The organism is Rhodopseudomonas parapalustris, assembly GCF_053772255.1.
This window is the reverse complement of record NZ_JAMKBZ010000002.1, coordinates 1-226,591: the sequence shown is the minus strand read 5'-3', so window position 1 is coordinate 226,591 and position 226,591 is coordinate 1. Positions and strand designations below refer to the sequence as shown.

General features: G+C 65.9%; 219 protein-coding genes, 3 tRNA genes, 1 other RNA gene and 1 pseudogene (1 of these 224 cut by a window edge). 113 read left to right on the top strand and 111 right to left on the bottom strand.

Annotation, left to right across the window (positions count from 1 at the left end; translation table 11 throughout):
* Nucleotides 1–547, top strand: the 3' portion of a protein-coding gene (gene bluB, locus M9H71_RS03160; RefSeq protein WP_455403645.1) for a 5,6-dimethylbenzimidazole synthase. 155 nt of this gene lie to the left of the window's left edge; only the last 547 of its 702 coding nucleotides appear in the window; the start codon falls outside the window, past its left edge; its stop codon occupies nt 545–547.
* A 520-nt stretch (nt 548–1,067) separates the two neighbouring features.
* On the opposite strand, the gene M9H71_RS03155 is transcribed toward bluB, so the two are convergent.
* The 3 genes from M9H71_RS03155 to M9H71_RS03145 form a co-directional block, all read right to left on the bottom strand.
* Complete coding sequence (locus tag M9H71_RS03155) at nt 1,068–1,556, bottom strand: YbhB/YbcL family Raf kinase inhibitor-like protein (RefSeq protein ID WP_230759601.1); 489 nt, start codon at nt 1,554–1,556, stop codon at nt 1,068–1,070.
* 178 nt (nt 1,557–1,734) lie between these two features.
* The gene (locus M9H71_RS03150; protein WP_455403644.1) at nt 1,735–2,205 is read right to left on the bottom strand and encodes a hypothetical protein; all 471 of its coding nucleotides are present in this window, start codon (nt 2,203–2,205) and stop codon (nt 1,735–1,737) included.
* Between the two features lie 106 nt (nt 2,206–2,311).
* Nucleotides 2,312–2,527: an FmdB family zinc ribbon protein gene (locus M9H71_RS03145; protein WP_164603847.1), complete on the bottom strand. Its 216-nt coding sequence runs from the start codon at nt 2,525–2,527 to the stop codon at nt 2,312–2,314.
* A gap of 98 nt (nt 2,528–2,625) precedes the next feature.
* Here M9H71_RS03145 and cutA point away from each other — a divergent pair, with 98 nt between their 5' ends.
* Nucleotides 2,626–2,949 (top strand): divalent-cation tolerance protein CutA, encoded by a 324-nt coding sequence (gene cutA, locus M9H71_RS03140; protein WP_455403643.1) that lies wholly within the window; start codon nt 2,626–2,628, stop codon nt 2,947–2,949.
* Here the strand turns inward: cutA and M9H71_RS03135 are convergent.
* Nucleotides 2,927–3,403 carry a GIY-YIG nuclease family protein gene (locus M9H71_RS03135; RefSeq protein ID WP_455403642.1) on the bottom strand — a complete coding sequence of 159 codons (477 nt, stop codon included), beginning with the start codon at nt 3,401–3,403 and terminating at the stop codon, nt 2,927–2,929. The two genes, cutA and M9H71_RS03135, sit on opposite strands and share 23 nt — an antisense overlap.
* Before the next feature lie 58 nt (nt 3,404–3,461).
* Nucleotides 3,462–3,656: a hypothetical protein gene (locus M9H71_RS03130; protein WP_346296360.1), complete on the bottom strand. Its 195-nt coding sequence runs from the start codon at nt 3,654–3,656 to the stop codon at nt 3,462–3,464.
* A gap of 252 nt (nt 3,657–3,908) precedes the next feature.
* Between M9H71_RS03130 and M9H71_RS03125 the strand changes: the two genes are divergently transcribed.
* On the top strand, nt 3,909–4,889 hold the full coding sequence (locus M9H71_RS03125) for a YheT family hydrolase (protein ID WP_455403641.1): 981 nt from the start codon (nt 3,909–3,911) through the stop codon (nt 4,887–4,889).
* Here M9H71_RS03125 and M9H71_RS03120 read toward each other — a convergent pair.
* Genes M9H71_RS03120 through M9H71_RS03110 form a run of 3 tightly spaced genes read right to left on the bottom strand, consistent with a single transcriptional unit; the run spans nt 4,886 to nt 7,480 of the window.
* The gene (locus M9H71_RS03120) at nt 4,886–5,590 is read right to left on the bottom strand and encodes a DUF1045 domain-containing protein (RefSeq protein ID WP_455403640.1); all 705 of its coding nucleotides are present in this window, start codon (nt 5,588–5,590) and stop codon (nt 4,886–4,888) included. The two genes, M9H71_RS03125 and M9H71_RS03120, sit on opposite strands and share 4 nt — an antisense overlap.
* Before the next feature lie 22 nt (nt 5,591–5,612).
* Nucleotides 5,613–6,806 (bottom strand): alpha-D-ribose 1-methylphosphonate 5-triphosphate diphosphatase, encoded by a 1,194-nt coding sequence (locus M9H71_RS03115; protein ID WP_455403639.1) that lies wholly within the window; start codon nt 6,804–6,806, stop codon nt 5,613–5,615.
* The gene (locus M9H71_RS03110; protein WP_455403638.1) at nt 6,803–7,480 is read right to left on the bottom strand and encodes a transferase hexapeptide repeat family protein; all 678 of its coding nucleotides are present in this window, start codon (nt 7,478–7,480) and stop codon (nt 6,803–6,805) included. The genes M9H71_RS03115 and M9H71_RS03110 overlap by 4 nt, the downstream gene beginning before the upstream one ends.
* A gap of 179 nt (nt 7,481–7,659) precedes the next feature.
* On the opposite strand from M9H71_RS03110, the gene phnC reads away from it, so the two are divergent.
* The 4 genes from phnC to phnE (M9H71_RS03090) all read left to right on the top strand — a co-directional run bounded on the left by phnC (nt 7,660) and on the right by phnE (M9H71_RS03090) (nt 11,302).
* On the top strand, nt 7,660–8,472 hold the full coding sequence (gene phnC, locus M9H71_RS03105; protein ID WP_455403637.1) for a phosphonate ABC transporter ATP-binding protein: 813 nt from the start codon (nt 7,660–7,662) through the stop codon (nt 8,470–8,472).
* A 108-nt stretch (nt 8,473–8,580) separates the two neighbouring features.
* Nucleotides 8,581–9,489 carry a phosphonate ABC transporter substrate-binding protein gene (gene phnD, locus M9H71_RS03100; protein ID WP_455403636.1) on the top strand — a complete coding sequence of 303 codons (909 nt, stop codon included), beginning with the start codon at nt 8,581–8,583 and terminating at the stop codon, nt 9,487–9,489.
* Between the two features lie 68 nt (nt 9,490–9,557).
* Nucleotides 9,558–10,439, top strand: coding sequence for a phosphonate ABC transporter, permease protein PhnE (gene phnE / locus M9H71_RS03095; protein ID WP_455403635.1), 882 nt, complete (start codon nt 9,558–9,560; stop codon nt 10,437–10,439).
* Nucleotides 10,436–11,302, top strand: coding sequence for a phosphonate ABC transporter, permease protein PhnE (gene phnE, locus M9H71_RS03090; protein ID WP_455403634.1), 867 nt, complete (start codon nt 10,436–10,438; stop codon nt 11,300–11,302). Before phnE (M9H71_RS03095) ends, phnE (M9H71_RS03090) begins: the two co-directional genes overlap by 4 nt.
* A gap of 73 nt (nt 11,303–11,375) precedes the next feature.
* On the opposite strand, the gene phnF is transcribed toward phnE (M9H71_RS03090), so the two are convergent.
* Nucleotides 11,376–12,104, bottom strand: coding sequence for a phosphonate metabolism transcriptional regulator PhnF (gene phnF / locus M9H71_RS03085; RefSeq protein ID WP_455403633.1), 729 nt, complete (start codon nt 12,102–12,104; stop codon nt 11,376–11,378).
* Between the two features lie 111 nt (nt 12,105–12,215).
* On the opposite strand from phnF, the gene phnG reads away from it, so the two are divergent.
* The 11 genes from phnG (at nt 12,216) to M9H71_RS03030 (ending at nt 20,931) form a co-directional block, all read left to right on the top strand.
* Nucleotides 12,216–12,689, top strand: a complete 474-nt coding sequence (gene phnG / locus M9H71_RS03080) for a phosphonate C-P lyase system protein PhnG (protein WP_455403708.1) — start codon at nt 12,216–12,218, stop codon at nt 12,687–12,689.
* A 2-nt stretch (nt 12,690–12,691) separates the two neighbouring features.
* On the top strand, nt 12,692–13,294 hold the full coding sequence (phnH, locus tag M9H71_RS03075; protein ID WP_455403632.1) for a phosphonate C-P lyase system protein PhnH: 603 nt from the start codon (nt 12,692–12,694) through the stop codon (nt 13,292–13,294).
* Between the two features lie 3 nt (nt 13,295–13,297).
* A complete protein-coding gene (locus M9H71_RS03070) occupies nt 13,298–14,395 on the top strand; it encodes a carbon-phosphorus lyase complex subunit PhnI (protein ID WP_455403631.1) in 1,098 nt (365 codons plus the stop codon).
* Nucleotides 14,392–15,270: an alpha-D-ribose 1-methylphosphonate 5-phosphate C-P-lyase PhnJ gene (locus M9H71_RS03065; protein WP_455403630.1), complete on the top strand. Its 879-nt coding sequence runs from the start codon at nt 14,392–14,394 to the stop codon at nt 15,268–15,270. Before M9H71_RS03070 ends, M9H71_RS03065 begins: the two co-directional genes overlap by 4 nt.
* On the top strand, nt 15,263–16,081 hold the full coding sequence (phnK, locus tag M9H71_RS03060) for a phosphonate C-P lyase system protein PhnK (protein ID WP_264054187.1): 819 nt from the start codon (nt 15,263–15,265) through the stop codon (nt 16,079–16,081). Before M9H71_RS03065 ends, phnK begins: the two co-directional genes overlap by 8 nt.
* Complete coding sequence (phnL, locus tag M9H71_RS03055) at nt 16,081–16,791, top strand: phosphonate C-P lyase system protein PhnL (RefSeq protein ID WP_455403629.1); 711 nt, start codon at nt 16,081–16,083, stop codon at nt 16,789–16,791. Before phnK ends, phnL begins: the two co-directional genes overlap by 1 nt.
* Nucleotides 16,792–16,811: 20 nt before the next feature.
* Nucleotides 16,812–17,966 (top strand): alpha-D-ribose 1-methylphosphonate 5-triphosphate diphosphatase, encoded by a 1,155-nt coding sequence (locus M9H71_RS03050; protein WP_455403628.1) that lies wholly within the window; start codon nt 16,812–16,814, stop codon nt 17,964–17,966.
* Nucleotides 17,963–18,547, top strand: a complete 585-nt coding sequence (gene phnN / locus M9H71_RS03045; RefSeq protein WP_455403627.1) for a phosphonate metabolism protein/1,5-bisphosphokinase (PRPP-forming) PhnN — start codon at nt 17,963–17,965, stop codon at nt 18,545–18,547. The genes M9H71_RS03050 and phnN overlap by 4 nt, the downstream gene beginning before the upstream one ends.
* Nucleotides 18,528–19,175 (top strand): pyridoxamine 5'-phosphate oxidase family protein, encoded by a 648-nt coding sequence (locus M9H71_RS03040; protein ID WP_455403626.1) that lies wholly within the window; start codon nt 18,528–18,530, stop codon nt 19,173–19,175. Before phnN ends, M9H71_RS03040 begins: the two co-directional genes overlap by 20 nt.
* Before the next feature lie 109 nt (nt 19,176–19,284).
* Entirely contained in the window at nt 19,285–19,467 is a 183-nt protein-coding gene (locus M9H71_RS03035) for a hypothetical protein (protein ID WP_455403625.1), read from the top strand.
* Nucleotides 19,468–19,641: 174 nt separating this feature from the next.
* The gene (locus tag M9H71_RS03030; protein ID WP_455403624.1) at nt 19,642–20,931 is read left to right on the top strand and encodes a PepSY-associated TM helix domain-containing protein; all 1,290 of its coding nucleotides are present in this window, start codon (nt 19,642–19,644) and stop codon (nt 20,929–20,931) included.
* A gap of 6 nt (nt 20,932–20,937) precedes the next feature.
* Here the strand turns inward: M9H71_RS03030 and M9H71_RS03025 are convergent, their stop codons facing one another.
* From M9H71_RS03025 to M9H71_RS03015, 3 genes are read right to left on the bottom strand one after another with little or no spacing between them, the layout of a single operon-like run.
* Nucleotides 20,938–22,065, bottom strand: a complete 1,128-nt coding sequence (locus tag M9H71_RS03025; protein ID WP_455403623.1) for an ABC transporter permease — start codon at nt 22,063–22,065, stop codon at nt 20,938–20,940.
* Between the two features lie 2 nt (nt 22,066–22,067).
* Nucleotides 22,068–24,782: a ribosome-associated ATPase/putative transporter RbbA gene (gene rbbA, locus M9H71_RS03020; protein ID WP_455403622.1), complete on the bottom strand. Its 2,715-nt coding sequence runs from the start codon at nt 24,780–24,782 to the stop codon at nt 22,068–22,070.
* The gene (locus M9H71_RS03015) at nt 24,779–25,810 is read right to left on the bottom strand and encodes an HlyD family secretion protein (protein ID WP_455403621.1); all 1,032 of its coding nucleotides are present in this window, start codon (nt 25,808–25,810) and stop codon (nt 24,779–24,781) included. Before M9H71_RS03015 ends, rbbA begins: the two co-directional genes overlap by 4 nt.
* A gap of 159 nt (nt 25,811–25,969) precedes the next feature.
* On the opposite strand from M9H71_RS03015, the gene M9H71_RS03010 reads away from it, so the two are divergent.
* Nucleotides 25,970–26,572 carry a TetR/AcrR family transcriptional regulator gene (locus M9H71_RS03010; protein WP_455403620.1) on the top strand — a complete coding sequence of 201 codons (603 nt, stop codon included), beginning with the start codon at nt 25,970–25,972 and terminating at the stop codon, nt 26,570–26,572.
* 66 nt (nt 26,573–26,638) lie between these two features.
* Nucleotides 26,639–28,675, top strand: a complete 2,037-nt coding sequence (locus tag M9H71_RS03005; protein ID WP_455403619.1) for a YgiQ family radical SAM protein — start codon at nt 26,639–26,641, stop codon at nt 28,673–28,675.
* Nucleotides 28,676–28,699: 24 nt separating this feature from the next.
* Here the strand turns inward: M9H71_RS03005 and gltA are convergent, their stop codons facing one another.
* Nucleotides 28,700–31,684: an NADPH-dependent glutamate synthase gene (gene gltA, locus M9H71_RS03000; protein WP_455403618.1), complete on the bottom strand. Its 2,985-nt coding sequence runs from the start codon at nt 31,682–31,684 to the stop codon at nt 28,700–28,702.
* A 300-nt stretch (nt 31,685–31,984) separates the two neighbouring features.
* Entirely contained in the window at nt 31,985–32,455 is a 471-nt protein-coding gene (locus tag M9H71_RS02995; protein ID WP_455403617.1) for a PaaI family thioesterase, read from the bottom strand.
* Nucleotides 32,456–32,687: 232 nt separating this feature from the next.
* On the opposite strand from M9H71_RS02995, the gene M9H71_RS02990 reads away from it, so the two are divergent.
* From M9H71_RS02990 to M9H71_RS02980, 3 genes are read left to right on the top strand one after another with little or no spacing between them, the layout of a single operon-like run.
* Nucleotides 32,688–33,281 (top strand): LysE family translocator, encoded by a 594-nt coding sequence (locus M9H71_RS02990; RefSeq protein WP_455403616.1) that lies wholly within the window; start codon nt 32,688–32,690, stop codon nt 33,279–33,281.
* The gene (locus M9H71_RS02985; RefSeq protein ID WP_455403615.1) at nt 33,278–33,670 is read left to right on the top strand and encodes a nuclear transport factor 2 family protein; all 393 of its coding nucleotides are present in this window, start codon (nt 33,278–33,280) and stop codon (nt 33,668–33,670) included. Before M9H71_RS02990 ends, M9H71_RS02985 begins: the two co-directional genes overlap by 4 nt.
* 52 nt (nt 33,671–33,722) lie before the next feature.
* Complete coding sequence (locus M9H71_RS02980; RefSeq protein WP_455403614.1) at nt 33,723–34,013, top strand: DUF1330 domain-containing protein; 291 nt, start codon at nt 33,723–33,725, stop codon at nt 34,011–34,013.
* Between the two features lie 31 nt (nt 34,014–34,044).
* On the opposite strand, the gene M9H71_RS02975 is transcribed toward M9H71_RS02980, so the two are convergent.
* Nucleotides 34,045–35,031 carry a LysR substrate-binding domain-containing protein gene (locus tag M9H71_RS02975; protein WP_455403613.1) on the bottom strand — a complete coding sequence of 329 codons (987 nt, stop codon included), beginning with the start codon at nt 35,029–35,031 and terminating at the stop codon, nt 34,045–34,047.
* 234 nt (nt 35,032–35,265) lie between these two features.
* Here M9H71_RS02975 and M9H71_RS02970 point away from each other — a divergent pair, with 234 nt between their 5' ends.
* Nucleotides 35,266–36,639 (top strand): aminotransferase-like domain-containing protein, encoded by a 1,374-nt coding sequence (locus M9H71_RS02970; RefSeq protein WP_455403612.1) that lies wholly within the window; start codon nt 35,266–35,268, stop codon nt 36,637–36,639.
* An 18-nt stretch (nt 36,640–36,657) separates the two neighbouring features.
* Here the strand turns inward: M9H71_RS02970 and M9H71_RS02965 are convergent, their stop codons facing one another.
* On the bottom strand, nt 36,658–37,308 hold the full coding sequence (locus M9H71_RS02965) for a LysE family translocator (protein WP_455403611.1): 651 nt from the start codon (nt 37,306–37,308) through the stop codon (nt 36,658–36,660).
* A gap of 1 nt (nt 37,309) precedes the next feature.
* Nucleotides 37,310–37,849 carry an RBBP9/YdeN family alpha/beta hydrolase gene (locus M9H71_RS02960; RefSeq protein ID WP_455403610.1) on the bottom strand — a complete coding sequence of 180 codons (540 nt, stop codon included), beginning with the start codon at nt 37,847–37,849 and terminating at the stop codon, nt 37,310–37,312.
* A gap of 229 nt (nt 37,850–38,078) precedes the next feature.
* Here M9H71_RS02960 and M9H71_RS02955 point away from each other — a divergent pair, with 229 nt between their 5' ends.
* Complete coding sequence (locus M9H71_RS02955) at nt 38,079–38,795, top strand: glutamine amidotransferase (protein WP_455403609.1); 717 nt, start codon at nt 38,079–38,081, stop codon at nt 38,793–38,795.
* 45 nt (nt 38,796–38,840) lie between these two features.
* Here M9H71_RS02955 and M9H71_RS02950 read toward each other — a convergent pair whose 3' ends face one another.
* The 21 genes from M9H71_RS02950 to M9H71_RS02850 form a co-directional block, all read right to left on the bottom strand.
* Nucleotides 38,841–40,193 carry a sensor histidine kinase gene (locus tag M9H71_RS02950; RefSeq protein WP_455403608.1) on the bottom strand — a complete coding sequence of 451 codons (1,353 nt, stop codon included), beginning with the start codon at nt 40,191–40,193 and terminating at the stop codon, nt 38,841–38,843.
* The gene (locus tag M9H71_RS02945; protein WP_455403607.1) at nt 40,186–41,634 is read right to left on the bottom strand and encodes a sigma-54-dependent transcriptional regulator; all 1,449 of its coding nucleotides are present in this window, start codon (nt 41,632–41,634) and stop codon (nt 40,186–40,188) included. The genes M9H71_RS02950 and M9H71_RS02945 overlap by 8 nt, the downstream gene beginning before the upstream one ends.
* 39 nt (nt 41,635–41,673) lie before the next feature.
* A complete protein-coding gene (gene hypE, locus M9H71_RS02940; protein ID WP_455403606.1) occupies nt 41,674–42,720 on the bottom strand; it encodes a hydrogenase expression/formation protein HypE in 1,047 nt (348 codons plus the stop codon).
* On the bottom strand, nt 42,717–43,859 hold the full coding sequence (hypD, locus tag M9H71_RS02935) for a hydrogenase formation protein HypD (RefSeq protein WP_455403605.1): 1,143 nt from the start codon (nt 43,857–43,859) through the stop codon (nt 42,717–42,719). The genes hypE and hypD overlap by 4 nt, the downstream gene beginning before the upstream one ends.
* Nucleotides 43,856–44,089, bottom strand: coding sequence for a HypC/HybG/HupF family hydrogenase formation chaperone (locus M9H71_RS02930; protein WP_164605162.1), 234 nt, complete (start codon nt 44,087–44,089; stop codon nt 43,856–43,858). The genes hypD and M9H71_RS02930 overlap by 4 nt, the downstream gene beginning before the upstream one ends.
* Entirely contained in the window at nt 44,089–46,341 is a 2,253-nt protein-coding gene (hypF, locus tag M9H71_RS02925; RefSeq protein ID WP_455403604.1) for a carbamoyltransferase HypF, read from the bottom strand. Before hypF ends, M9H71_RS02930 begins: the two co-directional genes overlap by 1 nt.
* A 4-nt stretch (nt 46,342–46,345) precedes the next feature.
* Entirely contained in the window at nt 46,346–47,317 is a 972-nt protein-coding gene (hypB, locus tag M9H71_RS02920; RefSeq protein ID WP_455403603.1) for a hydrogenase nickel incorporation protein HypB, read from the bottom strand.
* Nucleotides 47,317–47,658 carry a hydrogenase maturation nickel metallochaperone HypA gene (gene hypA, locus M9H71_RS02915; protein ID WP_455403602.1) on the bottom strand — a complete coding sequence of 114 codons (342 nt, stop codon included), beginning with the start codon at nt 47,656–47,658 and terminating at the stop codon, nt 47,317–47,319. Before hypA ends, hypB begins: the two co-directional genes overlap by 1 nt.
* Nucleotides 47,651–48,835 carry a nickel-dependent hydrogenase large subunit gene (locus tag M9H71_RS02910; protein WP_455403601.1) on the bottom strand — a complete coding sequence of 395 codons (1,185 nt, stop codon included), beginning with the start codon at nt 48,833–48,835 and terminating at the stop codon, nt 47,651–47,653. The genes hypA and M9H71_RS02910 overlap by 8 nt, the downstream gene beginning before the upstream one ends.
* On the bottom strand, nt 48,832–49,353 hold the full coding sequence (gene hybE / locus M9H71_RS02905; protein ID WP_455403600.1) for a [NiFe]-hydrogenase assembly chaperone HybE: 522 nt from the start codon (nt 49,351–49,353) through the stop codon (nt 48,832–48,834). The genes M9H71_RS02910 and hybE overlap by 4 nt, the downstream gene beginning before the upstream one ends.
* Nucleotides 49,343–49,555, bottom strand: coding sequence for a rubredoxin (locus M9H71_RS02900; RefSeq protein WP_455403599.1), 213 nt, complete (start codon nt 49,553–49,555; stop codon nt 49,343–49,345). Before M9H71_RS02900 ends, hybE begins: the two co-directional genes overlap by 11 nt.
* On the bottom strand, nt 49,552–50,418 hold the full coding sequence (locus M9H71_RS02895; RefSeq protein WP_455403598.1) for a hydrogenase expression/formation C-terminal domain-containing protein: 867 nt from the start codon (nt 50,416–50,418) through the stop codon (nt 49,552–49,554). Before M9H71_RS02895 ends, M9H71_RS02900 begins: the two co-directional genes overlap by 4 nt.
* Nucleotides 50,415–50,819, bottom strand: a complete 405-nt coding sequence (locus tag M9H71_RS02890) for a hydrogenase accessory protein (protein WP_455403597.1) — start codon at nt 50,817–50,819, stop codon at nt 50,415–50,417. The genes M9H71_RS02895 and M9H71_RS02890 overlap by 4 nt, the downstream gene beginning before the upstream one ends.
* 314 nt (nt 50,820–51,133) lie before the next feature.
* Entirely contained in the window at nt 51,134–51,436 is a 303-nt protein-coding gene (locus tag M9H71_RS02885; RefSeq protein WP_415218247.1) for a HypC/HybG/HupF family hydrogenase formation chaperone, read from the bottom strand.
* 18 nt (nt 51,437–51,454) lie between these two features.
* Nucleotides 51,455–52,039 carry a HupE/UreJ family protein gene (locus tag M9H71_RS02880; RefSeq protein ID WP_455403596.1) on the bottom strand — a complete coding sequence of 195 codons (585 nt, stop codon included), beginning with the start codon at nt 52,037–52,039 and terminating at the stop codon, nt 51,455–51,457.
* A 13-nt stretch (nt 52,040–52,052) separates the two neighbouring features.
* On the bottom strand, nt 52,053–52,667 hold the full coding sequence (locus M9H71_RS02875; RefSeq protein ID WP_455403595.1) for a HyaD/HybD family hydrogenase maturation endopeptidase: 615 nt from the start codon (nt 52,665–52,667) through the stop codon (nt 52,053–52,055).
* Between the two features lie 181 nt (nt 52,668–52,848).
* The gene (gene cybH / locus M9H71_RS02870) at nt 52,849–53,574 is read right to left on the bottom strand and encodes a Ni/Fe-hydrogenase, b-type cytochrome subunit (protein WP_415218244.1); all 726 of its coding nucleotides are present in this window, start codon (nt 53,572–53,574) and stop codon (nt 52,849–52,851) included.
* Between the two features lie 22 nt (nt 53,575–53,596).
* Entirely contained in the window at nt 53,597–55,390 is a 1,794-nt protein-coding gene (locus M9H71_RS02865) for a nickel-dependent hydrogenase large subunit (protein WP_455403594.1), read from the bottom strand.
* Nucleotides 55,391–55,408: 18 nt separating this feature from the next.
* Complete coding sequence (locus M9H71_RS02860; RefSeq protein WP_455403593.1) at nt 55,409–56,539, bottom strand: hydrogenase small subunit; 1,131 nt, start codon at nt 56,537–56,539, stop codon at nt 55,409–55,411.
* 239 nt (nt 56,540–56,778) lie between these two features.
* On the bottom strand, nt 56,779–58,224 hold the full coding sequence (locus M9H71_RS02855) for a nickel-dependent hydrogenase large subunit (RefSeq protein ID WP_455403592.1): 1,446 nt from the start codon (nt 58,222–58,224) through the stop codon (nt 56,779–56,781).
* On the bottom strand, nt 58,221–59,222 hold the full coding sequence (locus M9H71_RS02850) for an NADH-quinone oxidoreductase subunit B family protein (protein WP_230759686.1): 1,002 nt from the start codon (nt 59,220–59,222) through the stop codon (nt 58,221–58,223). Before M9H71_RS02850 ends, M9H71_RS02855 begins: the two co-directional genes overlap by 4 nt.
* A gap of 292 nt (nt 59,223–59,514) precedes the next feature.
* On the opposite strand from M9H71_RS02850, the gene M9H71_RS02845 reads away from it, so the two are divergent.
* On the top strand, nt 59,515–59,829 hold the full coding sequence (locus M9H71_RS02845) for a helix-turn-helix domain-containing protein (protein ID WP_455403591.1): 315 nt from the start codon (nt 59,515–59,517) through the stop codon (nt 59,827–59,829).
* A complete protein-coding gene (locus M9H71_RS02840) occupies nt 59,826–61,070 on the top strand; it encodes a type II toxin-antitoxin system HipA family toxin (RefSeq protein ID WP_455403590.1) in 1,245 nt (414 codons plus the stop codon). Before M9H71_RS02845 ends, M9H71_RS02840 begins: the two co-directional genes overlap by 4 nt.
* 108 nt (nt 61,071–61,178) lie before the next feature.
* Here the strand turns inward: M9H71_RS02840 and M9H71_RS02835 are convergent, their stop codons facing one another.
* Both M9H71_RS02835 and M9H71_RS02830 read right to left on the bottom strand, forming a co-directional pair.
* On the bottom strand, nt 61,179–62,360 hold the full coding sequence (locus M9H71_RS02835) for a Fic family protein (RefSeq protein ID WP_455403589.1): 1,182 nt from the start codon (nt 62,358–62,360) through the stop codon (nt 61,179–61,181).
* Between the two features lie 318 nt (nt 62,361–62,678).
* A tRNA-Arg gene (locus M9H71_RS02830) sits at nt 62,679–62,779 on the bottom strand.
* Between the two features lie 136 nt (nt 62,780–62,915).
* Between M9H71_RS02830 and M9H71_RS02825 the strand changes: the two genes are divergently transcribed.
* The 23 genes from M9H71_RS02825 to M9H71_RS02715 all read left to right on the top strand — a co-directional run bounded on the left by M9H71_RS02825 (nt 62,916) and on the right by M9H71_RS02715 (nt 81,084).
* Nucleotides 62,916–63,761, top strand: coding sequence for a helix-turn-helix domain-containing protein (locus tag M9H71_RS02825; protein ID WP_455403588.1), 846 nt, complete (start codon nt 62,916–62,918; stop codon nt 63,759–63,761).
* 804 nt (nt 63,762–64,565) lie between these two features.
* The gene (locus M9H71_RS02820) at nt 64,566–65,261 is read left to right on the top strand and encodes a hypothetical protein (protein WP_455403587.1); all 696 of its coding nucleotides are present in this window, start codon (nt 64,566–64,568) and stop codon (nt 65,259–65,261) included.
* Between the two features lie 422 nt (nt 65,262–65,683).
* Nucleotides 65,684–67,078 carry a phage portal protein gene (locus tag M9H71_RS02815; protein WP_455403586.1) on the top strand — a complete coding sequence of 465 codons (1,395 nt, stop codon included), beginning with the start codon at nt 65,684–65,686 and terminating at the stop codon, nt 67,076–67,078.
* A complete protein-coding gene (locus M9H71_RS02810) occupies nt 67,053–68,915 on the top strand; it encodes a prohead protease/major capsid protein fusion protein (protein WP_455403585.1) in 1,863 nt (620 codons plus the stop codon). Before M9H71_RS02815 ends, M9H71_RS02810 begins: the two co-directional genes overlap by 26 nt.
* Before the next feature lies 1 nt (nt 68,916).
* Complete coding sequence (locus M9H71_RS02805) at nt 68,917–69,144, top strand: phage head-tail joining protein (RefSeq protein WP_455403584.1); 228 nt, start codon at nt 68,917–68,919, stop codon at nt 69,142–69,144.
* Nucleotides 69,144–69,488 (top strand): DUF2190 family protein, encoded by a 345-nt coding sequence (locus M9H71_RS02800; protein ID WP_455403583.1) that lies wholly within the window; start codon nt 69,144–69,146, stop codon nt 69,486–69,488. Before M9H71_RS02805 ends, M9H71_RS02800 begins: the two co-directional genes overlap by 1 nt.
* A 19-nt stretch (nt 69,489–69,507) precedes the next feature.
* A complete protein-coding gene (locus M9H71_RS02795; protein ID WP_455403582.1) occupies nt 69,508–69,894 on the top strand; it encodes a hypothetical protein in 387 nt (128 codons plus the stop codon).
* 116 nt (nt 69,895–70,010) lie between these two features.
* Nucleotides 70,011–70,457 carry a hypothetical protein gene (locus M9H71_RS02790; protein WP_455403581.1) on the top strand — a complete coding sequence of 149 codons (447 nt, stop codon included), beginning with the start codon at nt 70,011–70,013 and terminating at the stop codon, nt 70,455–70,457.
* The gene (locus M9H71_RS02785; RefSeq protein ID WP_455403580.1) at nt 70,447–70,794 is read left to right on the top strand and encodes a phage tail assembly protein; all 348 of its coding nucleotides are present in this window, start codon (nt 70,447–70,449) and stop codon (nt 70,792–70,794) included. The genes M9H71_RS02790 and M9H71_RS02785 overlap by 11 nt, the downstream gene beginning before the upstream one ends.
* Nucleotides 70,791–70,937 carry a hypothetical protein gene (locus M9H71_RS02780; protein WP_455403579.1) on the top strand — a complete coding sequence of 49 codons (147 nt, stop codon included), beginning with the start codon at nt 70,791–70,793 and terminating at the stop codon, nt 70,935–70,937. Before M9H71_RS02785 ends, M9H71_RS02780 begins: the two co-directional genes overlap by 4 nt.
* A 4-nt stretch (nt 70,938–70,941) precedes the next feature.
* Complete coding sequence (locus tag M9H71_RS02775; protein WP_455403578.1) at nt 70,942–73,284, top strand: phage tail tape measure protein; 2,343 nt, start codon at nt 70,942–70,944, stop codon at nt 73,282–73,284.
* A 36-nt stretch (nt 73,285–73,320) separates the two neighbouring features.
* Nucleotides 73,321–73,914, top strand: coding sequence for a DNA packaging protein (locus tag M9H71_RS02770; protein ID WP_455403577.1), 594 nt, complete (start codon nt 73,321–73,323; stop codon nt 73,912–73,914).
* A complete protein-coding gene (locus tag M9H71_RS02765) occupies nt 73,907–75,706 on the top strand; it encodes a phage terminase large subunit family protein (RefSeq protein ID WP_455403576.1) in 1,800 nt (599 codons plus the stop codon). Before M9H71_RS02770 ends, M9H71_RS02765 begins: the two co-directional genes overlap by 8 nt.
* 91 nt (nt 75,707–75,797) lie before the next feature.
* Complete coding sequence (locus M9H71_RS02760; RefSeq protein WP_455403575.1) at nt 75,798–76,088, top strand: hypothetical protein; 291 nt, start codon at nt 75,798–75,800, stop codon at nt 76,086–76,088.
* 232 nt (nt 76,089–76,320) lie between these two features.
* Complete coding sequence (locus M9H71_RS02755) at nt 76,321–76,758, top strand: thermonuclease family protein (protein ID WP_455403574.1); 438 nt, start codon at nt 76,321–76,323, stop codon at nt 76,756–76,758.
* The gene (locus tag M9H71_RS02750; RefSeq protein ID WP_455403573.1) at nt 76,749–76,985 is read left to right on the top strand and encodes a hypothetical protein; all 237 of its coding nucleotides are present in this window, start codon (nt 76,749–76,751) and stop codon (nt 76,983–76,985) included. The genes M9H71_RS02755 and M9H71_RS02750 overlap by 10 nt, the downstream gene beginning before the upstream one ends.
* Nucleotides 76,986–77,422: 437 nt before the next feature.
* A complete protein-coding gene (locus M9H71_RS02745) occupies nt 77,423–77,668 on the top strand; it encodes a hypothetical protein (RefSeq protein ID WP_455403572.1) in 246 nt (81 codons plus the stop codon).
* 150 nt (nt 77,669–77,818) lie between these two features.
* Entirely contained in the window at nt 77,819–78,343 is a 525-nt protein-coding gene (locus tag M9H71_RS02740; protein ID WP_455403571.1) for a hypothetical protein, read from the top strand.
* A gap of 154 nt (nt 78,344–78,497) precedes the next feature.
* On the top strand, nt 78,498–79,100 hold the full coding sequence (locus M9H71_RS02735) for a hypothetical protein (RefSeq protein WP_455403570.1): 603 nt from the start codon (nt 78,498–78,500) through the stop codon (nt 79,098–79,100).
* Between the two features lie 4 nt (nt 79,101–79,104).
* Nucleotides 79,105–79,437 carry a hypothetical protein gene (locus tag M9H71_RS02730; RefSeq protein WP_455403569.1) on the top strand — a complete coding sequence of 111 codons (333 nt, stop codon included), beginning with the start codon at nt 79,105–79,107 and terminating at the stop codon, nt 79,435–79,437.
* A 9-nt stretch (nt 79,438–79,446) separates the two neighbouring features.
* Entirely contained in the window at nt 79,447–79,728 is a 282-nt protein-coding gene (locus M9H71_RS02725; protein WP_455403568.1) for a hypothetical protein, read from the top strand.
* A 26-nt stretch (nt 79,729–79,754) separates the two neighbouring features.
* Nucleotides 79,755–79,952: a hypothetical protein gene (locus tag M9H71_RS02720; RefSeq protein ID WP_455403567.1), complete on the top strand. Its 198-nt coding sequence runs from the start codon at nt 79,755–79,757 to the stop codon at nt 79,950–79,952.
* Nucleotides 79,939–81,084, top strand: coding sequence for a site-specific integrase (locus tag M9H71_RS02715; RefSeq protein ID WP_455403566.1), 1,146 nt, complete (start codon nt 79,939–79,941; stop codon nt 81,082–81,084). The genes M9H71_RS02720 and M9H71_RS02715 overlap by 14 nt, the downstream gene beginning before the upstream one ends.
* Nucleotides 81,085–81,093: 9 nt before the next feature.
* On the opposite strand, the gene M9H71_RS02710 is transcribed toward M9H71_RS02715, so the two are convergent.
* Together M9H71_RS02710 and M9H71_RS02705 are read right to left on the bottom strand one after the other, a co-directional pair.
* Nucleotides 81,094–81,170, bottom strand: a tRNA-Arg gene (locus M9H71_RS02710).
* A 324-nt stretch (nt 81,171–81,494) separates the two neighbouring features.
* Complete coding sequence (locus M9H71_RS02705) at nt 81,495–82,973, bottom strand: sensor histidine kinase (protein ID WP_455403565.1); 1,479 nt, start codon at nt 82,971–82,973, stop codon at nt 81,495–81,497.
* 363 nt (nt 82,974–83,336) lie between these two features.
* Between M9H71_RS02705 and rpmH the strand changes: the two genes are divergently transcribed.
* From rpmH to M9H71_RS02665, 8 genes are all read left to right on the top strand, one after another.
* Complete coding sequence (rpmH, locus tag M9H71_RS02700) at nt 83,337–83,471, top strand: 50S ribosomal protein L34 (protein WP_006609582.1); 135 nt, start codon at nt 83,337–83,339, stop codon at nt 83,469–83,471.
* Nucleotides 83,472–83,494: 23 nt separating this feature from the next.
* Complete coding sequence (rnpA, locus tag M9H71_RS02695; protein WP_164605142.1) at nt 83,495–83,836, top strand: ribonuclease P protein component; 342 nt, start codon at nt 83,495–83,497, stop codon at nt 83,834–83,836.
* 16 nt (nt 83,837–83,852) lie between these two features.
* A complete protein-coding gene (gene yidC, locus M9H71_RS02690; protein WP_455403564.1) occupies nt 83,853–85,721 on the top strand; it encodes a membrane protein insertase YidC in 1,869 nt (622 codons plus the stop codon).
* Between the two features lie 151 nt (nt 85,722–85,872).
* On the top strand, nt 85,873–86,523 hold the full coding sequence (yihA, locus tag M9H71_RS02685) for a ribosome biogenesis GTP-binding protein YihA/YsxC (RefSeq protein WP_455403563.1): 651 nt from the start codon (nt 85,873–85,875) through the stop codon (nt 86,521–86,523).
* Nucleotides 86,523–86,897, top strand: coding sequence for a DUF423 domain-containing protein (locus tag M9H71_RS02680; protein WP_455403562.1), 375 nt, complete (start codon nt 86,523–86,525; stop codon nt 86,895–86,897). The genes yihA and M9H71_RS02680 overlap by 1 nt, the downstream gene beginning before the upstream one ends.
* A 113-nt stretch (nt 86,898–87,010) precedes the next feature.
* Nucleotides 87,011–87,907: an acetylglutamate kinase gene (gene argB / locus M9H71_RS02675; RefSeq protein WP_107342826.1), complete on the top strand. Its 897-nt coding sequence runs from the start codon at nt 87,011–87,013 to the stop codon at nt 87,905–87,907.
* A gap of 107 nt (nt 87,908–88,014) precedes the next feature.
* Nucleotides 88,015–89,013, top strand: coding sequence for a DUF1036 domain-containing protein (locus tag M9H71_RS02670; protein WP_455403561.1), 999 nt, complete (start codon nt 88,015–88,017; stop codon nt 89,011–89,013).
* On the top strand, nt 89,010–89,714 hold the full coding sequence (locus tag M9H71_RS02665) for a pyrimidine 5'-nucleotidase (RefSeq protein WP_455403560.1): 705 nt from the start codon (nt 89,010–89,012) through the stop codon (nt 89,712–89,714). The genes M9H71_RS02670 and M9H71_RS02665 overlap by 4 nt, the downstream gene beginning before the upstream one ends.
* A gap of 54 nt (nt 89,715–89,768) precedes the next feature.
* On the opposite strand, the gene M9H71_RS02660 is transcribed toward M9H71_RS02665, so the two are convergent.
* From M9H71_RS02660 to M9H71_RS02645, 4 genes and pseudogenes are all read right to left on the bottom strand, one after another.
* Complete coding sequence (locus tag M9H71_RS02660) at nt 89,769–90,122, bottom strand: hypothetical protein (protein ID WP_455403559.1); 354 nt, start codon at nt 90,120–90,122, stop codon at nt 89,769–89,771.
* Between the two features lie 101 nt (nt 90,123–90,223).
* On the bottom strand, nt 90,224–90,598 hold the full coding sequence (locus tag M9H71_RS02655; protein ID WP_415217374.1) for a hypothetical protein: 375 nt from the start codon (nt 90,596–90,598) through the stop codon (nt 90,224–90,226).
* A 21-nt stretch (nt 90,599–90,619) separates the two neighbouring features.
* Nucleotides 90,620–90,853: pseudogene (locus M9H71_RS02650) on the bottom strand (DUF4339 domain-containing protein); the annotation flags it as partial.
* Between the two features lie 273 nt (nt 90,854–91,126).
* Nucleotides 91,127–91,426, bottom strand: coding sequence for a GIY-YIG nuclease family protein (locus M9H71_RS02645; RefSeq protein WP_455403558.1), 300 nt, complete (start codon nt 91,424–91,426; stop codon nt 91,127–91,129).
* Between the two features lie 299 nt (nt 91,427–91,725).
* Between M9H71_RS02645 and dapD the strand changes: the two genes are divergently transcribed.
* Both dapD and dapE read left to right on the top strand, forming a co-directional pair.
* On the top strand, nt 91,726–92,571 hold the full coding sequence (dapD, locus tag M9H71_RS02640) for a 2,3,4,5-tetrahydropyridine-2,6-dicarboxylate N-succinyltransferase (RefSeq protein WP_164606779.1): 846 nt from the start codon (nt 91,726–91,728) through the stop codon (nt 92,569–92,571).
* 7 nt (nt 92,572–92,578) lie between these two features.
* On the top strand, nt 92,579–93,736 hold the full coding sequence (gene dapE / locus M9H71_RS02635; protein ID WP_455403557.1) for a succinyl-diaminopimelate desuccinylase: 1,158 nt from the start codon (nt 92,579–92,581) through the stop codon (nt 93,734–93,736).
* A 152-nt stretch (nt 93,737–93,888) separates the two neighbouring features.
* Here the strand turns inward: dapE and truA are convergent, their stop codons facing one another.
* The 3 genes from truA to def all read right to left on the bottom strand — a co-directional run bounded on the left by truA (nt 93,889) and on the right by def (nt 96,384).
* The gene (gene truA / locus M9H71_RS02630) at nt 93,889–94,626 is read right to left on the bottom strand and encodes a tRNA pseudouridine(38-40) synthase TruA (protein ID WP_455403556.1); all 738 of its coding nucleotides are present in this window, start codon (nt 94,624–94,626) and stop codon (nt 93,889–93,891) included.
* 217 nt (nt 94,627–94,843) lie between these two features.
* Entirely contained in the window at nt 94,844–95,776 is a 933-nt protein-coding gene (fmt, locus tag M9H71_RS02625; protein ID WP_455403555.1) for a methionyl-tRNA formyltransferase, read from the bottom strand.
* Nucleotides 95,777–95,856: 80 nt separating this feature from the next.
* Nucleotides 95,857–96,384, bottom strand: a complete 528-nt coding sequence (gene def / locus M9H71_RS02620; protein WP_455403554.1) for a peptide deformylase — start codon at nt 96,382–96,384, stop codon at nt 95,857–95,859.
* 149 nt (nt 96,385–96,533) lie between these two features.
* On the opposite strand from def, the gene M9H71_RS02615 reads away from it, so the two are divergent.
* The gene (locus tag M9H71_RS02615) at nt 96,534–97,760 is read left to right on the top strand and encodes a DNA recombination protein RmuC (RefSeq protein ID WP_455403707.1); all 1,227 of its coding nucleotides are present in this window, start codon (nt 96,534–96,536) and stop codon (nt 97,758–97,760) included.
* Between the two features lie 228 nt (nt 97,761–97,988).
* Nucleotides 97,989–99,287, top strand: a complete 1,299-nt coding sequence (locus M9H71_RS02610) for an AmpG family muropeptide MFS transporter (RefSeq protein WP_455403706.1) — start codon at nt 97,989–97,991, stop codon at nt 99,285–99,287.
* 46 nt (nt 99,288–99,333) lie between these two features.
* Here M9H71_RS02610 and M9H71_RS02605 read toward each other — a convergent pair whose 3' ends face one another.
* The 5 genes from M9H71_RS02605 to ffs form a co-directional block, all read right to left on the bottom strand.
* Complete coding sequence (locus M9H71_RS02605; RefSeq protein ID WP_455403553.1) at nt 99,334–99,750, bottom strand: hypothetical protein; 417 nt, start codon at nt 99,748–99,750, stop codon at nt 99,334–99,336.
* A 19-nt stretch (nt 99,751–99,769) separates the two neighbouring features.
* On the bottom strand, nt 99,770–100,375 hold the full coding sequence (recR, locus tag M9H71_RS02600) for a recombination mediator RecR (protein ID WP_455403552.1): 606 nt from the start codon (nt 100,373–100,375) through the stop codon (nt 99,770–99,772).
* Between the two features lie 96 nt (nt 100,376–100,471).
* Nucleotides 100,472–100,792 carry a YbaB/EbfC family nucleoid-associated protein gene (locus M9H71_RS02595; RefSeq protein ID WP_455403551.1) on the bottom strand — a complete coding sequence of 107 codons (321 nt, stop codon included), beginning with the start codon at nt 100,790–100,792 and terminating at the stop codon, nt 100,472–100,474.
* Nucleotides 100,793–100,813: 21 nt separating this feature from the next.
* Complete coding sequence (locus M9H71_RS02590; protein WP_455403550.1) at nt 100,814–102,694, bottom strand: DNA polymerase III subunit gamma/tau; 1,881 nt, start codon at nt 102,692–102,694, stop codon at nt 100,814–100,816.
* 185 nt (nt 102,695–102,879) lie between these two features.
* An RNA gene (ffs, locus tag M9H71_RS02585) (signal recognition particle sRNA small type) lies at nt 102,880–102,976 on the bottom strand.
* Nucleotides 102,977–103,164: 188 nt separating this feature from the next.
* Here ffs and M9H71_RS02580 point away from each other — a divergent pair.
* The 3 genes from M9H71_RS02580 to M9H71_RS02570 are packed head-to-tail and all read left to right on the top strand — an operon-like array spanning nt 103,165 to nt 105,456.
* Nucleotides 103,165–103,584 (top strand): HIT domain-containing protein, encoded by a 420-nt coding sequence (locus tag M9H71_RS02580; protein ID WP_455403549.1) that lies wholly within the window; start codon nt 103,165–103,167, stop codon nt 103,582–103,584.
* Between the two features lie 4 nt (nt 103,585–103,588).
* Entirely contained in the window at nt 103,589–104,521 is a 933-nt protein-coding gene (nudC, locus tag M9H71_RS02575; RefSeq protein WP_455403548.1) for an NAD(+) diphosphatase, read from the top strand.
* Nucleotides 104,518–105,456 (top strand): sugar kinase, encoded by a 939-nt coding sequence (locus M9H71_RS02570; RefSeq protein ID WP_455403547.1) that lies wholly within the window; start codon nt 104,518–104,520, stop codon nt 105,454–105,456. Before nudC ends, M9H71_RS02570 begins: the two co-directional genes overlap by 4 nt.
* Nucleotides 105,457–105,583: 127 nt before the next feature.
* On the opposite strand, the gene M9H71_RS02565 is transcribed toward M9H71_RS02570, so the two are convergent.
* The gene (locus M9H71_RS02565) at nt 105,584–106,021 is read right to left on the bottom strand and encodes a cupin domain-containing protein (protein ID WP_455403546.1); all 438 of its coding nucleotides are present in this window, start codon (nt 106,019–106,021) and stop codon (nt 105,584–105,586) included.
* On the bottom strand, nt 106,018–106,785 hold the full coding sequence (gloB, locus tag M9H71_RS02560; protein ID WP_455403545.1) for a hydroxyacylglutathione hydrolase: 768 nt from the start codon (nt 106,783–106,785) through the stop codon (nt 106,018–106,020). The genes M9H71_RS02565 and gloB overlap by 4 nt, the downstream gene beginning before the upstream one ends.
* Before the next feature lie 180 nt (nt 106,786–106,965).
* Here gloB and M9H71_RS02555 point away from each other — a divergent pair, with 180 nt between their 5' ends.
* The gene (locus M9H71_RS02555; RefSeq protein ID WP_455403544.1) at nt 106,966–107,736 is read left to right on the top strand and encodes a class I SAM-dependent methyltransferase; all 771 of its coding nucleotides are present in this window, start codon (nt 106,966–106,968) and stop codon (nt 107,734–107,736) included.
* 120 nt (nt 107,737–107,856) lie between these two features.
* Here the strand turns inward: M9H71_RS02555 and M9H71_RS02550 are convergent, their stop codons facing one another.
* The 5 genes from M9H71_RS02550 to M9H71_RS02530 all read right to left on the bottom strand — a co-directional run bounded on the left by M9H71_RS02550 (nt 107,857) and on the right by M9H71_RS02530 (nt 114,867).
* Nucleotides 107,857–108,558, bottom strand: a complete 702-nt coding sequence (locus M9H71_RS02550) for a DUF4167 domain-containing protein (RefSeq protein WP_455403543.1) — start codon at nt 108,556–108,558, stop codon at nt 107,857–107,859.
* A gap of 451 nt (nt 108,559–109,009) precedes the next feature.
* Complete coding sequence (gene prmC / locus M9H71_RS02545; RefSeq protein WP_455403542.1) at nt 109,010–109,876, bottom strand: peptide chain release factor N(5)-glutamine methyltransferase; 867 nt, start codon at nt 109,874–109,876, stop codon at nt 109,010–109,012.
* Nucleotides 109,873–110,958, bottom strand: coding sequence for a peptide chain release factor 1 (prfA, locus tag M9H71_RS02540; protein ID WP_164606813.1), 1,086 nt, complete (start codon nt 110,956–110,958; stop codon nt 109,873–109,875). Before prfA ends, prmC begins: the two co-directional genes overlap by 4 nt.
* A 52-nt stretch (nt 110,959–111,010) precedes the next feature.
* Nucleotides 111,011–113,278 carry a phosphoenolpyruvate--protein phosphotransferase gene (ptsP, locus tag M9H71_RS02535; protein WP_455403541.1) on the bottom strand — a complete coding sequence of 756 codons (2,268 nt, stop codon included), beginning with the start codon at nt 113,276–113,278 and terminating at the stop codon, nt 111,011–111,013.
* Between the two features lie 335 nt (nt 113,279–113,613).
* Nucleotides 113,614–114,867 (bottom strand): aspartate kinase, encoded by a 1,254-nt coding sequence (locus M9H71_RS02530; RefSeq protein ID WP_164606817.1) that lies wholly within the window; start codon nt 114,865–114,867, stop codon nt 113,614–113,616.
* Nucleotides 114,868–115,073: 206 nt separating this feature from the next.
* Here M9H71_RS02530 and ubiG point away from each other — a divergent pair, with 206 nt between their 5' ends.
* Both ubiG and M9H71_RS02520 read left to right on the top strand, forming a co-directional pair.
* A complete protein-coding gene (gene ubiG, locus M9H71_RS02525) occupies nt 115,074–115,835 on the top strand; it encodes a bifunctional 2-polyprenyl-6-hydroxyphenol methylase/3-demethylubiquinol 3-O-methyltransferase UbiG (RefSeq protein ID WP_164606819.1) in 762 nt (253 codons plus the stop codon).
* A gap of 127 nt (nt 115,836–115,962) precedes the next feature.
* The gene (locus M9H71_RS02520; RefSeq protein ID WP_455403540.1) at nt 115,963–116,862 is read left to right on the top strand and encodes an EamA family transporter; all 900 of its coding nucleotides are present in this window, start codon (nt 115,963–115,965) and stop codon (nt 116,860–116,862) included.
* Here the strand turns inward: M9H71_RS02520 and M9H71_RS02515 are convergent, their stop codons facing one another.
* The 5 genes from M9H71_RS02515 to M9H71_RS02495 all read right to left on the bottom strand — a co-directional run bounded on the left by M9H71_RS02515 (nt 116,863) and on the right by M9H71_RS02495 (nt 119,892).
* A complete protein-coding gene (locus M9H71_RS02515) occupies nt 116,863–117,300 on the bottom strand; it encodes an EamA family transporter (RefSeq protein ID WP_455403539.1) in 438 nt (145 codons plus the stop codon).
* A 112-nt stretch (nt 117,301–117,412) separates the two neighbouring features.
* On the bottom strand, nt 117,413–117,907 hold the full coding sequence (locus M9H71_RS02510; protein WP_455403538.1) for a DUF1178 family protein: 495 nt from the start codon (nt 117,905–117,907) through the stop codon (nt 117,413–117,415).
* Nucleotides 117,904–118,779: a carbon-nitrogen hydrolase family protein gene (locus M9H71_RS02505; RefSeq protein WP_230759757.1), complete on the bottom strand. Its 876-nt coding sequence runs from the start codon at nt 118,777–118,779 to the stop codon at nt 117,904–117,906. Before M9H71_RS02505 ends, M9H71_RS02510 begins: the two co-directional genes overlap by 4 nt.
* On the bottom strand, nt 118,776–119,051 hold the full coding sequence (gene grxC, locus M9H71_RS02500; RefSeq protein WP_455403537.1) for a glutaredoxin 3: 276 nt from the start codon (nt 119,049–119,051) through the stop codon (nt 118,776–118,778). Before grxC ends, M9H71_RS02505 begins: the two co-directional genes overlap by 4 nt.
* Before the next feature lie 43 nt (nt 119,052–119,094).
* On the bottom strand, nt 119,095–119,892 hold the full coding sequence (locus M9H71_RS02495; RefSeq protein ID WP_455403536.1) for a ComF family protein: 798 nt from the start codon (nt 119,890–119,892) through the stop codon (nt 119,095–119,097).
* A gap of 98 nt (nt 119,893–119,990) precedes the next feature.
* Between M9H71_RS02495 and M9H71_RS02490 the strand changes: the two genes are divergently transcribed.
* Together M9H71_RS02490 and M9H71_RS02485 are read left to right on the top strand one after the other, a co-directional pair.
* Nucleotides 119,991–120,290: a hypothetical protein gene (locus M9H71_RS02490; protein WP_455403535.1), complete on the top strand. Its 300-nt coding sequence runs from the start codon at nt 119,991–119,993 to the stop codon at nt 120,288–120,290.
* Nucleotides 120,291–120,319: 29 nt separating this feature from the next.
* The gene (locus M9H71_RS02485) at nt 120,320–121,144 is read left to right on the top strand and encodes a methyltransferase domain-containing protein (protein ID WP_455403534.1); all 825 of its coding nucleotides are present in this window, start codon (nt 120,320–120,322) and stop codon (nt 121,142–121,144) included.
* Nucleotides 121,145–121,309: 165 nt separating this feature from the next.
* On the opposite strand, the gene M9H71_RS02480 is transcribed toward M9H71_RS02485, so the two are convergent.
* On the bottom strand, nt 121,310–121,711 hold the full coding sequence (locus M9H71_RS02480) for a (deoxy)nucleoside triphosphate pyrophosphohydrolase (RefSeq protein ID WP_011156162.1): 402 nt from the start codon (nt 121,709–121,711) through the stop codon (nt 121,310–121,312).
* Nucleotides 121,712–121,895: 184 nt separating this feature from the next.
* Nucleotides 121,896–123,137, bottom strand: a complete 1,242-nt coding sequence (gene argJ, locus M9H71_RS02475) for a bifunctional glutamate N-acetyltransferase/amino-acid acetyltransferase ArgJ (RefSeq protein ID WP_455403533.1) — start codon at nt 123,135–123,137, stop codon at nt 121,896–121,898.
* A 212-nt stretch (nt 123,138–123,349) separates the two neighbouring features.
* On the opposite strand from argJ, the gene M9H71_RS02470 reads away from it, so the two are divergent.
* Both M9H71_RS02470 and M9H71_RS02465 read left to right on the top strand, forming a co-directional pair.
* The gene (locus tag M9H71_RS02470; protein ID WP_455403532.1) at nt 123,350–126,151 is read left to right on the top strand and encodes a [protein-PII] uridylyltransferase; all 2,802 of its coding nucleotides are present in this window, start codon (nt 123,350–123,352) and stop codon (nt 126,149–126,151) included.
* A gap of 163 nt (nt 126,152–126,314) precedes the next feature.
* Nucleotides 126,315–127,652 (top strand): S41 family peptidase, encoded by a 1,338-nt coding sequence (locus M9H71_RS02465; protein WP_455403531.1) that lies wholly within the window; start codon nt 126,315–126,317, stop codon nt 127,650–127,652.
* A 90-nt stretch (nt 127,653–127,742) separates the two neighbouring features.
* On the opposite strand, the gene M9H71_RS02460 is transcribed toward M9H71_RS02465, so the two are convergent.
* Nucleotides 127,743–129,410 (bottom strand): isovaleryl-CoA dehydrogenase, encoded by a 1,668-nt coding sequence (locus tag M9H71_RS02460; RefSeq protein WP_455403530.1) that lies wholly within the window; start codon nt 129,408–129,410, stop codon nt 127,743–127,745.
* 140 nt (nt 129,411–129,550) lie between these two features.
* Between M9H71_RS02460 and M9H71_RS02455 the strand changes: the two genes are divergently transcribed.
* Genes M9H71_RS02455 through M9H71_RS02445 form a run of 3 tightly spaced genes read left to right on the top strand, consistent with a single transcriptional unit; the run spans nt 129,551 to nt 132,601 of the window.
* Nucleotides 129,551–130,186: a TetR/AcrR family transcriptional regulator gene (locus tag M9H71_RS02455; protein WP_455403529.1), complete on the top strand. Its 636-nt coding sequence runs from the start codon at nt 129,551–129,553 to the stop codon at nt 130,184–130,186.
* Nucleotides 130,187–130,224: 38 nt separating this feature from the next.
* On the top strand, nt 130,225–131,706 hold the full coding sequence (locus tag M9H71_RS02450; protein WP_455403528.1) for an amino acid permease: 1,482 nt from the start codon (nt 130,225–130,227) through the stop codon (nt 131,704–131,706).
* 31 nt (nt 131,707–131,737) lie between these two features.
* Nucleotides 131,738–132,601, top strand: coding sequence for an SDR family NAD(P)-dependent oxidoreductase (locus M9H71_RS02445; RefSeq protein ID WP_455403527.1), 864 nt, complete (start codon nt 131,738–131,740; stop codon nt 132,599–132,601).
* An 89-nt stretch (nt 132,602–132,690) separates the two neighbouring features.
* On the opposite strand, the gene M9H71_RS02440 is transcribed toward M9H71_RS02445, so the two are convergent.
* The 3 genes from M9H71_RS02440 to M9H71_RS02430 form a co-directional block, all read right to left on the bottom strand.
* Entirely contained in the window at nt 132,691–134,064 is a 1,374-nt protein-coding gene (locus M9H71_RS02440; RefSeq protein WP_455403526.1) for an FAD-dependent oxidoreductase, read from the bottom strand.
* Nucleotides 134,065–134,118: 54 nt separating this feature from the next.
* A complete protein-coding gene (gene ilvD / locus M9H71_RS02435) occupies nt 134,119–135,798 on the bottom strand; it encodes a dihydroxy-acid dehydratase (RefSeq protein ID WP_455403525.1) in 1,680 nt (559 codons plus the stop codon).
* 64 nt (nt 135,799–135,862) lie between these two features.
* The gene (locus M9H71_RS02430; RefSeq protein WP_455403524.1) at nt 135,863–137,170 is read right to left on the bottom strand and encodes an MFS transporter; all 1,308 of its coding nucleotides are present in this window, start codon (nt 137,168–137,170) and stop codon (nt 135,863–135,865) included.
* 407 nt (nt 137,171–137,577) lie between these two features.
* On the opposite strand from M9H71_RS02430, the gene M9H71_RS02425 reads away from it, so the two are divergent.
* The gene (locus M9H71_RS02425) at nt 137,578–138,267 is read left to right on the top strand and encodes a GntR family transcriptional regulator (RefSeq protein WP_455403523.1); all 690 of its coding nucleotides are present in this window, start codon (nt 137,578–137,580) and stop codon (nt 138,265–138,267) included.
* Between the two features lie 148 nt (nt 138,268–138,415).
* On the opposite strand, the gene M9H71_RS02420 is transcribed toward M9H71_RS02425, so the two are convergent.
* From M9H71_RS02420 to M9H71_RS02405, 4 genes are all read right to left on the bottom strand, one after another.
* Nucleotides 138,416–140,410 (bottom strand): BCCT family transporter, encoded by a 1,995-nt coding sequence (locus tag M9H71_RS02420; protein WP_455403522.1) that lies wholly within the window; start codon nt 140,408–140,410, stop codon nt 138,416–138,418.
* A 226-nt stretch (nt 140,411–140,636) separates the two neighbouring features.
* Entirely contained in the window at nt 140,637–142,970 is a 2,334-nt protein-coding gene (locus M9H71_RS02415; protein WP_455403521.1) for a Tex family protein, read from the bottom strand.
* Between the two features lie 191 nt (nt 142,971–143,161).
* The gene (locus M9H71_RS02410) at nt 143,162–145,894 is read right to left on the bottom strand and encodes an ATP-binding protein (RefSeq protein ID WP_455403520.1); all 2,733 of its coding nucleotides are present in this window, start codon (nt 145,892–145,894) and stop codon (nt 143,162–143,164) included.
* A 90-nt stretch (nt 145,895–145,984) separates the two neighbouring features.
* On the bottom strand, nt 145,985–146,413 hold the full coding sequence (locus tag M9H71_RS02405; protein ID WP_455403519.1) for a DUF1330 domain-containing protein: 429 nt from the start codon (nt 146,411–146,413) through the stop codon (nt 145,985–145,987).
* Nucleotides 146,414–146,495: 82 nt separating this feature from the next.
* On the opposite strand from M9H71_RS02405, the gene M9H71_RS02400 reads away from it, so the two are divergent.
* From M9H71_RS02400 to M9H71_RS02390, 3 genes are all read left to right on the top strand, one after another.
* On the top strand, nt 146,496–146,858 hold the full coding sequence (locus tag M9H71_RS02400; RefSeq protein ID WP_455403518.1) for a DUF1304 domain-containing protein: 363 nt from the start codon (nt 146,496–146,498) through the stop codon (nt 146,856–146,858).
* Nucleotides 146,859–147,005: 147 nt separating this feature from the next.
* Complete coding sequence (locus M9H71_RS02395) at nt 147,006–148,226, top strand: ABC transporter substrate-binding protein (protein WP_455403517.1); 1,221 nt, start codon at nt 147,006–147,008, stop codon at nt 148,224–148,226.
* Nucleotides 148,227–148,603: 377 nt separating this feature from the next.
* The gene (locus tag M9H71_RS02390) at nt 148,604–148,816 is read left to right on the top strand and encodes a hypothetical protein (RefSeq protein ID WP_047307405.1); all 213 of its coding nucleotides are present in this window, start codon (nt 148,604–148,606) and stop codon (nt 148,814–148,816) included.
* 34 nt (nt 148,817–148,850) lie between these two features.
* Here M9H71_RS02390 and M9H71_RS02385 read toward each other — a convergent pair whose 3' ends face one another.
* Nucleotides 148,851–149,102: a hypothetical protein gene (locus tag M9H71_RS02385; RefSeq protein WP_047307384.1), complete on the bottom strand. Its 252-nt coding sequence runs from the start codon at nt 149,100–149,102 to the stop codon at nt 148,851–148,853.
* 184 nt (nt 149,103–149,286) lie between these two features.
* Here M9H71_RS02385 and M9H71_RS02380 point away from each other — a divergent pair, with 184 nt between their 5' ends.
* Complete coding sequence (locus tag M9H71_RS02380; protein WP_455403705.1) at nt 149,287–151,494, top strand: transglycosylase domain-containing protein; 2,208 nt, start codon at nt 149,287–149,289, stop codon at nt 151,492–151,494.
* 173 nt (nt 151,495–151,667) lie between these two features.
* Here M9H71_RS02380 and M9H71_RS02375 read toward each other — a convergent pair whose 3' ends face one another.
* The 4 genes from M9H71_RS02375 to M9H71_RS02360 form a co-directional block, all read right to left on the bottom strand.
* Complete coding sequence (locus tag M9H71_RS02375; RefSeq protein WP_455403516.1) at nt 151,668–152,501, bottom strand: M48 family metallopeptidase; 834 nt, start codon at nt 152,499–152,501, stop codon at nt 151,668–151,670.
* A 255-nt stretch (nt 152,502–152,756) separates the two neighbouring features.
* Nucleotides 152,757–154,085, bottom strand: coding sequence for a polyhydroxyalkanoate depolymerase (locus M9H71_RS02370; RefSeq protein WP_455403515.1), 1,329 nt, complete (start codon nt 154,083–154,085; stop codon nt 152,757–152,759).
* 138 nt (nt 154,086–154,223) lie between these two features.
* A complete protein-coding gene (locus tag M9H71_RS02365) occupies nt 154,224–155,054 on the bottom strand; it encodes an ABC transporter permease (protein ID WP_455403514.1) in 831 nt (276 codons plus the stop codon).
* On the bottom strand, nt 155,051–155,845 hold the full coding sequence (locus M9H71_RS02360) for an ABC transporter ATP-binding protein (RefSeq protein WP_455403513.1): 795 nt from the start codon (nt 155,843–155,845) through the stop codon (nt 155,051–155,053). Before M9H71_RS02360 ends, M9H71_RS02365 begins: the two co-directional genes overlap by 4 nt.
* Nucleotides 155,846–155,954: 109 nt before the next feature.
* Between M9H71_RS02360 and M9H71_RS02355 the strand changes: the two genes are divergently transcribed.
* Nucleotides 155,955–157,277, top strand: coding sequence for an ActS/PrrB/RegB family redox-sensitive histidine kinase (locus tag M9H71_RS02355; RefSeq protein WP_455403512.1), 1,323 nt, complete (start codon nt 155,955–155,957; stop codon nt 157,275–157,277).
* A 91-nt stretch (nt 157,278–157,368) separates the two neighbouring features.
* The gene (locus M9H71_RS02350; RefSeq protein ID WP_164604078.1) at nt 157,369–157,923 is read left to right on the top strand and encodes an ActR/PrrA/RegA family redox response regulator transcription factor; all 555 of its coding nucleotides are present in this window, start codon (nt 157,369–157,371) and stop codon (nt 157,921–157,923) included.
* Between the two features lie 139 nt (nt 157,924–158,062).
* On the opposite strand, the gene M9H71_RS02345 is transcribed toward M9H71_RS02350, so the two are convergent.
* Nucleotides 158,063–158,542, bottom strand: a complete 480-nt coding sequence (locus M9H71_RS02345) for an MmcB family DNA repair protein (RefSeq protein WP_455403511.1) — start codon at nt 158,540–158,542, stop codon at nt 158,063–158,065.
* A gap of 113 nt (nt 158,543–158,655) precedes the next feature.
* Here M9H71_RS02345 and M9H71_RS02340 point away from each other — a divergent pair, with 113 nt between their 5' ends.
* The 3 genes from M9H71_RS02340 to M9H71_RS02330 all read left to right on the top strand — a co-directional run bounded on the left by M9H71_RS02340 (nt 158,656) and on the right by M9H71_RS02330 (nt 161,776).
* A complete protein-coding gene (locus tag M9H71_RS02340) occupies nt 158,656–159,774 on the top strand; it encodes a vWA domain-containing protein (RefSeq protein ID WP_455403510.1) in 1,119 nt (372 codons plus the stop codon).
* Between the two features lie 89 nt (nt 159,775–159,863).
* Nucleotides 159,864–160,529 (top strand): MBL fold metallo-hydrolase, encoded by a 666-nt coding sequence (locus M9H71_RS02335; RefSeq protein ID WP_164604066.1) that lies wholly within the window; start codon nt 159,864–159,866, stop codon nt 160,527–160,529.
* Nucleotides 160,530–160,798: 269 nt separating this feature from the next.
* Complete coding sequence (locus tag M9H71_RS02330) at nt 160,799–161,776, top strand: AraC family transcriptional regulator (protein ID WP_455403509.1); 978 nt, start codon at nt 160,799–160,801, stop codon at nt 161,774–161,776.
* A gap of 81 nt (nt 161,777–161,857) precedes the next feature.
* On the opposite strand, the gene M9H71_RS02325 is transcribed toward M9H71_RS02330, so the two are convergent.
* Nucleotides 161,858–162,277 carry a DUF1236 domain-containing protein gene (locus M9H71_RS02325; RefSeq protein WP_455403508.1) on the bottom strand — a complete coding sequence of 140 codons (420 nt, stop codon included), beginning with the start codon at nt 162,275–162,277 and terminating at the stop codon, nt 161,858–161,860.
* A gap of 118 nt (nt 162,278–162,395) precedes the next feature.
* Complete coding sequence (locus tag M9H71_RS02320) at nt 162,396–163,607, bottom strand: extracellular catalytic domain type 1 short-chain-length polyhydroxyalkanoate depolymerase (RefSeq protein WP_455403507.1); 1,212 nt, start codon at nt 163,605–163,607, stop codon at nt 162,396–162,398.
* A 396-nt stretch (nt 163,608–164,003) separates the two neighbouring features.
* On the opposite strand from M9H71_RS02320, the gene M9H71_RS02315 reads away from it, so the two are divergent.
* Entirely contained in the window at nt 164,004–164,465 is a 462-nt protein-coding gene (locus M9H71_RS02315; RefSeq protein ID WP_455403506.1) for a DUF2269 family protein, read from the top strand.
* Between the two features lie 3 nt (nt 164,466–164,468).
* Here the strand turns inward: M9H71_RS02315 and M9H71_RS02310 are convergent, their stop codons facing one another.
* A complete protein-coding gene (locus M9H71_RS02310) occupies nt 164,469–165,581 on the bottom strand; it encodes an FUSC family protein (protein ID WP_455403505.1) in 1,113 nt (370 codons plus the stop codon).
* A gap of 170 nt (nt 165,582–165,751) precedes the next feature.
* Between M9H71_RS02310 and M9H71_RS02305 the strand changes: the two genes are divergently transcribed.
* The 5 genes from M9H71_RS02305 to M9H71_RS02285 all read left to right on the top strand — a co-directional run bounded on the left by M9H71_RS02305 (nt 165,752) and on the right by M9H71_RS02285 (nt 171,435).
* Nucleotides 165,752–167,116 (top strand): MmgE/PrpD family protein, encoded by a 1,365-nt coding sequence (locus M9H71_RS02305; RefSeq protein ID WP_455403504.1) that lies wholly within the window; start codon nt 165,752–165,754, stop codon nt 167,114–167,116.
* 78 nt (nt 167,117–167,194) lie between these two features.
* Entirely contained in the window at nt 167,195–167,800 is a 606-nt protein-coding gene (locus M9H71_RS02300) for a PAS domain-containing protein (RefSeq protein ID WP_455403503.1), read from the top strand.
* Between the two features lie 156 nt (nt 167,801–167,956).
* Complete coding sequence (locus M9H71_RS02295; RefSeq protein ID WP_455403502.1) at nt 167,957–169,378, top strand: malonyl-CoA decarboxylase; 1,422 nt, start codon at nt 167,957–167,959, stop codon at nt 169,376–169,378.
* 151 nt (nt 169,379–169,529) lie between these two features.
* Nucleotides 169,530–170,447, top strand: a complete 918-nt coding sequence (locus M9H71_RS02290; RefSeq protein WP_455403501.1) for a pirin family protein — start codon at nt 169,530–169,532, stop codon at nt 170,445–170,447.
* A 70-nt stretch (nt 170,448–170,517) separates the two neighbouring features.
* On the top strand, nt 170,518–171,435 hold the full coding sequence (locus M9H71_RS02285) for a phosphoribosylaminoimidazolesuccinocarboxamide synthase (RefSeq protein WP_455403500.1): 918 nt from the start codon (nt 170,518–170,520) through the stop codon (nt 171,433–171,435).
* 71 nt (nt 171,436–171,506) lie between these two features.
* Here the strand turns inward: M9H71_RS02285 and cysK are convergent, their stop codons facing one another.
* Nucleotides 171,507–172,505: a cysteine synthase A gene (cysK, locus tag M9H71_RS02280; protein ID WP_455403499.1), complete on the bottom strand. Its 999-nt coding sequence runs from the start codon at nt 172,503–172,505 to the stop codon at nt 171,507–171,509.
* A 281-nt stretch (nt 172,506–172,786) separates the two neighbouring features.
* Between cysK and M9H71_RS02275 the strand changes: the two genes are divergently transcribed.
* Together M9H71_RS02275 and M9H71_RS02270 are read left to right on the top strand one after the other, a co-directional pair.
* The gene (locus M9H71_RS02275; RefSeq protein ID WP_455403498.1) at nt 172,787–173,344 is read left to right on the top strand and encodes an HNH endonuclease; all 558 of its coding nucleotides are present in this window, start codon (nt 172,787–172,789) and stop codon (nt 173,342–173,344) included.
* A 119-nt stretch (nt 173,345–173,463) separates the two neighbouring features.
* The gene (locus tag M9H71_RS02270) at nt 173,464–174,084 is read left to right on the top strand and encodes a class I SAM-dependent methyltransferase (protein WP_455403497.1); all 621 of its coding nucleotides are present in this window, start codon (nt 173,464–173,466) and stop codon (nt 174,082–174,084) included.
* Between the two features lie 50 nt (nt 174,085–174,134).
* On the opposite strand, the gene M9H71_RS02265 is transcribed toward M9H71_RS02270, so the two are convergent.
* Genes M9H71_RS02265 through M9H71_RS02255 form a run of 3 tightly spaced genes read right to left on the bottom strand, consistent with a single transcriptional unit; the run spans nt 174,135 to nt 176,832 of the window.
* Nucleotides 174,135–174,650 (bottom strand): ureidoglycolate lyase, encoded by a 516-nt coding sequence (locus M9H71_RS02265; RefSeq protein WP_455403496.1) that lies wholly within the window; start codon nt 174,648–174,650, stop codon nt 174,135–174,137.
* Nucleotides 174,647–175,486, bottom strand: coding sequence for a bifunctional allantoicase/(S)-ureidoglycine aminohydrolase (locus M9H71_RS02260; RefSeq protein ID WP_455403495.1), 840 nt, complete (start codon nt 175,484–175,486; stop codon nt 174,647–174,649). Before M9H71_RS02260 ends, M9H71_RS02265 begins: the two co-directional genes overlap by 4 nt.
* A gap of 38 nt (nt 175,487–175,524) precedes the next feature.
* A complete protein-coding gene (locus tag M9H71_RS02255) occupies nt 175,525–176,832 on the bottom strand; it encodes a dicarboxylate/amino acid:cation symporter (RefSeq protein ID WP_455403494.1) in 1,308 nt (435 codons plus the stop codon).
* 104 nt (nt 176,833–176,936) lie between these two features.
* On the opposite strand from M9H71_RS02255, the gene M9H71_RS02250 reads away from it, so the two are divergent.
* Complete coding sequence (locus M9H71_RS02250; RefSeq protein WP_455403493.1) at nt 176,937–177,821, top strand: LysR family transcriptional regulator; 885 nt, start codon at nt 176,937–176,939, stop codon at nt 177,819–177,821.
* A gap of 106 nt (nt 177,822–177,927) precedes the next feature.
* Here M9H71_RS02250 and M9H71_RS02245 read toward each other — a convergent pair whose 3' ends face one another.
* Entirely contained in the window at nt 177,928–179,073 is a 1,146-nt protein-coding gene (locus tag M9H71_RS02245; protein WP_455403492.1) for an AI-2E family transporter, read from the bottom strand.
* A 286-nt stretch (nt 179,074–179,359) separates the two neighbouring features.
* Here M9H71_RS02245 and M9H71_RS02240 point away from each other — a divergent pair, with 286 nt between their 5' ends.
* Complete coding sequence (locus M9H71_RS02240) at nt 179,360–181,054, top strand: methyl-accepting chemotaxis protein (protein ID WP_455403491.1); 1,695 nt, start codon at nt 179,360–179,362, stop codon at nt 181,052–181,054.
* Between the two features lie 189 nt (nt 181,055–181,243).
* Nucleotides 181,244–182,320, top strand: a complete 1,077-nt coding sequence (locus tag M9H71_RS02235; protein ID WP_455403490.1) for a carboxylesterase family protein — start codon at nt 181,244–181,246, stop codon at nt 182,318–182,320.
* A gap of 3 nt (nt 182,321–182,323) precedes the next feature.
* Here the strand turns inward: M9H71_RS02235 and M9H71_RS02230 are convergent, their stop codons facing one another.
* From M9H71_RS02230 to M9H71_RS02215, 4 genes are all read right to left on the bottom strand, one after another.
* Entirely contained in the window at nt 182,324–182,785 is a 462-nt protein-coding gene (locus M9H71_RS02230; RefSeq protein ID WP_455403489.1) for a hypothetical protein, read from the bottom strand.
* Between the two features lie 86 nt (nt 182,786–182,871).
* Nucleotides 182,872–183,594: an LrgB family protein gene (locus M9H71_RS02225; protein WP_455403488.1), complete on the bottom strand. Its 723-nt coding sequence runs from the start codon at nt 183,592–183,594 to the stop codon at nt 182,872–182,874.
* Nucleotides 183,591–183,974, bottom strand: coding sequence for a CidA/LrgA family protein (locus M9H71_RS02220; RefSeq protein WP_455403487.1), 384 nt, complete (start codon nt 183,972–183,974; stop codon nt 183,591–183,593). The genes M9H71_RS02225 and M9H71_RS02220 overlap by 4 nt, the downstream gene beginning before the upstream one ends.
* A gap of 158 nt (nt 183,975–184,132) precedes the next feature.
* Nucleotides 184,133–184,660, bottom strand: a complete 528-nt coding sequence (locus M9H71_RS02215; RefSeq protein ID WP_455403486.1) for a hypothetical protein — start codon at nt 184,658–184,660, stop codon at nt 184,133–184,135.
* A 169-nt stretch (nt 184,661–184,829) separates the two neighbouring features.
* On the opposite strand from M9H71_RS02215, the gene M9H71_RS02210 reads away from it, so the two are divergent.
* On the top strand, nt 184,830–185,909 hold the full coding sequence (locus tag M9H71_RS02210) for an AbrB family transcriptional regulator (RefSeq protein ID WP_455403485.1): 1,080 nt from the start codon (nt 184,830–184,832) through the stop codon (nt 185,907–185,909).
* A 3-nt stretch (nt 185,910–185,912) separates the two neighbouring features.
* Here the strand turns inward: M9H71_RS02210 and M9H71_RS02205 are convergent, their stop codons facing one another.
* On the bottom strand, nt 185,913–186,458 hold the full coding sequence (locus M9H71_RS02205) for a disulfide bond formation protein B (RefSeq protein ID WP_455403704.1): 546 nt from the start codon (nt 186,456–186,458) through the stop codon (nt 185,913–185,915).
* 169 nt (nt 186,459–186,627) lie between these two features.
* Between M9H71_RS02205 and M9H71_RS02200 the strand changes: the two genes are divergently transcribed.
* Both M9H71_RS02200 and M9H71_RS02195 read left to right on the top strand, forming a co-directional pair.
* Nucleotides 186,628–186,712: transfer RNA gene (locus M9H71_RS02200), tRNA-Leu, on the top strand.
* Nucleotides 186,713–186,926: 214 nt separating this feature from the next.
* Nucleotides 186,927–188,045 carry an alpha/beta hydrolase family protein gene (locus tag M9H71_RS02195; protein ID WP_455403484.1) on the top strand — a complete coding sequence of 373 codons (1,119 nt, stop codon included), beginning with the start codon at nt 186,927–186,929 and terminating at the stop codon, nt 188,043–188,045.
* Here M9H71_RS02195 and M9H71_RS02190 read toward each other — a convergent pair.
* Nucleotides 188,040–188,555, bottom strand: a complete 516-nt coding sequence (locus M9H71_RS02190; RefSeq protein WP_455403483.1) for a MarR family winged helix-turn-helix transcriptional regulator — start codon at nt 188,553–188,555, stop codon at nt 188,040–188,042. The genes M9H71_RS02195 and M9H71_RS02190 overlap by 6 nt on opposite strands.
* 619 nt (nt 188,556–189,174) lie before the next feature.
* Between M9H71_RS02190 and M9H71_RS02185 the strand changes: the two genes are divergently transcribed.
* A complete protein-coding gene (locus M9H71_RS02185; RefSeq protein WP_455403482.1) occupies nt 189,175–190,623 on the top strand; it encodes a porin in 1,449 nt (482 codons plus the stop codon).
* Between the two features lie 755 nt (nt 190,624–191,378).
* The gene (locus M9H71_RS02180) at nt 191,379–192,938 is read left to right on the top strand and encodes an acetyl-CoA hydrolase/transferase family protein (RefSeq protein ID WP_455403481.1); all 1,560 of its coding nucleotides are present in this window, start codon (nt 191,379–191,381) and stop codon (nt 192,936–192,938) included.
* A gap of 119 nt (nt 192,939–193,057) precedes the next feature.
* On the opposite strand, the gene M9H71_RS02175 is transcribed toward M9H71_RS02180, so the two are convergent.
* Nucleotides 193,058–194,110 carry an acyltransferase family protein gene (locus M9H71_RS02175; RefSeq protein ID WP_455403480.1) on the bottom strand — a complete coding sequence of 351 codons (1,053 nt, stop codon included), beginning with the start codon at nt 194,108–194,110 and terminating at the stop codon, nt 193,058–193,060.
* 172 nt (nt 194,111–194,282) lie between these two features.
* Here M9H71_RS02175 and hrpB point away from each other — a divergent pair, with 172 nt between their 5' ends.
* Both hrpB and M9H71_RS02165 read left to right on the top strand, forming a co-directional pair.
* Complete coding sequence (gene hrpB, locus M9H71_RS02170) at nt 194,283–196,751, top strand: ATP-dependent helicase HrpB (RefSeq protein ID WP_455403479.1); 2,469 nt, start codon at nt 194,283–194,285, stop codon at nt 196,749–196,751.
* Nucleotides 196,752–196,881: 130 nt separating this feature from the next.
* A complete protein-coding gene (locus M9H71_RS02165) occupies nt 196,882–197,400 on the top strand; it encodes a TIGR02281 family clan AA aspartic protease (protein ID WP_455403478.1) in 519 nt (172 codons plus the stop codon).
* 30 nt (nt 197,401–197,430) lie between these two features.
* On the opposite strand, the gene yddG is transcribed toward M9H71_RS02165, so the two are convergent.
* The 3 genes from yddG to M9H71_RS02150 form a co-directional block, all read right to left on the bottom strand.
* A complete protein-coding gene (yddG, locus tag M9H71_RS02160) occupies nt 197,431–198,297 on the bottom strand; it encodes an aromatic amino acid exporter YddG (protein ID WP_455403477.1) in 867 nt (288 codons plus the stop codon).
* Between the two features lie 76 nt (nt 198,298–198,373).
* Nucleotides 198,374–199,099: an acetoacetyl-CoA reductase gene (gene phbB, locus M9H71_RS02155; RefSeq protein WP_455403476.1), complete on the bottom strand. Its 726-nt coding sequence runs from the start codon at nt 199,097–199,099 to the stop codon at nt 198,374–198,376.
* Between the two features lie 180 nt (nt 199,100–199,279).
* Complete coding sequence (locus M9H71_RS02150; RefSeq protein WP_455403475.1) at nt 199,280–200,458, bottom strand: acetyl-CoA C-acetyltransferase; 1,179 nt, start codon at nt 200,456–200,458, stop codon at nt 199,280–199,282.
* Nucleotides 200,459–200,739: 281 nt separating this feature from the next.
* On the opposite strand from M9H71_RS02150, the gene phaR reads away from it, so the two are divergent.
* Nucleotides 200,740–201,330, top strand: a complete 591-nt coding sequence (phaR, locus tag M9H71_RS02145; RefSeq protein ID WP_455403474.1) for a polyhydroxyalkanoate synthesis repressor PhaR — start codon at nt 200,740–200,742, stop codon at nt 201,328–201,330.
* Between the two features lie 127 nt (nt 201,331–201,457).
* Here the strand turns inward: phaR and M9H71_RS02140 are convergent, their stop codons facing one another.
* Nucleotides 201,458–203,194: a putative bifunctional diguanylate cyclase/phosphodiesterase gene (locus M9H71_RS02140; protein ID WP_455403473.1), complete on the bottom strand. Its 1,737-nt coding sequence runs from the start codon at nt 203,192–203,194 to the stop codon at nt 201,458–201,460.
* A 239-nt stretch (nt 203,195–203,433) separates the two neighbouring features.
* Between M9H71_RS02140 and M9H71_RS02135 the strand changes: the two genes are divergently transcribed.
* Nucleotides 203,434–203,748: a hypothetical protein gene (locus M9H71_RS02135; protein WP_455403472.1), complete on the top strand. Its 315-nt coding sequence runs from the start codon at nt 203,434–203,436 to the stop codon at nt 203,746–203,748.
* A gap of 18 nt (nt 203,749–203,766) precedes the next feature.
* Here M9H71_RS02135 and M9H71_RS02130 read toward each other — a convergent pair whose 3' ends face one another.
* From M9H71_RS02130 to mtgA, 3 genes are all read right to left on the bottom strand, one after another.
* Complete coding sequence (locus M9H71_RS02130; protein WP_455403471.1) at nt 203,767–204,405, bottom strand: hypothetical protein; 639 nt, start codon at nt 204,403–204,405, stop codon at nt 203,767–203,769.
* 209 nt (nt 204,406–204,614) lie between these two features.
* Nucleotides 204,615–204,797 carry a 50S ribosomal protein L32 gene (gene rpmF / locus M9H71_RS02125; RefSeq protein ID WP_011156094.1) on the bottom strand — a complete coding sequence of 61 codons (183 nt, stop codon included), beginning with the start codon at nt 204,795–204,797 and terminating at the stop codon, nt 204,615–204,617.
* Between the two features lie 97 nt (nt 204,798–204,894).
* Nucleotides 204,895–205,659 carry a monofunctional biosynthetic peptidoglycan transglycosylase gene (gene mtgA / locus M9H71_RS02120; protein WP_455403470.1) on the bottom strand — a complete coding sequence of 255 codons (765 nt, stop codon included), beginning with the start codon at nt 205,657–205,659 and terminating at the stop codon, nt 204,895–204,897.
* Nucleotides 205,660–205,760: 101 nt separating this feature from the next.
* On the opposite strand from mtgA, the gene M9H71_RS02115 reads away from it, so the two are divergent.
* The gene (locus M9H71_RS02115; RefSeq protein WP_455403469.1) at nt 205,761–206,687 is read left to right on the top strand and encodes a polyprenyl synthetase family protein; all 927 of its coding nucleotides are present in this window, start codon (nt 205,761–205,763) and stop codon (nt 206,685–206,687) included.
* A 7-nt stretch (nt 206,688–206,694) separates the two neighbouring features.
* Nucleotides 206,695–207,381 (top strand): DUF1345 domain-containing protein, encoded by a 687-nt coding sequence (locus M9H71_RS02110; RefSeq protein WP_455403468.1) that lies wholly within the window; start codon nt 206,695–206,697, stop codon nt 207,379–207,381.
* Nucleotides 207,382–207,402: 21 nt separating this feature from the next.
* Here the strand turns inward: M9H71_RS02110 and M9H71_RS02105 are convergent, their stop codons facing one another.
* Complete coding sequence (locus M9H71_RS02105; RefSeq protein ID WP_455403467.1) at nt 207,403–207,846, bottom strand: BLUF domain-containing protein; 444 nt, start codon at nt 207,844–207,846, stop codon at nt 207,403–207,405.
* Between the two features lie 17 nt (nt 207,847–207,863).
* A complete protein-coding gene (locus M9H71_RS02100; RefSeq protein WP_455403466.1) occupies nt 207,864–209,573 on the bottom strand; it encodes a putative bifunctional diguanylate cyclase/phosphodiesterase in 1,710 nt (569 codons plus the stop codon).
* Nucleotides 209,574–209,798: 225 nt separating this feature from the next.
* On the opposite strand from M9H71_RS02100, the gene M9H71_RS02095 reads away from it, so the two are divergent.
* Nucleotides 209,799–211,406: a Na+/H+ antiporter gene (locus M9H71_RS02095; RefSeq protein ID WP_455403465.1), complete on the top strand. Its 1,608-nt coding sequence runs from the start codon at nt 209,799–209,801 to the stop codon at nt 211,404–211,406.
* Between the two features lie 95 nt (nt 211,407–211,501).
* Here the strand turns inward: M9H71_RS02095 and ispG are convergent, their stop codons facing one another.
* The 3 genes from ispG to M9H71_RS02080 all read right to left on the bottom strand — a co-directional run bounded on the left by ispG (nt 211,502) and on the right by M9H71_RS02080 (nt 214,387).
* Nucleotides 211,502–212,797 carry a flavodoxin-dependent (E)-4-hydroxy-3-methylbut-2-enyl-diphosphate synthase gene (gene ispG / locus M9H71_RS02090; protein WP_455403464.1) on the bottom strand — a complete coding sequence of 432 codons (1,296 nt, stop codon included), beginning with the start codon at nt 212,795–212,797 and terminating at the stop codon, nt 211,502–211,504.
* Between the two features lie 13 nt (nt 212,798–212,810).
* Nucleotides 212,811–213,734, bottom strand: coding sequence for a DMT family transporter (locus tag M9H71_RS02085; RefSeq protein ID WP_455403463.1), 924 nt, complete (start codon nt 213,732–213,734; stop codon nt 212,811–212,813).
* Nucleotides 213,735–213,898: 164 nt separating this feature from the next.
* Nucleotides 213,899–214,387, bottom strand: coding sequence for a Fur family transcriptional regulator (locus M9H71_RS02080; RefSeq protein ID WP_455403462.1), 489 nt, complete (start codon nt 214,385–214,387; stop codon nt 213,899–213,901).
* 193 nt (nt 214,388–214,580) lie between these two features.
* On the opposite strand from M9H71_RS02080, the gene M9H71_RS02075 reads away from it, so the two are divergent.
* From M9H71_RS02075 to M9H71_RS02065, 3 genes are read left to right on the top strand one after another with little or no spacing between them, the layout of a single operon-like run.
* A complete protein-coding gene (locus M9H71_RS02075) occupies nt 214,581–215,066 on the top strand; it encodes a MarR family winged helix-turn-helix transcriptional regulator (protein WP_455403461.1) in 486 nt (161 codons plus the stop codon).
* On the top strand, nt 215,059–216,228 hold the full coding sequence (locus M9H71_RS02070; RefSeq protein ID WP_455403460.1) for an HlyD family secretion protein: 1,170 nt from the start codon (nt 215,059–215,061) through the stop codon (nt 216,226–216,228). Before M9H71_RS02075 ends, M9H71_RS02070 begins: the two co-directional genes overlap by 8 nt.
* Before the next feature lie 3 nt (nt 216,229–216,231).
* Nucleotides 216,232–217,794 carry a DHA2 family efflux MFS transporter permease subunit gene (locus tag M9H71_RS02065; RefSeq protein WP_455403459.1) on the top strand — a complete coding sequence of 521 codons (1,563 nt, stop codon included), beginning with the start codon at nt 216,232–216,234 and terminating at the stop codon, nt 217,792–217,794.
* Between the two features lie 166 nt (nt 217,795–217,960).
* Here M9H71_RS02065 and pcaF read toward each other — a convergent pair whose 3' ends face one another.
* A complete protein-coding gene (gene pcaF / locus M9H71_RS02060; protein ID WP_455403458.1) occupies nt 217,961–219,169 on the bottom strand; it encodes a 3-oxoadipyl-CoA thiolase in 1,209 nt (402 codons plus the stop codon).
* Nucleotides 219,170–219,344: 175 nt separating this feature from the next.
* Here pcaF and mutS point away from each other — a divergent pair, with 175 nt between their 5' ends.
* Nucleotides 219,345–222,065, top strand: coding sequence for a DNA mismatch repair protein MutS (gene mutS, locus M9H71_RS02055; protein ID WP_455403457.1), 2,721 nt, complete (start codon nt 219,345–219,347; stop codon nt 222,063–222,065).
* 165 nt (nt 222,066–222,230) lie between these two features.
* Here the strand turns inward: mutS and M9H71_RS02050 are convergent, their stop codons facing one another.
* Nucleotides 222,231–223,166 (bottom strand): peptidylprolyl isomerase, encoded by a 936-nt coding sequence (locus M9H71_RS02050; RefSeq protein WP_455403456.1) that lies wholly within the window; start codon nt 223,164–223,166, stop codon nt 222,231–222,233.
* Between the two features lie 341 nt (nt 223,167–223,507).
* On the opposite strand from M9H71_RS02050, the gene secA reads away from it, so the two are divergent.
* Nucleotides 223,508–226,348: a preprotein translocase subunit SecA gene (gene secA / locus M9H71_RS02045; protein WP_455403455.1), complete on the top strand. Its 2,841-nt coding sequence runs from the start codon at nt 223,508–223,510 to the stop codon at nt 226,346–226,348.
* Nucleotides 226,349–226,591 lie beyond the last annotated feature (243 nt).

The window sequence follows — 226,591 nt, the reverse complement described above, 5'->3', positions numbered from 1 at the left end:
GGTCGCGCCGGAGCTGATCGAGCAACTGCTCGATCTGGCGCAACTCGCGCCCTCGGTCGGCAACAGCCAGCCGTGGCGCTGGATCAGTATCGACAGCGCCGAGACGCGCGCGCAGATTCGAGCCAACTTCCTGCGCTGCAACGAGGTCGCGGCGAGCGCGTATCAGGGCGAGCGCGCGGCGCTGTACGCCAAGCTCAAGCTCGAAGGCATCGACGTGGCGCCGCGGCAGTTCGCGCTGTTCTGCGATCGCACCACCGCGCAGGGCCTCGGCGTCGGACGCCAGACCATGCCCGAGGCGCTCGATTACTCCGTCGTGGCGATGATCGAAACGTTCTGGCTCGCCGCCCGCTCGCTCGGGCTCGGCGTCGGCTGGGTGTCGATCCTCGATCCGCAGGCGATCACCGCCGATCTCGACGTGCCGCCGAACTGGAAGTTCATCGCCTATCTGTGCGTCGGCTGGCCGGTCGAGCATCACGTCGATCCGGAACTGGTAAGACACCATTGGCAGGACCGCACAGCGGCCGGCCGCATCGTGATGTCACGCTGAATCGCTCGATCAGCGTGCGCGAGCGCACTAACAGCGCGCGCCGTTTCCGGATTATTAAGGCAAGATCGCGGCGATCGCCGCAATTTGCAAGAAATCGTCACATTCGCAGGTCAGGACTCCGTCCGCGTTTCCGATAATGGAGGACCGGACATGCGAACGACCAGCTCTTGGACGACTGCTGTGTTTGCCGGCGCGCTGATCGCGTCGAGCCTCTCTGCCGCGCCCGCACTGGCGCGAGGCCAGCAGGACCAGCGCAATGCCAGCGAGACCGCATCAAGCTCGGGATGCACCTCGTATGAGCGCGCTCCCGACGGCTCATGGCGGCCGATTCCCTGCGTATCAGCCGGCGCGGCGTCGATGCCGGCGCGGCGTTCGCCGCAGAGCGCCGAAGCCAGCAACTAATCGCCGCGACAGCGCCAACGGCGGCACGCTTCGGCCGGCTCCGCGAATGATGGCCGGGCTGAATCCGGCCATCATCCGCAACGGACGGTGCGCGGCGTCTCGGACGGTCTGTCCGGACTCAGTGTCCGAACAGGCCGGTGATCGTCGCCTTCGCCAGCGTGTGGAAGTTGAGATCGAAGCCGACCAGCGCCGGCATCGCCGTCGCGCCGGCGTTCGGCAGCTTCTCAACGTCCACCGCAAACACGGTGATCTGATAGCGATGCGGCTTGTCGCCCGGCGGCGGGCACGGGCCGCCATAGCCGGCCACGCCGAAATCGGTCAGGCCCTGGATCGTGCCGTCCGGCATCAACCCCTTGGCGACATCGCCGGCGCCCTTCGGCAACGACGTGGTGGTGGCGGGAATATTGAACACCACCCAATGCCACCAGCCGCTGCCGGTCGGCGCATCGGGATCGTACATCGTCACCGCGAAGCTCTTGGTGCCGGCCGGCGCATCGCTCCAGCTCAAAGCCGGCGAGACGTTGGCGCCGGTGCAGCCGAAGCTATTGAACAATTGCTCGTGCGCGATGGTGGCGCCTTCGGCGATGTCGGGACTGGTGAGCTTCATGGCCTGCACTCCTGCCGCATGCGTGCGCCACGCGCGGCAGACGGCTGGCGCGCAACGCACGTCATCGGGTCGCTGATGTCGTGGTCCCCGCCGGGCGGCGAGGCGGCCGGATGCTAGCAAGCCGGACGGAGAGACGGAAGCGGCGCAGCCGCCGCACGCGCGCAATAGGCCCGCTGGGTCACTCGGACTTCGCGGCCGGCGCCTTGCGGGACGACCGCAGCAGCAGCGGGAAGCCGGAGAAGAAGGTGTCGGAATCGATCAACACCGGAATGCCGAGCCATTCCGAGACCGTGCGCGGCCCACTGCGCAGCTCCTCGCGCCGCGCTGGAAGAGGAGCGGGCGCGGGCGAAGCCGCGGGCGCCACCGGAGGGGCGATGGGCCGTGCAGATTCGCGCGCCGGCTGAACCTCGGCCTTGGCTGGCGGCGCGGGAGGCGCTGGGGCAGTCGTCGCCTGCTTGCCGCTGTGGCGATCGAGAATGGCGGTTGCGGCGAGCGCCGAGCCGAATGGCGGCTCGACGCGCACGGCCGCGCCACCGCGGCGGTCGGACGCCTCGATCAGCTCGACCCGTTGAAAGCCGCGCTGCTTCAGCTCGGCGATTGCGGCTTTGGCCTGTGCGGCGCTATCGAAAGTGCGGGTAATTTGCGTCATGTCTCGCCTGCCTTAGAGGAATCCCCGTCGGCGTGCAAACGGCGGCACACCCGCAATCGTTCCGCGCGGGAACGAGGGCGGGGGGAGGGGCGCAGGCCCGGCGACGCTAGGCGCAGACGTCCGGCATGCAGCAGCCGCCACAGCCGCCCTTGCCGTCGCACATCGGCGCTTCCGGCCCGCCCTTGGCGGGCTTGGCGATCAGCGACAATTGCTGCTCGAGGCTGGTGCTCTCGCAGGCCGGACACACCGCGGTGTCACCGGAGAACAGCAGCGTCTCGAACTGGTGACCGCATTTGTTGCAGACGAAGCCGTAAATCGGCATGACGGATCTTCCGAAGCTGACTGGGAACGGCTTGCGCCTAGCAAACAAAGAGCGCGGCCCGCAACGCGGCGGATCAAATTCGCCGGAGGAACGACGCGATGGATCAGGGCGAAGCCTGCGTGGTGATGGTGACCGCACCGAGCAAGGACGAGGCAGAACGCTTGGCAGTCGCAACACTCGAGGCCCGGCTCGCCGCCTGCGTCCAGATCCAGGCCATCACCAGCCATTATTGGTGGGACGGCAAGATCACCAGCGATGCCGAGCAGTTGATGTTGTTCAAGACCGTGACGGAGAAATTCGCGTCGCTGCGCGACCTGATTACCTCGCTGCACTCCTACGACACGCCGGAGATCATCCAGCTTCCGGTGACCGCGGGTGCCGAGAAATATCTCGGCTGGATCAGGCGCGAGACCGGGGCGTAGAATCGCCCCGCAACCACACCGGCGCCGCGTCGTCTCCAGCGAGCGCCGTGCGGACTGTACGGGCAGCGACGCGCGACGGCCAACGCAGCAGATGGCTGCGGCAGTGAGCGCAATCAGTGGCGCCGAAGCCTTCGATCGGCACCGGCAGAAATCCGAGCCGCGCGACCAGCTCGCATTCGTCGCCGCCCGCAATCGCCCAGGCGCCCAGCACCTCGCCGGCCGTCGTCAACTGATCGACGTGCCAGCGGATCGTTTTGTCCTTGCGGAAATGCCGACCGAGCCGAGCCGGCAGGCCGCCTGGCCCATAGGCCGAGCCACAATACAGGTAGCGCCCCGGCCGAAGTAACGGCGACGCGGCGGCGCCGAGCCGGATCGCGAGCGGCGCGGCGATGGCGATCGCCACCACATAGGCGCCGGGACCTGACGGGCAGGCAGGATGCGGTGCGGAGGTCATCACGACCGGTGTGCGTCCGCCGTCTCCAGCCGGTCAAGCCCGCAGACGACGTCGCCGGCTAGTGCTTGGTCGGGACCTGGCTGAGCAGCATGCGCTTCAGCTTGGCGCGCGCGTGCATCTCGGTGGCGGACTGCATCACCAGCCCCTTGGGCGCATCGCTGAGAGCTTCGGCCTGCGCCCATTCGGCGGCGGCGAGCCATTCCAACTCGTCGGGCGACAGATTGCGGAAGGGAGCTGGGTCGGCGACCTTCATGGCGGTTTCCTCATGGTGCGATCCGGACAGCGGCAGCGCCGATCGCTTGTTGTTCTTTGAGCAAGCTTAAGCCGGCTGCGGACCGACAGCAATCGCGAGATGACAAGCACCGCGGGCCGAATCTGCAAATGCATCGCTTCAGCAAATTCAAACTGAGCGATTGCGCTTTGCATCCGGCGTGTGAATAGCTGCAGCCGTCTCCGTTCGTTTCATGGCCCGCTCGTTCACAGCTCTTCACCCGTTCCGTTCGACATGACCGACCTGCGATCCTATCGCGCACCGTGGTGGTTGCCCGGCGGCCATCTGCAAACCATCTGGCCGACGCTGTTCGCGCAGCCACGGGCCTCGCAAGCCATCAAGCTCGTCCGCGAACGCTGGCGGGCGCCAGACGGCGACTTCATCGACATCGACCACCTGCCCGGGCCGGACTATGCGCCTTGGCTGGTGCTGTTTCACGGCCTCGAAGGATCGTCGGCAAGCCGCTACGCGATCGCATTTGCGCAGGGCGCGGTGGCGCGCGGCTGGCGGCTGTCGATCCCGCATTTCCGCGGCTGCTCCGGCGAACTCAATCTGGCGCCGCGCTCGTACCACTCCGGCGACTTTCAGGAGGTCGGTTGGCTGCTGGCGCGAATTCGCGACCGCGCCGATGCGCCTGTGCTGGCCGCCGGCGTCTCGCTCGGCGGCAACGCGCTGTTGCGCTGGGCGGAGGAGGCCGGCAGCGGCGCCGCAGAGATCGCGCGCGCAGTGGCGGCGGTCTCTGCCCCGCTGGATCTCGTGGCCGCCGGCGCCGCGATCGATAGCGGCGTCAACCGCCTGATCTACACCCGGCATTTCCTACGCACGATGATTCCGAACGCGCTCGCGAAATGGCAGCAGCATCCGGGACTGTTCGATCGCGAACGGGTCCAACGGGCAACGACCCTGCGCGAATTCGACGACGCCTTCACGGCGCCGCTGCACGGCTTTGCGGGTGTCGATGACTACTGGACCCGTGCCTCATCCAAGCCGCATCTGCACAAGATCAAGATCCCGGCTTTGGCCGTGAACGCGCGCAACGATCCGTTCGTGCCGGCCGCCTCGCTCCCGGCACCGGACGACGTCGGCACGATGGTGACGCTCTGGCAACCCGATGAAGGCGGACATGTCGGCTTCGCCACCGGTCCCTGGCCCGGCCGGGTCACCGCCATGCCCGAGGCGGTCAGCGACTGGCTCGGCTCGATCCTCGCCGGCTAATAGTCGGCGCTGCGCAGTTCGAATTGCGCGATGCTCTTGAACCGCGCACCTCGCGCGTCCTGGCGCAGCACAGCGATCCGATCGATCGCAATCCGGTCGATGCCGGTGGCCGCGAATTGTCTCCGCAGCAGCGCCAACAATTCGTCGTGGCGAGCCGGATCGAGCGAACCGGTCAGCGTCATGTGAAGCCGGAACTCGTCCATCACATAAGGGTAGCCCCAGCGATCGAGATAGCCGACCTGCTCGGGCGTCAGCCGTTCCGGCTTGCGCCGGGCGCGATCCTCCGCCGACAGCGGCGCCCGAAACTCATCGAAGTCGCGAACGCAATCGGCCGCGAGCTGCTGCAGCGACTCGGACGGCGCTTCCGGCACCAGCGCGAGGAACCCACCGATCGGCCTGATTACCGGAGCAATCTGCGGAATCGCCCGCGGCGTTTCGGCAAAGGTCGCACAGGCCCACAGCAGGTCGCTCTCGCTGCGGCTGCCGATCAATCCGAACGGCGCCTTCAGGGTGGCGTGAAAGCCGTAGCCGCGCGGCTCGGCGGTGATGTCTCGCCAGTCCTCGATCGCCGCGGTCGGCGCAGCGAACGGCACGTCTTCGCCGGTGACGACATCGTAGCCGAGCATCGTCGCCCCGAACTGCGCCAGAGCGCTGCCTGCGGCGGGCAGATAGTAAATCGCGTAGCGTGGAAAATTCGACATCGCCGATGATGATAGCGTCAGATCAGGCGGCAACGCCAGCCGGGTGCGGCAGTTTGCGCGTGATCACGAAGCGCTCCGGATCGTCGACATGCACCAGCCGGCCGCCGGCGATCACCGCGACGATCCGCGGCCGCAACGCGACCCGATCATCGACCAGCACAACGTCAGCGCGCTGCCCGCTCGCGATCGTGCCGCGCTCAGCGAGCCCGGCGGCGCGCGCAGGATTTTCCGAGATCAGCTTCCAGGCCTGCTCCAGCGGCAGGATGCCGTCATGCACCAGGCGGAACGCGGCGAGCAACGGGGCCGGATAGTAGTAGTCGGAGGCCAGTACCGAGCACAGTCCCTTGGCGATCATATCGGCCGCTTTGGTCCAGCCGGTGTGGCTGCCGCCGCGCACCACGTTCGGCGAACCGAACACGATGAAATCGCCGTGCAGCGCCGCATCGCGCGCGGTCTCCTCGGTGGTGGGGAACTCGGCAATGCCGACGCCGAGCTCGCGATAACCCTGCCGCATCGCCGGGGTATCGTCGTCGTGCGACAGCATCGGCATCGACACCTCGCGGGCGATGGCGGCGAGGCGCCGATTCGCCTGTGGCACTTCGTCGCCGCGCGCCGCGACGCGCTCGACCAGCCGATCGAATTCATCGTCGGATAGGCCAGTACGCTCGACCACCCGGTTGCGCTTCTGCGGCTTGGCGAGGTTCGCCAGCGTCGTGTCCATGTGATCGTTGAAGGCGAACAGATCGACGCGGCGATCACCGATACACTGGGCGATCTCGTCGACCGCCTCGAGATTGAAGGTCTCGTGGCGCAGATGAATGCGGGTGTCGGCGGAAAGCCGCGGCTTGGTCAGATCGATCGCATCCAGCATCCGGCGGGCGTTGTCGGCGCTGCGCAGGCCGGGCTCCCACGACCAGGTGACGGCGTGAAAGACCGTGGTCAGGCCGTTGGCGATCGCCTGGCGGTCGCTGTCGATCAGCGCCACGTCGATCGGAAAGTCGACGCCCGGCCGCGGCATCATCTGCCGCTCGAAGGCATCGCCGTGCAGATCGACGATTCCGGGCAGCACCAGCAGGCCGCGGGCATCGATCCGGATCGCCGCATTGCCGCTCGTGGAGCCGACCGCCGCGATGGCGCCGCCGGCGAGCTGCAACGATGCCTCGGCAATCTCGTCGCTAAGCAGCGTCCGGCCACCTTCGATCGCGATCTCGCTCATCCCATCACCTGCTGTTCTGTCGCCGGCTCGCGGTCCGGCGGCTGCACTTCGGCCGCACCTTCATATCGGTCGAGGAATTCGTCCACTGACAATTTCCGGAAGTCGGGCAGCGCGGTGCGCAACGCTTCGTGGCCCCAATTCCACCACGCCAGCGCGACTAGACGCTCCGCCTGTTGCTCGGAGAAACGTCGGCGGATCGGCCGCGCCGGATTGCCGGCCACGATCGTGTAGGCCGGCACGTCCCGGGTGACGATCGCGCCGGCCGCAACCACCGCGCCGGTACCGATGTTACGGCCCGGCAGCACGATGGCGCCGTGACCGATCCAGACATCGTGGCCGATCTCGACATGATGCGAGCGGCGCCAGGCGAAGAACTCGGCGTCGTCGCTCTCGCCCTCGAAATAAGTACTGGCGCGGTAGGTGAAGTGCGCCTGGGTGGCGCGCTGCATCGGGTGATTGCCGGGGTTGATCCGGGTCATCGCCGCGATCGAGCAGAACTTGCCGATGCTGGTGTAGGTGATCTGCGAGTCGTTGACGACGTAAGAGTAATCGCCCATCGCCACTTCGTTCAGGATGGTGCGGGCGCCGACTTCGCAATAGGCGCCGAGGGTGACGTCGTGCAGCTTGGCGGTCGGATCGACGGTCGGCGCGACCGTCAGCAGTTTCGCAGCCATGGGATTCTCGTGCGCGATGATTGGGGGTGAGCCTGTCATCGACGCCGCCCGTGACGCCGTCGTGACGCATCGATGACGCAGCGAAGACCTTGATATGTCGGCCGAACTACATCGACTGTCACACGGCTGCAAAACAACAGCGTTAGCGATTCCTCCCGAACCTGTTTCGGGAGCAGCGCATGCTGGTAGTTGAGGGTCTGACCTGCCGTTTCGGCAGCAAAGCCGCCGTAGATGGCGCATCGTTTTCGGTGGAGCGTGGCAGCTTCGTCGGGGTGATCGGCCGATCCGGCGCGGGCAAGTCGACCCTGCTACGCATGCTGAACCGGCTGGCGGAGCCGTCCGAGGGACGCATCCTGTTCGAAGGCGTCGATGTGACCGCGCTGCAGGGCCGCGAGCTGCGACAATGGCGCGCACGCTCGGCGATGATCTTTCAGCAATTCAACCTGATCGGCCGCCTCGACGTGCTGACCAATGTGCTGATGGGCCGGCTGTCCGAAGTGCCGTCGTGGCGCTCGCTGGTGCAAATGTGGCCGGAGCAGGATCGCGCGCTTGCGATCTCGGCGCTCGATCAGTTCGATATGGCGTCCTACGCGGCGCAACGCGCCGACCAGCTCTCCGGCGGTCAGCAGCAGCGCGTCGCGATCGCCCGCGCGCTGGTGCAGCAGCCGGACATCGTGCTCGCCGACGAGCCGATCGCCTCGCTCGACCCGCGCAACACCAAGATCGTGATGGATGCGCTGCTGCGCATCAACAAGCACTTCGGCATCACCGTGCTGTGCAATCTGCACTCGCTCGATCTCGCCCGTAGCTATTGCGACCGGCTGATCGGCATGGCCTCGGGCCGCGTGGTGTTCGACGGCGCGCCGGCCGCGCTCACCGACCAGATCGCGCGCGAGCTTTACGACCTCGAAGCCGACGAAGTGCTCGGCGCCGCGCCGCACGTTCCGCACGGCCTTCCCGCCCCCGCATTGGTCGGCGTCGCCGTGGCCTGATCCCGGCGGCGATCGTTCGCCGTCTTCCCTATCCGGCACCGCCCGCGGCGCGTCCGCGTGCGGTCGCCGTGTTTCGACCGTTCACCGACTGAAGAGACAGGAAACCTCATGATCAAGCTCCGTACTCTCGTCGCCGCCGCTGCCGCGCTGGCGTTCACCGCGCACGCCGCGCCGGCGCAGGACTGGAAGGCGAAATATCCCGAGCTGGTGTTCGGCAAGATCCCGGACGAGAACGCCTCGGGCACCACCACCCGTTGGACTCCGCTGACCGACTACCTCACCAAGCAGCTCGGCGTGCCGGTGAAGCTGCGCATCGCCAACGACTATGCCGCGGTGATCGAGGGCCAGCGCGCCGGCAACATCCACATCGGCATGTATGGCCCGGCGTCCTACGCCCGCGCCTATCTGGTCGGTGCCAAGGTCGAGCCGTTCGCCATCGAGGTCAACGGTGACGGCTCAAAGGGCTATCACTCGGTGCTGTATGTGAAGAAGGACTCGCCCTACCAGAAGATCGAAGATCTCAAGGGCAAGAACCTCTGCCTGGTCGACCCGAATTCGACCTCCGGCAACAACGTGCCGCGCTTCATGATGAACAAGATGTCGATCGATCCCGACAAGTTCTTCGCCAAGGTGATCTACGCCGGCAGCCACGAGAACGCAGTGATCGGCGTCGCCCAGGGCACCTGCGATGCGGCGTTCAATTGGTGGAACACCGAGGACGAATCCAACCTGCTGCGGATGGACCGCAAGGGCATGGTCAAGGCTGCGGACTTCCGCATCATCCTGAAGTCGGACCTGATCGTGAACTCGCCGATGGCCTATCTGTCGGACCTGCCGGAAGACCTCAAGGCGGCGATCCGCAAGGCGGTGCTCGATCTGGCCACCAACGATCCGGAAACCTTCAACAAGATCTATGAAGGCAAGGCCAAGCCCTATGCGGCGACCAGCCACAAGGACTACGAGCCGGTGGTCGAGCTGATCAAGTTCGTCGACACCCTGCGCAAGCACAAGTCGTAACGGATCCCCGCACCTTATTGGACGTGGGCGGCCGACCGGTCGCCCACGTCGTCATGTCGGACACCCGCATGCAGGCAGCCGTCACCGAACTTCCCGAACCCCAGCTTCGTGCGCTCGCCGATCATTACGATGCGGCGGTGGCCGAGAAGCGGCGGCGACTGGCGCTCGGCGGTGCGATCCTGATCGCCGCGATCGCCGCGGCGGCCTGGATGGGCGAAGTCGATCTGGTCAAGCTGGCCGAGAATTTCTGGCGATTCCCGTCCTACTTCATCTCGATCGCGCCGAAGCTCGCCTTGGCGACGCTGTGGACCGACCTGAACGAATGGTTCTGGGGCATCAAGCGCTGGACCGGCCTGCTGCTCGACACCATCCTGATCGCCTATGTGGGCACGCTGCTCGGCGCGCTGGCCGGCTTCGCGCTGTGCTTTCTGGCCTCGGCCAATCTGGTGCGCTCGCGTGCGATCGTGTTCATCACCCGCCGCTTCCTGGAGTTCTGCCGCACCGTTCCGGACATCGTGTTCGCGCTGGTGTTCGTGCTGGCGTTCGGGCTCGGCCCGCTACCGGGCGTGCTGGCGATCACGATCCACACCGCGGGCGCGCTCGGCAAGCTGTTCGCCGAGGTGGTCGAGAACATCGACGACAAGCCGCTGGAAGGCGTGGTGTCGGCCGGCGGCGACTGGCTGGAGAAGGTGCGGTTCGCGGTGGTGCCGCAGGTGCTGTCGAATTTCGTCAGCTACGCGCTGCTGCGGTTCGAGATCAACGTCCGCGGCGCGGCCGTGATGGGTTTCGTCGGCGCTGGCGGCATCGGCCAGGATCTGATCGAGGCGGTGCGCAAGTTCTACTACACCGACGTCAGCGCGATCCTGCTGCTGATCATCGTCACCGTGATGCTGATCGACTATTTCACCGAAGGCGTGCGTCGACGCCTGATCGGTCAGGAGCAACGATGAGCGTGCCCCGCCGCACCCTGAGCTTCGGCGACGAGGCCGGTATCGTCGCGCGCTTCCCCGAGCAGTTCCGGCCCAATTGGATCAGGCGCGGCAAGCTGATCGGCGGCCTGACGCTGGCGGCGGCGCTGTTCGTGTTCGGCCTGATCCGGCTCGATATCCCGTTCGACCGGCTGCTCAGCGGCGTCAGCCGATTGATCGAATTTGTCGGCCTGATGCTGCCGCCAGATCCGGGCTCGTGGCAGCTCGCGCAGGTCTATCTGCACGCGATGGGCGAAACGCTGGCGATCGCGTTTCTCGGCACGCTCGGCGGCGCGCTGCTGGCATTCCCGGTGTCGTTCCTGGCGGCCCGCAACGTGCTGCGGATCCGCCCGCTGCAACTGCTGACCCGGCGGCTGCTCGACATGGTGCGCGGCGTCGATACGCTGATCTGGGCGCTGATCTGGGTCGGCGTCGTCGGGCTCGGACCATTCGCCGGGATACTCGCGGTGATGTGCTCGGACTTCGGCAATTTCGGCAAGCTGTTCTCCGAAGCCTTCGAGGCCGCCGACAACAAGCCGATCGAAGGCGTCAAGGCCACCGGCGGCTCGCACGTCCACAGCGTGAGGTTCGGCCTGCTGCCGCAGGTGGTGCCGATCCTGGCGAGCCAGGTGCTGTACTTCTTCGAATCCAACACCCGCTCGGCGACCATCATCGGTATCGTCGGTGCCGGCGGCATCGGCCTGCAGCTCACTGAGCAGATCCGGGTGCTGGAATGGCAGAAAGTGTCGTTTCTGATCCTGATGATCCTGATCACCGTCGCGTCGATCGACTGGATCTCCAGCAAGCTGCGCTTCGCGATCATCGGGCGGAAGGCGGTCGCTTAAGGCGCAGCGGTCATCGCGCTCTCAACCGTCATCCTCCGCGCAAGCGGGCGATGACGTGAGCGCAGGGCGCACGCTAATCCGGCTCGATCACGAACTCGACCCGCTCTGCCGCAAAGCGTGCACGGGTGGTGAGCAGCGGGGTGCCGTCGGCGGCGACGTCGATGCTCTCTACCACCAACACCGGGCGCCCGGCGGGCAGATCGAGCCGCGCAGCATCGGACGCATCCACCATCGAGGCGGTGATCCGGGTCGACAGCCGGCGATAGTCACTGACGCCATAATGCGCCAGCACCTTGGTCATCGAGCGTTTCGCCGCGAACACCTTGGGCGCATCGGGAAATCGCACCGCCGACAGCCAGGTCGTGCCGCGGCTGATCGGCACGCCGTCCGCCGATCGCAGCGCCTCGATGCGGAAGAGGGGCGCGCCGATATCGAGATCGAGTTGGCCGGCCAGCGCGCCAGTCGCCGCCTCACGCTCCGCGGCAATCAGCTGCCCGCGCGGTTCGCGCCCCCCCGCGTTGATGATCTCGGAAAATCGCGTCCGCGTGCGCAACGGATAGGCAATGCGCTGACTGCGCACGAAAGTGCCGCTGCCGCGCTCGGCGCGGACCAAGCCGCGCTCGGCCAGCGCCGCCAGCGCGCGGCGCACAGTATGACGGTTGACCCCGTAGTTCTCGGCAATCTCGGTCTCGCCCGGCAGCTTGCCGCCGGGCAGATAGCGGCCGTCGGCGATCGCCAGCTCGATGCCGTCGGCGACCCGACGCCAGAGCGCTAAGCCTGAGGATAAAGCCTCGGCACTCATGACAGGAACGCTTTCGTGATCATGGCCACGGAATTCGACGTCATCGAGTTTTCATATTGTGCCTCTATCAAGTTGTCTATTAACATATACAACTTGAACTGGGCAATGGCGATGCACGCCGAAACCACAAACCTCCCCGAACAAACCGCAATCGCGCGCCGGCGCGCCGCGATGGCGGTGCTGGCCGCATCCGAGACCGCCGCGATCGGCGCGCACCTCGACGCGCTGGCGCCGCCGGCATTCACGCTGCTGCGCGAGCCGGAACAGGGACTGGTGATGCTGCGCGGCCGGATCGGCGGCGATGGCTCCGCCTTCAATGTCGGCGAGGCGACGGTGTCGCGCGCTGCGGTTCGGCTCGCCAGCGGAGAGGTCGGGTACGGCTACACGCTGGGCCGCGATCGCACTAAGGCCCGGCTGATCGCGCTGTGCGACGCGCTGCTGCAATCGGCAGACTATGCGGCCACCGTCGAGGCCGAGGTGATCGCGCCGCTGCGCACCGAAGTCGAAGCCGCACGCGCAGAAAAGGCCGCCCAGACGGCTGCCACCAAGGTCGATTTCTACACGCTGGTGCGAGGCGAGGGCTGACCATGACCACCACCGAACTCGCCGCCGGCTTTGCCGACAAGGTACTGGGGGCGCAATCGACCTTCCGCGCCGTGATGGAAGCGATGGCGCGGCCCGGCCGCATCCAACGCATCAGCGTCGAGGCCGGCACACCGGCGCCGCTGATGCACGCCAGCGCCGCGCTGGCGCTGACCCTGTTCGACCACGACACTCCGATCTGGCTCGACGACGCTATTGCGGCGGACGGCACAGTCGCGCAATGGCTGAAGTTTCACACCGGTGCGCCGCTGACCGACGATCCTTCTACCGCGGCGTTCGCGCTGATCGGTGACGGCAACGCCTTGCCGCCGATCGACCGCTTCGCACTCGGCAGCGCCGAATATCCGGACCGTTCGACAACGCTGATCATTCAGGTGCCTACCCTCGGCGCCGGCGCCAGCTTCCGGCTGCGCGGCCCCGGCATCGACGGTGAAACGCTGCTGCAGGCGACGCTGTCGCCAGCCGATTTGTTCGATCGCCTCGGCATCAACGCGGCACTGTTTCCGCGCGGCCTCGACGTGGTGCTGGTGAGCGGCGATCAGGTGGTGGCGATCCCGCGCACCACGCGCCTCAGCCAAGGGAGCTGACCGATGTATGTCGCAGTCAAAGGCGGCGAACGCGCCATCGACAATGCCCACCGGCTGCTCGCCGATGCCCGCCGCGGCAACCGCGACGTGCCGGAGCTGACGCTCGACCAGATTTCCGAGCAGCTTGCGCTCGGCGTCGACCGGGTGATGAGCGAGGGCTCGCTGTACGACCGCGACCTCGCGGCACTGGCGATCAAGCAGGCGCGCGGCGACCTGATCGAAGCGATCTTCCTGGTGCGGGCATTTCGCGCCACGCTGCCGCGGTTCGGCGCGTCGGAGCCGGTCGACACCGGCGCGATGGCGGTGCGGCGGCGGATCTCCTCGACCTTCAAGGATATTCCCGGCGGCCAGATCCTCGGCCCGACCTTCGACTACACCCACCGGCTGCTCGACCCGCAGCTCGCAAGCGGCGGCGATCCGGCCGAGCCGGAGATGGCCGAGGCGAGCGACGCCCCGACACCGCGCGTCACCGATATCCTGCGCCAGGACGGCCTGATCGAAGAGTCGCCGATTGCCGCGGACGACGCAGCCGTGGGCGACCTCACCCGCGAGCCGCTGAATTTTCCGGCCGATCGCGACCTGCGGCTGCAGAATCTCGCCCGCGCCGACGAGGGCTTTCTGCTGGCGCTCGGCTACTCGACCCAGCGCGGCTACGGCCGCAATCATCCGTTCGCCGGCGAGATCCGGTTCGGCGAAGTCGAGGTGTTCTTCGAGGCCGAAGACGCCGGCTTCGCGGTGCCGCTCGGCAGCGTGGCGCTGACCGAGTGCCAGATGGTCAATCAGTTCAAAGGCTCGGCAACCGAGGCGCCGCGTTTCACCCGCGGCTACGGCCTCGCGTTCGGCCAGAGCGAGCGCAAGGCGATGTCGATGGCCCTGGTCGATCGTGCGCTGCGCGCGCAAGAACTCGGCGAGGACGTCAAGGCGCCGGCGCAGGACGAGGAGTTCGTGCTGTCGCATTCCGACAACGTCCAGGCCACCGGCTTCGTCGAGCATCTGAAGCTGCCGCACTACGTCGATTTCCAGTCCGAGCTCGGCCTGCTGCGCAAGCTGCGCGCCGAATTCAACCAGGACCAACCCGAGCTGCGCGAGGCTGCGGAATGACCGAGGCGACCTACAATTTCGCTTATCTCGACGAGCAGACCAAGCGGATGATCCGCCGCGCGATCCTGAAAGGAATCGCGATCCCCGGCTATCAGGTGCCGTTCGCCAGCCGCGAGATGCCGATGCCTTATGGCTGGGGCACCGGCGGCGTGCAGGTGACGGCGTCGATCCTCGGTCCCGACGATACGCTGAAGGTGATCGACCAGGGCAGCGACGACACCACCAACGCGATCTCGATCCGCAAGTTCTTCGCCAAGACTGCCGACGTCGCAACGACGACGGCAACGCCGGACGCGAGCGTGATCCAGACCCGGCACCGGATTCCCGAAACGCCGCTGCACGAAGGCCAGGTACTGGTGTATCAGGTGCCGATCCCCGAACCGCTGCGCTATCTCGAACCGCGCGAGACCGAGACGCGGCGGATGCACGCACTCGCCGAATACGGCCTGATGCACGTCAAGCTGTACGAGGACATCGCCAAGTTCGGCCACATCGCCACCGCCTATGCCTACCCGGTGAAGGTCGCGGGCCGCTACGTGATGGACCCGTCGCCGACGCCGAAGTTCGACAATCCGAAGATGGACAATTGCCCGGCGCTGCAACTGTTCGGCGCTGGCCGCGAGAAGCGAATCTACGCGATCCCGCCCTACACCCAGGTGGTGTCGCTGGATTTCGAAGACCATCCGTTCACGCCCTATCGCCAGGACGGCTGCTGCGCGCTGTGCGGCGCCGACGACTCGTATCTCGACGAGATCGTCACCGATAACGCAGGCACCCGGATGTTCGTGTGCTCCGACACCGATTATTGCGAAGGCCGCCGCGCCCAGGGTCACACCGGCAGCGAAACGGCCCCGATGGAGAGCGCCCATGCTTGATCGCGTCTCATCCGCCGCACCAGACGCCTTCACCGCGGCCGACCAGCCGCTGCTGATCGCCGACGGCCTGTCGAAACGCTACGGCCGGATCGACGCCTGTCGCGGCGTGTCGTTCGAACTCTTCCCTGGCGAAGTGCTGGCGATCGTCGGCGAGTCCGGCTCCGGCAAATCGACCCTGCTGCAGATGCTGTCGGGGCAGATGACGCCGAGCGCCGGGCGCGTGTCCTATCGGATGCGTGACGGTGTCCTGCGCGATCTCGCCGAGCTCGGTGAAGCCGAGCGCCGGTTGCTGCTGCGCACCGATTGGGGCTTCGTGCATCAGGATCCCGCGCAGGGCCTGCGCATGGCGGTCTCGGCCGGCGCCAATGTCGGCGAACGGTTGATGGCGATCGGCTGGAACCACTACGGCAAGATCCGGAGCGTCGCCAGCGACTGGCTGGAGCGGGTCGAGATCGACACCGGCCGCATCGACGACGCGCCGCGCACCTATTCGGGCGGCATGCGGCAGCGGCTGCAGATCGCCCGCAACCTCGTGACCGATCCGCGCCTCGTTTTCATGGACGAACCGACTGGCGGGCTCGACGTCTCGGTGCAGGCGCGGCTGCTCGATCTGGTCCGCAGCCTGGTGGCCGAACTCGGGCTGGCCGCGATCGTCGTCACCCACGATCTCGCGGTAGCGCGGCTGCTGTCGCATCGCATCCTGGTGATGAAATCCGGCCGCGTGATCGAAACCGGCCTGACCGACCAGGTGCTCGACGATCCGCGCGAGCCCTATACGCAACTGCTCGTGTCCTCGATCCTGCCGGCGTGATGACCATGACCCAAGCTCCCGCTCTCGTCGTCGATAACGCCCAGAAGAGTTTCGTCATGCATCTGCAGGGTGGCGTGACGCTGCCGGTGGTGCGCGGCGTCAGCTTCCAGGTTCAGCCCGGCGAATGCGTCGTGCTGTCCGGCCCCTCCGGCGCGGGCAAATCATCGATCCTGAAAATGATCTTCGGCAATTATCGCTGCGACTCCGGTGCGATCCGGATCGCTCATGACGGCGCGACGCTCGACATCGCCACCGCTCAGCCGCGGCAGATCCTCGCCGCGCGCCGCGGCAGCATCGGCTATGTCAGCCAGTTTCTGCGCGCCGTCCCCCGCGTCGCCGCGATCGACGTCGTGGCTGAACCGCTGATCGTGCAGGGCACGGCTCGCGAGGCGGCGCGCGAACAGGCCGGCGTGCTGCTGCGCCGGCTCAATATTCCGGAGCGGCTGTGGACGCTGCCGCCGGCGACGTTCTCGGGCGGCGAACAGCAGCGCGTCAACATCGCCCGCGGCTTCATCTCGCACACGCCGATCCTGCTGCTCGACGAGCCGACCGCATCGCTCGACGCCAAGAACCGCGCCGTGGTGGTCGAGCTGATCGGGCAGACCAAGGCCCAGGGCGCCGCGATCATCGCCATCGTGCACGACGACGAGATCCGTGAGATCATCGCGGACCGCATCGTCGACGTGACCTCGTTTGCCGCCGCCGCATGACCAATGGAATGAACGAGACCATGAGCAATTCGCAGGAGATGGTGCTGGGCAATGCCCGGCTGGTGCTGGCCGACCGGGTGATCGAGCACGGCTGGGTCGCGATCGCCGACGGGGTGATCGCGGAAGTCGGCGAAGGCGACGCGCCGAACGGCGCCAAAGACATGCAAGGCGATCTGGTGATGCCGGGGCTGGTCGAGCTGCACACCGATCATCTCGAAGCGCACTACACGCCGCGGCCGAAGGTGCAGTGGAATCCGGTCGCCGCTGTGGTGTCCTACGACGGCCAGCTCGCGACCTGCGGCATCACCACGGTGCTCGACTCGCTCCGGGTGTGGCGCGAGGAAGGTGCCGAGGAGGTCGATGGCCAGGCGATCGTGCTGGCCGGTGCGATCTCGACGGCGCGCGACGCGCAGCTGCTGCGTGCCGATCACTTCCTGCATCTGCGCTGCGAAATCCCGATGCCGAACGTGGTGGCCGAGGCCAAGGAGCTGATCGACCGTCCCGACATCCGGCTGATGTCGCTGATGGATCACACGCCGGGCCAGCGCCAGTTTCGCGACGAGGAAAAGCTGCGCGACTACTACCGCGGCAAGGGCGCCGGCATGACCGATGCCGAGCTCGACGTGATGTTCGCACGCCGGGTGTACTGCAAGGAGAATTACGCCGACGCCAACATGCGGGCGATCGTCGAACTGGCGCATCGTTACGAAATTCCGCTGGCGAGCCACGACGACACCACACCCGAGAACGTCGCGGACGCAGTCCGTGACCGGGTCGCGGTCGCGGAATTCCCGACCACGCTGGAAGCGGCACGCGAACTGCATCAGGCCGGCATCGACATCCTGATGGGGGCGCCCAACGTGGTGCGCGGCGGCTCGCACTCCGGCAATATCGCGGCGATCGATCTGGCGCACGAGGGACTGCTCGACATCTTGTCGTCGGACTACATCCCGTCGAGCCTGTTGATCGCGGCGCTGCAATTGCCGATCCGGGCGCCGGCGATCGACCTTGCCGCCGCGATCCGCACCGTAACCAAGGCGCCGGCCGAAGCGGTCGGCCTCAACGACCGCGGCGAGATCTCCAAGGGCAAGCGCGCCGACCTGATCCGCGTCCATGTCGCGCACGACGTGCCGGCGGTCCGCAGCGTCTGGCGCGAAGGACAGCGCGTGGCATGACCGATATCGCGGTGGCGGAGCAGGCAACGAAGCTGATCGGCCAAGGGCGACTCGTCCTGGTGGTCGGCCCGTCCGGCGCCGGCAAGGACACGTTGATCAATGCCGCCCGCACGCTCTGCGCCGATGATGCAACGATCGTGTTTGCGCGCCGCACCGTCACCCGCGAAGCCTCTGCGGCCGAAGACAATCTGCCGGTGACACCGGCGCAGTTCGATCGCCTCGTGACGGAGGGCGGCTTCGGACTGCATTGGCGCGCCCATGGCCATGCCTACGGCCTGCCGCGCAGCCTCGACGATGACATTCGAGCCGGCCGAACTGTGGTCGCGAACGTGTCGCGAATGGTGATCGACGCCGCGCGCAGCACCTATGCGAACGTCGTGGTGGTGCTGATCACCGCGCCGCCCGACGTGTTGGCGGCAAGAATCGCGGCGCGGGCTCGCGCCAGCGACGGAAGTATCACCGAGCGTGTCGGGCGCAGCGTCGACGCGAACCCCGACGTTACCATCAGCAATGTCGGCGACCCGGTCGCCCACGCCCGAGACTTGTTGGAGATCATTCGCCATGGATGCCCACAGCCCTGACGACCGCCGCACCGCCTTCCCCGCGCTCGATTCCGTCGAAGCGCTGGAGGCGATCTACGGGGTGCCGAACGACGCCTCCACCGAAAAGGTGGCGCACTGGATCACGCCGCCGTATCGCACGCTGATCGAAAAATCGCCGTTCGCTGCGCTCGCCACTGTCGGCCCGGAAGGACTCGACTGTTCGCCGCGCGGCGACGTGCCGGGTTTCATCCGCGTCCACGACGACACCACACTGCTGATCCCGGATCGCCGCGGCAACAACCGGATCGATTCCTTGCGCAACGTGGTGCGCGATCCGCGCATCGCCCTGATGCTGCTGATCCCCGGCTCGATCAACGCGCTGCGCATCAATGGCCGCGGCTATGTCACGGCCGACGAGGCCTTGCGGATGTCGTTCGACGTCGAAGGCAAGGCGCCGCGCACCGTGATCGTGATGAAGGTCGAGGAGGTCTATTTCCAATGCGGCCGGGCGCTGATCCGCTCCGGGCTGTGGGACCCGAGCAAACAGGTGGCGCAGGACACCTTGCCGACGCCCGGCGAGATCCTCGCTTCGATGACCGAAGGCCGCGTCGGCGGCGAAGACTATGACCGCGCCTGGCCGGAACGGGCCAAGGCGTCGATGTGGTAGCGGCCGGCGCGCCGTTCAGGTTCCGCCGGGTCGGCAGATTCTGATTCAGTCGAACCCCGGCAACCGCTGGGCCTGTTCCCGCGTTAGGAGGGCTCAGGAGGATTCCGCCATGACGAATCACGATAAGAGCCTGCAACCGGACGATTTTCCGATCGAGGTCGAGCGCTCGGTGCTGAAAACGACGGACGGAAAGACGATCGCCGAGGCGAAAAACAAGAAACTCGCCGACGATATCGCCGATCGCCTCAACGAACAGGCGGATCGCGAGCAGCAGGATTGCTGGTCGGCATAAGCGACTCCGGACCGCCCGATCGCAAGGCACCGGTCGCTCCCGCGAGGCGGATTGCCGCATCGCGTCGCGGAACAGGTTGATAAGTCGCGGCTCGCCCTTCGGCGCGGCAGCAGTTTGAAACGATTCCAAAATAGCCCCCCTGGCATCGCGAGCCCAACGCGGTACAGCGGCAGCATGAGATTGGTATTCGGACGACTGCACCGCTGGGCCGGGCTCCTCACCGCGGCGTTTCTGCTGTTCTCCGGCGTCACCGGCGCCGTGATCTCGTGGGACCACGAGATCGACGAGACCATCAACGCCAAGCTGTTCCACGCCCCCGCGACAGGACCGGCAATTCCGGCCATCGAGCTTGCCAAGCAGATCGAGCAGCGCGATCCGCGGGCTCGCGTGGTTTACTTCCCGATGGCGGAGGAGCCTGGCCACTCGCTGGCATTTTTCGTGATGCCAAGGATCGACCCGGCGACCAGCAAGCGATACGCGCTCGACTACAATCAGGTGTTCGTCGACCCCGCCACTGGCGCTGAACTCGGCCGGCGCTATTGGGGCGCGGTGTGGCCGGTGACGCGCGAAACCTTCGTGTCGTTTCTCTACAAGCTGCACTACACCATGCACATCCCCGAATTCTGGGGCAGCGACCGCTGGGGAATGCGGCTGCTCGGCATCATCGCGATCATCTGGACGATCGATTGCTTCGTCGGCTTCTATCTGACGCTGCCGGCGCGCAGGCTGCTGCGGGCCGGACAGGCGCCGGCGGTGCGGCGCGAGCTCGGCAAGGGGTTCTGGGCACGATGGGCTCCCGCCTGGAAGATCAAGGCTTCGGGCAGCGCCTACCGGATCAATTTCGACATCCATCGCGCCTTCAGCCTGTGGACCTGGGCGGTACTGTTCGTCGTCGCCTTCACGGCGTTCTCGCTGAACCTGTATTTCGAGGTGTTCTCGCCGCTGATGAAGACGGTGTCGAACTACACGCCGACGCCGTTCGAGCAGCGCCCGTTCCGCAGCCTCGACGATCCGATCGAGCCGAAGATGAGCTTCGCCGACATCGCCGCACGCGCCACCGGCGACGGCAAGGCACGCGGCTTCACCGAGCCGCTCGGCTCGCTGTTCTACGGCCCAGCGCACGGCGTGTTCGCCGCGGCATTCTTCAAGCCGGGCGAAGAACACGGCGCCGCCGGGGTCGGCCCGGCGCAGCTCTATTACGACAGCGAGGACGGCCACTTCCTCGGCGAGCGGCTGCCTTGGACCGGCACCGCAGCGGACGTGTTCGTGCAGATGCAGCTCCCGCTGCATTCCGGCCGGATCCTCGGCCTGCCCGGACGCATCCTGATCTCGGCGATGGGATTGGTGGTGGCGGCGCTGTCGGTCACCGGCGTGGTGATCTGGGCGCGCAAACGCCGCGCCCGGCTGGCGGCCAAGCGCAGCCGGCAGGCCGCGGCCGGCGCCCGGCTGGCACCGGCGGAGTAACGGCGCTCAGTCCTGCGCCGAGATGGTCTTGGCGAAGCGAACGCGGCAGATGCCGAGCGTCACGCCGCCGATCGCCAGCATCGCCAGCAGTTGCGGCCACACCAGATCGACCCCGGCGCCGCGGTAGAGCACGGCCTGGGCGAACGAGACGAACTGCGTGTTCGGCGTGAACTGCATCACGAACTGCAGCCATTGCGGCATGGTCTCGATCGGGGTGCTGGCGCCGGACAGCAGGTACAGGATCACGATCACCGGGATCGCCAGCAGGCCGAACTGCGGCATGGTGCGGGCATAGGTCGCCAGCAGCAGGCCGAGTGCCGTCACCGAGAACATGAACAGCACCATCCCGAAGGTGAACAACGGGACCGAGCCGATGATCGGCACCCCCAGCACGCCTTTGACCATGAACTGCAGCGACAACAGCGCCGCCATCACGATCACCGCGCCGTTGGCGATGATCTTCGACAGCATGATCTCGAGCGGGTTCACCGGCATCACCAGCAGATGCTCGATGGTGCCGCGCTCGCGTTCGCGGATCAGCGCGGCACCGGTGAGAATGATTGACAGCGTCGCGATGTTGTTGATCACCTGCATCACAGAGGTGAACCAGGCCGAGTTCAGGTTCGGATTGAACTTGGCGTGCATCACCAGATTCACCGGCGTGGTGCTGGTGCCGGAATCCTTACGCAAGTAAGCGGCCGTCTCGCGCAGCACGATGTTCTGGATGTCGACCGCGCCGTTGCCGGCGATCGCCATCGCGGTGGCGTCGACATTGATCTGGACAGACGGGTTCTTGCCGGACAGCGCGTCGGATTCGAATTGCGGCGGGATCTCCACGACGAAGACGAAGCGGCCACTGTCCATCGCCGAATCGATCTCGGACGGGCTGATCTGCTCGGCGGCACGGAACAGCGGCGGCAGCATCGCGGCAGCGATCCGCCGCGACAATTCGGAGTGATCTTCGTCGACCACCGCGACCCGCGCGGCCTCGACTTCCAGCTTGGCACCGGTCGCGATCGTGTAGATCGCGACGCTGAACACGTAGACGATGAAGCCGAGCAGGATCGGGTCGGCCCACAGACTGCGCAGTTCCTTTCCGGTGAGACGATAGATGTGTCGCAACATCGAACCCATCGTCACGCCTCCTGCTTGCGCAGCACCAGAATGGCGCAGATCAGATAAATCAGACCGAATCCGAACAGCACCAACAGGTTCGGCGACAGCATCCAGACCCCCATGCCCTTGGTGAAGGCGCCGATACTGACCTCCTGGAACCAGGCCGCGGGAAACGCCTCGCCGAACAATCGCCCGATCTGCGACAGCGACGACACCGGCACCAGAAGGCCGGAGAAGTTGACGGCCGGGATGATCGAGATGATCGCGACCACGAAGATGGCGGCAATCTGAGTACGCAGGAACGACGAGAACAACACGCCGAGCGCGGTGGTGGAGAACACGTAGAGCAGCGCGCCGCCGACCAAAGCCGTCCACGATCCCCGCACCGGAACGCCGAAGATCACCATCGCCCCGACCAGCAGCAGCACGAAGCTGAAGAACGACAAAAGGGCGTAGGGCAGTTGCTTGCCGAGCAGGAACTCCGTCGCCGTGACCGGCGTCGAGCGGAAGTTGGAGATCGAGCCGACTTCCTTTTCGCGGACGACGCCGACCGCGGTCAGCATCGCCGGGATCAGCATCAGGATCAGCGTGATCACGCCCGGAATGATCGAATACACGCTCTTGAACGCCTGATTGTAGCGGAACCGGGTTTCGATGTTGATCGGCGAGGCCGGCGAGGCCATCGCATGGCGCCGATACTGCTCGGCGAGATAGGCCTGCGACAGCCCGGTGACGTAGGAGCGGATGGTCTCGGCGCGGAACGGCATCGAGCCGTCGATCCACACCGCGACTTCCGGAGACTTGCTGGTCAGCAAGTCGCGGCCGAAGCCGTGCGGCACTTCGATCACCAGCTTGAGTTCGCCGCTGGCGAGACGCCGGTCGATGTCCGCCGCGGAGGCGATGTCGGGCGCCTGCTTGAAGTAGCGCGAGCCGGAAAAGCTCTCCAGCAGTTCGCGGCTTTCCAGCGTATTGTCCTGATCGTAGACCGCGTAGGTCAGATTCTCGACGTCGAACGAAATACCGAAGCCGAAGGTCAGCATCAGGACCAGCGGGCCGAGAATCGCAAACGCGAGCCGCAGCCGGTCGCGCAGGATCTCCATGGTCTCGCGCCGGGCATAGGCCCACAGCCGCGCCGGATCGAACCGCCGCAGCTTGCCCGCGGCCTCGCGCGGCGCCGCCAGGCTGGTCTCCTCGCCGTCGCGCTGCGCGCCGGTCGCTTCTTCCAGATAGGCGATGAAGGTCTGTTCGAGATCGGCCGCGCCGCGGCGCGCGACCAGCTCGTGCGGCGCGCCGACCGCCAGCACCTTGCCGGCATGCATCAGCGATATCCGATCGCAGCGCTCGGCCTCGTTCATGAAGTGGGTCGAGATGAAGATGGTGACGCCGTCCTGGCGCGACAGCGCGATCAACATCCGCCAGAACGAATCCCGCGCCACCGGATCGACGCCGGAGGTCGGCTCGTCGAGGATCAGCACTTCGGGGCGGTGGATCACCGCGACCGCGAGCTGCAGCCGCTGACGCAGGCCGAGCGGCAGACCGTCGGGGCGGGCATCGGCGACGTCGGCGAGATCGAACCGCGCCAGCATCTCGGCGACGCGATCCGGAATCTGCGCGCTCGGCAGCTCGAACAATTGCGCATGCAGCAGCAGGTTCTGCCGCACCGAGAGTTCGGCGTAGAGCGAAAAGCTCTGCGACATGTAGCCGACACGCTTGCGGGTCGCCATGTCGGAGGCGTCGAGCACTTCGCCGAACAGCCGCGCCTCGCCTTCGCTCGGGGTCAGCAGGCCGGTCAGCATCTTCATCGTGGTCGACTTGCCGCAGCCGTTGGAGCCGAGGAAGCCGAAGATCTCGCCGCGCTTGATCTGGAAGTTGACGTGATCGACCGCAGTGAAATCGCCGAACCGGCAGGTCAGGTTCTCGGCTTCGATCGCGTAGCCGTCGCCGCTGTCCGGCAGCGGCGGCAACACGACGTCGGCATAATCGCCACGCGTCTCCGCCGGCAGCAGCGCGATGAAGGCGGCATCGAGCGTCGGCTGCTTGGTCTGCGCCCGCAGATCGGCCGGCGTGCCGGCGCCGATGATCTTGCCGTCGTTGAGGGCAGCGAGCCAGTCGAACCGCTCGGCCTCTTCCATATAGGCGGTGGCGACCAGCACGCTCATCTGCGGGCGGCGTTTGCGGATGCGGTCGATCAATTCCCAGAACTGCCGGCGCGACAGCGGATCGACGCCGGTGGTCGGCTCGTCGAGGATCAACAGGTCCGGATCGTGGATCAGCGCGCAGCACAGCGACAGCTTCTGCTTCATGCCGCCGGACAATTTGCCGGCGGGCCGATCGCCGAACGGCGACAGCCCGGTGGCACTCAGCAGTTCGGCGATGCGCGCCTTGCGTTCGGCGGTGCCTTGGCCGAACAGCCGTCCGAAGAAATCCAGATTCTCGAACACCGACAGCGTCGGATACAGATTACGTCCGAGCCCCTGCGGCATGTAGGCGATCCGCGCCGCGCTTGCAGCGCGGTGGCGGGCGTCGCGCATATCGCCGTCCAGCGCCATCACCTCGCCGCTCTGAATCCGGCGCACGCCCGCGATCAGCGCCAGCAGCGTCGATTTGCCGACGCCGTCCGGCCCGATTAGGCCGACCATCTTGCCGGCGGGCAATTCCAGCGTGACGTCGTCCAGCGCATGTGTCGCGCCATAGGCGTGAGTGACATGCGTCAGACGCGCAGCGAAGCCGGTCATTGCGGCAGCTTGACCTTGAGATTATCCGGCCATTGCTTGTCGCTGTCCGTGCGCAAATACGCCATCCCGCGCACGCCGGTCTTCACCTCACGCTCGTATTTGCGCAGCAGGTCCGGCGGCAGCGTCAGCTTGACGCGGAACATCAGCTTCTCGCGCTCGTCCTTGGTCTCGACCGCCTTCGGGGTGAACTGCGCCTCGCTGGCCACGAAGGTGACCTTCGCCGGCACCACATATTGCGGGATCGCATCGAGGATCAGCCTGGCATCGGAGCCGTAAGCCAAAGCGGCTGCGACACTCGCCGGCACGAACACCGTCATGTAGACGTCGGTGAGATCGACCAGCGTCAGCACCCGGGAGCCGGCGCCGAGCACTTCGCCGGCCTGCGCCAGCTTGTATTGGATCCGGCCGCGGCGCGGCGCCTTCAGCTCCATGTCGTCGAGCACGGTCTTGATCCGCGCCACCTCGGCGCGGGCGGCGTCGATCGCCGCCGCCGCATCGCTGAGGCTGGCTTTCGCGGCTATCAGCGCCGCGTCGGCGACGTTCTGCGCGGCCTGGCGCTGGTCGCGGATTTCTGCGGTGGAGAAGCCTTTTTCGAACAGCGCCTCGGCGCGGCCGAGCTGCTGTGCGGCGAGCTTCTGCTCGCTCTCCCGCTGCAGCACCATCGCTTCGGCCACCGCCTTGCTCTGCACGGCGCGGCGCTCCTGCGCTTGCGCGGCGAGGAGCTGGGCCTGAATGTCGGAGACGTCCATCTTGACCAGAAGCTGGCCCTTCTCGACCTCGTCGCCTTCCTTCACCAGCACTTCGGCGATCCGGCCAGCCAGCTTGGTGGCGATCTCGACCTGCTCGGATTCCAGCCGGCCGTTCGCCGAGGCGAAGCCCGCGGGCAGCCGCTTGGGCATCAGCTTCTGGATCAGCTTTTCGAATTTGTCGTCGGCATGGGCCGGGAGCGGGCCCGCCAGAACACCAACACCGAGGCAGAAAACACTGAACAGCCGGACTCCGCGGCGGATCGGGTGGAAGTTCGTCATCATACGGCTCCGGAATCACGGACAGACCAGTGAGCGCCCCAGCCCCAGCTATTCCTCCGTTCGATCAAGGCCAATTCCGCTTTGAACCGGATTGTCTGCGAAGCCCTTTGGCAGTATTGAACACAGTTGTTCAAATCAGATCAAGTGTGTCCAACGACCGTGTCGAGCCCCGCACAGCGGCAGATCTACCTGGCGGCGATGCAATTATTCGCCGAGCGCGGGCTGACGCAGATCAGCGTGACCGATCTGGCGCAGGCGGCCGGTGTCGCGCGGGGCACAGTTTACAATAACCTTGGCGACCTCACCGGCCTGTTCGATCTGGTGGTTACCAATCTGGCCACCGAATTGAATCCCCGGCTGACGCAGGCGCTGTCGGATTGTCACGAGCCGGTGCGTCGGCTCGCGACCTGGATGCGGCTGCTGATCCGTCACGCCCACGAAGAGCCGCGGCTCGGGCGGTTCGTGTGCCGGTTCGGCATGAGCCCCACCACGCTGCGGGTGGTTTGGGACGGACGGCCGCTCGACGATCTCGCCACCGGCCTTTCGGAGCGCGGCCTCAGTCTCGGCCCGGCGCAACTCGCCTCGGCGACCAATTTCATCTCCGGCGCCATGCTGGGCGCGATCTTCACCATCCTCGACGGCCACCGCACCTGGTCCGAAGCAGCGGCCGAGACGGTGGAATGGGTGCTGGTCGGCCTCGGCGTGCCGCGAGACGAAGCGCGGAACCTGGCGGTCGGCGAGCTGCCACCATTGCCGGCATGATCACACCGCCGAGACGACGCGGCCCGCGACGTTGAACTTACCGCCCCCCGGTCTTATGCCTGGGCGATGCAAAGCTCCCTCCTCACCGCACCGCCGCTGATGACCCGGTTCCGCCCCGTGACCGCGGCGATGCGCAAGCCTGCGCCGTTCCTGCCGATGAGCCGTGCCGAGATGGACAGCCTCGGCTGGGACGCGTGCGACGTCGTGCTGGTGACTGGCGACGCCTATGTCGACCATCCGAGCTTCGGCATGGCGATCATCGGGCGCCTCTTGGAGTCGCAGGGCTTCCGCGTCGGCATCATCGCGCAGCCGGACTGGCACTCGGCCGAGCCGTTCAAGGCGCTGGGCAAGCCGCTTGTGTTCTTCGGCGTCACCGGCGGCAACATGGACTCGATGGTCAACCGCTACACGGCGGACCGCCGGCTGCGCCACGACGACGCCTACACGCCGCACGGCGAAGGCGGCAAACGGCCGGACCGCTGCACGCTGGTCTATGCCCAGCGTTGCCGCGAGGCGTTCAAGGACGTGCCGGTCGTGCTCGGCGGCATCGAGGCGTCGCTGCGCCGGATCGCGCATTACGATTACTGGTCGGACAAGGTGCGCCGCTCGGTGCTGGCCGACGCCAAGGCCGACCTGTTGCTCTACGGCAATGCCGAACGCGCCGTGGTCGAGGTCGCGCATCGCCTCGCCGCGGGCGAAGCGCCGCGCGAACTCGATGACATTCGCGGCGTCGCGCTGTTCCGGCGCGTGCCGGAGAACTACACGGAATTGCACGCCGACGATCTCGACGCCGCCGACGAGGGCGCGCGCCAAGAGCGCGGCGACGTGGTGATCCGGCTGCCTTCCTGCGAGCAGGTCGAGCAGGACAAGGAAGCCTATGCCCGCGCCTCGCGGGTGCTGCACCGGGAGAGTAATCCGGGCAACGCACGTCCCTTGGTACAGCGCCATGGCGACCGGGATCTGTGGCTCAATCCGCCGCCGATCCCGCTGACCACCGAAGAAATGGATTCGGTCTACGATCTTCCTTACGCCCGCGCGCCGCATCCGTCTTACGGCAGCGCCAAGATCCCGGCGTGGGACATGATCAAGACGTCGGTGACGATCATGCGCGGCTGCTTCGGCGGCTGTACCTTCTGCTCGATCACCGAGCACGAAGGCCGCATCATCCAGAGCCGCTCGGAGGGTTCGATCCTGCAGGAGATCGAGAAGATCCGCGACAAGACGCCGGGCTTCACCGGAGTGATCTCGGATATCGGCGGCCCGACCGCCAACATGTACCGGATGGCCTGCAAGGACCCGAAGGTCGAAGCCGCCTGCCGGCGGCCGTCCTGCGTGTTTCCGGAGATCTGCCCGAACCTCAACACCTCGCACGACGACCTGATCCGGCTGTACCGCAAGGTGCGTGAGGTCAAGGGCGTCAAGAAGGTGATGGTGGCGTCCGGGGTGCGCTACGATCTCGCGGTGAAGAGCCCGGCCTATATCAAGGAGCTTGTGAGCCATCACGTCGGCGGTTACTTGAAGATCGCGCCCGAGCACACCGAGCGCGGCCCGCTCGACAAGATGATGAAGCCGGGCATCGGCGCCTATCACCGCTTCAAGCAGATGTTCGAAGCCGCCGCCAAGCAGGCCGGCAAGCAGTATTATCTGATCCCGTATTTCATCGCGGCGCATCCCGGCACGACCGACGAGGACATGATGAACCTCGCGCTGTGGCTGAAGCGCAATCGCTACCGCGCCGACCAGGTGCAGACCTTCCTGCCCTCGCCGATGGCGACCGCGACCGCGATGTATCACAGCGGCGTCAATCCGCTGCGCGGCGTGCGCCACGGCGCCAGCGAGCCGGTCGAGGCGATCAAGGGCCTGCGTCAGCGCCGGCTGCACAAGGCGTTCCTGCGCTATCACGATCCGGACAACTGGCCGGTGCTGCGCGACGCGCTGAAAGCGATGGGCCGTGCCGATCTGATCGGTTCACGGCCCGATCAGCTCGTGCCGGCACATCAGCCGCCCGGCACCGGCAAAGCCGCCGGCACCCGCCGCCCGCTACGCGGCGACGGACCGAAGCCGCAGCGCTTCACCACCAAGGGCGTGCGGCTGGTCAAGTAACCGCCGCCATCGCAAGTCGCGGGCTTACGTCAGCAGCCCGCGCTTGCCTTCCTTCCAGCGCGCGAATTCGGTCTGCAGCACCGAGACGTGCTCGTCCTCTTCGGCGGCGAGCTCGCGATAGAGCTGGCGTTCGACCGATCCGTCCGGCGTCTCGCCGACCCGGGTCTTGAAGAACGAGGCGGCGCGCCGCTCGAACTCGATCGCGGCTTCGAACAGCGTGGTCGGATCGCCGATCCGCCCCTTGACGCCGGCCATGATCGCCGCGGTGCCGAGGTGGAAGCCTTCGGTCGCCTGCGGAATCGCCACATGATAGCGATTGGCCAGCGTCGTCATGTGCTCCTCTTCCATCTCGGCGAAGCTGAGGAACAGCTCCTGCAACGTCGGATCGGAGGTTTCCTTGGCGGCGCGCGCATAGAACGCGCGGCCACCGAGTTCGATCTCGAACGCGGTGCGGATCGCCGCCAGCCCCGCCTCGTCGCTCACGCCGGCTCGGTCGAGCGGCTGCAGCTTGCCACCGCAATGCGGGCACATGCCGTAGGGGAAGGCGAAGCCTTCGCTGACCTTGGCACAGTCGTCGCAGCGCCATTGCAGCTCAGAGCCGGCGCAGCAGATGTACTCCTCCGGGCCTTCCAGCGGCTGGTGACACTTCGGGCAATGCGCCACGCCATCCTCCTCGATCGGCGGCGCCAGCTTGCCGGCGACGAAGTCGTCGGCGTCCTGCGCCGTAATGGGCCATTTGGTCTTGTTCAGCCGCAGCCAGGCGGCAATCGACTTCGCGGCGCGGCGGCCCGCGCTCATCGCCAGAATCACGGTCGCACCGCCGGTGACGATGTCGCCGCCGGCGAACACGCCCGGCATGTTGGTCGACTGGGTGTCGTCATCGGCCGCGATGTTGCCCCACTTGTTGAGCTCGAGACCCGGCGTCGCCTGACCGATGATCGGATTGGGCTTGGTGCCGAGTGCGTAGATCACCGTGTCGCATTCCAGCTCGATGAACTCGTCGAGCGGCACCGGCTTGCGGCGGCCGCGCTCGTCGGCCTCGCCAAGCTCCATTTTCTGCAGCCGCACCGCGCGAACGTCGCCGCTCTCGGTGACGAGAATCTCCACCGGCGAATGCAGGAAGAAGAAGTCGACGCCTTCTTCCTTGGCGTGGCGGATCTCTTCGATGCGGGCCGGCGCCTCGGCCTCCGAGCGGCGATACACGCAGCGCACCGTCGCGGCGCCGACGCGGCGGGCGACGCGCAGGCAATCCATCGCGGTGTTGCCGGCACCGATCACGATCACGCTGTTGCCGACGCTGACCGGCGTGTCGAGATACGGGAAACGGTCGCCGCCCATCAGATTGATGCGGGTCAGGAATTCGTTGGCCGAATACACCCGTCCGGCGAATTCGCCGGGGATACCCAGGAAGGTCGGCGCACCGGCGCCCGCCGCGACGAACACCGCATCGAAGCCGCGACCATTCATCAACTGCTCGATCGTGAAGGTCTTGCCGACGACCTTGTTGGTCTCGAACTTGACGCCGATGTCCTTCAGCCGCTGAATTTCGCGGTCGATGATGTCGCGCGGCAACCGGAACGACGGAATGCCGTATTGCAGCACGCCGCCGAGCACATGCAGGGCCTCATAGACCGTGGTCTCGACATTGTAGCGGGTGAGATCGGCGGCGGCGGCGAGGCCGGCCGGACCGGAGCCGACGATCGCGACCTTACCGATAACCTTGCTGAGGTCGATCGGCTTGCTCTTCGGCGCTCGCGCATTGTCGCCGACGAAACGCTCGAGCCGGCCGATCGCGACCGGCTCGTGCTTCTTGTACTTGCGGATGATGCACTGCGCTTCGCACTGCGTCTCCTGCGGGCAGACCCGGCCGCAGATCGACGGGAAGATGCTCGACTGATAGATCGTCTCCAGCGCCGCATCGAAGTCGCGGAACAGGATGTTCCGAATGAACACCGGAATGTCGATCCCGACCGGACAGCCGGCGACGCAGGTCGGCGTGATGCACTGGATGCAGCGCTCGGCCTCCTGCAGCGCCTCCTCGACCGAATAGCCGAGATTGACTTCCTTGAAATTGGCGGCGCGCTCGTGGGCGTCGCGCTCCGGCATCGGGGTCTGATGCGGCGGCAGCGTCGCCAGCTTCTTGTAGTTGCGCTTGCCCTCGACGATGAGCTGCTTTTCGAGATTGCAGACATGGGCGAAATGTTCGTTCGCCTTGTCTTCCTCGGTCTTGAAACGCTTCTGTCGGGCGTGCAACTCGTGGAAGTCGACCTTGTGGCCATCGAAATCCGGGCCGTCGACGCAGGCGAACTTCACCTCGCCGCCGACCGTGACGCGGCACGAGCCGCACATGCCGGTGCCGTCGACCATGATCGTATTCAGCGACACCATGGTCTTGACGCCGTGCGGACGGGTCGTCTCGACGCAGGCGTGCATCATCGGCATCGGACCGATCGCCACCACCTTGTCGGGCTTCTGCTGGGTGATCACCCGCTCCAGCGCCGCGGTGACCAAACCTGCCTCGCCGTAGCTGCCGTCGTCGGTGCAGATGATCAGCTCGTCGGCGAACTCGCGGAACTTGTCTTCCCAGAACACCAGATCCTTGGTGCGGAAGCCCATGATCGCGGTGGTCCGCGCGCCGGATTGCTTGAAGGCACGAAGCTGCGGGAAGATCGGGGCGACGCCGAGGCCGCCGCCGACGAACACGACGTGATCGACCTTGTCGATATGCTGCGGCAGGCCGAGCGGACCGACGAAGTCCTCGAACGCCTCGCCTTCCTTGAACTTGTCGCGCATCTCGCGCGTGGTCTTGCCGAGCGCCTGGACCACGACGGTCACCAGCCCCTTGTCGCGATCGAAATCGGCGACGGTGAGCGGAATGCGTTCGGCGCCGTCGTAGAGACGGAGCATCACGAAATGGCCGGGCTCGGCGGAAGCGGCGATATCCGGCGCCTCGACGTCCCACAGGAAAGTCGCGTCCGAGAACTGCTCGCGTCGCACAATACGATACATGATGTCAGCACAGATTGGTCCGAGGCCGGCGAGCGGCGTCGTCAGGTGACGGGAAAGCGGCTCAAAATAGCCAAGGAGCGCCAAATTGATTTGACCTCGGTCATGTCCGGTGTGGCGCCGCACACCGATCACGTAGAAATGTTCCGCCGCGGGCCGAACGCGAGGCGCGCGCATGGCCGACATGCGAAGGCCGCCCGGCTCGCGGCGGGCGGCCTTCGACAAAGGTCTAATGAGTCACGTAGCGATGAACTAATCGATCATCTCGATCACCGCACATCTGCGGTGCGCCGCATCAGCAAGTCAGCGCACGCTCTCCGCCGTATCGGACCGGCCCGCCATGCAGATCAGGGTCGCCTGACCGATGGCGACCAGCGAACGACCTTCCGCCGCGTCGGCGAACACTTCGAGCTGACAGATCGTCAGCGTCTTGCCCGACTTCACCACCTTGCCGACCGCTTCCAGCGCGTCACCGCGCGCCGGGTTCAACAGATTGACCTTGAACTCCACGGTGAGAACCGAACTGTCTTCCGGAAACATCGTATAGGCAGCGTAGCCGCCGGCCGAATCCGCGATCGCCGACGTGCCGCCGGCGTGGAAGTAACCATGCTGCTGCGACAGCTCCGACCGAAACGGCATCCGGATCGTCACCAGCCCGAGCCGCACCTCGTGAATCGTTGCACCGAGATGCTGCATCAACCCCTGACGACCGAAGCTGTCGCGGATCCGCCGCTCCAGCGCCGGTTCGACTGGCGTTCCGATTTTAGCCTTCATCATCTCTCCCTACGTGTTCGTTTGTGTTTGCGCTGCCGCCGAGTCTAACGGGCCGCGGCGCCGCGACCGGAGTGAAAAACTGCCGCACCATGTTGAGAAATTCTCGTCGCGAGCCGAGTCGCGCTCATGCTTGCCTGATGAAATCTCAGCAGCGAACCGGCAGCCGCCGTGCGAAGTCTGGCGACGCGCCGCGCCGCGATCTGACGCGTGCAGAATGAAGGACGCAAGGGAGATGGAGACCACGTCGCTGACGGCACTCGCGCTCTACACCTTCGTGATGTGTATCACGCCGGGACCGAACAATCTGATGCTGACGAGCTCCGGGCTGATTTTCGGGATGGCGCGGACCTGTCCCCACATCTGTGGCATTGCGTTCGGCGCCGCGACGCAGCTGATCGCGATCGGAGCCGGACTCGGCGCCGTGTTCGCGATCGAACCACGGCTCCAAATCGCGCTCAAGCTGATCGGCTCGCTGTATCTGCTCTGGCTCGCCGGCAAACTGTGGCATGCAGCGGAGCTACGCGATTCGGCGCTGGCATCGCCGGTCACGTTCTTTCAGGCCGCGGCGTTCCAGTTCGTCAACCCGAAGGCGTGGCTGATCGCCGTCACGGTGATCGCCGCTTTCGTGTCGCCCGGCGACGGCTATGCGCTGCGGATCGCGCTTGTCTGCGCGGTGTTCGCGATCGTCGGCACACCGTGCCTTGCGGTGTGGGCGGCGTTCGGCGCCGGCCTGCGCCAGGTCCTGCACGATCCGGCGAAACTGCTCGTCATCAACCGAACTATGGCCGCTCTTACAGCCATCACAGCAGGATTATTCTGGCTATGACACGTCTGTCTCGCAGTGACCTTGAGCATCACGCGACGACATGGATCGACGCATGGAATCGTCACGACGTCGGCGCGGTGATCGAGCCGTTCGCAACGGATGCGGTGTTCGTCAGCCCGCGCGCCGCGACGGTGACCGGCGATGCCACCGTGCGCGGCCGCGACGCGCTCCACGCTTATTGGATCAAGGCGCTCGACGCGGTCCCGGACCTCGTCTTCACGTTCGAATCCGCGGTCTGCGACGAGGCCACTCAAACTGTGCTTGTCCACTACGTCTCGCACGCGGGTGGGCGCACGCTCCGCGCCTGCGAATTGATGCGCTTCGAAAACGGCCGGCAGGTTTACGGCGAGGCGTTCTACGGCGCCGACCTGTCGCAAGCCGCGGTATGAGCGCGGTCGAAGCTGCCGGCAAGCTCGCCGCCGATCGCAAAGGAGCCGCGCGTTGACCGTCTACGCCATTGCCCAGATCACGATCCACGACCGCGCCCGCTACGAGCGTTACGCCGCGCGTTTCCGGCCGACCCTCCAGCCCTATGGCGGGCGGCTACTCGCGGCTGACGAGAAGCCACGGCGGGTGGAAGGATCGCTGACTTGCCAGAAGGTGATCCTGCTGACGTTTCCCGACGAGGCGGCGTTTCGCGCGTGGGAGACGTCACCCGACTACGAGGCCATCGCGGTCGATCGGCGCGCCGCGACCACCGGCAACGTCGTGCTGGTCAAAGGACTCGGCTGAGGCGAGACGACCCGCAATGGGAAGCGGGCCATCAACGCCGCACGGCCGGCACCGGGCCCACCGGCTTGGCCGCCTCGCTCATCATCCAGGCACGGACGTTTCTGATCCTGCGGTCGCGCTCCAGCGCCGGTGGATAGCACAGATAGTAGCCGGCATTGGCCGAGACATGGTGATCGAGGATCGGCGCCAGGCGGTCCGACGCAATGTCGCAAGCTGCGACCTCGATCCCGGCAAAGGTGATACCTGCGCCATCGATCGCCGCCTTGAGACCGAGTCCGGACGTATCGACGATGGTGATCGCCGCCGGCTTGATCGGCCCACCGGGCAGGCTCGCGTTCCAGCGATTGAAATTCTCCTGCCGGTGCTGCGACAGAAACAGGTTGGCGCGCGCGATCGCCTTGCGCCTCTCGGCCTCGTCGCCCGATTGCCAATCCGCCGCCCGCCCGAGCAGCGCGACATTCTCGTCGAACAACAGTTCGGAGCGAACGCCGGGCCAAGATCCGCGGCCCTGACGAACCGCCGCATCGGCAACGCCGGCGCCGAGGTCGACGACCGATTGGGTGGTCGAGATCAGCAGTTCGAACCCCGCCCGCGCGAACGGATAGGAGGTCAGACGCGGCGACAGCCAATGCACCGCGAAAGTCGGCAGCATCGACAGCCGCAGCGGCCCGAGCTTGCGATCGTTCTTCAGCCGCCCCACCGCGCCGGTGATTTGGGCAAAGCCGGCGGTCAGCTCCGGCGACAGCAGCCTCCCGGTCTCCGTCAGCTCCAGCCGCGGCCCGACCCGGCGCATCAGTTCGACGCCCAACAACTCTTCCAGAATGCGAAGCTGATGACTGACCGCGGACGGCGTCACGCCGATCTCGCCGGCCGCCTCCTTGATCGACATGTAGCGCGCGGCCGCCTCGAACGCCCGCAGCGCCTTGAGCGGAACGCCGAGCCGCATCGCGTCGGCGGCGCCAACCGCTTCGCGATCCGCAGCGATCGGTTCGCCGCGCCCCGGACCAAGCGATCTCAACGTGGCTTGACGTTTGCTCAGTCGCGCCGCGCCGCACTTTGGCGACGATGCTGCGGCAACCGGCCGCGATGCGGTCGGCACCGCCGCGACGGCGCTCTGGTCGATGCACGCGAATGCTGATCGATTGTCGTCCATGCCCACCTTCGGAAACAGACAGTCTTCCCGGCCTGATCCTAGTGGACGTGACACTTTGTGCAAAATATAAAGCGTCACATTACACTCTGAGGCAAGCGCATGCGTCTGCAGTCTCCCTGGCATCCGCGGCTGGCCGATGGCGCCGAGTCGCCCTGCGACCGGCTGGTCTCGGCGTTGTCCGAGGACATCGGAGTCGGACGCCTGGAGGTCGGCGCGCGGCTTCCTGCGCATCGCGACCTCGCCTGGAAGCTCGGCATCGGTCTCGGCACGGTCACCAAAGCGTATGGGATTCTGGAGCGGCGCGGCCTGGTCCGGTCAGTCACCGGGCGCGGCACCTTCGTGGCGGTGACCGAATCCCGCACCGGCGAGGTCATCGACCTGTCGCGCAACGCCCCGCCGTCGGCGGTGAGCGAACGACTGATCGCGCGGTCACTGACCGCCGTCGCCAAGCGCGTCGATGCCGACGTGTTCAACGCCTATCCGCCGGTGATCGGCCACATCCGGTTTCGCAGCGAGCTGGCGCGATGGTTTCGCCGGCTCGGGATGGACGCGGACCCGGCGCGTCTGCTGCTGACCAACGGCGCGCAGCACGCGCTCGCCGTCAGCCTGTCGACGCTGTGCGGACCGGCCGGCACGCTGTTCGTCGAGCAGCAGACCTATCCGGGGATCATCGGCCTCGCCCGCCATCTCGGCGTGACGCTGGTCGCCGTCGCGATGGACCAGGAAGGCATGCTGCCGGAAGCGCTCGACCGGGAGCTGACGACGCAGCAGCTCCGTCCCGCCGCGGTCTATCTGACGCCGACGATGCAGAACCCGACCACCGGCTCGATGAGCAGGAGCCGGCGCGAGGCGATCGTCGCGATCTGCCGCCGCCACGACATCGTGGCGATCGAAGACGACGTCTATGCGCTGCGGCCCGATCCGGCCTATCCGCCAATCGCGAGTCTGGCGCCCGAGCGGGTGTTCTACATCAACAGCCTGTCGAAGACGCTGAATCCGGCGCTGCGGATCGGCGGGCTGGTAGTTCCGGGCCCGTGGTTCACCCGCGCCGAGGCGGCGCTGCATGCGAGTGGGCTGATGATCAGTCCGCTGAGCTGTTCGGTGATGGAGCAATGGCTGCTCGACGGCACCGCAGACGCGGTGAGCGTCGCGATCCAGGAAGAGGCCGGCCGGCGCCGGATCGTCGCGGCCGAGTTGCTCGGCGGCGCGATGCATCACCCCGCTCACATCGGCTATCATGTGTGGCTGCCGCTTTCGCCGACGGACGCCGAAGCAGTCGATGCGGCAGCCAAGGCGATCGGCATCCTGGTAACGCCGCCGTCGTCGACCTCGGTGGGCGGCATCAGCGCCGGCATTCGTCTCTGCATCGGCGCGCCGCCGCGGGCGGATCTCGAGAAAGCACTCGGTGCGATCAAGTCGATCATCGCGCGTATCGCCGCCCGCAGCGACGATACCTTGGCGACGCTCCGCTGAGACGGGCGCCGACGTCGCCTAACTGCGCTGATCGAACGCCAACCTCACCCCGAACGCGATCAGCACCGAACCGGTCACACCGTCGATCCCGCGCGTGAACGCCGGATTGCGAACCAGCCTGGCGAACGGCCGCGTCGCCGCAGTAATCGCCGCGAACCAGATCAGCCCCATCACCGCGTGAATGCCGGCAAGGCCGACGCTGAAGGCCACCACCGGAGCATCCTGCGGAATGAACTGCGGCAGGAAGCTGACGTAGAACACACCGACTTTCGGATTGAGCAGATTGGTCATCAGGCCGCGCACGAACCAGCCGGCCGAACGAGCAGCTGACGGCTCAGGCAGCGCAGCGTCCGCGGCCGGCTCCAGCACCGCCGCCGGTCGGAAGGCAGCGCGCACCATCTGGGCGCCGAGCCAGACCAGATAGGCTGCCCCGGCATATTGCAGAATGCGATAGCCGATCTCGGAGACGGTGAGTACGGCGCCGAGGCCGACCGAAGCCAATAGTCCCCACGCCAACACCCCGCTCACGACACCGGCCCCGGCTTTCATCGCCGCACCGCCGCCTTCGACCGTCGCGGTGCGCAGCACCAGCGCGGTATCCAGTCCCGGCGTGATCGTCAGCAGCGCGGCGGCGACAGAGAACGCGGCGATCGCAGACATCCAATCCATCTCATCCTCCGAGGCCGGCGCAGAACGCATCGAACAGCAACCGGCCCTGCGGCCATTCCCCCAGACCACTTGCGCCGTTGATGTGGCCGTGAGCGCCGGCAATCACCAAACCCGCCTTCCATTCGCGGGCCCGTCGCCGCGCGTAGTCGAGCGAGCCGTAAGGATCGTCGGTACTGGCGACGATCAGCGCCGGAAACGGCAGCGGCTGCACCGGTGGATGAGCAAAGCTCGCCGCTTCGGCCGGAAACGCCGCGGCGTCCGGATCCGGCACCGCGACAAGGAAAGCGCCGCGCACACGGTCCCGGACCTGCTCGGCCGCATGCGCGACCAACAAACAGGCGAGGCTGTGCGCGACCAGAACCGCCGGCTGCGGCGCATCGGCGAGCGCGGCGCCGAGCGCCCGTGTCCAGTCGGCGAGATCGGGCGCGTCCCAATCCGCCGGACGAAACCGCGTGAACGAGGGGGCGGCGGACTGCCAGAGGGTTTGCCAATGCGTCTCTCCGGAGCCGCTGATACCCGGAATGATAATCACTGGTGCCATGGTGCCCGCCTGATGCTGATCATACGCAAGGCATCTTATGATGAAACTGAAGCGATCTCATTCGGGCTGAAACATTTCTCATCCGCCGGCGCGGCGGGAGGAGATCCTGCGGCTTGACATCGAGGTCACTGGTGGCGTCGATGCTGATCGACGACATGTCCGTTCCGGACAGATCATTCGATCAAGCACGCGTCGCTCGCATCCGTCGCGACGTCGTGCGGAGCGCACGATGACAAAACTTCCCCGCTCGAAAACCGCCGTCGTGATTCGGCACGTCCTGTTCGAAGACCTCGGATACTTCGCACCCGTCCTCACCGCGGCCGACTACGACATCCGCTACGTCGATCTCGATCAGACACCATTCTCGGCAATCGATCCGGAGGAGCCCGATCTGTTGATCGTGCTCGGCGGACCGATCGGCGTCTATGAAGGCGACGTTTATCCGTACCTGCTCGAGGAGCGCCGGATTCTGGCGGCGCGGCTGGCCGCCAATCGACCGACCTTCGGTATCTGCCTCGGCGCCCAGCAGATCGCCGCGACGCTCGGCGCCAGCGTTGCTCCGATGGGCCACAAGGAAATCGGATTCGGAGCGCTGACGCTGACCGATGCAGGACGGCGCGGACCGCTCCGGCATCTCGACGGCATCCCGGTGCTGCATTGGCACGGCGATGCGTTCCAGATTCCCGCTGGCGCCGATAACCTCGCCACCACGGCGCTGTGCGCCACGCAGGGCTTTGCGATCGGCCGCAATGTGCTGGGGCTGCAGTTTCACCCTGAAGTCGAAATCGATCACGGCATCGAACGCTGGCTCACCGGGCATGCGGCGGAGCTGTCGGGAGCCGGCATCGATCCGCGCGCGCTGAGGGCGCAGGCGAAAGCCATCCCATCTGACGCGCACCTCGCCGGGCAGCGGATGTTCGAGGAATGGCTGTCGCAGATCAGTTGATGCCCGAAGACATCGAGCGGCGCGGCAGCGATCCGGCGCGCGGCGCTACGGACCGGCCTCGAGCGTCAGCGTGAATACCGCGCCGCCGCCGACTCGATTGGCGGCGACGAGCGTGCCGCCGTGCTCGCGGGCGATGCCGTAGCTGATCCACAGGCCGAGCCCGGTGCCCTCGCCGACCGGCTTGGTGGTGAAGAACGGCTCGAAGATCTTGTCGATCATGCCGTCCGGCAGACCCGGGCCGTTGTCGGCGACCGCGATCGCCACCTCATCGTTCTGACGCTTGGCCGAAATCTCGATCCGCGGCGCGGCGTGGCCGCGCAGCGCATCGATCGCGTTGTCGACCAGATTGACCATGATCTGGTGAAACTGGCCTTCATTGCCGATCACCGTCACGTCTGGCGCGATGTCGAAAACGAGTTCGACACGGCCGGGCTTGGCGCGCGCCGCCCAGCGCGCCGCGGTCCGCACGATGCGGTCGACGTCGATCGGTTGGGTCTCGCCGGTGCGCGGAAAACTCAGTCGGCGCAGGTTCTTCACCACGTCCGAGACCCGCATCGCGCCTTCCAGCGTGCCCTCGATCAGCGACGCGTAGTCGGCGAGCAGCGCATCGATCTTCAAGCGGCGGCGCAGTTCGTCGATCTCGGCCGGATCGGCGCCGCCGTGGATCGCCGTCAGATACGCCGCCATCCGCTCGCGGTAACGCTCCAGCATGTGGATGTTGCCGTAGATGAAGCTGATCGGATTGTTGAGTTCGTGGGCGACGCCGGCGACCAGCCGGCCGAGGCTCGCCATCTTCTCCTGCTCGACGAGCTGGCGCTGGGCGCGCTGCAATTCGCTGTGCGCGGTGTGCAGCGCCTCGTAGGCGCGGCGCAGCTCGCCGATCGGTCGCCCGGTCAGCACCGTGCCGACACGATGGCCGGCCTGATCGCAGCGCGTCGCGCCGTTGATGGCGTAGAGATCCGACAATCCGTGCGCGGTGACGAAGCGGATTTCCAGCGCGATCTCCGAAGACGACGACGCGCGCAGCAATTCCTCGATCCGGGCCCGGTCGGCGGCATCGACCAGATCGCCAAGCGGGCGCTCGACCACCGCCTCGGCGGGCGTCGCCAACAGCCGCACCGCCGCCGGATTGATCTGCAGCACGATGCCGTTGCGGTCGCAGACGATCAGGATGTCGGAGACCGACTCGATGACGCTGGAGATGAACGCCTGCGCTTCCTCCAGCGCGGTGTTTTTCTCTTCGAGATCGGTCTCGTAGCGAAGCAGGTCCGCATAGACCTCGTCCATCTTGCGGATCACTTCGATCCAGGCCGCCTCCTGGTCGCCGTCGAGCGGCGACAACAGAGGCGAACCGACGCGCTCGATCAATCGTTCGCCGGGTGCGATGCGATCAGGCATCGTCGCTGAGGCCCTTGCGCAGATCGTAGCGGCCGAGCTTGTTGCGCAGGCCGACGCGCGACAGGCCGAGTTCGCCGGCGACGCGGCTGATGTTGCCGCCGTGGCGATCCAGTGCCTCGATGATCATGTGGCGCTCCAGCGCCTCGATATTGGTCTTCAGGGTCGCGCTGCCATGATGCGAGGACTGCAGGCGGATCGGCTCGCTGCCGTTGCGAATCCGCGCCGACAGATCGGATTCCTGCAGCCAGCCGTCGTTGGTCAACACCACCATACGCTGGATTTCGTTCTGCAGTTCGCGGACGTTGCCGGGCCAGTCGTAGTGCCGCATCCGCGCCAGCGCGCCGGGAGTGAAGCCGTCGACGGCGCGGCCGTAGGATTTGGTGACGTCGGCCAGCACCTTGGCGGCGATCAGCGGCACGTCCATCGGCCGCTCGCGCAGCGACGGCATGTGCAGCGGAAACGCCGCCAGCCGATAAAACAGATCGCGGCGGAAGCGGCCGGCGCGGACTTCGGCCTCGAGGTCGCGATTGGTAGCGGCGACGATGCGGACATCGACCTTGCGCACGCGCTGCGCGCCGAGGGGGCGGATCTCGCTCTCCTGCAGCACCCGCAGCAGCTTGACCTGAAAGGCCGGCGACGTCTCGCCGATCTCGTCGAGAAAGATCGTGCCGCCGTCGGCGACTTCGAACAGCCCGACGCGGTCCTGATAAGCACCGGTGAACGCGCCCTTTTTGCAGCCGAACAATTCGCTTTCCAGAAGCTCGTCCGGCAGCGCGCCGCAGTTCTCGACCACGAACGCCTTGCCGGAACGCGCCGAGCCGTAATGGATCGCGCGCGCCAGCAGTTCCTTGCCGGTGCCGCTCTCGCCGGTGATCAGCACCGAGATGTCGAATTCGGCGGCGCGCTTGCCGAGTTCGATCACCTCGGCGAGCGGGCTGTCGGGCGCGTGCACGATGCGGTCGAAGTCGTACAGCTTGCGGGCCACGCCGCGCTTTTCGGTGACGACACGCTGCACCCGCTCCGGCGTCAGCTTGACGTCGATATTGGCGGTCTCGGTTTCCTTCTGCAGCCGGAACAGCTCGACCGCGCCGCGCACGATGTCGAGCAGCCGGTCCGGATGCCACGGCTTGGCGATGTATTGGTACACCCCCGCCTCGTTGATGCCGGCGATGATGTCCTCGGAGTCCGAATAGCCGGAGATGATCATCCGCACCGGATCGGGCCAGGTCTCGCGAACGTGCTTGAGGAAGTCGACGCCGGTCTCGTACTGCATCCGCTGGTCGCATAGGATGGCGTGGACGATCTCGCTTTCCAGCACGCGCCTCGCCTCGCCGGCATCCTTGGCGCAGATCACCTCGAACTCGTCGCTCAGCACGCGCTTCAGCGATTCCAGCGAGCGGATCTCGTCGTCGACCACCAAAACCGTCGCCTGACCGCTCATCGTCCTCGTTCCATCACTCACAAGACCAGTCTAACGCCTTCAGCAAATCCGCGGCAATTGCTCGCCCGAGAGCCAGTCGACGATCCGCCCGCCGCCGAACGAGGTGGTCATCTGCACGAAGTGATGATCGTCGGCGATCACCTCGCCGATCAGCGCCGCATCGCGTCCGAGCGGATGCGCCCGCATCGCGGCGAGCACGGTCTCGGCCGCCTCGGGCGCGACGATGGCGATCAGCTTGCCTTCGTTGGCGACATAGAGCGGATCGAGCCCGAGCAGTTCGCACGCGGCCGCCACTTCGGGCCGGACCGGCATCACGTCCTCGTCGAGCCGGAACCCGACGCCGGATTGCTGCGCCAGTTCGTTCAGCGTCGCCGCCACCCCGCCGCGGGTCGGGTCGCGCATCACCCGCAGCCCTTGCGGAGCCGCCGCCACCATCGCGGCGACCAGTTCGTGCAGCGCGGCGCTGTCGGACTGGATCGAGGTTTCAAACGCGAGGTTCTGGCGCTGCGACATCACAGCAACGCCGTGGTCGCCGATGAAGCCGGACAGCAGCACCTTGTCGCCCGGCCGCGCCTGGTCGGACGACAGCACCAGATCGCGCGGCGCGATGCCGACACCGGTGGTGGTGATGAACACGCCGTCGGCCTTGCCGCGCTCCACCACCTTGGTGTCGCCGGTGACGATCGGCACCCCGGCAGCGCGCGACGCCGCCGCCATGCTGTCGGCGATCCGCTTCAGATCGGCGAACGCGAAGCCCTCCTCGATGATGAAGCCGGCCGACAGATACAGCGGCTTGGCGCCGGCCATGGCGACGTCGTTGATGGTGCCGTGCACCGCCAGCGAGCCGATGTCGCCGCCGGGAAAGAACAGCGGCGACACTACATAGCCGTCGGTAGTCATCACCATCCGGCCGCTGCCGACTTCGAACGCCGCCTGATCGTTGCCGGCGCGCAGCATCGGATTGTCGAACGCGGCGTGAAAGATCTCGCCGATCAGATGCGCCATCGCCCGGCCACCGGCGCCGTGCGACAGATCCACCCGGCCGTTCTTGAGGTCGAGCTTGCGCCGCCGGATTTCGCTGCTCATGCCACGTTCCTCCGCGCATGGTCGCGGAAGCGGCCATAGGTCCAGTGCGCCGCACAGGCGCCTTCCGACGACACCATGCAGGAGCCCATCGGGGTCTCCGGCGTGCACAGCGTGCCGAACAATTTGCAGTCGGTCGGCCGTTTGATGCCGCGCAGGATGGTGCCGCATTCGCAGGCCGGATTGTCGGCTGCGGAGATCTCCGCCATCGCAAAGCGCTGCTCGGCGTCGAAATCGCGATACGCCGCGCGCAGCCGCAGTCCGCTGAGCGGCACTGCGCCGAAGCCGCGCCACTCGAAGCTGTCGCGTAGCTCGAAGATCGCATTTACTTCGGCCTGGGCGATCGTATTGCCCTCCGGCGTCACCGCGCGGATGTACTGGTTCTCGACCTCGTGACGGCCGTCATTGACCTGCCGGATCAGCATCAGGATCGCCTGCATCACGTCGAGCGGTTCGAAACCGGCCACCACCACCGGCTTTTCGAACTCGCGGGCGAACGGCGCGAACGCATCCGAGCCGATCACCGCGCTGACATGCGCCGGACCGACGAAGCCGTCGAGCTTTGGGCCGGGCTGGCCGTCGAGATCGGGATGTTCAAGGATGCCGCGGATCGCCGGCGGCGTCAGGACATGGTTGCAGAACACCGTGAAGTTGCCGAGCCCCCGCGCCTGCGCCAGTTTGATCGCCAGCGCGGTCGGCGGCGTGGTGGTTTCGAACCCGATGGCGAAGAACACCACCTGGCGCTCCGGCTCGGCCTGCGCGATCGCCAGCGCATCCAGCGTCGAATACACCATGCGGATGTCGGCGCCGGCCGCCTTGGCGCGCAGCAGCGAGGCACTGTGCGAGCCCGGCACCCGCATCAGGTCGCCATAGGTACACAGCGTCACCTCCGGCCGCATCGCAAGCTGGATCGCCATGTCGATGCGGCCGACCGGCAGCACGCAAACCGGGCAGCCGGGGCCGTGTACCATGCGCACGTTCGTCGGCAGCAGGTCTTCGAGGCCGTAGCGCGAGATCGCGTGCGTATGCCCGCCGCAGAACTCCATGAAGTGATAGCTGCGCGCCGGATCGGCCGCCTGCGCAATCGCGGCGGCGATCCTGCGCGCGACGTCGCCGTCACGATATTCGTCGACGTATTTCATTGCGCGGCCTCCGCGAGCTGTCCCATTTCGGCGAGCAGCGCCAGCGTCTGCCTGGCCTCCTCCGGATCGATCCGCGTCAGCGCGAAGCCGACATGGACCACGACGTAGTCGCCGACCGCGACGCCTTCGACCAGCGCGACCGAGATCACCTTGCTGACGCCGTCGAGCGATACCCGCGCCATCTGGTCGGGCAGTAATTCGACGACTTCGGCGGGAATGGCGAGGCACATCAGCGCGTCTCCTGTTCGGCAATAAGTTGGCCGGCGATCCACGCCTGGCCGAGACTGAGTCCGCCGTCGTTCGGCGGCACCTGCCGGGCCAATAATGGCGTCAGCCCGACCGCGCGCAGCCGCGCGGCGAGATCTTCGCTCAGCACCCGATTGAGGAAGCAGCCCCCGCCGAGCGCGATCATGGTGAGTCCGGTCTGCTCTGCGGCCTGCACGGCCCAATCGGCGAGCGCGGCGGCAAGCGTGCCGTGGAACAGCTCGGCGCCGTCCTGCACGTCCGGCCGCCCGGCGAGCTGCGCGAGCAGCGGCGAGAGATCGAGCGTGCCGGCGCCGATCTCCCAGCCGCCGCCCAGCACGCGCGGGCATTTCACCAGCGCTTCGAGCTGCATGGCCGCCTGGCCTTCGTAACCTTGTGTCGTGCAAACCCCGAGCAGGCCGGCGGCGGCATCGAACAGCCGGCCGGCGCTGGTGGTCGTCGCGCAGCCATGGCTCGCGAGCATCGCGGCCAGCGCCGCCGCGCGCGGCTGATCGGCAAAGCGGGCGGCGATCTCCTCGCCCCGCCCCAGCGCCGCCAACGCCGCCGCCGCCATCCGCCACGGCTCGCGCGCAGCCGCATCGCCCCCGGGGAGCGCCAGCGGCGCCAGATGGCCGAGCCGGGTGAAGCGTGCGCCGTCGACGCGCAGCAGCTCGCCGCCCCACGCGCCGCCGTCGCTGCCGGCACCGTGGCCGTCGAGCACGATCCCGAGCAGCGGCGCGGCGACCCCGTGCTCGGCGGCGATCGACGCGACATGGGCGTGGTGATGCTGCACGGCGACCAGCGGCAGACCGAGACCGTCCGCGAAACGCGTCGAGGCGAAATCGGCGTGCAGATCGTGCGCGACCGCGACCGGCGCGGCGCCGACAAGGCGCGTGAGGTGATCAACGGTCTGTTCGAAGTACCTGACGGTGTCGGCGGTCGCCAGGTCGCCGATGTGCTGCGACACGAAGGCTTCGCGGCCGCGCGTCAGCGTGATCGTGGTCTTCAAGTAAGCGCCGACCGCCAGCACAGGCGGCACCGCGTGCGGCAGGGCGACCGGCTGCGGCGCGCAGCCGCGCGCCCGGCGCACGAAGGAGGGCGCGCCGTCGATGATCGCCGCAACGCTGTCGTCGGCGCGCACCACGATGGCGCGGTCATGCCCGACGATCAGATCGGCGACGCCGGCGAGCTGGCGTTCGGCATCGTCGATCACGATCGGATCGCCGCCGGCATTGGCGCTGGTCGCGACCAGTACCAGATCGACCGGCGCGCGCTGCCAGGCGCGGCCGGCGGGCGAGCCGGCGGCAGCGTGGAAGATCAGGTGATGCAGCGGCGTGTAAGGCAGCATCACGCCGAGCGCCCCGAGCCCCGGCGCCACCGACGGCGCCAGCGCGCCGCGATGCCGCATCAGCACGATCGGCCGCGCGACCGACTTCAGAAGCGTCCGCTCGGCTTCGCTCGCGATCACGATACCATCCAGCGACGCCTCGGAGGCGACCATCACTGCGAACGGCTTGGCGTCGCGGCCCTTGCGGCGGCGCAGCTCGGCGACAGCGGTCTCGTTGGTCGCATCGCACAGCAGATGATAGCCGCCGAGGCTCTTGAGCGCGACGATGCCGCCGGCGCGCAGCCGCGCGACGATCTCGGCGATCGGCTGATCGAGCCGCGGCCCGCAAGCCGGGCAGGCGACCGGCTCGGCATGGAAGCGACGATTGGCCGGATCGCGATAGTCGCGCGCGCAATCGGCGCACAGCGCGAAGCCTGCCATCGAGGTGTTGGCACGGTCGTAAGGCAGGCGCTGCGTCAGCGTGTAGCGCGGGCCGCAATGGGTGCAGTTGACGAACGGATAGAGGTGAAAGCGGCTGGCGGGATCGAACAGATCATCGAGACACGCCTCGCAGGTCGCCGCATCGGGGCCGATCCGCGTCGTCACCGCGCCGCTGCGGGTTTCGGCGATGTCGAAATCGCGCTCGCCGCGGGCGCGCAGGGCTTCTGTCTCGATCGCGTCGACCCGCGCCAGCGGCGGCGCCTCGCGGCGCAGCGCCGCGATGAACTCCGAAAGCGCCGCACCTTCGACCTCGATCAGCACGCCCTCGGCATCATTGGCGACGAAGCCGCCGAGCCGATAGCGCTGCGCCAGGTGATACACGAAGGGGCGGAAGCCGACGCCCTGCACCGCGCCGCGCACGCGCACACGCGCGCGAGCGGCATCGGGCAACAGGGCGACGGCGGGCTGCATCGCGCTACTCGGCCGCGGTCGCGGCAGCGCGGGCGGCAGCGGCGCGCTTGGCGATCCAGGCATAGAACGCCGGCATCCCCTCGCCGGTCTTGGCCGACACCGTCAGCACCTCGATCTTCGGATTGACCCGGCGGGCGTATTCGATCGTCGCCGCAAGATCGAAATCGAGATGCGGCAGCAGGTCGATCTTGTTCAGCAGCAGCAGATCGGACGCGGCGAACATATGCGGGTATTTGAGCGGCTTGTCCTCGCCCTCGGTGATCGACAACACCGCCACCTTGTGGGCCTCGCCGAGATCGAACGCGGCGGGACAGACCAGATTGCCGACGTTCTCGATGAACAGCAGGCCATCCTGCGTCGGCGGCAACTGCTCGAGCGCGTGGCCGACCATGTGGGCGTCGAGGTGACAGCCCTTGCCGGTGTTGATCTGGATCGCCGGTGCGCCGGTGGCGCGGATCCGCTCGGCGTCGTTGGCGGTCTGCTGATCGCCTTCAATCACCGCAATCGGATGTTGATCCTTCAGATCGGTGATGGCCTTCACCAGCAGTGTGGTCTTGCCGGAGCCCGGACTAGAGACGAAGTTCAGCGCGAAGGTGCCGGCAACCGCAAAGCGGGCGCGGTTCTCGGCCGCATAGCCGTCGTTCTTGGAGAGAATATCGCGCTCGATCTGCACCACGCGTGCTTGCGTCAGGCCGGGGACGTGCACGCCGGCGATGCCGCCGCCGAAGTCGATGCTGCCCGACGCGGCCGGGTGCGTATGGTCATGATCATGATGATGATCGTGGTGGTGATGCGCATGGCTGTGGTCATGGTCATGACCGTGATCATGATCGTGATGATGGTGATGCTCATGATCGTGGCCGTGGGAATGATCGTGGCCGTGACCGTGCGAGTGATCATGGTCGTGATGGTGGGCGTGGCCTTGTGCCTGCCCGGGGGCCACGCTGGCGTCTCCGCATCCGCAAACCGTGCACATCAATCGACCTCCAATTCCTTGATCCGCAACTCGTCACCCGCCGTGACCTGCAATTGATAGCCGCCGCAGTTCGGACACGGCTCGGCCCGCTGCGTCAGCGGCACCGTCTTGGCGCAGCTCATGCACCAGGCTTCGCCCGGCACGGTGATCACCTCGAACCGCGCCTCGGCGGCGATCCCGGCATGCGCGACCGCGGAAAAGCAGAACCGCATCGCCTCCGGCTCGACATGGCTGAGCGTCCCGATCTCGACCCAGACGGTCCGCACCCGCGCAAAATTCTGCGCGCGCGCCTCGCGCTCGATGATCTCGATCAGCCCTTCGCACAGCGACATTTCATGCATCGGCGGCCTCACGCAACGTAACGTCGTAGCCGACGCAAGGATCGAAGGCCGCGACCAGCGACACGACGCGTTGCCGGTCGGCCTCGGTGACGTGCAGCGGCGCGCCGATCAGCGCGCGGGCGAGCGGCCCCTGCGGATGGAAGTTCCATTCGGTCGGGGCGAGAATCTCGTAGCGCGCGATGCGGCCGTCGGAATCCAGCGCGATCAGATGATGCAGCCGCCCGCGCGCGCATTCGACCGCGCCGAGCCCGACGCCGTCGCCGAGCCGCGTCGCCTGCACGATGGCAGCGACATCGGCGTCGCCACTGCGCAGCGCATGCAGAAGCCGCGGCGTTTCGCGCGCTTCGATCAGGCGTGCGAGCAACCGACCCGTAAGGCCGGTGCCGACAGAGCGGATCAGCGGATGATCCGCGAGCCGCGCCAGCGCGCCGGTCTCGGGCACGCGGCCGGCAAGATCGGGCCGCGCCGCGAACGAGGCGCCGTGCTGCAGGAGCTGCTCTCCGACGACGCAGTCATCGTCGGCAGTGAGCGGATCGATCGCGATCGCGGCGAAGTCGGGCTCCGGAGCTGGAGTCGCGGGCGCTCGGCTTTGGGGAGACGCCCCCTCACCCCGGCCTTCTCCCCGCGCGCGGGGAGAAGGAGCGCGGGCGCTGTGCCGAGGGGCGAGCGGCGAGCCGGAGGCGAGCCAGATTCCGTAGGCGTCGGCATCCTCGAAATTGTGCTCGGACAGCCCTAGCGCGTCGAGGCCGTGCGCGAGGGCGTCGATCGCCTCCGCATCCAGCGCGCTGCGGCCGTCGAACCGGCGGGCGGCGGCGATCAGCTCACGAAGCTGCGGCGCGAAGGTCGGCGGCCGATCGCCGGCGAACGTGGTGATGGAGCCGCGCAGCAGTTCGATCAACCGTTCGGCCAGCACGGCGCCGGCCTGCGCCGCCATCCGCTCCGGCGGCACGGTCTCGCCGCGCGCGGCGGCGAGCGCGCAGCTTGCGGCGGCGCGTTGCGCCGAGGCGCACAGTGCGAACAGCCGCGGCACCAGCGCCACGACCCCGTCGGCCGGCTTGCTTAACGCCAATCGGCCGACGCCGACCGGACGGCGCGCGCTGATCTCGAGCCGCGCGACGCGCCCCTGCGCCAGCTCGGCGCTGACGGCAATGCGATCCTCGCGCGGTAGGGCGTTCATGGCCGCCGCTCCGTCAGGGCGCCGCGCAGAAAGCGGCGACGGTCGAGCGCCGGGGCCGGCTGCGGGACCGCGGCGGCTTCGGGCGCGGCATCGACAGCGAAATCCGGATCGAGCACCGCCGCTAGCGCCGCCAGCGCGGTGCTCTCCGCGATCTGCTGATCGGCGAAGCCGAACATCGGCGACGCCAGGGAACAGCTCTCGATCACGCCGAACCCGTCGAGCACGCCGACGGTAAAATCCATCACCCCGGCCGGCATCGCCCGCGCCACCGTCGCGCCGGGGCTCGCTTCGGCGCCGCGATCCGCAGGCACCCGCACCAGATTCATGAACCACGGCGTCACCACCACGCCGAGCGCGGAATCGCCGAGCGCGCGGAAGCCGATCGCCGCGACCGCGAGCGCCGGATTGTAGATCGGCAGATCCCGCATCGCGCGATCGGCGATGCGATACACCGCGGCGAGCGCGTCGCCAGTGGCGCGCGCCTCGGTATCGCGATCCGGGCCGGGCTCAGCGGTCATCGTCCACCTTGAGGAATTTGCTCGGCGGCGCGTCGCAGGTCGGGCAACACCAATCGTCCGGCAGCGCGGCGAACGGCGTGCCGGGCTCGGCGCGGCCGCGGCTGTCGCCCTCGGCCGGGTCGTACACCGTCCAGCACACGCCGCATTCCATCCGCGCCTGCGAGTCGGCGTCGACCCGCCCGAGATTCTCGAACTTGGTCATGCGAAATACGCCTCGATGATGTCGCCGATCCGCTCCGCCGAATCCTGAAAATCCTCGTCGGCGGCGCGCACCGCCGTCGGCACGTCGCCGACCTCGATGGTGTCGAGGATCGGCGTGTCCATCGCGTTGAGATATTGCACCGACCAGACGTGACGGGCGCCGGTCGCCAGCACGCGGCAACTGCCGTAGCCGCGCGAATACAGTTGGATCGGCCCGCTGCCGAGCATCGCGACCAGATGCTCCATATCGGCGGGATTCATCGGCAGCAGCGTGAAGTTGATGATGTGCGAGGGCTCCCCGGCGCGGTGCGCCGCCATGCGCTCGCTGATTTCGGCGAGCACCGGCATCACGTTCATCGCGCCCGCGGGCGGCTCGGTGATGGCGATCTCGGCTGCCGGGAAATCCAGCGCGGCGCGCGCGGCGATCTCGGGGACCGCACCGATCTCCAGATAGTCGTAGGCACGCTGGCCGGCATCGCCCTCGATCCGCACCCGCCACAGCCCGGCGAACACCGATTCCTGGATCTGCGCGACGCGGCGATCCGGCAGCGCAACGATGCCAGAGACTTCGCCCTCGCCGAGCACATCGGCGAGTAGTTTGCGCTCGGCCTCGTCGAGCCCATCGATCCGCACCCGCGCCGGCGGCGCATCGGCACGCTGCACAGCGAGTGCATGACGGAGCTGGGCAAGGAGATCGGCGAGCCGCGGGCACTGCTCCAGCAGCTCGGCGCCGCTGCGGGTGGCGAGCGCCGCGATCGTGCCGGCCCCGGTCAGGCCGCGCCGTTCGCCGCCATCATGGCCGACCGGCAGCACGAGCATTTCGATGTCGTCGCCACCCTCGACGCTGGTGTATCCCACTCTCATGCCGAAGGCTCCTGCGCGAGGATGCGAGCATCGGCGTCCAGCAGCACATTGATGCGCGCCAGATAAACCGACCAGTCCTGGATCTTGGAGATGGCACCGAGGCTGCGGCCCGGTCGCGCCAGCGCGATACCCGGACACACCTTCACGCCGAACCGCGGCATCAAGGCCTCCTCATCGCCGGCAGCGATCTCGGCGCCGACCAGCCGGCCGGCAAACGCGGTGATCAGTTCCGGCAGCACCACCGCGATATCGCTGGCTTCGGGAAACCGCGCGGTGTCGCCGCGAAAGAACAGCACGGTGATTTGGCCCGATGCGGCGGCGATGAAATCGTCGACCGTCGCCTGATCGACGATCGGCAACGCGTTCTTGCGCACGGCAGCGTGCGCGAGCGAAGCGCCCATGTTTCCTCCCAGTCCCGATGTCTCTCATCGGTCGTGACTTGCTTGACCGGATATTCAGCAAGCCATGTGCCAATCGATCTCACCAAGCAACAGAGCCGATTTTACCGTCAAACCGGGCGATTTCAGACCAATCCGGCGGAGTGACCGAGCCAGATGAAAACATGATTTTCGGAAACTGGATATTTAATTTCCGCCACCCATCGGCGCCGCGCGCGGCCGAAAGTTTGGCCGGGCCCCCATTTGGCAGCCCCTTGAAACGTCGATGCCCGCGACGAGCGCGGGCATGACCGGGGATCAAAGCTGGACCGCGGATCTCAGTGCCGTTCGGTCCGCAGATGCGGCGGCAGTTCGGGTTCGCGATCGATCAGGTCGGCGAACAGATGTTCGAACGGACGTCCTTCGATCGCCGCGGCGAGACCGTCGAGCGCATCATCGATCTGCTGTGCCTCGTCCGGATCGAGCTTCCTGATCGCGCTGTCGATGAACACCAGCAGCCGGTCGCCGATCGCGACCTCGCCGATCAGCGCGGTCGAGACAAGGCGCTGCTCGGCGCGCCGCTCGCACAGCGCGGACGCGCCGTCGGTACTGATCACGGTCATCGGGACGCCGACACACATCGCGAAGAGGCCCCGGCGTTACAGTGGCAGCGCCAGGGCGACCCCGGCGAGCGCAATCGCGCCGCCGGCCAGCCTGAACGTCGGCAGGCGCGAACGCAATCCGCCGAGCGCGAGACCTGCGCCGTGCAGCAGCGCAGTGGCGGCGACGAAGCCGAGGCCATAGGCGAGCGGCGAAGCCAGCGCCGGCATCTCGGCGCCGTGCGCGGCCCCGTGGAAAACGCCGAACAGCGCCACCACGGCGGCGGCCGCGCCCGTCGGCACCCGCACCGCCAGCGCCACCAGCACGCCGAGCGCGATCACCGACAGCGCGATCATTGGCTCGACCGCCGGCAGCGCGAGGCCGCTGGCGCCGCCGATCGCACCGAGCGTCATCAGCGCGATGAAACTTCCGGGCACCAGCCAGCGCGCCCGGCCGCCGAGCGACGCTGCCCACAGGCCGACCGCGACCATCGCCAGCAGATGATCGAGACCGAGAAACGGATGCGCGAATCCGGCCGCCGCGCCCTCGGCGGTCATCAGGTGAACGCCGGTATGCGCCTCGGCGAGGCCGGGCACACACACGGCAAGGCTCGCGAGCGCAGCGGCGCGGATCAATCGGGTCATGACGTTTCCTCCCTCATCCCTGGACTGTGGTCGTCGCCGGATCGGCGCGCCGTTCGTAGCTGTCGTGATCGATGTCGTGGCCGAGCAGGCCGTGCGCCGGATCGAGCGGGACCGCGCGCGGCGCGACCGCGACGCCCCATTCGCCGAGAATGTCGCACGCCAGTGCCAGAGCATCGGCGATCCGTGCCTTCACCGGCGGCGTCAGCGCGCCGCCCCAATCTTCGAGATCCTGCGGCTGGCAGCCGATCAGCGTCAGCCGCTGCGGTGCCGCGCCGAGCAGATCGGCGGCGCTCAGGACCTCCTGGAAGCCGGTCTGGTGCAGACTCATCTTCTTGGCGCCGGTGAATTTCGGCACCTCGTCGCCGTCGATCCGCTTCAGCGTGCCGGGCGGCAGGCCGTAGTCGATCGCGTCGAACACCAACAGATGATCGTGCTCCTGCAGGAAGTTCACCAGATACAGCCCCTGGGTGCCGCCATCGAGCACCGTGACATTGTCCGGCACCTCAAACGCGCGATGAAACGCCTCCACGGCACGCACGCCGAACCCCTCGTCGGCCCACAGGATGTTGCCGATGCCGAGGACGAGGATGCGGGGGAATGACGAAGTGTTCTGCGAAACGACGGACATATCCCTCATCACCTCCAATTGCGACGACACCGCACGACAGACCTCCGACAGGTCGCCCTGTCCTCTCCGTCATGCCCGCGCTCGTCGCGGGCATCCACGTCTTGACGACTTCGCCGCTGGACAGACGTGGATGGCCGGGACAAGCCCGGCCATGACGGGGAGAGGCCAACTTCCATCCCACTCAATCCGGCAGGTCGTCGCGGAACAGGCGCTCGCCGGAGACCATCGACGAAATCATGCTCTGGCGGCTGAGGATGTCTTCGCGCACCGCGGCGTAGATGTGGATGATGACGAACACCACGATCGCCCACATTCCGAGATGATGCAGGGTGTGCAGCGTCTGGCTGGTGAAGATCGAGAACATGAAACCGAACAGCCTGTATTGCCAGCTGTCGATGCCCTGCCCCTCCGAATACAGCGCCATGCCGCTGACCATCATCAGCACCAGGAACACCATGAAAGAGAACATCGCCATGTGCGCCAGCGGATTATGGCCGATGTACTTCTTCGGGTCCTTGACCAGGAACGCGTACCATTTGAACTCGTACAGCATCCCCCACCACCAGGTCTTGTTGGTGATTGGCAGCAAGAACAGCTGACGGGAATATTTGTTGCCGACCAACGCCCAGTAGACTCGCATCAGGAAGAACACGATCAAGAGCTGCCCGGCGGCGAAATGCACGAACCGGATATAGCCCATCTGGAAGTTGGCCGACGCCTCGCCCGGCACCGAGGGCGGCGGCGTGCCGATGAAGTAACCGGTGACGCACAGCGCCAGGATCAACAGCGCATTGACCCAGTGCCACAGCCGTACCGGCGCCTCGTAGACATAGACGGTCTGGAGCGAGCGCGCGCGTTCGCCGGCCGAATCGAGCGCGCCTTGGACCCGAGCAATCTCCGTGGTCATCGTCGGTTCCTCCGGCTGGCGCTCAGCGCACGGTGACCTTGCTCATCTCGCGGCCGTCCTCGCTCATCACATGGGTCGAGCAGGCCAGGCACGGATCGAACGAATGCAGCGTCCGCAGGATCTCCAGCGGCTGGTTCGGATCGGCCATCGGAGTGTCGAGCAGCGACGCCTCGAACGCGCCGATGCCACCCTTGGGATCGCGCGGGCTGCCGTTCCAGGTGGTCGGCACCACCGCCTGATAGTTGTCGATCTTGCCGTCCTTGATCTTGACCCAGTGGCCGAGCGCGCCGCGCGGCGCCTCGGTGAAGCCGACGCCCTTGACGTCCTTGGCCCAGGTCTCCGGCTTCCATTTGTCGACATTGGCGGTCGAGCTGTCGCCGGCCTTCAGCGTGGCGATCAGCTTGTCCTGGAAGTAGCGGAGCTGGTGCGCGGCCCATTGCGCCTCCAGCGCGCGCGCCGCGGTGCGGCCGAGCGTCGAGAACAAAGCGGTCACTGGCAGGCCGAGATCGGTCAGGAGCTTCTCGGTCGGCTCCTTGAACTCCGCCTTGTTCTGCGCGTAGCCGATGATGTAGCGCGCCAGCGGCCCGACCTCGACGGCGTTGCCCTTCCAGCGCGGCGACTTGATCCAGGAGTATTTCGCCTCCTCGTCGAGCGCCTCGATCCGAGTCTTGGTGCCTTTCGATTTCGGGCCGAGCTCGTAATGCGGCACGGTGACGCCGTCCCACGGGTGCAGGCCCTTGGTCTCGTCCGGATATTTGTACCAGGAGTGGGTGACGAACTCCTGCACCTGATTGGGATCGGCGAGATCGATCGGCAGCACTTCTTTGAGATTGCCGTTCAGGATCACGCCGCGCGGCAGCTTCAACGATGCGTCCGAGTAGTCGTTGGCGTGTTCGGGGATGTCGCCGTAGCTCATCACCGATTTGCCCGACAGCCCGCCGCCGAAGGTCCAGTCCTTGTAGAACGAGGCGATCGCCTGCACGTCCGGCAGATAGACCTGATCGACGAAGGTGACCATCTGGTCGATGATCGAGGAGACCAGATTGAGCCGCTCCATGTTGATGGCGCCGACAGCACCGGTGCCGTCGATGTTGATGGCGCACGGCACGCCGCCGACCAGCCAGTTCGGATGCGGGTTCTTGCCGCCGTAGATGGTGTGGATCTTGACGATTTCCTTCTGGAAATCGAGCGCCTCGAGATAATGCGCCACCGCCATCAGATTGGCTTCCGGCGGCAGCTTGTAGGCCGGGTGGCCCCAATAGCCGTTCTTGAACGGGCCGAGCTGGCCCGACTCGACGAATTTCTTCAGCCGGGTCTGCAGATCCTTGAAGTAGCCGGGGCTCGACAGCGGCCACGACGAAATGCTCTGCGCCAGCGTCGAGGTCGCCTTCGGATCGGCCGACAGCGCCGACACGATATCGACCCAGTCGAGCGCGTGCAGATGATAGAAATGCACGACGTGATCGTGCACCTGCAGCGTGAGCTGCATGATGTTGCGGATGGTGTTGGCGTTCTCGGGGATCTTGATGTCGAGCGCGTTCTCCACCGCGCGCACCGAGGTGAGCGCGTGGGTGCCGGTGCAGACGCCGCAGATCCGTTCGGTGAACGCCCAGGCGTCGCGCGGATCGCGGTTCTTCAGGATCACCTCGATGCCGCGCCACATCGTGCCGGTCGACACCGCGTTGCGGATCACGTTGTTGCTGTCGACATTGACCTCGACGCGCATGTGGCCCTCGATCCGGGTCACCGGATCGACCACGACGCGGCGGCCGGCATTGTCGAGCTTGAAGCCGTTGGGAGTGGTGACGTTGGTCATGATGCTGCTGATCCCGACTTAGGCCGACGCGCCGTTCGAATTGCCGTTGGATTTGCCGTTGCCGTTACCGTTCGGCACTTCCTTGTGGCGCGACAGGTTGCGCATGGTGGTCACCGCGGCATGAGCCGCGATCGCGGCGCCGACCACGCCGGCCGCCGTCGCGCCGATCTTGTCGGCGTTGGCTTCGATGCCGAACTGATTGATGGTGGTGAGCCGGTCGTAGAACGAGCCTTGATCCCAGAAGCCGTCTTCCGAACAGCCGATGCAGCCGTGGCCGGACTGGATCGGGAACGACACCCCGCCGTTCCAGCGCACCGTCGAACAGGCGTTGTAGGTGGTCGGGCCCTTGCAGCCCATCTTGTACAGGCAATAGCCCTTGCGCGCCGCGTCGTCGTCCCATTCCTCGACGAACTGACCGGCATCGAAATGCGGCCGGCGGTAGCATTTGTCGTGGATGCGCTGCGAGTAGAACATCTTCGGCCGCCCCTGGCGGTCGAGCTCCGGCAGCCGGCCGAAGGTGGTGACGAACGTGACCACGCCGGTCATCACTTCGGCGATCGGCGGACACCCCGGCACCTTGATGATCGGCTTGTTCTTGATCACCTTGTCGATCGGGGTGGCCTGGGTCGGGTTCGGCTTGGCGGCCTGCACGCAGCCCCACGAGGCGCAGGCGCCCCAGGCGATCACCGCCATCGAGTCCTCGGCCATCTCTTTCAGCTTCTCGACGAACGGGCGGCCGCCGTCGATGCAGAACATGCCGTCTTCATTGAGCGGCGGATTGCCTTCGACCGCGAGGATGTACTGGCCTTTGTACTTCTGGCGGGTCTCCTGCAGGATCGCATCGGCCTGATGGCCGGCAGCCGCCATGATGGTGTCGTCGTAATCGAGCGAGATCATCGACAGCACCGCATCCTTCACCAGCGGATGGGCCGAGCGGATGAAGCTCTCCGAGCAGCAGGTGCATTCCAGCCCGTGCATCCAGATCACCGGAATGCGCGGCTTGGTTTCCAGGGCGTTGGCGATCTGGCTGGAGCCGATCGGGCCGAGTCCGAGGCTGGTCGCCGTCAGGCTGCAGAACTTGATGAAGCTTCGGCGGGTGATGCCCTGCCGCCTGATAACCTCGTAAAAGGTTTCGGTCGCTGCGCCCATGATGGCTCCTTGGTGTCCTCGCCGCGTGCGAAGTCTGTGTCGGCTTCGCTGTTCGAGAGGTGTTCGCAAGAACCATGCCAGCGCTGCTCAGCCGTCCAGCTCAGCGCGCAAGTGTTTGAAAGCGCCGGTAAAGATACCAAGCTCACGCGACGCGCGATCCCCGCGCGCGGGCACCGCAGGTGATAAGCCGGTTGCGATGCTGACAAGCGCGTGACCGCAGGCGATGCGCGCGATCGGCCTTAGTGTGCGGTGCACACCATGCACGGATCGAACGAGCGCACGACGTGCTGCACCGCGACCGACTTGGCGCCTTCGTCGCCGACCTCGGTGCCCGCGAGCGCCTGTTCGAGCGGACCGGCGACACCGCCCTGATCGCGCGGCGAGAAATTCCAAGTGGTCGGCGCGACGATCTGATAGCGGCGGATCTTGTCCCCCGACAGATCGATCCAATGGCCGAGGCTGCCGCGCGCGGCTTCGATCAGGCCGACGCCGGCGCCTTCGCCGCGCCGCTCGGCGCGCTGCAGAAACGGCGCGCGCAGATCGAGCCGGCGCGCCCAGCCCTGCATCGCGCACACGATCTTCGCCGTCTCGAGCAGCCGCGCGATCACCCGGTTGGTGACGTTCGGGCCGGTGCGCGCGACGAGATCGCGGATCAACGCATCGCCATGGACCGCCTGCCGCGCCAGCGCGCCGACCTCGACCGGCCCGCCCGCATAGCGCGGCGCCTTGCACCAGCTATAGCCCGCCGGCTTGTCGGCATCCGGCTCGGTGTCGGCCTCCGCAGGCCGTAGCGCGGTGTCGCGCATCCAGGCATGGGCGACGTCTTCGGAGATCGCCTCCGGATCAAGCGCCGCGACGCGCGCCTCCACCGGATCGAACACGCCGCGCGCGAACAACGACGCCGCTTCCTCGTGATAGGCGCCGTAGCTCATCAGCGGCAGCGCGATGCGGCCGAGCCGGTCCAGCGCCAGATCATCGGCGACACCGAGGAAACGGGCGAAATCGCCGCCGCGACCCTCGCGCCAACTGTCCAGCGCCGCGGCGCTGTCGAGTGCCAGCACATTGTCGAGATTGTCGGCGAACACGTCGCGCTCGAGAAAGTCGCGGACGTCGCCGATGATCGACAGCAGTTGCACCCGCTCGCCGAGATCGATCGCGCGTGTGGTGCCGCCCGGCTGGAACGCCAGCGAGTGCGGCCATTTTCCGGCGAGCAGCCCCATGATCTGCAGCAGCCGCGCCCGCGCCGGCAGCATCGCCTGCGCGGCGCTGCCGCGCACCGCCTTGAACCGGCCTGCGATCTCGCCGTGCCAGGGCCGCGCCGCGTAAGCGTCGCGGGCGAAGTCGGGCATGAAGAACAGATAGAAGTGGGTCAGATGATCGGCGATGTTTTCGGCGGCGTGGCACAGATTGGCCGACAGCACGCCGTTCTCCGCCGCGCGAATGCCCTCGGCGGCGCGCAGCGCCGCCACCGCGGCGAGCGACTGCGACACCGAGCAGATGCCGCAGATCCGCGGCGCCAGCGTCAGCGCGTCCAGGGTGGGACGGCCACGCAAAATCTGCTCGAAGCCGCGATACATCGGCGCGGTGACTTCCGCCGAACTCACCACGCCGTCATCGATGTCGAGCCGGACTTCGAGATCGCCCTCGACGCGGTTGAACGGCCCGACCGTGACGCGCCGCGTCATTTGCGGCGCCCGCCGTCGGTGCGCGGCGGCACGATGACGTGGTCGGAGGTGGCGTTGGCGCGCACCCGCTTCGGCGTCGCCGATTTCGACAGCGCCGCCAGCGCCACGAACCACGCCTTCGGCATGTCGAGCGGCAGCCCGACCGGAATCCCGCCGAGCTTGGCGGTCTCCAGAAAGTTCTGCGCGCTTTCGAAGCCGGGCGAGGTGCAGGCGATGCAGGCCATGCCGCCGCTGGTGCAGGAGCCGTTGCCGTTCCAGCCGCGCTGGTTGCAGTCGCCGACCGCCTGGGTCGCCTTGCAGCCGAGATGCTCCATCATGCAGCCCTGCTGCGACAGCTCTTCGGCGCTGGCCTTGAACTCGTAGTACTCGTTGCGGGCGCAGCCGTGATGGGCGAGGTGATCGGCGTAGAACCGCGGCCGGCCGAAATCGTCGAGCGCGGCGCCGTCGACCCCGCCGAGCGCCAGCGCCGCCAGCGTCTCCGAGATCCACCCCGGATGCGGCGCGCAGCCGGCAATGTTGATCACCGGCAGGCCGGCGCGCGACCGGAACGCGGCGCCGAGCGCGCCGCCGGCCTCGGCGCCCGCATATTGCAGGCCGCTGGCGTCGGTCGGGTTGGTCCCGGCCATCGGCACGCCGCCGAACGCGGCGCAACTGCCGGCGGCGACCACATAATCGGCGCGCGGCGCCAGCGTCGTCACCCAATGCAGCATCGAGCGGCCGGTGCCGCCGAGCATGTTGAACCGGCCGGTGCCATTGGGCCCGCGCAGCACCGAGCCTTCGAGCACCAATGCGTCGAGCCGCTGGGTGCCGGCCACGATCCGATCGAAGATCTCGACCACTTCGTCCGCGGTGGCCTCGCTCAGCGACGGATGCCACAGCAGATCGATGCCGAACCGGGCGAGCTCGGCGAACCAGCCGGAGGTGCCGTTGTCGAGCGCCGCCATCGTGCACCCGCCGCAACTCCCGCCCTGCAGCCACAGCACATTGAACGGCTGCATGCCCGAAGCCTCCCGCTGAACGTCCCCGACCCGTTTCCCGAATTAAGCCAACTTCGACCACGCCGGCAAGCGAGGCCCGGACGAACCGTTCCGCCGGGGCGTGAGGGAAGCGATGGACGCGGGACGAAAGAGAAGCGCCAATTCCGTGGTCCGACGGGAGCTTCAGCCATGGACCAAAACGATATGTTTACGGATCATTTTGAGCAAGATGATCTGTAAACAGATCTTTCTTGCTTTTCCGCGATGATCTGTTTAAGGAACATTCAGGCTCAAATTGATCCGCAAACAGATCATGACATCAACTCCGTCGCCAATGCTCAAGGAGTTGGGCGAGCGCCTTCGCAGCGCCCGGCTGGCCGCCGGCCTGTCGCAGGAGGAAGTCGCCGCCCGGGCCGGTATCAGCCGCCCGCGCTATCGCGACATCGAGACCGGTGCCGCTGCCGCCCGCGCCACCAGCCTCGTCAACATCGCCCGCGCCCTCGGCCTCGAGATGATGCTGATCCCGCAAGCGATGGTACCCGCCGTGCAATCGATGCTGCTGCCCGGCGACGACGATGACGATCGCCCCGCCTTCACCTCCGACATCGAGGACGAGGCATCGCCATGAAGCGCGCCGCCCTCGCCACCGAACGGATTCAGTCGCTCGACATCTGGTTGAACGACCTTCTCGTCGGCACCCTTGTCCGCACGCCGGGCGATTACCACGCGTTCAACCTTTCGGCGGCGTATCGCAGCATGAACGATCCGCCGGTCCTCAGCCTATCGCTGCGCTCGGCGGACGGCGGCCTTCGGCGGGACGCCAAACCGGTGCGCGGAGCGCTACCACCGTTCTTTGCAAATCTGCTCCCCGAAGAGAAGCTACGCGAGGCGATGGAACGGCACCACGCAACGTCCGTGAGGCCGGGAAACGACTTCGACCTTCTGGCCGCGCTCGGCGGCGACCTGCCGGGAGCGGTGCGCGCGCTGCCAAGCGACGACACTCCTTTAGCGGCCAACCCAGAGCTTGCGGGAGCGAACAAAGCGCGCTTCTCGCTCGCCGGCGTTCAGATGAAGCTCTCGGTGATGAAGAACACCGGAAAGGGCGGGGGGATCACGCTCGCGGTCGGTGACGCGCAAGGGCAATACATCGCGAAGTTTCCCTCGCTCACACACATTGGATTTTCCGAAAACGAGTTTGCGATCCTGGCGCTGGCCGATGCGCTCGGGATGGCCGTGCCGGCGCGCGAACTCGTCGAGAAGACCGAGTTCGCCGGCATCCCGGAAGAGTTCAACACCATGTCTACCGGGAAGGTCCTGCTCGTCCGCCGCTTCGACCGCGGCACTGACGGCACACGCGTGCATATGGAAGACTTCGCGCAGGTGTTCGGCCGCTATCCGTCGGAGAAATACATAGGCGCCGCTTATCACAATATCGCTGCGGCGCTGAGCAGCGGCGTCTCGCTGGATTCCGCGATGGAATTCGTTCGCCGCCTCGCATTGATCGCGATCACCGGCAACGGCGACATGCACCTGAAGAATTGGTCTCTACTCTATCCCGGAGACGGCCAGACGCCCGAGCTGTCACCGCTATACGACGTACTTTCGACCATCCCCTATCTGCCGAAAGACGCGCTGGCGCTCAGTCTCGCCGGCGAAAAAGCGTTCAAGGCGCTAACACCGGACCGCTGGCGCAATTTCGCAAACCGCAGCCGCCTCCCGGAAGGAGCCGTGCTCACAGCCGTGGCCGAAACCGCAGCCGCCGCGCACGACAAATGGTCGACCCTGCCGGAACGCGACGTTGTCCCAACACCGATCCTCGCGCGGATCGATGCGCACATCGATGAGATGGCGTCCATACTGAATCCGTAGATTCCGCTGCCGTCACGAGATCGATGGCGGCTTGCCTATCATGCGGCTTCGCTGTCTCGCGTGTCGGATCACGCATAACGTCCAAAACAGAGCATATCGAGTTTGTCTTCAGACCGTGGTGGGGAGCGGATCGGTTCCCTCGCTCAGGATGGCAAGATACCGCCTATAACTAAATACGCGACCTCGTTTGCGCCCAGTGATTTCCTCGACGATGCCGGCTCGCTCCAGATCGGCGAGTGAGGCATTGACCGTGGGGGCGGAGAGACCGGTCTTCTGAACGAGCTGGTTGGCCGTCAGGTAGGGGTTTTGCTGAAACAGATCATGGATACGCAGCGCGGAGCCGGCCCGATCACTCTCCGCCGCAATCCGCTCGCGGTCCTCCTTGAAGAGATCGACGATGCGGGTAGCAGCATCGAACGCCTGATTGGCCGTGTCCGCAACGCCAGTGAGGAAGAAGTCCAGCCACGCTTCCCAGGCCCCGTGCTCGCGCACCTCCTGGAGCAGACGATAATATTCGGCACGATGCGATTTCAGATAGAGGCTCAAGTACAGCAGCGGCTTACGCAGCACGTCATTGACGCACAGGTACAAGGTAACCAGCAGGCGGCCGATCCTGCCATTGCCATCGAGGAATGGGTGGATGGTCTCAAACTGGACGTGCAGCAGCCCGGCCTTGATGAGGGCGGGCAGACGCGATCCTTCTTCGTGCATGAAGCGCTCGAGTGCATCGAGACAGCCGTCCATCTCGGTTGGCGGCGGTGGCACGAAAAGCGCGTTGCCCGGGCGCGTACCACCGATCCAGTTCTGCGACCGCCGGAATTCGCCTGGATTCTTCGTGCCGCCACGCCCGCTCTGCAACAGTCGCGCGTGCATCTCACGGATCAGGCGCAACGAGAGCGGCAATTCCTCCAGCCGTTCCAGCCCATACATCATGGCATCGACGTAGTTCGAGACTTCACGGACGTCGTCGATCGGCTGGCCCGCCTGCGCCTCGGTCTCGAATCGGAGCAGATCCGATAGGGTCGATTGCGTCCCCTCGATCTGGGACGAAAGGACCGCTTCCTTCCTCACATACATATAGAGGAACAGCTCCTGCCGCGGCAGCAGCATTGTGATACCGTCCAACCGCCCGAGAGCACGCTCCGCCAGACCCAGTTTTTCCAGCAGGGCCAGCACGTCGATCGCCGGCTCTGGCGGCAATGAGGGCGGCACGAAGGCTCGCACGATTTCGCCGGCAACGGGCGTCTCGACAAGGCGGCCCAGCCGAGGATTGGGGGCTGATTCTGACATGCCCCATTATGCGGCCGGATCGTTATTTAAACAATTGCCGCTTGGCTTAAATAAGGAATGAGCTAAGGTAAGCTCCCTTAAATAGCGGAGCGACGCTCACTGACCGGTAAAAGATCGCGTAGCTCTCAAACAGACCTCCACCCTCGGCGGGTCAACAGGCAAAAATCTCTGAAAAGACGAGAGGTGACGAAGGCTTTTACCGCCAAGCGCCGTCGTTACAGCGCCGTCGTTACGACGTTCTGACGCAGAGAGACCCTGCCCAGCTCAGCGCGTGGGCTCGGAACTATTGCGGAGCGCGGATGGCAATCAGCGAGTTGATGGCGCGCCCGAAAGGATTCGAACCTCTGACCCCCAGATTCGTAGTCTAGCCTGTCCCTTTGTTTCTGCGTGGCAAAGCTGCAAACCGACCACCAGGCCGCGGAAACGATTTCAATGGGTTAGATGGTCTATTGCAAACCGCTGAGCACTCGCCATGAGCATGCACCAGCGGGGCAAATACCAGCCCTTTTTCTCGACCGTTGTTGACGTCCGGCTGACTTTGCGCGGGGCCTTGCCATGAGTTGGCAAGCGACGGCATGGGCGGCAAAGCAGGTCACCGGATCACCGGCCCGCAAGGCGCTGTTGCTGGCGCTGGCGAACTATGCGGACGCCGCCGGGATGTCCTACCCTTCGCAAGACACGTTGGCGCGCGACACCGAACAAAGCACCGACACCGTCCAGCGGCAGATGAAGCAGCTCGCCGCGCTCGGGCTGGTGCGGATCGAAAAGCGGCCGGCGGTGAAGGGGCAGTGGCCCGGCCTAGTGTATTTTCTTGCGCTGCCTGTGGCAGAAATGTCCGAGCCGCAATCTGCGGCACGGTCCGAACCGCACAGCTCTGCGGCCCGGTCCGGCCGCCACCGTGCCGCAAAAGACCCCTCGACCGTGCCGCAAAACACCCCCTCACCATGCCGCACAGCTCTGCGGCATGAACAGATAGAACAGATAGAACTACGCGGGCGCGCGCGCGCGAGCGCCACGGCGCGCGCTGCGCCCGCTGAACCGCCGAGGGCGATCGACAGGAGCTTGCGGGAGCGCAGCGCCCCCCGCGGCCCGCTGGGGGCTGGGGGAGGTTTCAGTTACGGCATCCGTTACCAGGAGCAGGAGCGCAGCGCCCCCAGCGGCCCGCTGGGAGCCGGAGGAGAGGCGCTGAGGCGACGGATCGGGGAGGACCGCTTCGCGGCATGGTTCGCCAAGGTGACGCTGCTCAGCGATACCGACGGCGAGATCGTGCTGTCCGCACCGACGGCTTTCGTCCGTGATCGAATCGCCTTAGAGTTCGACGCCGATCTCGATGCCGCATGGCGCAGCACCGTGCCTGACTTCCAGCGGGTCGTGATCGTCCACCAGCGAGGTGAGCCATGACGGCGCTTCTGCCCGACGTGGGGAGGTTTGCTGTGTGGTGCAGCAAACCTCCGAGACCAGCGATCCAGGACGATCGGCGGCCCATCCAGCCGCGGCTGGAGGTTTGCGGTGTGGCGCCGCGAACCTCCGAGGTTACGGATGCCGCGTCCGTAACCTCCGCGATCGACGGCTATCGATTAGTGCGGGGCGGCCGGCACACGACATGGTGGCGCGACGGAGCGCGATGGACTTGGAAATCGGGCGATTTGCCCCACGGTGGGGCAAATCGCCAGCTGGCGAAAACCTCCCGGCGGAGCCTCACGGCCGCGTCCCCCGCTCCCCCGCGCATCGGCGCGGCGGCGGTCCGAACCCTCTCACGATGGCGAAGACCACCACCAACTACCGATCGCCCGCCACCTGTTGCAGATCGGCAACCGATAGTCGCGGGGGTTTGCGGGAGTACGCAACTAACTGTCTCTCGCCGGATGTCATTGCGGCACAATGCGTTTTCTTGTCGTTGCGAGAGTGGAGATAGTTTCGCGCGCGCGTATATGCATGAGAGAGGGGTGGGGGAGAATGCCAGCGTCGTTCATAGCTTGGCGAACAATTTCTCATGCGCGTTACGGAAAAACTATCTCTACCCGCTCTACTGTCTCTCAATCACAAGTAACTATCTCATATATCTATCAAACTACCTTTCTACCACAACAACTAACTATCGCAAAACTATCGCAAACTATCGCAAGAGGCAGACGAGGCCTCCCTGAGCTAAGCGAATCTGATTTTCTCGATCAGTTGAAACTGGGCTGCTTAGGTAGGTGTGAAATGACGCTGACGACTGACGACCTGAAGGTCATTGAAGGACGCGCGCGGTTAGCGGATCTGCGATTGGCGCGTGCGCTCGACGGAAAGCCGATCGACATCCGGAAACTCATCCATCGGCGCCGGGTCGAGCTCGCTGCTTATGGCGCGCTCATCGGCGCGCCGGCTCCCGGTAAACGGACCGCTGATTCCGAGTATTGGTTGAATGAGCAGCAGGCGCTGGTGATCTGTGTTCTCGCGAACCTCCCGCAGTCGGCGGCGGTGCACCGCGAGTTGATCGATCTGTTCGCGCAACACCGGCTCACGCTTCTGCGAGAATGCCGCTTGATTTTCGGCCGACGTGCGGCGGCGAAACTCTGGCGCCAGCTCGGCTTGCCTGCGGTGGTGGGAGACGAGCCAGCCGCGAGAGCTTCGCGCGCCGGCGAAGCCAATGTCGATCAGGTCAAGCGCTTCCTCGCTGGGGCAACGGCGCGGCGGCCCGGGGCGCAGGTGCAGTCCAGCGTTCTCTACTCGGCCTATCGCACATGGTGCGATTCGACCGGGACGGATGTCGTACTTACGCAAACGATGTTCTCGCGGGTGATGTCGAACCTCGGCTACGCGAAGCGGCAGTCGAGCGTGATGTTCTTCGTCGGCCTGACCTTGGTGAACCACCTCACCGCGGTGCCGACCGGCGAGGCCACCGGCCGGCTCCTGTGAAGGCTAGGCGGGTCCTTCCCCGCCTAGCCCGATCGCGGGCGGGCTCGACTGCGGGATTTCGAGCACTGAGTTAAATTTTATAGCTCAAATCAAAACGTTAGAACGGGCTCGGATTGATCATTCTGCATAGCTCGCCGAGCCCGAAAGAATTGGTTCCGATGCGGTACTAATTCTCTCAACCAGCCGGCCATCGGCGGCCCGATCCTTTGGCACAGCGCGAGGGTTGCAACCTCGCCTGCCCTTCGGGCGAGGGGGCGCGGGGGCGCCCCGTTGCGTTGCAGTCGCGACGTTGTGGATCGTCTCGGGTTTCGGTCACCCATCGTCACCGTCAATCACCCATCGTCACCAAAGTGGTCCGACTAAAACGGCGAGCAATGTGAAAAACCATTGCGGCGCAGCGCTTTCTTGCGAAGGCTGTCGACATGCTAAAACGCGCTCTGCAGAAATTTGGTTTGTTCGTGCGCTCCTACGCCGGGGCCGGCGGTGGCCGCCGCTGGCGCGGACAAGCAGAGATGCCGGTGATGCTGTCGGCGATGCATGCTGCCCGTGGCCCGTTGGCGCGGCGGGCGCGGTATCTCGCGGGCAGCAATCCGCTGGCGGCGTCCGGTGTGGAGGCATGGGTGTCCGGCCTGATCGGCACCGGCATCAAGCCGCAATCGTCACATGCTGATCAGTCCGTCCGGTCTGCGCTCAACATCGCATTTGAAAGCTGGACCGATGACGCCGATGCGGACGGGCTGACCGATTTCTATGGCCTCCAGTCCATCATGGTTCGCCGGATGGTGATTGACGGCGAAGCCTTCGCGGTGCTCGGCACAATCGACGGTCGCTTGCGGATTCGCTTGGTCGATCCCGAGCAAGTCGATCCTTCGCTCAACCGCGAGCTGAGCGACGGCCGGCGCATCGTGCAAGGCGTCGAGTTCGACGCCGCCGGCCGGCGGGTCGCATATCACATCCTGCCCGAACGGCCCGGCATGCCGTTCGCGCATCTGCAGCTCACTGCTACGCGCGTCCCGGCCGAAGACTTGATCCACATGTTTCGTCCCGAAGTGCCGGGTCAGGTCCGCGGCATTTCGTGGTTCGCGCCGGTGTTGTTGCGGATCACCGATCTCGACAGTTGGCGCGACTCCCAGTTGGTCCGTCAGAAGGTCGCCGCGGCTCTCGCCGGTTTCGTCACGAGCAGCAGTGGCACGGGCGCGCCATTCGAAGGCGAGCAAACAGGCGCCGCACTGATTGGCGGCCTGGAGCCGGGCACGATCAAGTTTCTCGATCCGGGGCAGGACATCAAGTTCAGCACGCCTGCCGGCATCGGCGCGGAAGTGATTGACTTCGCCAAGATCACAGAGCGCGAAATCTCTGTCGGCCTCGGCGTGCCGGCTGTGGTGATGACCGGCGACCTCTCACAGGTCAACTATTCGTCGATCCGCGCGGGCTTGGTTGAGTGGCGCCGCCGGATCGAAGCGACGCAACACGGCGTCATCTCATTCCAGCTGGTGCGGCCGGTGTGGCGGCGCTGGGCGACACTGGAAGTGCTGTCGGGCCGCGTCACCGGCACGGTTGCTGCCGCGCTGCCGGTCAAGTCGATCACGCCGAAGCAGCAATGGGTCGATCCCGCCAAGGATGTTCAAGCTGAACTCGACGCAATCGAAGGCGGGTTGATGTCGCGGCGGGAATCCGTCGCTAGCCGCGGTCTCGATATCGAAGCCCTCGACGCCGAGATCGCCGCCGACAAAGCGCGAGCGGACAGCCTCGGGCTCGTGTTCAGCGCCAATCGACGAAAGGACACCGCGAATGTTGACGCGCAGCCAGCCAACTGATGCGCCCGATCTGCTGACGCGCGAGGCGCCGATCCGCGCGTCGAGCTGGAATGCCGAGCGGCGGACGTTCGAACTGGTGCTATCTGCCGGAAGCTCTGTCGAGCGGTTCGATAGCGCTGGCGCCTTCGACGAAGTGCTCGATCTGCGCGGCGCGATGGCGCCGCCGCTGCTGCCGCTGCTCGACAATCACAACCGGTTCGCACTCGACGGCCGGCTCGGCGAAGTCAGCAACGTCAAGCTGGTGCGTGGCGAACTGATCGGCCTGGCGCGGCTGTCGCGCCACTCACCGATGGCGCAGCGGGTCGCCGCCGAACTCGGCGACGGCATCAAGTTCGGCGTGTCGATCGGCTACCGGGTGACCGCTTGGGCGGAACGCATCAACCAGCGGACGAAACGGCGCGAAAAGGTCGCGACGGCCTTTGAAGTGCTTGAAGCCTCTCTCGTCGCCATCCCGGCCGATCAGGTCGCAACTACCAGGAGCCTTCCGATCATGGAACCCGAGACCACCACCACCACCACGACGACGCCGGCCGTTACCGTCCCGCCGCCGGCTCCGACCACCACGCCGGCACAGACCATGACCCGCGCGGCGATCAACGTCGAAATCCGCAGCATCGCCAACACCGCCGGCCTCGGCGATGCCTGGGCGAACCAGCACATCGACAGCGAAGCGCAGCTCGACGCGGTCCGCGCCGCGGCACTCGCCGCGATGGCGCAGCGCTCGGCGGCGGCGAATTCGGTCCGCAGCACCGGCGCGACGATCATCACCGACCACACCGACCCGGTCGCGATCCGCTCGGCGATGGCAGACGCGCTGGCGCATCGCCTGGCGCCGGCGGTGTGCAAGATCGAAGGCCGCGCGATCGAATATCGCGGCAGCCGGATCCTCGACATGGTCGGCGAGCTGGCGACGGCGAACGGCGACCGGCTCAACCTTCGCGATCAGGACGCGCTGCTGCAGCGGGCCGTCGGCGCACACAGCACCAGCGATTTCCCGCTGCTGCTGGCGGCGGCGGCGAACAAGGCCCTGCTGGCGCAGTATCAGGTCGCGGCGCCGACCTACCGGAAATGGGCGGCGCGCAAGCCGTTCGTCGATTTCAAGGACCATCAGTTCCTGCGCGTCGGCGACTTCCCGGCGTTCAAGGAGATCGCCGAGAACGGCGAGGTCAAGTACGGCAGCATTTCGGAGAACGCCGAGAAGGTCGCCGCGAAGGAATACGGCACCGGCATCGCAATCGGCCGGCGCGCGTTGATCAACGATGATCTGTCGGCGCTGTCGGACTTCTCCAGCATGATCGCGATGCGCGCCGCGGTCGACGAAAACCGCCTCGCTTATGGCGTGCTCAAGACCAACGGCAATCTGTCCGACGGCAAGGCGCTGTTCCATGCCGACCACGGCAACAAGGCGGCCAGCGGCAGCGCGATCGCCACGGGCGTCGAAGCCGCGGTGATCGCGCTTCGCGGGCAGAAGTCGCTCGACGGCCTCGCGCTCAATCTGCAGCCGGCGTTCCTGGTGGTCGGCCCCAGTCTGGAAGTCGAGGCCCGTCAATTGCTCGCCACCGTCATGGCAACCAAGGCAGCGGACGTGAACGTCTGGGCCGGCTTCGCCGAGCTGATCGTCGACGCCGAGATCACGGACAATCGTTGGTACATCTTCGCGTCGCCGGGCGCCGCCCCGGTCGTGGTGTACGGCTACGTCGGTGGCGCCGAAGGTCCGCAGGTCCGCACCGAACGGGACTTCGATACGCAGGCGGTCAAGGTCGCCGCCGGGCTCGACTTCGCCGCCGGCGCGGTCGACTTCCGCGGCGCCTACCTCACGCCGGCGAGCGGCGGCTAACATGGCGACGGTCGACGAACTGCAGGCTCAGCGGGCGGCGCTTGTCGCCGCTCGCGCATCCGGCGAACTCTGGGTGGTGTTTCACACCGGGGGCACGCGTCGCGAAGTTCGCTATCGGTCCGTCGCCGAGATCACCGCGGCGATCGCAGCAATCGATCGCGACATCGCGAGCCTGCAGGGCCGCCGCGTTCACACCTTCCTTCCCACCTTCAGCAACGGAATCGAATGATGAAAAATTTCGTGCAATCCGGTGACCTCATCACCGTTCCAGCTCCCGCCGATGTGAAGTCCGGCGACGGCGTTCAGGTCGGCTCGCTGTTCGGCATTGCTGCCGCGGATGCCGCTTCCGGCGCCGACGTCGTGTTGAACACCGAGGGCATCTACACATTGCCCAAGACGTCGGCCCAAGCGTGGACGCGAGGCGTTCCGGTTTTCTGGGATGCCGAAAACCGCGTCGCCACCACGGCCGCCGATGACGGCGGCACGCCGGCGACCGACTTCCTCCCGATTGGCCACGCGGTCGAACCGGCGGCGAATCCGTCTGCGACCGGCGCGGTTCGGCTGTCGATCTGAGCGCGGCGGGACGGCGGCGATGACGAATTGGCGTGATCTCGAAGCGAAGGCCGACGAAGCGACCGGCCGGCTCTTCGGGGAGAGAGTGCGCTTGTCGTTCCTGAAGAGCGGCGTTGTCGATCCATCGCGGCCTGCGGTCGATATCACTGCGATCTTGCATTGCGGAGGCGATCACTCCTCCGCTCTTGGCGCTGGCTTTACGACCTGGCTGTCCGCCGGCAAGGCCGAACTGATCATCGACCGCAGCAGCTATGTCGATCCGCTCAATCCGCACATCGCGCTGCCGATGCCGAAGAAACAGGACAAGGTCCGCGGGCTCGACCGCAGGGGCACGCCTTGGTGGGAAATCGCCAGCGTGAGTGATCGCTACTCAAATTTGCTGGTGCTCGCGCTGAATGAGGCGTGAGCATTGGCACAACCGCCCGGGCGGGAAGTGGTTGCCAAGGCCTTGCCAGCCTTCGCGTTCGACGCGCCTCCCGCCCCGTTGAGATGTCAGGTGCGTCGGACACGGCAAGGGATGGCTTGGCCGCCATCACGGTGCAGATCCCGCACAGTCTCCCCTGTGTCCCCACGCACCCGCACCGGCCGCGATCTAGCAAATCGCGGCCGGCATCATCCTCGAACAGCGGAGCGAAGAAATTGCGCGTCAACCCACCGACCCAATCCACTGGGCTGCCCAGCGCGGCACAGGTTGCGGCGCTGGTCGCCGCTGCTCAACGCATCGTTCCTGCGGCATGCGCCGTCGCCCGCAATCGCGACTTCCTTGCCATGCGGGCGCGGCTGATGACGGAGATCGCCGAGCGCTATGCCGCGCCGATGCTGGCGATCTCGCAGATCGCCGAACGCGCGATCGTCACCGGCAGCGCCGCAGCGGCGATCACCGCAAGCCGGTCGATCGCCGCGCAAGTTGAGCGCAATGCCTCGTTCGTCCGCAATCTTCCAACCATGAAGGTGAAACATGACTACTGAGACCGTGATTCCGACCACTGTTACTTTCACACCGACCGCGCCGATCAAGATCGGAGATAAGACCTATCCGACGCTCACGCTGCGGAAGATGAAGGCAAAGGACCGCGTCGCTGCCGATCTGGTCAACGGCGAAAGCCGAAAGACCTTCGCGGTGTACGCGTCGATGGCCGACGTGCCGATCCAGGTGATCGAAGAACTCGACAACGACGACTTCGACCGGCTCGAGGAGCTGGCGGCGCCGCTCGTGGGAAAGTCGCTGGCGAAGCAGCGGGCCGCGGATGCGGAGATGATGCAAGGCGCGCTTACCAAGGCGCTGGCGGCGCTGATGAAGGAGTGATCGCAAGCGTCGCGGTGGCGATGCTGGCGCGACACCTGCACACGCCGATCCCGGACGTTGAAGAGATGTTCTGGGATCGGTTTGCGCTCTACATCGATGCGTTGAACGTCGTGCTCCGCATGGAAGCTCCGAAGCGAGGTTGAGACGATGGCGACCCTGACCAGCAAACTGATCATCGAACTTCTCGACCGCGCAACGGGGCCGGCGCGCGCGATCTCCGGCGCCCTGAGCCGCATCAACGCGGCTCAGGTGCGCAACGCTGCAGCTCTGGCGTCGACGCAAACGCAACTGCTCGGCGCTGCCGCGGCCGGCTACGCTCTCGCGAAGTCGATCAGCACGCCGGTCAAGGCGGCGATCGATTTCGAGAGCGCGATGGCCGACGTCAAGAAGGTGGTCGATTTCGAGACACCCGAGTCGTTCGCAAAGATGGGCGATGATCTGCTGACGTTGTCGAAGCGCATCCCAATCGTCGCTAAGGACCTCGCCGCGATCAGCGCCGCCGCCGGCGCGGCTGGTATGAAGGAAGGTGAAATCCTTGCCTTCACCGAAATGGTCGCAAAACTAGCGACGGCGTTCGACATGACCGCGGCGCAGGCCGGCGACGACATGGCGAAGATCAAGACCGGCCTCGGCTACACCGTCGAGCAAGCCAGCGCGCTTGCCGATGCGATGAACTACTTGTCTAACAATGTCGCTGCCAAGGCTCCGCAGCTGATCGACTACATGAAGCGCGTCGGCGTCCAAGGTAAGCAATACGGTTTCAGCGCCGAACAGACCGCGGCGCTCGGCGCAGCGATGATCGCGGCCGGCGCCGAGTCGGAAGTCGCGGCAACGTCGTTCCGCAACGTCGGCCGCGCTTTGACGAAAGGCGACCAGATCACCAAAAACGCCGCGGCGGCGTTCAAGCAGCTCGGCCTCACGTCGATGGGTGTGACGAAGGCCATGCAAAAAGATGCGGTCGGCACCTTCCGCACAGTGCTGGCGCGGATTGCGAAGCTGCCGAAACACCTCCAGGCGAGCGTGATCTCGACGATCTTCGGCGATGAAGCCCGCGCCATCGCGCCGCTGATCGACAACGTCAAGCTGCTCGACGATGTGCTCGGCATGGTCGCCGACCGGACGAAATATCTCGGCTCGGCACAGAAAGAATTCGAGGCCCGCACCGCGACCACAGCGAACGCGGTGCAACTCTTCAAGAACCGGCTGAACGTCATGTCAGTCACGATCGGATCGGCGCTGCTGCCAGCGCTCAACGACACGATGAAGGCGCTTCACCCGTTCATCGAAAAGTTGTCGCAGTTCGCCAAGGATCACCCGGAACTCACCCGCGCGGTGATCGGCACCAGCGCGGCGCTGATCGGATTGCGGATCGCCGGCATCGCGGCGAAATGGGCGATGTTGTGGATGTGGGGCGGCGCGCTGGCGGTGGCGCGCGGCGCGCTGATCGCGCTCGGGATCGCGGCCGGCACGATCGGGCTGCCGCTCACCATTCTTGCGGGGTTGTTGGTGGCCGTCGCCGGCTACGCCTACACCCATTGGGACGAGGTGCTCGGCCTGTGGCAGCGGCTGAAATCGCCCTGGCTGGACTTGCGCGCCGAGATCGCCAAGACCCGCGACGAAATGGCCAAGCCGTGGTCGAGGCTGCCGGAGAAGATGGGGCAGACCGGCAACAAGATCGCCGGGCCGTGGTCCGGGCTCAGCGATAAGATGCAGGCGACATTGGATATGATCATCGCAAAGTGGTCAGGCCTCGGGCCGCGCCTAGCCGACACCTGGCGGATGATGTCCGATCCGATGGTGGCGGCAATCTCCGAACTTGGCGGAAAGATCAAGGCCGGCGGCGCGGCGCTGTACGACGCCGGCGTGGCGCTGATCCAGAGCCTGTGGGACGGCATGAAGGCCAAGGCCGCGGCGCTGCTCGGCTGGGCCAGCAGCATCGCCTCCCGCATTCGTAGCGCGTTCGGTGGCGCTTCTGCCGTGAGCGGGGCAGTCTCTGCGGCCAAGCCGGCTGTGGCCGGCACACGTGCGGCCGGCGGGCCGGTGAGGGCCGGGCTGCCGTATCTGGTCGGCGAGCGGGGCCAAGAGTTGTTCACGCCGGACGAGTCGGGACGGATCATCAACGCCGCCGACACTGCCCGGCTGCTCAGCGCGCGGATGCCGGACCTGTCACGGACGAGCGCGGTGGTCGAGGCGATCAAGGCACAGGCGCTGGCGGTGCCGTCACCGGTCACGCCAATGCTGCGAGCGCCGGTGCTTCCGACTCCACAGCTCGACGGCATCGCCACGGCGCTGGACGGCTTGCGGGAAAGTCGCGCGGCGGCTGGTGGCCGCGCGCAGAATGGGAGGGTCGTCAATCATTTCAACATCACGAACAACGTCCAGGCCGCGCCCGGACAGTCGCCGGAAGCTATTGCCGAGGCCGTCGAGCGCACGTTGTCGAACAAGCTAGCCGCATTGTCGCGCGGGGCTTACAGCGATGGCACCAACTGAGATCAATCTGATCGGGCGCGACGGCCCGATTTCGATTTGCGCCGCGCCGCGGATGTACCGGGCGGCGCGACGGCGGCCGGGGCGCAGCCGCGTCCCGGCCGCACTTGCGAGGTGGTGGTGATGATCAGCGGTGCGCTCGATATTGACCAGCCGATCGGCCCGCCGCGTGAACTCAGCAAGAGCGGGTTCGCAAGCCTGATCGGTGTCTCGCCCGGTCGCGTCTCGCAAATGATTAAGGAGGGTCTGCCCGTCGAGTCGAGCGGCAAGATCGATGTGGCGCGCGGGAAACTGTGGTTCCAAGAGAACGTAGACCAGCGCCGCAGTGTGGCGCAGCGACAGACCGAACTGCCGCTCGGTAACCGAAGCAAGGAAAGTCACAAAGAGCGCCTGCTACGCGAACAGGCCGATCATGCCGCGATGAAGAACGCGATCCTGCGGCGCGACTACGTCAAGGCGACGGACGTCGAGGCGCGGTGGTCGGACGTGCTTCGCCGCCTGCGCTCGAAGATCCTTGCTGTGCCGTCGCGCGTGCGGCAGGCCTGCCCGAACCTCTCGGCTCAGGATGTCGCGGCGATCGATAGCGAGCTGCGCGCCGCCCTCGAGGAAATGGCGGGGCCGGCCGATGCTTGACGTCTGCGACACGCTCGAGGAAGTGGAGCGCCGCGCGCTGGAATCGCTGCGGCCGCCGCCGCGGCTGACCCTGTCGGACTGGGTCGAACAGAACGTCTACCTTCCTCACGGCGTCTCATCGCTGCCGGGCTTGGTGCAGCTCTGGCCGTTCCAGCGCGAGATCGCGGATGCGATCGGCGATCCCGCCATCGAACGCGTCACGCTGGTCAAGCCGGTCCGGGTCGGGTTCACGACACTTCTCACCGGCGCGCTCGGCGCCTTCGTCGCCAATGACCCGGCGCCGATCCTCGCGCTGCTGCCGACAGAGGCGGACTGCCGAGATTATATGGTTTCGGAGATCGAGCCGATCTTCTCGGCGTCGCCGGCGCTCGCCGATGCCCTCGGCGACGCGAAGGACGAGTCAGGCCGCAATACAATCCTCTCCCGCCGCTTCCCCGGCGGCTCGCTGAAGATCGTCGCCGCCAAGGCGCCGCGCAATCTTCGCCGGCACACCGCGCGCGTGCTGTTGGTCGATGAAGCTGACGGGATGGAGGTGACCGCCGAAGGTCCGCCGATCGCGCTGGCGGAAAAGCGCACGCTGTCGTTTGCCGACCGCAAGATCGTCATTGGTTCGACGCCGACATTCGACGGCAGCAGCTATATCCTGCGCAGCTACGCGCTCAGTGATCGGCGCATTTTCGAGGTGCCGTGCTTCGATTGCCACGACCCGCACGAGATCGCATGGTCGGACATTCAATGGCCGGAAGGGCGGCCGCTTGAGGCATACTACGTTTGCCCTTCATGCGGCAGCGTCGTGCCGGAGCGGCATAAGCCCGAGATGGTCAACGCCGGCGCCTGGCGCGCCAACGCGCCCGAGGTTATCGGCCACGCCGGCTTCCGGCTGAACGCGCTGGTGTCGCTACTGCCGAACGCATCGTGGGGAAAGCTCGCGAGCGAATTCGTCGCGGCGAAGGGCGACCGGACGACGCTGCAGGTGTTCGTCAACACCATCCTCGCGCAGGGCTTCCGCGCCGATGGCGGCGAGGAGATCGACGACGAAGCGCTGGCGAAGCGCGCCGAGGCGTTTTCGTGCGAGGCGATGCCCGAGGCGGTGCTGCTGATCACGGCCGGCGTCGACGTGCAGCGCGATCGGCTGGAAGTGACGCTCCTCGGCTGGGCAGAGGACGGCACGATGTTCGTCCTCAAGAGCCTGGTGATCTGGGGGCGGCCGGCGGACGATGCGACCTGGGCCGAACTCGACGAACTGCTCAAATCGCGCTTCGCCCATCCGTTCGGCGGCACGCTGCCGATCGAAGCGACGGCGGTCGATTCCGGTGACGGCGAGACGCAAGCCGACGTTTATAGGTTTTGCTTTCCGCGCGCCTCGCGACGGGTATTCGCGATCAAAGGTGATGGGGGGTTTCGAAGGCAGTTCATCGAACGATCGTCGAGCAAGGCGCAAGGCGGGCTGTTGTTCATCGTCGGCGTCGACCCGATCAAGGACCATCTCGCCGCCAAGCTGAACAGTCCCGGCGCGGTGCGCTTCAGCGACACGTTGCCGGCGAGCTGGTACGAGCAATTGTGCAGCGAGCGCGCGGTGGTGCGCTACTCACGCGGCCAGCCGGTGCGCCGCTTCGAGCGGATCCCCGGCCGGCGCGCCGAGGCGCTTGATACGGTGGTGTATGCCATCGCGGTGCGTCACCTGCTGAACCCGAACTGGGCCGCGCGCGCCGAGGCTTTGCGCAGCCCCGAACTCGCGCTTGCGCCGGCACCTCGGCCGCGGGTGATCCGGTCGAGCTGGATCGACGGTTAGGCGTGAGCCTGGTGAGAGCCAGCGCACCGGTATGTGGTTGTTGAAAATTGCAACACAACCTGTGATAGTCCTAGAATTTTCGGGGGGTATCATGGGCAAAATCGTTCGTCGCGAGATTCGCAAGCGGGGCTTTTTTGGTTGGGTCTTTCTAATCCTCTTCTTCGCATTCAATGCGATCATGTTGATGTGGCTCATCAGCTATTGGTCGATCTTGGCGCAGCCGGATGCTGCAACCGAGGCGGAACGTCTTGGAAAGACCATCGGCGGGACCATCGGAAGCGGAGCACTGCTGATGATGTGGGGGCTCGGCGACGTCATCCTCGGGATGCTCGCGCTGCTCACTCGGGGGTCGAAAACGATCGTTGAAGAAGTCGCGTCATGAAGCGCTGTGGCTTCTATGCGCTACTAATCAATTTGGTGATAGCGACTACTGCCAATGCAGGGTGTGGTGACCGCGGCGGGCCCGGCTATCGAGGCCCCAACGGAAAGTGTGTCGGATGGGCTCAGTTTCGACGGGTCTGCGGCGTTCCGCCTGAAAAGCACTGCACCGCCGAGAATGTGCAAACCCGCGGTGGCGGAAAAGCCGACGCCGATGATGAAGCCGAGGCGAAGTAATGATCCGGGTGATCTTGATGCTGATCGCGACACTAGTCGGGAGTGCAGCCGCCGCCGAGCCGATCGACCCGGCGCGGATCAGGGTGATCGACGGGGACACGATTCGGATCGACGGCCACAAGCCTGATCATCGGCTTGTCGGCTTCAATGCGCCAGAGACGCGGCGCGCGAAGAACGCGACTGAGCGCGAGATCGGAGGTAGGGCCACGGCGCGTTTGCGCGCGCTGGTACGAGCTGGCGGCCTCGACTACACGACGGTCCGCTGCGCCTGCCGCGTGGGCACCGAAGGGACCTTCGGTTGCAACTTTGGCCGCTATTGCGGCGTGCTGAAATCCCGCGGCGAGGACGTGGGTGCGATCCTGATCCGGGAGAGGTTGGCTGTGCCGTTCGTTTGTGGCGAGACGAGCTGCCCGAAGACGCCCAACCCATGGCGATGAACTTGCTAACCAGACTCGCCGGCATGTTCCGGCGCCGCTCGCCGGCCGAACTGTTGCCAGATCAGCAGGCGATTTCAGAACAGAAGCGAGTGGATGGCGTCGCCGCGTTCATGAAGCTGCCAGAGGTCGAGCAGATCGAGAGATTCGGTGAGCTGGCAGAGATGATCAACGGTGACAATGCAAGGCCGGGAGTACGCGCGCCGAAGCGCCCCGAAGATCGGGGTTGAGTTTTTAACCAAATCAGATCAGGTTGTCCGCGGGCCTGAAAACCCGGACCGAGATAGACCGCATTCCCTGGCAGGAATTGCCTTGACGCCTGGCAGCGTCGTGGCAGCGGTCGAATTACGAGGCGCATTGGCGTGCGCTCGAACCTGGCCATCCTGACATGGCCGGGAGGGCGTTGCAATGCCCGTGCGAAAGCATCGGGCGATGTCCAGGGCACTAAGCCTAAAGGCACCGCCGCTCGTCTCTCGGCGAGTTTTCAGCTCCCGGCTGCCGGTCCGATACCGGCGCGGCCCTGAAAAGCCGAACTCCGAGAGCGCCACCAATGACCCTTCACCACCCAATGTGCCCGCCGCGCGGGCTCCGTCTCGTCTCCGAAACTCGCATCCGTCACCGCTCGCCGGTACCGGCCGGCAGTGATCGCGCCGTCGCGGCTGCCTGCATGGCGCGCTTGCTGCGCGTGACTGCCGTGCTCGAACAGCGCGACGGCGCGGCGTTCGACCGTGTCGAGGCCGACCGTGCCCTGGCATTCTTCGCGATCATCGCCGAAGGGATCAGCGACGCCGCGCCCGGCGAAGCCGCAACGCTCGATTTCCTGAGAGACCATCCGAGCTTTGCCGCCTTCGTCCTGACCGGCGATGTCGACGCGCTGATCTGCGCGGCGGCCGGCGCCCGCTTGCGGCACTAGGGGGGCATCATGGATCAGCATCGCGCTGCCACCCTCAGCATGGTTAACCATTCGTTGACGCTGCCCGCGACGGGCCGCTGCTCGTCTGGCACCAAGGCCGCGTCTGGCGCCTCTGCCGGGCCTTGTGAACGCGTATCTCGGAGATTGCTCATGACGACCGCCATCGCCGCCATTGCCACAACCGCCGCACCTATTGCCGCCATCGCGTCACCTTCGATCGCTAGCGACGGCCGTCGGCCGCTTGGCGCTGCCGAACTTGCGCTCGAATCGCTGTGGCTGCGGCGTCGGGAATTGACCCAGCAGATCCACGCCGCCGCCGCGATCTGGCACGCGATCGACGATGCGCCTGGCTGCACCAGGGAGGCGGCGGAAAAGGCAGTGACGGACTACGAAGACACCACACGCCCGATTCTCGAAACGATCTGGTTGATCGAAGCCGAGATCGAGCGGCTGCCCGCTTCGATCAACAAATCAGGCGCATTGATGCTGCTATCGCTCAATGAGCTCGCCAGCGGCGTGGATGAAACGCCGGACGACCTCAACCACGAAGCCGAGATGGTTATCCGAGCGTTGGAAGCCCTCGCGCCTTATCTCGCCGGCGCTGTCGAGGAAGACGCTGCGGATGTGCTGTCGCATCGGGATCGAGCTGTCTGCGAGGCGATTTACTACGCTTGATCCGTCCTGGCGGGCGGCGCGGCTCGCGAGGGCCGCGCTGCTTCAGGGTTTACGACCGTGACGCTGCATGATAGGATTTTGGTCACATTCGAGAGTTGTGCATCGCGCGATAGAGAACCTTGACGAAGGTTGTTTATCATGCGATTGATTTGGAATGACCCTCGATGACCTCTACGAAGATTTCTGTTTCCGGCAAGCCGACGTGCTGGAGCTCGTTCCCGGCCTCAACCAGGGCATGCTGCAGAACTGGAAGGCGCGCGGTTATTTCGACGTCGATCCCGATGAGGGCGCGCAGCCTCTGGCTGATCGGCGGGGCAAGCACCTCAAGTCGGTGTGGTCCGGCAGCGGCATCATCGGCATGCGGTTCGTGATGGAGCTGGGCCGGGTCGGTATCAAGCCCAGTGAGGCGTTCGGCCTGATCGATAGCTTCGTGCCTTATGTTGAGGGGTTCATGGAGCGTTTCAAACCGTCCCTCAATGAGGCGACCGGAATCGAAGAGTACACATTCGAAAGCGACCGCCTTCAGGACTACCATCGCGTTGAGATCGTTCGGCAGGACAATGGCAAGTTATCGGTCTCGATGCCCGAGGCTGACGCTTCGAAGAGCCTCATGCTCAAAGCGCTGCTGTCACATCACATCACGTCGGTCACGGTCGAGAGCGACATTCTTTTCATGGTGACGCTGAACGGCATCATCCGCCACACCGCGGGTCGCGATCGGCAGACCGGCAGCCGCGCCAGCAAGAGCGAGGAGTGATCTGATGAGCGACGACAAGCAGGCTTGGCAGCCGAACCGCAAAGGTGTGCTGGAGCTAACCGCAGCGGCGAGCTATCTGCGCAATAACTGGTGCCTCAAGGGAATCGACCTCAAGCAGCTCGCTGCGGCCGGCGAAGGTCCGCGGTTCTACATCTACGGCGGCAAGATGCTGTACCCGTTTGGCGAACTCGACGCCTTCGGCGAAGCCCAGCTCGGGCCGCTGCTGTCGCAGGCCGATGGCGCGCCGAAAGCAGTAGCGGCGCCGAAGAAGGTCGACGTCGCCGCGGACAAAGCGCGGCAGCACAGCCGCGAACGCTGGCTCAAGCGAGGGCGGTGAGGACGCGCGATGGATGCGAAGCGCCCCGGCACTGAGAACCTCCGCCGCGCCAGCGCGGCCGCTTACCTGCGAGAACGTTACGGTCTGCGATGCGCTGCGACGACGCTGAAAAAATATGCGAGCCGAGGCGGCGGCCCGCGCTTCCATCGGGTGAACCGCACCGCGCTCTATCCGCTCGCCGAACTCGACAGATGGGCGGCACAGAAACTTGGTCCGCTTCACGGCTGCGCCGCCGATCGGGCGCCTGGCGATTTCGACATCACCGGCGCCGCTGCGGCGGCGCTGAACTAACAATCTGACCTCGGGACATCGCGACGATGGCGCGGCTGCAGCAGACCTTCAAACAGGGCGACGTGTCCCGCGCCGTCAAGGGCGCGATGGCGGCCGGCATCAAGGTCGAGAGCGTCGAGATCACACCCGGCGGCAAGATCATCATCAAGGCTGAATCCGATCGGCCGGCCGTCGCCGCCAGCTCGCCGCTGGATGATTGGAGAAGCGGACGTGGTGCGCGCTAACCTCAAGGGCGTCTTCTGCACCTACAAGCACCGCGGCACACCGCGCGAGCGGAGATATTGGTACCACAGAAAAACCAAGCGCCCACTGCGCGGCGAGCCCGGCTCGCCCGAGTTCATGATCGACTTCGCGGAAGCCGAGAAGCTGATCGTCGACTATCACGCCGGCCGGCTGAACAGCCTGATCAGGAAGTACACCGGCTCGGATGAATTCGCGGCGCTGGCGGCGAGCACGCAAGCCGACTATCGCCGGATGCTGACGACGGTCGAGGTCGAGTTCGGCGACATGCCGATGGAGGCGCTGGAAGATCCTCGCGTCCGCCGCGACTTCCTTGATTGGCGGGAGAAGGTGTCGCGGGCATCGGGCGCGCGCGAGGCCGATAACCGGCTGTCGGTCGTTTCGGCGATGCTGACCTGGGCTGTCGAGCGCGGCCATTTGCTGAACAACCACGTCAAGGGATTCCGCCGGCTCTATCACTCCAACCGTGCCGAGATCATCTGGCTGCCCGAACACGTCGCGGCCTTCATGAAGGTGGCGCCGGTTGAGTTGCAGCGGGCCTTGATCATCGCCTTGCACACGGGCCAGCGGCAGGGTGACATCCTGCACATGCCGTGGTCGGCCTACGACGGCAAGGCGGTGACGGTGCGGCCTGCCAAGAACAACCGCGGTGGCCGGCGCGCCGCGGCGGTGAGGGTGCCGTGCACCAAGGCGCTGCGGACGATGCTGGACAAGCTGAAGCGGGTGTCGCCGCTGATCCTGGCGACCAAGACCGGTAAGGCGTTCCAGAAGCGTTATTTCGCCCGGCAGTGGGAGATCGCCACAAAGGCGGCCGGGCTCGACGCGGTGGTGGTCGACGGCGGCGAGCCGGTCGGCCTGCATTTCCACGACCTCCGCGGGACTGCCATCACGATGCTGTCCGAGGCCGGCTGCACGCCGCAGGAGATCGCCGCCATCACCGGACACTCCCTGAAGCGAATCCACGAAATCCTCGAGCGCTACCTCGCCCGCACCAAGACGCTGGCGGAAGGCGCGATTGCCAAGTTCGAGAACTCACCAAGAACGAAATCTGCAAACCGGCTGCAAACCCGGACGGTGAAGCGCGCGGCGAAGAAAGGAAAAGCCAATGAAAAATAACAGCTTGAATGGCGCGCCCGAAAGGATTCGAACCTCTGACCCCCAGATTCGTAGTCTGGTGCTCTATCCAGCTGAGCTACGGGCGCGTCTGCCGCGGGCTCGCTGGGCGTGGTGCCTGGAGCCGCTGGCGTTCCGCAGCGGCGAAGCGCTGCGAAGGCCGCCATAGCTAGCGGCTCCGATCCGGATTGGCAAGCGCCGCGGATGCTCTTTTCTGACGGATCGACGACGACGCCCGCCGCGTAGCGATTCCGGCCGGGAAAACCCGCCGGCATCGGCGCCGGGCGAGCTCCGCAAGGTGCGCAGTGACGTCGGCAAAGGCGGCGCCGGATCGCGGCGGCGCCGGTTGTGGGCGCCAACAGGGACGATTGCGCGCGGAACGGCGGCCGGGTTCGAAGAGGCCGCGCCTTGGGTCAGGCGCGGGCGCGTTCGTTGCGCAGGCTGTGCAGATCGACCGGGCGATCGGGAATCGAGATCCGGAAGGTGGCGCCGATCGTGCCCTCGACCAGATTGATCTCGCCGCCATGAGCGCGCACCAGCTCGGCGGCGATCGCGAGGCCGAGCCCCGAGCCACCGGCCCGTACCGAGCCGTGGAACGCCTCGAACAGGTGGTCGCGCGCCTTCTGCGGCACGCCGGGGCCGGTGTCGGACACCTCCAGCACCGTGACCGAACCTTCGCGGCGGCCGGTGATGCGGATCTGCAGCGGATTGGCGTCGCCGCGCGGCAGGCTTTCCAGCGCCTGCGCGGCGTTGCGCACCAGATTGAGCAGCACCCGGAACAGTTGGTCGGGGTCGGCATCGATGGTCAGGCCACGCTCGATTGCGCTGACCCAGGTGATCGCGGCCTCGTCGGCGAGCCCGGCTGTTTCGCGGACGTCGTTGACCAACGGCTCGATCAGGATCGAACGGCGGTCCGGCGCCGCCTCCTGGGCCCGGCCGTAGGACAGAGTCGACTGGCAGAACGCGATCGCCCGCTCCAGCGAGCGCACCAGCTTGGGCGCGAACCGCTGCACCCGCGGGTCCGGGACGCTGGAGAGCTGGTCGGACAGAAGCTGCGACGACGCCAGCAGGTTGCGCAGATCGTGGTTGATCTTGGACACCGCGAGGCCAAGCGCGGCGAGCCGGCTCTTCTGATGCAGCATCGACACCAGATCGCGCTGCATGTCGGAGAGTTCGCGCTCGGCCAGCCCGATCTCGTCGCCGCGCGGCCCCGGCACCACGATCGAGGCCGGGCTTTCCGGATCGCGGCGGAAATTCACCATATTGGCAGTCAGCCGCCGCATCGGCCGCACGAACAGGAAGTGCAGCGCCAGATAGATCAGCGCCGTGGTCAGACTGGTGATGGTCAGCGACACCAGCAGCAGATTGGACGAGAACCGGTACATCGCGTTGCGCAGCGGCGCGGCGTCGATCACCACCTCGATGAATTCGGCATTGCCCTCGGCCGGACCGATCACGCGGATCGCCGGGTTACCGCTCTCCAGCATCACCACGAAGGAATCCAGGATCGCGCCCCACGGCGTGACGTGGCGCATGTCGACGACGTGATCGACCTTGGTCGGCAGATCGGAACTGGCGAGCAGCCGGCGCTGCTGCCCCATCTTGATCGCCACCGCGCGCGCTTCGATCGAATCGAGAATCTGCTTGGCGAGCGAATCCGGCACCCGCCCCGAGGGCGACGCGTCCAGCACCAGCGCCGCCGTATTGGCGGCCGCCAGGCGGTCGTTCAGCCGGTTCAGCCGGTAATTGGCGATCGACGGCACGTAGATCAGGATTTCGGCGATCAGAATCAGCGGAATCGTCAGCAGCAATAGCTTGCCGGACAGCCCGATCTTGGGCTCCAGGCCGCGCCGCCAAACATGCGTCTCCGGCTGTCTGTCCGTGGTCTGCACCGAACCTCGCTCTCGGCCCCGCTCCTCGCAGCCCGCATCGGGCCGGATTCGCGACATCGTCTAAAGTCAAGATGCTCCTTCGCCGGATAGAGGTCAAATTACCGTTTTCTCATGCGTGATCGCGGCCCCAGCGGGGGTAACCAGCGCGGCTTCGACACCGTCGATGCGGTGACGGGTGCAATTGACGAAAACAGGACGCTCCCGTATAAGCCGCGCCAACTGTCCGCGATGACCCGGCTCTGCCCGGGGCGGTTCATTTTTGGGCTGCATCCGGCTCATCTGTGGGCCGGCATCACCGGGCTTACCCACCACTGATGACTAACTGACCCGGTGAATAACTGACCCGGCAACGGAGAACGACCCGTGAAGCGGACTTATCAACCCAGCAAATTGGTGCGCAAGCGCCGTCACGGCTTTCGTGCCCGTCTCGCCACCACCGGTGGCCGCAAGGTGCTGGCGGCGCGCCGCGCCCGCGGACGCAAGCGTCTGAGCGCCTGAGCGGGCTTGCCCGGGACCTGTTGATGGAGCGGTTACGGCAGCGGGCGGATTTCATCGCCGTTGCCGGCGGGCTGCGGATCAATGGGCCTGCCTTCGTGCTGCAGAGCCTGCGCCGCGAAGATCAGGGCCCGATCCGGGTCGGCTTTACCGTAACCAAGAAAATCGGCACCGCGACCGAACGCAATCGAATTCGACGCAGACTGCGCGAATTGGTGAAGCGGACGGATCGCGGTTTTCTGCTGCCGCACAGCGACTATGTGCTGGTCGGACGCCGCGCGGCATTGAGCCGCGACTTTGCCGTCATGCTCGGCGATCTGCGCTCCGCGCTCGAGCGACTGTCGCGGCGATCACCCAAACCTGCGTGAGTGACGAGACCCGACGATGTCCGACAATCGCAACACCATTCTCGCCGTCGTTCTGTCGGGCCTCGTGCTGCTCGGCTGGCAATACTTCTTCAACATCCCGCAGATGGAGAAGCAGCGCGCCGCTCAGCAGGCTCAGCAGCAGCAATTGCAGCAGCAGGCCGCGAAGCCCCAGGACGGCACCGCGCCGGCCGCCACGACGCCGGCAGCCCCAGGCGCACCCAGCGCCGCTGCCCCGTCCAGCCCGCAGCCGGCCGCCGCCCCGACCGTGAGCCGCGAAGCCGCGCTCGCCGCCGCCCCGCGGGTCAAGATCGAGACCCCGCGGCTGGCCGGTTCGATCGCGCTAAAGGGCGCCCGGATCGACGATCTGGCGCTGACGCAGTATCGCGAAACGGTCGACCCGAAGTCGCCGCCGATCGAGCTGTTCTCGCCGTCGGGCAGCGAAAGGCCGTATTACGCCGAGTTCGGCTGGGTCGGCGCCGCGGGCGCCAGCGTCAAGCTGCCCGACCAGAACACGGTATGGACCCAGGAAGGCTCCGGCGCGCTGACCCCGGCCAGCCCCATCACCCTGAAATGGGATAATGGCGAGGGCCTGACCTTCCGCCGCCAGATCACCGTCGACGACCGTTATCTGTTCACCATCAAGGACGACGTCACTAACACCGGCGGCGCTCCGGTGACGCTGTATCCGTTCGCGCTGATCTCGCGCCACGGCACCCCGCACGTCGAAGGCTACTACATTCTGCACGAAGGTCTGATCGGCTATCTCGGCGAGCACGGCCTGCAGGAATACTCCTACAAGAAGATCGACGAAGCCAAATCGGTGAGCCTCAAGGCCACCAATGGCTGGCTCGGCATCACCGACAAGTACTGGGCCTCGGCGCTGCTGCCCGACACCAGCGCCCAGCTCCAGGCGCGGTTCTCGGCGAGCCAGACGGGCAAGGTCACCACCTACCAGACCGACTATCTGGAAGACGCCCGCACCATCCCGATCGGCGGCACCGCCACGGCCAACGCCCGGCTGTTCGCCGGTGCGAAGGAAGCCCGGGTGGTCGGCATCAACTTCCCGTTCGCCGGGCTCGGCGGTTACGATCGCCAGCTCGGGCTGAACCACTTCGACCTGCTGATCGACTGGGGCTGGTTCTACTTCATCACCAAGCCGATGTTCCTGGCGCTCGACTTCTTCTTCCACATGGTCGGGAATTTCGGCGTCGCGATTCTGCTGGTGACGGTGCTGGTCAAGCTCCTGTTCCTGCCGCTCGCCAACAAGTCCTACGCCTCGATGGCGAAGATGAAGGCGATCCAGCCGCAGCTCGCCGCATTGAAGGAGCGTCACCCCGACGACAAGGTGAAGCAGCAGCAGGAAATGATGGAGATCTACCGCAAGGAGAAGATCAATCCGGTCGCCGGATGTCTTCCGATCCTGCTGCAGATCCCGGTGTTCTTCTCGCTGTACAAGGTGCTGTTCGTCACCATCGAAATGCGGCACGCGCCGTTCTTCGGCTGGATTCACGATCTGTCGGCACCGGATCCGACCAACATCTTCAATCTGTTCGGCCTGATCCCCTACGATCCGACCGCGATCCCGGTGCTCGGCCACTATCTGGTGCTCGGCGCCTGGCCGCTGGTGATGGGCTTCACGATGTGGTTCCAGATGAAGCTGAACCCGCAGCCGCCGGATCCGACCCAGCAGATGATCTTCGCCTGGATGCCGGTGATCTTCACCTTCATGCTGGCGCACTTCCCGGCTGGTCTAGTGATCTACTGGGCCTGGAACAACACTCTGTCAGTAGCGCAGCAGGCCTTCATCATGCAGCGCAACGGCGTGAGGGTGGAGCTCTGGGACAATCTGAGAACCAGCTTCGCCAAGAAGAAAAAGCCGACCTGAGACGACCTCGTCATTCCGGGCTGCGTGCCGTGAGGCGCGCAGCTCTGGAATTTCGAGCTGCACGGCGATTCCGGTTTCGCTGGTTTCACGAGGGCGCGGGAACGACGCCAGCACCGGGCCCAGGCCCGCATCAGTTTCGGAGCCTCGCCGCATGACTGACGCCATCGAGCCCGACCTGATCGAACGCGGCCGCAAGATGTTCGCCGGCGACTGGCACTTCATCTGGGCCTCGCCCTCGATCGAAACACTGCCGCCGATGGGCAGCGTCGAAATCGCCTTCGCGGGCCGCTCCAACGTTGGCAAGTCCAGCCTGATCAATGCGCTCACCGGGCGCAACGCGCTGGCCCGCACCTCGCACACCCCGGGCCGCACCCAGGAGCTGATCTTCTTCGAAGGTCCGCCCAACGCCGGGCTGCGGCTGGTCGACATGCCCGGCTACGGCTACGCCGCCGCCTCAAAGGCCAAGGTCGCGTCGTGGACCTCGCTGATCCATCATTTCCTGCAGGGCCGCGCCACGCTGGCCCGGGTCTATGTGCTGATCGACGGCCGCCACGGCCTGAAGGACGTCGACCTCGACATCCTGAAGACGCTCGACAAGGCCGCTGTCAGCTACCAGATCGTCCTGACCAAGGCCGACCAGGTCAAAGCCGCCGAGCTCGCCGAGCGGGTGACCGCCACGGTCGCGGCGCTGGCGAGGCACCCGGCCGCGTTCCCCGAGGTGCTCACCACCTCGTCGCGCACCGGCGCCGGAATGCCGGAGCTGCGCGCCGCGATGATCCGCCTGCTCGACGAGCGCCGCTGATGACCGCCGCCCTGCGCCTGCTGATCGCGATCGCGGGCTTGTACGGCGCCGCCGGCGTGGCGCTCGCCGCCGCGGCCGCCCATGTGCCGGACGCCGGCCGGCTCGGCCCTGCCTCGTCGATGCTGCTGTTTCACGCCTGCGCGATGGCCGCCGCGGCGCTGCTGGTGGAGCGCGGCCTCGCCCATCGGATCCCCGGATTGGCCGCGAGCTTCGGCTTCGTGTTCGGCACGGCTCTGTTCGCCGGCGATCTGTCGCTGCGGCAGTTCGCCGGCCACAGCCTGTTCCCGATGGCGGCGCCGACCGGCGGCATGGTCCTGATCGGAAGCTGGCTGCTGCTTGCGATCGCCGCGCTGTGGCCGCGCCGCGGGGCCTGACCCGCACGCGCGGCCTCTAGGATCGGCCGTGCTGAAGTGCTAGCGATTTGTCCCGCCGCAACGGCTTCGAAATTGCTCGTTCAGATCGTCCCTTCAGTTCGAAAGACCGCTTCATGACCGACGTGCCCGTCATCAGCCCGCTCGATCAGGCTCGGATTCTGTCCGAGGCGCTGCCGCACATGCAGCGCTACGACGAGGAAACCATCGTCATCAAATACGGCGGCCACGCCATGGGCGCCGAGGACACCGCCAAGGCGTTCGCCCGCGACATCGTGCTGCTCGAGCAGACCGCGGTGAACCCGGTCGTGGTGCACGGCGGCGGACCGCAGATCGCGCAGATGCTCAAGCGCCTCGGCATCAAGTCGGAATTCGCCGCCGGCTTGCGCATCACCGATGCCGCCACCATCGAGATCGTCGAGATGGTGCTGGCCGGCTCGATCAACAAGCAGCTCGTCGGCTACATCAACGAGGCCGGCGGCAAGGCGGTCGGGCTGTGCGGCAAGGACGGCAACATGGTGTCCGCCACCAAGGCGACCCGCACCATGGTCGATCCGGATTCGCGGATCGAGGAGGTGATCGACCTCGGCTTCGTCGGCGAACCCGAAAAGGTCGATCTGACCTTGCTCAACCAGCTCATCGGCCACGAGCTGATTCCGGTGCTGGCGCCGCTGGCGACCTCCGCGTCGGGGCAGACCTTCAACGTCAATGCCGACACCTTCGCCGGCGCCGTCGCCGGCGCGCTGCGGGCCAAGCGCCTGTTGCTGCTGACCGACGTGCCGGGCGTGTTGGATCAGAACAAGAAGCTGATCCCCGAACTGTCGATCAAGGACGCCCGCAAGCTGATCGCCGACGGCACCATCTCGGGCGGCATGATCCCGAAGGTCGAGACCTGCATCTACGCACTCGAACAGGGCGTCGAAGGCGTCGTCATCCTCGACGGCAAGGTCCCGCACGCGGTGCTGCTCGAACTGTTCACCAACCAGGGCACCGGCACGCTGATCCACAAGTGATGCGAGGCGGCGGCGACAACATCGGTCATGGCCGGCCTCGTCCCGGCCATCCACGTCTTTCCGGCGGCTTTCTCCGCAAGACGTGGATGCCCAGCGTAAGGCCGGGCATGACGGGGTGGAGAGCGCGCGCCCTCGCCACCCTTGTCACAACCGTCACCCTCACCTCCGCCGCCCACGCCGACCTGAAGCTGTGCAACCGCATGAGCTACGTGGTCGAGGCGGCGATCGGGGTGGATTCGAGCGGCACCACGGCGACGCGCGGCTGGCTGCGGATCGATCCGGCGCAATGCCGGGTGGTGGTGCAGGGCGCGCTCAACGCCGACAAGATCATGCTGAACGCCCGCGTGCTGCCGCTGTACGGCGCTTCGCCGCTGCCGCAGAACGGCACCGACCGGCTGTGCGTCGCCGAGGACAATTTCGTCATCGCCGCCGCCCGGCAGTGCCGCGGCAACCAGACGCTGGCCGCCTTCACCGAGATCAGGCCGACCGACACCGAGGACGGCAACAAGATCGCGTATCTGGCCGAGGACTCCGGCTACGACGACGAGCAGGCCAAGCTCGCCGCGATCCAGCGCCTGCTGCTGATCGCCGGCTACGACGCCTCACCGATCGACGGCGTCGACGGCCCAAAGACGCAAGCCGCGCTGTCCGCGTTCCTCAAGAGCCGCGGCCTGAAGCCTGAGATCGTCGATGCGCCGGATTTCTTCGACGTGATGATCAAGGCGGTGCAGCAACCGTCCGGCAGCGGGCTGACCTGGTGCAACGACACCAAGTACAAGATCATGGCTGCGGTCGGCGAAGACGACGGCAAGACCATCACCAGCCGCGGCTGGTACGGCGTCGCGCCCGGCGAGTGCCTGCGCCCCGACCTCGGCACTCAGCCGAAGCGGGTGTTCAGCTTCGCCGAAGCAGTCGATGGCAGCGGCCGCCCGATCAGCATCAAGGGCCGCGCGTTGAACTGGGGCGGCGGCAACACGCTGTGCACCCGCGACAGCAAATTCGAGATCGGCGAACAGGGCGACTGCGCCGGGCGCGGCCTCGCCGCCACCGGCTTCGCACTGGTCGATCTTTCCGGCGGCAAGACCCTGAGGTTCTCGGCACCATGATGCAGCTCGGCAAACGCGGCTTCGACCAGGTCGAGACCTGGGTGTTCGACCTCGACAACACGCTCTACCCGCATCACCTCAATCTGTGGCAGCAGGTCGACGCGCGGATCCGCGACTTCGTCGCCGATTGGCTGAAAGTGTCGCCGGAGGAAGCGTTCCGGATCCAGAAGGACTACTACAAGCGCTACGGCACCACGATGCGCGGGATGATGACCGAGCACGGCGTCCACGCCGACGATTATCTCCGCTACGTCCACGCCATCGACCATTCGCCGCTGCTGCCGAACCCGGCGATGGGCGATGCGATCGAACGGCTGCCGGGGCGCAAGCTGATCCTTACCAACGGCTCGGTCGCCCACGCCGGCAAGGTGCTGGAGCGGCTCGGCATCGGCCATCACTTCGAGGCGGTGTTCGACATCATCGCCGCCGAGCTGGAGCCGAAGCCGGCGCCGCAGACCTACCGCCGCTTCCTCGACCGCCACGGCGTCGACCCGGCCCGCGCCGCGATGTTCGAAGACCTCGCCCGCAACCTCACCGTGCCGCACCAGCTCGGCATGACCACGGTCCTGGTGGTCCCCGACGGCAGCCAGGACGTGGTGCGCGAAGACTGGGAATTAGAAGGCCGCGACGCCGCCCATGTCGATCACGTCACGGATGATCTGACGGGGTTTTTGTCGTTAGTTACGGGCAATCGCACCTAACCGACTTCTCGACAATAAAGGACGTCCCCTGAGCGCCGGGACCTGCATTGCGTCTCAGATCGCAATGGACTGACCAAGACCGAACAGATGGAAGAACCAAGTCCCCACTGGAGACAGCGAGAGGAGGTGGCTCCCAACCCATTTCCAGAACACGATGCTCAATACGATGTTGCACGTTGCAACCAGCAAGACCATTAGGTCGGGTTTGCCTCGAAGCTGAGATGACTGAGCGTTTGGACGAAGAGAAGGCCATACGCTGATTACCAATGCGGCGACTGGCGCCAAAACGACCAGCGGGATCGCCGCCAATAACCAAAGAAAATAGTCTCGATCCCGCAATCGCTCTCCGAAGCCGATCGCTTGATGGCGCAGGAAAAGCCTAATTCTCGCCGAGGTTCGCTCGATCATGACGAGCCCTCCGCAAGAACTGCATTTCAGGGCGTTTGGATTCAGATCGGCTCCACAACCTGGACAGAAAACCAAACCGTCCTTCGAAGCCCTCCGCTGGTTCATAGCGCGCCGGCTTGCAGTCGCCTGAGAAACCGAAGGTTCATTTGTTTCGCGGTTTGATAAGCATCGATCATCGACCAGATCTGAATAATCCATCCGAGTAGAATGAACCAAAGCGCGATCGCTCCGAACAACATCAGAAAGCCTTTGCCGACTCGGCCGCAATACATCTGCCCTGCCCCGCAAAGGAGAAACGAGAGAAGTAGCGCAACACCGGCCGACTTGGGTCCAAAGTCGCCGTCCTCGGTCAGAAGCAGTGTTTGAGGAGCAATCTGGTTCGTCACCTGAACGACGGTTGCACCGGCGGCGGCGGATATCGGCGGCGGAGTAGTCTCGGCTGATTGGCTTCGCCCCTTGCTGAACAACGATGACAATCGTCGGTCCTCAGCAGCGTGCTGCCAATTCTCACTTCCGACGGCCAAAACCTGAGTTGCCCCATCGATTCGCCCTTCTTTGAGGAACTCAGACAGTCTATGGCCTGAGTACGGGCCGTAAGTTTCTCCACCAAGATGTATGAACCACTCGCTGTCCAATGGATGGGGCGGGGGACTGGCTGGAGGCGCCGTTTGAGTCGAAGGCGGCAATCGAGGCGCGCCTCGAGACGGGAGGCCGTCGGAAAAATCCGTCATCAATCAAATCCAAAATTGAAAATGAACCAAGATACTACAGCGTTCAGGAACGCACGCAATGCGTTTAGTGCAAATAATTACACTCGAAATTTTGCGGAATGCGAGCGCCCAGCCTCCCGAAGCGCTCGGGCGCCTTCCGTCCATAGCCCTGGGATACTGATCGCCCGGACAAGCCAGGCGACGACTTGGGAGAATGGAAGTTGGCGTCGCCACATCCCCAACCGTCATCGTCCGCGCAGGCGGGCGACCCAGTATTCCAGAGTACCGCTTAATCTAGGGCGGACCGGCGATCTCGGGGTACAGATCATTCCAATCCGGATTCTGCTGCTCGATCAGTCTGATCTTCCATTCGCGCGGCCATTTCTTCAGTCGCTTCTCGCGCCGGATCGCGTTCTCGATACTGTCGAAGACTTCGAAATACACCAGCCGATCGACGCCGTAGCGCAGCGTGAACCCCTCGACCTCTTTGGATTTGTGCTCGGCTATACGGCGGACGAGGTCATTGGTGACGCCGACGTAGATCGTCCCGCCGATCCGACTGGCCAGGATGTAGACGTAAAACTGACGCGACATCGGCGACCTCCCAGACGGTCCAATGCTTTGGGATACTAGATCGCCCGGACAAGCCGGGCGACGACGTTGGAGAATGGAAGTTGGCGCCTCCCCATCCACAACCGTCATCGCCCGCGCAGGCGGGCGACCCAGTATTCCAGAGCGCTCGCGATCTTCCATCCGCCGCCCCGGGATACTGGATCGCCAGGACGAGCCGGACGACGACGTGGGGGGACGCGGCGGCGCCTTGACTCCGCTGCGGCGAATCCGGACAACACTCCGCAAAACTCTCCCGAAATCCGCTTCCCAAGGACCTGTCGATGCCGCTCACCGCTCTTGAATCCGCCATCAATACCGCTTTTGACGCGCGGGACACGATCAGCGCCAAGACCGGGGGCGAGATTCGCCAGGCGGTGGAGGACGCGCTCGATCTGCTCGACGACGGCAAGGTGCGGGTGGCGCAGCGCGACGCCTCCGGCGCCTGGACGGTCAATCAGTGGCTGAAGAAGGCGGTGCTGCTGTCGTTCCGGCTCAACGACATGGGCGTGATCGAAGGCGGCCCCGGCGGCGCCAATTGGTGGGACAAGGTGCCGTCGAAGTTCGCGGGCTGGGGCGAGAACCGTTTTCGCGAGGCAGGCTTCCGCGCGGTGCCGGGCGCGATCGTGCGCCGCTCGGCCTTCATCGCCAAGAACGCAGTGCTGATGCCGTCGTTCGTCAATCTCGGCGCTTACGTCGATGAAGGCACCATGGTGGACACCTGGGCCACGGTCGGCTCCTGTGCCCAGATCGGCAAGCGCGTCCACATCTCCGGCGGCGCCGGCATCGGCGGCGTGCTCGAGCCGCTGCAGGCCGGCCCGGTGATCATCGAGGACGACTGCTTCATCGGCGCCCGCTCCGAAGTCGCCGAGGGCGTGATCGTGCGCAAGGGCGCGGTGCTGGCGATGGGCGTCTTCCTCGGCGCCTCGACCAAGATCGTCGACCGCGAAACCGGCGAGGTCTTCATCGGCGAAGTGCCGGAATACGCCGTGCTGGTGCCCGGCACCCTGCCAGGCAAGCCGATGAAGAACGGCGCGCCCGGCCCGGCCACCGCCTGCGCGGTGATCGTCAAGCGCGTCGACGAGCGCACCCGCTCCAAGACCTCGATCAACGAATTGCTGCGGGACTGAGCGAACCGTGACCGCGACCGCGCTCGACATCGCGCGTGACCTGCTGCGCTGCCCGTCGGTGACGCCGGCCGACGCCGGCGCGCTCGGCGTGCTGGAAGCGCTGCTGAAGGGCGCCGGCTTCGACGTGCATCGCGTCACCTTCTCAGAAGCCGGCACCGCCGACATCGACAATCTCTACGCCCGGATCGGCGATGCCGCGCCGCATCTCTGCTTCGCCGGCCATACCGACGTGGTGCCGCCGGGCGAAGCGAGCGCTTGGACGCACGGCGCGTTCTCCGGTGACGTGGCGGACGGTCTGCTGTACGGCCGCGGCGCGGTCGACATGAAAGGCGGCATCGCCTGCGCGGTCGCGGCGACGCTGGACTATCTGGCGTCGCACGGCGGCCGGCCGAACGGGTCGATCTCGTTCCTGATCACCGGCGACGAGGAAGACGTCGCCGTCAACGGCACCGTCAAGCTGCTGCAATGGGCCGCCGAGCGTGGCGAGCAATTCGATCACTGCATCGTCGGCGAGCCGAGCAACGTCGAGGCGATCGGCGACACCATCAAGATCGGCCGGCGCGGGTCGCAATCCGGCGTGCTGATCGTCGATGGCACACAGGGCCACGTCGCCTACCCGCACCGCGCCGCCAATCCGGTGCCGGATATCGCCAGGCTGATCACCGCGCTGAACGACGAGCCGCTCGACCATGGCTCGGCACAGTTTCAGCCGTCGAACCTGGAATTCACCTCGGTCGATGTCGGCAACGCCGCCACCAACGTGATCCCGGCGCAGGCACGCGCCAAGTTCAACATCCGCTTCAACGATCACCATACGCAGGACACGCTGAAGGCGCTGGTCGAACAGAGGCTCGCGGCAGCCTGCGGCAACCGCATCCGCGCCCGGATCGATTGGCTGCCGTCGAACGCCGACGTGTTCGTCACCAAGCCGGGCACCTTCACCGACCTTGTCTCTGCGTCGATCTCGGAAGTGACCGGACGGACGCCCGACCTCAACACCGGCGGCGGCACCTCCGACGCGCGCTTCATCGCCAAATATTGCCCGGTGGTCGAATTCGGCCTGGTCGGCCAAACCATGCACCAGATCGACGAACGCACGCCGGTCAGCGACCTCGACAAGCTGACCGCGATCTATCGCGGCGTGCTGGAGAGATATTTCAAGTAACAACTACACCGTCATTCCGGGGCGCGAGCGCAGCTCGCGAACCCGGAATCCCGAGATTCAGGGCACTGCTGCGTTCGCTACAACATCGGGATTCCGGGTTCGCGCTACGCGCGCCCCGGAATGACGAACGAGATGTTTGTGCCCCTTCGTACTCAGTAATCCACCTGCATCAGATACAGCCCCTCCGGCGGCGCGACCGGGCCGCAGGCGGAACGTTTGCGTGCGGCGAGTGCAGCGGCGAGATCGTCGGCGGTCCAGCGGCCTTCGCCGACCCACACCAGCGAACCGACCATCGAGCGGACCTGGCTGTGCAGATAGGAGCGGGCATTGGTAATGATATCGACCGCATCGCCGTTGCGGATGACATCGAGCACGTCGAGCGTCTTCTCCGGCGAGGCGGCCTGGCACTCGGTGTCGCGAAACGTCGTGAAATCGTGCTTACCGATCAACACCTGCGCGGCCCGGTGCATCGCGTCGGTGTCGAGCGGCTTCGGCACCCGCCACACCTTGCCGAGGTCGAGCGCCAGATTGGAGCGGCGGTTGGCGATGCGGTAGCGATAATGCCGCCTCACCGCCGAGAACCGCGCTTCGAACGTCTCGGGCACAATCTCGGCCGCCAGCACCGCGACCGGGTTGGGCCGCAGATGCGCGTTCAGCGCATCCCGCAGCTTGTCGGCGCGGAACGGTTTGGCGATCTCGACATGCGCGACCTGTCCCTGCGCGTGGACGCCGGCGTCGGTGCGGCCGGCGCCGTGCACCCGCACCGCCTCGCCGCAGGTCGCCAATGCCGCCGCCTCCAGCGCGCCCTGCACCGACGGAAGCTTCGGCTGCAACTGCCAGCCACAAAACGGCGCGCCGTCATATTCGATGGTGAGTTTGTAGCGGGGCATGCTTCTCTTGTTTCGGCGAACGCGCTTGTGGCCCTGAGCAGAGCGCAAGCCCCACGCCGCCACGTCATCGCCCGGCTCGACCGGGCGACCCAGTATTGCAGAGCGATGGTTATCAATCACGGGCGCTCTGGGATACTGGGCCACCCGCTTTCGCGGGTGGTGACGGCCGAGAATGGGGTGGCGCCCCTGCGACAACGCTGAGCGCAGGGTTCGTGCTTCAACCCACCCGCACGCCCTTCGCGATCGGCGTGCCGCGCAGGAAGTCCTCGGCGGTCATCGGCTGCTTGCCGGCGCGCTGCAATTGCACCACCCGGATCGCGCCGCCCTCGCAAGCGATGGTGAGATCATCGCCGATCAGTTCGCCCGGCGTCCCGCGCCCCTCGGCGAGCGCGCAGCGCAGCACCTTGATCCGCACCGGCGCGCCATCGATCGGCAGTTCGCACCAGGCCCCCGGAAACGGCGAGAGACCGTGAATGTGGCGTAGCACCGCCCGCGCCGGCTGGGCAAAATCGATCTTCGCCTCGGCCTTGTCGATCTTGGCCGCGTAGGTGACGCCGTCTTCGGGCTGCTTGGTGAGCTGCAGCTGGTCGCGCTCCAGCGCCGCCATCGCCCGCACCATCAGATCGGCGCCGAGCCGCGCCAGCGCATCGTGCAGCTCGGTGACGGTCATCGCGTCGGTGATGGCGATCCGCTCGGCCATCGCGACGTCACCGGTGTCGAGGCCGATATCCATCTTCATCACCATCACGCCGGACTCCGCGTCGCCCGCCATGATGGCGCGATTGAGCGGCGCGGCCCCTCGCCAGCGCGGCAGCAGCGAGCCGTGGAGATTGTAACAGCCGAGCGGCGGAGCATCGAGAATCGGCTGCGGCAGAATCATGCCGTAGGCCACCACGACGGCGGCGTCGGCCTCGTGGGCGCGAAACTCCGCCTGCGCATCCTCGGTCTTGAGCGTCTTCGGCGTCAGCACCGGGATGCCGAGCCGGTGCGCGGCCAGCGCCACCGGCGTCTCCTGCAGCTTCATGCCGCGGCCGGCCGGCTTCGGCTCGCGGGTGTAGACCGCGACGATGTCGTGGCCATAGGCCGACAGCGCCAGCAGGGTCGGCACCGCGAACTCGGGCGTGCCCATGAAAACCAAGCGAAGAGGCATGACGTGAGGGTCCCGTGCAGGTCTGGGCCGACGGTGGGCCGCGCGGCCGCAACGCGTCGGCCGGTCACCTTGCCGAGCGCTCAGACGTATTTGATACCGCGCTTGGCGGCCTTCTCGAACTTGCGGATCACCATCGCGCGTTTCAGCTTCGACAGGTGGTCGACGAACAGCACGCCGTTGAGATGGTCGATCTCGTGCTGGATGCAGGTCGCGAACAGGCCGTCGGCGTCCTCTTCCTTCACGTTGCCGTCGAGATCGGTGAAGCGGATCCGCACCGTCTTCGGGCGCTCGACCTCGGCATAGTATTCCGGGATCGACAGGCAGCCTTCCTCGTAGACGTTCATCTCAGCGGACGCGCCGACGATCTCAGGATTGATGAAGGCACGCGGATCGCTCTTGCCGTCACCCTCCTTGCGAACAATGTCCATCGTGATCAGCCGCACCGGCTCGGCGATCTGAATCGCCGCCAGTCCGATCCCGGGCGCCTCGTACATGCTCTCGAACATGTCGTCGGCGAGCTTGCGGATCTCGCTCGTCACCTCGGCGACGGGCTTGGAGATTTCACGCAGCCGCTTATCGGGCAGGATGATGATTTCGCGTAAGGCCATGGCGGCGATTTAAGCGGCGACGGCGGTCCGGTCAATCCGGGACCGAACGGAGCCTCTGCCACTTTCGGCGCGGCCGGGCTTAAAGGTCTGTTCAGCGCCCCGTTCTATCTTCGTTCCCCATGAGCGTGCAATCTGCGACACCGGCGGCGATGGATCAGATCCTGTTCAGGTTCGGTGACCTCCCGATCAGCGTCGGCATGGCCGGCGCGGCTTTTGCAGCCGTGGCGCTGGCGCTGCTCGCGATCATCGCCGTGCTGGTCGCACGCGGCAGCGCCGTGCGGCGGGGTGCAGAGATCGACCAACGGCTGGCGTTGTTGATGCGGGCGCAGCACGAGGCCAACGGCCGGGTCGATGCGATGGGCCGGGCGCTCGCCGGCCGCCAGGCCGAGATGGCGCGGGCGATGAGCGAACGGCTCGACAGCGTCACCCACCGGTTCGGCCAGTCGCTGACGCAGTCGACCCGCTACACCATGCAGAGCCTGCAGGCGCTGCACGAGCGTCTCGGCATCATCGACCGCGCCCACGACAACCTCACCGAACTGACCGATCAGGTGACGACGCTGCGCGACGTGCTCGCCAACAAGCAGGCGCGCGGCGCGTTCGGCCAGGCGCGCATGGAAACGATCGTGCAGGACGGGCTGCCGAAGGGCTCGTTCGCGTTCCAATACACCCTGTCGACCGGCAAGCGGCCGGATTGCGTGGTGCTGATGCCGGATCAGCCGCCGTTGTGCATCGACGCCAAATTCCCGCTGGAGGCAGTCACCGCACTGCGCGAGGCGCGGACCGACGAGGAGAGAAAGTCGGCCTCGCAGCGGCTGCGCACCGACGTGATGCGCCATGTCGACGACATCGCGTCGAAATACCTGATCCCGGGCGAGACCCAGGATACCGCGCTGATGTTCGTGCCGTCGGAGTCGGTCTATGCGGAGATCCACGACGGCTTCGACGACGTGATCCAGAAGGCTTACCGTGCCCGCGTCGTGCTGGTGTCGCCGTCGCTCTTGATGCTGGCGATCCAGGTGATGCAGCAGATCCTGAAAGACGCGCGGATGCGCGACGCCGCCGACCAGATTCGCACTGAAGTGCTCAGCCTGTCCGACGATCTGGCGCGGCTGCGCGAGCGCGTCACCAAGCTGCAGACCCATTTCGGCCAGGTCAACGACGACGTCCGCCAGATCCTGATCTCGGCCGACAAGATCGAACGCCGCGCTGCGCGAATCGAGGAGCTGGATTTTACGGCGCCCGAAGCGGCCGCACCGATGGCGTCGGCCGAAGCACACACCTCGGCATCGAGCCACGAGGCGCCGCTCGCCCCGGACCGCGCCGACCTATTCGCCTCGCGCGCCTTCAAGATCGACGAGGTCACATCGGCCTGAGGCCACGCCACGCCCCCACCGTCATCGCCCGCATACGCGGGCGATGACGTCTGGTTCGTGGTCACGGCTTCGAGCGACATGATGGCCATGATCTAAAAGCGCGGGCTCTCCGGCGGCATGCCCGCCCGCCGTCGAATCTGTTACCCCTTCGCCATGACCTCGTCCGACACCCCACCGAACGCCTCACTCGCGCCGATCGACAGGCCCAAGCCGGGCTGGCGCGAGGCGATGGCGGTATACTTGCAGCCGCGGGTGCTGGTGGTGCTGTTTCTCGGCTTCGCGTCGGGGCTGCCGTTGGCGCTGTCCGGCTCGACGCTGCTCGTATGGATGCGGGAATCTGGCGTCGATCTCGGCACCATCGGGTTGTTCGCGCTGGTCGGCACCCCCTACACGCTGAAGTTCATCTGGGCGCCGCTGGTCGATGCGCTGCACCTGCCGCTGTTCACCCGCACCTTCGGGCGCCGGCGCGGCTGGCTGGTGTTCGTGCAATTGTTGCTGATCGCCGCGATCCTGCTGCTGGCGCTGACCGATCCGGCGAAGTCGCCGCTGTTCGTGGCGATCGGCGCGTTGCTGGTCGCCGCCGCCTCGGCGACTCAGGACATCGTCATCGACGCCTTCCGCGTCGAGAGCCTGCCGGAAGACGAACAGGCCGCCGGCATGGCGTCCTACGTGGCTGCCTACCGGATCGGCATGCTGATCTCGACCGCGGGCCTGCTGTTCCTGGTCAGCGCCTATGAGGGCACCGGGCTGACGCGCAGCACGGCGTGGATGTGGGGCTATGTGACGATGGCCGCGATGGTGCTGATCGGCACCGTCACCGCCCTGTTCGCCACCGAGCCGGAGCAGTCGCGCCGCGCCGAAGCGGCGACCAGCGGCGAAAGCGGATTCAAACGGGTGGTCCACGCGGCGCTCGGCGCCTTCACCGAATTTCTCACCCGCAAGGATGCGCTCACCGCCCTCGCCTTCGTGGTGCTGTTCAAGTTCACCGACGCGTTCTCCGGCACCATGACGGCGCCGTTCGTGATCGATCTCGGCTATTCGCGCAACGACTACGCGGCGATCGTCAAAGGCGTCGGCCTGATCGCGACGCTGGTCGGCGGATTCGCCGGCGGCTACCTGGCGCGACGCTACTCGCTGGTCGCCAGCCTGTGGATCGGCGCTGTGCTGCAGGCGGTTTCGAATTTGGCGTTCGCCTGGCTGTCGACCGTCGGGATCAACCAATGGGCGCTGGCGCTGGCGATCTCGGTCGAGAACTTCACCGGCGCGATCGGCACCGTGATCTTCGTCGCCTATCTGTCGGCGCTGTGCCAGAATCCGCTGCACACCGCGACCCAATACGCGCTGCTCACCGCACTCGCCGCCGTCGGCCGAACTTATTTGTCGGCGAGCGCCGGCTACGTAGCGCAAGCCACCGGCTGGCCGGCATTCTTCATGATCAGTGTGGTGGTCGCGGCGCCCAGTCTGGTGCTGCTGGCCTTCTTGCAGCGTCGCGGCCATTTCGCCGCACTCGGCCCGGTGAAGGTATAGCTGGACGCGACGCCAGCTTCTCGCCGTGGCTGCGAGAACCCGTCGCTTACTTCACCAAACTCCACTTGGTCACCACCGCCTCGCTCATCTGGCCGGGCTCGTTGGCGCACGCAACCGAGCTGACCTTCAACGCGACCTGCTTGCCGCGGTGCGATTTGAGCAGCGCCGCCTGGGCATCGTCGGCGGGGACGATCTGGAAGGTTTCCGGGCCGTTCTCGAGGTTGCAGAGGCCGGACGGCGCCGGCAACCGGCGCGGATCGCTGACGAGCTGATACACCGGGCCCTTCTTGCCCCTGGCCCGGGTCTTCAACGCGTTCAGCTCGCCACTGAGGATGTCGCCGACTCGCAGCGTGGTCGGCTTCGGCAGCGCCGCCTGCGCTGAATCCTGCGCCGACACCGCGGAGGCGGCGAACGTCAGGGCGAGCGCGGCAATCGTCGAGAGCGGGTAACGGAATCGAGTCATCAGGTCCAATCCGGTTGAGTCAGAACAAGGTACGCTGTCGCATCGCCGCCGACAGCGTTCCTTCGTCGAGATAGTCGAGTTCACCGCCGACCGGCACGCCGTGCGCGAGCCGGGTCACTTTGACATTGGCGTCCTGCAACAGGTCGGTGACGTAATGTGCGGTGGTCTGGCCGTCGACCGTGGCGTTGAGCGCCAGGATGATCTCGGCGACGCCGGGATCGTGCGCCCGCTTCACCAGAGCCTCGATCGTCAGATCCTCGGGACCGACGCCGTCGAGCGGTGACAGCGTCGCCCCGAGAACGTGGTACCGGCCGTTTGTGGCAGAGGCGCGTTCGAGTGCCCACAAATCCGCGACGTCCGCCACCACCACGATGATCGAGGGATCACGGCGCGGGTCGGTGCAAACCGTGCACGGATTTTGCGAGTCGATGTTGCCGCAGGTGCTACACACTTCGATCTTGTCGATCGCGACCTGCAGCGCCGAGGCGAGCGGTGCCATCAGCGCATCGCGCTTCTTGATCAGGTGCAGCGCGGCGCGCCGCGCCGAACGCGGCCCCAAACCGGGCAGCCGCGCCAGCAACTGGATCAGACGTTCGATCTCGGGGCCTGCGACCGCACCGGCCATCGGGATTCCGTCTCCGTTGAGTGATCGGACGCGACGATGCGCCGTTGCCGCCGCCGAAGCGCGGCAGTCCGGCGCGAATCGGAAAGGTCGCGAAGACTAGCCCAGGCCGAGCCCGGGCGGCAGGCCGAGGCCGCCGGTCAGCGCCTGCATCTTCTCCTGCATCGCCGCTTCCGCCTTGCGATGGGCGTCGCCATGCGCCGCCACCAGCAGATCTTCGAGGACTTCGCGCTCCTCGGGCTTGATCAGCGACGGATCAATCGTGATGCCGCGCACTTCCATCTTGGCGCTCATCCGCACCTTCACGAGGCCGCCGCCCGACAGGCCCTCGACCTCGATTCCGTCGAGCTCGGCCTGCATCGCCTTCATCTTCGACTGCAGTTGGGCCGCCTGTTTCATCATGCCGAGAAAATCAGCCATGATCGGTTTCCTTTCAGATCGCTAATCGTCGTCGTCGATTTGCTCGGAGGGATCGTCCATATCAGACTCGATCTCCACCGGCTCGGAGGCGAGGCGCCGCACCGTCAGCTTGGCGCCGGGAAACCGCGCCAACACTTCCTGCACGCGGGGATCGTTCTCCGCCGCACGCTCGCGCTCGTTCTGCTGCGCCATGCTCTGCTGGCGCAGCGTCGGCTGGCCGGGCTCGTTGGATACGATCACGGTCCAGCGCCGCCCGGTCCATTGCTCGAGCTTGCGGCCGAGTTCGTTGATCAGGCTGCGCGACGCGGTGGGCTCCAGCGCCAGTTCGAGCCGCCCGTCCTCGATTCGCACCAGCCGCACGTCGGCTTCGAGCGCCAGGCGGATCATCACGTCCCGCTTCTCCGATGCCAGCGCGACGAGCTGCGGAAACGTAGTGATCTTCACCGCCGGCGGTTCAGGCTCCGGCGCCGGTGCGCTGACCGGCGAGCGCGCCGCATTGTCGAGCCCGCCACGCAGCATCGTCGGCGCCGATGCGGCGCTCATGGATGCCGCGCCCATGCTGGGTGTGCGGCGTGGCATCGACGCGCTCGGAGCGGACAAAGATGCGGCCGAGGCGACCGGCGCGGACGATCCGCCGCGCGCGCCGCCACCGCCCGGAATCGCCGGCGCATCGCCGCCGCCGCTTTGCTGCAGCATCCGCAGTGCTTCGTCTGGCGTCGGCAGGTCCGCCGCATAGGCGATCCGCACCAGCACCATCTCGGCCGCCGCCGCAGGTCGGGTCGCGCCCTGCACCTCGGCGATGCCCTTCAGCAGCATCTGCCACATCCGCGACAGCACCCGCATCGACAGCTTGGTGGCGAACTCACGCCCGCGCACCCGCTCGGTTTCGCCGAACGCGACGTTGTCGGCGATCGCCGGCACGATCTTCACGCGGGTGACGAAATTGACGAATTCGGCAAGATCGGACAGCACGACCACCGGATCGGCGCCGGTGTCGTATTGGTCACGAAATTCGGCGAACGCGGCTGCGATGTCGCCGCGCGCCAGCGCGTCGAACAGTTCGATCACCCGCGTCCGGTCGGCCAGCCCGAGCATCTGCCGCACGGCATCCGCCCGCACCACCCCCGCGGCATGCGCGATCGCCTGGTCGAACAGCGACAGCGAATCGCGCACCGAACCTTCGGCCGCGCGGGCGACGATGCCGAGCGCTTCCGGCTCGACCTCGACACCTTCCTTCTGGGCGATGTTCGACAGATGGTCCATCAGCACATCGGCTTCGACCCGGCGCAGGTCGAAACGCTGGCAGCGCGACAGCACCGTCACCGGCACTTTCCGGATCTCGGTGGTGGCGAACACGAATTTGGCGTGCTCCGGCGGCTCCTCCAGCGTTTTCAGGAAGGCGTTGAACGCCGCCGTCGACAGCATGTGGACTTCGTCGATGATGTAGACCTTGTAGCGCGCCGAGGCCGGGGCGTAGCGCACGCTGTCGTTGATCTGGCGGACATCGTCGACGCCGGTATGCGACGCGGCGTCCATCTCCAGCACGTCCATGTGCCGGCTTTCCATGATCGCCTTGCAGTGCACACCGTGCACCGGCATGTGGATGGTCGGTCCCTTCACCGAACCGTCCGGCAATTCGTAGTTCAGCGCACGCGCCAGGATGCGCGCGGTGGTGGTCTTGCCGACGCCGCGGACGCCGGTGAGAATCCAGGCCTGCGGAATCCGGCCCGTATCGAACGCGTTGGACACGGTGCGGACCACCGCTTCCTGGCCGATCAGATCCTCGAAGCTGTTGGGGCGATATTTCCGCGCCAGCACCCGATAGGCGCCGGCCGGCGCGCTGGTGCTTCCCTGCTGCTCGAGAGCAGCGGGCGGCGTTGCGGAAAGGCCAGAGTCACTCATCGGTCGGTCCGCAATGCTGCGTCAATGGGGCGGGCTTGCGGAAGGGAGCGGGGCGCTGGCGACGGGGCAGGATCATGTGGCTGGCCCGGAACACCCCTCACACCGGACCGGCATCGGCCGATCCTGATCTACCTTCGTCCGGCCGCGGCGCCTCCAAGCTGGAGGCGGCATGGCCGCAAAATGAGGTAGGAGACTGACGAGCGACCCGATCCAGACCTCGTTAGGGCTGCTTCCTTCCGGACCTGACCCGGTTGGCGAGAGGCTCGTCCACCGCCAATCTCCCGGTGCCTATTTGGCGCCAAACCGAACCGAATGCAAGTCGCCGGTCCCGCCCTTCGGCACGCCTTCGACCTTCGGCTAGCTGGCGCTTCCGCCGGTCCGGGCGGCTTGGTATGACTGGCGGGCGGCCGCGCGGCCGTCCCCGCCACAGACAAGAGCCCACGCTCCCACAACGGGCCAATGGAACCGCAATGTCCTCCTCCGACTGGTCGCTGAGCCCACGGCTCGAACAAGACACCATCAACATCGGCGACCTGCCGCTCAGCCGGGTGCTGGTGATCAAGGACGCGCATTATCCGTGGCTGCTGCTGGTGCCGCGCCGGCCCGGCGCAAGCGAGATCATCGACCTCGACGAGGTGGCGCAGGCGCAATTGATGACCGAGATCAGCCGCGTCAGCCGCGCACTCAAGGACATCACTCAGTGCGATAAGCTGAATGTCGCGGCGCTCGGCAATCTGGTTCCGCAGCTCCACATCCACATCATCGCGCGGCGCTCCAGCGACGCCGCCTGGCCGCGGCCGGTGTGGGGAGTGATGCCGCCGCTGGCGCATGATGCCGAAGAGGTGCAGCAGTTCATCAATCTGCTCCGCCGCAAGGTCTGGCTGAGCTGAGCCGATGAGCACGTCCTTTCCGCTCGGCCAACCCGCTTTCGTCACCCATGTGCTCGACCGCGCCGCGCATCTGCGCGGCAACGACGCCAAGCTGATGGCGTTGGAGGAGCGCAGCGACACCCGCGCCTATGTGGTGCACCGCGATTCGCTGCTGGTGAAGCACGAACCAAGCGGCCCGCGCGCCGAGCTGACCATCAAGGAGGCGCTGGCGCTCGGCGCCAATCCCGGCACGATCTTTCTCGGCCTGCGCAATGGCGCGGCGGTGTTCGGGATGGGGATCGGCGGCCCTGCCGCCGACAAGCTCGCCGGCCGGCCGGATGCCGGCCTCGCCGAACTGCGCGGCCTCGCAATGCAGGGCATGCTGCCGGTCGAGCGGCTCTCGGCGATCGCGATGGCGAAATCGCTGGTCAACTGGCATCAGCGCCACGGCTATTGCGCCAATTGCGGCACCCGCACCGCGATGTCGCAAGGCGGCTGGAAGCGCGATTGCCCGTCCTGCAAGGCCGAGCACTTCCCGCGCACCGATCCGGTGGTGATCATGCTGGTGACGAACGGCGACGAGTGCCTGCTTGGCCGCCAGAAGCAGTTTCCGCCCGGGATGTATTCGTGCCTCGCCGGCTTCGTCGAGGCGGCCGAGACGATCGAGGATGCGGTACGCCGCGAAATCGTCGAGGAGTCCGGCATTCTGTGCACGGACGTGCGCTACTACATGACGCAGCCGTGGCCGTATCCGTCGTCGCTGATGATCGCCTGCACCGCGACCGCAACCACCGAGGCCATCACCGTCGATCGCACGGAACTAGAAGACGCCCGATGGTTTTCCCGTGACGAGGCCGCGCAGATGTTGAAGCGCACGCATCCGGACGGGCTGGCAGGGCCCCATCCGTTCGCGATCGCGCACCACCTGCTCGGCCGCTGGCTGGAGGACAATTCATGAGCGACACGGTCAAGCGCGAGCCGCGCATCTTGTGCATCGGCATTCCGGTGCGCGACCTCACCTTCCGGGTCGAGGCTGTGCCCGGCCGCGGCAACAAGGTGCCGGCGAGCGCGTTCGGCGAGATCTGCGGCGGCAACGCGCTCAACGCCTCGATCGGCATCGCCCGGCTCGGCGGCAAGGCGCAGATGTGCGGGCCGATGGGCGACGCCGAAGAGGCCGCTGCGCGCTTCATCTTCGACAAGCTCGCCGAGGAAGGCATCGGCGCGACCCACCTCGTCCACATGCCGGGGCTGGTGACGCCGATTTCGGCCGTGCTGGTCGACCCGACCGGCGAGCGCACCATTGTCACCTTCCGCGATCCGGGGCTGTGGAAGGTCGCGCTGCCCGACGCCGACGCGCTGCTAAAGGACTGCGACGCGATTCTCACCGAAAGCCGCTGCTCCAGCTTCGTCACGCCGCTGTGCGCCGAAGCGACGCGGCGCGGCATCCCGGTGGTGGTCGACGTCGACAACGCGATGGCGATGAACGAGGGCCTGCTGACCGCCGCCTCGCATCTGATTTGCTCGGCCGAGGCGCTGCACGCCACCGCCGGCACAGACGACGACGAAGAGGCACTGAAGAAGCTGGCGCGACTGACCAAGGCATTCGTCGCCGTCACCCGCGGCCCGAAAGGCACGCTGTGGCTCGACGACAAGAAGCAGTTCCGCGAAACCCCGGCGTTTCCGGTGCACTCGGTCGACACCCTCGGCGCCGGCGACATCTTCCACGGCGGCTTCACCGTGGCGTTCGGCGAAGGCCAGGACATCGCCCACGCGCTGCGTTTCGCCTCTGCCGCCGCGGCTCTGAAATGCACCCGCCCCGGCGGCGCCTTTGCCTGCCCAACCCGCGCCGAAGTCGACGAACTGCTGGCGAAATCGCCGGTGGGCGCGCTGTAAATCACCCAGACTCGCATGATGGGTCAGGCGCCCTCCGCCTTGTCCCATCATTCTGCTCGTTGGTTTGTTGCGATGGGTCACGCGCAGCGCGCGAACCCATCCTCCAGCCTCATCCTCGCGACGAACTTCATCGCGCCGGCTCCCAGCCGGGCGGCGCGAGTTCGAAGCCTGCGAAATCGAAGCCCGGCGCCACGGTGCAGCCGACCAGCGTCCAGTCGCCGGTCGACGCCGCCGCCTGCCAGGCGTGCGGAGGCACGATCGCTTGAGGCTGCTGCCCGGCGCCGACATCAGCGCCGAGCGTCACCGCCTTGGGGCCGTCATCGCCCGCGATCTCCAGCATCAGCGGCGCGCCGGCGTAATAGTGCCAGACTTCGACCGCGTCGATCCGGTGCCAGTGCGAGCGTTCGCCCGCACGCAGCAGGAAGTGGATCGCGGTCGAGTAGCTGCGACCGCTGGCGTCGCAGCGGGAATCGCGAAACGTCTCGCGATAATGCCCGCCCTCCGGATGCGGCTGCAGGCCGAGCCGCGCAATCACCTCGGCGGCGCTGAGGGACACCGCGCTCACCCGTTGTTCTTGCGCTCGCGCAGTTCGCCGAACACGTCGGCGGCGCTCTCGCCCGCCAAGCCGACGGCGGCTGCGACCGACGGCACGTCGGCGCGGAGGAACACGTTGGCCTTCTTCTCTTCGCCGAGCGTTACCGGAATCGTCGGCTTGCCTTCGGCGCGCAGCGCTTCGACCTGCTTGGCGCGGGCCTGCAGATCGGCGTTGTCCGGCTCGATGCCGAGCGCGAATTTGACGTTGGAGGCGGTGTATTCGTGGCCGCAATACAGTTTGAAATCGTCCGACAGGGCCCGCAGCTTCAGCAGCGACTCCCACATCATCGGATAGGTGCCCTCGAACACCCGGCCGCAGCCGATCGAGAACAGCGTATCGGCGGCGAACAGCGCGCGGTCGTCGTCGAACACATAGGAGATGTGATCGAGGGTGTGGCCGGGAGTCTCCAGCACCCGCGCGGTGAGGCCGCCGATCTTGACGACGTCACCTTCCTGCAGCCGGACATCGACGTCGGCGATCTTGGCGTTGGCGTCGTGCGGCGCATGGACGCGGCACTGATACTTCGCCTTCAGCTCGGCGATGCCGCCGACATGGTCACCGTGGTGATGCGTGACCAGAATGTCGGTCAGCTTCCAGCCTTCCTTGTCCAGCGCGGCGATCAGGGGGGCGGCTTCCGGCGCGTCGATCGAGGCGGTGGCGCCGGTGGCCGGATCGTGGATCAGATAGCCGAAATTATCGGTGAGACACGGAACGATGCGGATGTCGGCGGGCATGAGATCTCCGGAAACTTGAAGGCGGCAGGAGCGTGCCGGGCGCCGTTTCTGTCGCCGGCGTCACGCAGTGTCGAATCCTAACATGGGGGCGGACCGAGACGAAATGAAGCGGTCACAGCCCCGTAAACCAGACAGGGGGCGGCTTTGCCGGACCATGCGACACCGTGATAAACAGTCATCATGACAATCGACGTCGTGGACCTGCGGGAGTTCTACACGAGCCGGCTCGGTATCGTAGCACGACGGCTGATCAACCGCGGCATCCAGTCGCGATGGCCGGATGCGCGCGGCGACCGGGTACTCGGCTTTGGCTATCCGACACCGTATCTCGGCCTGTTCCGCGACCGCTGCGAGCGCTGCATCGCTTTCATGCCGGCCGCTCAAGGCGTGCTGAAATGGCCGACCGCGCGATCGACGCTGTCCAGCCTGGTCGACGAGCACGCACTGCCGCTGCCGGACGCTGCGGTGGATCGTATCCTGCTGGTGCACGCGCTGGAGATGTCGGACGATCCCGAACGGCTGCTGCGCGAGGTGTGGCGGGTGCTGGCGCCGGCCGGTCGGCTGCTGGCGGTGGTGCCCAATCGCCGCGGCGTTTGGGCGCGGCTCGACAATACCCCGTTCGGCCACGGCCGCCCGTATTCGCGCTCGCAGATCGCCGACCTCTTGCGCCGAACCTGGTTCACGCCGACCGCCTGGAGCGAAGCGCTGTTCGTACCGCCGCTGTCGCAGAGCTGGCTGCTGCGCTCGGCGTCGGCCTGGGAGCGGGTCGGCGCCGCCGCCTCGCTGCCGCTGGCCGGCGTGCATGTGGTCGAGGCCACCAAGCAGGTGGTGCGCGCTCAGCCGGTCAAACGCGAACGGATCCGGCTGATCCCGTCGCTGGAGCCGTCGCTGGTGCCGTCACCGACGCCGCTGCAGGCCGAAGAGCCGGACGCACCGCCGCTGCCGCGCTGAAACGCCCCTTCGCCCAAACGACACCCTGCTGAAACGACACCCTGCTGAAACGACAAAGGCCGCACCCACGGCGCGGCCTCGTATGATGTGTTCGGCCCGATGGCGGCCGGGCGCTACGGCTTACTCGCCGGCGCCGGCATCCTCGCCCGACGGAGCCGGGGCGACGGCCTGCGCTGCCGCGGGCTCACCGCGCGGACGGCGCCGACGCCGCGGCGGGAAGCGCTCGCCTCCGCCACTATTGCCATCGAACGCGGTGGGACCAATCTGGGGCTGCGGACCGGTGATGAACGAGGGCAGGCGGTCGACACCTTCGGCTACCGGCTGCGGCTGCTCGCGCGGCACGAATTGCGGCTGCGGGCGATGCTCGCGCGGCTGCGGCTGTTCGCGCGGCTGGTAGGGCTGCGGCTGCTCGCGCTGCTGATACGGCTGCGGCTGCTGCACCGGCACCAGGCCCGGCTCGGCGCCGAAGTTCGAAAACTCGCCGTCCTCGCCGTCGTCGTTGTTGTCCAGGGTGTCGTTGTCGATTCGCGGCTGCGGCTGATTCTGCCGGAACTGCTCCTGAGCCGCTGCGATTAGACGAAAGTAGTGCTCGGCATGCTGGTAGTAGTTCTCGGCCGCGACCGGGTCACCCGAAGAGCGGGCATCGCGGGCGAGCTGAACGTACTTCTCGGCAATATGCGAAGCGGTACCACGGATCTTGATATCGGGGCCGTTCGACTCGAACACCCGGGTCATCGGATTCTGGCCGCGCCGGTTGTTGTTGTTATTGTTGCCGCCGTTATTCCGATTACGCAGCCGCTTATTGTTCTGCCCGTTTCTCATGTCCAACCTTCTTACCGAACCCCATTTTGCAAGGCATAGCTGCGCTGAGCGCAGGTCTGACCCCGCCCGTCCGAACAGCCCATCAGTCTCGAATCGCTAATGCCGTGTGTCGCGCTCAACAAAGACGCGTTCTCCAAATCCGGCGACCGTCGCACCGCCGGCCGGATCAATTCTTCGAGCCCGTGCTACAGGGCTCAGCTCGTCTCGCGTGAGTTCTTCAAGCGTGAGTCGTTAGGCTTTCGTGCGCTCCGCGGCTGAAAGCTGCGCGGCTGTCCCAGCCTCTCGCGCTTGATCAAAGCCACCGTGTGGAACCCATTCGGTCAGGGGCTCTCGTCGAAACCAAAATGCCCCACTCCGCACCGCGGGGCCAGCCGCTCTGACCGATATCTGGACCGGAACGTAGTCGCTCTCGGCCGATATTCCAAGCTGTTTTTTGCAATTTGTTCCGATATCAGGCGACGACGAGCCGTCCGGTGACGACCCGGAAAATCCCTGACAAATCAGTTCGGAACGGGTCCGAAAGGGCTAATCCGGCATCCCGCATCAGGGCGCCGACATCGCTTTCCTGGCCCTGTCCGATCTCAACCACCAACGCGCCGTCCGGTTGCAGCAGCCGGCACGATTCGGGGATAATTTTCCGGTAGGCGTCCAGCCCGTCGGCGCCGCCATCGAGCGCCCGGTGCGGGTCGTACTCGCGCACCTCGCGGTCGAGCCCGGCAATGTCGCCCGCCGGAATGTACGGCGGATTGGACACGATCAGGTCGAACGGACCGCGCAGCGCCGCCGTGTAGTTGCAGGCCACGAAGCAGGCGCGATCAGCAACCCCGAGCCGTGCTGCGTTGCAGCGCGCGACACGTAGCGCGCCGAGACTGATATCAGTGGCGACGCCGGTCGCATCCGGTCGTTCATGTAGCAGCGCCAGCAGGATCGCGCCGCTGCCGGTGCCGATATCGAGAATCCGCGGCGCCGCATTCTGCTCGCCGAGCACGGCGAGCGCGGCCTCGACCACCATCTCGGTATCGGGTCGCGGCACCAGCGTGTCGGCGGACAGTTCGAACGGCAGCCCCCAGAACTCGCGTACCCCGAGGATGCGGGCCACCGGCTCGCCGGCGAGCCGCCGCGCCGCGAATGCCTGCAGCCGTTCGGTCTCCACACTCGTCAGCACACGTTCGGCCTGCGTGATCAGCCCGGTGAGATCGAGCCCGGCAACCTCGCCGACCAAGAGACGAGCATCGAGCGCGGCGGACTCGATGCCTGCATTCTGGAATTGCCGGGCAAGACGACGACGCGCGGACGCGATCGTCGGCACTTCGCTCACGCCGCGGCGCCCTGCTCGGCGAGCTGCGCCGCCTGATGCTCGGTGGTGAGCGCATCGATCAGTTCGCCCAAGCCTTCGCCGGCCATCACCTGCGGCAGCTTGTACAGCGTCAGATTGATGCGGTGATCGGTGACACGGCCTTGCGGGAAGTTGTAGGTGCGGATCCGCTCGGAGCGGTCACCGGAGCCGACCTTGGCCTTGCGCTCGGCGGAGCGCGCTGCGTCGACCCGCTGCTGTTCGGCGTCGTAGATTCGCGACCGCAGGATGTTCATCGCCGAAGCACGGTTCTTATGCTGCGAGCGGCTATCCTGCATCATCACCACGATGCCGGTGGGCAAATGGGTGATGCGGATCGCCGACTCGGTCTTGTTGACGTGCTGGCCGCCGGCGCCCTGCGCCCGCATCGTCTCGATCCGCAGGTCTTCCTGCTTGATATCGACATCGACATCCTCGACCTCGGGCAGCACCGCCACCGTCGCGGCCGAGGTGTGAATGCGGCCTTGGGTTTCGGTGTCGGGCACGCGCTGAACCCGGTGCACACCGGATTCGAATTTCAGCTTGGCGAAGGCGCCGCGGCCCTTCACTTCGGCGATGATTTCCTTGAAGCCGCCGACCGTGCCTTCGCTGGCCGAAATCACTTCGACGCTCCAGCCCTGCAGACCCGCGAACTTCTCGTACATCCGGAACAGGTCGCCGGCGAACAGCGAGGCCTCGTCGCCTCCGGTGCCGGCGCGGATTTCCAGCATGACGTTGCGTTCGTCCATCGCATCCTTCGGCAACAGCGCGATGCGGATCTGCTGGATCAGTTCGTCGCGATGAGCGTCGAGCGCGTCACGCTCGGCCTCGGCCATCGCCCGCATCTCCGGCTCGGTCGCCGGATCTTCCAGCAGTTCGTCGATCTCGCCGAGTTCGTCGCGAACCTCGCGATAGCTCTTGACCGCCTCGACCAGCGGATTGAGCTCCGACAATTCGCGGGTGATGCGGACGTAATCCTCGGCGCCGACCTGCCCCATCAGTTGGGCTTCGAGCGAGGCGTGATGCGCGAGGAGGACGTCGAGCTTGGCTTCGGGCAGTGTGGACATGAACGATCTCGGATGAACGCGAAAACACGACGGGCGGAGGGCAGCCGCGTCGCTACAAGGCGAGCTGATGTGCTTCGGCGAATTCAGTCAGCTTGTCGCGAATCGAAACGCTACCGGCCGGCGCGTCGAGCAGCGGCCCGATCATCGCCTCCGCCTTGGCGAGATCGAGGCCGAGAATCATCGCCTTGACCGGCCCGTGCGCCAACGCCGACACCGACAACGAGCGGTAGCCGATCGCCATCAACGCCAGCGCCGCCAGCGGCTGCGACGCCATCTCGCCGCACAGCGACAACGAGCGCTTCGCCGCGCGCGCCTTGCGGACGATGTCGCGCAGCGCCCGCAGGATCGGCGCCGACAGCGTGTCGAACCGCTCCGACACTTTCGAATTGCCGCGATCGACCGCGAACAGGAACTGGAACAAATCGTTGGAGCCGACCGACACGAAATCGGCGCGCTTGAACAGCTCGTCGAGCTGATACAGCAGCGCCGGGACTTCCAGCATGGTGCCGACGTCGACCCGCTCCGGCAGCGTGTGGCCGTGCTGGCGCAAGTACGTCAGCTCGCGCTCGACGATGGTCTTGGCGGTGTCGAACTCGGCGACCTCCGAGATCATCGGAAACATCACCCGCAGATAACGCCCGGCCGCGGCACGCAGCAGCGCCCGGATCTGGCTGCGCAGCAAACCGGGCCGATCGAGCCCGAGCCGGATCGCGCGCCAGCCCAGCGCCGGGTTCTCCTCGACCACCGTCTCCATGTAGGGCAGCGCCTTGTCGCCGCCGATGTCGAGAGTGCGGAAGGTGACCGGCTTGTTGCCGGCGGCGTCAAGCACGGCGCGATACAGCGCGAGCTGATCGGACGACCGCGGCAGGCTCTGCCCGACCATGAACTGCAGCTCGGTGCGGAACAGGCCGATGCCCGACGAGCCGGTGTCTTCGATATGCGGCAGGTCGATGGTCAGGCCGGCGTTGATCATCAAATCGATCGGCTGGCCGTCCTTGGTGACGCAGGGCAGATCGCGCAGCGCCGAATACTGTGCCTGTCGCCTGGCGCGGAACCGAACCCGCTCCGCATAGGCGGATTCGATTTCCGCGGAGGGCCGCACATAGATCGAGCCCGAGGTGGCATCGACGATGATGGCGTCGCCGGGATCGGCGATACCCGGCGCGTTCGGCACCTCGCCGACCGCGGCGATGCCGAGCGCCCGCGCCACGATCGAGACATGCGAATTGGCGGTGCCTTCTTCCAGCACCAGGCCGCGCAGCCGTTTGCGATCGTAGTCGAGCAGCGCCGCCGGTCCCATCGACCGGGCGATCAGGATGGCGTTGTCGGGAAGCTGCTCACGCGACGGCGCATGATCCTGCCCGACGAGCTGGCGCATCAGCCGGTGGCCGAGATCCTCGAGGTCGTGCAGCCGGTCGCGCAAATACGGATCGGTCGAGCGCAGCATCCGCGCCCTGGTGTCGGACTGCACGCGCTCGACGGCGGCTTCGGCGGTGAGGCCGGTGGCGACCGCCTCGTGCAGCTTGTGCGACCAACCGTGGTCATTGGCGAACATCCGGTAGGCTTCGAGCACATCGCGATGCTCGCCACCTTCGGCAAAGTCGCCGCGCTCCAGCATCCGGTCGAGATCGGAGCGCAGCTTGGCGAGCGCCGCGTCGAGCCGCTTGATTTCCTTCGGCAGGTCTTCGGCGATGTAATTGGTGATGACGACGCGCGGCTCGTGCAGCACGACGTGGCCGAGCGCGATACCGTCCGACAGCACCGCCCCGGTCTTGTGGATCGAGTGCCGCGCCGCCGGCTCGGCGCCGGGCTGTGCCAGCGCCGACAATTCGCCCGAAGCGATCATCTCGGCGAGCACCATCGCGGTGGTCTGCAGCGCCTCGACCTCTTCCTCGACATAGGTGCGCTTGGCGCGGTTCTGCACCACCAGCACGCCGAGCGTATTGCCGGCGCGCAGGATCGGCACGCCGAGGAACGAGTGGTAAATTTCTTCGCCGGTTTCCGGGCGGAACGAGAACGCCGGATGACTTTGCGCGTCCGACAGGTTCAGCGGCGTCGCTTCCGCGCCGACCAGACCCACCAGACCTTCATGGGCGTTGAGCACGGTCTGGTGCACCGCCTCGCGGTTCAGACCTTCGGTGGCGTAGAGTTCGAGGGTGTTGTCGATCCGCAGCACATAGACCGAGCACACTTCGGCGACCATGTTGGCCGCGATCAGCACCACGATCTTGTCGAGGCGCTCCTGCGCGGAAACTTGCTCCGCCATGGTTTCGCGGAGCCGTCTCAGCAAGACGCGGGGGCCGCCCGACGTGCTCCGCATGGGTCGCAATCTCCTCTGCGAGCTTTGCCCTCCGGCGCGCGGCAGCGCCAGCGGAAAAGCTCTAAAGACAATCACCGTCCGGCGCCGTTATGGCCAAGCCGATCACCTCGGCCCCAGCGCAAACGCACACACGAACGCGACGCGGGACATGGCCGCGGAGACCCGCCGCCGCGCCTTCGCAACGCAACATCACCGGCTTTGCCAACCGGCCCGTCAGCGCGCCGCGCCGTTCAGGCCGTATAGCGAATTGACGCTTGATTTGCCAAGCAAAACGCCTGCCAAGCCGCACCCGACGACAGCCGCCGGGCGCGCTCTTAAATCACCGAAAAATTGTCCTAAACTTGATCGAGTCCGTAGAGCGTATGCAGCGTCCGCACCGCCAGCTCGGTGTAGGCGGCATCGATCAGCACCGAGAACTTGATCTCCGAGGTGGTGATGGCGCGGATGTTGATGTTGCGGGCCGCGAGCGCGGCGAACGCCTGGGCGGCAACACCCGCATGGCTGCGCATGCCCGAGCCGATCACCGACACCTTGGCGACGTCGGTCTCGCTGTCGAAGCGGGCATAACCGATCTTGTCCTGCGCCGACGTGATGGTCTGCTTGGCGCGGGCGAAGTCGGAAGCCGGCACCGTGAAGGTCAGGTCGGTGGTCTTGCCGTCTTCGGAGACGTTCTGCACGATCATATCGACGTTGATATTGGCATCGGCCAGCGGCCCGAAGATCGACGCCGCCACGCCCGGCTTGTCCTCGATCCGGCGCACCGAGATCTGCGCCTCGTCCTTGGAAAAGGCGATGCCGGTGACGACGTGGTTCTCCATGGAGTCCTCCTCGCTGCTGATCAGCGTGCCCGGCGGCGTGCCGTGCGGATCGATATCTTCGGGCTTGTCGAAACTGGAGCGGACGAAGATCGGCATGTTGTGCACCATGCCGAGCTCGACCGAGCGGACCTGCAGCACCTTGGCGCCGAGCGAGGCCAGTTCCAGCATCTCTTCGAACGACACTTTGTCGAGCCGGCGCGCCTTCGGCACCACCCGCGGGTCGGTGGTGTAGACGCCGTCGACATCGGTGTAGATGTCGCAGCGGTCGGCCTTCAGCGCCGCCGCGATCGCCACCGCAGAGGTGTCGGAGCCGCCGCGGCCGAGCGTGGTGATCCGGCCGGTTTCGGCATGAATGCCCTGGAAACCGGCGATCACCGCCACTTCCTTGCGCTCGGCAAACCGCTTGATGATCTCGCTGCCGTCGATCTCGACGATGCGGGCCGAAGCGTGCGCGTCGCTGGTGCGGATCGGGATCTGCCAGCCTTGCCAGGACCGCGCCTGGACGCCGAGCGACTGCAATGCAATCGCAAGAAGCCCGGACGTCACCTGTTCGCCAGACGCCACCACCGCATCGTATTCGCGAGCGTCGTGCATCGGCGAGGCTTCGGTGCACCAGGCCACCAGCTCGTTGGTCTTGCCGGACATCGCCGACACCACCACCGCAACCTCATGACCGGCATCGACCTCGCGTTTGACATGGCGCGCGACGTTCTGGATGCGCTCGATATTGGCGACGGACGTGCCGCCGAATTTCATCACCAGCCGGCCCATGACGAATAGTGCAATCCTTGCAGACAACGAGTATTGATGACGCGGAATCCGCCGCGCGGAAGCCGCGTGGCGCGTATACACAGCGTCGAGGTTTCGGGCAAGCAAGCGCATTGCGGCCACGGAACAGGCGCCGCCCGCTCCGAGCATTTGCCGGGGCGAACGGCACGGACACAACGGCACGGACACTGAGGAGCACCGCGCACCCCATGGCACTGCAACCCGACTCCTCCGGCCAGCCGGCCTCGACCGTCGATCCGGCCGAGATCGCGAAATTCTCCAAACTGTCGGCCGAATGGTGGGACCCCACGGGGCGGATGGCACCGCTGCACCGGATCAACCCGCTGCGGATCAGCTTCATCCGCGATGCCGCCTGCCGCAAATTCGAGCGTAACGCCAAGAGCCTGAGCTGCCTCGAGGGGCTGCGGATGCTGGACATCGGCTGCGGTGCCGGGCTGCTGTGCGAGCCGTTCACCCGGCTCGGCGCCCAGGTGATCGGAATCGACCCCTCGGCCACCAATATCGCCGCCGCCAAGCTGCACGCCGACAAGTCGCATCTGGCGATCGACTACCGCAACATCATGGTCGAGGAAATCGACCCGCGTGAGCGATTCGACATCGTGCTGGCGATGGAGGTGATCGAGCACGTCACCGACGTCGGCGCCTTCCTGGCGCGCTGCGCCGCGCTGGTGAAGCCGACCGGCATCATGGTGGTGGCGACGCTGAACCGCAATTGGAAGAGCTTTGCGCTGGCGATCGTCGGCGCCGAATATGTGATGCGCTGGCTGCCGCGCGGCACCCATCAGTGGGACAAGTTCGTCACTCCCGCCGAACTGGAGCAGCACCTCAACCGGCTGAAACTGACCGTCACCGAGCAGTCCGGCCTGGTGTTCAATCCGCTGGCCGACCGCTGGAAGCTGTCGCCCGACATGGACGTGAACTACATGATGGTCGCCGAGCCGGCGCCGTAAGTCTGGACGACCGCGCGCCGATCCCTGCGGCGCGCGCGAGTCCTCGCAATGCAGGCATGATCCGGGTCCGGTTGACCGCTGCGGACCGGATCGCCGAGGCTGCAGCGTCCCTCCTGCCGCCATCGCCATGTTCACCGTCGCTTCGCTCTGGATTCCCTTCACGCTCGTCGCCGCGGCCGGTCAGGTCGCGCGCAATGCGATGCAGCGCTCGCTGACCGGGCCGCTCGGCACCTGGGGCGCCACCAATATCCGCTTCCTGTTCGGCTTCCCGTTCTCGCTGCTGTTCTTCGCTGGCGTGATGGTGGCGACCGGCGACGCGATGCCGTCGCCGGGCCTCGAGTTCTGGCCGTGGCTGCTGCTCGGCGCGCTGTCGCAGATCGCCGCGACCGGCATGATGCTGGCGGCGATGAACGAGCGCTCCTTCGTCGTCACCACCGCCTATCTGAAGACCGAGGCGATCCAGACCGCGATCTTCGGCTTCGTGTTCCTCGGCGATAACCTGAACCTGTGGAAGGTGGTGGCGATTTTGATCGCCACCGTCGGCGTCGTGGTCACCGCACTGCGGCCGGGCGCGGCCCGCGGCCTCGTCAGTCTGCGGCCGACACTGCTCGGGCTGAGCGCGGCGGCGGCCTTCGCGCTGTCGGCGGTCGGGTTTCGCGGCGCGATCATCGTGGTGCCGGACGTCACCTTCGTCACCGCCGCGACCTTCACCCTGGTGTTCGCGCTCGGCGTGCAGACTCTGGTGCTGACGATCTATCTGCTGGCGCGGGCGCCTCAGGTGCTGCGCGACATCCTGCGGCTATGGCGGCCGTCGATGCTGGCCGGCTTCGTCGGCGCCGCCGCCTCGCAATTCTGGTTTCTGGCATTTGCGCTCACCGCCGCCGCCAACGTCCGCACCCTGGCGTTGATCGAGGTGCTGTTCGCCCAGGCTGTGGCGTACTACTCGTTCAAGCAGCCGGTAGCGCTGCGCGAGATCGTCGGTATCGTGCTGATCGTGCTCGGCGTCGCGCTGCTGGTCGCGGTCTAATTACTTCAGCGCGATGATCACGGCGCCGGCGGCGATCAGCGCGATCCCGATCCATTCGGTGCCGGACGGCTTTTCGCCGAGAAACAGCACGCCGAACAGCACCACCAGCACCACGCTGAGCTTGTCGATCGGCGCCACCAGGCTGGCCGGGCCGAGCTTCAGCGCCCGGAAGTAGCACAGCCACGACGCTCCGGTGCACAGCCCCGACAAAATCAGGAACGTCCAGGTTTTGACGCTGATCGGCCCGTCCGCGACGAGCTTGCCGGTGGCCGCCAGCAGCCCGCCGAGCGCCACCAGAACAACCACGGTGCGGATGAAAGTGGCGAGATCCGAATTGATGTCCGCCACGCCAACCTTGGCAAAAATCGCCGTCAGCGCGGCGAACACCGCCGACAGGATCGCCCAGAATTGCCAGGAGAGCAGGGTATCGGGGTTCATGAGCAAAGTCGTTGGTTACGCTCGCCACATCGGCAGCGAACTCCCTCGCCCCGCCCTTGCGGGGAGAAGTTAAGTCGCGCGCCTTCCTGGCGAGAAGCGCACCTCATTGCGGTTAGTTCCGGTCGTCCGGCAGCACCGGCAGCGGCGCCACTTCGATGCCTTCGTCGATCAGCGCCTTGGCCTCGGTCGGGGAGGCTTCGCCGTAGATCGGGCGGTGTTCAATATCGCCGTAATGCATCGCGCGGGCCTGATCGGGGAAGCGGTCGCCGACATTGTCGGCGGTCTTGACGATGTGGTCGCGCAATTCCTTCAGCTTGGCGCGCAGCTCGCGCTCCTGCGCCATCAGAAGCGGCGTCGGCGAATCTGCGGAAGCGGTCTCGGCCGGAAGATTGGTCGCGGCGGGTTCGGCGGCGACCGGCTCCGGCGCCCGCCCGCGGCCCTTCTTCCCGACGATCTGCGGCGCCATGATCGCCTTTTCGACCTTCACCGAATCGCAGCGCGGGCAGCTCACCAGCTTGCGCCGAACCTGGGACTCATAGGCCGACGAGCTCTGAAACCAGCTTTCGAACACATGGCCTTTGTCGCAGCGCAGGCTGTAGCGGATCATGACGGCTGGACCAGATGCAGATGGCCGGGACCGGCATTGGGATCGGCGACGGTGAAGCGGCGGCCATGCTGCAGCGACGGGATCTTGCCGCGCGCCTTCGTCACCTCGGCCGGATCGATCCGCGCCATGATGAAGCCGGGCTCGATGCCGCCTTCCGCCAGTACCACGCCCCACGGATCGATGATCAGCGAATGACCGAAGGTCTCGCGCTTGTTCTCGTGCAACCCGCCTTGCGCGGCGGCGAACACGAAGCAGCCGTTCTCGATCGCGCGGGCGCGCAGCAGGACATGCCAATGCGCCTCGCCGGTCGGCTTGGTGAATGCCGCCGGCACGCTGAGAAACGACGCGCCGGCTTCGGCGAGCGCGCGGTACAGCGCCGGAAAGCGCACGTCGTAGCAGATCGTCAGCCCGATCCGGCCCCATGGCAGATCGGCGATCACCGCGGTTTCGCCTGGTTGATAGTTCGCCGACTCCCGATAGCTCTCGCCATTGCCGAGATCGATGTCGAACATGTGGATCTTGTCGTAGCTCGCCAGGATCGTGCCGTCCGGACCGATCAGGAACGAGCGGTTGACCGCGCGGTCCGGCGAGGCGCGCAGCGCCAGCGAGCCGATGTGCAGATGGATGTTCAGCTCGCGGGCCAGTTCGCGATACGCCTTCAGCGAGGCGTCGCCGTCCTGGTCGGCGAGCTGGGCGAACAACGCTTCGCGATTGAGCTGCATCATGTTGCTCACCTCGGGGGTGAGCACGTAGTCGGCCCCGGCCGCGGCCGCCTCACGGATCAGCCTGATGCCCTGTTCGAGATTGGGCTCGGGCGCCAGCCCGCTGCGCATCTGCACCAAGGCGGCGTTGAACGGCTCCACCGCGGTCATGACGACGCCTTATCGCCGGCGAGCAGCGCGTCGAGCTTGCCCTCACGGTCGAGCGCGTAGAGATCGTCGCAGCCGCCGACATGGTAGTCGCCGATGAAGATCTGCGGATAGGTCGCGCCAGGTCCGACGCGCTCGTCCATCTTCACCCGATAGCCCGGATCGACATAGACGTCGTATTCGGTGAACGCCGCCTTCTTGCGGTTGAGGAGCGATTTTGCGGCGCTGCAATAGCCGCAGCCGGGGCGGGTGAAGATCTCGATCGCAGCGGGCATTAGGGCTCCGTTCGGTTGCCGAAAGATCGGCGCAAGAAGCGGATTATATGGGAGATTTCGCCGTATCGACAACCCGCGCGAAAACCAGCACGTCGACCGAGGCCGCCCGCGCTCGCAGCAGAGCCCGGGCGCAGGCATCCACTGTGGCGCCCGAGGTCAGTACGTCATCGACCAGCACGATCCGCCGGCCCTGGATCTCGGCCCTGCGATCTTTGGCCACTTTGAAGGCGCCCTGCACATTGGCGGCGCGCTCGCTGCGCGACAGCCCGATCTGATGCGCGGTCGGCCGCACCCGCTGCAGCGCCTCGACCGCAACCGGCAAGCGCGCATGCCGGCCGATCGCCTGCGCCAGCGCGCCGGACTGGTTGTAGCGGCGCGAGAAGCTACGCTGCCAATGCAGCGGCACCGGCACCAGGAGATCGGCCTCCGCCAGCAGTGAATGCCCGGCATGCGCCATCCACCGCCCCATGGTCGGCGCCAGATCGGTGCGGTCGTGGAACTTGAGGCCGTGCACCAGAGCCTTGGCGATTTCGTCGTAACGTACCGCCGCGCGGGCCCGCGCATAGGCCGGGGGATCGGCGATCGCCTGCATCGACAGCATCCCGGGCCCCGGATCGTAGACGAACGGAATTCCGAGCTTCTCGCAATATGGCGGAGCAATGAACGACAGTTGCGCCCAGCACTCGGCGCACAGCCCGTCACCTGCGACCGGCTCGCGGCAGGAGACGCACAGGGTCGGCAGCGCCAGATCGAGCGCGGCCTCGGCGGCGCGGGCCCAGATCCGGCGGAGGCCACGCAGCACGGCGCCGCCCGGCGCCTTCCCGGCCAATTCCACACGCATTACGCGAATCTATCGGCGTCACCACAACCGTCAAGGCCGGGTAGTGCCGGCCTCGGAAAAAGCGCACAACACCCGAAGTCCTTCTCCGGGAGATTGCCGTGTCCGAGCCCACCGACAAGTCCGACGTCACCTATCTGGATATTCCGACCGCGCCGCATCTGTATTTCGACATCGCTCCGGCGCACGGGGTGATCGCCAACGGCGTCGAGGTCGAACTCGCGGCGCGCACCTTGAACCCGCTTCCCGACGGCTCGGTCGAAGTGAAATTCGTCACCACGGCGCGGCTGCGCTGCAGCCAGGCCGGCGCGCAGCACCTGCGCAACGCGCTGGACGCGGTGCTGAAGATGTTCGAGGCATCGCAGCAGGGGCCGTCCTCTGCGGCGGCGAAGCTGAACTGATCGCAACGCGGACGACTTTCGAATTGGCCATGAACGGTTCCACGCCGATCCTGTTCGATCGCTCCTTGCTGGCCGTGCGGCTGCAGCGCGCCGCCCTGCTCGGCCCCGCCAGCTTCCTGCTCGAACGCGTCGCCGACGAGATCGACGAGCGGCTGCACGCCGTACTGCGCGACTTCACCGCCGTCGCCGACCTCTGGACTCCCGGCGGGCTGAAGCTGCCGCGGTTTGCGAATTGCACGCCGATCGCCATCGATCCGTCCGGCAGCGAAGCGCTGCCATTTGCGCCCGGCTCGCTCGACCTCGTGGTCTCGGCGCTGGCGCTGCAATTCGCCAACGACCTGCCCGGCGTGCTGGCGCAGGTCCGTCGCGCGCTCAAGCCCGACGGCCTGCTGCTCGCCGCGCTGACCGGCGGCGATACGCTGACCGAGCTGCGCCAGGCGTTCGCCGAAGCCGAGGCCGAAATCGAAGGCGGGGTGTCGCCGCACGTCGCGCCCGCCGCCGACCTGCGCGACCTCGGCGCGCTATTGCAGCGCGCCGGCTTCGCGCTGCCGGTCACCGACGTCGACCGCGTCGTGGTGCGCTACGACCACGCGTTCGCGTTGATGCAGGACCTGCGGCGGATGGGCGCCACCAATGTGCTGATCGAGCGCCGCAAGACGCCGCTGCGCCGCGCCACGCTAGGCCGCGTGGCGCAGATCTACGCCGACCGCTTCAGTGACCCCGACGGCCGCATCCGCGCCACCTTCGAAATCGTCTGGCTGTCCGGCTGGGCCCCGCACGAAAGCCAGCAGCAGCCGCTGAAGCCGGGCTCGGCGAAAGCGAGTTTGGAAGAAGCGATCAAGGGAAAGCGCTGACGAACGCGATGTGGAGCACCGAAGCTGCTCCGTTGCCCCCGTCATCGCCGGGCTCGACCCGGCGATCCATCCCTCTTCGCAAGATGATGGATGCGCGGGCCTTCGCCGCGCCGAAGGGGCTTCGGCCCCGCAGGCGGCTCAAGCCCGCGTATGACGCTTCGGATTTCACATCAGCAATTCGATCAGCGGCGGGATCAACGGCAGGTCCGCGGGCGGCATCGGGTAGTCGCGGAGTTTATTGGCACGAACCCAGGCGAGCTCCTGGCCCTCGCGCGGCATCGCCAGGCCTTCCCAGCGCCGGCAGACATACAGCGGCATCAAGAGGTGAAAGTCCTCGTAGGCATGGCTGGCGAAGGTCAGCGGCGCCAGACAGGCTTCCTTCACGGTGATGCCGAGCTCCTCGTCGAGCTCGCGGATCAGCGCCGCCTCCGGCCGCTCGCCGGGATCGAGCTTGCCGCCGGGAAACTCCCACAGCCCGCCGAGCTGCTTGTGCTTCGGCCGCTGTGCGATCAGCACGCGGTTGTCGGCATCGATCAACGCCACGGCGACGACGAGGAGGAGGTTCATGCGGCGCCTCCAATGTGGCGCAGGGCGCACGCTCCATTCACAACGTCATGCCCCGCGAAGGCGGGGCACCCAGTATTCCAGAGCGCTTGCGAAAAACCACGAGCGGCACGGCGTACTGGGTCGCCCGCATGCGCGTGCGATGACGGCCTACAAAGAAATAGCGCCGTGCTACTCACGATCGAATTCACGACCGGTAATCACCATTGATCGCGACATATTCCTTGGTCAGGTCGCAGGTCAGCACGCGGTCGCGGCCCTTGCCGAGACCGAGCGCAACCTTGATCTGGATTTCCGGCTTCTTCATCTGCGCCGAGACTTCCTTCTCGTTGTAGGACGGATCGCGCGCGCCGGCTTTCGCCACGCGGATGCCGTTGAACGAGATCGACAGTTTGTCGCGATCGGCCGGCTCGCCGGCCTTGCCCACCGCCATCACCACCCGGCCCCAATTGGCGTCCTCACCGGCGATCGCGGTCTTCACCAGCGGCGAATTGGCGATCGACAGCGCGATCTTGCGGGCCGAAACCTTGGTCTTGGCGCCCTCGACGATGATCTCGACGAGCTTGCGGGCGCCTTCGCCGTCGCGCGCCACCTGTTCGGACAGGTCAGCCAGTACCGCGTTGAACGCCTTGACGAAGGCCTTGAGCCGCGGGTCCGAGGCGCGGGAAATCTTCGGCGCGCCGTTTTCGGCCGCCGCCCCCGTCGCAAACGCCAGCAGCGTATCGGAGGTCGAGGTATCGCCGTCGATGGTCACGGCGTTGAAAGTGTCGGTGACGCCGGCCTTGAGCAGCGCCTGCAGGCAGGAGGCCGACAGCGGCGCATCGGTGAAGATGAACGACAACATCGTCGCCATGTCGGGCGCGATCATGCCGGCGCCCTTGGCCATGCCGTTGATCGTCACCTTGGCTTTGCCGAGCTTGACGGTGGCGGTCGCGACCTTCGGGAAGGTATCGGTGGTCATGATCGCCTTGGCGGCGTCCATCCAGCCGTCGGGGCCGGCGTCAAGCGCCAGCGCATCGAGAACGCCGTCGAACTTGGTGGCGTCGAGCGGTTCGCCGATCACGCCGGTCGAAGCCAGGAACACTTCGGCCGGCTTGCAGCCGATCGCCTTGGCGGCGAGCTGTGCGGTCAGCGTGGTGGCCTGCTTGCCGGACTTGCCGGTGAAGGCGTTGGCGTTACCCGAGTTGACCACCAGCGCCCGGGCGCTGCCGCCCTTCAGCTTGTCGCGGCACCATTCCACCGGCGCGGAGGCGCATTTGGAGGTGGTGAACACCCCGGCGACCGTGGTGCCCTTCTCCATTTCGACCAGCAGCACGTCGGTGCGGCCCTTGTAGCGGATGCCGGCCGCGGCGGTCGCGAGGCGCACGCCGGCGATCATCGGCATGGCGGGAACGTCGGTGGGAGCGAGCGGGGAGACTTTGCTGGACATCATGCGCCTTCGGCAGGTTGTACCCCCGCCGGCGCGGGAGCGGCGTCCCCCTCTCTCACAAGCTCGCGACGATGAGAAGGAGAATTCGCGAAGCCTGACGAAAATCCCATCGTCACAATCCGTTGCGGGCGCCTATGCTGGCCGGAGCAGAGGCGCCGCCGGACGCGGAATTCCGTGACAGCAGCGGTGCCGTCCGATATCCGGAAACAGCCATGGACAAAGTCGTGTCACCTTCCCTCCCCGCCGCCGACGAGCGCTTCGACAGCGCCCGGGTCGCCGCCGAGATCGCAACGCTGGCCGAGAAGCACGCCGGTAACGACGCGGCGTTCCGCACCGCGCTGGCGATGCTGATGAAGGCGGAACTGGCCAAGGCCCGCACCGAGGCCGAGGCGCAGTTGCTGCGCGACCGCCACGGCAGGCGCTGCGCCGAGCGGCTGTGCTTCGTCCAGGATGCGATCATCCGGCTGCTGTTCAGCTCAGCAACCGAATACCTCTACAAATCCCCGACGCCGTCGAGCTCGGAGCGGATGACGGTGGTGGCGACCGGCGGTTACGGCCGCGGCCTGATGGCGCCGGAGAGCGACATCGATCTGCTGTTCATCCTGCCCTACAAGCAGACCGCCTGGGGCGAGCAGGTCGCCGAAGTCATCCTGTACTGCCTGTGGGACATTGGCCTGAAGGTCGGCCACGCCACCCGCTCGGTCGACGAGTGCATCCGCCAGGCCCGCGCCGACATGACGATTCGCACCGCGATCCTGGAGACGCGGTTTCTGGCCGGCGACGAGGCGCTGTATGCCGAACTGGTCGAGCGCTTCGACAAGGAGGTGGTCGAGGGCACGGCGGCCGAATTCGTCGCCGCCAAGCTGGCCGAGCGCGAGGAGCGCCACCGCCGCTCCGGCCAGTCGCGCTACCTGGTCGAGCCCAACGTCAAGGACGGCAAGGGCGGCCTGCGCGACCTGCACACGCTGTTCTGGATCGCCAAATACGTCTACCGGGTGCGCGAGACCAGCGAACTGTCCGAACGCGGCGTGTTCGATCCGGCCGAGCTACGCACCTTCCGCCGCTGCGAAGACTTCCTGTGGTCGGTCCGCTGCAACATCCACTTCGTGACCAAGCGCCCCGAAGACCGGCTGTCGTTCGACCTGCAACGCGAGATCGGAGTGCGGCTCGGCTACACCTCGCATCCGGGGATGCAGGACGTCGAGCGCTTCATGAAGCACTACTTCCTGATCGCCAAGGAGGTCGGCAACCTGACCGCGATCCTGTGCGCCAAGCTGGAGGACCAGCAGGCCAAGGCGGCGCCGGCGCTGACCCGGATGATGGCGCGGCTGCGACCCGCCGCCAAGCGCCGCCGGGTGCCGGAGAGCGACGATTTCGTCATCGACAACAACCGCATCAATCTGGCGGTGCCGGACGTGTTCAAGCACGATCCGGTCAATCTGATCCGGATCTTCCGTCTGGCGCAGAAGAACAGCCTCGCGTTCCACCCGGATGCGATGCGGATCGTGACGCGATCCCTGTCGCTGATCACGCCGCAGCTTCGCGACGATCCCGAGGCCAACCGGCTGTTCGTCGAAATTCTCACGTCCGACAACGCCGAGCCGGTGCTGCGGCGGATGAACGAGACCGGCGTGCTCGGTCGCTTCATCCGCGCCTTCGGCCGCATCGTGTCGATGATGCAGTTCAACATGTATCACAGCTACACGGTGGACGAGCACCTCTTGCGCTGCGTCGGCAATCTTCAGGAGATCGAGCGCGGCGGCAACGACGAGTTCATGCTGTCGTCCGAACTGATGCGCAAGATTCGCCCCGATCATCGCGTGGTTCTGTACATCGCGGTGCTGCTGCACGACATCGCCAAAGGCCAGCCCGAGGATCACTCCACCGCCGGCGCCAAGGTGGCGCGGCGGCTGTGCCCGCGGTTCGGCTTCAGCGCCGCCGACACCGAGCTGGTGGCGTGGCTGATCGAGCAGCATCTGGTCATGTCCACGGTGGCGCAGTCGCGCGATCTGTCCGACCGCAAGACCATCGAGAACTTCGCCGCGGTGGTCGAGACCGTCGAGCAGATGAAGCTGCTTACCATCCTCACCACCGCCGACATCCGCGGCGTCGGTCCGGGCGTGTGGAACGGCTGGAAGGCGCAGCTCATCCGGACCTTGTACTACGAGACCGAGCCGGTGCTGACCGGCGGCTTCTCGGAAGTGAACCGCGCCGAACGCATCCGCTCCGCGCAGGCCGAGTTCCGCGCCGCCTTCACCGAATGGCCCGAAACCGATCTCAACGCCTATGTGGCGCGGCACTACCCGGCGTACTGGCTGAAGGTCGATCTGCAGCGCAAGATCCGCCACGCCCGCTTCCTGCGCGCCTCCGAGCAGGCCGGCAACAAGCTGTCGATCAATGTCGGCTTCGACGAAGCCAGAGGCGTCACCGAACTGACGATCCTCGCCGTCGACCATCCGTGGCTGCTGTCGGTGATCGCCGGCGCCTGCGCGTCCGCCAATGCCAACATCGTCGACGCCCAGATCTACACCACCACCGACGGACGCGCGCTCGACACCATCTCGATCAGCCGCGAATACGACCGCGACGAGGACGAGGGCCGCAGAGCCACGCGGATCGGCGAGACCATCGAAGAGGTGCTGGAGGGCAAGCTGCGACTGCCCGAAGCGGTGGCGCGCCGCGCCACCTCCGGCAGCAAGGCCAAGCTGCGCGCCTTCGTGGTCGAACCCGAGGTCGACATCAACAACAACTGGTCCGATCGCTACACCGTGATCGAAGTCAGCGGCCTCGACCGCCCCGGCCTGCTGTATCAGCTCACGACCGCGATCTCGAAGCTCAACCTCAACATCGCCTCGGCGCACGTCGCGACCTTCGGCGAGCGCGCCCGTGACGTGTTCTACGTGACCGATTTGTTAGGTGCGCAGATCACTGCTCCGACCCGGCAGGCGGCGATCAAGCGTGCGCTGGTGCACCTGCTCGCCAACGGCGACGCCGCCGAAAAGCCGGCCGCGTGAAAGGCCCCCGTGCCTTGATCGCGCCCGCTTCGCGCGTATCTGATCAGGCGTCCTATCCGGGCGCCGGTGTCCCCCTCGCAGGAACCGATCGCGACCGCGGTCGGTTCTGGTTCCGCAACGCCACCTCGGCGGCCGTTATCCGCCCCTTCACATGAGTTCGCCCATGCGCAAAGTCGTCGTTCGCTCCCTTGCTGTCCTCGGCATCGTCGCGGTTCCCGTAGTCTCCGCGCTCGCCCTGCAGCGCGAGCAGACCGCGCCCGCCGACCTCGACCTGATCGGCGGCGTGATCCAACTGGTACAGCGTGCCTACGTCCACCCGATCGCCTCGGACGAGCTGACCAAGGATGCGCTGAAGGGCATGCTGAACCGGCTCGATCCACACTCGGACTACATGGACGAGAAGGAATTCAAGGACATGCAGACTGATATGTCGGGCCAGTTCGGCGGCCTCGGCATGCAGATTTCGGCCCAGGGCGGAATTCCGCGGGTGGTGTCGCCGATCGACGGCACACCGGCGGCGCGCGCCAAGCTGGAGCCGGGCGACCTGATCATCAAGGTCGGCACCGCCAGCACCCAGGGCATGAGCCTGCGCAGCGTCGTCGACATGCTGCGCGGCACGCCCGGCACCAAGGTCACCATCACCATCCTGCGCGGCAAGGAAGACCCGTTCGACGTCACCCTGACCCGCGAGATCATCAAGGTCGCGTCGGTGAAGTCGGAGATGAAACCGGACGGCGTCGGCTACATCCGCATCAGCCAATTCGGCCAGGACACCGCCGAGGGCTTCACCGCCGCGCTCGCCAAGCTGAAGGGCGACGCCAAGGACGGTGGCCTCAAGGGGCTGGTGATCGACCTGCGCAACGATCCCGGCGGGCTGCTCAACGCGGCGGTTTCGGTCGCCGGCGATCTGCTCAACGGCGGCACCGTGGTGTCGATCCGCGGCCGTCAGTCCGACGATCAGCGGGTGTTCTCGGCGCCGTCGCGCGGCGACAAGCTGCCCGGCGTGCCGGTTGTGGTGCTGATCAACGGTGCCTCGGCGTCGGCCTCGGAGATCGTCGCCGGCGCGCTGCAGGACCGCAAGCGCGCCACCGTGATGGGCACCACCAGCTTCGGCAAGGGCTCGGTGCAGACGGTGATTCCGATCAAGGGCCATGGCGCGGTGCGCCTCACCACGGCGCTGTACTACACGCCGGCCGGCCGCTCGATCCAGGACGAGGGCATCGTGCCGGACGTGATCCAGGAAGCGCCGAAGGATCAGCAGATCAGCGGCGGCCCGTTGATCCGCGAAAGCGCGCTGCACGGCGCGATCGCCAATCCGGGCAAGCTCGGCAAGCCGGACGCCGCCGCCAATCCGGCGCCGAAGCCCGGCGAGCCCGCCGACGACAAGATCAAGGCCGCGACTTCGGCGCCGATCAAGGCCGACCTGATCGGCAAGCCCGAAGACGCCCAGCTCAACGCCGCGCTGGCGCTGGTGCTGAAGAAGGACGCCGCGCCGAAGTAACGACCGGCGCAATAACCCAGCCGCGCGTCGTGGCCGGACTCGTCCCGGCCACGACGGATGAATGCGGGGCCGCTCTTGTGACCGGGATGTTCACCGCGGCCGGGCGCGGTCGATGATCGCGGCGAAGTTCACGCCCTTGGGCAGCGCGCCGTAGTGATGCGCACCGCGCTGCGCCAGACGTGAGGCGCAGTACGCTTCGGCGACCTCGTCCGGCGCGTGGCGGATCAGCACGCTGGCCTGCAGCCCGACCGCGAGGCGGTCGACCAGATCGCGGGCCCGCTCCTCGAAGTCCGACGCATCCCGCATGTCGTCTTTCAGCGCCGCGACATGGCGATCGAATTCAACGTCGGCACCCTTGGCCTGCTCGACCTCGGCGAAATAAGCCTGCAGCGTCTCCGGCGTCCGGGTCATCGCCCTCAGCACGTCGAGGCACTGCACGTTGCCCGAGCCTTCCCAGATCGCGTTCACCGGACTTTCTCGGAAGTGGCGCGGCATCGGCCCGTCCTCCATCACGCCGGAGCCGCCGATGCACTCCATCGCCTCGGCGGTGACGCCCGGCGTGCGCTTGCAGATCCAGTATTTGCCGATCGCCGACCCGATCCTGATCAGATGCGCCTCGTGCTCATCGGTACGATGATCGAGCGCGCGGGCGATCCGCATCGTCAGCGCCAGCGCCGCCTCGGTTTCGAGCGCCAGGTCCGCCAGCACGTTCTGCATGATCGGCTGGTCGATCAGCAGCCTGCCGAACGCCTTGCGCTGCCGGCAATGATCGATCGCCTGCGACAGCGCCGCGCGCATGATCGCCGACGAGCCGATCATGCAGTCGAACCTGGTCATCGCCACCATCTCGATGATGGTGGCGACGCCGCGACCTTCGGGGCCAATCATCCAGCCGAGCGCGCCGCGCAGCTCGGTTTCGCTGGAGGCATTGGACGCGTTGCCCATCTTCTTTTTCAGCCGCAGCACCTGCAGCGGGTTCTTGGTGCCGTCCGGCTTCCAGCGCGGCACCAGGAAACACGACAGCCCGCCCGGCGCCTGCGCCAGGACCAGGAAGGCGTCGCACATCGGCGCCGACACGAAGAACTTGTGGCCGACCAGCTCGTATTCGCCGCCAGGCCCGCCGGCGCCGACCGGGATCGCCCGGGTGGTGTTGGCGCGGACATCCGAACCGCCCTGCTTCTCGGTCATCGCCATGCCGATGGTGATTCCCTGCTTCTGCTCGGCCGGCACGTTGCGCGCATCGTAGCTGCGCGCCAGAATCTTCGGCAGCCACACCTTGGCGACATCCGGCTGCAGGCTGATGCACGGCACCGCCGCGAACGTCATGCTGATTGGACAGCCGTGCCCGGCTTCGATCTGGCTGTGCAGGTAGAACCGCGCCGCGCGGGCGACATGCGCACCCTTGCGCGGATCGGTCCACGGCGAGGAATGCAAGCCCTGCTCAATCGAAGTCTGCATCAAGCGGTGATAGGCGGGGTGGAAGCGCACCAGATCGGTGCGGCGGCCGTAGCGGTCGTGGGTGTCGAATTCCGGCAGGTGCCGGTTGGCGAGCGCGCCGAGCTCGAGATACTCGGCGGCGCCGATCCGGGCGCCGAAATCAGCGATGTCGTTGGCGGCCCATTCGGCGCCCTCGCGCGTCACCGCCTCGACCAGTGGCCGGTCAGCGCTGAACAAATTGTAGTCGGCGAGTTCGACCGGCTGGTTGATCACCTCGTGGGTGACGGCACCATAGGCGTCGGCGATGGCGGCGTTGAGCATGTCAGGTCTCCCGGAAGCGGCGCCTCTGGCGCTTGCGATGGTTCGGCAGGCATCATAGGCAGACCGCCGCGAGCGGGTGTTCGGATTGGGCCTGGATGGCGAAGCGCGCGGAAACACTAGAAAAATCAAGGCGCAGGCCGGTGCAGTCGCGCTCGCACGAGACCTCGCGGGCGATCCGCGATGCGTTTGTTCGGCTTCTCGATGAAAAGCCGTTCAGTGCCGTCACGATCCGCGAGATCGTGCTGGTGGCCGGGGTCGGGCTCGGCACCTTCTACGAATATTTCTCCAGCAAGGACGAGCTAGCGCGGGCCTGCGTGCATCTGCGCACCAAGGACCTGCTGCTGGCGTTGCGGCGCCGCCGCGCCGCGCTCGGCAGCTACGATCTCGCCACCGGCGTCACCGCGGCGATCACCGCCCAGGCCGAGATCTACGCGCAGGCGCCGCGCGAATGGACGCAGCATTTCATGCTGGAGCGGCACAAGAGCGAGCGCAGCCACTATCTCGAAGCCTACGACCTGTTCCTGAAGGAATGGGAGGAGCTGTTCGAAGGCGCCTCGGACTGGCCCGCCGGCCGTTCCGCCGCCGAAGCGGCGTTGCCGGTTTTCAGCCTGATGTACGGAATGTTCGCCCACGCTTTGATCCGGGGCATGCCGCCCGCCGAATTTGCGGTGTACCGCCACCAGCTGGCGCAGGCGGCGCTCGGCTGTCTGGCGGCGATGATGCCGCCGGAGGCGAAAGCCGGCGCGATGGAACCCGGTGGCCGTCGCCGCGCTTGAGATCGAGCGGGTTCCGCCGCTGCGAATGGGGGACGAGAGTGGCCGAGATCTGGACGCGTAAATCGCTGAGCAGCCTGCAACTCGATGCTGGGCTGGGGGACGGCGCCGACGGCGAGGTACGCCATCTGAAACGGTCGCTGTCGGCGGTCAATCTGGTGGCGCTCGGGGTCGGCGGCATCATCGGGGCCGGCATCTTCGTGCTCACCGGCCATGCCGCCGCCGCCAATGCCGGGCCGGCGGTGTCGCTGTCGTTCCTGCTCGGAGCGATCGCCTGCGCGTTCGCCGGGCTGTGCTACGCCGAGATGGCCTCGACCGTGCCGGTGTCGGGCAGCGCCTACACCTATGCGTATGCGACGATCGGCGAGCTGGTGGCCTGGATCATCGGCTGGGACCTGATCCTGGAATACGCGGTCGGCGCCATCACGGTGGCGATCGGCTGGTCCGGTTATTTCGTCAGCCTGCTCGGCAATTTCGGCGTTCATCTGCCGCCACAGTTCACCACGGCGCCGCTGGCCTACGACGCCGCGACCCGCGCCTGGTCGACCACCGGCGCGTTTCTCAATCTGCCGGCGATGGCGATCGTCGTCGCGATCTCGACGCTGCTGCTGATCGGCATCCAGGAATCGGCGCGCTTCAACAACGTCGTCGTCGCCATCAAGCTGACGGTGATCGCGCTGTTTCTGATTTTCGCCGCGCCGATGGTGACTCCCGCCAATTGGGTGACGGCCGCCAATCCGGCCGGCGCCTTCGTCCCGCCGGCGCAGGAGACCGGCATCTTCGGCTGGTCGGGCGTGCTGCGCGGCGCCGCGGTGGTGTTCTTCGCCTTCATCGGCTTCGACGCGGTCTCGACCGCCGCCCAGGAGGCCAAGAACCCGCAGCGGGACATGCCGGTCGGCATCCTCGGCTCGCTCGCGATCTGCACCGTGCTGTACGTCGCGGTGGCCTTCGTGCTGACCGGCATCGTCCCCTACGACCGGCTCAACGTCCCCGATCCGATCGCGGTCGGGATCGACGCCGCCGGGATCGGCTGGCTGTCCTCGATCGTCAAGATCGGCGTCGTCACCGGACTGACCTCGGTGATCCTGGTCTTGATGCTCGGCCAGACCCGTGTGCTGCGCGCGATGGCGCATGACGGTCTGATGCCGAAGGGCGCCGCCGCCACGCATCCGCGCTTCCGCACCCCTTACGTTGCGACCATCGCGACCGGCCTCGTGGTCTGCTGCCTCGCCGGCGTGCTGCCGATCGGATTGGTCGGCGAACTGGTCAGCATCGGCACGCTGTTCGCGTTCGCGGTGGTGTGCATCGGCGTGCTGGCGCTGCGGATCAAGCATCCGGAGCAGCACCGCCCGTTCAAGGCGCCGGCGATCTGGCTGGTGGCGCCGGCCGGCGCGATCGTGTCGTTCATCCTGATGCTCGGACTACCGCTCGATACCTGGATCCGGCTGGCCGTATGGCTGGCGATCGGACTTTCGATCTACTTCCTGTACGGCCGTCATCACAGCAAGCCCGCAGCGCGCTAAGCTCAGCGGACCACGGCCAGGAGGGCATCCGATGAGTACGAGCCCCGACCACAAACGCACCGCGCTGGTCACCGGCGCCAATTCCGGCCTCGGCAAAGCGGTCGCACAGGCGCTCGCGTCCGATGGCCTCCGCGTCGGCCTGGTGGCGCGCGACCGCACCCGCGGCGAAGCGGCGGTCGCAGAAATTCGTGCCGCCACCGGCAATCAAGACCTGCACCTGTTCGTCGCCGACCTCGCCGATCAGATCTCGGTCCGCGCGTTGGCGCAGGCGGTGCACGACCGTTTCGACCGGCTGCATCTGCTCATCAACAACGCCGGCACCGCGTTCGCCGAGCGGCGGCTGAGCCCGCAGGGCATCGAGCGCGCCTTCGCGATCAATGCCCTCGGCCCGTTCCTGCTCACCAATCTGTTGCTCGATCTGATCAAAGCCAGCGCCCCGGCGCGGATCGTCAATGTCGGCACAAGGATCGACGCGGCGATCGACTTCGACGACCTCAATTGGGAGAAACGCCCCTACGGCATGATGAAGGGCTACGCCCAGTCCAAGCTCGGCAATCTGCACTTCACCTTCGAACTGGCGCGCCGGCTGGAAGGCAGCGGCGTCACCGTGAACTGCGTCTTCCCCGGCGTGTTCAAGTCCAATCTCGGCGGCACCGACGGCGCCCAGGGTCTGTTCTGGAAACTGCTGGCCAAGCTCGGCGGCTGGGCGATCCCGAAGCCGGAGAGTGCCGCCCAGCGCGTGCTGTATCTTGCCAATGCCCCAGAGCTGGAAGGCGTCAGCGGCGCGTACTTCGCCAACCGCAAGACGATTCCCGCACCGGCCCAGGCGCGCGATGCGGCAGCGAACCGGCGGCTGTGGGAGATTAGTGAGACGATGACGGGGCTGAGTGGATAGAACAGGAAACGCAACTAATAGCCAATCGACATCTCACTCCGTCATGCCCGCGCCCGTCGCGGGCATCCACGTCTGGTTGATCATCCGCATCAAAGAGCGCTGCCGGCTGTCTTCATCCGTTCGGCAATTGCAGCCGGCTCGAGCAGATGCAGCGGGGTGTCGTCCGAGATCGACAGGGCTGCGGCAACGCCGGCGGCGTGGCCGTATTCGAAGCACTGAGCAGTCACGCGCGCCGAGGCGAGAGCTTCGTGTTCGGCCGACAGGCAGCGGCCCGCAACGACGATGTTTTCGCCGGCCGCAGGGATGAGCGCTCCAAACGGGACATCGTAGTAGTCGTCCAGCAGCCAGTGCAGCTTCGGCTTGTCACCGGCGTGCAGCTCGATCGGCCAGGGGGAACGGCAGATCGAATCCGGCCGTTTGGTCCCCGCGACGACGTCCTCGTTCGCCAACGTCTGAAGGCCCTCGATGGAGCGGGTCTGCCGAACGCCGCACTCCACGCCGGTATCGATGACGAAGCTGCGTTCACACCCCTCCACGTGAGCCGCCAGAAACCTTGCGTATTCCCGAACCTGGCGGCGGCCATCGATCTCGGCGACGGTCCAGTCCTCCGGATTGATGACGTTGAGCATCGAGCCGTCACGCGCCGACAGCCGGGTCGCGTTGACAAGCAGTTCGCCGGGCTGCGTGGTCGGAAAGATCCAGATCTTCTTCCGGGGAAGATCGTAGTTCCTTCGATCGGCCGCTGTGAGCGCATCCACGATCTCCGGCGGCGAGATCGTGTCTTCGCCCCAATGTGCGACGAAACGGTCGACGTCGACGCCTCCGAGTCGGAAGAACATTGTCGGGTTCTGAATGCGGCCCTGATCGCCGAACCGCCACGGGTGACCGGCGCGGGCCACGACAGCGGCATCTCCGGATGCATCGATCGTGCGTTTGGCAAGGATCACCGAGCGGCCGGCATTGGACTCGATCACCACGCCGAGATGGCGATTGCCGTCCAGGATCACCGCGACCACGACAGTGTGGAACAGCACCCTGACGCCCGAGACGGTCAGCAGGGAATCGGCAGTCTCGCGCCATTTGAGAGGATCATGGGTGACGACGAACGTCTTGCCGTACTTCTGCGGCGGGGTGACGCCGCCGCGTCTGGCAAGCTCGGATCTGAATCGTTCGGAAAACCCGAAGACGACCTGCTTCGGCTTGCTCTGTTCGCTAGCCAGAAACAGACCGCAGATCGTCCCCGATAGTCCTGCGACGGCGGCACCGCCGCAAAATCCGTAGCGCTCGACCAAGATGGTCGAGCAATTGGACTCTGCGGCAACGGTGGCCGCAGCTACGCCGGATGCGCCGCCGCCGACGACGAGAACATCGACCTCCGCAAGGCACGGAAGCGAGCTGGCCTCATCAAGGGAGATCCGGTGCCGGATTTCCCAAGCCGGGATGTTGACGCATGTGGAGTCCATCAAAATAACCTCGCTTATGACTAGCGGCTCGGGGGCGCGGCTGCGGCTGCGCTATCAGCGACGGCTTCGATCGCCGAGTACGGCTCCCTTCGAGAGCGGCTGGACGAGCTGGGCGTATTGCGCGAGCCAGCCATATTCGGCCGGCAATGTCCGCGGTTTCCATTCGGCTAGTCTGGTCGCGAGTTCCTTTTCGGTGATCATCAGCTCGATTGTTTCGGCGGTCAGGTCGATCGCGATACGGTCGCCGTCAGCCACCACGGCGAGCGGGCCACCTTCGGCAGCCTCCGGCATGATCTGGCCAACAGTGATGCCGGAGTTGAGACCCGACAACTCACCGTCGGTCAGAACCGCGACGCCGCTCGACAGGCCGGCGCCGACCAGAGCCGCCATGAACGAGCACGCGAACACCGTGCCCGGGCCGCCCTTCGGGCCCATGTGCCGGAGGATGATGGCCTGTCCCTTGTGAATTGAGCCATCGCTGAGGCCGGCGATCGCCTTATCCTCGTCTTCGAAAACCTTCGCCACGCCCTCGAACCGGCGGACGGAGGTCGGGACGGCGGACAGCTTCACCACCGCGCCGTCCGGCGCGAGATTGCCGCGGATGATGATGAGCCCGGGCTCGTTGCGGAACGGGTTGGACAGCGGCCGGATCACGCGTTCGTCCGGTGCGGGCGCCTCGGCGAGATTTTCCTCGAGGGTCTTTCCGGTGACCGTCATCGTGGAGAGATCGAGTTTGCTGGCGAGTTGCTTCATTGCGCCTCGCACGCCACCTGCAGCGTCCAGCATCTCGATCCGATGCGGACCGTTGGGACGCACTTGCGTGATCTGAACCGCGTCCTTCGACAGAGCCTCGTATTCTGCCACGACGTCCATTTCGATGCGGCTTTCGATGGCGATCGCCGTCAGATGCCGCACCGTGTTGACCGACAGCCCCAGCGCTTGGGCGATACGAATTCCGTTCTGGATCGACGCTTTGGTCAGGATCTGCCGCGGCCTCAGGTCTTGCTGAATGAGCCGCACGATGGCCTGGCCGACCTGCACCGCGTAGTCGGACAGCCGCTCGCCTCCAGCGCGGATCGGCGCATTGCCGGGCAGTGCCATGCCGAGTGCCTCTGCGAGGCAGTGCATGGAATTGGCGGTTGCGAGACCGGCGCAAACGCCGGGTCCCTTGATTGCGGCGCAGGACATGTCAGTCAGATCCTGCAAGCTGATCTGGCCCGATTTGTAGGTGCCGACTCCGTTGTAGAGGTCTTCGATATCGACGTCTTTGCCGCCGCAATGGCCGCCGAGCTGATATCCGCAGGCCAGGACGATCGACGGGATGTTCAAGCGACCAGCGGCCATCAACTGGCCGGGCGTGGTCTTGTCGCAGGAGGCGAGTAGAACCATGCCGTCCAATTCCGCGCCTTCGACCTGGACCTCGACGTCGTTCACAAGGAGATCGCGAGACGGCATCAGATAGCGCGCCTTGCGGCCTGCGGAGGTGACGAAATCAGACGGGGCAACGGTGCGGATTTCGAATGGGAGCCCGCCGGCGTCGCGGATCGCCTGTTGCACTTTCCGAGAGATCTCGTCCAAGTGCTGGTAACAGACCGAGAGCCCGCTGGATGAATTGACCACCGCGATCTTGGGCTTGTGGAAATCCTCCTCCTTGATGCCCATCGCCAGCCATTGCGCGCGACGCACGGCCCACCGGGTCGAACCCGGCTCGAAGTTGCTTCTGAGTTCGTTCATCGGCCAATCTCCAAAGATGCGGGAGCAATGAGCGTTCCGGCTCGGCGCCGCAACGCTCATTGAGTTATCCGAGTTTCTTGCTGACGGTTTCCGGCCCAAGCTTCAGGCCGATCAAAGTGATGATGCCGAGCACCCACATGTAGGCGACGATCGGCCACCAATGATGGGCCCATGCGGCAAGCGCCGTGGCGATGAAGGGTGCGACGCCGCCGGCGAGCAGCGAGCCGAGCTCTCGGGAGAAGGCGAAGCCTGAGAGCCGGAACTGGGTATCGAACAGTTCGGCGTACCACGACGCCTGCGGTGCGAGCATCGCCGGATACGCAATGCCGAGGCCGATGCCAAACCCCAGGATGATGGCGGCGGTGGCGCCGGTGTCGAGCAGCAGGAAGAACGGCACCAGCCACGCCATCGAAAGCAGCGTACCCGCAATATACACGGTCTTGCGGCCAATCCGGTCGGACAACACGCCGAAGAACGGGATGGTGGCGACCTGGACCATCGATGCGATGATGACGGCCCACAGCGCGGTCGAGCGTGGCTGCCCGAGCGTCGTGATCACATAGGAGACGCAGAACACCGGATAGAGATAGGCAAAGCCGTTCTCTCCCATCCGGGTCAGAAGCACGATGACGAAGCTGCGCGGGTTGCGTTTGATCGACGTGAACAGGCCGATCTTCTCGGTCTTCGCCTGCTCGACGGCACGTTCATAGACCGGCGGCTCCTCGACGCCGCGGCGAATGAAGTAGCCGACCAGCACGCACACGCCGCCGAACAGGAAGGGAATGCGCCAACCCCACTGCAGGAACTGGTCTTCGGGCATCGAGGCAATGACGGAGAAGAACACGGCGTTGGCGAGCAAGGTTGCCAGCGCAAAGCCCAGCGGAGCCCAGGCGCCTGCAGCGCCGCGCTTGCCCTCCTGAGCGTGTTCGACGGACAGCACCACCGCGCCGGCGTACTCACCACCTGCGCCGAATCCCTGCAGCAGGCGCAATCCGACAAGCAGGATCGGCGCCCAGATTCCAATTTGCGCGTAGGACGGCAGACAGCCCAGCAGGAACGTGGCGGCGCCCATGATCACGAGCGTGAGCACGAGAACGCGCTTTCTGCCGTATCGGTCGCCGAGGTAGCCGAGGTAAAGGCCGCCCAAGGGGCGGGCGAGAAAGCCGACCGCGTAGGTCGCAAACACGGCGAGCGTTCCGACGTAGGGGTCTGTCGAGGGAAAGAAGACCTTATTCAGGACCACGGCTGCGGCCGTGCCGTAGATGATGAAGTCGTACCACTCCAGCACCGTGCCGATCAGAGCGGCCCACGCCGCTCGGCGGGATTTCTGGTTTCCGCCGACCGCGCGCTGGTCCTGTAAAACCTCAGCCATGGATGTTTCCCCGTTTTCAACGAATTATAGCCTCATCGATCATTGATATATCGATGATATATGCTGATATATTACGGGTATGGCAGTAGAGTCCAGTGGCTTGAAGCCGACGGCCCGCGGTTTTGCGTACGCGTAAAATCGGGTGGGGTAGGGGGACGAGGGGTGGAACTGACCATGCGCGCCGGCCGAAACGGCCTTCCGACGAGGAGTTCGATCCGCCGTCTGCATCCATGAACGTGCCGACGGCAGGGGGCGATGTTCATTCGGCCAACGATCCGGCGCCCGCCGGTGATCGGCCCTGAACCAGACCGAGCCCGCAAACGCAATCGCTCGGATGCCGAAGACCACGGTCCCGGCTGTTCTGCAGGCTAGATTTAAGCGACAGATTTCCACCGGACAGCGGATAGATGCCCGAGCACACCAATAAGTCTGAGCAGGTCTACGATGTGATCGAGAGAATGATCACGTTTCAGGAGCTGAAGCCCGGCCAAATGGTCAGCGAAGTGACGTTGATGGAGGCGACCGGTTTCGGTCGAACGCCTGTCCGCGAAGCACTGCAGCGTCTCGCCTGGGAGCGAATGGTCGAGATACATCCGCGCAAGGGAGCCTTCATTCCGTTGATCTCGGTCGAGGTCCAACTCAAGCTGCTCGAACTACGCAGGGTCGTCGAAGAATTCGCGGTGCGAACCTGCGTTCATCGCGCCACCTCCGTTCAGAAGCGGATGATGCTCGAATTGGCACGGGAGTTTGACGAAGTCGCAAAGTCCGACGACATCGTTCTGTATGGTGATCTGCTGAAGCGGGTTCATCAGATCATCGTTGCGGCGGCGCAGAACGAATATCTGACTTCGAGCATGGCGCCGCTTCAGGGCCTGTCGCGACGGTTCTGGTTCGCCAATATTTCAGATCGCCCCACAGAGTTGATGGTGGCGTCCGAGAAGCATTCGGCGACGCTGAGAGCGATCAACCAGGGCGACGAGCAGGCCGCCGCCGCCGCATCGCTCGCGCTGAACGATTACCTCACCGATTTTGCGTACCGCACCCTCCGCGGGGCCGATACCAGAATCGCTCTTAAACATCCGCCTCAGGCGCTTTGAATTGCTTCACCGCCGGCGCGGCAGCTTCGATGATCGGCATCGGCGAATATGCCAAACACACGACTTACTCGGGAACAACGCGTGATGTGGTCCCTCCACGCGATCGGGGATTTTCGATGTCGATGGTCCGAGTGGCGGATCGCCTCTGCTACTCAGCCTCGGACGTGTGTTCCGGGGCGCCGACGGCGAGAGAGGCAGCGGGGGAGGTCACCAGCAGCTGATAGCGATCGAATTGCGCCAGCACGTCGGCGATCACTTGGTCGCGCGTCATCCCCATCACGTCGTAGCCGCGGCTGCCGTCGCTGAAGAAGGTGCGGGCCTCGTAGCGGAATCCCGAATGGGCCGCCTCGGCCGGCGAGAACGCCGGCAGACGATGCGCGGCCGGCCGCACGCCATAGACGAAATCGCGCACGCCCTTAGCCGGCACGGTCAGCGACACTGACCGCTCCGCCTCGACGCGGGTTACGATCGAGCGACGGCCCTGATGCTCGAGCTCGCGGCGGACGTCGTCGAGCGCCGGGGCGACGACCTTGACGATATGATCCCCGACTTCGGCGTCGGTTGGCGCATTGAGGATCAGGCCGAGCCGGCGTTGCCAGGACAGGCCGGCTGCCGGATAGGCCTGCGGCGGCGCGGCGCCCTTCTGCACCCGCAGCTGCGCCACGTCGGACGCCATGCCTTTGAACAGCGCCCAGACCAGCACCAGCATGATCAGCGAGAACGGCAGCGCGGTGGCGATGGTGGCCGATTGCAGCGCCGCGAGGCCGCCGGTCAGCAGCAGCACGGCGGCGATCAGTCCCTCCAGCGCGCACCAGAATACGCGCTGCGCCGTGGTGGTGTCGGTGGCGCCGCCCGCCGCCAGGGCGTCGACCACCAGCGATCCGGAATCGGCCGAGGTGACGAAGAACACCGCCACCAGCATCACCGCGATGCTCGACGTCAGCATCGGCAGCGGCAGGTACTGAAAGAACTGGAACAGCGCGGTCGACAGATCACTCGCGACCGCCTGATGCAGAGCACCTTGCGCAACCGTGGTGTCGATCCACAGCGCGGTGTTGCCGAACACCGTCATCCAGAAGAACGTGAAGCCGGCCGGAACGAACAGCACTGCGATCACGAACTCGCGCACCGTCCGGCCGCGCGAGATGCGGGCGATGAACATGCCGACGAACGGCGACCACGAGATCCACCACGCCCAGTAGAACAGCGTCCAGGCGTCGATCCAGGGACGCGGTTCGTAGGCGTAGATGTTGAACGTTCGCAGCACGAAGGTGTCGAGATAGAAGCCGATATTCTGCACGAAATCGCGCAGCAAATGGGCGGTCGGGCCGACCACCAGCACGAAGGTCATCAGCAGCACGGCGAGCGCGAGATTGAGCTCGCTGAGCCGGCGAACGCCGTTGTCGAGCCCGGTGACCACCGAGACGGTAGCGACCGCGGTGATCGCCGCGATCAGTCCGATCTGCACCGCAGCGTCGTTCGGCACGCCGAGCAGATAGGTCAGCCCGGCGTTGATCTGCAGCACGCCGAAGCCGAGCGAGGTCGCGATGCCGAACAGCGTGCCGCAGATCGCGAAAATATCGACGGCGTGGCCGAGCGGACCGTCGATCCGGCTGCCGAGCAGTGGATACAGACCGGAGCGGACGGTGAGCGGCAGATTGTAGCGATAGCCGAAATACGCCAGCGACAGCCCGACCACCGCATAGATCGCCCAGGCGTGCAGCCCCCAATGGAAGAAAGTGATGCTCATCGCCTGGCGCTGCGCCGCGATGCTGAGCGGCGCAGCCTCCGGTGGCGCGGCGAAGTGCTTCATCGGTTCGCCGACCGCGAAATACATCAATCCGATGCCCATGCCGGCCGCGAACAGCATCGCCACCCACGACAGATAGCGGAAATCGGGCGTCGAATCGTCGGGTCCGAGCCTGAGGTCGCCGAACCGGCTCGCTGCAAACAGCACCACCGAAACGATGAAAATGCCGACCGCGAGCAGATACAGCCAGCCGAACCATTCGAGAATCCAGCTCTGCACCCCGGCAAAGATCGTCTCGGCCTGGCTCGGAAACAGGACGCCGACGGCCAGAAACAGCGTCGTGATCGCGACCGATCCGAAGAACACCGGGGGATTGATGACGAAGCGGGGCATCTGGTCTCCTCAACCTGCCGGACCATCGAGCCGGCTACCGCCAGCGAGGGCCCACGTTGCGGAGAAAGTCTGCCGGTTGCAAATCGCCGGCCAGCCCGCGGTTCCATTCGCCGCAGGCCGTGGATGCTCGCATCCGCCGAGACGCCCGGCCTCGCCGGGCCTCTCGGGACGATGATGTCGATTCCTTTGCGAAGAGCCGCTCGCTTCAACCAAGCGAGGAAGCGCTCTACCGCCCCTTGCTGCGGCCCTTCTCGGCCGCCTTCGCCAGCGCCGCCGCAAACGCGCCGCCGCCGCTCGGAGCCTCCTGGCGCGGCTTGTAGCGATCGACCAGTTTGGCGCTGGCGCCGCCGCCACCACCGCTGCGGCGTTCGCCGGGAGCGGGGATCGGATCGGACATCCGCAGCGTCAGGCCGATGCGGTTACGCGGCACGTCGACCTCGAGCACCTTGACCTTCACCACCTGGCCCGGCTTCACCACTTCACGCGGATCGTTGATGCGGCGCTCGGACATCGCCGAGATGTGGATCAGCCCGTCCTGATGCACGCCGATATCGGCGAAGGCGCCGAACGCGGCGACGTTGGTGATGGTGGCTTCGAGAATCATGCCGGGCTTCAGATCGGTGATCTTCTCGACGCCTTCCTGGAAGGTCGCGGTCTTGAACTCGGGACGCGGATCGCGGCCGGGCTTTTCCAGTTCCTTGAGAATGTCGCTGACGGTCGGAATGCCGAACTTCTCGTCCGCGAAGGCCTGCGGCTTGAGCCCCTGCAACACCTTGGTCTGACCGATCAGCGCCTTGATGTCGCTCTTGGTGGCGGCCAGGATCTTTTTGACGATCGGATAGGCTTCCGGATGCACGCCGGAGGCGTCGAGCGGATTGTCGCCGTCGCGGATGCGCAAGAACCCGGCGCACTGCTCGAACGCCTTCGGCCCCAGCCGCGGCACTTCCTTCAGCTTGTCGCGGCTCGGGAACGGGCCGTTGGCGTCGCGATGCGCCACGATGTTGGTCGCCAGCGTCTCGCCGATACCCGACACCCGGGCCAGTAGCGGCGCCGACGCCGTGTTGAGATCGACGCCGACCGCGTTCACGCAGTCTTCCACCGTGGCATCCAGCGCACGCGCCAGCGCGTGCTGATTGAGGTCGTGCTGATACTGCCCGACGCCGATCGACTGCGGCGGCACCTTGACGAGTTCGCCGAGCGGATCCTGCAGCCGCCGCGCGATCGACACCGCGCCGCGGATCGAGACGTCGAGGTCGGGGAATTCCTTGGAGGCAAATTCCGAGGCCGAATACACCGACGCGCCGGCTTCCGAAACGATCGCCTTGGTCAGTTTCAGATCGGGCTTGGCCTTCATCAGATCGGCCACCAGTTTTTCGGTCTCGCGCGAAGCCGTGCCGTTGCCGATCGCCACCAGCTCGATGCGGTGCTTCACGCAGAGCTGCGCCAGCGTCAGCATGCTCTCGTTCCATTTGCGCGCCGGCTCGTGCGGATAGATCGTGGCGTGGTCGACCATCTTGCCGGTGCGGTCGATCACCGCGACCTTCACGCCGGTACGGAAGCCCGGATCGAGCCCGAGCGTGGCGCGACCGCCGGCCGGTGCGGCGAGCAACAGGTCGCGCAGATTCGCCGCGAACACCCGCACCGCCTCGACCTCGGCCTGCTGCCACAGCCGCATCCGCACATCGAGAGCCAGCGCGGTCTTGATCCGCGTCCGCCATGCCCAGCGCACCGCGTCGGACAGGAAGCCGTCGGCCGGGCGGCCCTTGCGGGCAATGCCGAAGGTGGCGGCGATGCGGTTCTCGTACTGCGTCGGCTCCCGCGACTCCGGATCTTCGCCGTCGCCGAAATCGAGCGCCAGCACTTCTTCCTTCTCGCCGCGCAGCAACGCCAGAATGCGGTGCGACGGCAGTTTTTCATACGGCTCGGAGAAATCGAAGTAATCGGCGAATTTGGCGCCGGCGGCCTGCTTGCCATCGCGCACGCTCGCCTTCAATGCGCCGCGGCTCCACATCGCTTCACGCAAAGAGCCGGTGAGGTCGGCGTGCTCGGAGAAGCGCTCGACCAGGATGGCGCGGGCGCCTTCCAGCGCCGCCTTGACGTCCGCGACCGGATGCTCGCCGTCGGTCTTCACATAGGCCGCCGCCTCGGCCTGCGGATCCTTGTCGGGATTCTGTATCAACAGATCGGCGAGCGGCTCCAGACCGGCCTCGCGCGCGATCTGCGCCTTGGTGCGCCGCTTCTCCTTGAACGGCAGATAGATGTCCTCGAGCCGAGCCTTGCTGTCGGCCTTCAGCAGCGCCGCCTCCAGCTCGGGCGTCATCTTGCCCTGCTGCTTGATGCTGTCGATGATCGCGGTGCGCCGCGCCTCCATCTCGCGAAGGTAACGCAGCCGCTCCTCAAGGGTGCGGAGCTGCGTGTCGTCGAGCATACCGGTCGCCTCTTTGCGGTAGCGGGCGATGAACGGCACGGTCGATCCGCCGTCGAGCAGGTCGATTGCGGCCTGGACCTGCTGCTCACGGACGGCGAGTTCGGATGCGATGACGGACGCGATGTTCGGCACTGGGAGTCTCTTTGGCAGATTCGAAAGGAGGGGGACTCGGCCACGGCGGCGCGGCGAATCGAAGGCAACCTACGCGATCTTGCGGCCGAGATGCAGGGCGTGTGACCGGCCCGCGCACGACGTGTGCATAACCCGCCGAAGGTCGGAGGCGACCAAATCGATTCGCCGTGTTCCCTGTTGAAAAGCCCCGATCATTTTGCCGGCGCCGGATCGGCGTCGTCGAGAACCCGGCGCAGCATCCGCGCCAGATCGGCACGGCGATACGGCTTCGGCAGCAATTGCATGTCGGCACCGATCCGGCCTTGGCGCAACATGGCGGTCTCGGTGTAGCCGGAGGTGAACAGCACCTTCAGGTCGGGCGTGTATTTGCGCAATTCGTCGGCGAGCTGCGGACCGTCCATGCCGCCCGACAGCATCACGTCGGTGAACAGCAGATCGAATTCGACGCCGTCGTACACCATCGACATCGCCTCGGCGGCGGAACACGCCGAATGCGCCGTGTAGCCGAGCGCCTTCAGATGCGTCATCACGTAGCTACGCACCAGCGCGTCGTCTTCCACCACCAGTACGGACTCGCGACCACCCTGCGCGAGCGGCGGGGCGGCGGTGTCGTTCTCGGTATCGCTGATCGTGGCGCAGGGCAGATACAGCCGAATCGTGGTGCCGTGCCCCTCCTCGCTGTACAGCTCGATATGGCCGCCGGATTGCTTGATGAAGCCGTACACCATGCTGAGGCCGAGGCCGGTGCCTTCACCGACCGCCTTGGTGGTGAAGAACGGTTCGAACACGCGGTCGCGGATCGACGTCGGAATGCCGCAGCCGTTATCGCTCACCACCAGCATCACGTAACGGCCGGCCGACACTTCGTCGTGCTGCTCGGCATAGGCCTGATCGAGATCGACATTGCCGGTCTCTAATAACAACTTGCCGCTGCCGTTCATCGCGTCACGGGCATTGACCGCGAGGTTGATCAGCGCGCTGCCGAGCTGCGACGGATCCGCCAGCGCCGGACACAAATCCGGAGCCGGTTCGACGTCGATCTCGATGCCGGAGCCGAGCGTCGGCCGCAGCAGCTTGACGGTGTCGAGCATCAGCGCGTTGACGTCGATACTGCGCGGCTGCAGCGGCTGCTTGCGCGAGAACGACAGCAGACCGTGGGTGAGATCGGAGGCGCGAGTCACCGCCTGATCCACCATCGCGGCGACGTCCTTCAGGTCCGGCCGATCGGACACGCCCTCGGCGAGAATCTCGATACCGCCGGTGATCACCGTGAGGATGTTGTTGAGATCGTGTGCGACGCCGCCGGTGAGCTGGCCGATCGCCTGCATCTTCTGTGCCTGGCGAAGCTGGCGCTCGGATTCCTTGAACTCGGTGAGGTTACGATACACCACCACCGCGCCGCCGAACGAACCATCGGGGTTTTCGATTCGCCGTGCGCTGGCGGCTAGCTGCACCACCGGCCCATTGTCGCCATGGCGGATGCCGAGCTCGACATTGTCGAAGCTCTCGCCGCGGCGGGCCCGCGCCGCCGGACTTTCGTGATCCGGCATCGGCGTCACGCCGTCCCCGAGAAACCGCCGATACTTCTTCAACCATCGCTCGGAGCCGACGTCTTCGGCCGGCCCGAACAGTGCCAGACAGGTCGGGTTGGCGAACACCCGTTTGCCCGCAGCGTCGAGCACCGCGACCGCATCCGCCATGCTGGCGATGGTCTTGTCCAGTAGTTCGGTCTTGCTGCGCAGCGCCGCATTGGCGGCGTCGATCTGGGCGACGGTCTGATCGAACGCATCGGCCAGAATGCGGCTTTCGCCCTGCAGTCCACCCGGCATCACCAGCCGCCCGCTGCGTGAGAACGCGGTTACTGCGCGGGTGAGTTGCGCGATCGGCTTGGCCAGCGAGCGCGACAGCAGCGCCGACAGCAGCACCGCGCCGAGCAGCGCGGCCAGCCCGACGATCAGGCCGGGGGTGCGCAGCGCCGTCGCCGGAGCCATCATCCGCTCCAGCGGCTCGGTCTCGATCACGCCGGTGCGCTCGCCGTTGGTCAGCGTCCCGACCACGAGCGCGCCAGCGGTGCGCGTACCATCCGGACCACGGAACACCGTCGCGGTGCCCGGCTTGTCGGCGAGCGCGGCGGCGAGCCCCGGGAAATCGTCCTGCCAGCGCCGCTCCGGCTCTGCCGGCACGATCCGGCCGCCGAGGTAGTTCATCAAATATCCGCCGTCGGCGGTGACGAAGTACACACTGGTGTCGTTGTCGAGCACGTCGCGGATGCGTTCAAACACCGGCCGCAGGTCCAGCTCGATCGCCAGCACGGCGAACACCGCACCGGCCTCGTCGCGGATCGGGGCGGCGAGCGTGATTCGCGGCAGCGGCGTGCCGCTTTCGTCATTCGCGGCGATCCGAAGCGGCGAGAAGTAGATCGCGTCGCCGGTCTGCTGCGACGCGCGGCGGAACGTCTCGTCGTCGCCGTGCCGCGACAGCTCGGCATCGGGCACGACGCGGATGGCGCCGCCAGGGCCGTTACGATCGACTTCGATCAGGGAACGAGCGCCGTCCGCGACGGTCGCCAGACGATAGCTGAGGATGCCGGGCTTGAACTGCATGTTGCCCGCATAGACCGTGGCCAGATGCTGCAGCCACTGAGCCTCGGTCAGCCCGAACTTCGGATCGACGCCGCCACTGCGGTGCGCGCGGACGACGCCGCTGTGCGCCGGCAACAGCCGGGCCGACAGCACTTCGTTGCGAAACACGCGCAGAGCCGACTCGTAGGCGCCGAGCCGCGCCTTGGCCTGATAGGCCAGGCGTGTCAGCCCCGACGGCACCACCGCGCGGCCGATATTGTAGTAAGCGAGCAACCCGATCGCGGCGACCGTAAATGCCACCAGTACGGTCATCGCCAGGGTCAGGCGCGCCGACAGGCGCATCGATTCAATCTCCGGGGAACGCGGACAGAGCGGCAACCTATATGAAGGACCGGTGACGCGCCACCGTCGCGGCGGTGGCGCCGGCCGCGATCAGACCGGAATTTCGCCGAAGCCCTTCCCTGGCTTCAGCGGCTTCAGACGGATCAGTCGGGAGTCTTCGACCGCTGCCTGGCGGTGCTTGACGGCCTCGCGATACACCGGATCGCGGATCATCTCGACGAACGCCGACACGCTCGGATATTCGGCAATGAAGACCCGATCCCAGCGCTCGTCCTGCGGGCCGATCAGCATCAGCTCGAACTGGCCCTGCCACACCACCTTGCCGCCGAGCCGCTCGAACACCGGGCCGGAGTCGCGGCCATACGCGGCGTAGGCTTCCGCCCCGGTCGCGGCGCGGCCGTCCGGATAAGCGGCCTGCGGCCTGAGCCGCACCAGATTGAGCATGTGGATCGGGCCTTCGCGATCGTTGGCGCGAAACTGCGCAAACACCTCTTTGGTCGGATCGATGTGGCCGGTCATACGCCCCTCCTGTTGCTTTGAATTTGTTTGGCCGTGCTAGTATCACGATTGAGCCGCCGATGTCTGCCACCGGAGCCTGTGCGTGAACGCCACTGCCACTCTTCTCGTCGCGCTGGTCGCGGCCCTGCACGTCTTCTTTCTCGTGCTCGAGATGTTCCTCTGGACCAAGCCGCTCGGGCTCAAGGTGTTTCGGAACAGTCCTGACAAAGCTGCAGCGTCCGCGGTGCTGGCCGCCAATCAGGGGCTGTATAACGGCTTCCTGGCAGCCGGGCTGATCTGGTCGCTGCTGCACCCGAACGCCGAAGTGGCACTGCAGCTTGCGACCTTCTTCCTCGGCTGCGTCATCGTCGCCGGATTGTACGGTGCCTGGACGGTGAGCCGGCGCATTCTCTACGTCCAGGCAGCTCCTGCCGTGGTGGCGCTGATCGCAGCGTGGGTCGCGTAGTCGGCAAGTAGGATGCTGCATCGCACAGCGCGGCAAATTGCACGACGCGTCAGAGCGGCATTGCCAGACCTCAAGCGCTGATCCACACTCCCATCAACGACGGCCGACACAAGACCGTCGCTCACACGCCTAGGGAGTAGACCACCGATGATCAGCCTGTATCGGGCCGCCACGGCGGCTGTTACTGCGATTGTGCTCAGCGCCGCGCCCGCGGTCGCTCAAAAGAAATACGACACCGGCGCCACCGACACCGAGATCAAGATCGGCCAGACCGTGCCGTTCTCCGGCCCCGCATCGGCCTATGCGGGCATCGGCAAGACCCAGGCCGCCTATATGCGGATGATCAATGATCAAGGCGGCATTAACGGCCGCAAGATCAACCTGATCCAGTACGACGACGCCTATTCGCCGCCCAAGGCCGTCGAGCAGGTTCGCAAGCTGGTCGAGAGCGACGAGGTGTTGCTCACCTTCCAGATCATCGGCACGCCATCCAACGCCGCGGTGCAGAAGTATCTCAACGCCAAGAAGGTGCCGCAACTGCTCGCCGCGACCGGCGCGACGCGGTTCACCGATCCGAAGAACTTCCCCTGGACGATGGGCTTCAACCCCAACTACCAGACCGAAGGCCGCATCTATGGCCGCTATATCCTTCAGAATCACCCCGACGCCAAGATCGGCGTCCTGTTCCAGAACGACGATCTCGGCCGCGACTATGTCACAGGCCTACGCGCCGCGCTCGGCGACAAGGCCGACAAGATGATCGTCGCCGAAGCCTCCTACGAACTCACCGACCCGACCGTCGACTCGCAGATCGTCAAGCTGAAGTCCGCAGGTGCCACGCTGCTGTACGACGCCTCGACGCCGCGCTTCGCCGCCCAGGCGATCAAGAAGGTCGCCGACCTCGGCTGGAATCCTGTCCATATCCTCGACATCAACGCCAGCCCGGTGTCGGCGACGCTGAAGCCGGCCGGCCTCGACATCTCCAAGGGCCTCATCAGCGTCAACTACGGCAAAGATCCTGCCGACCCGCAATGGGCCAATGACGAGGGCGTGAAGAAGTATTTCGCCTTCATGGACAAGTATTATCCGGAGGGCGACAAGCTCAACACCGTCAACAGCTACGGCTACTCCACCGCAGAGCTGCTGGTCAAGATCCTGAAGCAGTGCGGCGACAACCTGACCCGCGAGAACGTCATGAAGCAGGCCGCCAACCTGAAGAATGTCGTCGGCGATCTGTCGCTGCCGGGCATGTCGGTCAACACCTCGCCGACCGACTTCCGCGTCAACAAGCAGCTCCGAATGATGAAGTTCAACGGCGAGCGCTGGGAGCTGTTCGGCCCGATCATCGAAGACGACGCCGCAATGTGACTGACCGCCGGACACGGCGAACTTGCCCCGGTGCTTCGCCGCACCGGGGTGATTTCGGCGAGCCGGTCCGAGCCCACCAAGAAGCCCCACCGTCGTCGCCCGCCCGCAGCGCGGCGAACGGTGGGAGTTTGCCGTGCAGGGCAATCAGCTCTCTGCGCTACGCAGTCCCCCGCTCGCGATAGATGACGGCGACCTTCACGGATTTCGCCGGTACGAGGCGACCGACCTCGTGATCGTCCGCAGTGGCGCGGGCGCAACCAATGCGGGAAACCGTCCAATATTGCACAGACACCCGATCCGAATCGGCATCGAATGTTGCGATTGTTCGAAGGGGTGGAAGCCGTTGATTGGAGGCGCCGCAGCAGCGGCGGACCGCAATGAAACCAGACCACAACAGCAACCGGTATTTCACCGTCGAACAGCTCGAGGAGCTGGCTGTCGCCAAGTACATCGAGGCGGCGCTGACGCCGGCCGGGGTGGAGCGCGACGAATTACTCGATGAAGCCAAGCGGTTCGCCAGCCGCGCCAAGATGAAGAGCTGGCTGATGGGCGAAATCGGCGCTGCGCCGCACCGCCGCAACTATCACTGAGCCGGATCGCAAGCCGCCGACGCGGACTGCGCCGTTACTCCCACGGAAGCGCACTGACCTCGCGCTGCAACCGGTCCATCGCCGTCATCACTGCGGCACCGGCGAATTCGCGACTCGCCTGGCCGGGATCGACCGAGGCCACTTTCCAATTGGCGCCGTTGGTGTCGTCGCACGGCTGGCACGGGCGAATGCGGATCGCTTCGACCTTGTCGCAATGACGCTGGCCGCGGACGTCCTGGAGCAGCAACGCTTCGATCTCCTCCGCGGTCCTCAACACCCTGGTCATTGCTGGCTCCTTCTGACGCTATCGGTAGACGCCGCATCGATCGCAGAGCTGTAACCCAAGGTCTTGAGATGGCTCAAGTCTGGGGCGTTTTCGGCAAATTGGGAACCGGGTTTTAACGTTCGCTTTACCGAGCCTTAAACCGGCTTCGCTAGCGTCGACCACAATGGTCGGCGTGGACGATGCGATGGCGTGGGGCAGGAAAAAAGCCGCCGAAAGGCGAGAGCCGACATTCGGCCCCGGTGAATCGGTCGGCGACATGCGCCTGACGCCGCAGGATCGGGTGAACGTGGCCGACGACATGCCGAAGAAGAAATCAGCCGGCAAAGCCGGCGGCGCGGCGCGCAGCCGGCGCAAGCCGCGCAAGGGCGTGATCGCTTCGGTGCGCCAGGCGATCGGCCGGCTGGTGTATTGGAGCGCGGTCGCCGGGATCTGGACGGTGCTGGCAGTGGTCGGCGTCATGGTCTGGGTCGGGGCGCACCTGCCGCCGATTCAGTCGCTCGAGATTCCGAAACGGCCGCCGACCATCACCATCGTCGCCGACGACGGCTCGACGCTGGCGGTGCGCGGCGAGCAGGCCGGCACCAATGTGGCGCTGAAGGATCTGCCGCCGTATCTGCCGAAGGCGTTCATCGCGATCGAAGACCGCCGGTTCTATTCGCATTTCGGCGTCGACCCGCTCGGCATCGCGCGCGCCGCGGTCGCCAACGTGCTGCACCGGGGCGTGTCGCAGGGCGGCTCGACGCTGACCCAGCAGCTCGCCAAGAACCTGTTCCTGACCCAGGACCGCACGCTGACCCGCAAGCTGCAGGAGGTCGAGCTGGCGCTGTGGCTGGAGCGCAAGCATTCCAAGGCCGAGATCCTGGAGCTGTATCTCAACCGGGTGTATTTCGGCTCAGGCGCCTACGGCGTCGAGGCTGCAGCACAGAAGTATTTCGGCAAATCGGCCAAGGACGTCACCCTGGTCGAGGCAGCGATGCTGGCGGGGCTGGTCAAATCGCCGTCGCGGCTGGCGCCGAACCGCAATCCGGAGGGCGCCGAGAAGCGGGCCCAGATCGTGCTGGCGGCGATGGCGGACGCCGGCTTCGTCACCGACAAGCAGGCCAAGGCGGCGATCGCCAATCCGGTCTACACCGTCAAGCCGACCGGTGCGGGCACCATCAACTACGTGGCCGACTGGATCACCGAAGTGCTCGACGATCTGGTCGGGCAGATCGACCAGTCGATCATCGTCGAAACCTCGATCGATCCGAAGCTGCAGGCCGAAGCCGAGGCCGCGATCATCGACGAGCTCGCCGCCAAGAGCGTCAAATACAAGGTGACCCAGGGCGCCCTGGTGGCGATGACGCCGGATGGCGCGGTGCGGGCGATGATCGGAGGGCGCAATTACGCCGACAGCCAGTTCAACCGCGCCGTCACCGCCAAACGGCAGCCGGGCTCGGCGTTCAAGCCGTTCGTGTATCTGACCGCGGTGGAGGCCGGGCTGACGCCAGACTCGATCCGCCAGGACGCGCCGCTGGACCTCAAGGGCTGGCGGCCGGAGAACTACAGCCACGAATATTTCGGCGCGGTGACGCTGACCCAGGCGCTCGCGATGTCGCTGAACACGGTGGCGGTGCGGCTCGGCCTCGAGGTCGGACCGAAGAACGTGGTGCGCACCGCGCACCGCCTCGGCATCGCCTCCAAGCTGGACGCCAACCCGTCGATCGCGCTCGGCACATCGGAGGTGTCGGTCACCGAGCTGGTCGGCGCCTACGCCACGTTCGCAAATGGCGGGCTGTTGGCGTCGCCGCATGTGGTGAAGCGGATCCGCACCGCGCAGGGCAACAAGGTGCTGTACGTCCGCAGCGGCGAGCCGGCGAGCCGGGTGGTCGATCCGCGCGCGGTGGCGATGATGAACACCATGATGCAGGAGACGCTACGCTCCGGCACCGCCCACAAGGCCGATCTGCCGGGCTGGGTCGCGGCCGGCAAAACCGGCACCAGCCAGGATTTCCGCGACGCCTGGTTCATCGGCTACACCTCGACTCTGGTGACTGGCGTATGGCTCGGCAACGACGACAACTCGCCGACCAAGAAAGCCACCGGCGGCGGCCTGCCGGTCGAGGTGTGGACGCGGTTCATGCGCGAGGCGCTGAAGGGCGACACCCCGCAGCCGCTGCCCGGCGGCTGGAGCGGCGGTCCGATCGCGGGCCCGGCTGCAGGCGGGTTCGGTGGGACCGGCGCCAACGCCGGCGGCACCATCGCGCAGAGCGGCCCGCGCGGCGAAACCCAGGTGATCAACGCTGCCCCGCCCGGCGCCGCCCGGATGCCCCCGCCGACCCGCGCCAACGTCCGCCCCGAGGCGGCCGCCGGCCTCGACGGCTGGCTGATGGACCGGCTGTTCGGACGGTGATGCGTCGAGCACGGCCATCCTCCGCGAAAGCGGAGGATCCAGTATCCCAGAGGGGTGAGATCGCTCGTGCGCCGCAACGAGCGCTGTTCGATACTGGATCGCCCGCCTGCGCGGGCGATGACGACTAAGCCAATGGCCGCGCCGACCGTTCAGTCGGTCGATGCAAGACCCGGTCAGTCCGAGATGCCGTAGCGGTGCAGATCGTTGCCGCAGGTGTCGAGCCAGGTCTTGGCGCGTTCCATCTGCGGACAGACTTTGCCGACGACCCGCCAGAACCGCGCCGAGTGGTTCATCTCGACCAGATGCGCGACTTCGTGGGCGGCCAGATAGTCCAGCACATAGGACGGCGCCAGGATCAGCCGCCACGAGAACGACAGCGAGCCCGCCGAAGTGCACGAACCCCAACGGCTCGACTGATCGCGGATCGACAGCCGCGTGACCTTGACGCCAAGCTCGGGCGCATAGCGATCGCAGGCCTTCTGCAGATCGCGCCGCGCTTCGCGCTTGAGGAAATCGAGCACCCGGCGCTCGATGTGTTCGGTCTCGCCGGCGACGCACAGGATCTTCTCGCCGGACTCCCGCACCTCGGTCCACACCGTGCCGCGACCGGCCCGATACACGATCTTGTGGTCATGGCCGCGCAGCGGCACCAAGGTCCCCGGCAGAAACGGCGCCGCCTTCGGCAGCCGGCCGAGGCGCGCCGCGATCCACGCGCCGTGACGCTGCGCGAACTCCTTGGCATCGGCGAGCGTGCCGCGAGGCGGCATCGTCAGAATCGCTTCGCGGTCGCTCGGATGAATCCGCAAGGTGTAGCGCCGCGCGCGGCGGTGACGGCGGATACGGACGGCGAAGAACTGCGAGCCGTGCCGAACAGGGATCGTCGACGGCTCAGTGGGCCGTCGATAGAGAAGTGCGCGTGCCATGTCTGCAGGTCCAGGAAACAGAAGGTCCCCTGGAATCTGCCATAACCGCCTCCATTGGAAGCGCTCGGCGCAAAAACAAATCATTTGCCCAATATACAGGGCAAAGCGAATGTCGCACCCCTAAGTGATGGGGCTCGGAACTCGAAATTTTAGCGAATTTCGATTCAAAAAGATACACTGAGAGGTGACTCACTCCTCACTACTTGCCGAACCCATGAATCTAGATTCCCCCAGGCTCGCAAACAAACAAGAAATCGGCTCGCGCTTGATTCTTCAGCGCAAACTCATCACCGGCAATCGCATCATCCACAGCGGACGCTGATCAACGACGCGTACTAATCACTCCGCCGCTCGCGCCGGCACGTCGCTGGCCGCGGAAGCGTGGAAATCACAGATCCGCGGCACGATCTCCGAGCGGAAACGCGAGCCATTGAACACGCCGTAGTGACCGACGCCCTTCTGCACGTAGTGGACGCGCCGATTGTCCGGGATCGACGTACACAGATCATGCGTCGCCTCGGTCTGGCCGAGACCGGATATATCGTCGTTCTCACCTTCCACCGTCATCAGCGCGACGCGCGTGATCTTCGACGGCTCGACCAGCTTGCCGCGATGCGTCATCTCGCCCTTCGGCAGCGCATGCTTGACGAACACCAGGTCCACGGTCTGCAGATAGAACTCCGCAGTCAGATCCATCACCGCCAGATACTCGTCGTAGAACTCGCGATGCTTGTCGGCGAGATCGCCGTCGCCCTGAACCAGATGGTTGAACAGGTTGCGATGGGCATCGACGTGGCGGTCGAGGTTCATGCTGATGAAGCCGTTGAGCTGCAGGAACCCGGGATAGACGTCGCGCATGAAGCCGGGATGCGGGAACGGCACTTTGGTGATGACGTGGCTGCGGAACCAGTCGATCCCCTTCTCGGCGGCGAGATTGTTGACCGCGGTGGGACTGCGGCGGGTGTCGATCGGGCCGCCCATCAGCGTCATCGACAGCGGCACGAACGGATCGCCATTGGCTTCCATCACCGAGACCGCGGTCAGCACCGGCACCGACGGCTGACACACCGCCATGACGTGGACATTGCCGCCCAGCGTCTGCAGCATTTCGACGACGTAATCGACATAGTCGTCGAGGTCGAACCGGCCAGCCGTGACGGGCACCATCCGCGCGTCGGACCAATCGGTGATGTAGACCTCATGGGTCGGCAGGAACGCCTCGACCGTGCCGCGCAGCAGGGTCGCATAGTGACCGGACATCGGCGCCACGATCAGCAGCCGGGGCTGCGGATGGCGTAGCGGCCGCTCCAGCTTGCGCTCGAAATACAGCAGCCGGCAGAACGGCTTTTCCCAGACATTGTGGATTTCGACGGGAACCCGCATGCCGTTCACTTCGGTGTCGTCGAGCCCCCATTCCGGCTTGCCGTAGCGCCGGGTGGTGCGCTCGAACACTTCGCAAGCGGCGGCGATCGACTTGCCGAACTCGGTGTGACTCCACGGGTTGAGCGGATTCTTGAACGCGAGCTTGGTCGCGTCCGACATCGCCCGCGCCGGATTGAGCGAGGCGTGAGCCATCTCGTAGAACCAGTACATCGGCGTGGTCAGCGCCGGACTGACTTCCGCAGGCATATCAGGCGGGCGACCAAATTCACCAATGACGACCGGCATCGTGTTGTGTCCCTCGTAACCCCGTGCAGCGCAACATAGTGGCGGCTGGGTTATGGCGCGTCAATCACAAGATCGAAATATGCGCTTTGCCGAGCAAAATGTAAGCACGGACGGTCCACAGGCCTGTCCGGAATCCACCTACTCGCCGCTTTGAATCAGCGATCCATGGCGCCGCGCGCTGTTCAGCATCGCCAGGAAGCTGATGAACGCGGCCGCGAACAGCACCAGATTGATCGCGAGCGCCCACAGCATCAAGTCCCCTCGGAACTGATGCTCGATCAGCAGCGCGCGCATGCCTTCGAACACATAGGTGGGCGGCAGCAGCCAAGCGACGAATTGCAGCCAGTGCGGCAGCACCGAAACCGGATAGTAGACGCAGGCGAGCGGCATCACCCCGAACATCAGGCTCCAGACGATGCTCTCGGCGCCGAGGCCGTGGCGTAGCACCAGTCCGGAGACGAAGATGCCGAGCGCCCACGAGGTGAAGATCAGATTGCAGAAGAACGCGCCGAGCGGCAACCCGAACCCGAACAGATTGAAATCGAACACCCCCATAGCCAGCAGCACCATCGGCACCACGCCGATCGTGAGCCGGATCAGGCTCATGATCATCAACGCGATCAGGAACTCGATCGGCTTCAGCGGACTCATCATCAGATTGCCGAGATTGCGCGCCCACATCTCTTCGAGAAACGAGATCGAAAACCCGAGCTGGCCGCGAAACAGAATGTCCCACAGGATCACGGCGCCGATTAGCGTGCCGCCGGCGCGGGCGAAGAAACCCGCGTTCTGTGCCACGTAGCTCTGCAGGAAACCCCAGGTGATCACCTGCAGCACCGGCCAATACACCAGCTCGAACAGCCGCGGCCAGGACGAGAGCAGCAAGTACCAGTAGCGCATCACCATCGCGCTGATCCGGTGCCAGGCGATACCGCGACCGAATTCGAGGCCTTCGATCAAACTCCTCATGATTCAGCATCCCGTGCCCGCCCGCGGGCGACGTCGAGGAACACCTCTTCCAGCGTCGCGCGGTTGTAGCGGGCCATGATCGCCGACGGCGTATCGTCGTCTTCGATCCGGCCGCGCTTCATGATGACGACCCGATCGCACATCCGCTCGACCTCGAGCATGTTGTGCGAGGCGAGCAGGATGCTGGCGCCGCGCTGCTGGCGATAGCGTTCGAGATGCGACCTGATCCAGTCGGCGGTGTCGGGATCGAGCGACGCGGTCGGCTCGTCGAGCAGCAACAGTTCGGGCCGGTTGATCAGCGCTTTGGCCAGCGCCACGCGGGTCTTCTGCCCGGCCGACAGCTTGCCCGAAGCACGGTCGATGAACTCGGTCAGGTCGAAATCGGCCGCCAGCTCGGCGATGCGACCGGCCAGGTCCGGCACCGCATACAATTTGCCGAACACCGTGAGGTTCTGCCGGACCGTCAGCCGCGACGGCATATCGACATACGGACTTTCGAAATTGATCCGGCCGAGCACGTCGGCGCGCTGCTCCGGCATTGCGCAGCCGAGGACCCGAATCCGGCCCGCGGTCGGCAGCACCAGCCCCATGATCATCGCGATCGTGGTCGTCTTGCCGGCGCCATTACCGCCGAGCAGTCCGGTGACCCCGCCGCGCGGGACCGTAAAGGAAATGTCATCGACGGCGCGGGCGGCCTTGTAGACCTTGGACAGATGCGCGACCTCGATCGCGGCGGCCGTGGCCGTTGGTAATGCCGGCACTTCCGGCTCACTGAGTCTGTCGATTGCCATGACGCTGCCTGTTTGACGACTGCAACGGCTGAGCGCAAGCCGCCGGCCGGGCAATCCGCCGCGGAGAGCCTCAATTGTGATCCACACCGGCCGACGCTACTGTCCGGCCATGTCCGATGACCTGATCTCCGCCGACTTCCGCCACCCCCGCCGCCACGTCCGACTCGACACCATCCTGCGGCTGCGCTGGCTGGCTGCGCTCGGTCAGCTCGCCGCGATCTTCGTGGTCGCGGAGGGACTGGAATTCGACTTCGCGGTGATGCCCTGCATCGTGATCATCGCGCTGTCCGGGCTGGTCAATCTTGCGCTCCAGATCGCCTTTAATCCGATGCAGCGGATGGAGCCGATCTATGCGGCGCTGCTACTCGCGCTCAACATCTCGGAACTCGCCGGGCTGCTGTACTTCACCGGCGGCCTGCAGAACCCGTTCGCGTTCCTGTTCCTCGGGCCGGTGCTGATCAGCGCCACCGCGCTGCCGACCCGCATGACGATTTCGCTCGGCATCTTCGCCGCCGGCTGCGCCGCCTTTCTCGGCTACAGCCATTTGCCGCTGCCCTGGGCCGGTGACGAACCGGTGGCGTTGCCGCAGATCTATCTGGTCGGCGTCTGGCTCTCGATCCTGCTCGCGATCGGGGTGACCAGCCTCTACACCTTCCAGGTCACCGAGGAGGCCCGCAAACTCGCCGACGCATTGTCCGCCGCCGAATTGGTCCTGGAACGCGAACAGCACCTGACCCAGCTCGACGGCCTCGCCGCCGCCGCCGCGCACGAGCTCGGCACGCCGTTGTCGACGATCTTCCTGATTTCGCGCGAGTTGGAGAAAACCGCCCCGCCGGAGATGGCCTCCGACCTGCGGACGCTGCGCGAGCAGGCCAAACGCTGCCGCGAAATCCTCGGCAAGATCGCGCAGCTGTCGTCCGCAGGGGCGCCGTTCGACCGTATGCCGCTATCGACGCTGATTGAGGAGGCCGTGGCGCCGCATCGCGACTTCGGCATCGCGATCAAGATCCGGTTGGCGCAATCGGACGAAGCCGAGCCGGTGGTGATGCGTAATCCCGCGATCCTATACGGCATCGGCAATATTCTGGAGAACGCGGTCGACTTTGCCCGCACCGCCGTCGAGGTCAATGCCGGGTGGAATGCCGACATCGTGCAGATCGTGATCTCGGACGACGGCCCGGGGATCAAGCCAGACGTGTTGCGGCGGATTGGCGAGCCATATCTGTCGCGCCGCCGCAGTTCCGACGACCCCAACCGCGAGCGTTCGGGGCTCGGCCTCGGGGTGTTCATCGCCCGGACCTTGCTCGAACGGACCGGCGCGAAGGTCGAGTTTCGCAACAAGACCTTCCCCGACCACGGTGCCATCGTTCAACTGAGCTGGCCCAGGGACCGCTTCGAGACCACTGAAAACAGGGAAGAACCAATCGCTTAGCCGCCCCCGCGCGCTCCGGTCGCAGGCTCCCGCCCTTGGCAGCGCGCTACCGCACCCCCATATCTTGATGCACTCGACGAGGAGCCACGCCGTGAACGCCATTCCCGAACTGAACGACCACACCGATCGCTCACTGCTGATCGTGGAGGACGACAAGCCGTTTCTCGACCGGCTGTCACGGGCGATGGAAACACGCGGCTTCGCCGTGACGGCCTGTGACAGCGTCTCCAGCGGTCTGGCCCAGATCGGGAAGGCGGCGCCAGCCTTTGCGGTGGTCGACCTGCGGCTCGGCGACGGTAACGGCCTCGACGTGGTCTCGGCCCTGAAGCGCGAACGCCCCGATTGCCGTGCCATCGTGCTCACCGGCTACGGCAACATCGCCACTGCGGTCACCGCGGTGAAGATGGGCGCTGTGGACTATCTGTCGAAGCCGGCGGATGCCGACGACGTCGTCGCGGCGCTGCTCTCGACCGACACCGAAAAGTCGGAGCCGCCGCCGAATCCGATGTCGGCTGACCGCGTCCGCTGGGAACATATCCAGCGGATCTACGAGATGTGCAATCGCAACGTCTCGGAAACCGCGCGGCGTCTCAACATGCACCGCCGTACCCTGCAGCGCATCCTCGCCAAGCGGGCTCCGCGGTAAGCACAGCTCTCCCTTCCGATTATCAGCGCGGTCATTTCGGGGCGCGAACGAAGGTCGCGAACCCCGGAATCTGACGCGCAAATCATTCGTCGAGATTCCGGATTCGCGCTTCGCGCGCCCCGGAATGACGGAGGATGAACTACCCTTCGCCAAATCCTTGCGGATCGCTGAGCCGGCCGAGGCGCTGAGCAGCGGCCAGCGCGAAGCGCAGCATCATCGCCTTGCGGGTCGCGGCCGGCAGCCTGTGCTCCGGCGCCTCGCAATGCAGATGGGCGCCGTAACCATCGGCCACAATCAGCCCGGTGTCGGCCGGAAAGATCTCGCACGGCAGATCCTGGGTGAAGGCGAAGAACAGCCGGTCACAATGCGCGCGGTACTCGGGCCATTTGTGATCGGCCCGCAAATCCTCGACCGATGACTTGATCTCCACGATCCAGATGTCGCCGCGCTCGTTCAACGCCACCAGATCGGCGCGACGCCCGGACGGCAACGGCAGTTCGCTGACGCAGGCAAAGCCCAGCGACCGCAAAAGCCGCTGCGTCCCGCGCGCCACGTTGAGCGCAGTCTCCGACTGCCGCATGTCCCGCGGCAGAATCATTTGAACGGCCTTCGATTCCATCGCGTCCAAGTCTAGCCGAACTCGGAGCGGGTGCCCAAGCAGCACCGCGGTTCCGCAATCGGCCGCAGCAGAAACCCAGTGCGGGCTTGGCGGGGGCGCCGGAGACCACCACGATGAAACGCATTACCTTCAAAAGCGCGCTGGCCGTCGCCGCGCTGGCGCTTCCGCTCTCCTTTGCGACGGCCGCCCAAGCGCGCCCGGCGGTGGAAGTCGCCTTCGTGCTCGATACCACCGGCTCGATGAGCGGGCTGATCGAAGCCGCCAAGCGCAAGATCTGGTCGATCGCCACCGCGATCCTCGACGACAATCCGGACGCCGAAATCCGGATGGGGCTCGTCGCCTATCGCGACATCGGCGACGATTATGTGGTCCGCAGCGTCGATCTCACCACCGACATCCAGGATCTCTACGGCCAGCTCCTGCAACTGCAGGCGCACGGCGGCGGTGACTGGCCGGAGAGCGTCAACGAGGCGCTCGATACCGCGATCAACAAGCTGCATTGGCGGCAGGGCGGCGACACCCGCCGCATCGTCTTCCTGGTCGGCGATGCGCCGCCCCACATGGACTATGCGCAAGACACCAAATATCCCGAAACACTGGCCGTAGCTCGCCAGAAGGATATCATCGTCAACGCCGTGCAGGCCGGGGGCGCCCGCGACACCGCGCGGGTGTGGCACGAGATCGCCGATGGCGGGCGCGGGCGCTACATCCCGATCCCGCAGGACGGTGGCCAGCTGGTGGTGATCGAAACGCCTTATGACGACGATATCATCATCCTGCAGCAACAGATCAACGGCGCCGTGATCCCTTACGGTCCCGCGCCGCTGCAGCGGCGCACCGAAGAAAAGACCGGGCAGCTCGCCAAGGTCGCGGCGGCTGCGCCAGCCGCGGCATCCGATATGGCCAGCTACATCAACAAGCGCGCGCGCAGTTCGTCCGAAGCGGTCACCGGCGGCGGCGATCTGGTCAGCGACGTGCTCGCCGGACGACAGAAGCTCGATCAGATCAAGGACGCGGACCTGCCGCCTGACCTCCGCGCCCTCCCCGCCGAGCAACGCGCCGCCAAGCTCGACGCACAGATGACGGCCCGCAAAGCGCTCAACGACAAGCTCGCGGCGCTGGTGAAGCAACGCGACGCCTATCTGCTGGCTCAGCGCGACAAACAGCCGAAGCCTGCATCGTCGTTCGACCGCGAGGTCGAGGCGACCTTGAAGGCGCAACTGAAGCGGTAGCGAAGCGCCTCTTTCGCGACCTGGAGTTTCAGCCTCTGAGAGGTGAGTCGATCTTTGACTCACTCTCTCGGACACGGCATTGTCGAACCATGACCGAGACTCAGACCAAGGCCAAGGCTGGCGCCGCGATCATTCCCGTGACGCCGTTCCAGCAGAACTGCACGCTGCTCTGGTGCGATGCCACCCGCAAGGCGGTGGTGGTCGACCCAGGCGGGGACGTGCCGGAAATCCTGGCCGCGATCGAAAACACCAAGGTCTCGGTCGAAGCGATCTGGCTGACCCATGGCCATATCGACCATGTCGGCGGCGCCGCCGATCTGCGCGATGCCCTCAAGGTCAAGATCATCGGGCCGCATCGGGACGACCAGTTCCTGCTCGACAACGTCGTCAACTCCGGCCGCAGCTTCGGTATCGGCGGCGTCCGAGACGTCACCCCCGACCGCTGGCTCGACGACGGCGACACCGTTCAGGTCGGCGAGTTGAGCTTCCAGATTCTGCACTGCCCGGGCCATTCGCCCGGCAGCGTGGTGTTCTTCAGCGATGCGATGCGGTTCGCGCTGGTCGGAGACGTGCTGTTTGCCGGCTCGGTCGGCCGCACCGACCTTCCCGGTGGCAGCCACGCCACCCTGATCCAATCGATCACCCAGAAGCTGCTACCGCTCGGCGACGATATCGGCTTCATCTGCGGGCATGGGCCGGGCTCCAGCTTCGGCCAGGAGCGACTGACCAACCCGTTCCTGACCGGCGAAGCCTGAACCCCAGCCGGCAGCCCCTAACCGCGCCTTCGTTCTCGGACTTCTACTTCTGCGGTCACCCGACCGCACGGATCGCCTGCGCATTTGTACCGGCGAGCGGGACAAGCAGGCCGTGCGTGGCGGTGTCCTGATCGTCGCCTTGAACCAATTGCGCGCCCTTAAGTTCAATTATCGGCAAATACCTGGGAGTTCTACGAGTGACATCCGGGTCCCTCGTTCTGTTACCAGGGTCGGCCGTAGGCGCTGTGGGACCGGAGGCGTTATCAGAGATGACTGTCGAGCTTCTCAACGAACCGCTCGCGCGCTACCCGGCATTCGACACCACTGATCCGGAAGAACTTCGGCGCGGGCTGGACGCGGTGTATGGCGCCCGGCTGGTTGAGGTCGCCGCGACGGCCGGCTTCCAGGCGCGCAGCAACTTCGTTCAGCTCGATGACATCGCCCTCGGTTTCGGCGTCGGCATCGGCGCGATCACGGTAGATTTCCCGGAACGCGAATGTGCGCGGCTCCAGATCGCGCTGGCCGGCCAGCTCATCACACGGAGCGGCGGCTCGACCACGGCGATCAACGCCCGACAATCGGGCACGATCTCGCCCGGAAAGAGTGCGCGGACCGAATACGGCCCGACCTACAAATTCAGCCTGCTCCGCGTGAGCAGCAACGCGCTCGAGCGTAAGTTGACGTCGTTACTCGGCTGCAAGCCGAAGGCAGCCCTGGAATTCGAGCCGGCAGCCAACAACGAAGCCCCGCAGGTGGTCAATCTGCGCCGGCTGCTCTGCTTCCTCACCAATCAGCTCAATTGCAGCCCGTTACCGGGGGTAGTGCTGGCGGAGTTGCAAGAGGCGATTACCCTGCTGTTCCTGTCCGCCTTCCGGCACAATTACAGTCGCCAGCTCGAACGCGAGGCCAACGGCGTTGCGCCCAAGCATGTCCGGCAGGTCGAGGAATATATCGAAGCCAACTGGATGCGGCCGCTGACCATCGAGAAGCTGACGGCGCTGACCGGGATCAGTTCGCGCGGCATCTTCAAGGCCTTCCAGCGCAGCCGTGGCTACTCGCCGATGGCCTTCGCCAAGCGGGTGCGGCTGCAGCATGCGCACGATCTGCTGTCGGATGGAGCGACGCCTACCACGGTGACAGCCGCAGCGCTGGCCTGCAGATTCTCCAACCTCGGACATTTCGCCCGCGACTATCGCGATATATTCGGCGAGAAGCCGTCGGAGACGCTGCAGCGCTCCCGGCCTTGACGTCATACGCAATCGGGCCGCGTCTGCTCGACGCGGCCCGATGTCCCGATTAATGACGTCCCGATCGATAGGGACTGCCGGTTATTCGATGATCTCGACCACCTTGTGGGTCCGCGGATCGACCAGCACGGTACGATCGTTCACCACCGTGTAGCGATATTCGCTGGCGCGGCCGAAGCGATCCGGCACCTCGTAATAGGTCACACCGTCGGCCGGCAGCACGACACCGACGCGTACCTCGTCGCGGTAGCGGAACGACGGATGCCGCTGCTCGACGACGTAGTGGCGGAACTGCGGACGATCGTCGACACCCAGAATGCCTGCAACACCGCCGACGACGCCGCCGATCGTACCACCAACCACGGCGCCCACCGGCCCCGCAGCCCGCTCGCCCTCGCGCGCCCCGCGTTCGATGCCGCCCGGCACACCCTGGGCATTGGCAACGGCAGGCGCGGCGAGCGCGAGCACGACGATGGCGGTTCCAGCAAAGCGATTGATCATGGTCAGACTCCCGTTCGTGAAAGGTAGTCTAACAAAGCCAAGTTAGGCATTCTGTTCCGTACGAAGATGCACCAACCCCTGCGGACAATTAGTGCACCACTACGTCGGAACCGAATGCCTACTTCATCAATCCGGCGGCGGTGAGGGCACGCGTAATCACCGCACCGACATCGAGTCCGCGCTTACCATGACCTTTGTGAGCGGAAGCGCCGTCATGACCGGTCCCTGGCGGCGGATTGCGATCGCCGGCACGCGCAGAATCTCCCGCGCCGTTGTGTCGAGCATCGTTGTGTCGAGGATCGTCGCTCCGACGTGACACGGCTGTCTTGTTCGTCGATCGCGGCCGGTGAACTCGGCCGGTGAGGCCAAAGAACTGGGCAATGTGATAAGACGACGAGATCCCGACATCGAGCATATAGGCTCCGGCGACGCCGTAGCGTTCTTCGCCTGCGCCCGTGCCGAGTGGCGCGCCGTGCGCCATTCCGGTGATGGTGTAGGATTCCACCACGGTTTCGCCGCTCGAGTTCCGCCAGGCGCGGTGCGGATAACCGTCGATCTTGTTCTGGTCCATCGGTGTGTCCGGCAATCCGTGCAGATCGAGCCATTGCCGTAGCAGCGCATCGGCATTGGCAGGATCGACGGTGCGATCGGCATCGCCGTGCCACACCGCCAGCCTCGGCCACGGCCCCTGATGCGCGGTCGCGCCGCGCACCAGATCGCCGAGCTGGCGATCGGTTCGCGCCGAAGCGTGGCGCATCTCCTTGAGCGCCTGCCGCACATTGAGGGCCACGCCATAAGGCAGGCCGGCAATCACCGCACCGCCAGCGAACACATCCGGATAGATCGCGAGCAGCGCCGCCGCCATCGCGCCGCCGGCCGACAGGCCGGTGACGAAGATCCGCGCGCGGTCGATCCTGTGGCTTTGCGCCATATGCTCGACCATCTGGCGGATCGAGCCGACCTCGCCGCTGTCGCGGCGGATGTCGTCCGGCGAAAACCAGTTGAAGCAGGTGTTGGGGTTGTTGGAGCGGGTCTGCTCAGGCAGCAGCAGTGCGAAACCATAGCGCTGCGCCAACGTGCACCATCCAGCGCCGATCTCGTAACCGGCCGCATTCTGAGTGCAACCGTGCAACACCACCACCAGCGGGAGCTTGTGCGTGATCCCTTCCGGGACGAACGAGAACATCCGCAGGTCACCGGGATTGGGACCGAAGGCGGTGGTCTCGGTCAGACGGCTGTCGCTCGGCGCCTCGCCTCCCCACCCGAAGCCACTGGCGGATTGCATTTTTCGGAGCTGCCCGAGAAAGTCGATTTGATCTTTGAGTGACACGGTCGCTCCTAGTTTGGGCCCCTGCCCTGGGTCGGCATATAATTGCTGCATTGCAATATGGTAGATCTGGGACCGTCGGCCCCTGCCATGCAGGCCCGACATATACGGCCGGAGCACGGATCAGCCCGGACCGCGATCACAGAGGCTACCGAAGAATCGCTCGGCCCGAAGTCCCGAACGCGTTCACAAAGCTGCGTTCGGATTCGGTCGCTCGCTATCCCGTGACATGGTTCCGTTTCGTCGGAGCCGAACCGTCGCCACGCAACGCACCGATGCAACAACGCCGCGACGAAGGTCGATTTGACAATCGCGCCGAAACCGTGAGCACAAAGCTCAATATCGAGCAGTGGCGCGGCGGTGTGCTGGTCACGACGGCACAAGCGCGGAACAGACCCGATGTATGATGTGTTCAAGTTTCTCCACGTCGTCGGCGTGGTCGTGCTGGTCGGCAACGTCACCATTACAGCCTTCTGGAAAGCGTTCTCCGATATGACGCGCGACCCGAAGATCGTCGCGCATGCGCAGCGCGGCGTCACGGTGTCGGACTTCATCTTCACGCTCGCCGGCATCGCGCTGATCATCATCGGCGGCTACGGCGCAGCGCTGGTCAAAGACCTGCCGCTGTTCGATTCGTTCTGGCTGGTCGCTGGGCAGATCCTGTTCGTGATTTCCGGGGTGATGTGGCTCGGCATCCTGATCCCGCTGCAGATCCGGCAAGCCCGCCTCGCACGCAGCTTCGCGCAAGGCAGCGAAATCCCCGCGCAATACTGGCGCGACGCCAAAACCTGGCTGATCTGGGGAATTGCCGCCACAGTGCCGCTGATCGCGGCCGTCTTCGTGATGGTTTACAAAATCTGACCGCTACGCGATCCGCGCCACCGGTTTGCCGGGCAGGCCCCATTCGGTGACCCGCATTTCGAGGTCGCGGAAATTCTGGTGCAACTGCTCCATCGCAAAACCAAGCGCGAAGAACCGTTCCGCCTGATCGCCGGGTAGCGCCCGGATCAGGCCGTCGCGCCGCACGGCCGCAACCTCGGCCACATAAGCGGCGAGCGCCTGCTCCATCGGCGCGAGCGGCGGCGGCGCGTGGCGCCCGCGCAGCGCCTCGGCGCAGGCGGACAGATGTGAGGTCGCCGCGAGACGAAGACCATCGATCGCACCGCCGAGCCGCTCCTGCAGCGTCGGCGGGAGCGGTGCAGTGACCGAACGGCCGACGATCACCAGATCATGACGCAGGCGCAGCAGCGTGCGCACCAGCGGCGCGGTGTCGGGCCCGCGCGACAGCCCGGTATTGCGCTCGCGCTGCGCCTCGGCGCCGATTTCCGCGAGCGTCACCAGCGAAGCGCCGATGCCGTCCTGCAACCGGTGCAGCGCGTCGTTATCGAGTCCCTTGGTCAGCCCGGCGAGCAGTGCACCGAGCGCGTCGGCCATCAGGTCGAGCGAGCGCGCCGCTGCGGCGAGCGCCAGCCCCTGCGCGCGCGACGGCAGCACCACGAAGGAGACCGCGAGTCCGACCGCGGCGCCGACCGCGACTTCGAGCACCCGGTCGATCGCCGATGCGAGCGGCTCGACCTTGGTGATGGTCGGAACCAGCAGCACGATGATCGCCGTCACGGTGGCGACGTTGAGGCTGGGCTTGATCGCGGCGAGCAGCGCCAGCGGTGCGACCGCCAGCGCCAACGCGCCGAGCAATGCGAGCTCGCTGTGATGCGGCACGAAGATGGTGATGGCCCCGCCATAGATCGCACCGCCGATCGTGCCGACGAAATAATCTCCCGCCGTCTTCAAGGACCGCCCAACGCTGGTCTGCGTCACGATGATCGCCGTCAGCACCGCCCACAGCGGCAGATGCAGATGCAGACTTTGCGCAAAGCCAAGCGCAAGCAGCGCCGCCAGCGTGATCCGGAGCGCCAGCCCCCATTGCGGCCGGCGCGGTTTCCATTGCGAGAGCAAGCGTGTCCTGTTGGCTGTCATCGGCGGCGGCAATCGTTGCGGTTGCACCGTCTGGCGCGGAATCACGAGCGTTACAGAGCACGGCGCCGCGAGCTGCGCAAATACGGCCGAATGCGGATGGGGCCTGCGGCAGTGCGGCTTGAACCGCGTGCGCGGCCCGCCTAACGTGCCGCGCAAAAGAGGGAGCCCGAATGGCCAACGAAACCGCCACGCTCGCCGGCTACGTCGCCGCGCTGCAATTCTCCGACATTCCCCAGGACGTTCTGGCGCGCGCCAAGCTGCTGACGCTGGACTTCCTCGGCAGCGCGATCCGCGCCCGGCGCGAGGCCGAGTCGACGCCGTCGATCCTGCAGATGCTGCAGGCACTGTCGCTCGACGCGGCCGGCGAATCGACGGTGTTCGGCGACGACAAGCGCTGGACTCCGGCGGTGGCGGCGCTGCTCAACGGCGCACTCGGTCACTCGCTGGATTTCGACGACACCCACGCCGACTCCTCGCTGCATCCTTCCGCGCCGGTGGTGCCGGCCGCGTTCGCAGTCGGTGAACTGGTCGGCGCCTCGGGCAAAGACGTGCTGACTGCGATCGTCGCCGGCTATGAAGTATGCTGCCGGCTCGGCAACGCGCTCGATCCGACCTCGCACTACGCACGCGGCTTCCACCCGACAGCGACCGCCGGCACTTACGGCGCCGCGGCGGCGGCCGCCAAACTGTTCGGCCTGTCGCAGGACCAGATCGTCTCGGCGTTCGGCGTCTCCGGCAGCCAGGCGGCCGGCTCGCTGCAGTTTCTGGTCAACGGCGCCTGGAACAAGCGCTACCAGGTCGGCGCCGCCGCAATGAACGGCGTGATCGCCGCGACACTGGCCAAGAACGGCTTTGTCGGCTCGACCGAATCGGTCGAAGGCATCCACGGACTCCTGGTCGGCTACACCGACACCCCACATCACGACAAGGCGGTGGCGGATCTCGGCCGCGTGTACGAGACTATGAAGATCGGCGTGAAGCCGTATCCGAGCTGCCGTTACACCCATGCGGCGATCGACGCCCTGATCGCAATGCGCCGCGAGCACAATCTGACGCCGGAGCAGATCACGCGCGTCGAGGTCGGGCTGCATCAGAACGGCATCACCCTGACCGGCGACGCGCCGACCAAGCGTCATCCGCGCTCGATCGTCGGCGGCCAGTTCTCGATGTTCTTCACCGGCGCGCTGGCGCTGGAACAAGGCAGCTTCGGCTGGGACGACTACACCCGGCTCGGCGATCCGGCGATCAATGCCCTCGCCGACAAATTCGACGTGGTGCGCGACGAACGGCTGGAAGGCAGAACCCATCCGTTCGGCGCCCGCGTCTCGATCACCACCAAGGACGGCACGCACGAGCGCCTCTACACCGATCCGTCGGGCGAACCGAACTCGTTCCCGAGCGACCAGGCGATGGCGCAGAAGTTCATGCAGCTCGCCCGCCCGGTGCTCGACGATCGGGCGCAGGGCTTCGCAGACGCGGTCCTGACGCTGGAGCAGTTCGCCAGAGTGAGCGAGGCGACGGCGTTGGGACGCTAGGAACTTTTTGCGGTATTGACATACTTGCAATCTGGCGTAGCAGGGAAGTCGGCACTCTCGGAGGACGGAGAGCGGTCGATGCAACGCTTTGTCTGTGAACAGAACATCGCGCACTTCCAGAAGCTGCTGGAGACGGCCGAGGACGAGACGCTGCGCCGGACTCTGCTTGGCCTGCTGTCGGCCGCCAAGCGTGAGCTGGCGCTGCTGAATTCGCAGATCTCCGGCGCCGATCTGTCGCCGCTGGGGTGCCGAAGGCCGACCTGTGACATCGCGGTGGTGCTGGCGCAGCTTCGCGCCAGCTTCGGTGCGCCCAGCCATCCTTACATGCTGATCGATGCCGGCCCCGGCCTGACGATCCTCGACACCAACGACGCCTTTGCACGCGCGACGTTGACGATGCGCGACGCCATCGTCGGCAAGCCGCTGTTCGAAGTGTTTCCCGACAACCCTGCGATCGATACGGCCGACGGCGTGAGCAACATCTACAATTTGCTGCGCACCGTGGTCGAAACCGGTCAGCCGCACGCACTCGCGGTGCAGCGCTACGATGTCCGTAACGGCGATGGCGTGTTCGTCGAGCGTTATTGGCAATCAATCAACACCCCCGTTCGGGATGCCAGCGGCCGGTTGATCTGCCTGCTGCACAATGTCGAGGACGTCACCGCCGAAGTTCTGGCAAGCTAGCGGCGACCGCCCCGCCCCCCGGCGGCGGTCACGAAGCCGTGGCGAAACCATCATCCCGCTCATACGTCTGGAAGGCGTTGTCCGGAACGTCTATGGTTCTGAAGTACCGCGCTCCGGACATGAGGCGACGATCTCGTTCGCTTGGGGATGAAGCTGATGCCGATAGCCACGACTGCAGACCGCGCCTCGGAATTTCTCGGCGGACTGTTCAACAGCCTCACTGAGCGAGGCCGCAGCCTGTTCGGACTGACCAGCTCGCAGCCGATGTCCGGCGACGAACTGATCGCGCTCGGCGAGACGCTGCTATCCCGCCGCGGCGAAGCGTCCGGCGTGGCGCTGGCGGCATCGCTGCTCGCCGGCTACGAGGCCGCGGCCGAGGACGACAAGCTGGCGTTTCTCGATGCGCTCGCCGAACAGTTCGGGCCCGACCTCGCCGAACTCAACGCCGCGATCGAAGCGTTCCGCGCCGACCCCACGTCGGAGGCCACCGGCGAGCTGATGCGCGCCGCCGAGCCGCGCCGGCAGGAGTTGATCCGCCGCCTCAACCATGCGCCGGGCGGCACCGCCGCGCTGGTGAAGATGCGCGAAGCCGTGCTGGCGCGCCTCGCCGCGCATCCGCAGCTTCGGCACGTCGACGACGATTTCGTGCATCTGTTCACCTCGTGGTTCAATCGGGGGTTCCTCGTGCTGCAGCGGATCGACTGGACGACGCCCGCAAACATTCTGGAAAAGATCATCCGCTACGAGCAGGTCCACACCATTCACGACTGGGACGATCTGCGCGCGCGGCTGGCTCCGCCGGACCGGCGTTGCTACGGCTTCTTCCACCCGCGCCTGGTCGACGAGCCGCTGATCTTCGTCGAGGTCGCGCTGACCGAGGACAGTCCGGCCGCAATCGCGCCACTGCTCGATCTCGACCGCGAGCCGATCGCCGCCAGCGACGCCACCACCGCGGTGTTCTACTCGATCTCGAACACCCAGCAGGGTCTCGCCGGCATTTCGTTCGGCAACTTCCTGATCAAGCAGGTCGTGGAGGAGATCAAGCGCGAGCTGCCGAACGTGCAGACCTTCGTGACGCTGTCGCCGGTGCCGGGCTTCGCCAAGTGGCTCCAGCGCGAACGCGACAATCCGGACTCGACGCTGCTCGACGCTTCCGCGCGTACTGCCCTCGAGGCGCTCGATACTCCGAACTGGTTCGAGGATGCCGACACCGCCGATCGGCTGAAGCCGATCGTGCTGCAGCTCGCGGCTGCTTACTTCCTGCAGGCCAAGTCCAAGAACGGCCGTCCACTCGATCCGGTGGCGCGCTTCCACCTCGGCAACGGCGCCCGGCTCGACCGGCTGAATTTCCTCGGCGATCGCTCGCCGAACGGGATGCGGCAGTCGCACGGACTGATGGTTAACTACCTGTACGCGCTCGGCGACATCGAAGCCAACCACGAGGCACTGTTCGAACGCGGCCAGATCGCCGCCGCCTCGGCGGTGCGCAAGCTGGTGCCGACCAAGCCGGTAACGAGCGAGCCGCGCAAGAGCAACGGAAAAACTGCCAGCGCCCCGCAGGCCGCGCCGACGGCCTGAGGAACGTCGGCATGCCTGCCGCATCTTGCACTGGCCTCACCCCGTCATTGCGGGGAGCGAAGCGACGAAGCAATCCAGCTTGGTACACGAGGCTCCTGGATTGCTTCGCTTCGCTCGCAATGACGATCTCAAACGTCGAGGAGTTCGTCTCATGAGCTGGATGCCCACCAATGATCCGACGCTCGGCGATCCGACCACCTGCGACGCGCTGGAGCTGATTATCGTGCCGCGCACACGCGACCTCGGCGACGGCTTCGCGGTCCGTCGCGCGCTGCCCCACGGGAAGCGCCAGATGGTCGGCCCGTTCATCTTTTTCGACCATTTCGGACCGATGCAGTTCATCGCCGGCAAGGGCATGGACGTGCGGCCGCACCCGCATATCGGGCTGGCCACCGTCACCTATCTGTTCGACGGCAAGATCATGCACCGTGACAGCGAGGGCAATATTCAGGAGATCGCGCCCGGCGCGATGAACCTGATGACGGCCGGCCGCGGCATCGCGCATTCCGAACGCACGCCCGATGTCGAGCGCAGCATTGGCCAGTCGATGCTCGGCCTGCAGAGCTGGATCGCGCTGCCGCAGGGCTCCGAGGAGATCGCCCCGAGCTTCCAGCACTTTGCCGCCGCATCGCTGCCGATGGTGCAGGACACCGGCTTCACCGCACGGGTTATCGCCGGCTCCGCGTTCGGCAAGGCTTCGCCGGTGACGATGGTGTCGCCGTGGTTCTATGTCGAGATCAACGCCAAGGCCGGCACCACGGTGCCGCTCGATCCGGACCACGAGGAGCGTGCGATCTATGTGGTCGACGGCGAGGTCGAGATTGCGGGCGACCGCCACACGGGCCCAACGCTGCTGATTTTCCGGCCCGGCGACCGCATCACTGTCCGGGCAACGACCGACACGCGGATGATGTTCCTCGGCGGCGATGCACTGGAGGGGCCGCGCCACATCTGGTGGAATTTCGTCTCGTCCAGCAAAGAGCGGATCGAACAGGCCAAACAGGACTGGAAAACCGGTCGTTTCGCCGGCGTCCCGAACGAGAGCGAGTTCATTCCGCTGCCGGAATGATAGACTGCGGGCTCGAACCGCCCTGTGCCGCCGGCTGCTCCGGCGGCCGTCTCTGCCTGGATCACCGCCCATGACCACGATGCTCTCTAGCGACCTGCCGCTGACCAAGATCGGCCGCGGCAAGGTGCGCGACATCTATGCCGTCGACGACGACCGGCTGCTGCTCGTCACCACCGACCGGATCAGCGCCTTCGATGTGGTGATGGGCGAGACCATTCCGATGAAGGGCGCGGTGCTGACCCAGGTGAGCGCGTTCTGGTTCGGCCAGCTCGGCGGCGTGGTGCCGCATCACATGATCAGCGCTGATATCGACGAGATCATCGCCGCAGTTCCGGCCCTGCAGGGCCAACGCGCCGCGCTCGCCGGCCGCACCATGCTGTGCAAACGCACCACCGTATTCCCGATCGAATGCGTGATCCGCGGCTACATCACCGGTTCGGCCTGGAAGGAGTACGCCGCCTCCGGCACACTGGCGGGCGAGAAGCTGGCCGAAGGGCTGAAGGAGAGCGAGCGGCTGGTGCCGCCGATCTTCTCGCCGGCCACCAAGGCCGAAACCGGCCACGACGAGAATATCACCATTACGCGGATGCGCGAGATCGTCGGTGACGAGGCTGCCTACACGCTCGAGAGCATGACGCGCGCGATCTACACCCAGGGTGAAGAGGTCGCCCGAGAGCAGGGCATCATCATCGCCGATACCAAGTTCGAGTTCGGCCGCGACAAGGACGGACGCATCATCCTGATCGACGAGGTGATGACCCCGGACAGCTCGCGGTTCTGGGCGGCCGATACCTACGCGCCGGGCCGGTCGCAGCCGTCCTTCGACAAGCAACCGCTGCGCGATTATCTCGACGCCGAACGCCGTGCCGGCCGCTGGAACGGCGAAGCGCCGCCGCCGAAGCTGCCGGCCGAGATCGTCGAAGCGACCTCGAAGCGCTATCTGGACGCCTACCGCCGGCTCACCGGCACCGATCTGGTGGTGACTTAAAGTCACTCCGTGCTGAGCCGGATCGCGGGCATGGCTCCCGCAATCCGGCTGTAGCATCACGGCTTGGTCGATCAGACGCCTTCGAACAGCACCGTCGACAGGTAGCGTTCCGAGAACGACGGCACGATCGCCACGATCGTCTTGCCGGCATTTTCCGGCCGCTTGCCGAGCTCGATTGCGGCGGCGATCGCCGCCCCCGACGAGATGCCGCCCGGGATGCCTTCGTGCCGCGCCAGCGCCCGCGAGGTTTCGATCGCGGTGGCGCTCGGGATCTTGACCACTTCGTCGATCACCGACCGATCCAGAATGTCCGGCACGAAGCCGGCGCCGATGCCCTGGATCTTGTGCGGGCCGGGCGCGCCGCCCGACAGCACCGGGCTTTCCTCCGGCTCGACCGCCACCACCTGCAGCGACGCCTTGCGCGGCTTCAGCACCTGGCCGACGCCGGTGACGGTACCGCCAGTGCCGACACCGGCGACGAAGATATCGACCGCGCCGTCGGTGTCGTTCCAGATCTCTTCCGCAGTGGTGCGGCGATGCACCGCCGGGTTGGCGAGGTTCTTGAATTGCTGCGGCATCACCGCGTTGGGGGTCGCCGCCACCAGCTCTTCGGCCTTGGCGACCGCCCCCTTCATGCCCTTGGCGGCTTCGGTCAGCACCAGTTCGGCACCGAGGAAGGCCAGCATCTTGCGGCGCTCGATCGACATCGATTCCGGCATCACCAGCTTCAGCCGGTAGCCCTTGGCGGCGGCCACGAAGGCCAGCGCGATACCGGTGTTACCGGAGGTCGGCTCGATCAGCACGGTGTCGGGCTTGATGATCCCTTCCTGCTCCAGCGCCGCAATCATGGCCGCGCCGATACGATCCTTCACGCTGCTCGCCGGATTGAAGTACTCGAGCTTGGCGTAGATCGTCGCGTTGACGCCGTGCTGCTGCGGCAGCCGGTTCAGACGTACCAGCGGCGTATCGCCGTAAGCATCGGCGATCGACTCGTACACCCGGCCGCGGCCGGGACGATGGGCGGGTGCTTCTGCGACGGCTTTGATCGATGCGGTTGCTGCGCTGGACATGACGCCTCCTCACTCAGGTTGGCGGATTTACGGGAACTGTCACTGGGCAATCTGCTAGCCCGCCGCGGCCCCGTCAACGCGGCTGGTAAAAATGGAACAAACACCTCTAAAGCGACGGGTTTCTGGAATACGCGTGCTGCTTAGACGCTCTGGCTTGGGCTGAAATCCCGCCCTGCGGGAGGGACATTTCTGCATCGCCCTTCACAAGGCCGTCACGCTGACTGTAGTATGCCTTCGCATGCTGCTTCGCAGCGTCGATCGACGGGGGTCAGGAGCGTTTCTTGAACGCGCATGTCTCACATGGCGGTTGGCCGGTGCTGGTGCTCAACGCGGACTTCCGGCCGCTCAGCTACTATCCGTTATCGCTTTGGTCGTGGCAGGACGCGGTCAAAGCGGTGTTCCTCGATCGCGTCAATATCGTCGCCCATTACGACCGCGCGGTCCATAGCCCAAACCTCGACTTCCAGCTCCCCAGCGTGGTGTCGCTGAAGTCCTTCGTCAAGCCGACCACGCATCCGGCTTTCACCCGGTTCAACGTGTTCCTGCGGGATCGGTTCGTCTGCCAATATTGCGGCGCCCCGGACGACCTCACCTTCGATCACATCATCCCGCGCTCGAAGGGCGGCCAGACCACCTGGGAGAACGTCGTCGCGGCCTGCTCACCGTGCAACCTGCGGAAGGGCAATCTGACGCCCGAGCAAGCCAAGATGTTCCCACGCCAGACCGCGTTCGCCCCGACAGTCCACCAGCTCCACCGCAACGGCCGACTGTTCCCGCCGAACTATCTGCACGAGAGCTGGCTCGATTACTTGTACTGGGACACCGAGCTGGACCCGTAGTCCGCCCTCGGCCCGGAAGCGTCTCGTCTCGCCCTGCCGGCGCAGAATTCCGGCTTGCTTTACACCGCCTCCGACAGGCTGCACTGCTACGTTCGAAGTCGCTTGCGAACGGATCGGTGATGTTGGGTTTTCTTGTTCTGCTGGTGCCGCCGGCCCTCTGGATCGGCTGGCGGATGGCGTCCAGGCGGACGGTATTGCCGTGTCCGTCGGAGATCGCCTGGCTGGTGGAGATGGAAAACCCGCTGGCGCGCGCCACGCGCTCCGAACAGGTCGTGGCGCAATTGCAGCTGCGCCCGGGAGACCATGCGATCGACATCGGTTGCGGTCCCGGACGGGTGACGCTCCCGCTGGCACGGGCCGTTGGACCCAACGGCCAGGTGACCGCACTCGATGTGCAGGACGGCATGCTGGCGAAGGTTGCCGCCAAGGCTGAGGCCGAGGCGCTGACGAATATCCGCCTGCTCCGAGCCGACGTGCGGGAAGCGGCCGTCGCGGCGGGCTCGCTGGATGCGGCCGTGATGGTGATGGCCCTCGGCGAGTTTCCGAGCGGCACCGAGATCTTTCCCTCGGTGCATCGCATGCTGCGCCCCGGCGGCCGTCTGCTGGTCGCCGAGAGCGTGTTCGATCCGCACTACGTCTCCCGCCGCCGCGTGCGGGAGCGGGTCTCGGCCGCGGGATTTCGCGAGCTGCGCTGCGTCGGCAATGTGTTCGGATACAGCATCACGTTGGAAAGGCAGTAGCCATTGGCCACGCGATGTCTGGCGTGCCCCTCTCCTATCGAGCGGCGAAGTCAGCTCGCCGGCAGGTTCACGATCCACGGCTCCGCAAAGACGTGCTCTTCCAGGTTCACACCTGGGCCGCCGCGGTCGACCACCACGAAGTCCTGCACGGCTCCGAATGGCGTCAGGACGCCGTGCCAGATGTTACGGGCGTAGCAGACGCCCTGGTGCGGCCGGGTGACGAAGGCCTGCGGCGCGCCGGGCTTGCCGGCTTCATCGGAGCAGACCACCACCAGAAACGGCGCGGCGTTCAACGGCACGAACGCCTGGGCGCCGAGCGGGTGGCGCTCGACCAGGGTCAACCGCAGCGGCAGCGCGTAGGGCTGCGCTTCGACCAGGCCGATCACCACCCGAGCCCCCTCGCCGGTGACGTCGATCTCGGCGAGGTCGTGAAAGCGGCGAGCCATGCCGGCATTCATCGGCCGCGAGGCGACCTGGGCGGTGTCGATCGGTTTGCCGAACGGCGCGAACGCCGCCGCGGTCAGCGGCTGCGCGATGATCGTTCGCGCCGTGCTCGTGCCGGTCATCGCCCCACCCCTTTGCGGCCGAGCGCCGGATGCCGGTTGACGTCCTTGTACAACAGATAGCGGAAGCGGCCTGGACCACCGGCGTAGCAGGCCTGCGGACAGAACGCCCGCAGCCACATGAAGTCGCCGGCCTCGACCTCGACCCAGTCGCGGTTGAGCCGATACACCGCCTTGCCTTCGAGCACGAACAGCCCGTGCTCCATCACATGGGTTTCCTCGAACGGGATCGAGGCGCCGGCCTGCAGCGTGACGATGTTGACGTGCATGTCGTAGCGCAAATCGTCGGGCGAGACGAAGCGTGTCGTCGCCCAGGTGCCGCCGGTGCCGGTCATGCCGGCCGGCTCGATCTCAGACTCGTGGGTCACAAAGGCTTCCGGCGCATCGAGCCCGGGAGCCGGCTCGTAGGCCTTGCGAATCCAGTGGAAGCGCGCTGGCTCGCTGCCAGCATTGCGCAGCCGCCAGCCGCAGCCGGGCGGCAGATAGGCGTAGCTGCCGGGGTGCAGCGCGTGGGTGTTGCCGCCGAGATCGAGGCTCGGCGCCCCGCCGACCACAAACAGCACGCCTTCGGCCTGCGGATCCGGCTCCGGATGATCGCTGCTGCCGCCGGGCGCGACCTCCACCAGATATTGCGCGAAGGTCTCGGCGAAACCGGACAGTGGCCGCGCCAGAATCCAGGCGCGGGTATTCGTCCAGCCCGGCAGCAGGCTGGTGACGATGTCGCTCATTACGCCATGCGGGATCACCGCATAGGCCTCGGTGAACACCGCGCGACCGGTATGGAGCGCGGTCTGGGGCGGTAGGCCGCCGCAGACCGGGTTGTAGGTTGGGGCGTTCATCGGGCCTCTCCCATGGTTTCTTTTTAGGAGCCCCGCCGTCAGGCGGAGGCTTCCGCGACCGGCGCATCCAGGATCGCCGCGGTATCGGTGGTGACCTCGCCGTTCAGCACGCGTTTCGCTTGAGCCCGGTCGATATCGCCCTCCCATGCGGCGATCACCACGGTCGCCACGCAGTTGCCGACCAGATTGCCGAGCGCACGGGCGATGCCGACGAACCAGTCGACCGACAGCACCAGCACTAGGCCGATCAGCGGAATGTCCGGCACCGCCGACAGCGTTGCGGCCAGCACTACGATCGCCGAGCCGGGGACGCCGTGAGCGCCCTTCGAGGTGAGCAGCGCGATGCCGAGGATCACCAGCAGATGGCCGAACGACAGCGGCGTGTTGGTGGCCTGCGCGATGAACACGGTCGCGAGCGTCAGATACAGCGAGAACGCATCGAGGTTGAACGAATAGCCGGTCGGGATCACCAGACCGACGGTCGAGTCCTTGATGCCGAGCCGCTCCAGCTTGCGCATCACCTGCGGCAGCACGCTGTCCGACGACGCCGTGCCGGCTACCACCGTGAGCTCCTCGCGCAAGTAGGCCAGCAGCTTGATCAGGCTGAAGCCCGCCAGTCGCATGATGCCGCCGAGGATCACGAACACGAACAGCGCGACACCGGCATAGAACAGGGCGACCAGCATGCCGAGCTGCTTGAGCGATCCGATACCGTATTTCGCAACCGTGAACGACACCGCACCGAGCACACCGAGCGGCGCCAGCCTGACGATGATGCCGATGATCTTGAACAGCACCTCGGTGACCCGCTCGATGCTGTCCGCCAGCGGCTTGCCGCGGTCGCCGAGCAGCGACAGGCCGGCGCCGAACAGGATAGCGATGATCAGCACCTGCAGCACGTCGCCCTTGGCGAACGCATCGATGAAGGTGGTCGGCACCAGGCGCATCAGGAAGTCGGTGAAGCCGGTGACTTCCTTGACATGGCTGCTGTAGCCCGCGAGCAGCGATCCATCCAGCGTCGCCGTATCGACGTTCATGCCGGCGCCTGGTTGGAACACGTAGGCCAGCACGATGCCGAGCGCGAGCGCCACCGTCGTCACCGCCTCGAAGTAGATCAGCGATTTCAGCCCGACGCGCCCGACCTTTTTCAGATCGCCGGCACCGACGATGCCGTGGACGACGACGCCGAACACCAGCGGCGCGATCGCGAACTTGATCAGTTTGATGAACAGGTCGCCGAGCGGCTTCAGCGCGACCCCGACCTCAGGCCACAGCGCACCGACAACGACACCAAGCACGAGGGCGGCGACCACCTGCCCAAACAGCGACGCGAAAAACCGCTTCATCGGAATGTTCCCGGATCTGGAGCCTGCGAAACAATCACTGCTGAGTTTCTAGACGTCAAATATTTCGTCTGTCTTTATTGAGACGATTTACATATTATTAGCCGATGGAAATCCGCCATCTCCGCTACTTCGTCGCCGTGGCGCGCCACCTGAATTTCACCGCCGCCGCGGATAGCCTCGGCGTCGCGCAACCGCCGCTCAGTCAGCAGATCAAGGACCTGGAGACCGAGATCGGAACCGCGCTGTTCGAGCGGACCACCCGCCGCGTCGCACTGACACGCGCCGGCGAAGACTTCCTGCAGCAGGCGCTCGCAATTCTGGACCGGGCCGAGACCGCCGTTCAGCGCGCCCGCTCGATCGGCGCCGGAACGGCGGGCATCCTGAATGTCGGACTGACGGGATCGGTGCTCACCGGCCCGTTGGGACGAGCGATCCAGCAGTTCTCCCTGAGCTGCCCGGACGTCGACCTTCGAATCCATGAGATGTCGCCGGACCGGCAGATTGCGGCGCTCAAATTCGGGCAGACCGACGTCAGCTTCCTGCGCACCCCGCCGCAGGACGTCGATATTTCCAGCGAACTGGCATGGCGGGAGTCGGTGCGGCTCGTTCTTCCGAAGGGCCACGCATTGTCGGCCAAGAAGGTCACGCTCGCCGACCTCAGGAACGAGAGCTTCGTGTTCCTGCGCCTCGAAGACTCGCTGTTCGCAAAATATCTGTGGCAGTGCTGCTTCGAGGCGGGTTACGCGCCGCGCGTGACCCATCAGGCGATCGAGTCGGCGTCGCTGACGAGTCTGGTCGCGGCGGGCCTCGGCATCGCCATCATCCCGGAATTCGTCAGCAAGCTGGCGCATCAGGACGTGGTGTATCGGCCGATCGCCGGTCCGCCGATCCGGGCGGACGTCCACGCGCTGACCACCGGCGCCAACAACGCGCTCGCGCGCCAGTTCGTCGCGCTGGTCCAGACCCTCGCCGGGAAGGACACCGGATGACCGACCACCGGCAGACCGTTGGCGCCGCCACAGCCGACAGGAGGTGTCGTGGTTCGAGGACACGCTTCCGATCTCAATCGACCGCGAACCCTGCACGGTCTCCCCTTTAGGCCGCAGGCGGCGCGCTGCGATCGGTCGGGCCGGAAATAGCAGGCGCCGGCTCGATCTCCACTGGGGCGGCACCGGCGCCCATTGAAGGCGTGTTGCCGGCCTCCTGCCGCGCGGACGAGTAAATGTCCCAGGTTGCGATGAACATCGCGGCGATCACCGGGCCGATGACAAAGCCGTTCAGGCCGAGCACTTCAAGTCCGCCGAGGGTAGAGATCAGCACCACATAGTCCGGCATCCGCGTATCTTTGCCGACCAGGATCGGACGCAGGAAGTTGTCGACCATGCCGATCACCAGCGAGCCCCACACGATCAGCCCGATGCCTTGCCAGAGCGAACCGGTGGCGATCAGATACAGCGCCATCGGCAGCCAGACGATGCCGGCGCCGACGGCCGGCAGCAGCGACATAAACGCCATCACCACCGCCCACATCAGCGCGCCGCTGACGCCGAGCACATAGAAGGCGAGCCCGCCCAGCGCGCCCTGGATCAGGGCGATCAGCATGTTGCCCTTCACGGTGGCGCGGATCACCACGGTGAATTTGTCGAGCAGCCGGGTCTGGTGATCGACGCCGAGCGGCAGTGCACGGCGAATCCGCCCGGCCAGCAGATCGCCGTCACGCAGCAGGAAGAACAACAGATACACCATGACGAACAGGTTGACGGTGAAGTCGAAGGTGCTCTGGCCGATGTCGAGCGCCTGCCCCGCCAGATACTGACTGCCGCGCAGCAGCACCGCCGACAGCCGTTCCTGCAGATCGGACAGATTGCCGACGCCGAAACGGTTGAGCAGATCGCCGAGCCAGTCCGGCCGCGCCGCCATCAATTCGCGCATCTTGTTGAGCAAGTCGAGATTGCCGGATTCGATCTTCGCGTATGTCGCGGCCGCTTCCCGCGCCAACGCCGCGCCGATAAGCGACAGCGGCAGCAGCACCATCAGCACGATGATCGCGACCGACGTCAGGGCGGCGAGATTGCGCCGGAAGCCGAAGGAGCGATTGAGGCCGCGGTTCAACGGCGCAAACAGAATCGCGATCACCACGCCCCACAGCACAGCTCCGTACAGCGGCCACAAGATCCAGCAGAACAGGACGGTCGCCCCGATCAGCAGCAGAATGAAAAAGCTGTTCTCCGAGGCACGCATTCACAACATTCCCTTCGCGTCGTCGTTTCGCATAACGGTCGAGGCTGCATTTGGCTCCGGCTGGCTTACACAACTGAGGCGGCCAGTAAAAGCGGTCGCCGAGATCACGCCTCGTATTGGTACGGAGTGCAGTATTAACCTTGCAACAAGCAGAGCCATCCAAAGCTTCTTCGCACGCGACGACGTCCGACAGACGCTTCGTCCGCGATCACGCGCAACCGGTCGACGTCCTACCGCTTGCGTGCAGCAACGATCATCCAGGCGTCGGGAAATCGGAAATCAGGCCATGCTTTCAAGGATCTCGATCCGCACCAAGGTCACGTCATTGGTTGCAATACTGCTGATCGCGATGTCCGGTCTCGGCGCGCTCAGTCTGCTCAAGCTGAGTACAATGAATGCCAGGACGACGGAGATCACCACAAACTGGCTGCCGACGGTGACGCTGCTCGGCCAGATGCGGGCGGAGGTCCTCGAGTATCGCATGAGGCTTCGCGACCACCTCCTGGAAACAGACGACACCGCGATGACCTCCATCGAAAGACAGATCGAGACCACCGAGGAGCGAATCAAGAGCGCCCAGAAACGCTATGAAGCGCTGATTTCGTCGCCCGAAGAGAGGCAGATCTACCAAACCTGGGTCGAGGCCTGGGACAAGTATCGAACCATGGCGCCGAAGCTGCTCGAGCTTTCGCGCAAGGCCAACAACGGCCAGATTTCCGTCGAGGGCATGAATCTGCTGACCAAGACGATGGTTCCCTTCGGCGTGCGGATGGACGCTGATTTCCAGAAAGACATCGATCTGAACAACAAGGGTGCCGCCGATGCCAGCGCCGCGGCGGCGGCGACCTACAGCTCGGCGTTCTTCATCGTATTGTCGATCCTCGCCCTGGCGGTCTTAGTCAGTGTCGTCGCGAGCGTCATGGTGATCCGGGACATCACGACCGGCATCGGCTCGATCATCAAACCGATGCAGGCGCTAGGCCAAGGCGATCTCTCGGCTGACGTGCCCTATCGCGGTGTGAGCACCGAGATCGGCGCGATGGCGGATGCGCTGCAGATCTTCAAGGAAGCGCTGATCGCCAAGAAGGCCGCCGACGAAGCCGCCGCACGCGAGGCCGAGGCCAAAATCGCTCGCGGCCAGCGCGTCGACTCCGCAACCCGCCAGTTCGAGACCGCAATCGGTCAGATCGTCGAGACGGTGTCGTCGGCGTCGACTGAACTGGAGGCATCCGCCGGAACGCTGACCGCGACCGCCGGCCACGCCGAGGAACTGACCACCGCGGTCGCGGCGGCATCCGAACAGGCCTCCGCCAACGTGCAGTCGGTGGCTTCGGCGACCGAGGAAATGTCTTCCTCGATCTCCGAGATCAGCCGCCAGGTCCAGGAGTCGGCGCGAATTGCCAACGATGCGGTCGATCAGGCGCGCAAGACCAACGACAGCGTCGGCATGCTGTCGACCGCCGCGGCCCGAATCGGAGACGTGGTGGAGCTGATCAACACCATCGCGGGACAGACCAACCTGCTGGCGCTCAACGCCACCATCGAAGCGGCCCGTGCCGGCGACGCCGGCCGCGGTTTCGCGGTGGTCGCCGCAGAGGTGAAGGCGCTCGCCGAGCAGACCGCCAAGGCGACCGGCGAGATCGGCCAGCAGATCACCGGAATCCAGGCCGCGACCGACCAGTCGGTGGCCGCCATCAGGGAAATCGGCCTGACCATCGGGCGGATGTCGGAAATCGCCTCCACCATCGCGTCGGCGGTCGAAGAGCAGGGCGCCGCGACGCAGGAGATCTCGCGCAACGTCCAGCAAGCGGCGCAGGGAACCCAGCAAGTGTCGTCCAACATCACCGACGTTCAGCGCGGCGCGACCGAAACCGGGACGGCTTCGGGGCAGGTTCTGTCGGCGGCCAAATCGCTGTCGCAGGACAGCAGTCGCCTCAGGGACGAGGTCGCCCGGTTCCTGGAAACCGTGCGGGCGGCCTGAGCCACAGCCCATAGCTCGACAGATCCACGCCGCGCGGCAGCAGTCGCGCGGCGTTGTTCATGGCCCCAAGATTTCTGGCCCGAGCGAATTTGCGGTTGCATCGCCGCTGACGACTGACAATCTCGACGCCTCGCAGTTGCGTCGTTGCCATTCGTCGCCGACCGCTGCGGTGCGATCGGGAGGGACGCGATGAGCGACGTTGTGGTGGACGATATCGTGGCGCTGCTGCCCCCGCTGCTGCAGACCCTCGAATCGCTCGGCTTCGTGGCGCGTTATCTGCACCCGCCGGAATTCGGAGATCTCCTGAAGCTGGCCGGCACACCCGAGGACGCGCTGCGCGCCGAACTGCCGCGGCTTGCGAACTGGCCGGAGACGTTCGCCCACCTGCGCGGCCCGCTGCAGGGCGCTGGCGATCTGGCGCTCGCCGCGTTCGCCGGATTGCGCGCAGTCGACGCCGGCCAGGGCGATCTCGTCGACGTGTTCCGCGCGCTCCGACACCTGCCGCAGGCATTGGAGGCACTGTATCCGCTGGCGGCGACGCTGCCGCCAGTGTCGAGCTTCTTCCTCGATCCGGCCAGCCAGCAGGACGAGACGCTGCTGGCGCGACTGATACAGCCAAAACATCCCGACAGCGGCTCGTTTCATCGCTTCAACGATCCCGGCAGCCGCGGCGGCTACTCGCTCTATGTGCCGGAATATTACGATTCCGAGCGTGAATGGCCGCTGGTGATGGCGTTACATGGCGGCAGCGGTCACGGTCGGCTGTTTCTCTGGAGCTGGCTGCGTGACGCCCGCAGCCGCGGCGCGATCGTGGTGGCGCCGACCGCAACCGGGCGAACCTGGGCGCTGATGGGCGAGGATGTCGATTCGCCAAATCTGGCCCGCATCCTCGACGAGGTGCGGACGCATTGGCGGATCGACTCGTCCCGGCTGCTGCTCACCGGCCTCAGCGATGGCGGCACCTTCTGCTACGTTTCCGGCCTGACCAGCGACTCGCCTTTCACCCATCTGGCACCGATCGCCGCAAGCTTTCATCCGTTGCTCGCCGGCGCCGCAGACGCCGCGCGGCTCCGCGGCCTACCGATCCAGATCGTGCACGGCCGCCATGACTGGATGTTTCCGGTGGAGGTGGCCCGGCAGGCGCACGAGGCGCTGGTTTCGGCCGGTGCCGACGTCAGCTACCGCGAGATCGCCGACCTCAGTCACAGCTATCCGCGCGAGGCCAACGCCGCGCTGCTCGATTGGCTGAAGGTGCCGGCGGCGTAACGCTCAAGTGCCGCGCCGCGCCAGTAGAGTCTGCCGGGCCAATTCCGATGCCCGGCCACGATCGGCGAATACAGCCAGCAACAATAGCGCCAAACCGCCGTGAAACAGGCCGGCGCCGAGAGCAGTCGGCGCGATCTGCCAGATCAGCACCGGTGCCGCGACCATCAGGGCAGGCGCCAGCACGTAGGCTGCACTCAGAAAAGGCGACGCAGGATATCCCAGCCGCCAGGCCACAGCGCCGAGCGCGGCAAGCGCCAGCAGCGACTTCACGCCGGCCATGAAGCGCAGCAGCAACACCAGCTCGGCATCACGCTGGGCCAGCCCAATCGTGGCCGCATCGGGCGAGGCCAGCACCGCCGCAACAGCCGCGACCAACGCCGCCGCGATCACCAGTACCGGACGCGGCATCGACCAGCGCAACGGAGCGGCGGCGTGCGAGACGGGCAGCACAGAAGCATCGGACATTCGCGACATCCTCGGCTGATGATGGTGGTCGCAAGCGTAACGCGGCGGTTGCGGCGGCGGCAAATCACACTGCGGCGACGCGCACTTCAGCGCACCAACAGAGTCACCAGGACCGGCACCAGGAGCGCGGTGATCAGTGCGTTCAGGCTCATCGCGATGCCGGCGAACACGCCCGCGATGGCATCGACCTGAAACGCACGCGCGGTGCCGATGCCGTGCGAGGCGAGGCCGACCGCAAAACCGCGGGCTCGGTAGTCGCGAATTCCGAGCCGGTTCATCAGCGGCGACACGACAATGGCGCCGAGGATGCCGGTGAGGATTACCGCGACCGCAGTGAGCGACGGATCGGCGTGCAATGACTCGCTGATACCCATTGCGACGCCGGCCGTGACCGATTTCGGCGCCAGCGACAGCACCACCGTCTCCGGTAGCCCGGCGAGTTGGGCCAGCCAGACCACCGAGACGATCGCCGTGACGCAGCCGACCACCAGCGCCAAAACCATCGGCAGGATCGCGGCCAGCACCAGCTTGCGGTTTTCGTAGAGCGGAACGGCCAGCGCCACGGTGGCGGGGCCAAGCAGAAAGTGCACGAACTGCGCGCCGCCAAAGTAGGTCGTGTAGGAGGTTCCGGTCGCCCATAGGAACACGCCGATGATCCACATCGCGTGCAGAACCGGATTGACCAGCGGATTGCGCCCGGTCGCCTGCGACACCGCATCCGTCGCCGCATAGACCAGGAGCGTCACCGTCAGCCACAGCAGCGGCGTCTGCGACAGATACACCCACAACGAGAACGGATTGGCGCTCATCGGGGCACCCACAGCGACAACAGCCGCGCCACCACCACGAACGTCACCACTGTGACCACCAGCGTGATCAACACCGAGCCGGCCAGCACCAGCATGATCGCGACGCCGTGGGCGGTGATCATGTCGAGCTGCTGGATCACGCCCACGCCCGCAGGCACGAACAGCAGCGACAGATGCGCCAGCATACCTTTGGAGGCATCCTCGACACCGCCGTTACCGAGTGGTCCGCGTGCCAGCGGCTTGATGTAATCGCGCGCCACCAGCAAACCGAACAGCAACATCAAGCCAAGAACCGGACTCGGCAATGGCAAGCCCAGCCCGCGAGCGATCACTTCGCCGGCGAGCTGGCACAGCAGGATCAGGCCAAGACTGGCGATCATCAGGTTCCCCCCACGCGGAAAATCGCGTGCACCGATGCGGGCTTCGCCGGAACCTGTCAATTGCGGGAGCCGGAACGGCTGCTATGCGGCCGATACCGGCGCCTTCGCATCATGCATGGGGAGGCCACGAAGCACCTTCGCCCGGTCGGCGTCCGAGATCAGCCCTTCAGCCGTTTGTTGCATTCACTCCAATAGCCGCCCCCCTTCTGGATCCATCGCAAACCGCCGGTGGTGTTGGCCGCCTTGTTGGCTTTCCATTGCTGTGCACAGGTGTGCAGCCGGGCGAGCGACGGCTTTTCCTGAGCGAATTTGGGATCCACCGCAGTCGGATAGACCGCGGGCCCCTGCGGCACGGCCGGTGCGGCGACGCTCTTCGCTTTGGACTTCTTCTCAGGCTTGGCGTCGGTCGCCTCGGACTTGGTAGCCTCCGGCTTCGGTTCGGGCTTCGACTCCACCGGCTTGGCTTCGGCCGCCTTGCTATCGCCGCTCGCCGCTGCGGCCCCGCAATGGTCCTTGCGGAAGTCGTTCCAGCCCTGCCCGTTCAAGCTGCCGTCGGCTTTGGCCGCCTGATACTTCGCGCTGCATTCCTGCGCGGTCAGCGCCTGCGCGGGCGTCCCGCCGGACCATATTGTAAGCGCAGCCGCAATCAGCAGCGCCGCGCCGGTCTGATAGCTTCGAACTCTCATCGTCCCATCTCCCTGGAATGCCACCCGTCGACATTCTATCTCGCGGCATGCAACTGACAATTGCGATCCGATTACCAGCAACGAGGGACACCGAGCGCCCCGCGCAGCCGGAATGGCCACGCGCGCCGGACGCAATTGCCGCCGGTATAATGATTTGCAATAAGGTCGCGTGCCTCGAAATCCAGCGCTGGCCGCCACGACGTGGCGGTCCAAGACCTTCCAAGTCGTCGAGACCGTCGCGATCGGCTGTGCCGGCGGCGCCTTGTTCTATTGGGCACAACTCCCTGGCGGATTGATCACCGGCGCGATGATCGCAGTCGGCGCAGCCGGTCTTGCCGGACGCAAGATGGGGCTGCCACCGCCGCTGTCGCACATCGTGCTGATGGCGCTCGGCGTTTCACTCGGCTCTGTGGTGTCGCCCGCCATGGTGCACAATCTCAGCTCCTACCCGGTGACGATCGGCCTACTCGCGGTGGCAACGTTCTGCGCCACTTTCGGCAGCAGTATCTACCTGCAGCGCGTCCACGGCTGGGATCGCACCTCGGCACTGCTCGCCGGCAGCCCGGGCGCGCTGTCGCAGATCATCATGCTGGCCACCGAACGCAAAGCCAACGTGCCGGGCATCGCCGTCGTTCAGGTCATGCGGGTGATCATCCTCACCAGCGCGGTGCCGTTGCTGCTGGCGCTGATCGGCATGGCCGGCCATGGCCCGCTGCCCTCGCGGGGGCCCGAAGCGACACCGCTGGTCCTGGCGATCCTGGTCGCAGTCGCGATCGGGGTGGCCATGCTGCTACGGCTGGTGAACTTTCCGGCGAGCTGGATGTTCGGTGCCATGCTCGGCTCGTCGGTGCTGCACGGTGCCGGCTGGGTCGAGGGAACATTGCCGCAATGGGCCTATCTGGCGGCGCTGGTCGGAATCGGAACCCTGATCGGATCACGATTCGGCGCCATCAAACCGCGCACCATCCTCAGCTATATCGGGGCGGCGCTGGGATCGTTCGCGGTGGCGATCGCGATTTCGGCGGTGTTCGTGGTCGCCATCATGCTGACCACGCCGGTAAAGCTCAACGACCTGGTGGTGGCGTTTTCACCCGGCGCGATGGACGCCATGATGGCGCTGGCGCTGACTCTGCACATCGATCCGGTGTTCGTCGGCGCCCACCATTTGTCGCGCTTCATCTATGTGTCGATCGTCACGCCCGGCATCGTCCACCTGTTCGGCAAGAGCCCGGACGATCTCGACGACTGAAGGTTACCGCCGCAGCCGCGCTATTCCCCAGCCGCAGAGTGCGGCCAGCGCCAGCGACATCAGCACGTTGTAGCCCGCGAAAGACAGGCCGAGAAAGCGCCACTGCACCTCGTCGCAGCGCACGACTTTGACCGTGTCGAGCTGCGCAAGCAGGCCACCGGCCTTGCTGAGATCCAGGATCGGCCCGGAGCAGTCGGACGGGCCGGCCCAGAAGCGCCATTCGACGCCCGCGTGATAGGCCGCAAGCCCGGCATTGCCGAGCGCCATCAGGCCGAGCACGGCCAACCCGGCGGCGACCAACCAGACAGGCGCCCGGCGCCAGGCCGCGAAGGCCACCAGCAAACCGAGCGGAATATCGAGATAATAGGCATAGCGCTGCTCGAGGCAGAGCTTGCACGGCGCCAGCTCCAACACGAGCTGGGAAAACCAGGCCAGGCCCAGCGCCGCCACGGCCACGACCGCCACGGTCAACGCGACGCCCCCGGCGATCCGGGCCGAATCGGCCTGCCGGGCAGCGCCCCCGCGAGTGTCGAGACGATCAGCGTTCACGGCGGTCTCCATCATGCGCCGGGGTCCTAACGCGGTGCCGATCGGCTGTCGAGACGAGCGCCGATCAAACCGCGGTGTTTCAGCGGCGCACGAGGGTCGGGTTGACCCCGATTCCGGGACCGCTATAGTCCGCGCGCTTCGCGAACCGAACCAACCTTCGGCCGCGCAGGCCCCTGTGGCGGAACTGGTAGACGCGCTCGACTCAAAATCGAGTTCCGCAAGGAGTGCTGGTTCGATCCCGGCCAGGGGCACCATCTCCGGCAGCCGCAACGGCTCGTCCCGGCTCTTAGCTGCGCAACGCACCTTTCCGCTACTGTTAGTTGCAGCGCGTAAGCCGCTTTCTCAAGCGAAGCATTGCGTGTCGCGCGCAGAGACTCTTTGCAAGTGACAGTCGCTTACATTTCGGTTATCTACTTAATTGAGTAATTCAACAAATAGACCGGGGAAGATCGGGAGGGTTTCGCCGTCGTGCGACTCGACAGTGGCATTCTGGATCATCGCGACGTTCGAGGACTGCTCGATCATCACGAGTACAGTGGCGAATTCTGCAGATTACTGTGCGTGGCGAAGAACGATGGCGTCAGTTACTCTGAATGCGTCACGGCCGCGAAGCTGATCCGTTCCAACGGCGGGCCCGGCTGGCGGCAGGCTTGGGAAGAACTCGCCAGATCGCATCTGCGGCGCGCGGAGGAATTCGGTCGCGCCGGCAACGACACGGCGGCGCAGAAAGCCTGGCTGCACGCGGCGAACTACTTCATGGCCGCGGCGATCGAAAGGAGCCCCGAAGGCTCGGAACCGGCCCTGGTGGCTTTGGCGCGGAGCTGTCTGGGGCACTATCTGGAGAAGCTGAAGCCCCAGGGCAAAACCGTTGCGATCCCGTGGCTCGGGGATCGCTGGCTCGAAGGCTTCTACCTGCCGGTCGCCTCGGACGGCGCCGATGCAGGTCCGGTGGTGGTGTGTATCGCCGAGACCCGGCGGACCAAAGAAGAGATTCTGTCGCTGGTTCTACGCTCGGCCCGGCAACGGGGCATGGCGTTATTGTGTGTGGACCTGCCTGATGAGACGTCGGCGGGATGCTCCGCCCCGGAGACCGGAATCACCGCGATCCTCGATTACCTGACGGATTCCCGCGGGATCGATGCGGCACGAATCGCGGTGATCGGAGACGGCAGTCCCTCTTCGCTCGTCACCCGCGGCATCGCGCGCGATGGTCGCGTCGCCGCCGCCGTCTGTGACGGTGGGCTGTGGGACCTGTGGGCGATGCGCCACACCGAGACACGCGGCGCCTCGCTTGGCATGGTGCAAAGCTGCGCCCTACCCTCGGCGGTGGCCTGTCCGTTGCTGGTGCCCCTGAGCGACGGCGATGGCATCGCCCCGGCCCACGCCCGGCATCTTTTGGCCGAACATCATGCCGGTAAACGCGATATCCTGCTGAAAGTGTTCGGCGAGAACAGCAGCGCACCATGGCCGGTCGACGGCTATGATTGGATTTTGGTGGCCGACTTCGTGTTCGACTGGCTCGGTCAGCACCTGAAGGGCGACGACACCGAGACCGGCTGCAGTCACCTAGTCGACACTCGCCTATAGGCCGCTGGCAAGTTTGACGGTCGCCTTTTCCAGCCGATTCTGCAGCTCGCCGAGCTGCAAGGTGAGCTGCTCCAGAGCCTCGCTGCCCGTCTCTTCGAAGATGAAGCCGTTGAGCTCCTGCTCCCCGGTCGCCAGCCCGGCGATCTGCTTGTAGGCCTTGTCGGAAAGCGACAGTTTGACCACCCGCGCGTCGTGGCTGTCGACCTGTCGCCGGATCAGACCTTTCTTCTCCAGCAGCTTGGACTGCGTGGTGATGAACGAAGGATCGACATGGACGGCTTTGGCCACATGGCGAATCGACACGCCCTCGCCCTGCTCGAGATCCATCACGGCCATCAACAGCGCGAATTGCGGTCCGCTGATGCCCAACGACTTGGCCCGGAACTGGCGGATCTCATCAAGGAATATTGCAACGCTCGCGACCGTTGCGGCGAATCGCCTTGCGACGTCCGGGTCGATCGTTGAGGCGCGGGACGCACGGACCTCGCGTTTGTTCTTCGTCGTCTGCATTGTCCGGCACGTCATCCCGCACGAGCACGGCCGCTCGTGCATAGCTCATCGCTCGGTTAGGTTTCTAGTGTACACAAATTCTTCAACTGATCATATCGATTCCGAACGAACCTAAGCTCCCGCGAGCAGTCGCCCTCGTCCGACGGGACTCTATAGTCCGTTTGCGGTCGGAATTCTGCACGGGCATCTGCATCGAGACAGCCTGTTGAAGCATGACTTGTGGGTGCGCCGGCCTTGCCGCAAGGCGTCCCGCGCGGCCGGTGAGCATCTGTGGTCGGCGTGCATCACTGGCCTGCCGCCTCGCGCGGCGCCCAGCTCGAATCCAGATCGCTCGAGTTGCAACACCCTGGCGGATAGATCGCTTCACAAATGGTGCGCCGCCACAGTCTTGTTGCACAAATGCAACGTGACGTTCCAAATCCTATTGCTGAGTAGATAAATGAATTTGCTAACGTGATGAAATCAACCATGATCCGCGCAGACGGGGTGGGGCAGCACAAGTCGTCCCGTTGAGAGGTTTGCCACGCCGAGGCATCGGCGAACTTCGCGTCACAGGGCCACCTCGGGTTTCTCCCGCAGGAACCGGCTCCATCCACTTTGTTGACCTTGGAGGGTAGCAATGAACATCATCAAGCAATTGGCGCTGGGAACAGCCGCGGCGGTGATCGCCGTCGGCAGCGCCCAGGCCGCCGATCTTCCGTTGAAGGCGAAGGCCGTCGAATACGTGAAGGTCTGCTCGATCTACGGCGCCGGCTTCTACTACATCCCGGGCACCGACACCTGCATCAAGCTCGGCGGCTATCTGCGCGCCGACGTGACGATGGCGGGCGGCGCCGCCTACGACATGCCGGCTTGGAACGGCAATGCCGGCCAGAAGAACCGTCTCGCCAACGATTACATCTTCCGTTCTCGTCAGGACATCAACATCGACACCCGCACCGCGACCGAATACGGCGTGGTTCGGACGTTCTTCGATGCGACCTTCAACTGGACCTCGGGTGACGGCATTGCCGGTGGTTCGCTCGGCGTGTACTACGCCTTCATCCAGTTCGCTGGCTTCACCTTCGGTAAGGCGGTGTCGCAGTTCGATACGCCCTGGACCGGTTATCCGGGCAACAACACCTCGTTCCTGATCGGCGGCTACGACGACGTCACCGGCATCAACCAGGTGTCGTACACCGCGGAATTCGGCAACGGCGTGTCGGCCTCGATCTCGCTCGAAGATCAGTCGTCGTACCTGCGGTCGGCGCTCTACAACACTTCCGGCACCTCGACCTTCCTGGCCTACGGCACCGACTCCTATGCCGGCACGTCGGTCCCCGACATCGTCGGCAAGGTCCGTGTCGACCAGGCATGGGGTCTGTTCCAGGTGTCGGCTGCTGCGCACCAGGTTCGCGCCAGCTACTACAACACCGCGAACGAGACCTCCGGTCACCCCAGCGACACCTGGGGTTATGCGGTTCAGGGCGCCATCTCGCTCAAGAACCTGCCGACCGGCCCCGGCGACAGCATCAACTTCACCGCCACCTATTCGAACGGCGCGACCCGTTACGTGCTGGGCGGCGTGAGCCCGAACTCGTTCGCGATCTACGGCAACGGCTCGGTCCCGGGCACCTACCAGAGCGTCGCTTTCGGCGTTGCGGCTGACGGCGTGTTCGCCGGCGCGAACAACCTGACCGGCACCGGCATCGAGAAGACGGGTGCCTGGGGCGTCCGTGGTGCATTCAACCACAACTGGAACCCCTACTGGTCGACCTCGCTGTTCGGGTCGTACACCAAGATCGACTACAACGGCACCGCGACTGCTCTGATCTGCAGCGGTCTGGGCGCCAACGTGGCCGGTTTCAACTGCAACCCGGACTTCGCGATCTCTCAGATCGGTACCGTCACCCGCTGGACCCCGGTCAAGGGTCTGACCCTGTCGGGCGAAGTGATGTACACCTATCTCGATCAGGCCTCGTCGGGCGTCCTGCCGCTCACCGCTGCGGGCACCAAGCCGGCCGCGAACTACGAGTTCAAGGACCAGGGCGTCTGGAGCGGCAACCTCCGCGTTCAGCGCAACTTCTGATCCTCGCTTCTTCCAAGCGATTATCTGACGAACCCCGGCGGGCAACCGCCGGGGTTTTTCGTTGAGGCGATCGACGACACCGGCGAGTCAGAGGGTCGCAGCGTGAAGCTCTTCGTCGGAAGTAATCGGTCCATCGGCAAAGCTACGGCGCGATAGACGCCTTGGTTTTTCCCGCAAGGCGAGGCTTCGAACGCCGGCATGGTAGCGTGGCGGATCAACCTCAGATCACCCTCGGAAAGAACCGTGATTACTGAGTAAATTACCTGTTGTAGTCATGAAAAAATGATCATATACTTCTGTCCGAGGTCATCGTTCATCGGTGACCGCCGAGGGAGCAGGAAGAAATTTCAGTTTCCTTCATGAGAACCTCCAGGAAACCTCCGGCAATGCCCTGCCGGAGGTTTTCGTTTTTGGGCGGCCGCACCGTGCGATAGGCGCGATCGGTGCTCGAGACGAGCCTCGCTCCGCCAGCCAGCCAGCGCGGCCCTGCCCTGCAATAGTGGCATGCCGCGGTGAGGTGGGACGGAGCTGCTCGCGCAATCCGAAGGTCTCGCCTCCGACGCTAGACTTTCCTCGCAAAATCAAAGACCTGCCGGCGGGCCCAAGCACCGGCGACGACTTCGGCAGCGCCGCGCGGGCTGGACGTCGCTGCCGGCCGCATGGCTCCTTCGCCATTGGTTGCATGGCTCTTTTTGGCCCAGCGACTAGACGAATCGCGTCATTTTCCCGCCGCTCCTAGCAAGAAAGAGCCGTTGATGGTCAACGCCGACCGCATCCTTGCTCCCCAACTCCGCTCCAAGGTCATGACCGCAGCCGACGCTGCCGCGCTGATTCCATCCGGCGCGCATGTCGGCATGAGCGGATTCACCGGTGCCGGCTATCCCAAGCTGCTGCCGCTGGCGCTCGCCGAGCGCATCAACGCGCACCACGCGCGGGGGCAGAAGTTCAAGGTCAGCGTCTGGACCGGCGCCTCGACCGCGCCCGAGCTCGACGGTGCGCTCGCCAAGGTCGACGGCATTGAGATGCGGCTGCCGTATCAGTCCGATCCCACCTGCCGGAAGCGCATCAACGCTGGCCGGATGGAGTACATCGACATCCATCTGTCGCATGTTGCGCAGCACGCCTGGTTCGGCTTCCTCGGCAAGCTGGATATCGCGATTGTCGAGGTTGCCGGCATCCGCGAGGACGGCAGCCTGATTCCGTCGTCGTCGATCGGCAACAACAAGACCTGGCTCGATCTCGCCGACAAGGTAATCCTCGAAGTCAACGCCTGGCAGGACATCCGTCTCGAGGGTATGCACGACGTCTACTACGGCACGCAATTGCCGCCGAACCGCAAGCCGATCCCGATCGTCACGTCCGGCGACCGGATCGGCGAACAGTATCTGCGCTGCGACCCGGCCAAGATCGTCGCGATCGTCGAGACGAACCTGCCCGACCGCAACTCTGCGTTCTCGCCGCCCGACGAAACCTCGCAGGCGATCGCCGGCAACATCCTCGATTTCCTCGGCCACGAGGTGAAGAAGGGGCGGCTCCCGCACAATCTGCTGCCGCTGCAATCCGGTGTCGGCAATGTCGCCAATGCGGTGATGAACGGTCTCGAAGACGGGCCGTTCGACAATCTCACCGCCTACACCGAAGTGCTGCAGGACGGCATGCTGCACCTGTTGCGCAAGGGCAAGCTGACCCATGCCTCGGCGACGGCGTTGTCACTGTCGCCCGAGGGATACGACGAATTCCTGCGCAACCTGGACTTCTATCGCGAGCGCATCGTGCTGCGGCAGCAGGAGATTTCCAACCATCCCGAAGTGATCCGGCGGCTCGGCGTGATCGCGATGAACGGCATGATCGAGGCCGACATCTACGGCAACGTCAACTCGACGCATGTGATGGGCACCAGCATCATGAACGGCATCGGCGGTTCGGGCGACTTCGCCCGTAACAGCTTCCTGTCGTTCTTCATGACGCCATCGGCCGCCAAGGGCGGCAAGATCTCCTGCATCGTGCCGATGACGTCGCACGTCGATCACACCGAGCACGACGTCCAGGTGATCGTCACCGAGCAGGGTCTCGCCGACCTGCGTGGCCTGTCGCCGAAGCAGCGCGCGAAGGTGATCATCGAGAACTGCGCGCACCCGACCTTCCGGCCGGCGCTGAAGGAGTACTTCAAGCGCGCGCTGGAATATTCGCCGGGTCTGCACACCCCGCACATTCTCGACGAGGCGCTGACGTTCCTGCCGAACTGGATGGCCAACAAGGCCGCGCGCGAAGCCTGGCGCGACGATGCGGTGGTGCAGGCCGACGCCTGGCGATAGGGACCGGCCACGTCCCTCTCGATGTCATTGCGAGCGAAGCGAAGCAATCCAGAGCTCCCTGCACCGAGCTGGATTGCTTCGTCGCTTCGCTCCTCGCAATGACGAGATGCAAATTTTGATTATTCAGCTGCTTGTAGCCGCGTCGCCTTCTTACGCGGGGCGATCCAGAACGCGTCGGGGCGTTCGAACAGGAAGGTCGCGCCGCTCTTCATCGCGAGCTTCCAGATGATCAGCGCGCCGATCACCCCGGCAATGTTGACGAGAATAGCGATGACGCCGAGATCGAGGAACGCGGCGTATTTCAACAGCAATGCCCGGCTCGTCGCCATCGGCAGGAAGAACGCCAGATAGATCACGATCGAACGCTCGCCGCAGAACCGCAGGCCGTCGAGCCAGCGCTTCTCCGCCAGCAGGGTGCCGACCGTGATGATGGCGCAGGCGCCCGCAAGTCCGAGAAGGAGCGACAGCACCGGCAGGTCAGCGGCACCGACATGCACCAGAGCGGCGTTGATCACCGCCCACACCGCGAGACCGAACAGCGCCAGCACCGGCCGCGCGCGTGCCGAATCCGACAGCGCGAACACCTGCCTGGCGAACAGATAGCCGGTGTAGAAATAGAAGAACCGCGCACAGAACTCGTCGGGCACCATCCAGCCGGTGGTGACGTGCAGCGATTCCAGCAGCGCCGCAACGCCCCAGATCAGCAGAGGCGGCAGCCGCCGCGTCAGTTTGGTGACGACGAAAAAGATCGGCAACAGATAGATGAACCACAGCGTGCCGAACGGATCGATGAACGACAGCGCGTAAAGCTTGGCGACCCCGGCCCAGCCCATTTCGGCGGCGAAGCTCGGCGCCTTGCAGGCGAACTGGATCGTCACCCACAGCACGTAGAAATAAGCGAAGTGGACGACCTTGCGGTCGAGATAGGTTCGCCAGTCGCGATCGATCACCACTGCGAGAAACAGCCCGGAGATCAGGAAGAAGTCGGGCATCCGGAACGGACGCGCGAACTCGACCACGTAATGCATGAAGCTGGTGTGGCCGGCCGCGGCCTCGACGCCGAGCACCGAGTGCATCATCACCACCATGATGATGCAGATGCCCTTGGCGTAGTCGACCCAGTCGACCCGGCCGCCGTGCATGCGCGGAGCGTGTGTGCCGTTCGCCGTCATGGTTGTTCCCGTCAGATGCGGACGGGACGCATCTTCGGTGCGATCGGTTGCGTTAGTGTTGCCCTCGCCAGCGAATGTGCCGCATTTTTGGAATTGTGAGCGCCGGTAGGCTGTTTTGCCGCTGGGAGAGGTTTCTGTTAACCATCCGCGCCCTGCACCGTTCGAGCCGCCTTTGACCCGCACCTTCGATACGCCGCTTCCAATCGACGACGCGCTGGACGACCTCACCGGCGCGCTGGAAGCCAGCAGCACGGCGGTGCTGGTCGCGCCGCCCGGCGCCGGCAAAACCACCCGGGTGCCGCTCGCGCTGCTCGATGCACCGTGGCTGCAGAATCGAAAGATCATCGTCCTGGAGCCGCGGCGGATCGCCGCCCGCGCCAGCGCCGAGCGGATGGCCAAGACGCTCGGCCAGAAAGCCGGCGAGACGGTCGGCTACCGCGTCCGGTTCGGCTCCAAGGTGTCACGCGCCACCCGGATCGAAGTCGTCACCGAGGGAATCTTCACCCGGCAGATTCTCGACGACCCGGAGCTTTCCGGCGTCGGCGCGGTGCTGTTCGATGAATTTCACGAGCGCTCGCTCGACGCCGACCTCGGCCTGGCGTTGGCGCGCGATGCGCAGCAGGGGCTGCGCGAGGACCTCCGCATCCTGGTGATGTCGGCGACCATCGATGGCGCCCGCGTCGCGCGCCTGCTCGGCGACGCGCCGGTGGTCGAGAGCCTCGGCCGGGCGTTTCCGGTTGAGACCCGCTATCTCGGCCGCCGCAGCGATGCGCCGCTGGAGCGGCAGATGGCGGAGGCGATCGCGCAGGCGCTGCGTGCGGAGCCCGGCTCGGTGCTGGCGTTTCTGCCCGGCGCAGCCGAGATCCGCCGCACCGAGACGATGCTGCGCGAGCGCGTGCAGGACCCGGCAATCGAAATCGTGCCGCTGTTCGGCGCGCTCGACGCGGCGGTGCAAGACCGCGCGATTCAGCCGGCGCCGAAGGGACAGCGTAAGGTGGTGCTGGCGACGTCGATCGCCGAAACCTCGCTGACGATCGAGGGCGTGCGCATCGTGGTCGACTGCGGCCTGTCGCGGGTGCCACGCTACGAGCCCGATCTCGGGCTGACCCGGCTGGAGACGGTCCGTGCCTCGCGCGCCGCAGCCGATCAGCGCCGCGGCCGCGCCGGCCGTATCGAGCCCGGCATCTGCTACCGGCTGTGGGACGAGCCGCAGACCGCATCGCTGCCACCCTACACCCAGCCAGAGATTCTAAGTGCCGATCTATCGTCGCTGCTGCTCGACCTGGCGCAGTGGGGCGTCGCCGACCCGTTGTCGCTGACCTTTCTCGACCCGCCACCGCAGCCGGCGCTGAAGGAAGCCCGCGAGTTGTTGCGCGAGCTCGGCGCGCTCGATTCCGATGGCCGCATCACCGATGAAGGCCGCAGCCTGCGGGCGATGGCGCTACCGCCGCGGCTAGCGCGGATGATCGTCGATGCCGGCCGCCACGGCTATGCCGAGGACGCCGCGGAGATTGCGGCGATTCTGACCGAGCGCGGGCTCGGCGGCGACAGCGTCGATCTCGACCATCGCCGCGATCAATTCCGCCGCGACCGCTCGCAGCGTGCAACGAGCGCCCGCCAGATGGCGCAGCGCTGGGCTTCGTCACCCTCCCCGTCCCCGCAAGCGGACGGGGAGCTCAGCTCCGGCGTCTTGCTCGCCTTCGCGTTTCCGGATCGCGTCGCCAAGAATCGCGGCAATGGCAGCTTCACGCTGGCCAATGGGCGCGGCGCGACGATCGAGCAAACCTCGGCGCTGGCGCGTGCACCTTATCTGGCAGTCGGCGAACTCACCGGCAGCGCCGCGCAAGGGCGGATCCTGCTGGCGGCGCCAATGACGCTGACCGACATCGAGCTGCATTTCGGCAGCCAGATAAAGGACGCCGACGAGGTCAGCTTCGATCGCGCCGCGATGAGCCTGCGGGCGCGGCGACGGCGGTCGCTGCACGCCATCACATTGTCCGAAGCGCCGCTGGCGCTCATGCCTTCCGAGCAGACCGCGCGCGTGCTCGCCGATGGCCTGGTCGCCGCCGGGCTCGACCGGCTGCCATGGTCGAAGCAGCTCCAGCAATGGCGCGGCCGGGTGAGGTTCCTGCGCAAGGCCGAGGGCGAACCCTGGCCGGATCTATCCGATGCCGCTCTGGCCGAGTCGCGCGAGACTTGGCTGGTGCCGATGCTGTTCGATAAGACTGGGCTGAAGGACGTCTCGGCCGGCGATCTGTCGGACGCCCTGATGAATCTGCTGCCTTGGGAGCTGCGCACGCGACTGGACCGCGAAGCGCCGACGCATTTCGAAGCCCCCACAGGCTCGAACCTGCCGATCGATTACGAGGCCGAACAGGGCCCGACCATCGCGGTACGGCTGCAGGAATTGTTCGGCCTCACCGCCCATCCCTCGGTCGCAGGCGGCGCCGTGCCGCTGGTGCTGGAACTGCTGTCGCCGGCGCATCGCCCGGTGCAGGTTACGCGCGACCTGCCCGGTTTCTGGCGCGGCTCCTACGCCGGCGTGCGCGCCGATCTGCGCGGGCGTTACCCGCGCCACCCCTGGCCGGAAGACCCAGCCTCGGCGCCGCCGACCCGCCGCGCCAAGCCGAAAGGCACCTGAGCGGGCGCCGGCATTAATCCTTCGCTCACCGTTTTCGCCAAAAACAACCGCATGCATCGGGCGGCGCGGTCGCGTCCGACATCCGCGCGTGTTCCAATCGGCGCGGCGACTGGTTTTGTGAGTAGGCGTCATGCGTAGCATCCTGATTTTCGCCGCGGCTCTCGTGGTGCTGGGCACCGCGATGGCTCAAATCGCCGACCGGATTGCTCCGGCGCCGGCCCAGGCACATGCCGCTATCCGTGGGGAGGTCGCGATGACGGCGGCGCCCGAGGCCAGCGGTCGCAGCGTGGCGATCGCCAGCGATCGACGCGGCCACTTCCGCACCGATGGACGGATCGACGGGCAGCGTCTGTCCTTCATGATCGACACCGGCGCTTCCGTGGTGGCCCTGAACGAGAGTTCCGCGGCACGGTTCGGACTGCGGCCCCTGCGCGGCGACTACACCACCAAAGTCTCGACAGCGAACGGCCAGGTCAAAGCCGCGCGCGCCCGCATAGCGATGCTCGACGTCGGCGGGCTTGTCGTCCGTGATGTCGATGCACTGGTGCTTCCCGACGAAGCGCTGTCGGAAAACCTGCTCGGCCTGTCGTACCTGTCGAAGCTGAAGCGCTTCGCCTATGCGGACGGCCGGATGGTGCTCGAGCAATAGCGGCGCTTCCGGCAACGAGGAAGCGCGGGGTCAGCCGCGCTTCAGCATGTCCTTGGCCGCCAGCAACCCGCCTCCTGCGATCAGCAGTGCCGCCAGAGCCAACGCTGCGGTCGGCCGGGCGTAACCTGCGACGATCAGGAACGCTGTCGACAGTAGCGGCGTGGCGTAGGACGCCGCACCGAGTACGCGAATGTCGCCGCGCTTCATACCGATGTCCCAGGCATAGAACGCCGCCCCCACCGGACCGATGCCGAGCGCAACGATCGCGCTCCATTGCAGCAGAGTGTCCGGCCACATCGTGGTTTCGATCAGAGCATGCACCAGCGCCGCCAGCAGCGCGGTGACGAAGCAGAATCCGGCCACCGCATCGGTCGGCACGGCACTCAGCCGGCGCGACAGCACCGAATAGCTCGCCCAGACGAATGCGGCGACGAACGCTGCCGCAAGCCCGGGCAAATAGGCGCGTTCGATCGCCGCGCCATCGCCGGTGAACAGCAGCACCGTACCGGCCAGCCCGAGCAGCGCACCGACCAGATGATGCGACTTCAATCGCTCGCCGGGCAGCTGCGACGAGAACAGGACGATCAGCAGCGGCCACAGATAATTCAACAGGCCGGCCTCGGCCGGCGGGGCCAGCCGCAACGCCAGGAAATACAGCGCGTGATAGCCGAACAGGCCGCCGACGCCGATCGCCCAGACCAGCGGCGGCTGCCGTAGCGCGCGCACCGCCTGCGGCCGCACGATCCATCCCACCGCTGCGGCAGCCGCACCGATCGCGAATGTCATCGCGGCGAGCTGGAACGGCGGAATGGTGCCGGTCGCGACCGTCATCACCGCGAGCAGCGACCACATCAGGATCGCCGACAGCCCGATCAGCGTCGCAATGCGTGGCGTCATGGCTGGCCCCTTCCGCGGCCCATCGCGACGGCGCGGAACACGCGCCGTGCAATGGTTGCAGCCCGGCCGCCGAGCCTCACACCATGTATTGGCCGCCGTTGATGGTCAGCGTCGATCCCGTGATGTAGCCGGCATCGTCGCCGGCGAGAAACACCACCGCGCGCGCGATTTCCTCGGCCTCGCCGAGCCGATTGCACGGGATCAGCGGCAGGATCGCCTTGTCGAGCACGTCCTTCGGCACCGCCTGCACCATCTCGGTATTGATGTAACCGGGACAGATGACGTTGACCGTAATGCCGCCACGCGCATTCTCGAGCGCCAGCGCCTTGGTGAAGCCGATGTCGCCCGCCTTCGCGGCCGAATAATTCACCTGGCCGAACTGCCCCTTCTGCCCGTTGATCGACGAGATGTTGATGACACGGCCGAACTTGCGCGCACGCATGCCCTCGATCACCTGTCGCGTCATGTTGAACAGCGAGCCGAGATTGGTGTTGATCACCGCATTCCATTGCTCGAGCGTCATCTTGTGAAAGGCGCCGTCGCGCGTGATACCGGCGTTGTTGATGAGAATGTCGACCGGCCCGAGTTCGGCCTCGACTTTCTTGACGCCTTCGGCACAGGCATCGAACGAACTTACGTCCCATTTATATACCGGAATACCCGTCTCGCTCTTGAATTTCTCCGCTGCCGAATCGTTGCCCGCATAAGACGCTGCGACCTTGTAGCCAGCCGCTTTCAACGCCTTGCTGATTGCTGCACCGATACCGCGCGTTCCCCCCGTCACTAACGCCACTCGCGCCATTTCCAAACTCCTCCCGCAATTCCTTTTTCGTCTAGAACGCGATTGTGTCTTTTCGAATAAAAGGATGGCCGCTGACGAACATCAAGCAAAAACGCCCGGCAATCTGCCGGGCGTTTGAACAATCGTTCTTGCACTGCAACTGATCAGTTCGTTTACCGCGACATTCGCGGCACGCGTCGATCAGTCGCGAGCGAGGCACATCGCGATGCCCATACCACCGCCGATGCAAAGCGTTGCGAGTCCCTTCTTGGCGTCGCGCTTCTGCATCTCGTGCAGCAGAGTCACCAGCACGCGTGCACCCGACGCACCGATCGGATGACCGATCGCAATCGCGCCGCCATTGACGTTGACCTTCGACGTATCCCAGCCGAGATCCTTGTTCACCGCGCAGGCCTGAGCGGCGAATGCTTCGTTGGCCTCGATCAGATCGAGATCGCCGACCGACCAGCCGGCTTTCTTGAGCGCGGCGCGCGACGCCGGGATCGGGCCGCTGCCCATGATCTTCGGGTCGACGCCGGCCTGGCCCCACGACACGATGCGCGCCAGCGGCTTCTTGCCGAGCTTCTCCGCCTGCTTGGCGGTCATCAGCACCACCGCCGCCGCGCCGTCGTTGATGCCCGACGCAGATCCGGCCGTAACCGTGCCGTCCTTCTCGAACGCCGGCTTCAGCTTGGCCATCGCTTCGATCGTCGCGCCGTGGCGCGGATACTCGTCGGTGTCGACCACGATGTCGCCCTTGCGAGTCTTGATCGTGACAGGGACGATCTCGTCCTTGAATTTGCCGGCCTTCTGCGCGGCTTCGGCCTTCTGCTGCGAAGCCACCGCGAATGCGTCCTGCTGATCGCGGGTGATCTGCCATTGCCGCGCGACGTTCTCGGCGGTGTTGCCCATGTGGTAACCGTTGAAGGCATCCCACAGGCCGTCCTTGAGCATGGTGTCGACGAGTTCGACCGCGCCCATTTTCACGCCGCCGCGCAAATATTGCGCATGGGGCGCCATGCTCATCGATTCCTGACCGCCGGCAACGACGATGTCGGAGTCACCATTCATCAGCGCCTGATAGCCGAGCGCGACCGAGCGAAGACCCGACCCGCAAAGCTGATTGATGCCCCACGCCGGGCTTTCGACCGGAATACCGGCAGCGATCGACGCCTGCCGCGCCGGGTTCTGTCCCTGACCCGCGGTCAAAATCTGACCCATGATCACTTCAGAAACCTGCGCCGGGTCGATGCCGCCGCGCTCCAGCGCGGCTTTGATCGCCACTGCGCCGAGCTCGTGCGCCGGCGTGGTGGCGAAGGCGCCGTTGAAACTTCCGACAGCGGTGCGAGCAGCGCTGACGATGACAACATCGTCCGACATGGACATCTCCTGGGCTTGGGTTTTTGACGGGCTCTTGGACGGCGGGGCCTGGGTTGGCGTGCCGGTGTCGGCACGCATCCTGTGAAGCCGGCGGCGGCGTGTCAATCCGGCACACGCATCTTGGTGCTGCGATGCCGCTAAATTCACCCTGACACCGCCAGGCTGCCGGCACTGCACAAAACGGTAGCCGAAGGGCATTGAAAGTGCTTACTTTATTGCATTGCGTCTCAGCCTGCTGTCGGGAGGCGGCGGGTCCCTTATCCTCCGTGTGTGTGGGTGACATGGCGAAATCAGACCAACCGACCACGATCAAAAAATACGCGAACCGGCGACTCTACAACACCGGCACCAGTACTTACGTGACGCTCGAAGACCTCGCCGCAATGGTGAAGGATGGCGAGGACTTCCTCGTTTACGACGCCAAGACCGGCGACGACATCACCCGCAGCGTGCTCGCGCAGATCATCTTCGAGCAGGAGAACAAGGCCGGGCAGAACCTTCTGCCGACCACCTTCCTTCGGCAACTCATCCGCTTCTACGGCGACAGCATGCAAATGGTGGTGCCGAAGTATCTGGAGCAGTCGATCGATTCGCTGACGCGCGAGCAGGAGAAATTCCGCAAGCAGATGGCGTCGACCTTCAGCATGACGCCGTTCGCGCCGCTGGAGGAGACCGTCCGCCGCAACATGGAGATTTTCCAGCAGACGTTCTCGATGTTCGTGCCGCGCAAGCCGACCAGCGAATCAGCCGACGAAGTCCCGGCCGAAGCGGCTGGCGGATCCGACAGCATCGAAGATCTGCGCCGGCAGATGAAGGAGATGCAGGAGCGGCTGGAGCGGATGTCGCTCGAGCAGCCGAAGAAGGACGAGTAGTCCAGATCGTCTTCTCTCCACGTCCGGTTCTGATCGATCAGAATCGGACGTGGACAGCGATCCGGCATCTACGATCTTCGCTGCGCTCGCTGCTCGCGAGCCCACGCCGCGTTCGCCTGTAAACGTTTTAGCTGAGAGCCTTGCCCGAAGCCGAGGTTTCCGTCACCGGCCAGGGCCGGCGCTGTGAGGCCAGACCGATCAGCCGCCCCTGGATGTAGTCACAACCCCAGTCGCGCAAGAGCTGCGCGGATTCTTCATCCTGCACCCATTCGGCGACGGTCTTGATGCCGAGCCGTCGCGCCAGATCGATCAGGGTCTGCACGAAGGCGCGGTCGTCGGCAGAGCGCGCGATGTTCTGCACGAAGGCGCCGTCGATCTTGACGATGTCGACGCCGAGCGCGCGCAGATTGCGGAACGAGGTGTAGCCGGCGCCGAAATCGTCGATCGCGATTTTCGCCCCGAGATTCTTCAACCGATTGACGAAGCCGCGAACCTCGTCGAGGTCGGGGATTGCCACCGTCTCGGTGATCTCGACGATCAAGCGATCAGCGACTCCGGGATGCGCCAGCATCAGCGATTCGATACCCGCCCACCAATCGGCGTCGATCGTGGTGTCGGGCGAGATGTTGAGGCTGAGCGTGACGCCCGGTGCCGCCGCGAGCTCGGCCACCACCAGCTCCAGCACGCGATGATCGACCAGCCGGATCAACCCGAGGCGCTCCGCCACCGGCACGATGTCGGGCGCGAGCAGGACCTGACCGTCATCGGTCTTCATCCGCACCAGGCACTCGTAGAAGGCCGGCGCGCGCGACGCCGCCGCGACCACCGGCTCGTGTGCCAGGACGATACGCCGCTCGTTCAGCGCGGTGACGATCTCATCGGTCACGCGGATGTTGACCCGGCGCTGAGTGTCGCGCTCGACGTTCGGTCGCCACATCGAAAACGAGCCGCTGCGGCGATGCTTGGCGGCGGCGAGCGCCTCCTGGGCGCGGTTGATCGCCTCTTCGGCATCACGCGCGTGACGCGGCGCGCTCACTGCGCCAATCGATACGGTCGCCGAGACCGGCCCGGACTTCGTCGGCACGATCTCGCCGCCGATCGCCGCGAGAAACCGCCCGGCAGCGACCTGAGCGTCGTCGATGGAGCAGTTCTTCAGAATCAGGCCGAATTTGTTGCCCGAGAACCGGCCGAGCTGATCGCCGGTGCGCAGCCGGTTGCGGATCCGTCCGGCGATCGTCGAGATCACTTCGTCGGCGACATCGAATCCGAACGAATCGTTGACCCGCGCCAAATGATCGATGCCGACCAGCATGAACGACAGGCTGGTGCGGAATCGCGAAGATTCTTCGATTGCCTCGGCGAGCGCAGCAATCAGATGAGCCCGGTTGAGCTCGCCGGTCAGCGGATCGTGCTGCGACAGTTTCAGAAGCTGCTCGTCCCAGGCATGGCGCTCGTTGTTGATGCGCACGATGCCCTCGACACGCGACGGGCGACCGTCGGGGCCGGCGAACCAGACCCCGGTTTCCTCGATCCAGCACAACGGCGCGGCCGTGGAAGCGCGGATGCCGTATTCGATCCGGTAAGGCACGCAGCCGGGCCCGGCCGCAGCGGCCGCGTTGAGCAACGCTTCCGAGCGAACGCTCCGGGATGGCTCCAGCAGTGCCGAGAAGCTCGCGCCGGTGGCCAGCGTCGACGCCGGAATGTCTTGAAACAGGTCCCCGACAGCACCGGTCCAGGCCAGCGCGTCGGTGGCGAGATCCCACACGAAAGCGGCTTGCCCGAGCAGCGAGAGGATCGACGACGGAAAAGCATCACTCACAGTCTGCGCGGTCGACGGGCGGGGCGCAGGAGCGGCGGACGACACGACTGCCTCGTTTCGGGACGCTGTCAGGTGATTCTCCTGTGCAGGATAGGTCGACCGACCCTCCGCACGCTAGATCGATTCGATTAAGAATTCGGAAACTAAGTCCGATTCCAGGACAGGAACGGAAGTCCGAGCCTCGGTATATTACGAGGTACAGGGCTCCGGCACACGACTTGCGAAGACGGCATCAGGACGGGGTCACCCGCTCCGAAACGACACAAGTGAACGCGGGTGCGAGAATGGCGAAGATCTGGATCGACGACGGGAGCGACGTCCGCAGCGCCTCGGCAGAACCGGATTGCGAACAAGGCGAGCTGATCGAGCCGCTGCCTGTCCCGGTTACGCCACCGCCGATGCGAACCCGCTACACCGACCGACAGGTTCGGCCGTCGTCGAACTTCGTGGCGCACCTGATGGCAATTGACGGCGGCTATCCGCAGACCCGCGACAGCAATCGGGCCGAGCCGGGACGAGCCAATGCCGCATACCGCGCTGCCCCCGGCCCCGCCTTCACGGCGCCGCCCTCCGGCTTCAGAACTCAGCGGACATCCTGATCGCCCAGCCGGCACGCCTCAGCGGGCGGGCGACTTGTCCGCATCCTTCGTCGCCTCGACGGAGCTCACCGGCTCCGGTCGGTCGAGCAGCACCGCTTCGGCCATTGACGCCGCCGCAGCAGCGGACGCGGACGCCGGCTCAATCGGCTGAGGCGCGAGTTCGGCCGATGGCACCGCGGGGGCGCTGTCCTCGACCGGCTCGGATGGCGCCGCCGGCTCGACGGTTTTGGCCAAGGGGGATTTTTCGGACTTTGCAGGGACCGGACGAGCCGCCCGGGCAGCTCGCTGATGCCGGCTGCGCAACGCAATGCCGCTGAGGAAATCGACCAGCGCCAGCATTGCCAGCAGAAACACCGTCGGATTGGCAAACTGCGGCAGCATCACAAATTCGGCCGCCGTGCCGCCGAGCACCAGCAGCGACAGCAGATGATCGGTGAGGTACTTGGCGCCGGGCCGCGCCGCCTTCATCACCTCGGGCAACAGCAGCAGGATGCCGAGGGAGACCAGCACATCGCCGAGCCTAATCGCCCACGCTGCCCCCGACGGCAACACGAGATTCCAAAGCGGGGCGTCGAAACTCAGCCCCGGCATCAGAAACACGATGATGTTGCAGATCGCGACCGGAATCAGCAGCAGCGGAAAACCGATAATCGACATCGGCGAAGCCTGTGGTTCACGACAACCAGACGCGAGCGGGCCTTCGTCCGGACGCGAACGTCAACGCGTTAACGCAACACTTGGCACGAATTCAGACATCGGTCGGATCGTATTCGCGGTGGCTGCCGCACGGATGCGGCTCGCGCTCGCGTGGATCCTAAAGGGTCGGAGCGACAGTCATGCCGCACCGACCAGGTCCGAGCAAAAGCTCAGGAATCCTTCTTCTTCAGAACCTGACGGCCCTTGTACATCCCGGTCTTCAGATCGAGATGGTGCGGGCGGCGCAGTTCGCCGGAATCCTTGTCCTCGACATAGGTCGGGCGCTTGATCGCGTCCGCGGACCGGCGCATGCCACGCCGCGAGGGCGAAGTTTTTCTTCTCGGAACGGCCATATCGGTAATCCTTAACGGAGGTTCCCTGGCGAAATCGGTGTCGGCGTCCACACTCGGACGGCCCGCTTGCGCGCAGGCAAAATGCGTAAGGCCGGGCTTATAACGGAAGCTGGGCGGGAATGCTAGGGCGGTCGGCGGTCAAAATGCCGCCAAGTGAGTGGCGAGATTCGCGATTTTCCCGCCAGCACTGCCGCAACTCCGCCGAGCGGGCGCGGGCCACATAGGTGGCTGCGAGACGCCGAACGCCGCGCCCCGGAGTCTTGGCGCTACGGACGTGCGGGTTCGGCAGAATAGCCGCCATCAACGCAGCTTCCCTGGCCGACAATTGGGCCGCTGAGCGCCCGAATGCGTAATCGGCCCCGGCCATCGCGCCGAATTGGCCGTCCGGCCCCCATTCGGCAATGTTGAGATAGATCTCCAGGATCCGCTGCTTCGACAGCACCAGGTCGATCCACAACGCCAGCGGCGCCTCGAGCGCCTTGCGGACCAGACTGCGCCCCGGCCACAGGAACAGGTTCTTGGCGACCTGCTGGGTAATGGTGGAGCCGCCGCGGGTGGCATCGTCGTCGTCGAGCACATCGCGCACCGCATCCCAGTCGATGCCGTGGTGGCTGCAGAACTTGGCGTCTTCGGCCGCCACCACGCTGCGCGGCAGAGCCGGCGAGATGGTCTCGATGTCGATCCAGGTCCGGCTGACCGGCGAACCGGTGAGCCAGCGCCAAGCCATCAGGGTCGAAACCGGTTGGCCGCCCGCATAGAGAATGGTCAGGACGTAAGGCAGGGCGACCAGCGCAAGCACGACCAGAATGGCAACACGAACCACGCGCTTCCTATGAGGCGCAAACGCAACGGGATCAGGCACGATCGCTCCCGGTGTTGGCCAGGCCCCTTGCCCACCGCCGAATTGACGAAGCCGGTGCCATGATGAATGGTCCGGCCGAATTTTATCTGGAGCACTTCCGAATGGCCACCGCCCCGTCCACGATCGATTTTGCCAAACGGCTCGACTGCACCGCCGAAGATACCGAAAAGCTGCTCGATCGGCTGCTGTCCGACGAATTGATGACGGACGAGATCGCGCGGCCGCGCCGGCTGATGGACGCCATCCGATATTCCACGCTCGGCGGCGGCAAGCGATTGCGGCCGTTCCTCGCGGTGGAAAGCGCCGCGGTGTTCGGCATCGATCGCGCGGCCGCACTTTTGGTCGGCGCCGCGCTCGAGTGCATCCACTGCTACTCGCTGATCCACGACGATCTGCCGGCAATGGACAACAGCGATCTGCGCCGCGGTCGGCCGACCCTACACAAAGCCTATGACGACGCCACCGCGATCCTCGCCGGCGATGCGCTGCTGACCTTCGCATTCGACATCGTCACCCGCGACGAAGTGCACAACGACCCGACGGTGCGCTTGATGCTGACGCGCGTGCTGGCGCGCTGCGCCGGGCTCGGCGGCATGGTCGGCGGCCAGATGCTGGATCTGGCCGGCGAAGGCCGGTTCGGCGACCGCGAGCCGGTCGACGTCGCGCGGCTGCAACAAATGAAGACCGGCGCGCTGCTGCGCTACGGCTGTGTTGCCGGCGCGATCCTCGGTCAGGCCAACGCCGATCAGTATCGCGCGCTCGACGATTACGGCCGCGCGCTCGGCGAGGCGTTCCAGATCGCCGACGACCTGCTCGACGTCGAAGGCGACGCCGAAGCGCTCGGCAAGCCCGCCGGCGCAGACGCGGCGCTCGGCAAGACGACGTTCGTCACCCAGCTCGGCATCGACGGCGCCAAACAGCGTCTGCGCGACCTGATCGCGCGAGCCGATCAGGCCCTGGCACCGTTCGGCGAGCGCGGCGATGTGCTGCGCGCCGCAGCCCGCTTCGTCGCGGAGCGGAAGAACTGATCGACACATGACGCATCATTCGGACGACGATGCGCGTCTGCTCCGCTTTCGGAAGCTGCCGCGCGTCGTCCGGATGGTTTATTCCCGCCCCCGGTTGTTCGCTTCGATCGCGGTCGGCATCGGCGCGGCGCTGCTGCTGCCGAGCGGGTTGCGGCCAGTGACGCGGGCGTTGGTCGGCTGGGATGTCTCGATCCTCGCCTACCTGACGCTGGCCTATACGATGATGGCGCGTTGCGGGATCGCCTACATTCGCCGCAACGCGGTGCTGCAGGACGACGGCCGCTTCCTGATCCTGATGGTGACGGCGTTCGGCGCCTTCGCCAGCATCGCGGCGATCGTCTCCGAACTCGGAAACGCGCATCGCGGCGCCGCCGAGCTGGCGCTCGCCACATTCACGATCGCGCTGTCATGGGCGGCGGTTCACACCACCTTCGCGCTGCATTACGCCCACGAATATTATCGCGGCGATCGCGAGGGCGGGCTGGCGTTTCCGGGCGGCGACGAGCACACCGAGCCCGACTACTGGGATTTCGTGTACTTCTCGTTCGTGATCGGCATGACCGCACAGGTGTCGGACGTCGGCATTACCGACAGGACCATCCGCCGCACCGCGACCGCGCACGGCGTGGTGTCGTTCGTGTTCAACACTGCCCTGGTGGCACTGATGGTCAACATCGCGGCGAGCGCGATCTGACCTCTCCTTCGCCGGCACCGCTCAGGCGGCGCGGGCTTCTTCCTCGAATGCCAGATTGCGGATGATCTCGAGCAGACGGTCCCCCGCGATCCGCTCGGTGTTGAACCCGGTCTGCCGGCCGATATGACCGAACAGGTTCTCGTCTTCGCGCGAGCGGCCGAGAAACGCCATCGACCAATTGCTGAACAGCCGCTCCGGGGCGGCACCGAAGGCGAGCACCTGAATGTCGCCGTGACGCTCGTCGCGCAGGATCTTCTCGAACAGGGTTTCGACCGACGGGCACGGTCCTTCCAGCACCTGGGCGAACAGGCCGCGGTTGAACAGCAAGGCGCCGGTAATCGACAGCCGCGGGTTGTTGCGGCGCGCAGCGCCGAGGATCGATTCGATCTCCTCGGCGATTCGCGCCGGTCCGCCGGCAATCAGGTTTCTACTATAATACACGCAGCGATAGAGCTCGCTCGGCATGTGAGGATGCTCCCCGGTCATAGGCTGACTTCCGTCGCCGCGTTGATCACGTTGCGGCTCTCGGCGAGAAAATGTTCGATCTCTCCCGGCGGGATCGGCCGGCTGATCAGATAGCCCTGCACGTCGGTGCAGCCGTCGGCCGCCACACGCGCGAGCTGGTCCTCGGTTTCCACGCCTTCAGCCACCGTCGCCATGCCGAGGCTGGCGCCGAGCGAGGCGATCGCCCGTACGATCGCGCGGTTGCCGCGATCGTCGCTGGCTTCGCGCACGAACGACTGATCGATTTTGATCTTGTCGAACGGGAAGCTGCGCAGGTAGCCGAGCGACGAATAGCCGGTGCCGAAATCGTCGAGCGACACCCGAACCCCGAGTCCGCGCAGTTGCTGCAGCACCGCCAGCGCATTGCCGCGCGCGTCCAGCATCACGCTTTCGGTGATCTCCAGCTCCAGCCGTCGCGGATCGAGCCCGCTGTCGGCGAGCGCCGAGACGACGGTCGCGACCAGCGACCGGTTGGCGAACTGGATCGCCGAAATGTTGACCGCCACCGTGTAGTCGCCCGGCCAGCTTGCAGCGTCCCGACAGGCGGTGCGCAGCACCCACTCGCCGATCGGACCGATGATCCCGGTCTCTTCGGCAATCGGAATGAAGTCGAGCGGCGACACCGGCCCACGCGTCGGGCAGCGCCAGCGCAGCAGCGCCTCGAAGCCTGCCACCCGGCGGCTCTGCAGATTGACCTGCGGCTGATACACCAGGGAGAACTCGCGCAGCGCCAGCGCGCGGCGCAGATCGGTCTCCAGCGCCCGCCGCGCCCGCATGCTCTCGTCCATCGCGGATTCGAACACGCGATAGCCGGCGTAGCGCTCCTGCTTGGCGCGATGCAGAGCCAGATCGGCGTTCTTCAGCACGCCATCGACGTCGATGTCGGCGTCGTCGAGCAGCGCGATGCCGACGAAAGCGCTGACATTGATGAGCTGGCCTTCGAGCAGGTACGGCCGGCCGAGCAGATCGACCAGCCGCTTGGCCAGCGTCACTGCGGCTTCCGGCTGATCTCGCCCGGCCTGGATCACGCCGAACTCGTCGGCGTCGAGCCGGGCCAACACATCGCTCGGCGTCAACGCCGAGCTGATGCGTTTGGCAACCAGACACAGCAACGCATCGCCGATGGTGCGCCCGAGCGTGTCGTTGATCGCCTTGAAGCGATCGAGATCGATCGTCAGCACCGCAGCGTCGCGGCGGATATCGGCCGGCTGTGCCAGCATATCGGCGAGCCGCTCGTGAAACACCAGGCGGTTCGCCAATTGGGTCAGGCGGTCGGTGCGCGACAGTTCGGCGCCAACGATGCCCTGGCGCAGGCGCTCGCTGATGTCCGCGGCGCTGATCAGCCAGCCGTCGGGGAACGTCGTGATGTCGACCCAGTAGATCCGGTCGTTCGGGAAAATGATCGGGCGGGAGATCTTGCCGTCCTCGCGGCAGGCATCGAAGCCGATTCGTGCCAGCACCTGCTCGCGCGGAACTGCACCGAAGGCCAGATCGAACACCGGATTGGTCAGCACGATGTCGCCGTCCGGCGACACCAGCGCCAACCCGACATCGATCGCCATGAACGCCGCCAGCGTCAATTGCCCGGTGCGATCCGACGCGTCGCGATCAGCCACGCCACCTCGAGCGCTCTCGCTCGGATGCGGCTCAGGCAGATCGGCGGTTCTGATGACTGAGACTACCCCCATAACCTTGAACAAAACGCGGGGAGTATTGCCAAATGCATAATTACCATCAATCGGCCCCGGCGACGGTGAATCGCTGGTTAGTTGGTCGGCGCAGGTTTGAGACGAAAGTCGTAGACACTCCTACGATCGCGCGCCCCGCACGTATTGGAGCACCGCTTGACCGACCGGAACTTCCGAGCGATGCAAGCACTTGCCGGCAAGCCAATTTGAATTCAGCGTGGCGACGTGGAAGCCAAGTTCCAGATCTTTCTCACGCTGCTCGCGGTTCTGGCCGGAACCGCATTGCTGGCCCGACGGGTCAATATCGCACCGGCGATCTTGCTGCTGGTTGCCGGCATCACGCTGGCCTTCATTCCGGGCATGCCGGCAATCGAGCTGCCGCCGGAGCTGATCCTGCTTCTGGTGCTGCCGCCGCTGATCTATTCGGCGAGCGTCGCGATGAGCTGGCGCGAATTCTGCGCCAACCTTCAAGCCATCGGATTGCTCGCGATCGGCTGCGTGATCTTCACCGCATTCGCCGTGGCGGCGGCGGCGCACTATCTGATCGGTCTGCCGTGGTCGGCCGGCTTCCTGCTCGGTGCGATAGTCGCACCGCCGGACGTGGTGGCGCCGCTGGCGATCGCCCGCAAGCTCGGCCTGCCACGCCGGATCGTGGTGGTGCTCGAGGGCGAAGGGCTCGCCAACGATGCCACCGCGCTGATCCTGTACCGCTTCGCGGTGGCGGCGATCATGACCGGCGCATTCTCGCTGACCAAGGCGTCCGGAACCTTCGTGGCGATCATGGCCGGCGAGCTCGCCTTCGGCGTGGCGGTCGGCTGGCTCAGCCTGCGGCTGCGGCATTGGGTGCGCGATCCGCAGATCGAAATCACGCTGTCGCTGCTGACGCCCTATATCGCCTATTGGATTCCCGAGCACCATGGCGGCTCCGGCGTGATCGCCACCGTCGCCTGCGGCCTCTACATCTCCTGGAACGGCCCGCTGCTGATCTCGGCAGCGACGCGGCTGCAGGGCATCTTCTTTTGGGACTTGGTGATCTACCTGATCGAAGGGATGCTGTTCCTGCTCACCGGCTTCCAGCTCCGCGCACTGCTGGAAAGGTCCAAGGAATTCCCCTTCGGGGACATCCTGACGGCAACGCTGCTGGTCGCCGCGATCGTGATCGCCGCGCGCTTCGTCTGGGTCTATCCGGCGTTCTATCTGCCGCGTTTTCTCAGCCGCAGCTTGCGGGCGCGCGATCCCTACCCGTCGTGGCGCACCGTGTTCGTAATTGGCTTCACCGGCGTGCGCGGTGCAGTGTCGCTCGCCGCGGCGCTGGCGCTACCCTATGCGCTGCCGGGCGGCGAGGCGTTTCCGTATCGCGATCTGATTTTGTTCGTCACCTTCGGGGTGATCCTGATCACCCTGGTGGGACTCGGCCTGACGCTACCTGCGGTGGTGAAACTGCTCGGCATCACCCATGTCGGACATCGGGAGCAGATCGCCGAACACGAAGATGAGATCACGGCGCGGCGCGAGGCGCTCGCCGCCGCTCAGGCGTCGTTGAAAACCATCACCGACAACCGCGAACTCACCGACGAGGTGCTGAAGCTGCTGCACGCCCGGCACCAGACCCGCACCAGCCTGCTGCCCGATCCGATCGGCTCGCCGGAGCACGAGGCCTCCGCGGTCGGCATCGCGCTGGTGCGTGAGCTGATCAAGGTCGAGCGCAAATTCATCCATGCCCAGCTTCGCGCCGGCAAGATTACCGACGAAGCGAGGCGCCGGATCGAGCGCGACCTCGATCTGGAAGAGGCGACCCTCGCCAACCGCGAAAGCGGGCCTGCGCCGCTGTAAGGCGGGTTCGTAGGTACGGCTGAGTTGCCCGGTATTTGTCACACCGCAAGACGCGATCCCACTCGTTCCGAATGAGAGGCTGCGCCCCGGCGGACTTACTCCGCCGCCGGCACCATCTGGGCAGCGCCGGGCTTCGGCGTCGCGGCGTAGCGCTGCTCGATGTAGTCGATCACCAGCGCCTTGAAGTCGGCCGCGATATTCTCGCCGCGCAGGGTGCGGAATTTCTCGCCGTCGACGAACACCGGGGCGGCCGGAGTTTCGCCGGTGCCGGGCAGCGAGATGCCGATATTGGCGTGCTTGCTTTCGCCCGGGCCGTTGACGATGCAGCCCATCACCGCGACGTTGAGGTTCTCGACGCCCGGATAGCGGCTGCGCCATTCCGGCATCTCGTCGCGGATGAAATCCTGGATCGAGCGCGCCAGCTCCTGGAACGTGGTCGAGGTGGTGCGGCCGCAGCCGGGGCACGCAGCCACCAGCGGCACGAAGGTGCGGAAGCCCATGGTCTGCAGCAGTTCCTGCGCGACCTGCACCTCCTTGGTGCGATCGCCGCCGGGCTCGGGCGTCAGCGAAATCCGGATGGTGTCGCCGATGCCTTGCTGCAGCAGGATGCCGAGCGCGGCGGACGACGCCACGATGCCCTTCGACCCCATGCCGGCTTCGGTGAGGCCGAGATGGATCGCGTAGTCGGAGCGCGAAGCGAGATCCTGATACACGGCGATCAGGTCCTGCACCGCGGAGACCTTGGCGGACAGGATCATCTTGTTCTTCGGCAGGCCGATCTCTTCGGCGCGCGCGGCCGACAATAGCGCCGACTGCACCATTGCCTCGCGGGTGACGGCGCGGACGTCGCGCGGATTGGCGCTGGCGGCGTTCTCGTCCATCAGCTTGGTGAGCAGTTCCTGGTCGAGCGAACCCCAATTGGCGCCGATGCGGACCGCCTTGTTGTTCTTCAACGCAATCTCGACGATGTCGGCGAACTGGGTGTCGCGCTTGGCCTTGAAGCCGACATTGCCCGGGTTGATCCGATACTTGTCGAGCGCCTCGGCGCAGGCCGGGTACTCCGCCAGCAGCTTGTGGCCGATGTAGTGGAAGTCGCCGATCAGCGGCGTGGTCAGGCCGAGCTTGCGGATGCCGTCGCGGATGTGCGGAACGGCGGCAGCGGCCTCCTCGCGGTCGACGGTGATCCGGACCATCTCCGAACCGGCCCGGGCCAGCGCGGCGATCTGCTTGATGGTGCCCTCGACATCCGCGGTGTCGGTGTTGGTCATCGACTGGACGACAATCGGAGCGCCGCCGCCGACGGCCACATCGCCGACCATGACCTGGGTGGTTTGGTGCCGCGGCGCGGGGCCTGCGACGTCGTCCTGCAGCGGATTTTCGAGCTTGTTCATGGCGGTCCGAATATCAGGTTTTTGTGACATTCAGCAATGGATCGTTGGGTGCAGGAACCGGAGCCGGCCGGTTCACGAGGTAAAGGCCGGCGATCACCAGCACCGCCGCGGCGCCGAATGCCGGGGTCAGCGGGTCGTGCATGATCAGATAGCCGGCCGCCACCCCGAATAAAGGGGTAATGAAGGTGAAAGCCGACAATTTGCTGGCCGAATAGGTCTTCACCAGCCCGAACCAGAGCAAAAATGTCAGTCCGACCACCCAGATGGTCTGATAAGCCATCAGGCCGAGCGAGAGCGGCGACGGGATCTTGGTGATGGTTTCACCGGACAGCAGCGCCGCAGCGGTCAAAATCGGCACCGAGACCGCCACCTGATAGGCCAGCCCCTTCTCGGCCGGCGCCCGCTGCAACCGGGTCGATTTGACGATCAGGGTGGTGGCGGCCCACAGCGCGCCGCCGCCGACCAGCATCAGGTCACCGACCAGAACGCTCGTGTCGACGTCGGCCTGCGGCACGCCGATCGCCAGCGCCACCCCGGCGAAACTCAACGCCAGCCCGGCCCATTGCAGCCGGCGCAGCCGTTCGCCGAGCAGCCGGTACGAGCCAAGCGCGACGAAGAACGGCGCGGTGTAGAGGAACACGACCGCCCGGGACGCCGTGGTCAGCGTCAGGCCATGATAGATCAGCACGAATTCGAGCCCAAACAGCACGCCGGCGAACAGCCCGGCCCGGAGCGTGCCGTCACGCAGGAACAGCTTCACCCGGCGTGACCTGGCGATGATCAGGATGATGATCAGGGCCCCGGCCGACCGGATCGCCGCCTGCAGGAACGGCGGAATGTCCGGCAAAACCAGCTTCACGGCGATCTGGTTGAAGCCCCACGACAGGCAGCACAGCAACATCAGCGCGATCGCGCCGGCGCTCAGCGGACGCCCCATGGTGCCGCTCACCGCAGCGGTCGCGCGGGCTGGGTGATCAGGTTCGAGGAGACCGCCGTCGTCCGGCGGGACGTCTTGATCGACATGGTGCCTCCGGCTTTTCGCCGTGTTGTGGCGGGCGCTGGCGCGCCACGCTCCTCCCATGGATCAAGGCGTAAACCGCGTCAGGCGGCTTGGCAATGGCCGCACAAGCCGGTGATCTCGACCACCGACATCTTCGGCGTGAAGCCAGTCTGGCGTGCCGCTTCGTTGAGGCGCTGCGTGACTTCCGAAGCCGGGATCTCGCCGACAGAACCGCAGCATTCGCAGATCAGGAATGCGACCGTCGCAGTGTCGTCGTGATCGTGGCCGCAGGCAAGGAAGGCGTTGCGGCTCTCGATCCGGTGGACGAGGCCATTCTGCATCAGAAAATCCAGCGCCCGGTACACCGTGATCGGCGCCGGCCGCGGCATGACCCGGGCCAGTTCGTCGATCACCTCGTAGGCGCCGAGCGGCCGATGGCTCGACAACAGCGCACGCAGCACCTGCCGACGGATCGGCGTGAGATTCTGCGATCGATCGGCACAGACTCGCTCCGCATGCTCCAACCCCTCGGCCGAGCAACGCTCATGATCGTGTCCCGGCGCGGGGAAGGTCGGCTTCAGTGCGGTCATCGAACGTCACCACTGCGCCGGCAACAGGCCGGCTCATGTCTTCCGCAACATCCTACACCGGGCAGGCCCTCGAAGTCTCGCGGCCCGCCGCCACTTGCGAGACATGCGCAACGGTATCGGACGTATGCGATTCCTGTATCTTGTGAAATAATAAGCAAGCTTATTTTATTCGTTGCTTAGGGAGACCTGCCCAATGTCCAATGGTCCGGGGGACCAGAACATCATCTTCGTGTTCGCCGAAGTGCAGCGGCTGATCCGCGCCTATGCGGACAAGCAGGCGTCGCGGCACGGCATTACGCGCGCCCAATGGGCAGTGCTGGCCAAGGTGGAGCGCGCCGAAGGACTGAAGCAGTCCGAACTCGCTGAACAGATGGAACTACAGCCGATCACGCTGACCCGCCTGATCGACAAGCTGTGCGACAACGGTTGGCTCGAACGTCGCAGCGACGACACCGACCGGCGCTGCAAGCGGCTCCACCTGCGCGAGGCGGCCAAGCCGCTGCTCCGCAAGCTGGCCGATCTCCGTGCCGAACTCACCGCGACCGCACTCGCCGGCCTCACGACCGACGATGCGCAGCGCCTGCTGCACCAGATGCAGATCATCAAGGAGAATTTGCGTGGCGCCCTCCAGCACCAGTGCCAACGCGAAGAGAAACGACGGGAAGAGCGCTATGGCTGAACCGGCCCTGAAATTTCCGACCGAGCAGAAAGAACCTTCGAGCGATCCGTCCGTCACCGCCGGTTCCGGACCACACAGCGGGGTCGGCGGTGCGCTGCGCCGCTATCGCCGGCCGCTGCTGCTGATCGTGCTGCCGCTGTTGGCGCTGATCGGCGGCATCACCTTCTATCTGGAAGGCGGTCGCTACGTGACCACCGACGACGCCTATGTGGGCGCCCAGAAGGTGCTGATCACGCCCGACGTCGCCGGCAAGATCGTCGAGGTCACGGTCAAGGAAGGCCAGCATGTCGAGCCCGGCGACGAGCTCTTCCAGATCGATCCGGTGCCGTTCCGGCTCGCTGTGGCACAGGCTCAGGCCAAGCTGGCGGACGCCAAGACCAGCCACGCCAACCTCGTCGCCAACGTCAAACTGTACGGCAAGACCGTCGAGCTGGTGGATGCCGGCATCGCGCTGAAGCAGCGCGACGTCGAACGCAAGACCTCGCTGGTGCAGAGCCGTGCCGGCTCACAGCTCGACCTCGACAACTCCACCGCGGCGCTGGTGACCGCGCAGGCGCAGTTGCAGCTCGTCAAGCAGCAGCAGTCGACCGCGCTCAACCAGTTGCTGGGCGACCCCGACCTGCCGCTGGAGAAGTTTCCCGCCTATTCCCAAGCCAAAGCGGCGCTCGACGATGCCGAGCGCAACCTCCATTTGGCGACGGTGCGGGCGCCGATGCGCGGCACGGCTACCCAGGTCGACAACATTCAGCTCGGCCGTTTCGTTGCCGCCGGCACGCCGGTGTTCAGCGTCATCGACACCTCGCAGCCCTGGGTCGATGCCAACCCGAAGGAAAGCGATTTCACCTATGTGGCGGTCGGGCAGGCTGTGACGCTCGACGTCGACGCCTTCCCGGATCACCCTTTCAAGGGCCGGGTGACGTCGCTGTCGCCGGGCACTGGCGCGCAATTCGCGGTACTGCCGCCGCAGAACGCCACCGGCAATTTCGTCAAGGTAGTGCAGCGCGTGCCGCTGCGGATTGCGTTCGACAACACCGACGCGATGGTGCGCCGGTTGAAGGCGGGCATGAGCGTGACCGTGTCGATCGACACCAACCACCGGCGTTCACTGGCGGGCCTGCTCGGCTTCGGCCCCGCCAAGGCCGCGCAGCCGGAGCAGCACTGAGCAATGGCCGGCGCCGCACAATCCCACGCGGTCCCCGGCTTACGCCGGAACATGGTGACGATCTGCGCCATGACGGCGACGATCATGCAGGCGCTCGACACCACCATCGCCAACGTCGCGCTGCCCTATATGCAGGGCTCGCTGTCGGCATCGCAGGACCAGATCAACTGGGTGCTGACGTCCTACATCGTGGCGGCCGCGATCATGACGGCGCCGGTCGGCTGGATCGCCAACCGGTTCGGCCGCAAGCGCATCTTCATCATCTGCGCGGCCGGCTTCACCGCCGCATCGGTGATGTGCGGCCTCGCCCAGGACATCACCCAGATGGTGGCGTTCCGGCTGCTGCAGGGCGTGTTCGGCGCCGCGCTGGTGCCGCTGTCGCAGGCCGTGATGCTGGACAGCTACGCGCTACACGAGCGCGCCAAGGCGATGTCGATCTGGGGCATGGGCGTGATGATGGGGCCGATCATGGGCCCCTCTCTCGGCGCCTGGCTGACCGAAACCTACTCCTGGCACTGGGTGTTCTTCGTCAACCTGCCGTTCGGCGCCATCACGGTGCTCGGTCTGGCGATGTTCATGGAAGAAACCGACACGAACCAGGAGCTCAAATTCGACTGGTTCGGCTTTGCGGCGCTCGCGGTCGGCATCGGGGCGATGCAGCTCGCGCTCGACCGCGGCGAACAGCTCGACTGGTTCAATTCGACCGAGATCGTCATCGAGTCGATCGTCTCGGTGGTCGGGTTCTACTACTTCTTCGCCCACTCCTTCACCACTGCACGCCCGTTCATCCAGTTCGCGATCTTCAAGGATCGTAACTTCGTCGGCGGCGTGGTGTTCATGACGGTGATGGGGCTGGTGCTGTTCTCGACCATGGCGCTGTCGTCGCCGTTCTTGCAGAACGTCGAAGGCTACCCGATCATGACCGCCGGCCTGCTGCTTGCCTCGCGCGGCTGCGGCACTTTCGTGGCGATGATGATCGTCGGCCGGATCATGCGCCATATCGAGGCGCGCACCCTGATCGCCACCGGTCTGTCGCTGACCTGCGCGTCGCTCTACGTGATGACCGCATGGACCGACCAGACCAGCGTGCCGAGCGTCGTCGTTACCAGCATCGTTCAGGGGTTCGGCTTCGGTCTGGTGTTCGTGCCGCTGTCGACGGTGGCGTTCATGACGCTGCCGGGGCAACTCCGCACCGACGGCACCGCCATGCTGACGCTGGTGCGCAACGTCGCCAGCTCGGTCGGAATTTCGGTGGTGATCGCGAAACTGTCGTCGGGCACCACCACGGCGCACGCCATCCTGTCCGAGCACATCAACCCGTTCAACGACGCGCTGCAGATGCCGAACGTCACCGGCATGATCGACCTGTCGACCACCACCGGCAAGGCGATGATGGATGCGATCGTCACCATGCAGGCGCAGATCATCGCATTCTCGCACGACTACGCGATGGTGATGTTCCTCACCGCCGCCGCGGTGCCGATGGCGATCATCATCGGCTCGACCAAAGCGGCGCTGCGCAAGCAGGGCGAAGCCGCAGCGGATCATGCGGCGGTGATGGAGTAGCTTGTTCAGCTCTCCCACGCCGGAAGATGCCGAGGAGCCCAGCAATTGAACAAGGCCGTCATTCCGGACGCCGCGCAGCGGCGATCCGGAATCCCGAGGTTGGTGTGCACGGATCGAGATTCCGGGTTCGCTCACTGCGTGAGCGCCCCGGAATGACCAGGTAATCTCAGTTCACCTTCTCGATCGCCATCGCGACACCCTGGCCGACGCCGACGCACATCGTGGCGAGCGCGAGCTTGCCGCCGCGCTTCTCCATGCCGTGCACCGCGGTCAGCGCCAGCCGAGCGCCGCTCATGCCGAGCGGGTGGCCGAGCGCGATCGCGCCGCCGTGCGGATTGACGAAGTCGGCATCGTCCTTGACGCCGAGCTGGCGCAGGCAGGCGATGCCCTGAGAGGCAAATGCTTCGTTCAGCTCGATCAGATCGAAGTCGCTGATCTTCAGCCCGAGCCGTTCCATCAGCTTCCTGGTCGCCGGCACCGGGCCGATGCCCATGATCCGCGGCGGCACCGCGGCCGAAGCGAGGCCGAGGATTTTGGCGCGCGGCGTCAGGCCATACTTCTTCACCGCGGCCGCGGATGCGATCAGCAGCGCGGCGGCGCCGTCATTGACGCCCGACGCATTGCCGGCCGTCACCGTGCCCGGATTGCGCACGATCGGCTTCAGCTTGGCGAGACCTTCGAGCGTGGTTTCGGGGCGCGGATGCTCGTCCTTGTCGACGGTGATCGGGCCGGCCTTGCCGCCCGAATACGTCACCGGCGCGATCTCCTCGGCAAAGTAGCCGGCCGCGATCGCCGCACCGGCCCGCTGCTGGGACCGGATCGCGAACGCGTCCTGATCGGCGCGCGAGATCTGGAACTCTTCGGCGACGTTCTCGCCGGTCTCGGGCATCGAATCGACGCCATATTGCTGCTTCATCAGCGGATTGATGAAACGCCAGCCGATCGTGGTGTCGAAGATGTCGGCGGTGCGGGCGAACGCTTCGGTCGCCTTGCCCTGCACGAACGGCGCGCGGGTCATCGACTCGACACCGCCGGCGATCGCCAGATCGATTTCGCCGCCGCGGATCGCACGGCCTGCCGCACCGACCGCGTCGAGGCCAGAGGCGCACAGCCGGTTGAGGGTCTGACCGGGCACGGAGTCGGGAAGGCCCGCCAGCAGTGCCGCCATACGGGCGACGTTGCGGTTGTCTTCGCCGGCCTGATTGGCGCAGCCGAAGAACACCTCGTCCACCGCACTCCAGTCCATGTCGGGATGCTTGGCCATCAGCGCCTTGATCGGCACCGCTGCAAGATCGTCGGTCCGCACCTTGGCGAGCGATCCGCCGTAACGGCCGATCGGAGTGCGCACCGCGTCGCAGACAAACACGTCGGCCATCGAAACTCTCCCTGTTTTGTCGATCCGGGCTGGGGCGCCGGACTTGAAGCCGGTTTGTAGAAAGCGCCGCCGAACAGGTCAACGTGCCGCCGATCGTCGCGGGCGCGGTTGAAACCCGTGCATGGCTCGCCGCCCGAGGTAGGAACGAAGGGACGAATTTTGCTATGCATCGGCCATGACCATCCGCCCCGACATTGCTCCGCCGCCGAACGCCGCTCCGCCAGCCGAGGCGCCGGCGAAAATGTCGCCGATGATGGAGCAGTACCACGAGATCAAGGCCGCCAATCCGGGGCTGTTGCTGTTTTACCGGATGGGCGACTTCTACGAGCTGTTCTTCGAGGATGCCGAGATTGCGTCCCGCGCACTCGGCATCACCTTGACCAAGCGCGGCAAACATCTCGGCGCCGACATTCCGATGTGCGGCGTGCCGGTGGAACGCTCCGACGATTATCTGCACCGCTTGATTGCGCTCGGCCACCGCGTCGCGGTGTGCGAGCAGACCGAAGATCCGGCAGCGGCGCGCGCCCGCAAGAGTGTGGTGCGGCGCGACGTGGTCCGGCTGATCACGCCCGGCACGCTGACCGAAGACACCCTGCTCGACGCGCGCGCCAACAACTATCTGCTGGCAATCGCGCGTGCCCGCGGCTCCGCCGGTGTTGATCGGATTGGGCTGGCCTGGATCGACATCTCGACCGGAGAGTTCTGCGTCACCGAGTGCTCGACCGCCGAACTCGCCGCGACGCTGGCGCGGATCAATCCGAACGAAGCGATCGTGCCGGATGCGCTGTACGGCGACGCCGAAGTCGCGCCTACCTTGCGCGAACTGGCTGCCGTCACGCCACTGACCCGCGACGTGTTCGATTCGGCCACCGCCGAGCGGCGGCTGTGCGATTACTTCGCCGTCGCCACCATGGACGGCCTCGCCGTGCTGTCGCGGCTGGAGGCGACCGCGGCGGCGGCCTGCGTCACCTATGTCGACCGCACTCAGCTCGGTAAACGGCCGCCGCTATCGCCGCCGTCGCGCGAGGCGACCGGCACCACGATGGCGATCGACCCGGCGACCCGCGCCAATCTCGAACTCACCCGTACACTCGCCGGCGAGCGCCGCGGTTCGCTGCTCGACGCGATCGACTGCACGGTGACGGCCGCCGGCTCGCGGCTGCTCGCGCAGCGGCTCGCCGCGCCGCTCACCGATGCGGCCACGATCGCCCGGCGGCTGGATGCGGTCGAAGCCTTCGCGGTGGATTCCGGACTTCGCGAACAGATCCGCAGCTCGCTGCGGGCGGCGCCCGACATGGCGCGCGCACTGGCGCGGCTGTCGCTCGGCCGCGGCGGTCCTCGAGATCTGGCGAACTTGCGCGACGGCATCCGCGCCGCCGACGAGGTGCTGGTGCAGCTTGCACAGCTCGCAAGCCCGCCGCAGGAAATCGCAAGCGCGATGGCGGCGCTGCAGCGGCCGTCGCGCGAGCTGTGCGCCGAGCTCGGCCGCGCACTGGCCGATGATCTGCCACTGCAGAAGCGCGACGGCGGCTTCGTCCGCGAAGGCTTCGAGCCGACGCTCGACGAAACCCGCAAGCTGCGCGACGCCTCGCGGCTGGTCGTGGCGTCGATGCAGGCGCGCTACGCCGACGACACCGGCATCAAGGCGCTCAAGATCCGGCACAACAACGTGCTCGGCTACTTCGTCGAAGTCTCGGCGCAGCACGGCGACAGGCTGATGGCGCCGCCGCTGAACGCCACCTTCATCCATCGCCAGACTCTCGCCGGCCAGGTGCGCTTCACCACCGCCGAGCTCGGCGAGATCGAGGCCAAGATCGCCAATGCGGGCGACCGCGCGCTCGGGCTCGAGCTCGAGATCTTCGACCGCCTCGCAGCGATGATCGATGCGGCCGGCGAAGACCTGCGCGCCGCCGCGCACGCATTCGCGCTGCTCGACGTCGCCACCGCGCTCGCCAAGCTCGCCTCCGACGACAATTACGTCCGTCCCGAGGTCGATCAGTCGCTGTCGTTCGCGATCGAGGGCGGCCGGCATCCGGTGGTCGAGCAGGCGCTGAAGAAGGCCGGCGAGCCGTTCATCGCCAACGCCTGCGACCTGTCGCCCGGCCCGGCGCAGACCAGCGGCCAGATCTGGCTGCTGACCGGCCCGAACATGGCCGGCAAATCGACCTTCCTGCGCCAGAACGCGCTGATCGCGCTGCTCGCCCAGGTCGGCAGCTTCGTGCCGGCGAGCCGGGCGCGGATCGGCATCGTCGACCGGCTGTTCTCGCGCGTCGGCGCCGCCGACGACCTCGCCCGTGGGCGCTCGACTTTCATGGTCGAGATGGTCGAAACCGCCGCGATCCTGAACCAGGCGTCGGAGCGCGCTCTGGTGATCCTCGACGAGATCGGCCGCGGCACCGCGACCTTCGACGGTCTGTCGATCGCCTGGGCGGCGATCGAGCATCTGCACGAACAAAACAGGTGCCGTTCGCTGTTCGCCACGCACTACCACGAGCTGACCGCACTGTCGGCCAAGCTGCCGCGGCTGTTCAACGCTACGGTGCGGGTCAAGGAATGGCGCGGCGAGGTGGTGTTCCTGCACGAGGTGCTGCCGGGCTCTGCCGACCGCTCTTACGGCATTCAGGTCGCCAAGCTGGCCGGCCTGCCGCCCTCGGTGGTGAACCGGGCCAAAGCGGTGCTGGCCAAGCTCGAGGCCAACGACCGCGGCCAGCCCAAGGCGCTGATCGACGATCTGCCGCTGTTCGCCATCACGGCGCGCGCGCCCGCCGAAGGCGTGATCCCGAGCGAGGCCGACCAACTGATCGAGGCGGTGAAGGCCCTGCATCCCGATGAGATGACCCCGCGCGAGGCGCTGGATGCGCTTTACGCCCTGAAGGCGAAGCTGCCGCGATCGTAGATCGTAGGATGGGTTGAGCGGACGCGAAACCCATCAACGCCAGCACGGTTCAGATGAGTTTCGCTGCCGCTCAACCCATCCTACGAACTGACGGCTAAGCGCGCCGGAAAAAGCAAAATGGCCGGGACGAGCCCGGCCATTTCACCAACAACTCTTTGAGAAGACTTACTTCTTGGCCGGCGCCGGGGTGGCGGGCTTGGCCGGATCGGCAGGCTTCGCGGCATCCGCCGGCTTGGCTGCATCCGGCTTCGCAGCCGGCTGGTCCATGCGCTCGATCTTGGCGCTCTGGCGCAGCTTGGCAACGTAATCCGACTGCGCCTTGCGGGTGACGTACTGCTCGATCTGCGCCTTGACCTGATCGAAGCTCGGCGGCTTGCGGTTGCGCTTTTCCTCGACCTTGATGATGTGCCAGCCGAACTGGGTCTTGATCGGTTCGGAGATCTTGCCCGGCTCGAGCGCGAAGGCGGCGGCGGAGAACTCCGGCACCATCTGGTCCTTGGTGAAGAAGCCGAGATCGCCGCCATCGGAGGCGCCCGGATCCTTGGACTTCTTCTTCGCCAGCTCGGCGAAGTCGGCGCCCTTCTTCAGCTCGGCCTCGACGGCCTTGGCCTCGTCCTCGGTCTCGACCAGGATGTGACGGGCGTGGACTTCCTGTTCGCCGGAAATCTGCTTGGCGGCCTCGTCATAGACCTTCTTCATCGCCTCGTCGGTGGAGCCGGACTTGCCCTCGGCGGCGAGCAGATCGTCCATCAGCAGCCGGTCACGGGCAAATTCGAGCCGCTTCTTGAATTCCGGGGTGTCCTGGATCTTCTTGTCTTCGGCGGCCTTGGCGACAATTTTCATGTCGATCAGGAAGGCCAGGACGTTCTCTTTCTTGGTCGCCGGATCGAGCTGGGCGAGGCTCGGCCCGAGCTCCTGCTCGGCGAGATCGACGTCGCTCTGACGGATCTCAGCGCCGTTGACCTTGGCGAGCACGGGGTTCGCATCCTCGGCGCGCGCCGCAGGGGCAGCCAGAAGCGCAAATGCGAGACAACCTGTCACAGCCGCGCTGAAGAGGCCGGCGCGCAGGCCGGATGTGACTGCGTTGAACGCAGGTGTCATGGAAAATCCTTGTGTTGAAAGCCGGGGTGTCGGGGCGGCGAGACAGTCACCCAATCGCAGTGCCTTGGCAACGCGAAAACTCTGTCAAAATGATGAAATCCTTGAAAGGTCGGCGCGTTGACAACCCCCAGGCCCAGCCATATCTGTGCCGCCACAGGCTCGGGTCGGGCGGTCGCCGCGCGACCGCGCCCGGGCGGCCGGCTCTCGGATTGCTGGATTACCAATCATTTCGCGCGCGCACCTGTATCCTGATAGGTGCCCGAGCGTCACGATGAGTTGATAGTGGCTCGAGCGAACGGCATCACGGCTGCTAAGTCACAGCGCAACAACAGGAAGCTGGCATGATCGGCGCGCTCGCCCGCAAACTCTTCGGCTCCGCTAACGACCGCAGGGTCAAGGGTTACCAGTCTCGGGTCGCCGCGATCAATGCGCTCGAACCGGAACTGGCCAAGCTGTCCGACGAGGCGCTGAAGGCTCGCACCGCGGAATTCCGCGCCGAGCTCGCCGCCGGCAAGACCCTCGATGAGCTGCTGGTGCCGGCGTTCGCCACCGTGCGCGAGGCCGCCAAGCGCACGCTGGGCCAGCGCCACTTCGACGTGCAGTTGATCGGCGGCATGGTGCTGCACGAAGGCGACATCGCCGAGATGAAGACCGGCGAAGGCAAAACGCTGGTCGCGACGCTGGCGGTTTATCTCAACGCGCTCGCCGGCAAGGGCGTGCACGTCGTCACCGTCAACGACTACCTCGCCAGCCGCGACGCCGGCTGGATGGGGCAGATCTACGGCTTCCTCGGCATGACCACCGGCGTGATCGTGCACGGGCTGGACGACGCTCAGCGCCAGGCCGCCTATGCCTGCGACATCACCTACGGCACCAACAACGAATACGGCTTCGACTATCTGCGCGACAACATGAAGTACCGGCTGGAGGACATGGTCCAGCGCGGGCACTATTTCGCGATCGTCGACGAAGTCGACTCGATCCTGATCGACGAAGCGCGCACCCCGCTGATCATCTCCGGCCCGCTCGACGATCGCTCCGACTTCTACAACACCATCGACACCTTCATTCCGCGCCTCGACAAGTCCGACTACGAGGTCGACGAGAAGCAGCGCACCGTGACGCTGACCGAAGCCGGCATGGAGAAGATCGAGACGCTGCTGAAGGACGCCGGCCAGCTTCGCGGCGAGTCGCTGTACGACGTCGAGAACGTCTCGGTGGTGCATCACGTCAACCAGGCGCTGCGCGCCCACACGCTGTTCCAGCGCGACAAGGACTACATCGTCCGCAACGACGAGGTGGTGATCATCGACGAGTTCACCGGCCGCATGATGCAGGGCCGGCGCTATTCGGAAGGCCTGCACCAGGCGCTGGAAGCCAAGGAACACGTCACGGTCCAGCCGGAAAACCAGACGCTGGCCTCGATCACCTTCCAGAACTACTTCCGGATGTACGACAAGCTCGCCGGCATGACCGGCACCGCGGCCACCGAGGCCGACGAGTTCTTCGACATCTACAAGCTCGAAGTGGTCGAGATCCCGACCAACCTGCCCATCGCCCGTCTCGACGAAGACGACGAGGTGTACCGCACCCAGCAGGAAAAATACGCCGCGATCCTGGCCGAGGTCGAGCGCGCCAACGCCCGGATGCAGCCGGTGCTGGTCGGCACCGCGTCGATCGAGAAGTCCGAGGTGCTGGCCGATTATCTGCTCAAGCACGGCTACAAGCAGATCGACTTCACCGACCCCAAGGGGATGGACAAGCTGTACGCGGCCGCCCGCGCGGGCAAGCCGGCGAAACTGTTCGCGGTGCTGAACGCGCGCTTCCACGAGCAGGAAGCCTACATCGTGGCCGAAGCCGGCGTTCCGGGGGCGATCACCATCGCCACCAACATGGCCGGCCGCGGCACCGACATCAAACTCGGCGGCTCGCTGGAAATGCGGCTTCAGCAGGAAGCTGCGCACATCACCGACGAAGCCGAGAAGGCGGCGAAGATCACCGAGATCAAGGCCGATATCGAGCGCTTCCGCGACATCGTGCTGAACGCCGAGGACGAGATCGAGATCGAACCCGCCAAGGGCAACAAGCCGGCCAAGACCGCCAAGCGCCCCGGCGGCCTGTACATCATCGGCTCCGAGCGCCACGAGAGCCGGCGCATCGACAACCAGCTCCGCGGTCGTTCCGGCCGTCAGGGCGACCCGGGCCGCTCCAAGTTCTTCCTGTCGCTGGAAGACGACCTGATGCGGATCTTCGGCTCCGACAAGCTCGACACCATGCTGACACGGCTCGGCCTGAAGGAAGGCGAGGCGATCATCCATCCTTGGATCAACAAGGCGCTGGAAAAGGCACAGCAGAAGGTCGAGGCCCGCAACTTCGACATCCGCAAGAATCTGCTGAAATTCGACGACGTCCAGAACGACCAGCGCAAGGTGATCTTCGATCAGCGCGTCGAGCTGATGAAGGAAGAGAGCGTGGCCGAAACGGTCACCGACATGCGTCACACCTTCATCGAGGAACTGGTCGCCAAGCATGTGCCCGAGCACGCTTATGCCGAGCAGTGGGACGTCGCGGGTCTGAAGGAAGAACTCAACCGCGTCGTCGGCATCGACATTCCGGTCGATGAATGGGCCAAGGAAGAAGGCATCGCCGACGAGGAGCTGATCACACGGCTGGAGCGGGTGTTCGACGAGCACATGGCCGCCAAGGTCGGTCAGTGGGGCTCGGACGTGATGCGCTACGCCGAGAAGAGCATCCTGCTGCAGACCCTCGACCATCTGTGGCGCGAACATTTGGTGATGCTCGATCACCTGCGCCAGGTGATCGGCCTGCGCGGCTACGGCCAGCGCGATCCGCTGCAGGAATACAAGTCGGAAGCCTTCAATCTCTTCCAGGAGATGAGCGCGCATCTGCGCGAGGCGGTGACGGCGCAGTTGATGCGGGTCGAGATCATTCCGCCGGACCAGCCGCAGGAACTGCCGCCGATGGAAGTCCACAAGATGGACCCCGACACCGGACAGGACGAGATGGCGTTCGCCAACGTTTCGCTGGCGCCGACGCAGGCGGCCGACAAGACGGCGCGCGACCCGAACAAGCCCGAGACCTGGGGCAAGGTCGGCCGCAACGAGGATTGCCCTTGCGGCTCCGGCAAGAAGTACAAGCACTGCCACGGCCGCTACGCGTAACCGCCGCAGACCCGATCAAGACACTCGGCAATGCCCGGCCTCGCGCCGGGCATTTTGCTGTTTGCTGTCTGGAAAGTCGGCTCCCGCCCCGGAATCCAGAGGTTTTTGAGTCGTCCGTGAAGTTTGCTGAACTGGATTGATTTAGGGGTGTCGGGCGGCTTCGAGTCGGAGTGACAGCATCATCAGCAGGGCACGCAAAAGCCGTTTGAACCAGCGCAGCAGCAAGTGGAAGTTGAAGCCTGC

Coding starts and splice junctions, on each gene's coding strand:
- M9H71_RS03155 (WP_230759601.1), bottom strand. CDS start 1,556: ATGAAGCTCACCAGTCCCGACATCGCCGAAGGCGCCACCATCGCGCAC.
- M9H71_RS03150 (WP_455403644.1), bottom strand. CDS start 2,205: ATGACGCAAATTACCCGCACTTTCGATAGCGCCGCACAGGCCAAAGCC.
- M9H71_RS03145 (WP_164603847.1), bottom strand. CDS start 2,527: ATGCCGATTTACGGCTTCGTCTGCAACAAATGCGGTCACCAGTTCGAG.
- cutA (WP_455403643.1), top strand. CDS start 2,626: ATGGATCAGGGCGAAGCCTGCGTGGTGATGGTGACCGCACCGAGCAAG.
- M9H71_RS03135 (WP_455403642.1), bottom strand. CDS start 3,403: ATGACCTCCGCACCGCATCCTGCCTGCCCGTCAGGTCCCGGCGCCTAT.
- M9H71_RS03130 (WP_346296360.1), bottom strand. CDS start 3,656: ATGAAGGTCGCCGACCCAGCTCCCTTCCGCAATCTGTCGCCCGACGAG.
- M9H71_RS03125 (WP_455403641.1), top strand. CDS start 3,909: ATGACCGACCTGCGATCCTATCGCGCACCGTGGTGGTTGCCCGGCGGC.
- M9H71_RS03120 (WP_455403640.1), bottom strand. CDS start 5,590: ATGTCGAATTTTCCACGCTACGCGATTTACTATCTGCCCGCCGCAGGC.
- M9H71_RS03115 (WP_455403639.1), bottom strand. CDS start 6,806: ATGAGCGAGATCGCGATCGAAGGTGGCCGGACGCTGCTTAGCGACGAG.
- M9H71_RS03110 (WP_455403638.1), bottom strand. CDS start 7,480: ATGGCTGCGAAACTGCTGACGGTCGCGCCGACCGTCGATCCGACCGCC.
- phnC (WP_455403637.1), top strand. CDS start 7,660: ATGCTGGTAGTTGAGGGTCTGACCTGCCGTTTCGGCAGCAAAGCCGCC.
- phnD (WP_455403636.1), top strand. CDS start 8,581: ATGATCAAGCTCCGTACTCTCGTCGCCGCCGCTGCCGCGCTGGCGTTC.
- phnE (WP_455403635.1), top strand. CDS start 9,558: ATGCAGGCAGCCGTCACCGAACTTCCCGAACCCCAGCTTCGTGCGCTC.
- phnE (WP_455403634.1), top strand. CDS start 10,436: ATGAGCGTGCCCCGCCGCACCCTGAGCTTCGGCGACGAGGCCGGTATC.
- phnF (WP_455403633.1), bottom strand. CDS start 12,104: ATGAGTGCCGAGGCTTTATCCTCAGGCTTAGCGCTCTGGCGTCGGGTC.
- phnG (WP_455403708.1), top strand. CDS start 12,216: ATGCACGCCGAAACCACAAACCTCCCCGAACAAACCGCAATCGCGCGC.
- phnH (WP_455403632.1), top strand. CDS start 12,692: ATGACCACCACCGAACTCGCCGCCGGCTTTGCCGACAAGGTACTGGGG.
- M9H71_RS03070 (WP_455403631.1), top strand. CDS start 13,298: ATGTATGTCGCAGTCAAAGGCGGCGAACGCGCCATCGACAATGCCCAC.
- M9H71_RS03065 (WP_455403630.1), top strand. CDS start 14,392: ATGACCGAGGCGACCTACAATTTCGCTTATCTCGACGAGCAGACCAAG.
- phnK (WP_264054187.1), top strand. CDS start 15,263: ATGCTTGATCGCGTCTCATCCGCCGCACCAGACGCCTTCACCGCGGCC.
- phnL (WP_455403629.1), top strand. CDS start 16,081: ATGACCATGACCCAAGCTCCCGCTCTCGTCGTCGATAACGCCCAGAAG.
- M9H71_RS03050 (WP_455403628.1), top strand. CDS start 16,812: ATGAGCAATTCGCAGGAGATGGTGCTGGGCAATGCCCGGCTGGTGCTG.
- phnN (WP_455403627.1), top strand. CDS start 17,963: ATGACCGATATCGCGGTGGCGGAGCAGGCAACGAAGCTGATCGGCCAA.
- M9H71_RS03040 (WP_455403626.1), top strand. CDS start 18,528: ATGGATGCCCACAGCCCTGACGACCGCCGCACCGCCTTCCCCGCGCTC.
- M9H71_RS03035 (WP_455403625.1), top strand. CDS start 19,285: ATGACGAATCACGATAAGAGCCTGCAACCGGACGATTTTCCGATCGAG.
- M9H71_RS03030 (WP_455403624.1), top strand. CDS start 19,642: ATGAGATTGGTATTCGGACGACTGCACCGCTGGGCCGGGCTCCTCACC.
- M9H71_RS03025 (WP_455403623.1), bottom strand. CDS start 22,065: ATGGGTTCGATGTTGCGACACATCTATCGTCTCACCGGAAAGGAACTG.
- rbbA (WP_455403622.1), bottom strand. CDS start 24,782: ATGACCGGCTTCGCTGCGCGTCTGACGCATGTCACTCACGCCTATGGC.
- M9H71_RS03015 (WP_455403621.1), bottom strand. CDS start 25,810: ATGACGAACTTCCACCCGATCCGCCGCGGAGTCCGGCTGTTCAGTGTT.
- M9H71_RS03005 (WP_455403619.1), top strand. CDS start 26,639: ATGCAAAGCTCCCTCCTCACCGCACCGCCGCTGATGACCCGGTTCCGC.
- gltA (WP_455403618.1), bottom strand. CDS start 31,684: ATGTATCGTATTGTGCGACGCGAGCAGTTCTCGGACGCGACTTTCCTG.
- M9H71_RS02995 (WP_455403617.1), bottom strand. CDS start 32,455: ATGAAGGCTAAAATCGGAACGCCAGTCGAACCGGCGCTGGAGCGGCGG.
- M9H71_RS02990 (WP_455403616.1), top strand. CDS start 32,688: ATGGAGACCACGTCGCTGACGGCACTCGCGCTCTACACCTTCGTGATG.
- M9H71_RS02985 (WP_455403615.1), top strand. CDS start 33,278: ATGACACGTCTGTCTCGCAGTGACCTTGAGCATCACGCGACGACATGG.
- M9H71_RS02970 (WP_455403612.1), top strand. CDS start 35,266: ATGCGTCTGCAGTCTCCCTGGCATCCGCGGCTGGCCGATGGCGCCGAG.
- M9H71_RS02965 (WP_455403611.1), bottom strand. CDS start 37,308: ATGGATTGGATGTCTGCGATCGCCGCGTTCTCTGTCGCCGCCGCGCTG.
- M9H71_RS02960 (WP_455403610.1), bottom strand. CDS start 37,849: ATGGCACCAGTGATTATCATTCCGGGTATCAGCGGCTCCGGAGAGACG.
- M9H71_RS02955 (WP_455403609.1), top strand. CDS start 38,079: ATGACAAAACTTCCCCGCTCGAAAACCGCCGTCGTGATTCGGCACGTC.
- M9H71_RS02950 (WP_455403608.1), bottom strand. CDS start 40,193: ATGCCTGATCGCATCGCACCCGGCGAACGATTGATCGAGCGCGTCGGT.
- M9H71_RS02945 (WP_455403607.1), bottom strand. CDS start 41,634: ATGAGCGGTCAGGCGACGGTTTTGGTGGTCGACGACGAGATCCGCTCG.
- hypE (WP_455403606.1), bottom strand. CDS start 42,720: ATGAGCAGCGAAATCCGGCGGCGCAAGCTCGACCTCAAGAACGGCCGG.
- hypD (WP_455403605.1), bottom strand. CDS start 43,859: ATGAAATACGTCGACGAATATCGTGACGGCGACGTCGCGCGCAGGATC.
- M9H71_RS02930 (WP_164605162.1), bottom strand. CDS start 44,089: ATGTGCCTCGCCATTCCCGCCGAAGTCGTCGAATTACTGCCCGACCAG.
- hypF (WP_455403604.1), bottom strand. CDS start 46,341: ATGCAGCCCGCCGTCGCCCTGTTGCCCGATGCCGCTCGCGCGCGTGTG.
- hypB (WP_455403603.1), bottom strand. CDS start 47,317: ATGTGCACGGTTTGCGGATGCGGAGACGCCAGCGTGGCCCCCGGGCAG.
- hypA (WP_455403602.1), bottom strand. CDS start 47,658: ATGCATGAAATGTCGCTGTGCGAAGGGCTGATCGAGATCATCGAGCGC.
- M9H71_RS02910 (WP_455403601.1), bottom strand. CDS start 48,835: ATGAACGCCCTACCGCGCGAGGATCGCATTGCCGTCAGCGCCGAGCTG.
- hybE (WP_455403600.1), bottom strand. CDS start 49,353: ATGACCGCTGAGCCCGGCCCGGATCGCGATACCGAGGCGCGCGCCACT.
- M9H71_RS02900 (WP_455403599.1), bottom strand. CDS start 49,555: ATGACCAAGTTCGAGAATCTCGGGCGGGTCGACGCCGACTCGCAGGCG.
- M9H71_RS02895 (WP_455403598.1), bottom strand. CDS start 50,418: ATGAGAGTGGGATACACCAGCGTCGAGGGTGGCGACGACATCGAAATG.
- M9H71_RS02890 (WP_455403597.1), bottom strand. CDS start 50,819: ATGGGCGCTTCGCTCGCGCACGCTGCCGTGCGCAAGAACGCGTTGCCG.
- M9H71_RS02885 (WP_415218247.1), bottom strand. CDS start 51,436: ATGTGTGTCGGCGTCCCGATGACCGTGATCAGTACCGACGGCGCGTCC.
- M9H71_RS02880 (WP_455403596.1), bottom strand. CDS start 52,039: ATGACCCGATTGATCCGCGCCGCTGCGCTCGCGAGCCTTGCCGTGTGT.
- M9H71_RS02875 (WP_455403595.1), bottom strand. CDS start 52,667: ATGTCCGTCGTTTCGCAGAACACTTCGTCATTCCCCCGCATCCTCGTC.
- cybH (WP_415218244.1), bottom strand. CDS start 53,574: ATGACCACGGAGATTGCTCGGGTCCAAGGCGCGCTCGATTCGGCCGGC.
- M9H71_RS02865 (WP_455403594.1), bottom strand. CDS start 55,390: ATGACCAACGTCACCACTCCCAACGGCTTCAAGCTCGACAATGCCGGC.
- M9H71_RS02860 (WP_455403593.1), bottom strand. CDS start 56,539: ATGGGCGCAGCGACCGAAACCTTTTACGAGGTTATCAGGCGGCAGGGC.
- M9H71_RS02855 (WP_455403592.1), bottom strand. CDS start 58,224: ATGACGCGGCGCGTCACGGTCGGGCCGTTCAACCGCGTCGAGGGCGAT.
- M9H71_RS02850 (WP_230759686.1), bottom strand. CDS start 59,222: ATGCAGCCGTTCAATGTGCTGTGGCTGCAGGGCGGGAGTTGCGGCGGG.
- M9H71_RS02845 (WP_455403591.1), top strand. CDS start 59,515: ATGACATCAACTCCGTCGCCAATGCTCAAGGAGTTGGGCGAGCGCCTT.
- M9H71_RS02840 (WP_455403590.1), top strand. CDS start 59,826: ATGAAGCGCGCCGCCCTCGCCACCGAACGGATTCAGTCGCTCGACATC.
- M9H71_RS02835 (WP_455403589.1), bottom strand. CDS start 62,360: ATGTCAGAATCAGCCCCCAATCCTCGGCTGGGCCGCCTTGTCGAGACG.
- M9H71_RS02825 (WP_455403588.1), top strand. CDS start 62,916: ATGAGTTGGCAAGCGACGGCATGGGCGGCAAAGCAGGTCACCGGATCA.
- M9H71_RS02820 (WP_455403587.1), top strand. CDS start 64,566: ATGACGCTGACGACTGACGACCTGAAGGTCATTGAAGGACGCGCGCGG.
- M9H71_RS02815 (WP_455403586.1), top strand. CDS start 65,684: ATGCTAAAACGCGCTCTGCAGAAATTTGGTTTGTTCGTGCGCTCCTAC.
- M9H71_RS02810 (WP_455403585.1), top strand. CDS start 67,053: ATGTTGACGCGCAGCCAGCCAACTGATGCGCCCGATCTGCTGACGCGC.
- M9H71_RS02805 (WP_455403584.1), top strand. CDS start 68,917: ATGGCGACGGTCGACGAACTGCAGGCTCAGCGGGCGGCGCTTGTCGCC.
- M9H71_RS02800 (WP_455403583.1), top strand. CDS start 69,144: ATGAAAAATTTCGTGCAATCCGGTGACCTCATCACCGTTCCAGCTCCC.
- M9H71_RS02795 (WP_455403582.1), top strand. CDS start 69,508: ATGACGAATTGGCGTGATCTCGAAGCGAAGGCCGACGAAGCGACCGGC.
- M9H71_RS02785 (WP_455403580.1), top strand. CDS start 70,447: ATGACTACTGAGACCGTGATTCCGACCACTGTTACTTTCACACCGACC.
- M9H71_RS02775 (WP_455403578.1), top strand. CDS start 70,942: ATGGCGACCCTGACCAGCAAACTGATCATCGAACTTCTCGACCGCGCA.
- M9H71_RS02765 (WP_455403576.1), top strand. CDS start 73,907: ATGCTTGACGTCTGCGACACGCTCGAGGAAGTGGAGCGCCGCGCGCTG.
- M9H71_RS02760 (WP_455403575.1), top strand. CDS start 75,798: ATGGGCAAAATCGTTCGTCGCGAGATTCGCAAGCGGGGCTTTTTTGGT.
- M9H71_RS02755 (WP_455403574.1), top strand. CDS start 76,321: ATGATCCGGGTGATCTTGATGCTGATCGCGACACTAGTCGGGAGTGCA.
- M9H71_RS02750 (WP_455403573.1), top strand. CDS start 76,749: ATGGCGATGAACTTGCTAACCAGACTCGCCGGCATGTTCCGGCGCCGC.
- M9H71_RS02745 (WP_455403572.1), top strand. CDS start 77,423: ATGGCGCGCTTGCTGCGCGTGACTGCCGTGCTCGAACAGCGCGACGGC.
- M9H71_RS02740 (WP_455403571.1), top strand. CDS start 77,819: ATGACGACCGCCATCGCCGCCATTGCCACAACCGCCGCACCTATTGCC.
- M9H71_RS02735 (WP_455403570.1), top strand. CDS start 78,498: ATGACCCTCGATGACCTCTACGAAGATTTCTGTTTCCGGCAAGCCGAC.
- M9H71_RS02730 (WP_455403569.1), top strand. CDS start 79,105: ATGAGCGACGACAAGCAGGCTTGGCAGCCGAACCGCAAAGGTGTGCTG.
- M9H71_RS02725 (WP_455403568.1), top strand. CDS start 79,447: ATGGATGCGAAGCGCCCCGGCACTGAGAACCTCCGCCGCGCCAGCGCG.
- M9H71_RS02720 (WP_455403567.1), top strand. CDS start 79,755: ATGGCGCGGCTGCAGCAGACCTTCAAACAGGGCGACGTGTCCCGCGCC.
- rnpA (WP_164605142.1), top strand. CDS start 83,495: ATGGAGCGGTTACGGCAGCGGGCGGATTTCATCGCCGTTGCCGGCGGG.
- yidC (WP_455403564.1), top strand. CDS start 83,853: ATGTCCGACAATCGCAACACCATTCTCGCCGTCGTTCTGTCGGGCCTC.
- yihA (WP_455403563.1), top strand. CDS start 85,873: ATGACTGACGCCATCGAGCCCGACCTGATCGAACGCGGCCGCAAGATG.
- M9H71_RS02680 (WP_455403562.1), top strand. CDS start 86,523: ATGACCGCCGCCCTGCGCCTGCTGATCGCGATCGCGGGCTTGTACGGC.
- argB (WP_107342826.1), top strand. CDS start 87,011: ATGACCGACGTGCCCGTCATCAGCCCGCTCGATCAGGCTCGGATTCTG.
- M9H71_RS02670 (WP_455403561.1), top strand. CDS start 88,015: ATGACGGGGTGGAGAGCGCGCGCCCTCGCCACCCTTGTCACAACCGTC.
- M9H71_RS02665 (WP_455403560.1), top strand. CDS start 89,010: ATGATGCAGCTCGGCAAACGCGGCTTCGACCAGGTCGAGACCTGGGTG.
- M9H71_RS02660 (WP_455403559.1), bottom strand. CDS start 90,122: ATGATCGAGCGAACCTCGGCGAGAATTAGGCTTTTCCTGCGCCATCAA.
- M9H71_RS02645 (WP_455403558.1), bottom strand. CDS start 91,426: ATGTCGCGTCAGTTTTACGTCTACATCCTGGCCAGTCGGATCGGCGGG.
- dapD (WP_164606779.1), top strand. CDS start 91,726: ATGCCGCTCACCGCTCTTGAATCCGCCATCAATACCGCTTTTGACGCG.
- truA (WP_455403556.1), bottom strand. CDS start 94,626: ATGCCCCGCTACAAACTCACCATCGAATATGACGGCGCGCCGTTTTGT.
- fmt (WP_455403555.1), bottom strand. CDS start 95,776: ATGCCTCTTCGCTTGGTTTTCATGGGCACGCCCGAGTTCGCGGTGCCG.
- def (WP_455403554.1), bottom strand. CDS start 96,384: ATGGCCTTACGCGAAATCATCATCCTGCCCGATAAGCGGCTGCGTGAA.
- M9H71_RS02615 (WP_455403707.1), top strand. CDS start 96,534: ATGGATCAGATCCTGTTCAGGTTCGGTGACCTCCCGATCAGCGTCGGC.
- M9H71_RS02610 (WP_455403706.1), top strand. CDS start 97,989: ATGGCGGTATACTTGCAGCCGCGGGTGCTGGTGGTGCTGTTTCTCGGC.
- M9H71_RS02605 (WP_455403553.1), bottom strand. CDS start 99,750: ATGACTCGATTCCGTTACCCGCTCTCGACGATTGCCGCGCTCGCCCTG.
- recR (WP_455403552.1), bottom strand. CDS start 100,375: ATGGCCGGTGCGGTCGCAGGCCCCGAGATCGAACGTCTGATCCAGTTG.
- M9H71_RS02595 (WP_455403551.1), bottom strand. CDS start 100,792: ATGGCTGATTTTCTCGGCATGATGAAACAGGCGGCCCAACTGCAGTCG.
- M9H71_RS02590 (WP_455403550.1), bottom strand. CDS start 102,694: ATGAGTGACTCTGGCCTTTCCGCAACGCCGCCCGCTGCTCTCGAGCAG.
- M9H71_RS02580 (WP_455403549.1), top strand. CDS start 103,165: ATGTCCTCCTCCGACTGGTCGCTGAGCCCACGGCTCGAACAAGACACC.
- nudC (WP_455403548.1), top strand. CDS start 103,589: ATGAGCACGTCCTTTCCGCTCGGCCAACCCGCTTTCGTCACCCATGTG.
- M9H71_RS02570 (WP_455403547.1), top strand. CDS start 104,518: ATGAGCGACACGGTCAAGCGCGAGCCGCGCATCTTGTGCATCGGCATT.
- gloB (WP_455403545.1), bottom strand. CDS start 106,785: ATGCCCGCCGACATCCGCATCGTTCCGTGTCTCACCGATAATTTCGGC.
- M9H71_RS02555 (WP_455403544.1), top strand. CDS start 106,966: ATGACAATCGACGTCGTGGACCTGCGGGAGTTCTACACGAGCCGGCTC.
- M9H71_RS02550 (WP_455403543.1), bottom strand. CDS start 108,558: ATGAGAAACGGGCAGAACAATAAGCGGCTGCGTAATCGGAATAACGGC.
- prfA (WP_164606813.1), bottom strand. CDS start 110,958: ATGTCCACACTGCCCGAAGCCAAGCTCGACGTCCTCCTCGCGCATCAC.
- ptsP (WP_455403541.1), bottom strand. CDS start 113,278: ATGCGGAGCACGTCGGGCGGCCCCCGCGTCTTGCTGAGACGGCTCCGC.
- M9H71_RS02530 (WP_164606817.1), bottom strand. CDS start 114,867: ATGGGCCGGCTGGTGATGAAATTCGGCGGCACGTCCGTCGCCAATATC.
- ubiG (WP_164606819.1), top strand. CDS start 115,074: ATGGCACTGCAACCCGACTCCTCCGGCCAGCCGGCCTCGACCGTCGAT.
- M9H71_RS02520 (WP_455403540.1), top strand. CDS start 115,963: ATGTTCACCGTCGCTTCGCTCTGGATTCCCTTCACGCTCGTCGCCGCG.
- M9H71_RS02515 (WP_455403539.1), bottom strand. CDS start 117,300: ATGAACCCCGATACCCTGCTCTCCTGGCAATTCTGGGCGATCCTGTCG.
- M9H71_RS02510 (WP_455403538.1), bottom strand. CDS start 117,907: ATGATCCGCTACAGCCTGCGCTGCGACAAAGGCCATGTGTTCGAAAGC.
- M9H71_RS02505 (WP_230759757.1), bottom strand. CDS start 118,779: ATGACCGCGGTGGAGCCGTTCAACGCCGCCTTGGTGCAGATGCGCAGC.
- grxC (WP_455403537.1), bottom strand. CDS start 119,051: ATGCCCGCTGCGATCGAGATCTTCACCCGCCCCGGCTGCGGCTATTGC.
- M9H71_RS02495 (WP_455403536.1), bottom strand. CDS start 119,892: ATGCGTGTGGAATTGGCCGGGAAGGCGCCGGGCGGCGCCGTGCTGCGT.
- M9H71_RS02485 (WP_455403534.1), top strand. CDS start 120,320: ATGAACGGTTCCACGCCGATCCTGTTCGATCGCTCCTTGCTGGCCGTG.
- M9H71_RS02480 (WP_011156162.1), bottom strand. CDS start 121,711: ATGAACCTCCTCCTCGTCGTCGCCGTGGCGTTGATCGATGCCGACAAC.
- argJ (WP_455403533.1), bottom strand. CDS start 123,137: ATGTCCAGCAAAGTCTCCCCGCTCGCTCCCACCGACGTTCCCGCCATG.
- M9H71_RS02470 (WP_455403532.1), top strand. CDS start 123,350: ATGGACAAAGTCGTGTCACCTTCCCTCCCCGCCGCCGACGAGCGCTTC.
- M9H71_RS02465 (WP_455403531.1), top strand. CDS start 126,315: ATGCGCAAAGTCGTCGTTCGCTCCCTTGCTGTCCTCGGCATCGTCGCG.
- M9H71_RS02460 (WP_455403530.1), bottom strand. CDS start 129,410: ATGCTCAACGCCGCCATCGCCGACGCCTATGGTGCCGTCACCCACGAG.
- M9H71_RS02445 (WP_455403527.1), top strand. CDS start 131,738: ATGAGTACGAGCCCCGACCACAAACGCACCGCGCTGGTCACCGGCGCC.
- M9H71_RS02440 (WP_455403526.1), bottom strand. CDS start 134,064: ATGGACTCCACATGCGTCAACATCCCGGCTTGGGAAATCCGGCACCGG.
- ilvD (WP_455403525.1), bottom strand. CDS start 135,798: ATGAACGAACTCAGAAGCAACTTCGAGCCGGGTTCGACCCGGTGGGCC.
- M9H71_RS02430 (WP_455403524.1), bottom strand. CDS start 137,170: ATGGCTGAGGTTTTACAGGACCAGCGCGCGGTCGGCGGAAACCAGAAA.
- M9H71_RS02425 (WP_455403523.1), top strand. CDS start 137,578: ATGCCCGAGCACACCAATAAGTCTGAGCAGGTCTACGATGTGATCGAG.
- M9H71_RS02420 (WP_455403522.1), bottom strand. CDS start 140,410: ATGCCCCGCTTCGTCATCAATCCCCCGGTGTTCTTCGGATCGGTCGCG.
- M9H71_RS02410 (WP_455403520.1), bottom strand. CDS start 145,894: ATGCGCCTGTCGGCGCGCCTGACCCTGGCGATGACCGTACTGGTGGCA.
- M9H71_RS02405 (WP_455403519.1), bottom strand. CDS start 146,413: ATGACCGGCCACATCGATCCGACCAAAGAGGTGTTTGCGCAGTTTCGC.
- M9H71_RS02395 (WP_455403517.1), top strand. CDS start 147,006: ATGATCAGCCTGTATCGGGCCGCCACGGCGGCTGTTACTGCGATTGTG.
- M9H71_RS02390 (WP_047307405.1), top strand. CDS start 148,604: ATGAAACCAGACCACAACAGCAACCGGTATTTCACCGTCGAACAGCTC.
- M9H71_RS02385 (WP_047307384.1), bottom strand. CDS start 149,102: ATGACCAGGGTGTTGAGGACCGCGGAGGAGATCGAAGCGTTGCTGCTC.
- M9H71_RS02380 (WP_455403705.1), top strand. CDS start 149,287: ATGGCGTGGGGCAGGAAAAAAGCCGCCGAAAGGCGAGAGCCGACATTC.
- M9H71_RS02375 (WP_455403516.1), bottom strand. CDS start 152,501: ATGATTTGTTTTTGCGCCGAGCGCTTCCAATGGAGGCGGTTATGGCAG.
- M9H71_RS02370 (WP_455403515.1), bottom strand. CDS start 154,085: ATGCCGGTCGTCATTGGTGAATTTGGTCGCCCGCCTGATATGCCTGCG.
- M9H71_RS02365 (WP_455403514.1), bottom strand. CDS start 155,054: ATGAGGAGTTTGATCGAAGGCCTCGAATTCGGTCGCGGTATCGCCTGG.
- M9H71_RS02360 (WP_455403513.1), bottom strand. CDS start 155,845: ATGGCAATCGACAGACTCAGTGAGCCGGAAGTGCCGGCATTACCAACG.
- M9H71_RS02355 (WP_455403512.1), top strand. CDS start 155,955: ATGTCCGATGACCTGATCTCCGCCGACTTCCGCCACCCCCGCCGCCAC.
- M9H71_RS02345 (WP_455403511.1), bottom strand. CDS start 158,542: ATGGAATCGAAGGCCGTTCAAATGATTCTGCCGCGGGACATGCGGCAG.
- M9H71_RS02340 (WP_455403510.1), top strand. CDS start 158,656: ATGAAACGCATTACCTTCAAAAGCGCGCTGGCCGTCGCCGCGCTGGCG.
- M9H71_RS02335 (WP_164604066.1), top strand. CDS start 159,864: ATGACCGAGACTCAGACCAAGGCCAAGGCTGGCGCCGCGATCATTCCC.
- M9H71_RS02330 (WP_455403509.1), top strand. CDS start 160,799: ATGACTGTCGAGCTTCTCAACGAACCGCTCGCGCGCTACCCGGCATTC.
- M9H71_RS02325 (WP_455403508.1), bottom strand. CDS start 162,277: ATGATCAATCGCTTTGCTGGAACCGCCATCGTCGTGCTCGCGCTCGCC.
- M9H71_RS02315 (WP_455403506.1), top strand. CDS start 164,004: ATGTATGATGTGTTCAAGTTTCTCCACGTCGTCGGCGTGGTCGTGCTG.
- M9H71_RS02310 (WP_455403505.1), bottom strand. CDS start 165,581: ATGACAGCCAACAGGACACGCTTGCTCTCGCAATGGAAACCGCGCCGG.
- M9H71_RS02305 (WP_455403504.1), top strand. CDS start 165,752: ATGGCCAACGAAACCGCCACGCTCGCCGGCTACGTCGCCGCGCTGCAA.
- M9H71_RS02300 (WP_455403503.1), top strand. CDS start 167,195: ATGCAACGCTTTGTCTGTGAACAGAACATCGCGCACTTCCAGAAGCTG.
- M9H71_RS02295 (WP_455403502.1), top strand. CDS start 167,957: ATGCCGATAGCCACGACTGCAGACCGCGCCTCGGAATTTCTCGGCGGA.
- M9H71_RS02290 (WP_455403501.1), top strand. CDS start 169,530: ATGAGCTGGATGCCCACCAATGATCCGACGCTCGGCGATCCGACCACC.
- M9H71_RS02285 (WP_455403500.1), top strand. CDS start 170,518: ATGACCACGATGCTCTCTAGCGACCTGCCGCTGACCAAGATCGGCCGC.
- cysK (WP_455403499.1), bottom strand. CDS start 172,505: ATGTCCAGCGCAGCAACCGCATCGATCAAAGCCGTCGCAGAAGCACCC.
- M9H71_RS02270 (WP_455403497.1), top strand. CDS start 173,464: ATGTTGGGTTTTCTTGTTCTGCTGGTGCCGCCGGCCCTCTGGATCGGC.
- M9H71_RS02265 (WP_455403496.1), bottom strand. CDS start 174,650: ATGACCGGCACGAGCACGGCGCGAACGATCATCGCGCAGCCGCTGACC.
- M9H71_RS02260 (WP_455403495.1), bottom strand. CDS start 175,486: ATGAACGCCCCAACCTACAACCCGGTCTGCGGCGGCCTACCGCCCCAG.
- M9H71_RS02255 (WP_455403494.1), bottom strand. CDS start 176,832: ATGAAGCGGTTTTTCGCGTCGCTGTTTGGGCAGGTGGTCGCCGCCCTC.
- M9H71_RS02250 (WP_455403493.1), top strand. CDS start 176,937: ATGGAAATCCGCCATCTCCGCTACTTCGTCGCCGTGGCGCGCCACCTG.
- M9H71_RS02245 (WP_455403492.1), bottom strand. CDS start 179,073: ATGCGTGCCTCGGAGAACAGCTTTTTCATTCTGCTGCTGATCGGGGCG.
- M9H71_RS02240 (WP_455403491.1), top strand. CDS start 179,360: ATGCTTTCAAGGATCTCGATCCGCACCAAGGTCACGTCATTGGTTGCA.
- M9H71_RS02235 (WP_455403490.1), top strand. CDS start 181,244: ATGAGCGACGTTGTGGTGGACGATATCGTGGCGCTGCTGCCCCCGCTG.
- M9H71_RS02230 (WP_455403489.1), bottom strand. CDS start 182,785: ATGTCCGATGCTTCTGTGCTGCCCGTCTCGCACGCCGCCGCTCCGTTG.
- M9H71_RS02225 (WP_455403488.1), bottom strand. CDS start 183,594: ATGAGCGCCAATCCGTTCTCGTTGTGGGTGTATCTGTCGCAGACGCCG.
- M9H71_RS02220 (WP_455403487.1), bottom strand. CDS start 183,974: ATGATCGCCAGTCTTGGCCTGATCCTGCTGTGCCAGCTCGCCGGCGAA.
- M9H71_RS02215 (WP_455403486.1), bottom strand. CDS start 184,660: ATGAGAGTTCGAAGCTATCAGACCGGCGCGGCGCTGCTGATTGCGGCT.
- M9H71_RS02190 (WP_455403483.1), bottom strand. CDS start 188,555: ATGCAGACGACGAAGAACAAACGCGAGGTCCGTGCGTCCCGCGCCTCA.
- M9H71_RS02185 (WP_455403482.1), top strand. CDS start 189,175: ATGAACATCATCAAGCAATTGGCGCTGGGAACAGCCGCGGCGGTGATC.
- M9H71_RS02180 (WP_455403481.1), top strand. CDS start 191,379: ATGGTCAACGCCGACCGCATCCTTGCTCCCCAACTCCGCTCCAAGGTC.
- M9H71_RS02175 (WP_455403480.1), bottom strand. CDS start 194,110: ATGACGGCGAACGGCACACACGCTCCGCGCATGCACGGCGGCCGGGTC.
- M9H71_RS02165 (WP_455403478.1), top strand. CDS start 196,882: ATGCGTAGCATCCTGATTTTCGCCGCGGCTCTCGTGGTGCTGGGCACC.
- yddG (WP_455403477.1), bottom strand. CDS start 198,297: ATGACGCCACGCATTGCGACGCTGATCGGGCTGTCGGCGATCCTGATG.
- phbB (WP_455403476.1), bottom strand. CDS start 199,099: ATGGCGCGAGTGGCGTTAGTGACGGGGGGAACGCGCGGTATCGGTGCA.
- M9H71_RS02150 (WP_455403475.1), bottom strand. CDS start 200,458: ATGTCGGACGATGTTGTCATCGTCAGCGCTGCTCGCACCGCTGTCGGA.
- phaR (WP_455403474.1), top strand. CDS start 200,740: ATGGCGAAATCAGACCAACCGACCACGATCAAAAAATACGCGAACCGG.
- M9H71_RS02135 (WP_455403472.1), top strand. CDS start 203,434: ATGGCGAAGATCTGGATCGACGACGGGAGCGACGTCCGCAGCGCCTCG.
- M9H71_RS02130 (WP_455403471.1), bottom strand. CDS start 204,405: ATGTCGATTATCGGTTTTCCGCTGCTGCTGATTCCGGTCGCGATCTGC.
- rpmF (WP_011156094.1), bottom strand. CDS start 204,797: ATGGCCGTTCCGAGAAGAAAAACTTCGCCCTCGCGGCGTGGCATGCGC.
- M9H71_RS02115 (WP_455403469.1), top strand. CDS start 205,761: ATGGCCACCGCCCCGTCCACGATCGATTTTGCCAAACGGCTCGACTGC.
- M9H71_RS02110 (WP_455403468.1), top strand. CDS start 206,695: ATGACGCATCATTCGGACGACGATGCGCGTCTGCTCCGCTTTCGGAAG.
- M9H71_RS02105 (WP_455403467.1), bottom strand. CDS start 207,846: ATGCCGAGCGAGCTCTATCGCTGCGTGTATTATAGTAGAAACCTGATT.
- M9H71_RS02100 (WP_455403466.1), bottom strand. CDS start 209,573: ATGGGGGTAGTCTCAGTCATCAGAACCGCCGATCTGCCTGAGCCGCAT.
- ispG (WP_455403464.1), bottom strand. CDS start 212,797: ATGAACAAGCTCGAAAATCCGCTGCAGGACGACGTCGCAGGCCCCGCG.
- M9H71_RS02085 (WP_455403463.1), bottom strand. CDS start 213,734: ATGGGGCGTCCGCTGAGCGCCGGCGCGATCGCGCTGATGTTGCTGTGC.
- M9H71_RS02080 (WP_455403462.1), bottom strand. CDS start 214,387: ATGACCGCACTGAAGCCGACCTTCCCCGCGCCGGGACACGATCATGAG.
- M9H71_RS02075 (WP_455403461.1), top strand. CDS start 214,581: ATGTCCAATGGTCCGGGGGACCAGAACATCATCTTCGTGTTCGCCGAA.
- M9H71_RS02070 (WP_455403460.1), top strand. CDS start 215,059: ATGGCTGAACCGGCCCTGAAATTTCCGACCGAGCAGAAAGAACCTTCG.
- M9H71_RS02065 (WP_455403459.1), top strand. CDS start 216,232: ATGGCCGGCGCCGCACAATCCCACGCGGTCCCCGGCTTACGCCGGAAC.
- pcaF (WP_455403458.1), bottom strand. CDS start 219,169: ATGGCCGACGTGTTTGTCTGCGACGCGGTGCGCACTCCGATCGGCCGT.
- mutS (WP_455403457.1), top strand. CDS start 219,345: ATGACCATCCGCCCCGACATTGCTCCGCCGCCGAACGCCGCTCCGCCA.
- M9H71_RS02050 (WP_455403456.1), bottom strand. CDS start 223,166: ATGACACCTGCGTTCAACGCAGTCACATCCGGCCTGCGCGCCGGCCTC.
- secA (WP_455403455.1), top strand. CDS start 223,508: ATGATCGGCGCGCTCGCCCGCAAACTCTTCGGCTCCGCTAACGACCGC.